The organism is Shinella sp. CPCC 101442, assembly GCF_024704725.1.
Lineage (GTDB): Bacteria > Pseudomonadota > Alphaproteobacteria > Rhizobiales > Rhizobiaceae > Shinella.
On sequence record NZ_JALIQS010000006.1, the window covers coordinates 1 to 227384 of the forward strand.

Genomic DNA, 227384 nt, shown 5'->3' on the forward strand with positions numbered 1-227384 from the left:
CTTCTGGGCGACGGCGGCCGCGTCGATGGCTTCCTTGGTTTCCGCAGCACCGAGCTTCGGCACGTATCCGACAAGCTCACCCGTCGCAGGGTTCTTCACCGCGATGCCGCTGCCGTCAGCTTCGATCCAGCGCGTGCCAACCAGTGCCGCCTGACGCAGCAGGCTCGGGTCTTTCAAGGTCATCGGAGTTCTCCCATTTCGCGATGTCGTCTCATGTGTCGGCAAGCGTTATATTGCCTCCGCCACCCCTTCGACAATGCAGCAGGCATGCGATTTTGACGCTTCGCGGCGCTCGCCGACGGGTCTAAGGTCGGCGGGCAGATTTTGATATGAGGCTTACAATGACCCATCCCACCGGCCGCGCCGCCGACCACGCCATCGCCCCCGTCTTCCTCGACCGCTGGTCGCCCCGCGCCTTCACCGGCGAGGCCATGCTGCAGGATACGCTGCTGTCGCTGTTCGAAGCCGCGCGCTGGGCGCCGTCGGCCGCGAACGGCCAGCCGTGGTATTTCGTCTACGGCCATCGCGGCACCGAAGCGTTCCAGACGATCTACGACACGCTCGACGAGGGCAACCGCCGCTGGGCGGACAAGGCTTCGGTGCTCATCGTCATCATTTCTCAGACCCACCGCAAGAATGCCGCGGGCGAGATGCGTCCGGCCTATACCCATGCCTTCGACACCGGCACGGCCTGGGGCTATCTCGCGCTGCAGGCGATCCATGCCGGCTATCATGCACACGGCATGGGCGGCATCGACAGGGAAAAGGCGCAAGAGGTTCTCGGCATTTCCGACGGTTTTCGGGTGGAAGCGGCCGTCGCCATCGGCAAGATCGCGCCCAAGGAAACCCTGCCGGAGGACCTCCTGAAGCGCGAGGTGCCAAGCGGTCGCAAGAAGGTCGCGGAGTTCGCCTCCGAAGGACGCTTCATCGCCCCCTGATCCGGCTATACCGGAGCGATAGGCATGCAAATGCCTGACGACGACCGCCTCTGAGAGGCGCTGACGGCGCGTGATGCATGCCAGAATGGGGTCTATGCCGTTTCGTCGAGCGGTATCTATTGCCGCTTCGGCTGGCCGTCCGGCGCCGCTCAGGAAAAATGTCCGCTTCTACGCAGCGCCGGCCAGGCATCGGAAGCCGGCTATCGGGCCTGCAAACGCTGCAAGCCGGACGCGCCCGCCGCATGACGGCGGGCGTCTCGATCGTCCGTTAAATATCGAGGTTTGCGACGCTCAGCGCGTTTTCCTGGATGAAGTCGCGGCGCGGCTCCACCTCGTCCCCCATCAGGCGGGCGAAAAGACCGTCGGCATCCGTTGCGTCGGGAACCTTGACCTGCAGGAGCGAGCGGACGTTGGGATCGAGCGTCGTTTCCCAGAGCTGCTCGGCGTTCATCTCGCCGAGGCCCTTGTAGCGCTGCATCGACAGGCCCTTTCGGCCGGCGGCAAAGACGGCGTCCAGCAGGGCGCGCGGACCGGTGATTTCCACCTGGCCATCCTTGCGGCGCAACACCGGCGGCACCGTGTAGGTGTCGAGGAAACGCACCGACAGCTGGTCGATGTGGCGGGCATCTGCCGAACCGATCAACGCCATATCGATATGAGCGAATTCCTTGACACCGCGCACCATGCGCTCGAAGCGCAGGCCGCCATCGGTCGTGACGGAACCCGTCCAGCCGCGTTCCGTCTCCTCGGCGATAAGATCGAGACGACGGGCGACCTCGTCCGCCTTGGCGGCATAGGCTTCGCGGTCATGGCTGAGTTCGAGGTTCAGTGCACCGGTAATCGCCGCCTGTTCGACGATCGAGCGGCTATAGCGCGAATGCAGGCCATCGATCAGCGTGCGCAGGCGCAGCGCGTCCTGGATCAGCTCGCGAATATCCTGGCCGGCGCGCACTTCGCCGGAGCCCAATTCCAGCACCGCATCGTCGAGACCGGAATTGATCAGGTATTCTTCCAGTGCCTTTTCATCCTTCAGGTACTGGCTCGATTTGCCGCGCGCCACCTTATAGAGCGGCGGCTGGGCGATGTAGAGGTGGCCGCGCTCGATCAGCTCCGGCATCTGCCGGAAGAAGAAGGTGAGCAGCAGGGTACGGATATGGGCGCCGTCGACGTCGGCGTCCGTCATGATGATGATCTTGTGGTAACGCAGCTTGTCGGCGTTGAATTCGTCCTTGCCGATCGACGTGCCGAGCGCGGTGATCAGCGTACCGATTTCCTGGCTGGACAACATCTTGTCGAAGCGCGCGCGCTCGACATTCAGGATTTTTCCACGCAACGGGAGAATGGCCTGGTTTTCGCGCGACCGGCCCTGCTTGGCCGAACCGCCGGCCGAATCGCCCTCGACGAGGAAGACTTCGGACTTGGCCGGATCGCGTTCGGAGCAGTCGGCGAGCTTGCCGGGCAGCGACGAGATGTCGAGCGCGCCCTTGCGCCGCGTCAGTTCGCGGGCCTTGCGCGCGGCTTCGCGGGCCGCAGCGGCTTCGACCACCTTGCCGACGAGAATCTTCGCATCCGACGGATGTTCTTCGAACCAGGTGGAAAGCGCCTCGTTGACGAGGTTTTCCACGACCGGGCGAACCTCTGAGGAGACCAGCTTGTCCTTGGTCTGCGAGGAGAATTTCGGGTCCGGAACCTTGACCGACAGCACGGCCGTCAGGCCCTCACGGCAATCCTCGCCCTGCAGCGTCACCTTTTCGCGCTTCATGATGCCGGACGTATCGGCATAGGAGACGACCTGGCGGGTCAGCGCGCCGCGGAAGCCCGCCATATGCGTGCCGCCGTCGCGCTGCGGGATGTTGTTGGTGAAGCAGAGCACGTTCTCGTGGTAGCTGTCGTTCCACCACATGGCCACTTCGACGGTGATGCCGTCCTTTTCGCCGCGGATGGCGATGGGCTTCGAGACCAGCGACTTCTTCGCGCGGTCGAGATAGTGCACGAAGGCTTCGAGGCCGCCCTCGTACATCAGTTCGTCCTGCTTGACATCCGAATGGCGGCGGTCGGTGAGCAGGATGCGCACGCCGGAATTCAGGAAGGCGAGTTCGCGAAGGCGATGTTCGAGCGTCGAATAGACGAATTCGATGTTGGTGAAGGTGTCGCTCGACGGCAGGAAGGTTACTTCCGTGCCGGTCTCGCCGCCGCAATCGCCGGTCACCGCCAGGGGCGCATCGGCCACGCCGTGCGTGAAACTCATCTCGTGGATCTTGCCGGCGCGGCGGATCTTCAGCTTCAGCTTGACCGACAGCGCGTTCACCACGGAAACGCCCACGCCGTGCAGGCCGCCCGAGACCTTGTAGGAATTCTGGTCGAACTTACCGCCGGCGTGGAGCTGGGTCATGATGACCTCGGCCGCCGAAACGCCCTCTTCCTTGTGGATATCCGTGGGAATGCCGCGACCGTTGTCGGTGACCGTTACGGAACCATCGGCATTCAGCGTGACCGTCACGATATCGGCATGGCCGGCCAGCGCCTCGTCGATCGCGTTGTCGACGACCTCGTAGACCATGTGATGCAGACCCGAACCGTCATCGGTATCGCCGATATACATGCCCGGGCGCTTGCGCACGGCATCGAGGCCCTTGAGGACCTTGATCGAATCTGCGCCATACTCGGCCGGGCCGCTGTCGGTCTCGGGTGCATCGGTCATTCAAACGTCTTTCCAGAAGTTTCGCTGAAGGCGGGAAGCGCGGCGAATCACCGCTTTCCAAGTCTTGGAATATAGGGATTGTGGCCCCAAGTTCCAAATCTGAGAGCCGTAAACACGGCAGAATTCAGGGGATCAAACCGGTTTTACCCGGGAATTGCACGCTTTTTCGAGAATACCGGCAAGACGGCGCACGGTCTCGGGCGGCAGGGTGGCGATTTCGGCCGAAAGGCGATTGGCAAAGGCCGTATATTCCGGCGGCAGGCCCGCCGTATCGACCACCACGCGCGGGTCGGAAATCTGCGCAATCCGGAAGAGCTCTTCCGCCTCGTCCCAGATGACGTTGAAATAGCCCGCGACGCGCTGGAGGAAATCGAAGCTCGGCATGCCACGCTTGCCATGCTCCAGCGCCGAAAGATAGGCGGGGCTGACGCCGAGCGCGGCCGCCATGTCCTTCTGCGAGACGCCCTTGCGGTCCCGAAGATGCCGCACGGCCTTGCCGAAGGGTGTCGTCATCGCCTCTCCCCCGGCAGGCGGGCGAGACGGACATAGAGCGCACCCTCGCCGCCATGGTTGCGCGCGGCGGGCTCGTAGGAGGAGATCAGCGGACGGAATTCCGGCAGGGAGAACCACAGCGGCACCGCCCGCTTCAAGGCGCCGTCGCTGCCGATCGAGGTGCCCTTGCCGGTGATGACGAGCACATGGCGCAGGCCCCGTCCATGCGCCTTGATGAGGAAGCCGAGCAGGAAGCCGTGTGCTTCGCTCTGGATCATGCCGTGCAGGTCGATGCGCGCCTCAAGCGCCAAATGGCCCTTGGCGATCTTGCGCTTGACCGGACGCTCCAGCGGATGGTGTTTCGTATCCTTGCCGCGGCCGATGGTGAGCGCAATGCCCTCGGCGGCCGGCTTTTCCGCCTTGCTCGTCTTCGGCTCCGGCGCTTTCTCCTCGGAAACCTTCTCGGCGAAGGCAGCCTCGAATTCCGTCAAAGCGTCAAGCTTGCCCGGCATGGCGCGCGTCGAGCGCGCCACCTTGCCCCAGAGGATGCGCTCCTCGCTGGAAAGCGTCTTATCCCTGGGCATGGAGGTAGCGCTCCGCTGCCGCCCTGGGGATGAGGAGGTGGAAGGTCGCGGCATTGCGCACATGGCCCGCCAGCGCGCCTGCGGCATCGCCCGACCCCGTAAAGATATCGCCGCGCGCCGGGCCGACGATGGCCGTGCCCGTATCGAGCGCCAGCATCAGCCGGCGGAACGGCTTGCCGCCGTCCATATGGGTGAGGCTGTCGCTCGAAATGAAGAAGGGCAGGCCGAAAGTGTGGATCATCCGGTCGACGGCCAGCGAGCGGCCGGCGATGAGCGGCACCTTGGCGGCGGCGATCGGCCCGAGGGCAGATCCGTCCACCGCCGCTTCCTTGAAAAAGATGAAGGAGCGGTTGTGCCAGAGGACTTCGTCCACCTGGTCCTCATGCCGCGCCAGCCAGTCGCGGATCGAGGCCATGGAAACGGTCGCGGCATCGATCTCGCCGCGATCGATCAGAAGCTTGCCGGTGGCCGAAAAGGGATGGCCGGTCTTTGCGGCGTAGGTCACGCGCTTCACCGATCCATCGGGATAGACCAGCCGCGCCGCGCCCTGCACATGGGCAAAGAAGACATCGACCTTCGAGCGGGCATAGGCGATTTCGAGGCCGCGGCCGGCGAGATAACCGCGTTCCACTTCACCGCGATCCGGATGCTCGACGATCTGGCCGTCCTTCCGAAGCCCGAAAGCGTAGCCATCGGGAAAGCCGTCGGGGCGATTGCCGTCGTCGATATCGACCAGGTCGTCGGGCCGGCGGTAGAAGGGATAACGGTAGTCTGCATCCGGCTCTGCCTTCACGGCCACTTCAGGCTCGTAGAAGGCGGTGACGAAGCCGGCGGAACCATCGGCCTTCTCGATCAGGAACGGCACGCACTGCGCCTCGAAGAAGGCGCGCACGGCAGCGGCGCCCTGCGGTTTTTCCGCCGCCGCCGCATCCAGCAAAGCCAAAAGCTCGCCGGCGGTGATGCCGAGCGAGCCTGTCTTGTAGGGCTTTACGTCGCGGATATGGTCGCGACAGCGGGCCAAACCCGCCATCAGCGGCGTCGGGTCGTCCTCGTCCCAGCCGGGAAGCGCCGAAAACCGGGCCGGAACCAGACGATAGTCCATGGGCTTGCCTCGCTCAGCCTTCCGATTCGGTGGCGATCAGCTTCCAGTTCGGATCTCTCGAACGGATATCGCGGGCGAATGTCCAGAGGTCGTTGACCTCGGCCACCGTTTCCGCATCGCCGTCGATCAGCGCGCCGGCCTTGTCATAGGTGGCAGAGATCAGCTGGCTGATGATGCGCACCGTCACATTGGCCTCGCTGTCCTTGACCTCGGCGCCGACAAGATCGGCCTTCTCGATGCCGACGAAGCTGGAGCGTACGACCTCGCCCTTGCTCTCGCGTTCGGAGATCGCCGCATCGAACCCTTCGTAGACTTCGCGCGACAGAAGGTTCTTCAGCGTCTTGCGGTCGCCATCGGCAAAGGCGACGACGATCATCTCGTAGGCCATGCGGGCGCCGTTGACGAATTCCTTCGGGTCGAAGGACGGGTCCGTCTTCACCAGCGCTCGCAGCTGTTCGTTGAGCGGCGTACCGGCAGGGGTGAACGAATCGATGGCGGCGTAGGGATTTTCGTCCTCGTCCGCGTCGCGCTTCGGCAGCGTCACCACCTTGCCGCGATCGGCCGAATCAGTTTCGGCGGCGCTCTCGCGCTTCGAATAGGGATCGAAGGGCGGGCGCTCGCTGCCGGTGCGGCGGCCAAGCACGCTGCGCAATTGCAGGAAGATGACCACCGCAGCCACGAGGAAGAAAATCGTTACAAAGTCGAATGAGCCCATTATCGATCCGCTGCGGTTTCTGTTTTTTGTTCCTTTTCCATATAGTCCGCAATGTCGGATCATTCAAATGGCGATGACGTGAATGTGGCGAAGACGCGCAGAAGACCGGTCGGCAGTATCGAATGACGCAAATCTGTGCGAGATTGGCAACGCATGTTGAGAATCCTTCTTCCCCTTTTCTTCCTTCTCCTGCCGCTGGCGGAGATTGCCTGCTTCATTCTCGTCGGGCGGCGCATCGGCCTCATGCCGACACTTTCGCTCGTCGTGCTCTCCGGTGTCGCCGGCATCGTGCTGATGCGCATCCAGGGTTTTGGCGTTCTGACGCGGCTGAAGCGATCCGGCCAGGACGGCGGCGCGCCCGGCAAAGAATTGCTCGATGCGGCGATGATCATGATTGCCGGTATCCTGCTTCTGATCCCCGGCTTTATCAGCGACGTCGTCGGCCTGGCCTTGTTCCTGCCGCCAGTGCGGACCCTTCTCTGGAATCGGCTGATGCGCAACATCGTCGTCGTCGATATCGGCGGCATGCGTCCCGGCCAGGGGCAGCCTCAGACAGGGCCCCAGCGCACCATCGATCTCGACGAAAACGACTACCGCCGCGACGACCGATCCTAGCCGTCCCGGAGGTCCCAGGGTTGTAAGGCTGGGGCCGAAATGCTAGATGGCCTGACTTTCCAACGTCCCACGCCAAAGTCCCCAAGGATACTTCCATGACCGACGCAGCAACCGACACCAACGCCGCGAGCCCCTCGCTCAACATCCTGGCGCAGTATGTGAAGGACTTCTCCTTCGAAAACCCGGGTGCTCCGCGGTCGCTGCAGGCCCGCGACAAGGCTCCGGCCATCAATATCAGCGTCAACGTCAACGCCAACCCGCTCTCCGAGACCGACTTCGACGTCATCCTCTCGCTCAATGCGGAAGCCAAGGACGGCGACAAGATGCTCTTCAACGCCGAACTCGCCTATGGCGGCGTCTTCCGCGTCACGGGCTTCCCGCAGGAGCACATGCTGCCGGTTCTCTTCATCGAGTGCCCGCGCCTGCTCTTCCCCTTCGCCCGCCAGATCATTTCCGACGCAACCCGCAACGGCGGCTTCCCGCCGCTGATGATCGACCCGATCGACTTTGCCCAGATGTTCTCCCAGCGTATGGCTGAAGAACAGATCAAGGCGAAGGTTCAGGCCAACTAAGCCGATTTACACGTCGTAAATGGAAACGGCCGGTCACCTGGTGACCGGCCGTTTTCCTTTCAGGACAGATGCTGAGCCGGATTCAGGCGTCGTATTTTCCCCAGATCGCCTTTGCACCCATGTTTTCCACGATGGCATCGTGCGCTGCACGTTCGGCATCGGTAAGCCGGGGCGCCAGCGGCCGCGGGCGGGCGCCGAGCGGCAGGATCACCTCATCCTCGGCATCGACGAATGTCCGGCGGCCATTTTCCGCAGAACCGAGACCGAGCGCCGCCTGCCGGCCGCCGATCATCTCGATATAGACTTCGGCGAGCAGTTCGGAGTCGAGCAATGCGCCGTGGCGCGTGCGGTGCGAATTGTCGATGCCATAGCGACGGCAGAGCGCATCGAGCGAGTTCGGCCCCATCGGATGCTTTCGGCGGGCGAGTGCCAGCGTGTCCGTCACCGTTTCCATCAGGATCGGCGGCCGGCCGAGACGGTCTAGCTCGGCATTGATGAAGCCCATGTCGAAATTGGCATTGTGCGCCACCCAGCGGGCGTCGCCAAAAAACTCGAGAATCTGGTCGACCACGGCGGCGAAGGGCGGCTTGTCCTTCAAGGATTCATCCGTGATGCCGTGCACGGCGAGCGCATCGGGATGGACTTTGCGGTCACCCGGATTGATGTAGAGGTGCAGGGTGCGGCCGGTCGGGAAATGGTTTTCCAGCTCCACGCCGCCAATTTCGATGACGCGGTCGAGCTTGTTGTCGAGGCCGGTGGTTTCCGTATCGAAGATGATCTCGCGCATCAGTCCCGCCCTTGCTTCAACGTTTCGATCACCTCTTCCACCTGTTTGCGCGCCGCTTCAAGTCCCTCGTCGGTATGGACGATGAAATCGGCACGCTTGCGCTTTTCCACATCGGGCATCTGGCGTGAGAGGATGAGCGCGAATTTTTCTTCCGTCATCCCGGGCCGGGCCAGCACGCGCCGGCGCTGCGTCTGGGCATCGCACGTGACGACCACGACTTTGTCGACGCGCTGTTCGCCACCGGTCTCGTAGAGAAGCGGAATATCGAGAACGACGAGGGCCGAGCCGTTTTTCCGTTCCGCTTCGAGGAACGCCATTTCCCGTGCGCGCACCAGCGGATGAATGACGGCTTCCAGTTCGCGAAACCGTTCCGGCGCCTGCGACAGGATCGCGGACAAGACCTTGCGATCGATAGTCCCATCCTTCAGCGACTCGGGAAAACGCTCCGCAACCGGCGTCACGGCCTCGCGACGGTAGAGATCATGGACCGTCGCGTCCGCATCGTGCACCGGCACACCGAGATCGTGGAACATGGTTGCGGTGGTCGATTTTCCCGTGCCGATCGATCCGGTGAGGCCGAGCACGATCATCAATGTTTCTCCATATCCGCAAGGATAAGCTGGCGCAGTGCGTCGTCCACGGCCGGGCGAACGCCGAACCATTTTTCAAAGCCGGGTGCTGCCTGATGCAACAACATGCCGAGACCATCAACCACGGCAAAACCCTGATCCACCGCCTGGCGCAGGATCGGCGTGATCAACGGTACATAGACGATATCGGTGACGACAGCGCCTTCGGCGAGCGGCGAGAAATCGAAATCGGGCGCTTCGTCACCGTCCATGCCGAGCGAAGTCGTGTTGACGAACAGGCCTGCGCCTTTCATCACCTCCGGCAGCGCAGCCATGGCATGGGCGTGCACCTTCTGACCAAACCGGTCAGCAAGCTCCTGCGCCCGTGCGAACGTGCGGTTCACGACGTGGATTTCACCGACGCCCCGATCGCGCACCGCCTGTAGGATCGCCCGGCTGGCGCCGCCCGCCCCGAGCACGACTGCGCGCTCCGTCCTGTCCCAATCGGAAGCCGCCGCATCGAGATTGGCGAGAAATCCATAGCCATCCGTGTTGGTGGCGTGAAGCACACCGCCTTCCAGCCAGAGCGTATTCGCCGCGCCGAGTTCCTCGCTCAGCGCATCCGGCTGGTCGGCGAGGCTGAAAGCCCTCTCCTTGTGCGGAAGGGTGACATTGCCGCCGACAAAGCCGGATTTCCCACTCTTCAACCGGGAAACGAAACCGGCGAAATCTTCCGGCGCAACTTCCTGCCGGGTATAGGATCCCTCGAGACCCAGCGTTTTCAGCCAATGACCATGGATCAGCGGCGAGCGCGAATGCTTGACCGGACAGCCCGTGACGAAGGCGTTGCGCAAAAATGTTTCACGTGAATCATGCATCGATTGCACCGAGATCGCGAAGCTTAGCCAGCAGCGGAAGAAGCGGCAGGCCGAGAATGGTGAAATAGTCGCCGTCGATGCGCTCGAAAAGCTGCACGCCCTCGCCTTCCAGCTGGTAGGCGCCGACGCTCGCCAGCACCTTGTCGCCGACACGTGAAAGATGGCGGTCAATGAAGCTTTCCGACAGTGGCCGCATCGTGAGATGCGCAACGGAGACGTCGCTCCACAGCGTCTCGCCGTCCCGAACCAGCGCGATGCCGCAATTCAGCGAATGGATGCGACCCGCCATGGACGTGAGGTGCGATTTCGCTTCGACCATGTCTGCGGGCTTGTGAAACACCCGGCCGTCCAGCGACAGCGTCTGGTCCGATCCTATGACAAGCGCACCCGGATGGCGCCCGGCAACCTCACGCGCCTTCTCGATGGCCAGCGTCTCGGCGACGTCCTGTGGCGATGGATTGCGCGCCGCAAGCGCGGTCTCCACCGCCCGCTCGTCGATCCGGGCCGCTTCCGTCGTAAAGCTCAGACCGGCATTTTCCATCAGCATGCGCCGGAAGGGGCTTTGCGAGGCAAGGATCAGCGTCATCGATTTCTCCCAATTCTCCTTCCGCGTTAGCGGAGCTTCGGGCGAAGAGCAACGATGGCGGCCGCCGTTTCCTCGATGGAACGGCGCGTGACGTCGATGATCGGCCAGTTGTTGCGCGCACAAAGCGCACGGGCATATTTCAATTCCTCGGAGATTTGCGCCCGGTCGACATAGTCGTCGCCGCGAAAATCCTGCGTCTGGCCGAGAATCCGGTTCTGCCGCACCTGGGCGATCCGGTCCGTCGTGGCGATGAGCCCTACGACCAGCGGCTTTTCCGTCGTCGACAGACGCTCGGGCAACGGCACGCCGAGAACGATCGGCACATTCGCCGTCTTGATGCCGCGGTTGGCGAGATAGATGCTGGTCGGTGTCTTGGAAGTCCGGCTGATCCCGATCAGGATGACATCCGCCTCCTCAAGATCGGCCGGCAATTGCCCGTCATCGTGATCCATCGTGAAATTGAGCGCATCGATGCGCGCGAAATATTCCGCATTCATCACATGCTGCGCGCCCACCCGCCGGCGCGATGGCGCACCGAGATAGGACTGGAAGAGATCGATGACCGGTTCGAGCACGGACACGCAGGGTACGCCCATGTCCCGGCAGCGCTGGTCGATGACGTCGGACAGTTCCCGATCGACGATCGTGTAGAGCACGATGCCCGGCGCACCGTCGATCGCATCGAGCACAGGCATCAGCTGTTTGCGGTTTCGGATCAGCGGATAGACATGCTCCAGCGCCTGCGAGGACTGGAACTGCGCGGCGGCGGCCCGGCCGGCGGCGATGAGAGTCTCGCCCGTCGAGTCCGATATCAGGTGCAGATGGAAGTAGTTTTTGGTGCTTTCCACAATATCCTCCGCGCCCTGTTGATGGACTGGGACAAGTGTGAGCTAAAAGCCGCCGCGGTCGGGACGCAAGAGGATAAGTGCCGATTTATCCACAATTGGCGGTTTGCGGGAGACGGATTCTCCCGGCATGTGGATAAGACTCATGACACGGCAAAGTGTCGCGCTTCTCCACAGACTATCCACAGACAGCAATTTTTCGAGGTAGTCAGATCGCCTTGATTCCATAGAGGGAATCCGGTTTCCCAAGATTCTCCGACAAAATCGGCGGATGCGGTCCGCTTTTTCCCCAGGCCGTGGAACAAAGCAGGATTCATGTGGAGAGGATTTAATCCTTGATAGTCACCGACTCTAAGAAATAGAAACCTTCTCTAAGAGATTATTTCATTATTGGGAGAACCCTGCGGTGTCCTCGAAAAACCGGAAGATCGTCGATGTCCTCAACGGGAAGACGGTCTCTCCTCCTCCCCTCTGGCTAATGCGCCAGGCAGGCCGCTACTTGCCGGAGTACAGGGCAACGCGTGCCGCTGCCGGGAGTTTCCTCGATCTCTGTTACTCGCCGGAGCTGGCGACGGAAGTGACGCTGCAGCCGATCCGCCGCTATGGCTTCGACGCGGCGATCCTGTTTTCCGACATCCTCGTCATCCCCGATGCGCTGAAGCGGAACGTCCGCTTCGAAGAGGGACACGGTCCACGTCTTGATCCGATCGACGCGGACGGGATCCTTGCTCTCGAGGGCAAAGGTGTCCTGGATCACCTCAAGCCCGTCCTGGAGACCGTCGAGCGCCTGCGGGGTACCCTTCCCGAGGAAACGGCGCTGCTCGGCTTCTGTGGCGCGCCCTGGACGGTTGCGACCTACATGATCGCCGGCCACGGCACGCCCGACCAGGCGCCGGCCCGGCTTTTCGCCTACAGGGAACCGAAAGCCTTTGCGCATCTCCTCGATACGCTCGCGGATCTTTCCGCCGATTATCTCGTCGCCCAGATTGATGCCGGCGCGGATGCCGTCCAGATTTTCGATTCCTGGGCGGGCGTTCTCGGCGAAAAGGAATTTTCGGAGTTAGCGATAAAGCCGGTCCGCAAGATCATCGATTCCGTCAAATCCCGCCGACCCCAGGCAAAGATCATCGCCTTTGCCAAAGGTGCCGGCCTGTTCTTGAAAACCTATCGGCAGGACACGCGCGCCGATGCGATCGGCCTCGACTGGTCGGTGCCGCTCGCTTTCGCCGCCGAGTTGCAGAAGGACGGTCCCATTCAGGGAAATCTCGATCCGATGCGCGTGGTTGCCGGAGGTGCAGCGCTCGACGAGGGCATCGACGCCATCCTGCAGGCGCTTGGAAACGGTCCGCTGATCTTCAATCTCGGCCACGGCATCACGCCACAGGCCGATCCTGAGAACGTCGCGCGCCTCGTTGCGCGGGTGCGGGGGCAAAACCGGTGAACGAGAAGCAGACGGCCGAGAGTGCCGGGCGTCGCGCACGACTGCGCGCCGCCGTTGCGCTTACCGTTTTCGCTGTTCTCGCGCTTCTGCTGATCCTTTATCCGCCCGACGATCTGTATCTCTGGATCAAGGCGTTGCACATCATCGCGGTGATGTCCTGGATGGCGGGCCTGCTCTATCTGCCACGCCTATTCGTCTACCATACGGATGCGCCGCGTGGCTCGGCCCAGTCGGAAACCTTCAAGGTGATGGAAGGGCGGCTCTACCGCACGATCATGCAACCGGCGATGGGTCTCGCCTGGCTGCTCGGCCTCTATCTCGCTTGGTCGATCTATGGATTTCAGGGCGGCTGGCTGCACGCCAAGCTCGCTTTTGTCGCGTTGCTGACGGGCGTTCATCACTATTTCGGCCGTGCCGTGAAGGCTTTTGCCGAAGACCGCAATGAAAAAACCGGACGACAGTGGCGCATCTGGAACGAGGCGCCGGCGCTGCTGATGGTCCTCATCGTCATCATGGCTGTCGTCAAACCCTTTTAGCCGTTGCGCGACAAAACGGACGAAATGCACGAGGCCCCTTGCGACGGCGCTCGGGAACCGCTATTTTCCGCCCATCTCATCTTTCATGGCATGTGTATTCGTTCAGTGAACTGCACCGAATCCCCCGCAGTTCGTCCTTGACCCGCACGCCTTTTCCCATCCCGAAGACCCGCAGCATGGACCATTCATGGCCGAAATGAAGCTACAAGACCTCAAGAACAAGACTCCGACCGACCTTCTGGCATTTGCCGAATCACTCGAGGTCGAAAACGCGAGCACGATGCGCAAGCAGGAGCTCATGTTTGCCATCCTGAAGATGCTGGCATCGCAGGATGTCGAGATCATTGGCGAGGGCGTCGTAGAAGTGCTGCAGGACGGTTTCGGCTTCCTGCGCTCGGCCAATGCGAACTATCTGCCGGGCCCGGATGATATCTACATCTCACCCTCGCAGATCCGCCGCTTTTCGCTGAAGACAGGCGATACCGTCGAAGGCCCGATCCGCGGACCCAAGGAAGGCGAGCGCTATTTCGCGCTCCTGAAGGTCAACACGATCAATTTCGACGACCCGGAAAAGATCCGCCATAAGGTCCATTTCGACAACCTGACGCCGCTCTATCCGAACGAGCGCTTCAAGATGGAGCTCGAGATCCCGACCTCGAAGGATCTGTCTCCGCGCGTCATCGATCTCGTGGCGCCGCTCGGCAAGGGCCAGCGCGGCCTCATCGTCGCTCCGCCACGCACGGGTAAGACCGTTCTCCTGCAGAACATCGCCCATTCGATCACGGCCAACCATCCGGAATGTTACCTGATCGTCCTCCTCATCGACGAGCGTCCCGAGGAAGTGACGGACATGCAGCGCTCGGTAAAGGGCGAGGTCGTTTCCTCGACCTTCGACGAACCGGCGACGCGCCACGTCCAGGTCGCTGAAATGGTCATTGAGAAGGCCAAGCGTCTCGTCGAGCACGGCCGTGACGTCGTCATCCTGCTCGATTCGATCACGCGCCTCGGCCGCGCCTACAACACCGTCGTGCCGTCTTCGGGCAAGGTTCTGACCGGTGGCGTGGATGCCAACGCGCTGCAGCGCCCGAAGCGCTTCTTCGGTGCCGCGCGCAATATCGAGGAAGGCGGCTCGCTGACGATCATCGCGACGGCGCTGATCGATACGGGCAGCCGCATGGACGAAGTCATCTTCGAAGAGTTCAAGGGCACCGGCAACTCGGAAATCGTGCTCGACCGCAAGGTCGCCGACAAGCGCATCTTCCCGGCCATGGATATCCTCAAGTCGGGTACGCGCAAGGAAGACCTTCTCGTGCCGCGCCAGGATCTCCAAAAGATCTTTGTCCTGCGCCGCATCCTCGCGCCCATGGGTACGACCGATGCGATCGAGTTCCTTATCGACAAGCTGAAGCAGACCAAGACCAACGGCGACTTCTTCGACTCGATGAACACCTGATCGACGGTGCAAGCACTGGAATTTCATGGTCCCGCCGAAAGGTGGGGCCATTTTCGTTTGAGGAGCGAGGATTGATTCCCTTCCGAAACGATCTGATCGATTCGCTATCGTAACTTTTGAAACGGATGATGTAGTGAGCCAGGACACGATTTTTGCTCTGTCGAGCGGGAGCCTGCCCTCCGGCGTCGCGATCATCAGGTTGAGCGGACCCCAAAGCCGGCAAACGCTGGAAACGGTCTGCGGACGCGTGCCCGTTTCGCGACGGGCGTCTCTCCTGCCGATTCGCGATCGAAACGGTCTTGTCCTGGATGAAGGACTTGTCCTGTTTTTCCCCGGGCCTTCTTCTTTCACGGGGGAAGACACGGCCGAACTTCAGATTCACGGCGGCCGAGCGACGGTCAAAGCCGTTCTATCCACGCTTGGCGCGCTGGAAGGCCTCCGCACCGCCGAGGCCGGTGAATTCTCTCGCCGCGCCTTCCAGAATGGCCGGATGGATCTCGTGGCAGTGGAAGGTCTTGCAGACCTGGTTGCGGCGGAGACGGAGATGCAACGGCGTCTCGCCGCCGAGCACGCTTCCGGCCACCTTTCGACCCTCTACGATTCGTGGGCGAAACGTTTGACGCATGCGCGCGCGATGATCGAGGCGGAACTCGATTTCGCGGATGAGGAGGATGTGCCCGGCTCCGTCGCATCGACGATCTGGCAGGACATGCGCCGGCTGGAACAGGAAATCGTTAACCATCTGTCCGGATTCCAGGCGGGTGAAATCGTGCGCGATGGTTTGAATGTCGTGATCGCAGGCCCGCCAAACGCCGGAAAATCCAGCCTTCTCAATTATTTGGCGCAAAGAGACATTGCCATCGTCACGAATATCCCCGGAACGACGCGCGACGTTCTGCATGTCGATCTCGACCTGTCGGGTTTCGCTGTTCGTCTCTATGACACCGCGGGCTTGCGCGATACCGATGACATGGTCGAGCAAGAGGGCATTCGGCGCGCGCAGCGGTCCATCGCCGAGGCCCATCTCGTTCTTCTTCTGTCGAGTGATCCCGATATTGAATGGACTGGCCTCACGGACGGTTATACCGGCCCGGTTCTCCGCGTCCTGACTAAAGCGGACGAACGAGACACCGCTTTGCCGACGGGGTCTGCGGATGTTATGATCTCCGTCAAATCCGGAGAGGGTATGACGAACCTGCTGGATGCGGTGCGTGCTTTCCTGCCGGATGTCGAGTCGGGACAGGCGCTCTCGCTTCCGACCCGCGAACGGCATTTTGCCAATCTGCAGGACGCACGTGGGCACATAGAGTCGGCTTTGGCTGCTGAGGCGGTTGGGTTGGATATCCAGGCTGAGCATCTTCGCCTGGCCGGCCATTCCTTGGGCAGGGTGACTGGCAGGGTCGATGTCGAGAATCTTCTCGACGTAATTTTCTCGGAATTTTGCATAGGCAAATGATTCACGTGAAACAGCACAACGTGCACGAGTCAAATCGAACGTTTCACGTGAAACAGGTAGGTGAAAAATGACGGATACAAAACACTACGATGTGGTTGTCGTCGGCGGCGGTCATGCCGGTACCGAAGCCGCCGCCGCCGCCGCACGTTTTGGCGCAAAAACGGCGCTCCTGACCCACAAGGCATCGACGATTGGCGTCATGTCCTGCAATCCGGCTATTGGCGGCCTTGGCAAAGGTCACCTCGTTCGCGAGGTCGATGCGCTGGATGGCCTCATGGGTCGCGTGGCGGATCGCGCGGGTATCCAGTTCCGTCTGCTCAATCGCCGCAAAGGCCCTGCTGTGCGCGGCCCCCGCACGCAGGCAGATCGCAAGCTCTATCGCGAGGCGATGCAGCAGGAGATTGCAGCGATTGCCAACCTCGACATTATTGAAGGCGATGCGTTCGATCTTGACATCGTTGACGGCAAAGTCACGGGCCTGCATACGAAGGATGGACGCCGGCTGTCATGTGCTGCCGTCGTTATCACCACGGGTACGTTTCTTCGTGGCCTTATTCATATCGGGAACGAAAAGATTCCAGCCGGGCGTGTTGGCGAACAGCCGTCTCTTGGCCTGTCCGTCACGTTCGAACGTTTGGGCCTAAAACTCGGTCGCCTCAAGACGGGTACGCCGGCCCGCCTCGACGGTCGCACGATCGACTGGGCGTCTGTCGGCCGCCAGGCGGCGGATGACGAACCTGTGCCCTTCTCGTTTATGACGGACCGCATCACGACGCCGCAGGTCGAATGCGGTGTGACGCGCACGACACCGGCGACACACCGGATCATTGAAGACAATATCGGCAAATCGGCGATGTATTCCGGCCAGATCGAAGGCGTCGGTCCCCGTTATTGCCCCTCGATCGAGGACAAGATCGTCAGGTTCGGTGAGCGGGATGGCCATCAGATTTTTCTGGAGCCGGAAGGCCTCGATGACGACACCGTCTATCCGAATGGTATCTCGACATCGCTGCCAGCGGACGTACAGCAGGCCTTCATCCGCACCATCCCCGGATTGGAGCAGGTAACGATCCTTCAGCCCGGATATGCTATCGAGTATGACCACGTCGATCCGCGTGAGCTGTTCGCCACGCTCGAAGTGAAACGCCAGCCGGGGCTGTTCCTTGCCGGCCAGATCAATGGGACGACGGGCTATGAGGAAGCCGCGGCGCAGGGTCTGGTTGCCGGCATGAATGCTGCCCGGTGTGCCGGCGGACGCGATGGCCATGTCTTCAGCCGAACGGACAGCTACATCGGCGTGATGCTGGATGACTTGACCTCCCGCGGCGTCACCGAACCATATCGCATGTTTACGTCGCGGGCGGAGTACCGGCTTTCCCTTCGCGCGGACAATGCGGATGTTCGCTTGACGCCGTTGGGTCAGTCGCTTGGTATCGTTGGCAAGGAACGGTGCGACCGGTTTGAGGTATGGTCCGACGAGATGGCTTCGGCGCGCGAAAGCCTGCGAAATCTCAGACTTTCTCCCAATGAGGCGACTACGCACGGTTTGAAGATCAATCAGGACGGCGTTCGTCGAAGTGGCTACGAGCTTCTGGCCTATCCTGACATCGACTACGGGCGCTTGGTGCCGATCTGGCCGGAGGTCTTGGGCGGCTTTACCAGGCGGGTTCGTGAGGCGATCGAGATCGAAGCAAGCTATGCGGTCTATATGAACCGTCAGCAAAATGACATTGTCGAGGCACGCCGCGAGGAAGACCGCAGGATACCGCCGGATTTCGATTTCGGTGTTCTTCCGGGTCTGTCGATAGAGTTGCGGCAGAAACTCTCCGCCGCACGCCCGGCCAATCTGGCGCAGGCCGCGCGCGTCGATGGCATGACGCCGGCTGCATTGACGTTGTTGCTGGTGCATATCAAGCGCTTGCCGGATGAAAACAGGGATCAGGTTGCTCACGCATGACGAGTCTGCCGCGCGAATTGAACGGTCTGAATGTTTCACGTGAAACTGTGGACCGGCTGAACACCTTTGTCGCTCTTTTCAAGAAATGGGCAAAAGCCATCAATCTGGTGGCGCCGTCGACGCTTGCCGAGGTCTGGAGCAGGCATATTGCCGACAGCGCCCAGATCTATGCGCTCAATCCCGGGCCTCGCATTTGGGCCGATCTGGGCAGCGGTGGTGGTTTTCCAGGCATCGTAACCGGTATCCTGCTCGCCGGAACAGGCGATGGATGGGTTCATCTTGTGGAGAGCAACAACAAGAAGGCTGCCTTTCTGCGAACGGCGATTCTTGAGACCGGTGCGCGGGCGACTGTGCATGCGATTCGTATCGAAGACGCTCCATTGGTCGTTGCGGAATGCGACGCGATCTCGGCGCGAGCCCTTGCCGACCTCGATCTCTTGATGGAATTCAGCCTTCCCTGGGCGGAGCGCAATCCAGATTTGCGCCTTTTTCTCCACAAAGGCCGGGATTACCAACGGGAGGTCGATAAAGCGCTTGGTCGCTGGAGATTCGATCTGGTAAAACATGCCAGTGTCGTCGAGCCGGATTCTGTCGTGCTCGAACTGGCCAGGCTTTCGCGAAAATCTTAGGGATTGGCGGCGTCCATGATAGGCGAAAAGAACCGGATCATTACCATTGCGAACCAGAAGGGCGGCGTCGGTAAGACGACGACGGCGATCAATCTCGCAACGGCCCTTGCAGCGATCGGCGAACGCGTGCTGATCGTCGATCTCGATCCGCAAGGCAATGCCAGCACGGGTCTCGGGATCGACCGCCGCAACCGCGAGCTTTCGTCCTATGACTTGATGGTCGGCAGTCACGGCGTGGCCGAGACGGCGATGCCGACTGCCGTGCCGAATCTCTCCATCGTCCCATCGACAATGGACTTGCTCGGCGTCGAGATGGAGATCTCCCAGCAGAACGACCGGGTCTTTCGCCTCAAGCGCGCCCTGGCCTCGACCGAGGCGTTGTCTTACTCTTACGTGCTGGTTGATTGCCCGCCGTCGTTCAATCTTTTGACGATGAATGCGTTGGCGGCCGCTCACTCCGTGCTGGTGCCGCTCCAATGCGAGTTTTTCGCGCTGGAGGGTTTGAGCCAGTTGCTGGAGACGGTCGATCAAGTCCGGCGTACCGTCAATCCACGGCTCGATATCCAGGGGATCGTGCTGACCATGTTCGACTCGCGCAACAATCTGGCGCAGCAGGTCGTCAATGATGTACGCACGCATCTCGGGGAAAAAGTGTATCACACACTTATTCCGCGCAATGTGCGTGTGTCCGAGGCACCGTCCTACGGTAAGCCGGCCATTCTCTACGATCTCAAATGCGCCGGAAGTCAGGCCTATCTTCAGCTCGCTTCCGAAGTGATCCAGCGTGAGAGGCAGCGGAAAGCTGCCTGATTTCCGTACCCGTGAGTAGAACCGATGAATGATGACAACTCAAAGCGGCGCCTGGGCCGCGGCCTTGCCGCTCTGATCGGTGAAATGGATCAATTGCCGGCTGCCGATATCGGTGCGCGCCCGGCGGTCAATCCGGATCGGCTCGTGCCCATCGAGTTTGTCGGCCGCAATCCACGCAATCCGCGTCGCTATTTCGATGAATCGGAACTGCAGGATCTTGCGTCTTCGATCCGCCAGCATGGTATTGTCCAGCCGGTGGTCGTGCGCACGACGGCGGATAACCGGTTTGAGATCATCGCCGGCGAACGGCGCTGGCGCGCCGCGCAGCTTTCCGGATTGATCGAGATTCCCGTTATCATCCGCGATGTAGACGACCGTACGGCGCTGGAAATCGCAATCGTCGAGAACGTCCAGCGTTCGGACCTCAATCCGCTGGAAGAGGCGATGGGCTATGAGCTGCTGATCGCCGATCACGGTTACACGCAGAACGATCTGGGTGAAATCATCGGCAAGAGCCGCAGCCATGTGGCCAACAGCCTTCGCCTGCTGAAACTGCCCGAGCCGGTGCGGGACATGCTGGCCTCCGGTACGCTTTCGGCGGGACATGCCCGGGCCCTCATTCCGACCTCCGATCCCATCGCGCTCGCAAAGGCGGTTGTCGCCAAGGGCATGTCGGTGCGCGATGCCGAGCGGCTGGCCCAGAACGACATCAAGGCCCAGAACGACCCGAATCACGGTCAGGCTGCTGCACCCAGGGACGCGAAGGACGCGGACACGCTGGCGCTTGAGCGGACATTGTCGGACGTGCTCGGACTGGATGTTACCGTGAACCACAAGGGCAATGGCGGCCAGCTCAGGATCGCCTATAAGACGCTGGAGCAGCTGGAAGAGATCTGCCGGCTCCTGGAGCGTCGCTAAGAAGCTTAGCCGGATTCAGCGGCGACCTGATTGAAGTACGGTCGCCAGCATCGTCTGCATGGCGATCGTGTCTTCCAGCACCGGTCGCTGTCGGCTTTGCAGGATGGCGGCCTGCAGGCGCTGGCTTTCCCGGCGGATGGCGGGGCCGGTCCAGGTTTTCAGAGCGTTTTCCACGATGGGTTTGCGGCGGAAATGCAGGTGGCGGCCCAAGGTTGCCATGACCTGGCCGGCGGGCGCGCGTTTTTCATCCATTTCGGCACGCATGATTTCCAGAAGCTGGAACTGCCGGAGGCAACCTTGCAGGACAAGGAAGACCGGTGTCTTGGATGAGACGATCTTTTGGATGGCGTGAAGAAAGCCATCCCGGTCTCCCTTGAGAATGGCGTCGATGGCATCGTCCGTGGAGATGGCGCTCGCGTCGCCGACGATGTCCTCGACATCCTGCTCTTCGACGCTCTCCTTGCCACGGCAATAGAGCGCGAGCTTGCGCACCTCGTTGCGGGAGGCGAGACGGTCGCCGCCAATCGTTTCCATCAGCCGCCCACGCGCCGCGGGGGAAATACGCAAGCCTTCGGCGGCCAGTTCCTGATCGATCAGCGCCTGGAGGGCGCGACCATCATCGGCATAGCAGGCAATGGCGGCGGCTTGCGATGCCGATTCTGCCACCTTGCGCAAGGCCGCGCCTTTCTTGAGGTCTCCGGCCTCGATAAGCAGGGTGCAATCGCCCGGCGGCATTGCGGCCAACATCTCGAGTGCGTCCGAAATGCCTTTTTCGCTGCCGGCATTGCGGATCCAGACCAGACGGTCGCCGCCGAACAGGCCGATGGCGTTCATCTCGTCCATCAGCTTGCCGGCGTGGCTGCCAATTTCCGAAGCATCGAGCTTTATGACGGAGAAGGCGTCGGCAAGATTGACGCCGCTTGCTGCGGCAAGAGCTGCAGCACGCTCGGAAACGAGCCCGCGGTCCGGCCCATAGATCAGGAAGAGCCGCACGGGCAGAGGCTTCCGCTTCAGGAAAGCATCAAACTCGTGCGACTTGACTTCGGTCATCGCCGTGCGAGCGCCGAAGCGACGTCCGCGCGGATAAGCTCTGCCAGTTCCCGCGCGGCGCGGTTCTCGGCATCCCGTACGGCGCGCAGCTTGGCGAATTCCTGGACCGGGAAATCGACAAGGGCGACGCTGGAGCGTTTGCCGGAAGTGACGGTTTCGCCGGTTTCGGTCTTCGTCAGGTTGTAGTCTGCCGAAACGACGATGCGGCCGGCGCGCGAAATATCATCCGTGACATCGATGAGCACGCCGATATTGCGGACGGAGACGTTGAGTTCCAGGTGGTAAATCGCGTTCTGCGCTTCGCCGGCGCCGCCAGCGAAGAGGAAGATCAGATCGTTGCGGACCTGCTGCTCCACCCGGTCATCGGCTTGCGAGATGGCGACGGCCGAGAGCTTCGTATCCGTACCGGCACCGGTCGAATAGAGCGGCCGAACCTGGCAGCTGGCCAGCGCGCCGACAAGGGCGATGCCGGCGACGAGTTTTGCGAGGCGCAAAAGACCGGTTCCGTCAGACAACAACATTCACGATCCTCTGCGGTACGACGATGATCTTCTTGGGATGCTGGCCGCCGAGCACAGCCTGTACGGCCTCGAGCGCGAGCACGGCGGCTTCGACCGCACTCTGGTCCGCATCGCGGGCGATTGTCAAATCCGCGCGCTTCTTGCCGTTGATCTGCACCGGCAGCGTGATCTCGTTTTCGGCAACCAGGCGGTCTTCATAGGCCGGCCAGGCGACGGAGGCAACGAGGCCTTCGCCGCCGATCTCGCGCCAGCATTCTTCCGAAAGGTGCGGGGTCATCGGCGCGACGATGCGGATCAGGATGCTGACGGCTTCGCGCAGCGCCGAGACCAGCTCGGGCGAGGCATTGCCGGCGGCGGCGGTCGTCAATGGCGCGCCAAGCGCGTTGACGAATTCGTAGATGCGCGCGACGGCCTTGTTGAAGGCGAGCTTGTCGTAGTCGGCCTGAACTGCCTTCAGCGTCTTGTGTGCGATCTGCGAGACGGCCAGGGCCTCGCCTTCCGCACCCGGACGGCTCTCGGCGCCCCTCAAGGCTACAGCGGCCTCGGAAACGAGGCGCCAGACACGTTGCACGAAGCGGTGTGCCCCTTCGACGCCGGCTTCCGACCAGATGACGTCACGGTCCGGCGGTGAGTCGGACAGGACGAAGAATCGCGCGGTATCGGCGCCGTAGGAGGCGATGATATCGTCGGGATCGACGACGTTCTTCTTCGACTTCGACATCTTCTCGATGGAGCCGATCGTGATTTCTTCGCCGGATTCGAGATGGACGGCCTTGCGCTTTCCATCAAGCTCCTCGATGCGGATTTCGACCGGAGTTACCCACTCGCGCTTCGCGCCCTCGCCATGGCTGTAGGTTTCGTGCACCACCATGCCCTGCGTGAAGAGGCCCTTGAACGGCTCCTTGATGTCGAGATGGCCGGCGACCTGCATGGCGCGAGTGAAGAAGCGCGAATAGAGCAGGTGAAGGATCGCGTGCTCGATGCCGCCGATATACTGGTCCACCGGTAGCCAGGCATTGGCGGCGGCCGGGTCCGTCGGGTTGTTTTCCCACGGCGCGGTGAAGCGGGCGAAATACCAGGACGAATCGACGAAGGTGTCCATCGTATCCGTCTCGCGACGGGCATCCTTGCCGCAATGCGGGCAGGCGACATGGCGCCAGGTGGCGTGCCGGTCGAGCGGGTTGCCCGGCTTGTCGAAGGTGACGTCGTCGGGAAGTTTTACCGGCAGATCCGCCTTTGGCACGGGAACGACGCCGCAGTCGTCGCAATGGATGACCGGGATCGGGCAACCCCAGTAGCGCTGGCGCGAAATGCCCCAGTCGCGCAGACGGAAGTTCACCTTGCGCTCGCCCACCGGCGCATTGCCGAGCGTGGCGGCGGTGAGACGCCTGGCGACCTCTTCGAAGGCCTCTTCGGTACCGAGGCTATCGAGGAAGCGCGAATTGATCATCACGCCATCGCCGACATAGGCTTCGTCGCCGATCGTGAAGGTGGCGGCGTCGCCGTCCTTCGGCATGACGACCGGAACGACCGCCAGGTCATATTTGCGGGCGAAGTCGAGGTCGCGCTGGTCGCCGGACGGGCAGCCGAAGATGGCGCCCGTACCGTAATCCATCAGCACGAAGTTCGCGATATAGACCGGCAGTTCCCAGCTGGGGTCGAAGGGATGGCGAACACGAATACCGGTGTCCATGCCCTTCTTTTCGGCGGTCTCCAGAGCGGCCAGCGACGTGCCGGCCCGGCGGCATTCTTCGCAGAAGGCCATGATCTCGGGGTTGGCGGCAGAAATTTCCTTAGCCAGCGGATGATCGGCGGAAATCGCCAGGAACGAGGCGCCGAACAGCGTGTCGGGACGCGTCGTGTAGACGGTCACGTCCTTTTCGCCGGTGCGGCCTGCACCTTCGGCGATCTCCCAGCGCACCAGCATGCCCTCGGAACGGCCGATCCAGTTCTTCTGCATGAGCCGGACCTTTTCCGGCCACTGGTCGAGCGTATCCAGCGAATCGAGCAGGTCCTGGCTGAAATCGGTGATGCGGAAGAACCACTGCGTCAGTTCGCGCTGTTCGACGAGCGCGCCCGAACGCCAGCCTCGGCCGTCGATGACCTGCTCGTTGGCGAGAACCGTATGATCGACCGGGTCCCAGTTCACCTTGGACTGCTTGCGGTAGACGAGGCCCTTTTCCAGGAAGTCGAGGAAGAGGTGTTGCTGTCGCTGATAATACTCGACGTCGCAGGTGGCGAATTCGCGCGACCAGTCGAGCGACAGGCCCATCGACTTCAACTGCTTGCGCATCGTCGCGATGTTTTCGTAGGTCCAGCCCTTCGGATGGACCTTGTTCTGCATGGCGGCGTTTTCGGCGGGCATGCCGAACGCGTCCCAGCCCATCGGGTGCAGAACGTTGTAGCCGCGTGCCCGCTTGTAGCGCGCGACCACATCGCCCATGGCGTAGTTGCGCACATGGCCCATATGGATGCGGCCCGAGGGATAGGGGAACATCTCTAGGACATAGTACTTTTCGCGCGGATCGTCGTTGTCGGTCAGGAAGACGTTTTCATCGTTCCATTTTGCCTGCCAGCGGGGCTCGGCATCGCGCGGATTGTAACGTTCGGTGGCCATGTCTTTGATGTTCCGGAAGTCTTTTGGGAGTCTTGGAGGGCGGTTCGCCCATGCGAATATGGTGGCGAGACCTTCATCATGAAACCGCCGAAGCGTCAAGTTTTCCGGCCCCGCGCGGGCCTGCCGCGCTTGGCAAGCGGCGCCGTTTTCGCTAGGTCCTGACTTCGATAGCGATGGAGAGTGACCGTGGAGCTTGAGGACCGTCTCGAAGAGGTGCAGGGCCGGATGAAGAAGGCGGCAGCCGAGGCTGGCCGCAAGCCGGACGAGGTCACACTTGTTGCCGTCTCCAAGACATTTGATGCGGATGCGATTCGCCCGGCGATCGCGGCCGGGCAGTGGGTCTTCGGCGAGAACCGCGTGCAGGAAGCGCAGGGCAAGTGGCCCGCGCTGCGCGCCGAAACCGATGGCATCGCGCTGCATCTGATCGGTCCGCTGCAATCCAACAAGACCCCCGAGGCTGTCGCGCTGTTCGATGTCATCGAGACGGTCGATCGCGAGAAGATCGCGCGCACGATTGCCGACGAGATGAAGCGGCAGGGCCGCAGCCTGCGGCTCTATGTCCAGGTCAATACGGGGCTCGAGCCGCAGAAGGCGGGCATCGCACCTGACGATACGGTCGCCTTCGTGACCTTCTGCCGCGAGGAACTCGGCCTTTCCATCGAAGGGCTGATGTGCATTCCGCCAGCCGATGAAAATCCCGGCCCGCATTTCGCGCTGCTTGGCAAGCTGGCCGAACGGTGCGGTCTGCAAAAACTCTCCATGGGCATGTCCGGCGATTACGATGTGGCCATCGGTTTTGGCGCGACGTCGGTGCGTGTCGGTTCGGCCATCTTCGGGACGCGCTGACACGACTTGACGAAGCGCAACGGACCGCCTCCTCGTGTGAGGCTTTGGTCTGGCTTTGCGGATCGCCTCCCCTCTCCTATTCTTCCCGTGGAGGAACCGGCCGCTCGGCGGCCGGGCATGGCGGGAGGAAGCGATGCAAAACACCTATGTCGAAATCTATCGCGCCTGGAAGGATGACCACGAGGGGCATTGGGCCGAGGCTGCGCGGGCGATCGACTGGTTTACCGAACCGACGCAGATCTTCGATCCTGCCCAGGGTGTCTATGGGCGCTGGTTTCCCGATGCGCGCGGCAACACCTGTTACAATTGCGTCGATCGCCACGTGGTGGCGGGGCGGGGTGATGTCGCGGCGCTGATCTACGATAGCCCCGTGACCGGCCGCAAAGCGCGCTACAGCTATGCGCAGCTGCTCGATCTGGTGAATGCCATGGCGGCGGTGCTGGCCGATCAGGGCGTGGAAAAGGGCGACCGGGTTATTCTCTACATGCCGATGATCCCCGAGGCGATCGTCGCCATGCTGGCCTGCGCGCGCATCGGGGCGATCCATTCCGTGGTCTTCGGCGGGTTTGCCGCAAGCGAACTCGCCGCGCGCATCGATGATTCGACCGCGAAGGTCGTCGTGACGGCGAGCTGCGGCATCGAGCCGAACCGTGTGGTCGCCTACAAGCCGCTGCTCGACGCGGCCATCGATCTTGCCCGCCACAAGCCGGCCCACTGCCTCGTGTTGCAGCGGCCGGAGCTTGCGGCGGAACTGAAGGCGGATCGCGATGTCGATCTCGGTCCGGCATTGGCCGCAGCACGCGGACGCACGGTCGAATGCGCTTCGCTTGCGGCGACCGATCCGCTCTACATTCTCTATACATCCGGTACGACCGGGCAGCCCAAGGGCGTCATCCGCGACAATGGCGGCCATATGGTCGCGCTCGCCTGGACCATGCGGGCGCTCTATGGCGTGAAACCCGGCGAGGTCTATTGGGCGGCATCCGATATCGGCTGGGTCGTCGGCCATTCCTACATCGTCTATGCGCCGCTGCTGAACGGCAGCACGACGGTGCTCTACGAGGGCAAGCCGATCGGCACGCCGGATGCCGGCGCCTTCTGGCGGGTGGTGCAGGAGTACGATGTTTCAGTGCTCTTCACCGCGCCCACCGCCTTCCGCGCCATTCGCAAGGAGGATCCGGAGGGTGATCTTGTCCGCCGCTCCGATATTTCCAGCCTTCGCGCGCTGTTCCTCGCCGGCGAGCGGGCCGATCCCGATACGATCCGCTGGGCCGAAGCGGTGCTCGGCGTTCCCGTCATCGATCACTGGTGGCAGACGGAAACGGGCTGGGCGATCGTCGGCAATCCGCTCGGTCTCGACGCGCTGCCCGTGAAACACGGTTCGCCCACCGTACCCATGCCGGGCTACGAGTTGCATGTGCTCGACGACGCCGGCCATGAAGTGTCCTCAGGCACGCTCGGCAATATCGCCATCAAGCTGCCCCTTCCCCCGGGTTGCCTGCCGACCTTCTGGAACGCCGATGAGCGGTTCCGCACGGCCTGTCTGTCGGAATTCCCTGGCTACTACAAGACGGCGGATGCCGGCTATATCGATGATGACGGTTATGTCTTCATCATGTCGCGCACCGACGACATCATCAATGTCGCCGGCCATCGGCTCTCGACGGGTGCGATGGAAGAGGTCTGCGCGAGCCATCCTGATGTCGCCGAATGCGCGGTCATCGGCGTTGCCGATGGCATTAAGGGTCAGGTACCGGCCGGTTTCCTCGTTCTCAAGGGCAATGTTTCACGTGAATCATCGCTGGTGGAGCAGGAAGTGGTGGGTCTTGTGCGCGAAAAAATCGGCCCGGTCGCCGCCTTCAAGATGGCGATCTGCGTCAAACGCCTGCCAAAAACCCGGTCGGGAAAAATCCTGCGCGGCACGATGCAGAAGATCGCCGACCGCGAGGACTGGAAGATGCCGGCGACGATCGACGATCCTGTCATCCTCGACGAAATCGTCGAGGTCTTGTCCACCCGCCGGATTTGCTAGGTTCGGAGTTTGGTAGGCAAAGAAAAACCCGGCCGCTCGAGACTGCCGGGTTTTGATATTCTGCGATGAAGAGACGCTTAGAAGCGGTCGTCTTCGTCCTCATCCGGTGTGGCCGACTTCAGCGACTTCAGCTTGGCGAAGACGGCGTCTGCGTCGATTTCCTTTTCCTCTTCACGGTCGCTGTAGGGCAGCTTTTCCGTTTCGTGGGCGGATTCGAGCGTGGCGCCGAGTTCGGCGGCGGTCGGCAGCGGCCGGCCCTTCGAGGCGCGTTCGACTTCCAGGTCGAGGTCGATCTGCGAGCACAGGCCGAGCGTCACCGGATCCATCGGGGTCAGGTTGGTCGAGTTCCAGTGGGTGCGTTCGCGGATCTGCTCGATCGTCGACTTGGTGGTGCCGACGAGACGCGAGATCTGCGCATCCTTGAGTTCCGGATGATTGCGCACGAGCCAGAGAATGGCGTTCGGGCGATCCTGGCGCTTGGAGACCGGCGTATAACGCGGGCCCTTGCGCTTGGATTCGGGAACGCGGACCTTCGGCTCGGAAAGCTTCAGCTTGTGGTTCGGGTTGCCTTCGGCGCGGGCGATTTCCTCGCGCGACAGCTGGCCGGTCGAGATCGGGTCGAGACCCTTGATGCCCTGGGCTGATTCGCCGTCGGCGATCGCCTTCACTTCAAGCGGATGCAATTTGCAGAATGTCGCGATCTGTTCGAACGACAGCGCCGTGTTGTCGACCAGCCAGACCGCTGTCGCCTTTGGCATGAGGAGCTGCTGAGCCATGCATATAGTCCTTCTGTCCGTCCGCGCCGGTGTCGCGGGTCGTCGGGTAGTTAACCACTATGTTCCGGGAATTGCGCCCTCTATACCCTCACTGTCGCAGAAATGCAATTCTTCAAGAGACAAATGACCTTTGTCTAATTGCCGTAATGCTTTGACCTGATATGAATGGCGCCGAGACGGCGGGACCGGAGGAGAATACGGTTTCCGCGCATGCGCAGTCATAGGGAGGAAGCCATGTCCGTAAAGACCTATCCGGTCCTGAAATCCGCAAAAAACCGTGCGCTTATCGACAACGACACCTATCAGAAATGGTATCGCGAGAGCATCGAGAACCCGGAGCGTTTCTGGGACAAACACGGCATGCGGATCGACTGGTTCAAGCCCTATACGAAGGTGAAGAACACTTCCTTCAACGGCAAGGTTCCGATCAAGTGGTTCGAGGACGGCATCACCAATGTCTCCTACAACTGTATCGACCGTCACCTGAAGGCGCATGGCGACGACGTCGCCATCATCTGGGAAGGCGACAACCCCTATATCGACAAGAAGATCACCTATAACGAGCTCCACGAACACGTCTGCCGCATGGCGAACGTGATGAAGAAGCACGGCGTGAAGAAGGGCGACCGCGTCACTATCTACATGCCGATGATCCCGGAAGCCGCCTATGCGATGCTCGCCTGCGCGCGCATCGGTGCCATCCACTCGGTGGTCTTCGGCGGTTTCTCGCCGGATGCGCTGGCCGGCCGCATCGTCGATTGCGAATCGACCTTCGTTGTCACCTGCGACGAGGGCGTGCGCGGCGGCAAGCCGATCCCGCTCAAGGAAAACACCGACACGGCGATCGACATTGCGGCGAAGAACCATGTCATCGTCAACAAGGTTCTGGTCGTGCGCCGCACGGGCGGCAAGACCGGCTGGGCGCCGGGCCGCGATCTCTGGTACCATAAGGAAGTCCTGTCCGTGCCGCGCGATTGTCCGCCGGCGAAGATGAAGGCGGAAGACCCGCTCTTCATCCTCTATACGTCCGGTTCCACCGGCAAGCCGAAGGGCGTGCTGCACACGACGGCGGGCTACCTCGTCTATGCCTCGATGACGCACAAATACGTCTTCGACTACCAGGACGGCGATATCTACTGGTGCACGGCAGACGTCGGCTGGGTCACCGGCCATTCCTACATCGTCTATGGCCCGCTGGCGAACCGCGCCACGACGCTGATGTTCGAGGGTGTGCCGAACTTCCCGGATGCCGGCCGCTTCTGGGAAGTGGTCGACAAGCACAAGGTCAACATCTTCTACACCGCGCCGACCGCGATCCGCGCGCTGATGGGTGCGGGCGACGACTTCGTGAAGCGTTCCGAGCGGTCGTCGCTGCGCCTGCTCGGTTCGGTCGGCGAGCCGATCAACCCGGAAGCCTGGGAATGGTATTACAACGTCGTCGGCGAAGGCCGTTCGCCGATCGTCGATACCTGGTGGCAGACGGAAACCGGCGGTATCCTGATCACCCCCCTGCCCGGCGCGACCGACCTCAAGCCGGGCTCGGCAACGCGGCCCTTCTTCGGCATCAAGCCCGAGCTTGTCGATAATGAGGGCAACGTGCTGGAAGGGGTCGCCGACGGCAATCTCTGCGTCACCGATAGCTGGCCGGGTCAGATGCGCACGGTTTATGGCGATCACAAGCGCTTCGTCGAAACCTACTTCTCCACCTACAAGGGCAAGTATTTCACCGGTGACGGCTGCCGGCGTGACGAGGACGGCTATTACTGGATCACTGGCCGCGTCGACGACGTGCTCAACATTTCCGGCCATCGCCTCGGCACGGCCGAAATCGAATCGGCGCTCGTCTCGCACCATCTCGTCTCGGAAGCCGCCGTCGTCGGCTATCCGCACAGCCTTAAGGGCCAGGGCATCTATTGCTATGTCTCGCTGATGGCCGGCGAGGAGGGCAACGACGCATTGCGCCAGGATCTCGTCAAGCACGTGCGCAAGGAAATCGGCCCGATCGCCACGCCGGACAAGATCCAGTTCGCACCCGGCCTGCCGAAGACCCGCTCGGGCAAGATCATGCGCCGCATCCTGCGCAAGATCGCCGAGGACGATTTCGGTGCGTTGGGCGATACCTCGACGCTTGCCGATCCCGCCGTCGTGGACGATCTGATCGCCAATCGCCAGAACAAGGCGGCTGGCTGAACGCATCGCGAAACAAAAGGAAATGGCGGCCAGTGGCCGCCATTTTCCGTTTCTGAGCCGGATTCCGCGCTTCAGAAATCGATCGCCCTGCCCTTGATCTCCCAATCGCCGAACCGCGCAGGGTCCTCGCCGCCGCGTCCACCAATCTCCGGGGCATGCGCGGCCGGTTCGGCCGCCTTGCGTCGTTCCTCCGCTTCCTGAAGGGCGCGCAGTGCCGCGGGTGGAAGTACTTTGCGGCCGTCCAAATGATTGTCGTTGTCGCTGTTCATGAAAATCGGCATCCTTGCGGGATATTGAAGAACTGCTGTTGGCTTACCATCATATAGAAGCGTGAAGACGTTGTGGAAAGCAGTGATTCACGTGAAACATGTCCTTGACAACGGGCATGGATAGTCAAGCGCGAGACCACACAGGAGCCGAAAACGCATGAACATCGTTCGCACAGCCATGCTTCTCGCCGTCATGACGGCGCTTTTCATGGGCGTGGGCCTGCTCATCGGCGGCAAGGGCGGCATGATGATCGCACTCGTCGTCGCGATCGCCATGAACCTCTTCTCCTACTGGAATTCCGACCGGATGGTGCTGTCCATGTACGGCGCCAAGGAGGTCGATGAACGTTCGGCGCCGGAATATTACGGCATCGTGCGCGACCTCGTGAAGCGCGCCGGCCTGCCCATGCCGCGCGTCTTCGTCATCAACAGCGATCAGCCGAATGCCTTCGCCACCGGCCGCAATCCGGAAAACTCCGCCGTGGCCGCCTCCACAGGCCTCCTCCAGGCTCTTTCCTATGAGGAAGTGGCGGGTGTGATGGCGCATGAGCTGGCGCACATCCAGAACCGCGACACGCTGACCATGACGCTGACGGCAACCCTTGCCGGTGCGATTTCGATGCTCGCCAACTTCGCCATGTTCTTCGGCGGCGGCAACAACCGCGAGAACAACAATCCGCTCGGCTTCATCGGTGTCATCGTCGCGATGATCGTCGCGCCCTTCGCCGCCATGCTGGTGCAGATGGCGATCAGCCGCACGCGCGAATATTCCGCCGACAAGCGCGGCGCGGAGATTTGTGGCAACCCGCTCTGGCTCGCCTCGGCGCTGAAGAAGATCGCCATTGCCGCCGGCCGTGTCCCCAACGATGCCGCCGAGCGCAATCCGGCAACGGCGCATATGTTCATCATCAACCCGCTGTCGGGCGAACGCATGGACAACCTGTTTTCGACGCATCCGAACACGGAAAACCGCATCGCGGCGCTCCAGGAAATGGCCCGTGGCATGCAGGCCCGCTCGACGGAACCGGTTCGGGCTGATACTCCGTCACGCAAATCGCGCTCTGTACCGACGACGGGCTGGGGACGCGGTGGTTCCGAACCGCCCAAAGGTCCCTGGTCTTGAACGACGATACGCGCAGAAACAAACCCCATCCGAAACGTCATGGCGGCTCCAGGCGGCCTGAGCCCGAGGTGACCGACGGCCAGTCGGAAAAGCCGGGTCTGCGCGCCCGTCAGGCGGCCGCAAAAATTCTCGCGGCCGTCGTCGATCGCAGGACGTCGCTCGATGGCATGCTGGATCTGGAAAACGGCAACCCCGCCTATCGCCAGCTGAACGATGCCGACCGTGCGCTGGTGCGCGCCATTCTCAATACGGCGCTGCGCCACCTCCCCCGTATCGAGGCCATTCTGGACACGCTTGTCGGCACGCCGCTGCCCGATGGTGCGCGTGCGCTGCACCACGTTCTGACCGTCGCCGCAGCACAGATCCTCTATCTCGACGTGCCGGACCATTCCGCTGTCGATCTCGCCGTCGAGCAGGCGCAGCTCGACCCGCGCAACCGCCGTTTCGCCAGCCTCACCAACGCGGTGCTGCGTCGCCTGTCACGCGAAAAGGCGTCGCATCTGATCGCGACCCGCGCGATTCCCGTCATTCCCGAGTGGTTTTATGACCGCCTCGTCGCCATCTATGGCCGCGAGCATGCGGGGCGTATTTCCGACATGATGCTTGAACCCGCAGCCATCGACCTCACTGTCAAATCCGATGCTGAGGGCTGGGCCGCGCGGCTCGGCGGCCTCGTGCTGCCGACGGGATCCGTGCGCCTTCCCGCCGGAGCCGGCGCCATTCCGGCGCTTGAAGGTTTTGAAGACGGTCAATGGTGGGTGCAGGATGCGGCAGCAAGCCTTCCGGCCCGGCTTTTCGGCGATCTCGCGGGCAAGCGCGTCGTCGATCTCTGCGCGGCACCCGGCGGCAAGACGGCGCAGCTCCTGCTCGCCGGTGCCGAGGTGACGGCGCTCGACCAGTCCGGCAACCGGCTGAAGCGGCTCATCGGCAATCTTGAGCGGCTTCGTCTTTCGGCGACGACGCAGGAAATCAACATGGCGGATTTCCGCTCCGATGATCTCTTCGATGCCGTGCTGCTCGACGCGCCCTGCTCCTCCACCGGCACGATCCGTAAACATCCGGACGTGCTGTGGACCAAGGGGCCCGAGGATATCGAAAAACTCGCGCGGCTGCAGGAGCGCCTGCTCCGCCATGCCCTGACGCTGGTCAAGCCCGGCGGCGACCTCGTTTTCTCCAATTGCTCGCTCGATCCCGACGAGGGCGAGAACATGGTCTCCCGCGTTCTCGCCGATAACGAGGATTGGCGAATCATCCCCACGGACGCCGCCGACTGGCCGGGCCTCGAGGGCGCGGTCTCACCGCGCGGCGAACTGCGCACGACGCCCGCCATGCTGCCGGTAACGGCGGATCATGCCGGCGGATTGGATGGATTTTACGCGGTTAGGCTGAGAAAAGCCGGTTGAGCGCAAAACCATCCCAAAATATTGCCGGGGTCATCAACAGTCCATCAGCAGACGATGAATTGACGACGCTCCTCTGCTCGGCCTACCTATAGGTCTGGAGGCATTCGTTAACCATGCAGCTTTCCGACAGACAGCGGCTATCCTATCTGTATATGCGTGAGGGCTGGCGGCGCTTCTCGCGAAGGCTTGCCTTGGGACGAATCAGTGCCATGCGCTTTTCCGGCGGCACGCCGGACCGTCTGATCGTCGCGCCGACGGACCTGCACCCCGCCGATTCCTTCGCCGGCGAAGAAATTACCGCGGGCCGCTTTCCGCTCGCCGGCCGCAGCCTTGATTGCGAGGGCGAATCGCCCTTCGCGCTGGAGCTGCCGTCTGAGGAGTTCGCCGTTCGCCTGCATTGCTTCGGCTGGCTGCGCCATATGCGGCTCGTCGATCCGGAACGGGCGGCGCAAACGACCCGCTTCATCGTCGATGACTGGCTGCAGAGCCATGGCCGCGTCATCGGTGGGCTGGCCTGGCGGCCGGACGTCACGGCGCAGCGCATCATCGCCTGGCTTTCCCATTCGCCCGTCGTGCTGAAGGATGCGGATTATCCCTTCTACCGCCGTTTCCTGAAGAGCCTTGCCTTCCAGGTGCGCTATCTGCGCCATGTCGCAGACACGACGCGCGACGGCGAGCCACGGTTGCGTGTGCGCATCGCGCTTGCCATGGCCTCCATCGCCATGCCGTCGTCGCCGTCCAAGATGCGCAAAGCCGCGCGCCATCTCGACGAGGAACTCGACCGGCAGATCCTGCCCGACGGCGGCCATTGCTCACGCAATCCGCGCGCGGCCCTCGATCTCCTTCTCGATCTGCTGCCGCTGCGCCAGACCTACGTCAATCTCGGCCACGACATGCCGGCGCAGCTCATTCCCTGCATCGACCGCATCTATCCGGCCCTGCGCTTCTTCCGCCATCAGGGCGGCGAACTCGCGCTCTTCAACGGTGCCACCTATACGCTGGCAAACGAGCTGATGTCGGCGCTGCGCTACGACGAGACGGGGGGCGCACCTTTCAAGGCGCTGCCCTCGCTCAATTATGACCGGGTGGCGGTGAAAGACACCGTCGTGCTGATGGATACGGGCGCGCCGAAATCCGTCGATCTCTCGTCGACGGCTGCGGCCGGCGCGCTCTCCGTCGAGATATCCTCCGGAAAGAACCGCTTCATCGTCAATTCCGGCCGGCCGCGTTTTGCCGGCGAAGGCATGCGGCAGATGTCGCGCATGACGGCGGCGCATTCGGTGGCGACGCTGAACGACACATCGTCCTCGCGCATCTCCGGCTCACGGTTCCTCGGGCCGATCATCATCGGTGGCGTCAGCAAGGTGAATGTCTCGCGCATCGAGCGCGATTCCGGGGCCGCTGGCGTGACTGCCAGCCATGACGGCTACCTCAAGCGGTTTGGCCTGCTCTATGAGCGCGATATCCTCGTTTCGGCGACGGGCGGCGAAATCCGAGGGCGTGAGCGCTTCTTCAAGCCGGCGACGCCCAATGCGGTCATCGAAAAGGGTACGGCGGTCGTGCGCTTCCATATCCATCCGACCATCCAGCTCTACCGTGCCTCGGCCAACGAGACGCGGCTGGTGGCGCCGGATGGCGAGGCCTGGTCGCTGACCTGCCTCGATGTGCCGGTCGAGGAGGAGGAGGACGTCTTCTTCGCCGACCCCTCCGGGGTACGCCCCTCCCGCCAGCTGACGCTGACCATGCCGCTTGCCGAGGTGCCCGAGGTTCAGTGGTCGCTGGCGCGGCAGCGCTAAGCGCTTGCGGCTGCGAATTCGGGACTTTCAAGGTTTTCTCCAGGCCATGCCTGTGATAACGGGGCGCATGACCATCCGCCCCCTGCTCAAGGGGGCCGTCAGAACGGAGCGCCCCATGGCCGTTGTTTCCAAGAAAATCCCCGCCCCCGATCGCGTTGCCGTCCGCACCGCGCTTCTTTCCGTGTCCGACAAGGCTGGCGTGGTCGAGCTTGCCCGGGCGCTTGCGGAAAAAGGCGTTCGCCTGCTGTCGACCGGCGGTACGCACAAGGCGCTCAGCGAGGCTGGCCTCGCGGTGACCGACGTTTCGGAGGTCACGGGCTTTCCGGAGATCATGGATGGCCGCGTGAAGACGCTGCATCCGTCCGTGCATGGCGGTCTGCTGGCGATCCGCGACGACGCCGAGCATGTCGAGGCGATGAAGGCCCATGGCATCGGTGCCATCGATCTGACCGTGATCAATCTCTATCCGTTCGAAGAGGTTCGCGCCAAGGGCGGCGACTATCCGACGACGGTCGAGAACATCGATATCGGCGGGCCGGCGATGATCCGGGCGTCCGCAAAGAACCACGCCTATGTGACCATCGTCACGGATCCCTCGGATTACCCTGTCCTGCTCGAGGAGCTTGCCGACGGTTCGACCTCTTACGCTTTCCGCCAGCGCCTCGCGGCAAAAGCCTATGCCCGCACGGCCGCCTATGATGCGGCAATCTCCAACTGGTTTGCCGAGGCGCTCGATATCGCCATGCCGCGCCACCGCGTGCTTGGCGGCGTCTTGAAGGAAGAGATGCGCTACGGCGAGAATCCGCACCAGAAGGCGGGCTTCTACGTCACCGGCGAGAACCGTCCCGGTGTCGCCACCGCGACCCTGCTGCAGGGCAAGCAGCTTTCCTACAACAATATCAACGACACCGACGCCGCCTTCGAGCTGGTCGCCGAGTTCCTGCCGGAAAACGGTCCGGCCTGCGCGATCATCAAACACGCCAATCCTTGCGGCGTCGCCACCGGCAAGACGCTGAAGGACGCTTACGCGCGTGCGCTTGCCTGCGACCCGGTCTCGGCTTTCGGCGGTATCATCGCGCTCAATTCGACGCTCGACGGCGAGACGGCGGAAGAGATCGTCAAGCTGTTCACCGAAGTCATCATCGCGCCCGATGCCGACGAGAAGGCCCGCGCCATCATCGCCGGCAAGCCGAACCTGCGCCTGCTGGTGACGGGCGCCCTGCCCGATCCGCGCGTACCCGGCCTTTCCGCCAAGACGGTCTCCGGTGGCCTGCTCGTGCAGAGCCGCGACAATGGCATGGTCGAGGATCTCGAACTCAAGGTCGTCACCAAGCGTGCACCGACGGCGCAGGAGCTTGTCGACATGAAGTTCGCCTTCAAGGTCGCCAAGCACGTCAAGTCGAATGCCGTGGTCTATGCCAAGGACGGCCAGACGGCGGGTATCGGCGCCGGCCAGATGAGCCGTGTGGATTCTGCCCGTATCGCCGGCCTGAAGGCCGAGGAAGCGGCCAAGGCCATGGGGCTAGCGGAGCCTCTGACGCGCGGTTCCGCCGTGGCGTCCGAAGCCTTCCTGCCCTTCGCTGACGGCCTGCTCTCGGCGATTGCCGCCGGCGCAACGGCCGTGATCCAGCCCGGCGGCTCGATGCGCGATGCTGAAGTCATTGCCGCGGCGGACGAAGCCGGCGTCGCCATGGTCTTCACCGGTATGCGCCACTTCCGCCATTGACCTTTAGCCGGAGTCGTTCCGGAAATGGAAACGCCCCGCTTGCGGGGCGTTTTACGTTTCAGGCTTCGATTTTGGCGGCTGGATAGGGTGTGCGCAGCAACAGCAGAAAGCCGACGACGAGGAAAGCGATGAGTGCCATCATGCCCGCCCGGGCGGAACCCGTTGCGGTGGTGATGAGCGCGACGGAGAGCGGGGCGAGGAAGGACGTGGCGCGGCCCGAGAGGGCATAGAGGCCGAAATAACGGCCAGCCTCGTCCGGATGGATGCTCTGGGCGAGATAGGAACGCGCCGAAGCCTGCACGGGGCCGAAAGCGACGCCGATCAGCAGGCCGTAGAGAATATAGGCCTTTTCCGCCGCCGTGCCGAACAGGCCGCCGGAATCCGTTGTCGGAAGGGGGATGAGGCCGAACAAAGTGAAGCCCGGTCCGGTGGAGACGATGCCAACCGTCGCGATGGTCAGGCAGACGAGGCTCATGATGACGACGGTTTTCGATCCCAGGCGCGTGTCGAGCCGGCTGGCATAGAGGCAGCCGCCGATGGCGACGACGTTGAGAATGATGCCGTAGATGCCGAGTTCGAAGGTCTGCCAGGCGAACATGCCGGCGGCGAAGGTGCCGCCGAGCGCCAGAAGGCCGTTGACGCCATCCTGGTAGATCATGCGGGCGACGAGAAATCGGAAGATGCCGGGCCTGTTCCTGAGGTCTTTCAGCGTCTCCGAGAGGTCGGCAAAGCCGGCGCGCACGGCGCTGGCGATGGGCAGGCCCTTGCTCTGGTCGGGCGTGAAGAAGAACATCGGCAGGATGAAGACGAAGTACCAGAGTGCAGAGATCGGCCCTGTGATGCGGGCGTCCTCGCCGGTATCGGCATCGAGCCCGAAGAGCGGGGTTATTCCGATGGCGGTCCTGCCGGTCTCGGGATTGGCGGCGAGCAGCGCGACGACGGCGATCAGCACGATCATGCCGCCGAGATAGCCGAGGCCCCAGGCGATGTTGGAGATGCGGCCGATATCTTCGGGGCGCACAAGCCGCGGCATCATGGAATCGTTGAAGACGATGGAGAATTCCGCTGCGACCGTGGCGAGCACGATCAGCGCCATGGCGAAAAGCAGGCTGCTGCCGGGTGCGGCGTACCAGAGCGCGGCAAGCGACACGATCTTGATGGCGGCAAAGACGGCGATCCAGGGTTTTCGCGCGCCCGAGGCGTCGGCAATCGAGCCCATGATGGGCGCGAGCAGAGCGATTGCGATGCCGGAGAGGGTGAGCGTATAGCTCCAGGCCGCCTGGCCGGCGGCGTGGTCCTGCGTGAGGCGCGAGACGAGATAGGGGCCGAAGATGAAGGTGGTGATGACCGTGAAGAACGGCTGGGCCGCCCAGTCGAACAGCATCCAGCCTGTTATGCCGAGACGGCTTGTCCGTGGCTCCCGGCTTTCCGTCACAACCGTCATCGCTCCTCCCCAATTCGGCGGGAGCGATGACCGCGCCCGTCCTCAAGCCGGCTAACGGGGTCCGTCAGCCGGCTTGAGGACTGTGTCATTTCGCTCTTTCCTGCGCAAGGTCGCTCAGGATGCCGGCGGCGACGGAAACCTTGGCGAGCGTCGCTTCGCCACCTTCCGTCAGGGCCGAGAGGTTTGCCGTCACGCGGGCGAGCCGTTCCCCCTCGCCTTGCTGCCAGGTGGCAAGCGGCGCCTTGTCGCCCTTGTGGCGCGTCAGCACCACGGTGGCGAGGTCGCGGCGGGCATTCGCGATGTCGGTGAGGCTGCGCTGGAGGGCGAGCGCCTCGTAGAGATCGCCGGTCGGGATGCGGCTTGCCGAGGACAGGAGCCGGCCGACGTTCAGCGTCGCGCTGATACCGGCGAAGGTCTGTGCCGTCTTGGCGAGCGAATCGCCCGTCGCGTTGGCGATCAGCATGACCTCGGGCACGAAGGTGAGCATGGAGAGCGTCGCGATTTCTTCCGCAAGCTCGGCCGGTACGCCTTCGTCCTCATAGGCATGCGCCTTGCGGCGGGCCTCGTCGCCGGCGGCGTCCGACACGAGCGTCGAAAGCTGCGGGCGAAGCTGCTTCAGGGCCTGCTTGAGCTTGTGCACCGCCTGGTCCAGCGGGCCGGAGACGGCGCCGGTGGTCAGAAGCAGGCTGGTGACGCTGGCATAGATGCGGCCGATCTCCTCATAGAGCTCGTTCTGCAGGGTGCCGGCGACCTGGTTGTCCAGCGCATCGACGCCAGCATAGAGCGCCGTCAAGCCGTAACCGTCGCGGGCGATCACCGCCGCCTTCACCGCATCGGCCGGGCCGAAGCCGGTGCCGTCGGTCAAACCGTTGATGAAGGCCGGGCCGCCGCGATTGATCACTTCGTTGGCGAGGATCGTCGCGATGATCTCGCGGCGCAGACGGTGCGTGCGGATATCGTCCGCATAGGCCTTCTGCATCTTCGCCGGGAAGTAGCCGGTCAGCGTCGGTTCGAAATAAGGCTCGTCCGGCAAGCTGGTATGGACAAGTTCGTCGAACAGCACCAGCTTGGCATAGGAGAGCAGCACGCCGATTTCCGGCCGCGTCAGCGGCTTGCCGGCCTGGTAGCGTTCGGCGAGCGTGCGGTCGTCGGGAAGGGTCTCGACCTTGCGGTTGAGCAGGCCCGCGGCCTCGAAGCGGTCCATCAGACGGGTCAGCGGTGCGCGGTTGGCCGTACCCTGCTTTTCGATGAGCGAGATCGCTAGCGATTGCAGGTAGTTGTTGCGCAGCACGAGATGGCCGACTTCGTCGGTCATCGAGGCGAGCAGCACGTTGCGCTTGGCGCGCGTCAGCCGCTCGTCGCGCATGGCCGAGGCGAGCGCGATCTTGATGTTGACCTCGACGTCCGACGAATTCACGCCGGCCGAGTTGTCGATGGCGTCCGAGTTGCTGCGGCCGCCCTTGAGACCGAAGGCGATGCGGCCACGCTGGGTGACGCCGAGGTTGGCGCCCTCGCCGATCACCTTGGCGCGCACGTCTTCGCCGACAATGCGGATCGGGTCGTTGGCGCGGTCGCCGACTTCCGCGTCCGTCTCGCTCTGGCCGCGGATATAGGTGCCGATGCCGCCGAACCACATCAGATCGACCGGCGCCTTCAGGATCGCCGTCATGATCTCGAACGGCGTCGCCTTGGCCTTGTCGATGCCGATGACCGCCATGGCTTCCGCCGTCAGCGTCACGGATTTTTCCGTGCGGGGGATGATCATCGCGCCCTTGGAGAGGACGGAACGGTCATAGTCCTGCCAGCTCGAGCGCGGCAGGTTGAACATGCGGCGGCGCTCGGCGAAGGACGTGTCGGTATCCGGATTCGGATCGATGAAGATATCGCGGTGGTCGAAGGCCGCCACAAGGCGGATCTTGCGCGACAGCAGCATGCCGTTGCCGAAGACGTCGCCCGACATGTCGCCGACGCCGGCGACGGTGAACGGGGTCTTCTGGATGTCGATGTTCATCTCGCGGAAGTGGCGCTTGACGGTTTCCCAGGCGCCGCGGGCGGTGATGCCCATCTTCTTGTGGTCGTAGCCGGCCGAGCCGCCCGAGGCGAAGGCGTCATCGAGCCAGAAGCCGGCTTCCTGCGCCAGGCCGTTGGCCGTGTCGGAGAAGGTCGCGGTGCCCTTGTCGGCGGCGACGACGAAATACGGGTCGTCACCGTCGATGCGCACCGTATCGGCCGGCGGCACGACGTCCTGGCCGACGATGTTGTCGGTGACAGACAGCAGCGTGCGGATATAGGTCTTGTAGGCCTCGGTGCCGGCCTTGAAGACGGCGTCGCGGCTGCCGCCGACGGGAAGCTGCTTGGGATAGAAGCCGCCCTTGGCGCCGACCGGCACGATGACCGAGTTCTTGACCTGCTGGGCCTTCACGAGGCCGAGCACTTCCGTGCGGTAGTCCTGCGCGCGGTCGGACCAGCGCAGGCCGCCACGGGCGACCTTGCCGAAGCGCAGGTGCACACCTTCGACTTCCGCGCCATAGACGAAGATCTCGCGGAACGGGCGTGGCTCCGGCAGGCCGTCGAGCGCCTTCGGATCGAGCTTGATCGCAAACGTCTTGCGCGGCTTGCCGTCGGCATCGTGCTGGAAGTAGTTGGTGCGCAGCGTCGCCTGGATGGCGTTGACGTAGCGGCGGAGAATCCGGTCCTCGTCGAGGCTCGGCACGTTCGCCAGGGCGTCTTCGATGGCGGTTGCCGCATCGCCTGACTTCTTCTCACGCTGACGGTCGCTGAGCTTCGGATCGAGGCGGGTCTCGAACAGGCGGAAGAGGTTGGCGGCAATCGCCGGATACTTGTTGAGCGTATCGGCGATATAGCCCTGCGAATAGGCGATGCCGGTCTGGCGCAGATAGCGCGAATAGGTGCGTAGCGCCATGATTTCGCGGGCCGACAGGCCGCCGGTGAGCACGAGACGGTTCAGCGCGTCGTCATCCACGTCACCATGCCAGGCCGCGAGGAAGGCTTCCTCCAGCATCGGGCTCAGCTTGGCAAGGTTGATTTCCAGGCCGTCGCGCTGCTTCAGCTCCATGTCATGCAGGATGACGCGGCGCTCATGTCCGTCGAAGGTCGCGAGCGTCAGGTCATGCGTCTGTTCGCTGATGACGTTGAAACCGAGATTTTCGAGCAGCGGTACGCGGCGCGACAGCGAGACGGGCTCGTCGGCGTGGAAGATTTTCAGCTCGACCGAGGCAAGGTCGGTGTTCCAGGCCTTGCGGTAGAACGAGATGCGGATCGGGTTCTGTGAGGTCGCCGTCGAAATGAGGGCGAGGTCGGCATTCGCTTCGGCCGGCGTGAAGTCTTCCTGGTAGCCAGGATCGGTGGCGAGACGCAGGCCGTCGGCGCTGGACAGCGCCTCGAAACGGTCGGTCCAGCGCGTCGCGATCTCGCGCACCGCCTGTTCCAGCTTGTTCTGCGCGATGCGCGGCGTCTTGCCGCCGGAACGACCGATGATGAAGTGCACGCGGGCAAGGCCACCCTCGGGGAAAGCCGGATAATAGGCCGAGACGCGGCCGTCATAAGCCGACTTCAGATAATTGCCGATCTTTTCGCGCACGTCGGAATCGTACTGCTCGCGCGGCACGTAGACGATGACGGAGACGAAGCGGTCGAAACGGTCGATGCGCGGCAGGACGCGGATGCGCGGCCGGTCGGAAAGCTCGTTGATCTGCTCACTGAAGGTTGCGAGAAGGCCTGGATCGATCTGGAAGAGATCGTCACGCGGGTAGGATTCGAGCGTGTTGATCAGCATCTTGCCGGAATGGCTCTTCGGGTCGTAGCCGAAGTGCTCGATGACCGCCTCGACCTTGGAACGCAGGAGCGGAATCTGGCCGGCGGCGTGCGTATAGGCCGTCGAGGTGAAGAGGCCGACGATGCGCAGCTCGCCCACCACCTTGCCCTTCTCGTCGAAGCGCTTCAGGCCGACATAGTCCATATAGGCGCGGCGGTGCACGACGGATTTGACATTCGCCTTGGTGACGATGAGGAAGTCGGGACCTTCGAGGAATTCCAGAATTTCAGGCGTCGTCGTGACGGCGTCCTTGCCCAACCGCAGCACGCGCACATCCGGGTCGGAGAGAATGCCGAGGCCTTCGTCGCCGCGTTCCACGGTCGCCTGCTCGCCCTTGCCGGAATAGGAATAGTCGCGCATGCCGAGGAAGGTGAAATTGTTGCCGCGCAGCCAGTCGAGGAAGGCGAGCGCTTCGCCCTTGCCGGGCTTGTCCTTGGCGTAGCGCTCCATGTCGGCAGTGGCGCCGTTGAGTTTTTCCAGCATGGACGGCCAGTCATCGACGGCCAGATGCACCTGGTCGAGCACGTGCATCACCCGGTCGGCCAGCGCTGCTGCCTCATTGGGTGCCAGCTCGGAAAGATGGATCTCGATATGGCTGACGCGCTGCGCCGGTTCGCTTTCCTCGTCCGGCGAGAAGAGTTTCGGCGCCTCGTCCTTGGAAACGACGAGGATCGGGTGGATTGCGAGGTGGACATCACGGTGCGTGCTCGTCACTTCGCCCATGACCGAATCGTAGAGGAACGGCTGGTTGCGGTCGGTGACGGAGAGAACGGAGACCGGCTGGCCCTGCGGCTTCACGTCCGGCAGGGTGGTGACGGTGACGCGGGGTGCGCTGCCGTCCCAGGCCTCGATTTCCGCCATGGCATGGGCGGCGGCGGCGGCGAGCATCGGGCCGGTATAGTGATCCAGATCGTCCTTGCTGGCACGCCCGAAAAGGATGTCGGGGTTGAGTGTTTTTGCGCCGAGAGCGGCGGCTGCGGCCTTTGCGGCCTCGATGTGTTTTTCTCGTTTCACGTTGGTCCGGGCACCCATGGAATTCTCCCTCGAATCCGATGGCCGGACGTTAGCAGAAGAAAAAATACGCGCGACGAAATTTGTGCATTTGCGAGAAAATTCAATCGATTTTGTCCGAGATAGGTCAGTTCTGCTGTCGCTTTATCGGAAAATCGCCGATTTTTCGTCGAAAAGCAGCCAAAAACCGGCGGAGAGCGTGCTGTGCTGTCCTGCAACAAAACGGCAGGAATGCCTCGGGCGTTGACAGTCCGGCGCCCCCTTGCCATCACTCAGGCACAACGAAGGAAGCCGGCTTATGAGCGGGAGCGACAAGGGCACCGTCATCGTCATTTCGAGCCACGTGGTGCGCGGCACGGTGGGCAACCGTGCGGCGGTCTTCGCGCTCGAAACGCTCGGCCATCCCGTCTGGGCTTTGCCGACCGTCATCCTGCCCTGGCATCCGGGCCATGGACGCGCCACGCGCGTCGCCATTTCCGAAGCCGATTTCGATGCAATCATTTCCGACCTGATCCGCGCGCCCTGGCGGGGCGAGGTGAAGGCGGTCCTGTCGGGCTATCTGGGCAGCGCGGCGCAGGCGCGTTCCGTCGCGCGGCTGGTCGAGAGCCTGCGGGCCGAAAATCCCGACCTTCTCTATATGTGCGACCCCGTCTGCGGTGACGAGCGCGGTCTCTATGTGCCGGAGGAGACGGCGGTCGCGATCCGCGACAGCCTGATCCCGCTCGCTTCGATCGCGACGCCGAACCGCTTCGAACTCGCCTGGCTTGCCGGCGCGCCGCTGGACAACAACAATGCGATCGTGGAAGCGGCCCTCTCGCTCGGCCCGTCGCGCATGCTCGTCACCTCCTCGCTGCCGCTGATGGCGGGCAGCACGGGCAATCTCTATCTCTCAGGGCGAAGCGCGCTGCTGGCCGAACATCGGCTCGTGGAAAGCCCGCCGAACGGTACCGGCGACCTGCTCGCGGCAATCTTCCTGTCCCGGCTGATGGAAAACCTGCCCGAGGAGCGGGCGTTGATGCTGGCGACGGCGAGCGTCTTCGAGATCGTGGCGCGCACTGCCAAGCGCGGCGCCGACGAGCTGACGCTGGAGCAGGACGCATCGAGCATTTCCACACCGATGGCCATGGTGCACATGCGTCGTCTCGTGCATCCGGCGCAAACACGCCGGTCCTGACTTGCGCCGATCCCGTCCGGATGGTTTATGCGGGAAACCGGATGGAGCCTCGTCCGGTGGATCGTATCACGGGGGTATTCCGACCTATGAACCGCTTTCCCGATCGTCTTCTGAATGGCTATCGCAATTTCATGTCCGGCCGCTATGCCGAGCAATCCGCCCGCTACCGGGCGCTGGCCGAAACCGGCCAGAAACCGAAAACCCTCGTCATTGCCTGTTGTGACTCCCGCGCCGCGCCGGAGACGATCTTCGACAGCGGTCCGGGTGAGCTTTTCGTCGTGCGCAATGTCGCCAACCTCGTGCCTCCCTATGAGCCGGATGGCCAGTTCCACGCCACCTCGGCCGCACTCGAATTCGCGGTCCAGTCGCTGAAGGTCACGGATATCCTGGTGATGGGTCATGGCCGCTGCGGCGGCATCTCCGCCGCCCTCGACCTGGACGCCGAGCCGCTGTCGCCGGGCGATTTCATCGGCAAGTGGATGGGCATGCTGAAGCCCGTCGCAGAGCAGATCCAGGGCGCGGAAATCCTCACGCAGGCCGAACGCCAACGCGCGCTGGAGCGGGTCTCGATCCGCAACTCCATCGCCAACCTGCGGACATTCCCCTGCGTGCGCATTCTCGAAGAGAAGGGCCGCATCCAGCTGCACGGCTCCTGGTTCGACATCTCGACCGGTGAACTGTGGATCATGGACGCGGCCACGGGCGACTTCACACGTCCGAGCGCATAGGCATTTCCAGCCCGATACGGATACAGAAAAGCCCGGCGTGGTTTCCCGCGCCGGGCTTTTTCGAACTTCGGGATGTCGTGCGATCAGTCGCCGTCGATTTCCGCGCCGATGATGGCGATCGCGCGCTGGTAGACGCTTGCCGCGTTCCAGCCCTGAAGGGCGCCGAAATTGCCCTGGCCCGGCTGGTAGCCGCCGCCAGCGCTCCAGCCGTGGCCGCGCAGGAAGTTGGCTGTGGAGGCGAGCGCGTCGGCCTTCGAGCCGACGAGGTCGATGCGGCCGTTGCCGTCGCCGTCGACGCCGTATTTCAGGACGTTGGCCGGCAGGAACTGCGTCTGGCCGATTTCGCCATGGGCCGCGCCACGGGCCGTCGTGCTCAGCGTGCCGTTCTGCACGAGCTGCAGGGCGGCGTAGAGCTGGTTGGTGAAGTAGTCCGAGCGACGGCAGTCATAGGCGAGCGTCGCAACGGCTGACAGCGTATGTTCCTTGCCGAGGAAGCCGCCGAAGCCGGTTTCCATGCCCCAGATGGCGAGCAGCGGGCCGGCCGGCACGCCGTAGCGGGCTTCGATACGCTCGAAGAGCGCGGCATTCTGCTTCTTCAGGCTCTTGCCGCGGTTGATGATGGCCTTGCCGCCGCGCTTCTGCATGAACTGGTCAAGCGAGAGCTTGAAGCTTTTCTGGCCGCGGTCGGCGCGGATCGTGGCTTTGGCATAGTTGACATTGGCGAAGGCCTTGTCGAGCGTCGAGCGGCTGATGCCGCGGCCGGCCGCCTCGTCCTTGAACGCCTCGGCCCAGGCCGAAAAACCGCTCGCATCGTTGCCGCACTTGGCGGCCTGTGCCGCTGCCGGTACCGCCGCCGTGGCGATCATTGCGGCCAGCACCTTGGCCACGCTCTTGATCATGCCCATGAAAAACCCCGTGATCTCGTGAATTCCGCTGCGGGAGCATGGCATGCCCCCTGTTCCTGTCATAGCACCTTGCCGTGAACTTCAGGCCGCGAGGCCTGGGTCAAAGCGAAGTCCCGATTGTTCTCAAACGGAACAACCGGGACTTTTATTTAAACTTGGTTAAAGGATCGTTGCCACATTTCACCGAAATGCGCGACCCCTCCCCAAAAATCAGGCGGCCTGCTTCTTCGCCTTGATCAGGCCGCGCGCGACGAGCAGCTCGGCGATCTGGATGGCGTTGAGGGCGGCACCCTTGCGCAGGTTGTCGGAGACGACCCAGAGGTTGAGACCGTTTTCGACCGTCGCGTCCTCGCGGATGCGTGAAATGTAGGTGGCGTCTTCACCGGCCGATTCATACGGCGTGATGTAGCCGCCGTCCTCGTGCTTGTCGATGACCTGGCAACCCGGCGCCTCGCGCAGGATCTCGCGGGCTTCGTCCGCCGTGATTTCGTTTTCGAACTCGATGTTCACAGATTCGGAATGGCCGATGAAGACCGGAACGCGCACGGCCGTGCAGGTTACCTTGATCTTCGGGTCGAGCATCTTCTTGGTTTCGGCGAGAACCTTCCACTCTTCCTTCGTGTAGCCGTCTTCCATGAAGCTATCGATATGCGGAATGACGTTGAAGGCGATGCGCTTGGTGAACTTCTTCGTTTCGACCGGGTCGGCCACGAAGACGGCACGGGTCTGCTGGAAGAGTTCGTCCATGCCTTCCTTGCCGGCACCGGAAACCGACTGATAGGTCGAGACGACGACGCGCTTGATCTTGGCGCGATCATGCAGCGGCTTCAGTGCGACGACCAGCTGGGCGGTCGAGCAATTCGGGTTGGCGATGATGTTCTTGCGGGTGAACAGGCTGATGGCGTCCGGGTTCACTTCCGGAACGATCAAGGGAACGTCGGCGTCGTAGCGCCAGGCGGACGAGTTGTCGATGACGACGCAGCCCTTGGCGCCGATCTTCGGCGACCACTTCTGCGAAACCGTGCCGCCGGCCGACATCAGGCAGATGTCGGTGTCCGAGAAGTCGTAGTTTTCGAGGTTCTGGACCTTCAGCGTCTTGTCGCCGAAGGACACTTCGGTGCCGAACGAGCGGCTGGAGGCCAGCGCCACGACTTCGTCGGCCGGGAAGCCCCGCTCGGAAAGGATGTTCAGCATCTCACGGCCGACATTGCCGGTCGCGCCGACGATTGCGATCTTGAAACCCATATTTATGCTCTCTTTCTCTGTCTCTCCGCGGGGTCAGGAGGGGAAACCCGCCGGCCTTGACGCGGGTTTCGGTCCCCGGCCATACCGGGGAGAGAGCGGTGGGCCAGAGACGTCAGACGGTTTTCGTCGTCGTTTTGGCCGTTGTTTTGGAAATCGATACGCAATAGCGAACCCGTCCGGCGTTGAAGGCCGGAGCGATCATGCTGGCGATGGTAAGACCAAAGCGGTTCATGTCGGTTCCCTTGCGTGCGTGCTGAATACGCTCATCTTGCGAAGAGTCAAGCCTTGCAGGATGAATGCGGCGTTTCAGTGAGACCAGCAGCCTGTAACTTAAGTCGTAGGCCGAAAGTCATAAGCCCAAAGCAGCGCTGATGTCACAATCCATTTTCTGCCATCCTTCCATCAGGCGCACCCCGTCCGGTGTTTTTAGGGAGAAACTCCGGACCCCATGGGCTGCCCCGACACGCCGTTTTTGTGGAGGACAAACAAATGGCAAATGTTTCGACGGCAGGCACCGCCAAGGCGGCGCCGATGACCGGCGAGCAGAAGAAGGTGATCTTCGCCTCTTCGCTCGGCACAGTTTTCGAATGGTATGATTTCTATCTTTACGGTTCGCTGGCGATCTATATCGGCGCCACCTTCTTCAGCCAGTATCCGGAAACGACGCGCAACATCTTTGCGCTGCTGGCCTTTGCTGCCGGCTTTCTCGTTCGTCCGTTCGGCGCGCTGGTGTTCGGCCGTCTCGGCGACCTTGTCGGCCGCAAATACACCTTCCTCGTCACCATCCTCATCATGGGCGTCTCGACCTTCGTCGTGGGTCTTCTGCCCGGTGCCGCCACCATCGGTATCGCCGCTCCGATCATCCTGATCCTGCTGCGCATGCTGCAGGGCCTGGCACTCGGTGGTGAATATGGTGGTGCTGCCACCTACGTGGCCGAGCACGCTCCGGAGGGCCGGCGCGGCTACTTCACCTCGTGGATCCAGACGACGGCGACGCTCGGCCTGTTCCTGTCGCTGGTGGTCATCCTCGCGGTACAGTTCATTGTCGGCAAGGAAGCCTTCGCCGAATGGGGCTGGCGCATTCCGTTCCTGCTGTCGGTCGTTCTCCTCGGCGTCTCCGTCTGGATCCGCCTGAAGATGAACGAATCGCCGGCCTTTGCGAAAATGAAGGAAGAGGGCAAGGGCTCCAAGGCACCGCTGACGGAAGCCTTCGGTCAGTGGCGCAACGCCAAGATCGCGCTGCTCGCGCTGTTCGGCGCCGTCGTCGGCCAGGCCGTCGTCTGGTATTCCGGCCAGTTCTACGCGCTGTTCTTCCTGACGGGCGTGCTGAAGGTCGATGGCCAGTCGGCGAACATCATGGTCGCCTGCTCGCTGCTGCTCGGCACCGGCTTCTTCGTCTTCTTCGGCTGGCTGTCCGACAAGATCGGCCGCAAGCCGATCATCATGGCCGGCCTGCTGCTTGCCATGCTGACCTATTTCCCGCTGTTCAAGGCGCTGACCTGGGCCGGCAACCCGGCGCTGGCACAGGCGCAGGCAACGGTTCGCGCAACGGTGACCGCCGCTCCCGATGACTGCAAGTTCCAGTTCAACCCGACGGGCACGGCGAAGTTCACCACCTCGTGCGATATCGCGACCTCGTTCCTGACCCGCAACTCGGTGCCCTATGACGTCGTCACCACGGCGGCTGCCGGCACGGCGGCGACGGTCAAGATCGGCGAACAGACGATCAACAGCTACGATGCGATCGCGGCCGGCGACCAGGCCAAGGCGCTTGACGGTGCCTTCCAGAAGCAGACCAACATCGCGCTTCACGATGCCGGCTACCCGCTGGTCCGTGGTGCGGCCAAGGTTCTGGACAGCAAGCTCGATGCTTTCGTCACAGCCAACCCCGAACTCGCGCTCGATGCGGCTGCCATCCGCGCCGGCGAAAAGACGACCATGCCGGCAGCCGACCTCGTCAAGGCGAAGCTGCTGACGGCCGAAGAAGCCAATGGCGTCACCGACATGACGGTCTACTCGATTGCCGGTGGCGGTGCCTTCACCATGGTCGCGGATCCCGCAAACGTGAACTGGGTCACGATCATTGCCGTCCTGACGGTCCTCGTGATCTACGTCACCATGGTCTACGGCCCGATCGCCGCCCTGCTGGTCGAACTCTTCCCGACCCGCATCCGCTACACCGGCATGTCGCTGCCCTACCATATCGGCAACGGCTGGTTCGGCGGTCTGCTGCCGGCAACGGCCTTCGCGATGAGCGCTGCCCAGGGCGATATCTACTTCGGCCTCTGGTATCCGATCATCTTCGCAGGCCTCACGCTGGTCATCGGTCTTCTCTTCCTGCCGGAAACGAAGGACCGCGATATCCACGCCATGGATTGATCTCCCCCTTCCGATGAGTTCATGGCAACCCGGCTCGTGGCAACACGGGCCGGGTTTTTGTTTCACGGATCTGGCAGAAGCGATTTGGGCAGCGGCCAGCCGCGTGGATCGAAGCGGAACAGCCATTCCTTGCGGGCGAAGAGGAAAGCGGTGGCGACGGCCGTCCAGAGGCCGAGCAGCAGACCTGCGGCGACATCGCTGGGGTAGTGCGCCCCGACGATGACACGCGAGACGCCGATCGTCAGGGCGCCGAGCAGGAAGAGCGGCCTGAGCTGCGGCGCCAGCATCGAGAAGGCGCCGAAGAAAGCGCCGACGGCCGCCGAATGGCCGGATGGAAAGCTGGAATAGAGGTCGTCATAGGCAAAGGGCGTCAGGCTGTAGGCGCCGTGTTCGGCAAAGAGTTCCGGCCGCGCCCGCCCCACGACCAGCTTGACGAGGTGGACAAGCGCACTCGTCGCGCCAATCGTCAGAAGGAAATAGAGCGGCAGCCGCCACGCGGTTCTCGTCCTGCCCGCCAGCGTCTCGTTCCTGCCGATCCGATGCGCGACATAGGCGAGCATGACGAGCACACCGGAGCCATAGATCATCCAGCTGAAGGTGCCGAAATCGGTGATGCGCTCGTTGAAGGCGACGACGGCGCCGGGAAGACCCTGTGCGCGCTGCGATATCGCCGGATCGAACGGGATGAGCCCCACGACGAGCACGACGGTGGCGGCGAAGATCCAGAGCGAGGAGGTCGCGAGCGATCGGTTCATGGCTTTCCCTTGCAGATGGCGTCGCTTCCATGTGTTGGCGCAAGGCGGCTTTTCAAGGGAAGCAAACGAAAAAGGCTCCCGGAGCGGGTGCGCCGGGAGCCTTTTCAGCATTGCGTCTCGGCTCAGGCCGAGAGCTTCTTGAACGCTGCGAGGATCGCGTCGCCCATTTCCGTCGTGCCGACCTGGCGGCTGCCTTCGGACATGATGTCGCCGGTGCGAACGCCGCTGTCGAGCACGTTGGCGATCGCCTTTTCCAGATTGTCGGCTTCCGCGACCATGTTGAACGAGTAGCGCAGGCACATGGCGAAGGAGGCGATCATGGCGATCGGGTTGGCAATGCCCTTGCCGGCAATGTCCGGTGCCGAGCCGTGCACGGGCTCGTAGAGCGCCTTGCGCTGGCCCTTGGCATCAGGCGCGCCGAGCGAGGCGGACGGCAGCATGCCGAGCGAGCCGGTCAGCATGGCGGCAACGTCGGAGAGCATGTCGCCGAACAGGTTGTCGGTGACGATGACGTCGAACTGTTTGGGCGCACGAACGAGCTGCATGCCGCCGGCGTCAGCCAGCATGTGCTCGAGCTGCACGTCGGAATAGGCGCGCTTGTGCGTTTCCGTCACGACCTGGTTCCACAGAACGCCGGACTTCATGACGTTGCGCTTTTCCATCGAGCATACGCGGTTGCCGCGCGTGCGGGCCAGTTCGAAGGCGACGCCGGCGATGCGCTCGATCTCGTAGGTGTCGTAGACCTGTGTGTCGATGCCGCGCTTCTGGCCGTTGCCGAGGTCGATGATCTCCTTCGGCTCGCCGAAATAGACGCCGCCGGTCAGTTCGCGCACGATGAGGATGTCGAGGCCCTCGACCAGCTCGGGCTTCAGCGAGGAGGCGTTGGCGAGTGCCGGGTAGCAGATCGCCGGGCGCAGGTTCGCAAACAGCTTCAGGTCCTTGCGCAGGCGCAGCAGGCCGGCTTCCGGGCGTACTTCATAGGGAACGGCATCCCATTTCGGGCCGCCGACGGCGCCGAACAGCACGGCATCCGCCGCAAGCGCCTTCTCCATGTCGCCTTCCGAGATCGCCGCGCCATGGGCGTCGTAGGCCGAGCCGCCGACGAGGCCTTCGTCGGTCGTGAAGCCGGCGCCGAGTTCGGCGTTCATATAGGCGATGATCTTGCGGACTTCCGCCATGGCTTCCGGGCCGATGCCGTCGCCGGGCAGGAGGAGGAGGTTACGCGCTGTCATGGGATTTTCCTTGATGTCACGGATTGGTCGCGCGCTTCTTAGCGCAACTTCCGTTCAAGGAAAATCGTCACAACGAAAGATTTTTGCGCGAAGGCCTTGGCCTTTCGGCTAGCTGCGGCGCAGCGCCGTGACTTCGATTTCGATCAGCATTTCCGGCCGGATGAGGTCGCAGACCACCATGGTGGCGGCAGGGCGGATCGTGCCGAAGGTTTCGCCGAGGATCGGGAAGACGCGGTCGGCGAAGGCGGCTTCGGTCACGTAATAGTGGCAGCGCACGACGTCCTCGAAGGAAAACCCGGCATCGGACAACACCTTGCCGATAGTGGCGAGGCAATTGCGCGTCTGGTCTTCGACGCCATCGGGCATGGTCATGCTGGCGTAGTCGTAGCCGGTCGTCCCGGAAACGAAGCACCAGTCGCCCTGAACGACGGCGCGCGAATAGCCCGCCGTCGCTTCAAAAGGAGAGCCGGACGAGATCAGCCGGCGCATGGTCTCAGGCCCAGGGGCGCGAGGAGGCGTTCTGCTTTTCGAAACTGTCGATGGCGGTCGCCTTCTCCAGCGTCAGGCCGATGTCGTCGAGGCCGTTCAGCAGGCAGTGGCGACGGAAGGCGTCGATATCGAAGGTGATGCGGCCGCCGTCGGGACCGGTGATTTCCTGGGTTTCCAGGTCGACGGTCAGGATGGCGTTCGAGCCGCGGCTGGCGTCGTCCATCAGCTTGTCGAGGTCGTCTTGGCTGACGACGATCGGCAGGATGCCGTTCTTGAAACAGTTGTTGTAGAAGATGTCGGCAAAGCTGGTAGAGATGACGCAGCGGATGCCGAAGTCGAGCAGGGCCCACGGGGCGTGTTCGCGCGACGAGCCGCAGCCGAAATTGTCGCCTGCGACCAGGATTGAGGCGTTCTGGTAGGCGGGCTTGTTCAGCACGAAATCTTCGTTGACGCTGCCGTCTTCATGAAAGCGTGCTTCGGCGAACAGACCCTTGCCGAGGCCGGTGCGCTTGATCGTCTTCAGGTAATCCTTCGGAATGATCATGTCCGTGTCGATATTGACGACGGGAAGCGGCGCGGCGACGCCGGTCAGCTTGACGAACTTGTCCATGCGGAAACCCTCGAAATGCGGTGGTGTGATTTTGCCAAGCGTTTAGATCAGTTTTCCCGCAATTTGAAGGGAAATCTTGATCAAGGGCCGCAAACGCAGCCGCCGGGCGCGAAAAAGCGGCGCCCGGATGTCCCTGACGGGATGAGACCCTGCTTAGAGGTCGATGATCGTGCCGCGACCGTCGTTCCAGATGCGCGGCTCGCGCTGGCCGGGGGCCGCGCGGGTGTTGCGGGCGCGCGCCGTGGCGCGGACCGGTGCCGGCTGGAGTTTGCCTGCGAGCATGGAACCGAGCATCAGCACGGCGGCAATGCCGGCGATGGCAAGGCCGATCGAAGCGGCGAACAGGACGGTTGCTCCTGCGACCAGCATGGCGAAGACGGTGAAGACGATAGAGCGGATGCGCTGCATTTTGATTTGCCCTTTCTGCAAAGAGCAATGTGGGGACGGATTTTGTCCATTGCAAGGCCGCTATCATTAGACTGAAGTGCTATGACGTGCTTTGCGCATCATGCACGACGCGCGGCACCGTTGTGCTTGCCGGCCGCGAAAAAGCGCGGCAAAAAGGACCAATGAACAGGACCCCGCACCACCATCCGCTTCACCTGCGCCGCTCGGTGCTGAGCGTCCCCGCCATCAATGCCAGGGCACTCGCCAGATCGGCGACGCTCGATTGCGACGCGATCATCTTCGACCTGGAGGATTCCGTCCTGCCGGAAAAGAAGGCGGAGGCGCGGGCGGCGCTGATCGACCATTTCAAGACACTCGACCGCACGTCCGGCCGCGAGTATGTCATCCGCATCAATGCGCTCGACGGTCCGGACGGCGTGCTCGATCTGGAAGCGGTGCTCGATTGCATGCCCGACGCCGTGCTGCTGCCGAAGGTTTCCGAGCCGCAGGACGTGCTGACCGTCGCCGACTGGTTCTCCGAGGCGGGCGCCGACGACGGACCGCGGCTCTGGGCGATGATCGAGACGGCGGCCGGCCTCCTCAACCTTGCCGCCATCGCCGAGACGGGCCGCACCCGTGGCGGCCGGCTCGATTGTTTCGTCGTCGGCCTCAACGACCTGCGCAAGGAAACCGGCATCGCCGATATTCCCGGCCGGCCTTTCCTGGTGCCGCTGCTGTTGCAGGTGGTCGTTGCGGCGCGCGCTTGCGGGCTGGATGTTATCGATGCCGTCTTCAACGATTTCTCGGATACGGGCGGTCTGGAAGCCGAATGCCGGCAAGGCCGGCAAATGGGTTTCGACGGCAAGATGCTGATCCATCCCACACAGATCGCCGCCGCCAACGAGGCCTATGGCATCCCGGAGGCCGAGGCGGCCGAAGCGCTCGCCATCATTGCCGCCTTTGCCGCACCCGACAATGCCGGCAAGGCGGTCGTTACCATTGCCGGCCGCATGGTCGAAAAGCTCCATGCCGACCAGGCCGGGCGTGTGCTCGCGAAGGTCGACCTGATCAATGAGAGAAAGAGAAACGCATGAAAGTCTATCGCCTCCTGACCGCCCCCGACGACGCCTCGTTCTGCCACAAGGTGACCCTGGCGCTGAACAAGGGCTGGGAGCTGCACGGCTCGCCGACCTACGCATACAATCCCGATGCCAAGGTCATGCAGTGCGGTCAGGCGGTCGTGAAGGATGTGCCGGGCAAGGAATACACGCCCGACATCAAGCTGTCCGAGCAATAACCGGTAGGCCGTTGGCGGCGGGTCAGCCCGCCGCGACTTCGGCGCTTGCCTCGATGCGCTCCATGTCGTCGTCCGACAGGCCGAAATGATGGCCGATCTCGTGGATGAGGACATGGGTGACGATATCGCCGAGCGTCTCCTCGTTCTCGGCCCAGTAGTCGAGGATCGGGCGGCGGTACAGGGTGATGCGGTTCGCCATTTCACCGGTCTCGACGGTGAAGCGCTCGCTGATGCCGCGGCCTTCGAACAGGCCCAGCAGATCGAACGGCGTTTCCAGCGCCATGTCCTCGAACACGTCGTCGCTCGGGAACTCGGCAATCTCGATAATGAGGTTGCCCGTCAACGCGCGGAATTCTTCCGGCAGGTGGCCATAGGACTCCAGTGCCAGCGATTCGAACGTGCTGATGGTCGGGGCATGGCGGTTTCGCCAATCCTCGGTCTGGTCAATGCGGGCCATGGGCTCTCCTTTGCCCGTCATATAGACGATTTCTGGGGTTTTTCGAGGGTCGAATTTGCAAAGCGCGCCGGGTGCTTCGGGAATGCCGGGAGGTGTACCTGCCGATTCGACGTCGGGGCTTTTCCCGTTAGGTAGCTGGATTCAGGAAGCGGATGGCCGAAACGGGCTTTTGCAACAATTCGTGATCGGTCGGTTTGACGCAGCTGCATGGCGGTTCGCGCGCTGTCACCAAACTGTAACCTGCTGAAAAGACGACGATTCCAATCAAGATTAGAATGACTCTAAATTATTGAGTCAGTAAGCCTGACCTGTTCATTCTTGACACCCAATGTCCTCTTTTGCTTAATGCCTGAAACTCAGTGCTTTGCGTATGACAGGCAAGACGAAATGCTCGTTTGCAGCTGCAATTTCATCACCGACAAGGACATTGTCGACGTGGTCAACAGCCTCCTCGATGAGGACTGTTGGCAGCTCATCGTGCCTGCAAAAGTCTACCACGCGATGCAGAAACGTGGCCGCTGCTGCGGCTGTTTCCCCAACGTCGTCGATATCATCATCCGCACAACCGAGCAGTACCACGCCCGTCGCGACTCGACGGGCGACGAGATTTTTGATTTCATGACCCGCCTCAAACAATTCCATGAAGAAAACAGGAGAGCGGATCTTGAAAGGCGACAAAAAAGTCATCGAGCAGCTTAATGAAGCGCTCTATCTCGAGCTGGGTGCTGTCAACCAGTACTGGCTCCACTACCGCCTTCTCGAGGACTGGGGTTACACGCTTCTCGCCAAGAAGGAGCGCGCCGAGTCCATTGAAGAGATGCAGCACGCCGACAAGCTCGTCGCCCGTATCATTTTCCTTGAAGGCCACCCGAACCTGCAGACCGTCGCACCGCTGCGCATCGGCCAGAACGTCAAGGAAGTTCTGGAAGCCGATCTCGCCGGCGAGTTCGACGCGCGCAAGGCCTACAAGAACTCGCGCGACATCTGTCACGCGGCCGGCGACTACGTCACCATGAAGCTCTTCGAAGAGCTGCTCATCGACGAAGAAGGCCATATCGACTTCCTCGAAACCCAGCTGGAGCTGCTCGGCAAGCTTGGCGAAGAGAAGTACGGCCAACTCAACGCCGCTCCGGCCAACGAAGCCGAATAAGGCGTCCGGCCCTCGCGGCCAGCGATCCCGATTGATGAAAACCCCGGCTTGTCCGGGGTTTTTTTGTTTTCGGCCCGACGCTTTTCAGCCTGTTCCCCTGGGAACAGGGGTGCTTCGCGCCGGCCCCGCGCACCCCCTTGTCAGTTCCCGGGGGAACAGGGGCGCGACTTTTTCTGCACAATATAGCCGGCAAGAACGCATGCAGTCCGCAGCGTTCGACTGAACAGACGATGCCGGTCCCGGCTCGAAAAGGATGCAGTTTCAGCCTGGGCGATACGGCCCGGCACGGACGCTCCCGGCGCGATGCAGCGCCTCACCCCGGACCCTTCATGCTTTGCGACGCGATTCCATTCGGACCGCGACGAGGGCCGGCGCGTGTCCAGAACGCAAGATCAGGAGGCCCGAATGGGTATGGTAATGGGTACGGATGGCGTCGACAACTTGCTCGGCAGCGATCTCGAAGACGATTTCATCATGGCGCTTGGCGGCGCCGACAAGATCAACGGTGGCATGGGCGTAGACCAGATCATGGGCGGTGCCGGCGACGATACCGCCAACGGTTCCTTCCAGGGCGACTTCCTGATGGGGGACGACGGCAACGATACGCTCTATGGCGATAGCGGCAACGATTTCATCACCGGCGGTGAGGGAGCCGACAAGTTCTTCGGTGGTTCGGGCCGCGACATGCTGACGGTCGGCAAGTTGCAGACGGCTTCGGGCGACGTCGTCAACGGCGGTTCGGGCACGGACCAGCTGATCGTCGACTATTCCGACCAGGCGGCCGGTCTCAACATCACCATCAAGGACTGGATATCGCCGCAGACGCTGACGGGCAATGTCAGCGTGGTTCAGGTCGAGAGCTACCAGATCACTGGCACGGACCTTGCCGACCGCATCACCGGCGGCAACTACACCGACATGCTGACGGGCGGTCGTGGCGACGACATCCTCTCCGGCGGTCGCGGCATGGACATGCTGAACGGCGACGAGGGCAAGGACACGCTACGTGGCGGCTACGGCATCGATATTATCGATGGCGGTGCCGATGACGACCTGATCTACGGTGACCAGGGTACCGATCTTCTCAGCGGTGGTACCGGCAACGATACGATCTATGGCGGTGCGGCCATGGATATGATCAATGGCGATGCCGGCAATGACAAACTCTACGGTGAAGCCGGCGACGACCTCATTGACGGCGGTGCGGGCAATGACGCGATCAATGGCGGGTCCGGGAATGACACGGTCACCTACCGGTACGGCGAGGGCAAGGACACGATCGCCGATTCAAGCGGCAGCGACCGTCTGGTGATCGAGGCTTTCACCGGCAATTTCACAGCCAAGGCGGCAACCGTGGTCAACACGATCGGCGGCGGCACGACGGTTTCCGGTTTCGAGCACTACACGATCAATGCGACCGGTACCGGCGCCAACACGATCACGACGCTTTCCGGTAACGACATCATCAACTCCGGCGCAGGCAATGACATCGTCAATGCCGGTGACGGCAGCAACCGTGTCGATGCCGGCCTCGGCAGGGACAAGGTCACGACCGGCACGGGTGCCGACTATGTGTTTCTCGGCGACGGCGGTGCCGATACGGCCGATGGCGGCAAGGGCCTCGATACGGTTTCCGTCGACCGCAAGACCGCGACGACGGCTCTCACCTTCGAGGCGACGGGTGCTTCCGCCAAGATCAGCGACGGCACGGCGCTGAGCAATTTCGAGACGATCGAGGTGTCCTTCGGCTCTGGCAGCGATGTCGTGAAATCGGTCGGTTCGGCCAGCAGCGTCCGTTTCTACGGCTTGGCTGGCAACGACACGCTGATCGGAACGGCTGGCGGCGACGTGCTCGACGGTGGCGCTGGCAATGACAAGCTCACCTCCGGTGCCGGCAACGATAGCCTGTACGATACCGGCGGGACCAACACGATCAATGCCGGTGACGGCAACGACGTGGTGCGCGTCGGCGATCTCGGCTCGTCGATCGGCCATAACACGGTCGATCTCGGCACGGGCAATGACAGCTTCTACCGCACGGCATCCACCGGCAAGCTCACGCTCAACGGCGGCACCGGCACGGACTTCGCCTCCATCGACTTCAGCAAGTATGCATCGGGCATTACCTTCAAGGTGGCCCCTAGTGTCGTCGTCGCGGGCACGCCGGTCACGGTAACCAGCATCGAGCGCGTCGCGCTCTATGGCGGCGCGGGCAACGACGTCTTCACCGGGGGCGCGCTGAGTGACGAGCTTCGTGGCGGTGCCGGCAACGACACATTGACCGGCGGTGCGGGCAGCGACGTCCTCGCGGGTGACGCCGGCAATGACACGCTGCGCGGCGGCGACGGCAACGATACGCTTTACGGGGACGGTCTCAACCGAACCGGCGGCAGGGACACGCTCTATGCCGACGCCGGCAACGACACCGTCTATGCCGGAATCGGCGATCTTGCGGATGGCGGCGCGGACACCGACGTTCTCGACCTCGACGTTGCGGAACAGACGAAGGACATCACCTTCACGTTCACGACCGGCAAGGTGACCGTCGATGCCACCACCAGCTTCAATGCCTTCGAGGCGCTCGTCTATGACGGCTCCAAGGGCAAGGACACGGTCACCGGCGGCAGCCTGCACGACAAGCTCTATGGCAATGCTGGCAACGACGTGCTGCATGGTGCCGGCGGCAACGACCGTCTCCATGACGGCGCGGGCAGCGACCAGCTGTTCGGGGATCTCGGCGACGACACGCTTATCCGTACCGAATTCACCGGCAAGGACATCTTCGACGGCGGAGCGGGCACGGATACGCTGATGTTCTACGATGGCCCGACTTCCGTCGTGCTCGATCTCGAAAGCCAGGCGAAAAACAAGGGCCTTGCTCTCGGTCTGACCGTCAAGGGTTTCGAGATCATCCACGGCAGCGATGCGGACGACGACATCAAGGGCGATGCGAGCAACAACACGTTCCACGGCGGCGATGCCGACGATGTGTTGCAGGGGCGCGGCGGCAATGACGTGCTCGTCGGCGGCGCGGGCGACGACTGGCTGACCGGTGGTTCCGGCAACGACCAGTTCGTCTTCGACAGCGCCGGCCGGGATGGCGAGGGTGACGTCATTACCGACTTCACTCGCGGTCAGGACAAGCTGATGATCGATCGCAGCGACTACGGCATCGCGTCCGGCGACGCGGCGGTAACGCTTATCGTCGGTGCCGATCCGGTGGCGACCTCGAGCAAGGGCACGTTCCTGTTCGAAAGCGACAATGGCCGCCTCTGGTTCGATTCGGACGGCAACGGTTCGGAAGCGGACCTCGAACTGGTCGCGACGCTGCAGGGCATCAAGACCCTGTCGACCAGCGATTTCGGTTTCCTCTGATCGCAGAAGACCGAAACCCCTCCCCGGTTCGCCGGGGAGGGGTTTTGCATTCACGGGGCGAGATGGGCGAAGGCCGCGACGACCTCTTCGTAGACCTTGCGCTTGAATGGCACGATGAGCTCGGGCAGTTCATGCATCGGCTTCCAGCCCCACTCGTCGAATTCCGGTTCGTGGCCGCCCGGCGGCGGGTTGATGGCGATTTCGTTTTCTGCGCCTTCGAAGCGGAAGGCATACCAGCGCTGGGTCTGGCCGCGGAATTTTCCCTTGAGGCCGATACCGATCAGGTGTTCCGGCAGGTCGTAATTGATCCAGCGCCCGGCATCGGCAAGAAGCGAAACGCTCTTCATGCCGGTTTCCTCGTAGAGCTCGCGATAGGCGGCTTCCAGCGGATCCTCGCCCTTGTCGATACCGCCCTGCGGCATCTGCCAGAGCTGCGGTGAGCCGTCATATTCGGAATTGCCGATGGCAATGCGCCGGCCGGCCCAGACCTTGTTGTCCGCATTCAGCACCATGATGCCGACGCAGGGGCGATAGGGCAGGTCCTCGGCCCTGATCCCCTTGTCCTTGTCCTTGCCCATCCGAATGTTCCTATTGTTTGGCGGGGATATCTGCGAGAGACGCGACGCCGACGATTTCGATGCCGCGGCTGCCCGCTTCCTCGCACCATTCACGGATAGCGTCCACACTTTCGTCGAAGGCCGAGGCGACGCCGATGGCGGTGCCGTTGCGCCGTGCGATGCGTTCCAGTTCGTCGAGTTTCTTCAGGACTGATTCGCGCGAAAGGTCCGAATCGAGCTGGAGATCGGCAAAGGCGTGCGGCGCCTCGACGGCGCCGGCAATGGTGCCGGACAGCGATTGCGCCGAGCTGCCATCATCCAGGAAGACCAGGCCGCGGCTTGCGACATCACGGATGACAGGCTCCAGCGCATCGGCATCCGAGAGGAAGCGCCCACCCATGAAATTCACGATGCCGGTATAGTTGGTGGTTTTCGCCATGGCGCGGTGCAGTTCGGCGAGGTTTTTCGCTTCGCCGAGATCGGTGCGCAGCGTGTGCGGGCCGGGGTCGTTTTCCGGATAGTCGAAGGGTTCGAACGGCACCTGCAACAGGATTTCGTGGCCGTCACGACGGGCTTCCTGCATCCAGCGGGAGAGGCTGTTGCCGCTTGCGGCAAAAGCCAGCGTGACTTCGCCCGGCAGTTGCTTGAGGGTGCGCTGTGTGCCGGTCTGGCTGAGCCCCAGGCCACCGACGACGATGGCGACGCGCGTGCCGCGCGCACCCGACCACGGCCGGGCATACTGGTCCATCGGCCGGGTGCCATCGAGGCCGATGATCGGGATCTTGCCGTCGGACGTGTCCTCCAGCAGGTCTTCGTTCGGGAAGGCGGCGGTGCGCGAATCCTGGCCGACGCGGTTCGCCTCGATGATCAGTGGCCCGTCGCCGCTACGCCCGCCCGGCTTGTAGGTGCGCACGACGTTGCCGTCGTCGGTCAATGTCTCCTCGACGCGTGCGCCGGAGAGGCCTGTCGTGCGCGGCACGCGTTCCTTGGCCACGGCGACCTTCTGGTCGGCCTTGACGTCGGTTTGGCTGTTGGTGGCGGTTTCTTCCGAAGGCACGGGCAGCGGCGTGGTGATGAGGCCGCTCGGCGCCATTGCCGTCCAGCCGGAAAAGCCGAAAAGACCGGCAATCGCTACAGCAAACACGACTGTGCCGGCGGAGAACCGCGATGGTCCCGCCGGTTGCGGCCTTGCCTTGCGGTCCTGGCCGAGCGGTGCGTGAATGTCTGTGCCCAAGGTCAGTCCGCGCTGGCCGGAAGCTGCATGAGGAAATCCAGGCCCGTGCAGTGACGGGCCCGGATGAGGCGGATCAGTTCTTCAGCTCTGCCTTTTCCGGATTGGCCGGGAAGGACTTGTCGGTCTTCTGGCCACGCAGCAGCTCCAGCGCATACTGGAGCTGGAGGTCGTCCTTGGCTTCCGGCGGCACGTAGGCGGCGGAACCGGAACCCTGGTCCGTCTCGCTCTGGCCCTGGATATGGCCGCGCAGGCTGGATTCGCCAGCGGTCTCGAGCTTGCCCTGCAACTCGGCCGGCAGCGGCTGCTCGACCGTGATGTCAGGCGTGATGCCCGTGCCCTGGATCGACTTGCCCGAGGGCGTGTAGTAGAGCGCGGTCGTCAGGCGCAGCGCGCCGGCATCGCCCATCGGGATGATGGTCTGGACCGAGCCCTTGCCGAAGGACCGCGTGCCGAGCACGGTGGCACGGCGCAGGTCCTGCAACGCGCCGGCGACGATTTCCGACGCCGACGCCGAACCGCCGTTGACCATGACGATGACGGGCTTGCCGTCGGTGATGTCGCCCGGGGTCGCGTTGAAGCGGCGGGTCTCGTCTTCGTTGCGGCCGCGGGTCGAAACGACCTCACCGCGCTCCAGGAAGGCATCGGAGACGTTGATCGCCTGGTCGAGCAGGCCGCCCGGATTGAGGCGGAGGTCGAGCACGTAGCCCTTCAGCTTGTCGGCCGGAACCTCTTCCTTGATCTTGTTGATCGCAGCTTCCAGGTCGTCATAGGTCTTCTCGGTGAAGGAGATGACGCGCAGGTAGCCGACGTCGCCCTCGACGCGGGACTTGACGGCCCGGACGGCAATGATGTCGCGCATGATCGTCAGCTCGATCGGCTTGTCGGCACCCTTGCGGATCAGCGTCAGCTTGATCGGCGTGTTGACCGCGCCGCGCATCTTCTCGACCGCTTCTTCAAGCTTGAGGCCACGCACATCGGCGCCGTCGATCTTCGAAATGAAGTCGCCGGCCAGAACGCCTGCGCGGGCGGCCGGCGTGTCGTCGATCGGCGTGATGACCTTGACGAGTTCATCTTCCATCGTGACTTCGATGCCGAGGCCGCCGAATTCGCCGCGCGTCTGCGTGCGCATGTCGTCGGCGTCCTTGGCATTCATGTAGGACGAATGCGGGTCGAGCGAGGTGAGCATGCCGTTGATGGCGTTCTCGATCAGCTGGTCTTCCTTCGGCGGCGTCACGTACTGCGCGCGCACACGCTCGAACACATCGCCGAAGATGGAAAGCTCGCGATAGGTCGACGAGCCGGCGGCTTCGGCGGGCAGCGTTGCCGTGTTGATGACGCTCATGGCCGTCGCACCCATGAGTGCACCGACGAGAACGAGTGAAGCCCTACGAATCATTGCGTGCCTTTCCAGAATATTTGGCGGACCACCACGGTTGGGAATCAACCGGTTTTCCGTTCTTTCGGAATTCAATGTAGAGTGTCGGCTTGTCTGTTTCCAGCGTCAAAGCGTTGACACTCGCGACCCTTTTTTCACCCATCACGGCGAGCGGTTCACCCGCCACGACGAACTGTCCTTCCCGCACGTTCACCTTGTCCATGCCCGAGAGCACCAGATGGTAGCCCTCGCCGGCATTCAGGATGATCATGCGGCCATAGCTGCGAAACGTTCCGGCAAAGACGATCCATCCGTCCGACGGCGCCGTGACGAGGGCGCCCGCATTGGTCGCCAGCGTCACGCCCTGCGATTCGTGGCCGGTGCCGTCCGCTTCGCCGAACCGGCGCAGCACGTCGCCCGCCGCGGGATAGTCGAGTTTTGCCTGCAATTCCTGAAATTCGTATGCCGGAGCAATGCGGTTTTTGTCGGGCACGCTGTCGCGGGCGAGAGCCCTCGCCTTCTCGCGTTCGGCGTCCGATTGGTTGCGCCGTTCTTCTTCCTGGGACTTGGCGAGCGCTGCGGCATCGCGTACCGAACCGATCTCGCGCTCGAGGCCACCGATGAGCCCTTCGAGACTGGTCGCGCGCGCCGCCAGTTCTTCGGCACGGCGGCGCTCGGCGGCGAGCGTACGATTGTTCGTCGTGGCAAGCGCCTCGTTCTGGGCAATCAGCAGTTCGGACCGCTTTTCCTCCTCGACGCGCAACTGCATGGCGTCGGTCAGTTCCGTGCGCTCGCGGTCGATGTCGCTCTTGATGTCCATCAGTGCGGAGAGGTCGTCGATGAGTTCGTTCGTCTCCTTGCGGATACCGGGCACGACGGCGCCAAGCAGGATGGCGCTGCGCACCGAAGAGAGTGCGTCATCCGGCGTCACCAGCAAAGCGGGCGGGGGATTGCGGCCCATGCGCTGGAGGGCGGCGAGCACTTCGGAAAGAAGGCCGCGGCGGTCGTGCAGCGAAGCGCGCACGCCCGCCTCGCGCTCGCGCATGCCTTCGAGCCGCTTTTCGCCGGCGAGGATCTTCTCTTCCATGTCCTTGCGCATCGCCGCGGATTTCAGGATTTCGTCGCGCAGGCTCTGGCGCGATTTTTCCAGCTTGGCGATTTCGGCTTCCAGCGCCTTCGTCTTCTCGTCGGAGACGGTGATCGACTGGGAAAGCGCTTCAAGCTCGCGGCGCGTGCTGTCGCGGCGCAGCGACAGGGCGGCGGCGGGATCGACCGCGGCCTTTGGCAGGGATCCGGTCTTTTCCAGCGTGACGTCGGCCTCGTTCGGCTCTGCGAAGATGGGGGCGGGCAACAGGACGAGCGAGAGCACAGCCGAAAGCACTGCCGGCCGCAGCAGGCGGCTGGCAGCTTTACCCGGACTGGCTGTGCCGGTTTTTCTCATCGTCTTCCAAAAATCCGTTTTCACCGCTCTATGCTGATTTGGCGTTTTCGCCAAGAAATCCCGCAGCCCGGAAATCACTTGGACAGAAGAGCGCCAAAAATACGGCCTCTGCCATCCTGAACTCTGGGGCTTGCGCCGCGATGACTTCAAGCAATTCCAGCAAAGGCGGGCAGCGGTTCTGCGTCCGGAATTGCGGAGAAAACATCAGCTTCTGTGATAGGGGTGGCCGGAAAGAATGGTGACGGCGCGATAAAGCTGTTCGGCAAGCAGGATACGCACGAGCTGGTGCGGCCAGGTCATCTTGCCCAGGCACAACATGGTGTCGGCGCGGTCGTAGAGGGAAGGGTCGAGCCCGTCGGCGCCGCCGATGGCGATCATCAGCTCGCGTTTTCCCGCGTCGCGAAAACCGCCGACAAGATTGGCAAAGCCGGGTGAATCGAGCGATTTGCCGCGCTCGTCGAGCAGGATCAGCACGGCGCCGTCGGGCAGCGCCTTTTCCAGCATCGCCGCTTCCTCGCGCTTGCGCGTCTCGGCGTTGCCGGCCCGGCTTTCGCCGACTTCGGTCATCTTGCCGAGTTCCAGGCCGATGGCGGGACCGGCCTTCGCGAAGCGGTCGATATAGCGGGCCGCAAGATCCTTCTCAGGGCCGGCCTTGAGCCGTCCAACTGCAAAAAGTCCAACCCGCATCGCCCGAAGCCCTGTCCGTTCGGGTGGCGCCTAAGCCTTGCGCCACCGGTTTCCTCGCCAGACAGGTGCCCGGCGTTTGCTCTTTTCTCTGCCGCAATTCCGGACGCAAAACCGCTTCGCACTTTTGCCGGAATTGCTAGTGAACCGTGCCGTCTTCCATTTCGGGAGCCGCCCACATCCGTTCGATGTTGTAGAACTCCCGGATCTCGGGCCGGAACACATGGACGATGATATCGCCCGTATCGATCAGCACCCAGTCGCCGGCTTCAAGGCCCTCGACACGGGCATTGCCCAGGCCTTCGTCCTTCAGGTCGGAAATGAGGTGATCGGCAATCGCCATGACGTGACGGTTCGAGCGTCCGGACACGACCACCATGTAGTCGCCCAGCGCCGATTTACCGGCAATGTCGATCGTGACGATATCTTCTGCCTTCGAGTCCTCGAGGCTTGTGAGGACCAGGTGAAGGGCACGGTCGGCGGCATCGTCGCTGCGGCCCGCGCTCCTGGAGAAAACGCCGATGACGTTTCCCTTTGCGTGCGCTGTTGTCAGGTTCGTTCCTTTCCGTAAAACAGGTCTGGCACGTCTCGTGCCGGTATATGTAGGCCCCGGCACATACTAAATGTAGGCACCAATGGTTACCACTTTCAAGACGTCACTTCTGAGGGATGGTTTTCTCTAGGTTTCGCCCTTGCGCAGCGCCGTGGAACTGAGTGGTGAACGCGGCCCGTGGATGAAGGTCCAGGCGGGTGCCCGTCGACCCGGCAGGCTCATCGCATCCTCCTCGTCGACACGGGCATAGTCGAAGGTCTTGGCCATGCGCGAGGAGAGGTAGGCGAGCGTCGAGCCCGGACGGTCGATGACGGCGATGGGGAAGGTGCCGGCGATCTTCTGCCAGTTCTGCCACTTGTGGAAGGTTTTGAGATTGTCGGCGCCCATGATCCAGACGAAGTTGACGCCGCGGTTCAGCGCCTGCACGCGCTCCAGCGTCTTGGCCGTATAGCTCTGGCCGAGCCGCTTCTCGAAGGCCGTCACCTTAACCCGGGGCCCAGGCGCGATCGCCTCGCTGAGGCGGATGCGTTCGGCGAGCGGGGCCAGTTCCTTGTGATCTTTCAGCGGGTTGCCCGGCGTCACCATCCACCAGAGTTGGTCGAGGCCGAGGCGGCGCAGCGCGGTTTCGGCGACCAGCGCATGGCCCTGGTGCGGTGGGTTGAAGGAGCCGCCGAACAGGCCGACCGCCATGCCTTTTTCGACATGCGGCATCTTCAGATAGCGTGTCTCGACCGCGTCCGCCGTCACTTCAGGGCCGCACCTGTCCGGTGCCGCGCACCCGGTATTTGAAGGAGGTAAGCTGTTCGACGCCGACGGGGCCGCGCGCATGCATCTTTCCGGTCGCGATGCCGATCTCGCCGCCCATGCCGAACTCGCCGCCATCGGCGAACTGGGTGGAGGCATTGTGCAAGAGGATCGCCGAATCGATTTCAGTGAAGAAGCGTTCGACGACTGCGGGGTCTTCGGCGATAACGGCTTCCGTATGGGCCGAGGACCAGCGGTTGATATGCTCGATGGCACCTGAGATGCCGTCGACCAGCGAGACGGAGATGATGGCGTCGAGATATTCCGTCGACCAGTCCGTTTCGCTCGCCGCGACGAGATTTTCAATGCGGCTGCGGATTTCGTCTGTCGCGCGCACTTCGCAGCCGGCGGCAAGCAGGCCTTCGACGAGCGGTGCCAGATGCGTATCGACAACCGCGCGGTCGACCAGCAGCGTTTCCGCAGCACCGCAGATGCCGGTGCGGCGCATCTTTGCGTTCACGACGATCTTCTTCGCCATCTCCAGATCGGCGGATTTGTCGACATAGATATGGCAGAGACCTTCGAGATGGGCGAAGACCGGCACGCGGGCCTCGCTCTGCACGCGGGCGACGAGGTTCTTGCCGCCGCGCGGTACGATGACGTCGATGGCGCCATTGAGGCCGGACAGCATGGCGCCGACGGCGGCGCGGTCCGTTACCGGCACGTATTGGATCGCGTGTTCCGGCAGGCCGGCGGCTTTGAGGCCGGTGGCAAGGCAGGAATGGATCGCCTGCGATGAATTCGCGCTGTCGGAACCGCCGCGCAGAATCACGGCGTTGCCGGCCTTGAGGCAGAGAGCACCCGCATCCGCCGTCACGTTCGGGCGGCTCTCGTAGATCACGCCGATGACGCCGAGCGGCGTGCGCACGCGCTCGATATGCAGGCCGTTCGGCCGGTCCCATTCGGCGATGATGTCGCCGACCGGGTCCTTCAGATCCGCGATATCGCGGATGGCGGTGGCGATGCCCTCTATGCGCTCCGGTGTCAGCGTCAGCCGGTCGATGAAGGAGGCGGCGACGCCGCTCTCCCGTGCATTGGCCAGATCGATGGCATTGGCGGCCAGGATGGTCTCGCGGTTTGCAAAAATCTCGGCCGCCATGGCTTCCAGCGCGCGGTTCTTCTGCCCGGGCGTGGCAATGGCCAACGGCCGGGCGGCGGCGCGGGCGTTGCGGCCGATCTCGGCCATCAGGGCATCGATTTCGGTCTTGACCTGGTCAAGCATGGCTCACGTCCTTTCCCGCCTCCGCGGCCGACGCGGCAAGGCCGGTCACCACGAGGTCGTCCCGGTGCACCATCGCGGCGCGGCCGGCATAACCGAGGACTTCTGCGATGTCGGCGGATTTCTTGCCGACGATCAGGCGCGCTTCGTCCGCGTCGTAGCCGGCAAGGCCGCGGGCGATCTCGCGCCCGTTGCTGCCATAGATCGAGACGGTATCACCGCGTGAAAAAGAGCCCCAGACACCGCGAACACCGGCGGGCAGCAGGCTTTTGCCGGCGCTCAGCGCCGTTTCCGCCCCGGCATCGATTTCCAGCCGGCCGGCCGGCTGCAGCTGCCCGGCAATCCAGGTCTTGCGCGCCGTGACGGGCGAACCCGAAGGGGCAAACCACGAGGAGCGTGCACCCTCTTCGATGGAACGCAGGGGATGGTCGACCTTGCCCGACGCGATGATCATGGCGCAGCCCGCCCCTGTGGCGATCTTGCCGGCATCGATCTTGGTGCGCATGCCGCCACGCGACAGTTCCGAAGCCGCACCGCCGGCCATCGCCTCGATCTCGGGCGTGATGGCGTCGATCGTTTCGAGGAAGCGTGCGTCGGGATCAAGATGCGGCGGGGCCGTATAGAGCCCGTCGATATCGGAAAGCAGCACGAGCAGATCCGCACCCGTCATCGTCGCGACACGGGCGGCCAGCCGATCATTGTCGCCATAGCGGATTTCCGTGGTGGCGACCGTGTCATTCTCGTTGATAATAGGCACGGAGCCGAGTTTCAGCAGCTGGTTGATCGTCGCACGCGCATTGAGATAGCGACGGCGCTCTTCCGTATCGCCGAGCGTCAGGAGAATCTGGCCGGCAACGATATCGTCCGCCGAGAGGCTCTCCGACCAGGCGCGCGCCAGCGCGATCTGGCCGACGGCCGCCGCCGCCTGGCTTTCCTCCAGCTTCAAGGCACCTGCCGGCACCTTCAGCACGGAGCGGCCGAGCGCGATGGCGCCCGAGGAGACGACAAGCACGTCCGTGCCGCCCGCCTTCAGCGCCGCGATGTCCCTGCACATCGCATCGAGCCAGGCCTTTTTCAGGCCGGTGGCGCGGTCGACGAGCAGGGCGGAGCCGATCTTGATCACAATCCGGCGGTATTTTCCGAGCGGTTTGCGGTTTTTCGTCATCTCAGTCGTCGGATCCGGCATTCTTGGCTTGAACGATGACGTCGCGCACGGCGCGAAGGGCGGCGACCATGCCGACATTGGCGACAGCGGAGAGCTGCAGCACCGGCTGCCCGCAGGCCTTTTGCAGCGCCTTGGTCTTCTTCTTCAGCTCGTCCTCGTCGAGAAGGTCGATCTGCGAGAGCGCAACGATCTCCGGCTTGTCGGTGATGCCGCCGCCATAGGCCTCCAGCTCGTGCTTCACCGTCTTGTAGGCCTTGCCGACATCCTCTTCCTGGGCGGAGACGAGATGCAGCAGAACACGTGTGCGTTCGACATGTCCAAGGAAGCGGTCGCCGAGCCCGACGCCGTCATGCGCGCCTTCGATAAGGCCCGGAATGTCGGCGAAGATGAACTCGGAGCCGTCGATGGTCGCGACGCCGAGGTTCGGATGCAGCGTCGTGAACGGATAGTTGGCGATCTTCGGCCGGGCGCGGGTGCAGGTCGCAAGGAAAGTCGACTTGCCGGCATTCGGCAGGCCGACGAGGCCGGCATCGGCGATCAGTTTCAGCCGCAGCCATATGGTCTTTTCATCACCCTCGAGGCCCGGATTGGCCCAGTTCGGCGCTTGGTTTGTCGCGGACTTGAAATGCGAATTGCCGAAGCCGCCATTGCCGCCGGCGGCCAGCTTGAAGCGCTGTCCCTCGGTCACCATGTCGATGATCAGCGTCTCGTTGTCTTCCTCGAAGATCTGCGTGCCGACGGGTACTTTCAGCGTCACGCTGGCGCCGTTTGCGCCCGTGCGGTTGCGCCCCATGCCGTGCGTACCGGTCGAGGCCTTGAAGTGCTGCTGGAAACGGAAATCGATCAGTGTGTTGAGGCCGTTGACGGCCTCCACCCACACGTCGCCGCCGCGTCCGCCGTCACCACCATCGGGTCCGCCGAATTCCACGAATTTTTCGCGGCGGAACGAGACAGCCCCTGCCCCGCCGTCACCGGACCGGATATAGACTTTTGCTTCGTCCAGGAACTTCATCGGCTCGCCGTTCGCTTTACTCTGATCAACATGGTCATTTTGCCGTCTTCGATATAGCCGCTTCCCGCAGAGGTCAAAGACTATCGTGAAATTCGTCAGCTATAACATCCAGTACGGCATCGGTCTCGACGATCGTCTCGACCTGCCGCGCATCGTTTCCAGCATCCACGGCGCCGATATCATCGCGCTCCAGGAGGTGACGCGCAATTTTCACCGCAACGGCGGCATCGACCTGGTCGCCGAACTGCAGACGCTGCTTGCCAACCACTATTCCGTCTTCTGGCCGGCCTGCGATCTCGATGCGGGCTCGGCCATCGAAAAGGGGCGCGTCGTCAACCGCCGCTTCCAGTTCGGCAACATGATTTTTTCCCGCTGGCCGATCCTCTCGACCCGCCTCATTTCGTTGCCGCGCACGCGCACCCTGGACACGCTGAACCTGCAGCGTGGTGCGACCGAGGCCGTCATCGCCACGCCCGGCGGGTCGATCCGCGTCTATTCGGTGCATCTCGATCACGTTCACCGCGACGAGCGCCTCGCACAGATCCGCACCCTGAAGGACCGTGCCCAACGCTACGGCCTGGAGGGCGGCGCGATCTCCGGCGCTCATGAATTCGGCCTTGCCGAACCGCCTGTGCCCGAGGATTACGTCCTGATGGGCGATTTCAACATGGTGCCGGAATCGCCGGAATATTGCGAGATGGTCGGCGATGTCGATGCGCTCTACGGCCGCCAGATCCGCGCCACCAACCCGGTCGATGCCTTGGCCGGCCTCGGCAAGCGCCATGCGGCGAGCTTCAGCTGGATCAACCCGAAGGACCATGCCGACCGCATGTTCCTCGATTATTGTTTCCTCAGTCATGGCCTCGTGGAGCGCCTGACGGATGCCTGGGTCGATGAAACCGCCTTCGGTTCCGACCACATGCCCGTCTGGTTCGAGCTGTCCTGAGAACGGGGCGGATTTTTCCGCCCCGTTCCTGTTTTACCGCCGCGGGGACGCCGGGCGAAAATCACCCGGCTCCAGCAGCGTTTCGATATGCGGCACCATCGCGCCGCGGGCGACGCTGAACACGTCGCTGCATCCCGTGATGCGGAAGCCCGCCTTTTCCTGCACCCTGAGGGAGGGAGCATTGTCGGCGAAGACGCCGGAGCGGATCGCCGTGCCCGGCATGCGCATCAGGAAACGGGCGGTTGCCGCATGCACCGCCTCGCTCATATAGCCGCGCCGCCAGTAGAAGCGGTTCAGCCAATAGCCGAGTTCCCATTCGCCGCCGCGCCGCTCGAAGGAAACGCAGCCTATATGCACGTCGTCGCCGGCGGTGATGGCGAAGGCCCAGCCCTCGTTGAGATCGGTGGTCATGAGCGAAAGCCATTCGGTCGCATCCTGCCGGTCATAGGGGGCGGGGACCCGCGCCAGCATGCGCGAGACCTGGAAGTCGGCAAGCGACTGGGCGATGGCATCCGCATCGGACATGCGGTGCGGGCGCAGCGTCAGGCGTGCCGTTGTGACGGTCGGGCAGGGGCCGGGACCGCTGACGCGCGGCCGTTCGACTGGGGTTTGCATGGCGTTCATCGCATGCCTCCCCAGCTTTTCAGCGAGACCCAGGTCTTGCGGTCGAGCCTGTACCATTCGACGGGCACCATGCCACCGACGGCAAGGCTCTGCACCATGCCGGTCGCCTGGAACTGGAAGCCGCACTTCTGGATGACCCGCCGCGACGGGATGTTCATGACCCGGCAGCGCGCATCGATCTGGTCGACGTCCCGCGTGCGGAAGACCATGTCGATCAGCGCATGCGCGGCTTCCGTGACATATCCCTGGTTCCAATAGGGCTCGCCCAGCCAATAGCCCAGCTCGACGGTGCGTCCGTCCTCATGCGGCTCTATCCCGCAGCAACCGAGGAAGGCGCCGTTGTCGGCTTTCGTAATGGCGTAGACGCACTTGCCAATCGCGCCGGCGCGTGTGCGTCGCACGAAATCGGCGGCATCCGCAACCGTGTAGGGATGCGGCATGCGGGCGACCATGTTGGCGATATTGGCGTTGTTGGCGAGATGGGCAAGGGCGTCGATGTCGTCTTCGTGCGGGGCTCTCATGACGAGCCGCGGCGACAATAAGATCGGGCAATCGGTCCTTGACCGGTCAGGCCTCAGCCTTTCCTTGGGAGACCGCGATTGGTCTCCCCTCAACAAATCGGTTTGCATGGTTCAGTCCTCCAGAACGAAAAAGGGAGATAAGGTCTTGCCTCATCTCCCTTTTTCTTCTTCAGGCCTGAAACCTGTAGCGCCAGCCGGGTCATGAGACACCGGCTGTTTTAGAGCGCTACCGGCTTATTCCGCTGCTTCCGCTTTCGGGGCTACAGACACGTAAATGCGACCGTTGGCCTTCGTACGGAAATTCACATTGCCAGCTGTAAGAGCGAAGATCGTGTGATCCTTGCCGAGGCCGACATTGGCACCGGGATGCCACTGCGTGCCGCGCTGACGGAGGATGATGTTGCCTGCGAGGACGGCTTCGCCGCCGAACTTCTTCACGCCGAGGCGCTTGGACTGGGAATCGCGACCGTTGCGCGAGGAGCCGCCAGCTTTTTTGTGTGCCATGGGAGTTCTCCTTTACCTGTCCGGATTATTCGGCCGCAGCTTCGGCGGCTTCAGACTTCTTGGAAGCCTTCTTAGCCTTGCCGGCGCCGGCGATGTCGATGATGCGGACGGTCGTGTTGTGCTGACGATGGCCGCGCGAGCGCTTCGAGTTCTGGCGACGACGCTTCTTGAAGGCGATGACCTTCTTGGCGCGGCCGTGCTCGACGACTTCTGCGGTGACGATTGCGCCTTCGACGAAGGGCGCACCGATCGTCGCATCGGCGCCGACGCCGACCATCAGCACTTCGGTGAATTCGATCTTCGCACCAGCGTCGCCCGACAGCTTTTCAATCGTCAGAACGTCGTTGGCGGCCACGCGGTACTGCTTACCGCCGGTCTTGATGACTGCGAACATTTTATATCCTTTCATGTTCGTGCCGGCTCTTTGTCCCAGAGGGCAAGGCCGTCTTTTTATCAGTCGCGGAAATGACGATGCATTGGCGCATCGCCGGCTCAAACGGTTCTTTGCAGGAGGCGGTGCTTGAAAAGACAAGATCCGCGCGACACAAAGAACCAGCGTTGCGGCACAAGTGAGACCTATGCCACTGCACCTTGCGCAATAGGTGAGGCGCTGGAAACTGTCAAGGAAATTCCCGTCACCGTGACAAATAGATGAATATTCTGCGGCTTGGCCCCCTTGCGCCCCCGCCCGACACCCGCTATGTACCGCCCCGCGTCGCAAGGCGCCGACCAGCGAAGCGGAGAGGTGGCTGAGTGGTCGAAAGCACCGCACTCGAAATGCGGCATACGGGCAACCGTATCGTGGGTTCGAATCCCACCCTCTCCGCCATTAACCCTTTTCAACTCGTTGATTTATTGATTAATTTCATCAAGCACCTACGGTGGGCCCCTACTCAGGCCCCAACGCGCTTGGTTACTGTCTAGATCGCCGCCATGGAAGTGGTCTGCATCCACCGTGCAAGCTTCTGAGCAAAACTGTTGCCGGTGCCAAAATTCGTAGCGAAACCCATTGAGCGGCGGTCCTCAATTAACAATATAGTGCGGACTGTAGCGACTCACTGTGGGTGGTGTGTTAATGGTATCGCCTGTATTTGAATTACATCCCTCCGCGCAAGCTTCTATAGAAGCGCTAGCAAATGATGCTTTTGACGCAGTGCGCGAATTAGACTTGGCAAAACCAAAGAATAGCACTGATGGCTGGTGGCAGCCGGACAATGCTATTACAGTTACCGATAGCGATATCATCGGTGATCCAATTATGTGGCTTCCGCAAGTTGGTGGAGAACTGGCTTTCGTGTTCTTGTGGGAAGGTAACCGAGCATTTGGCTTTACGCAGACGGATCACGACAAAGTAACGAAGTTGATCGATGCTGTTCTCAAGCAGAAATGGGCGAAGAAAGCGATTAGCTCGAAGTATGCAGAGCGGGTCTTTGTAAATTGGGCGCGGGACCGCTTTTTGGCTCGCTCTATGGTTGATTTTTCGAAGTTCTTTCTTCAAAAATGTGGTGAAGATGTAAGAAATCTAAGCGTGGATATACCTATCCAAAATCTAGCCGTTCAGGCTCCGTTTGATTTTGGTCCTACAAAAATTATGCCAATGGGCATTCCGTATTTCAATTCTATTCGGGAAAAACTCAAAGATATTAATCCTGAGAAAATTGACGCTGTTGATACGCTTATAAGCAAGATGCAGAAGGATATGGAGGACTGTTCATTAATTAGGCTCGCTGTATTCGCGGAGCCTAGTTACGCTCAAGACGCCGCGTTGCAGCAGGCTACCGATGCCGTAGGTTTGCTTCGGTTCTTCAGTGTCGCCACTGTAGCGTCTAATGTGATGTGCCCTGTTACGCCGTTAGGCGCACTTTCCGTTCCTAAAAGTCACGTTCTTGTCGAAAGCCCTGACGGCATAAGTTATTCATCTGGGGTCGCCGTCGAAGACGTCGACTATTGGCGTATAAGTAATACAGATGTTTCTGAAATGTCGCAGGAAGGTCTTGCTGCGGTGGGGGCGCTGTTGGATGCAGACAACCTAAATGACTTTAAACAATCTGTGCGCTCCAGTATTTTGGCTTTTTCGCGTGCTATTACTTTCGCTGAATTGTCCGATAGACTGGTTTTTGCATTCTCTGCGATAGAGAGCTTAATGCTAAAAAACTCCAGTGAGGCAATTCAGCAGAATGTTGCGGAGAGAGTAGCGTTTTTGATCGCCAACACACCAGCCGAGAGAAAGTCCATAGTTGATAACTTTAAGAAATCATACAATATGCGCTCACAATATATACATCACAGATTGGCAACAGTGGACGTTCGTGAATTGGACCAATCTTTTGAGAATATTCGGGCGTCTTTATCTGTTGCGGTGGAAAATATTGAGAAATTTAAGAGTAAGGATGAGTTTTTGGCGGCCATAGAACATAAAAAATTTGGCGGATGAATTAATGTTTACCTAAGGCGCCATATCCGATTTACTTTCAGACTGAACGATCTGTGTTAGCGGAACTTCAAGAGCCTGCGCTATCAGCCACAGCGTAGTCAGAGTGGGATTTCTTCGGCCATTTTCCAGCTGGCTGATGTACGCTTGATCCATACCGTGGTCGTGGGATCGCACTTCAAGTCGGGCGACCAAGTCCCACTGGGAAAGCCCAGCAGCTAAGCGCGCATTTCTTACATTTTTACCGACGCACCGTTGGATTTCCATCCAAAGATAGAACAGGTACTTGCCACTCGCCACATATGGATTAAAATCCATAATTTGTGATCGTCCAGAGGACAAATGATGAGCGGTATTGATCTCGACAGTCAAAAAATGGACGTCGCCGTTTCGACGGCCGAACCACCACTTCGTATTAAAGGGCTCCTGTTGGATGATGTGCTGACGTCGTTTCTTCAGCGGAACGTTGACTATTACGCCCCGGTATTTACGGACATGGAAAGGAATGGAATAAAATTTCACGCCAATTTGGCGGCACTCCTGCTGACGCCTTTTTGGCTGATGTATCGGCGCTTCTATGTGTCCCTCTTAGTCTTCTATTCCGCTCCGATCCTCGCAGTCCTGACTGGATCGCTGTTCACCCTAATAATTACGGCTCCTTGGCCTATTCCGCAGCTAATCCTTTTGGGTCCATTCTCTGCCAGCGTGCTGTTTTGCTCCTTTGGAAATTATTTCCTTTATCGGCGTTTTCGCCGCCTTATCTCTGATGTATCAATTCCCCCAGAAAAAATGTTGCAGATCATAAATAAGAAGGGTGGTGGGTCAAAAATTGTTCTTGCAGTTGCAATAGTAACATTCGGAATGCTATTTCTCGCATTACCTCTATTGATCATCATATCTGCGATATTGAACCCTCCCGGTTCGTTGAATTAAGCGAAGTCAGGTGAAGACGGGACAAGTCTGAATGAAAAAAGCTCGCATTCTATGCAGGCTGCTGGTGACACTCGGCGTTGTTAGCGCAGAGTGGAGTTCTGCAAGCGCAAATTCAGACCCGGTCCCTGCCGGTCCAACTGAAATTTCGGACGACGTTCTCTCTGAAATGGACCCCAGCAGTCGTCCCACATTCGACTGCAATACCGCCAAATGGCCCTCTAAGCTGATAATAGCGACTGTGTGCGGAAATGCAGAAGCGCGTGCTGCGGACTGGGAGCTTATCAGTGCGTACTGGCCCGTTTACGCGATGAAATCGGGGCCCACGCGTACCACTTTTCGCGACCAACATGTGGCTTGGATGAACCGGCTATCGGCCGTATGCGGTGAAAAGTCGGCTTCTCGCCCCGCTGCATGCATCGTCAAAAACTACAAAAGTAGGGCACGGCAATATCGAGAAGCCCTCAAAAACGATGCTTTGGAGGAAGCCTTATGGTCGCCGGGGACCCATGTCGCGGTTCAGCAGGCTTTAATCGATGACGGGTATTTGAAAGGCAGCGCGGATGGGGTTTTCGGTCTATCCACGCGAGCCGCGATAGCGGGTTATCAAGGGTCGCGAGGGGAAGAGCAATCCGGGTTTCTGACGGGGTCGCAGAAAGCGCGCCTCCTCCGAGAGGAGGTCATTGGCGCGGATAGCACTCAGGACGGCGAGCAAAAACCTACAATAGAACATGCAGTGACCAATGCTGCCGGAAATTCCAACGTTCTCGATAGTCATTCCCCCGTGTGCCCTGCTCTCTTGCAGGCTGGCCCCGCTAAGTCCGTGGCAGAATACGCGGACGCTTCAATCAATGAGCAGGGTAGAGAATTCAAAGACGAGTACGATCTGAATTCTACCTTTCAAGTAGCTGTGTCTCAGGCCACCAAGAACCTTAGAACGGGGCGATTGGCCGATGACGTGATGCTGCATAGTGAAATCGAAACCGGTATCGGTCGTCTGACGCCGGTCGAGCTTGCAGCCTGCCTCCCAAATTTCGCGAGAGCGCTTGCTGGCATTGAAGATCATCGGCAGCAGCAGGCTGAAGAACAGCGCAGGCTTGAGAACGAGAAAACGCAGAATGAGGCGGATGAGCAGCGGGCCGCGCAGCAGCCCGAAAACATCCTGAGTCGCACGTACCAGCATTACCGTATTGTCAAACGATGCTACGACTCTCGCGACGGTTATGCCGTCGTCTACATTTCAGACGCGGAAATGGAGCGAGCCCGCACGGCGGCGAAGCGTATTGAGCAGCTATTGCAGGCGAAAGACACGGCGATGGACCCCGAGAGAATTTGGACGGAGTCTGCGAAGCCGGGTGCCGTCGGAATGACAGAGCGAGAGCAAGCATACGTCGCTCTCATGGCATTGTCGGATGGGGAAGGTGCGCCTTGCAAGCACTCTCTGGCCCAGATTGATGGGATACTCGCCAAACTCGACCCCGCGTCGACAATACCAGAGAAGGATTTCTGATTCTGACCGCCGCCTTTCTAAACGCAGACCGCGTAGAAGCGGGATGAGCAGTCACGAAACTTGTATTGGATCGTCATCGTGTCATCCCGCCCTTCAGTGACTAGTTGTCCGCGCTGCCGCAGATACGACATTGCTCCAGCAAGCTCCTTTCCTGAAAGGCCCAAAGCTCTTTGCAACGTGCCGCGCATAACGAGTCTTGTTGCTCGAAACTCGTCGTCGGCATCTTCAGGGCCTGCCACTTCAGCACACAGCGCATCTGCGGTCGCGATAGCGCTTTTCACTAATTGAGGCGAGTATTCCAGCAGGCGACGGTGCGGATCAGATAGCCACGCTACGACCCGTTCGGCATTCTTTGCATTTCGCTTTGAGCGATCATTGGAATTCAACAGGGCGTCAGCCGCGCACCGGTTGATCGCGTCCCGCAAATGTTCTTTGGTCCACGGCAACAAGCCGATATCAATCGCGAGCGCACCAGCCGCATATGAAGTCGCGAAATGCGCCAAAACCCGCAACTCCGCATTCGTTAGATCGGCGCGGTCGAAAGTATTTAAAAAATCAGCGCTGTGTCCGGTCAAACGTCTTCTCGCTAGTGCGGGATTTTTCGTCAGCATCGTGATGAACGCTGGCATCACGACGCCGCTATGTCGGGCGGCGCCTTCCGTCAGCTGGTGAACGGCAGAGACAGCAAAGGCGGCCTCCCGTTCTGGCCTGATTGCCGGTGGCAGATAGTCAATGATCCCAAGGTTACGGACCAAATCACGGGCAACTGGAATATCGACAAAACGCACTGCCGCCCCGGTTCGCTGGGCCCGCTGATGCTGAGCCTCCGATGTCGAGAGTAATACCGTCCGCCACTCCCCCTTTTCTGCTCCCTCATACGCATTCCATGTTGTCGCTCGGACCCGCGGCTTTCCATTGCCGAGGGCATAGGCGACCGATTCGGTGATCTCTCGCGACGCCTCGCCACTGATGGACTCAAGGCTGTCAATTGTCAGCGGCAAGTCGCAGTATTGCCGGGCGAGGTCCTGAATACCGATTGCGGTCGCATTCCACGTTCCGGCAAATCCAGAAGCGGCTAGAGAAGCAGCGGCCCGCAAAACCGTTGACTTGCCTGTCGAAGACGTTCCCCACAGATTGAATCCAAAGCCTCCTGCGTCGACTCCGATCAGTTTTAATGTGGGAGCCGCAAGGGCTGCGGCGATGAAGAGCATGGCCCGCGATGAATAGGCGGCCGCGCGTCCCACAGACGATTTCCAACCGTCGAGTGTTCCTTTGACGGCCAAGATTCTGGAAATAGCGCCTTCAGTGTTGATGACCGCCCGGCCGGAGGGCAACTCCGAGTTACCATAGGCGAATATCGTGCTGCTGGGGTTCCAGCCGCCTGATGGGCGAATAATTGTCAGCGCTTTCCGACCCTTGGCCGACGACGAGTAGCGCATGACAAGATCGTCCAGTGCAATCGCATCCGCTCTCGTGAGCGCTGGGCCCGTGAAGCCGGCGTTTCTCAGGTGCCGCTGGAGAGCTTTGGTGTCGGCTAAGTCGCCGAGTTCGATGGCGATATTTCCGGCCGCACCGTTGGAAGTCGAAAAAAGCAATTCGATTTGCCTTGTTCCACATGGCTGCACGAACAGCCGGCCGAACGTCAGGTCTTTGAATGATGCTGTAGCTTTTTGCATCTGTCGCTTCCTCGTAATCGCACCGTGAACAGGTGGCTCAGTGTTCTCAGTGAAATTAGGAGGAGTCCTATATAGAATTCTTCTATTGCCAAAACTCAAGTTGTAAAGTGAATTCGAGAATGACTAATTTCATGTGGCTGAGAAATTCTCTTAACGGTGGGCCGAAGAGAAGGTAGGTCTTCATCGGAAATTCAAATAGAGTCTAAAGAAATTGGCCTCTAAATGGAGAAGTAGTGTCATGGTGGATATTTTCGAATTTTGAATTCAATTCAGATGATCATTTTCTAGATAAATTGATCGGGAATGGGGGTTATATACATGAAAGTGAATCGGTTTTTTTTGGTTTATAAGAAGTACATCGCTATCCAGCGTCGGACCCTTACGCCTTCCGTCGACAACTCGATTAAGGGCGGTGAGACCGCGCAAAATCTGGCTAACGATAAAATTGATGGTGGAAGGAGGCGGAGAAAAGCGGCTTCGGACAAGGTGACGGGCGCATCTTTGTCGAGCCAGCGCCCTGCGTCTCGTGATCGACCACAACCCGGCTCGATTGATGAAGCCTATATGAATTGGCTTTCAGATTTCAAAGCGAGCGGCTCCACGCTCTACTTTTTGACGTTCGTGTTCAACCAGTTGCCCGGCCGCCACCATGCTCGATTAGAGCATATGCGCAAACGGTTGGATGATTATTATTCCATGGTCGTGAGACATGTTGTGCATCGTGCGAAACAAACCGACCGCATGCCGATATTGCTGGCGGTTCCCGAAACGCGATGGAAAGCAGCGGTCAAAAGCTGCAACGTCGCTGACACGCGCCCCAATGACGGATGGCATTACCATGCGATCCTCATTCTTCACCCGTTGAGCCGCTCGAAGGTTTTCCCGTTTCACCGGTATTCCGCCAGTCATAGAGACGAATTCGTTAGGGGCGGGTTGAGAAATGTCCACGTGGTGCCGATGGATGAGCGCTGGGACCGCGTATGGAACTACATGATGAAATCATATGCGGGCAATCCAGATGCGCACGATGGTGTACTGCTCTATCCGAAGTCGGAGAGTGAACGCGAAAGCGGGGGCGGTCGCCGTTTTGCCGGAAACGACGACGACCTTTTCCCTTGCTTCAACCGGCATTAGCTAGCTTTGTGCGCCGCGCAGCCGGTGCTGGTAGCTGGGGAACTTCCAGCGTAATAGGTCTGCCGTTTGCCCTCCGCGATCTTAGGTGTGCGTAGAGCCATATTTCGAAGTCGCCGACGCGGCTCTGGTGGAGCGGTCCCGGCGAGTTGCAGTGTCCTATTTTCTTTCGCCCGCCCATGGACACCGTCACGATGAGGCTGAAGTGAAAGCCCGGATACGGAAGAGGCGTTTTGTCTGTCGGGCTTGGCGCGTAGTATCTCCGTTCGTGGACTTCTGCTGGTTTGGTGTCGATGAACGGATGGCTATGTACGTCCGCTATGACCTGCCACCCCGTGTTCGCCGCCGCTGCAAGGTCGTCGATCAGCAGCGGCGACAGTTCTGATTGGGCTACCCAATCGTCACTCCGCAACGCGGTGACCGGGACCGCGCGCTCAACCGAGTAAATGACCTGCGCTTCATTCTCGGTTGTGGTGCCTAAAAGGCATCCCGCGAATTCAAGCCCTGTGTCAGAGAACACAAGGCACCCCGGAAGCGGGCCGGTGCGAAGTGAGCGGTTTTGCCGCTCATTCTGCCACTCACTCAGGATTTTGAAGCTGTCATCATTGAATTCTGGCGCGATCATCGCAGACTCAGTGGCCGCGACGATGAGGTCAAAAAATGCACTGGGCGACACGCGCACGAGCACTGGCCGTCGATCCTTTGTCGAAGGTTTCATGGGTGATCCTAATTTTTGAGAGGAAGTTGTGAAGCTTCACGCCTTATTGGACCGCGTTCGGAGCGGACAGGAAGCTTATCGCCGCCACATGGGCAGTTACTCGTGGACTACGGCAACGTCAGGCGGTCAGGAAACCAGTTTTCGAAACGGAAGGGACTGTCCGCTGGGTCACGAAGCGTAGCCGGCAATTCGACGTCGAGGTTTTCGATTTTGAACGTTTTCGAATAGGCCGAAATCCATAGGTCGAATTGGCCAACGCGAAAATGGACGACGTTTGATGGCCGCATGCACTGGCGTGGCAACTGCTCGCCGGCCTCGGCAACGGCGACAATCAATCCTACGCTGTTGCCAATAAAGAACGGGCCTCCCAGAAGGTCGCTCTGGCTCGGCTTGTATAGTGCCATTTCCTCAATGTCATCCAACGGCGTTCCGAGCAGCGGATGACTATGGAAGCCGCCCAGCAGCCTCCAAGGTGCGTTTAAAGCCCACGCCCAATCGGCCATCAGTTCAGCCGAAAGGCCGCTGTGGCCGACCGACGTATCCGTGCGCTGCGATGTCACCGAAAACATGCGTTCGATTGAGAGGCGAACTTGGTCCCGGCGCTTGGTGCTTCTGCCGAACAGGAGCCCGGCTGTTTCTAATCCTGTCTCGGAAAAGATTAACGAGGGGGGCAGGGGACTGTCGCGTACCCGCTTTCTACGCCGTGACTTGTCCCAAGCGGTGAGCCTGTTCAAGCTATCCTTCAATAGGGTCGGGGGAACGGCGGCGGATTCAATGGTTGCGAGAACCATGTCGATTAATGCTGTATGCCGAAGGCGCACGGACGCGCGCCGCCGACCGAGGGTTGGTGCGATCATAGGTTTTCCAGTATTGTGATTGGTGAAGAGTGCTCGTGAGACGGGTCGTCTATAACCTTAACCATATGATATATTTGATGAAATGTCAAATATATCATAGCTCAGTTAACCGGAGGGTCCGCAGACAGCGAAGTTGTGGAATTGCGATTCCTTAGCCCAGCTTCACTCGTCGAAGAATCTTATGAATTCCCGGTGCGGTCAGGTGAAAGCCTTGTTCAGCTGAATATTTTGCTAGTTCTTCATAAGTCGACTTCTGAAACCGCAATCGCTGAAGGTGCTCAATATGGTTCTGTTCGGCCTCATCTGCTGTCAGCGAGCCATCGGGTAACTTGGTCCAGCCGAAAATCACGTTACCGCCTCGGTAGCGGCTGGATTCGGCCTCGCGCTTTTTCACCGCGCGGTTTCTAAGGGTAGCGGGATAGGTCGAACTGGCCGACACCGCCAATAGGGCCGTCAGCAACGTATTGTAATTCTCTATGTTTCGCCTCCCATCTTCTATATCGCATGCGCGGATGTGACATCCGATCAGCCTCGCTAGTAAGAGTGTACGGTGTGCGTCCTCCGGTGTACCAAAAAGATGACCGAATGAGGCAGCGACAACCATACCGCCATTTCCCGCATGCTCGATCAGCGTTTTGGACACTGTCCGTTTGTCAAACGCAGTCGTTGCCTCAAAGTGAGGCTCGATAACGAACTCCGATATTCGAATTCCCATTGAGTCTGACCATGTTTGCAGTGATGCGCGCTGGATAGCCAAATCGCTGGAGTTCCGGCCTGGTCGCAAATTCGTGCTGCGCAAGTACCCAAAAATTAAACGCATATCCTGTGTCTCTCGACTGGCCATGAATCGGCTTTCAGTCGCCTCGTTATAAACGTGCGATCCTCAATTCTCTCTAAAAATACGAATGGAAGTTAAATTCTAACTGTCTAAAATCATTATTGAAAATGAACTCGTGAAAACGACATTTATCATATAAACGTGCATACAGCGCGCGAAGCTAGGGATTTCAGCAACTTGTGAAGTCCGAGGTTACCAACCGACCTTGGAGACTGGCATGTCTGCCGAACATGATTCACCAATAGTAGCCACACCCGATCACTACCCCGAGAACTCGATCAGGGCTCAAGCGTATTCCGTGAAAACCGCTTGCCAGCGATTGGGCGGAATTAGCCGATCAACGCTATATCGCAAGATTGAATGCGGTGAGCTTGCAGCGAAAAAGCTTGGTGGGCGCACCGTTATAATGGCAGCAGAAGTAGATAGATATTTAGCTTTGCTACCCGCCCTTGGTGCGCCCCGGGCCAAATTGTAGGAATTGGGTTGTTAAGCGAAATCAGACGGCGATGCCGGCTTGGCGGCATCGCTTCCTGCGCCGTTACAATGATCGGCCCAATCATTCATCAATTTACGGCGTTTGTCGAAAAAGTCAGTGCGTCGATATGCAGCCTTTGTCTTGTCGTTCAGCACATGAGCCAGCGCGGCTTCCGCAACGTCAGAGTCTACGACCGTAGACTCTGCTACCCAATCGCGGAATGTGCTCCTGAAACCATGGACCGTGCAATCTACATTCATGCGACGAAGAAGCATGAGCATCGCATTATTCGACAATTCCTTTGTCTTCGGCGTGCCCCTTGTGATTCGAGTGCTGCGGTGAAAGTTTTCTTGGCCGGGAAAGACAAACTCGCTTATCTTAACGTCTTGCAGTTGAGTAATAATTGCTTTGGCTCGATTAGATAGAGGGACGCGATGGGCCTTTCCGGCTTTCATTCTCTCAGCTGGGACAGTCCATAGGTTGTTCTCTAGATCGAATTCGCTCCATTTAGCGCCTCTGGATTCGCCTGTCCTTGCGGCCGTCAGAATTGTGAACTCCAAGCAGAGGGCGCTAATTGATCCGTTATCACGAAGCCTGCCTATGAAATTCGGCATCTGGTTAAATGCAAGAGCTTTGTGATGTCCTCGACTCAGCTGCCCCCGTGCTGGAAGAAGGAGGTCCAGATGACCTTTCCAGCGCGCCGGGTTTTCTCCGATACGCAGATTTTTAACGCGCGCGGAGTCCAAAACTCGTTCGATGCGTCCACGCAGCCGTTGGGCCGTTTCGGGGGTTTTTTCCCAAATCGGGGCCAAGACTCCTAAAACATCTTGGGTCGATATCGTATCAATAGGTAATTCAGAAAGAGAGGATGCGTGGGTAGTCAGCGTCGTCTCCCATTGCTTCCGGTGCTTCGAGTTTCGAAAACTTCCGCCGATGCTCTTCAGAAGTTCAGCAACTTGATTGCCGAATGTTGGCGCGCTTTTGGTCTCCGGCGCGCGTTCAAGCGGGTCGCGACCTTCTTTGAGGACATGGCGTGCCTTTGCGGCCGCTTCGCGAGCGTCCTTGAGTGTCACGGATACCGGAGTACCCAATCCCTTTTCCCGCAGTTTGCCTGTCCGTTTGTCGCGAAAAAGAAACACCCATCGGCGGCGTAGTCCGTCTGCGGAAATCGAGAGGTAAAGACCGTCCCCATCAGCATGGCGGCCGGGTTTCGTTAGCGTCTGCACTTGGCGAGCAGAAAGTCGATTGACTGCGCGTACCATTTCACTCCTCCGAGGGTCCCAACACCGGCCCCAACAATATCGATGAGATTACATGGGGCAGCAAGTTACAACATGAGACATTTTATGGTGTAAGCTGCTGTATTTACGAGGAGAAATGTATCACGGTGGCGTCTTATAAGAAAGCGGTTAGGCGGACACCCTCTCCGCCATCGGATCACGCCGCTATTTTTTCGGTTTTGTTGAGCTTCCACGCTCTTGAAGACCGTGTGGTCTTGATTTCATCTTCCAATAGATACCTGTATCGCATCTGTTTCCTTGTTCGTCGCAGCGCTCCGTTGCAAGAAACGAGCTGGCTGCGTCGCCGAAGGTCAGGGGAAGGAAATACGGTGTCTTGTTCTTGATGATATCCGGCCATTTCTGCGGCTCCAATCCTTCGGATTCCTTGGGCGACATCAAGACCATGTAGATTTCGGGCGGCTGATAGGCGGCATGGTGTGGGATTGTTCTGGAGATACTTGCCCAATCCTGCAGGCGCTCGCATTTGCGGGTCAGCTGTGAATTTCCCCAGCTCGTGACACCCTTGGCTTCCACCAGAATGAGCGTGCGTTCGAAGCCGATGATCAGGTCGAAATCTTCCTGTGTTCCCCGAATCAGACGCCGAGGCGGCTTCTCCGCGTTGTCTGTGTTTTCATAGTTCAGGAAGCGATCTGGAGGTTGAGGGCCGAAGCGGTCGAGAACGAGAGCGGAAAACAACCAATCGATGTGATAGTCCATGGCCCACCAGGCTGAGGCGGGCACGACGGATACGCCGATTTCCTTTGCCAGGCCTTTCCTGAAACGCTCTGCGAGCGGCAAATCGCCGTTTGTCTCGACAAGTGCATTTTGCAGTAACCAATAGCGCTCCTTGCGGTTCAATTGCTTCAGGCGCTCGACCAGTGTTGGCCCTTCGCTTTTCAGTTCACTGTCTGAGAGATGCATGCTGCCCCAACTTTCAAAATCGCCGTATGCAAGTATAGATTGTTTATGTTCATCGTAAAGCATGGGTTGCGTGTGAAGCAGACAATAGCGACCTTGTCCTCACGTCTCGGAGCTTCCCCGATGGACTCGCAGCCTCCCGCCATGGCATAGGGCGCGGGACACGACGAGGCCCGTTTTCATGATCCGCATCGAGAATATCAGCAAGTCCAACAGCCACCGCATTCTCTTCATCGAGGCCGCCGCCGCGCTGAACCGGGGGGAGAAGATCGGGCTTGTGGGGCCGAACGGGGCCGGCAAGACGACCTTGTTCCGGATGATCACCGGACAGGAGGCGCCGGACGAGGGGCAGGTCTCGGTCGAGAAGAATGTCTCGATCGGCTACTTCAGCCAGGATGTCGGCGAGATGGCGGGGCGCAGCGCCGTCACCGAGGTGATGGACGGAGTGGGGCCGGTGAGCACGGTTGCCGCCGAACTGCGCGAACTCGAGGCGGCGATGGTCGATCCCGACCGGCTTGACGAGATGGACGCGATCATCGAGCGTTATGGCGAGGTGCAGGCGCGTTACGAGGAGCTCGACGGGTACGGGCTGGAGAGCCGGGCGCGCGAAGTGCTGGCCGGTCTGAGCTTCAGCGAGGAAATGATGGACGGCGACGTCGGCAAATTGTCCGGCGGCTGGAAGATGCGCGTGGCGCTGGCCCGCATCCTTCTGATGCGGCCCGACGTCATGCTGCTCGACGAGCCGAGCAACCATCTCGACCTCGAAAGCCTGATCTGGCTCGAGCAGTTCCTGAAGGGCTATGACGGCGCGTTGCTGATGACGTCGCATGACCGCGAGTTCATGAACCGTATCGTGACGAAGATCATCGAGATCGATGCCGGTTCACTCACCACCTTTTCGGGAGACTACGGTTTCTACGAGCAGCAGCGGGCGCAGAACGAAAAGCAGCAGCAGGCGCAGTTCGAGCGCCAGCAGGCGATGCTCGCCAAGGAGATCAAGTTCATCGAGCGCTTCAAGGCGCGCGCCTCCCATGCCGCGCAAGTGCAGAGCCGCGTGAAGAAGCTCGACAAGATCGAGCGCGTCGAGCCGCCACGCCGGCGCCAGACGGTCATGTTCGAGTTCCAGCCGGCGCCCCGTTCGGGCGAAGACGTCGTCAATCTCAGGAATGTCGACAAGGCCTATGGCAGCCGGTCGATCTATAGCGATTTCAGCTTCCTCATCCGCCGCCGGGAGCGCTGGTGCGTGATGGGCATCAATGGCGCCGGCAAGTCGACACTTCTGAAGCTTGTGGCGGGCGCGGCAAATCCGGACCAAGGCAGCGTGACGATTGGGGCGAGCGTCAAGGTCGGGTATTTTGCACAGCATGCGATGGATCTTCTGGACGGCGACCTGACGGTGTTCGAATGGCTGGAGACGGAGTTTCCGCGCGCCGGGCAGGGGCCGTTGCGTACGCTTGCCGGCTGCTTCGGCTTTTCCGGCGATGATGTCGAAAAGAAGTGCCGCGTGCTCTCGGGCGGGGAGAAGGCGCGCCTGGTCATGGCGGCGATGCTGTTCGATCCGCCGAATTTCCTCATCCTCGACGAACCGACGAACCATCTCGACCTCGATACCAAGGAGATGCTGATCAAGGCGCTCTCCGACTATGAGGGCACGATGCTCTTCGTTTCGCACGACCGGCACTTCCTGGGTGCCCTGTCGAACCGGGTGCTGGAGCTCAACGGCGACGATGTGCATCAGTATCCCGGCGGCTATACCGAATATGTCGCCCAATCGGGCCACGAGGCGCCGGGCCTCCCCGTCTGAGGCTGCTGTAACCTGGAGGTTCCGTGCGTCAGAACAGACGGGACCGGAGGGATGCATGGACCGAAAGAAGCCGCTTTATCGCAGCGTCAACACGCGGACGCACGGCGTGCGCCATGGTGGGGGCGAGGACTATCGCGACTCGCGGCGGCGCGAGGGCCGCGTGCAGGCGGGCGCCATGGGCGGCAGGCAGCGGCATGGACTCGATTACACGCCGCTCTTCAAGTTTCTGCTGTCGCGCGTCGGCGACAATTGGGATGCCGTACATGCCGAGGCGGTGGTGCGGCTCGACAGGGCCGAGCCGATCTTCTGGATGGTCGCGCGCTCGCCGGCGGAGCGAAAACCCTTCGTGCGGATGGGGGAGAGCGCCTATTACAGCGGCCTCTTCGTCGATGACGACAATCGGCTGCAGCGCGTCGATCCCGATCTCGGCGTCGAGCAGATGGAGCCGGGCTGTGCCTGCTGCACGCACACCTTCAACGGCGTGCCCTTCACGCGAAAATACCGGCCGTCATCCGACTAGAGCATTTTCAGCCGAAGCGAGTTCGCTTCGGCGTCGGATAATGCGGTAAAAACAAAACACGAGAGCATTTCCGGTGAACCAGAGTTTACCGGAAATGCTCTCGGCTTCAGCCGCTCCGGCCAAGATATTGCTCGTCCGTCACCTTTTCGAGCCACGTCACGGGAGAGCCGTTTTCCGATTCGGCGATGGCGATATGGGTCATGGCGGTCTTGTCGGTGGCGCCGTGCCAGTGTTTTTCCCCGGGCGGGAACCAGACGACGTCGCCCGGGCGGATGTCTTCGATCGGCCCGCCCTCGCGCTGCGCCCAGCCGAGGCCCGATGTGACGATGATGGTCTGGCCGAGCGGATGGGTATGCCAGGCGGTGCGCGCACCCGGCTCGAAGGTGACGATCGCGCCGCCGGCGCGGCCGGGTGTCTCGGCTTTGAACGGTGCGTCGAGCCGGACGGTGCCGGTGAAATAGTCGGCCGGGCCGGAGGTCGAGGGATTGGTGCCGTTGCGCTTGATATCCATGGATGTCTCCCGATTCGTGTCGGCGATCCTATACCGGCAGCGCTTTGTGATCACTTGCCAATGGGGCTGCTGGAGGATTACTGGCGAAGCGGCCGCAGACGCTCTATGACGGCGCGACAGGTTTTGAGGCGGAAGCGGATGGGCGGAAGACGGATCGGGATCGTTGGCGGCGGGCCGGCCGGGCTGATGGCGGCAGAGGTTCTGTCGGCGCACGGCCATGCCGTGACCGTGCTGGAGGCGATGCCGACCATCGGCCGAAAATTCCTGCTTGCCGGCAAGTCGGGCCTCAACATCACCCATGCCGAGCCATTTTCGCGCTTCGTTACCCGCTTCGGTGCGGCGAACGGGCGGCTGCGTGCGGCGCTGGATGCCTTCACGCCCGATGATCTCAAGGCCTGGGCGGAGGCTCTCGGCACGGAAACCTTCGTCGGCACGTCCGGCCGCGTCTTTCCCAAGGTCATGAAGGCGTCGCCGCTGCTGCGCGCCTGGCGCGCGCGGTTGGAAAAGCAGAATGTCGATATCCGCGTGCGGCATCGCTGGACGGGCTTTGCCGAAGGCGGACTGCGGGTCGAGACGCCGGATGGCGAGGCGGTGATGGCTTTCGACGCCGTGCTGCTGGCGCTCGGTGGGGCAAGCTGGCCGCGGCTCGGGTCGGATGCGGCCTGGGTGAGTGCGTTGGTGGAGAAAGGTGTCGGGATCGCGCCGTTCCGCCCGGCCAATTGCGGCTTCGACGTCGAATGGTCGACCGGCTTCGTCGAAAAATTTGCGGGCGCGCCGGTGAAGGGCGTCACGGCGCAGTCAGCGGCCGGCACGATATCAGGCGAGTTCGTTGTTTCGAAAACCGGCATCGAGGGCAGCCTGGTCTATGCCCATGCGGCGGCGTTGCGCGATGATCTGGAACAGAAGGGGGCTGCGACGCTCCTCCTGGATCTCGCACCCGGGCGCAGCGCCGAACGGCTGGCGACGGATTTTGCCCGACAGGGCGGCAAGGCGAGCTTTTCCACTCGGTTGCGCAAGGGGACGGGGCTCGACGGCGTCAAGGCGGCTCTGCTGCGCGAGTGCATGGCCGATGTTTCCGGTTTGGCGCCGCAGGCGCTGGCGGCCGCGGTGAAGGCCTTGCCGGTTCGCCTCCTGCGCCCGCGGCCGATTGCCGAGGCGATCTCGTCGGCCGGAGGGGTTCGCTTCGCCGCGATCGGCGAGGATTATGGGCTGACCGCGCTGCCGGGCGTCTTTGCCGCTGGCGAGATGCTCGACTGGGAGGCCCCGACGGGCGGCTATCTGCTGACGGCCTGCCTTGCGACCGGCCGCGCGGCTGCGGATGGCATCGATCGCTGGCTGTCCAAAAGAGCCTGAGCCTTTTTCAGGCCCGCCTCGACTGAAGCGGCGCATGGCTGAGACGGCGGGCGGCGTCCTTCAGGCAGTCGAGATAGCGGTCGCGGTTGGCAAGCCCATCGTCACGCGGGGCGACAAGGCAGAGCGTTGCGGCGGCATGGCCCGCATCGCCCATGACAGGCACGGCGAAGCAGTGCGTAAAGCTGTCGACGATGCTGTTGAAGGTGAAGTGACCGTCCCGTTCGGTATCCCGCACTTCGGTGAGGAACGCAGCCGGATCCAGCCATTCGCCGCTCGGCAACTGAAAATCCTGTTGCGGAATGAAGGCGAGGATTTCCTCGTTGGTCATATGCGCGACGAGCAGGCGGCCGGACGCCGTCCACGGGATCGGCACCGACTGGCCGATATCCGTCGAGATGCGGAAGGGGCGGGCGCCCTCGCGCATGCGCACGACCGTGTATTTGTTGCCGTCGAGCATGCAGAACTGTGCGGTTTCGCGCGTTTCGTCGGCCAGCCGTTCCAGTGCTGCCTCGCATTCGCGGGTGAAATCGAAATGGTTCTCATAGGCCGCGCCGAGAAAGTAGAGCTTGCGTCCGAGATAGACGCGGCCCTCGCCGCCGGTGAATTCCAGGATGCCGTTGCGCAAAAGAAGGTTCACCAGTTCGTAGACCGATGAGCGCGGCGCGCCGATCTGGGCTGCGATCTCGTTCGGCTTCAGCGCCTGGCGCTTCTGGCGCAGGAAGTCGAGGATCTCGAAGGCGCGATCCAGCCCGCGTGCGCGCTTTCCCGCCGCTTCGTCCAGACCTGCATCCATCGTCGTTCCTTCCTGCCTTCGTTGCGTCAAGCTTCTCACGCCGGGCACGCCCGCTGTCAATGTGGCCGGTCTCAACCGCCAACGAAATTTCAGCACCCCTCTTGCGGGGCGGAAAATTCCGCATAAGATTGCGGCGTCCGGTATTTAGATCATGTGTACATTATATTGGACGAAAACGGATGGCAAGCCCGTACCTGCTGCCGCACACAAAAGGGGATCGACAATGAAGACTTTTGAAAACAACCCGTCCGCCTCGCTGCGCAGCCGCCTCCTCGCGGGCGCCGCCGTCGCTGCAACCCTGCTCGTCTTTTCCGCCGGCACGGCGTCCGCCGCGGCCAATTGCATCAAGGGCGACCGCAAGGCGCCCTACACGGTCGGCTGGGCGAACATCTACTCGGTGCCGACCTGGATGAAGCAGACGGAAGGCACGATTGCCGCCGAAGTCGAGGAGCTGAAGAAAGCCGGCCTCGTGAAGGACCTGATGATCACGGACGCGCAGGGCAATGCCCAGACGCAGATCCAGCACATCCAGTCGATGATCGACGCCAATGTCGACGCCATCGTCGTCATCGCCGGCTCGTCCAACGCGCTCGATCGCGTGATTTCCGATGCCTGCGACAAGGGCATCGCCGTCGTGAACTTCGACAGCCTCGTCAACACCGACAAGGTGACGGCGAAGATCAACACCGATTCCGCCGAATGGGGCGCAGGCGCTGCCAAGTGGCTTTCCGACCAGCTCGGCGGCAAGGGCAAGATCATCGTCATGAACGGCCCGGCCGGCATTTCCGTCAGCGACGACCGCCGCAAGGGCGCACAGCCGGTGCTCGACGCCAATCCGGGTCTCGAAATCATCACGGAGACCAACACCGAATACAACGCTGCCCCCGCGCAGGAGGCGATGACCAGCCTGCTCTTCGCCAATCCGGAAATCGACGGCGTGCTGTCGCTCGGTGGCGCGATTTCGGCCGGCTCCGTCATGGCCTTCGACCGCCAGGGCCGCGAGCAGGTGCCGGTGACGGGTGAAAACGCCCGCCAGTTCCTGGAGCTGTGGAAGGAAAAGGGCCTGAAGGGCTGGGCCACCATGCAGCCGAACTGGCTCGGCGCGCTCTCGGTCTATACGGCCGTGCAGGCGCTGGAAGGCAAGGATGTTCCCGCCTTCATCAAGGTGCCGCTGCCCGTCATCGACGACAGCACGATCGACAGCTACCTTGCGCGTGCGGAAAACTTCCCGGCCGATGGCTACATCTACTCGGATTACGACAAGGCGCTTTTCGACAAGCTGCTTGCCCAGTAATCCGCATGAAGGATGCCGTCATGACGGACCAAAAACCCCTGCTGGAAGCCCGGCAGGTGTTCAAGGGATTTTTCGGCAATCCCGTTCTGAAGGGCGTCGATATCGCCCTTCACCCGGGCAGGGTGCATGCCCTGCTCGGGGAGAACGGTGCGGGAAAATCCACGCTGATCAACCTTCTCTCCGGCGCGCTTCAGCCGGATAGCGGCACGATTGCCGTCGATGGCCGGCCGGTCGGGCGTTTCAGCCCGGCCGCCGCCCGCGCGGCAGGCATCGCCGTGGTGCAGCAGGAGCTCAGCCTTACCGCGGATCTGTCGATCGCCGAAAATATCGGCCTCGGTGCTTTCCCGCGTCGCTTCGGTCTCATCGATTATGCCGAACTGCATCGCGGCGTGCGAGACGTCTGCGGCATGGTCGGCCTCACCGAGCCGCTCGACATGCCCGTGGCGGATCTGGCCCTCGGGCGCCGCCAGATGGTGGAGATCGCCAAGGCGCTCTACCGCAAGCCGCGCGTGCTCATCCTCGACGAGCCGACCTCATCGCTTTCGGCGCATGAGGCCGGCATTCTCGCCGATGTCATCGAGACGCTGCGCGATCGCGGCACCGCACTCCTCTACATTTCGCATCGTCTCAACGAGGTGCAGGCGCTCTGCTCGCATGTCACCGTTCTCAAGGACGGCGGTGTGACGGCGGACCAGTCGCTGTCGGGCATCGATGGCGAGGGGCTGGTGCGTCTGATGGTCGGCCGCGAGACGGGCGATCTCTTTCCGCCGCGTGCTACCGCAAATCCCGGTGCATTGCGCATCGGCGCCGAAGGTTTTTCCGCCGGTCTCGTGCGTGACATCGCTTTCCGTGGCCATGCCGGCGAGATCGTCGGCATCGGTGGCCTGGTGGGACAGGGACAGGAAGACCTGCTGCTCGGCCTCTACGGCGCCATTCCCGCCAAGGCCGCGAAGGCCGAAGTCTCCGGCAGGCCGGGCCTGCCTGCCGATGTCGGCGCGGCGAATGCCGCCGGTCTCGTCTATGTGCCGGCCGACCGCAAGCATGAGGGGCTGGTCCTTCCCCATTCCATCGCATCAAACCTCATTCTGCCCTCGCTCGGCCGCCTTGCCCGCAACGGTTTTCGCGATCGTACGGCCGAGGGAGGGCTGATCGCGGATCTGGCCCGCCGTCTCACCATCAAGGGCGATGTCGCAAGACCAGTCCAGGCGCTTTCGGGCGGCAACCAGCAGAAGGTAGCGCTGGCGAAATGGCTGCCGCTCGACCCCTCGGTGCTGCTGCTCAACGACCCCACGCGTGGCGTCGACATCGAGACCAAGCGTGAAATCTACCTGATGCTGCGCGGCTTTGCCGCCGAAGGCCGTCTCGTCATCATCGCCAGCTCCGATACGCCGGAGCTCGTGCATCTTTGCGACCGCGTCGTGGTGCTGCGCGAGGGCGCGGTCGCCGCCGAGCTTTCCGGTGAAGCGATCAGCGAAGAGGCCATCGTCGGCGCGGCCATGGGCGTCGACAGAAAGGGAGCGGCCGCATGAGTTCCGTTTCGTCGCCAACCTGGCTCTACGGTGCCATCCAGCGCCGCCGCAACCGTGGCCTCGGCGGTCTCTATCTCGTCGTCGCCGCCTTCCTCGTTCTCTATGTCGTGCTCTTTCCGGGCATTCTCTCGGTCGGCGGCTTTTCCAAGTTCACGCAGAACTGGTTCCCGCTCGCCCTCGTGACCATGGCGCAGGCCTTGCTGATGCTGAATGGCGGTATCACGCTGGCCATCGGCCCGCTCGTCAGCCTCGGTGCCGTCATCGCGGCGACGACGATGGAAAGCGTGTTCGGTGTGCCCGGTGGCATCGTCGCCGTCGCCTTCACCGGTCTTGCCATCGGCGCGGTCATCGGGGCGATCGTCGCGCATCTGCGGCTTCCGGCCATCATCGTCACGCTTGCTGGTTCCTTCATCATCACGGGCGTCGCGCTCATCCTGTTGCCACGTCCCGGCGGTTTCATTCCCGACTGGCTGTCGAACACGCTTGCCGGCCACACGCCCGTCGCCTTCCTGCTGCTCGTCGTCGTGCTGCTTTTGTGGAAGGCATTCCTGGCGACGCCGCTTGGGCTCGGCATCTATGCGGCGGGCGACAATCCCGTCGGCGCCTTCCGCTCGGGCGTGCGGGTCGAGCGGGCAAAGATCGCCGCTTTCGCGCTCTCCGGCCTGCTTACGGCGCTGGCCGGCCTCTTCGTCGCGGCACAGACGGGGTCTGGCGATCCCGTCATCGGCGCGCCCTTCACGCTGAATTCCATCGCCGCGGCGGTGCTTGGCGGCGTCGGCTTCCTCGGCGGCAAGGGCACGATGCGCGGAGCGATCTGCGGCAGCCTTCTCCTTTCGGTCATGATCAACGTGATGTTCTTCCTCGGTTTTCCGCCGGTCGCGCAATATCTGGCGCAAGGCCTGATCATCGTCGGCGCCGTCGCGGTGCCGGAGCTTCTGAAGTCGTGGAGGGCTAGACGATGAATGCCGTGAAAACCATCTTCCGCAATCCGCCACTGCTGACCTTCGTGCTGGTGGCGCTCGTCTGGCTGGTCGCCAGCCTCACGCTGCGCGGTTTTGGCGCCTACGGGCACCTGCGTTACCTGCTGGAGCTCGCCGCCGTCATCGGCATCGCCGCCGCCGGCCAGACTCTCGTCATCCTGATGGGCGGTATCGATCTCTCGGTTGGCGCGGTCATAACCGTCACGGCGATCCTCCTGCCGCTGATCTCGCCGGCCTGGGATCCGACTGGCCTCGTCGGCATCGCGTCGGCACTTGCGATCGCAACCGGTATCGGTTTCCTCAACGGCGCGGGGGCGGCCTATCTCCGTGTCCCGCCGATCATCATGACGCTGGCCATGGCGACATTCCTCCAGGGCCTGCTCGTCATCGTCGCCGGCGGCAGCGCCGTCACCGTCAGCAACCCGGCGGTCATTCTGCTCGGTCAGTCCCGGCCGCTCGGCATTCCCTCCGGCGTCCTGCTCTGGCTCGCCGTTTCGGCCGTCGTGCTCGTTCTCATCCACCGCATGCCGATCGGCGCGCGTTTTCTCGCCATCGGCGCCAATCCACTCGCCGCCCGCCTTTCCGGTGTCAGCCTCCCGCGCAACACGCTGATCCTTTATGCGCTCTCGGGCTTCTTCGCGGGACTTGCCGGCATTCTGGTTCTGGGCATGAACCGGCAGGGCTATGTCGGCATCGGCGATCCCTACCTGCTGACGTCGATTGCCGCCGTCGTGCTCGGCGGTACGTCCATCCTCGGCGGACGCGGCACCTATGCCGGCACCATTCCGGGCGCCATCCTGCTCGTCACGACGACGGCGCTGATCACCGTCGTCAATGCCTCGCCCGGCTGGCGCTCCATCATGTTCGGAACGCTGATCCTCGCGCTCCTCCTCATTTCCGGCCGAGAGGCGCGGCGATGACGGGGCGCTACAGCGGAGCGGTCATCGATCCGCACCACCATCTCTGGGACCTCTCGCTCGGCCGGCACCCCTGGCTGGAAAAGGCGCGGGCGACCGGTGGCGAGATGGTCTATGGCAGCCTCGCGCCGATCCTGCGGGATTATGGCGTGGAAGACTATCGCAGGGATGTCGCGAACCAGAACATCGTCGCCACCGTGCATGTCGAAGCCGGCTGGTCGGACGCCCATCCGCTGGAGGAAAGCCGTTGGCTTGAAGGCCTCGACCGCAGCACCGGCATAGCAAGGCGCTATGTCGCGCGTGTCCCGCTCGACAGTCCGGATGCCGCGCGCCGGCTTGAGGCGGAGGCGGCGAACCCCAATGTCGTCGGTATCCGCGATATCGTCAGCTGGCATCCGGATCCGTCGAAAAGCTTTGCGCCGCGTGCTCATCGCATGGCCGATCCGGACTGGCGCGCGGGTTTTGCCGAGCTTTCCCGTCACGGGCTCGTCTTCGACCTCATGCTCTATCCCCCGCAGATGGGCGAGGCGCTGGACCTCGTGCGCGCCTTTCCCGAAACGCTCTTCGTGCTCAATCACGGCGGCAGCCCCGCCGACCGCAGCGAAACCGGCATGGCGCTCTGGCGTAGCGGCCTTCGCGTACTGGGTCGCGAGCCGAATGTGCGGCTGAAAATCTCCGACCTCGTCGCCTATGACAATGACTGGACGCCGGAAAGCCTGGCGCCTGTCATCGAGCATTGTCTCGATTGTTTCGGCCCTTCGCGCGCGATGTTCGCCAGCGATTTCCCCGTTGCCGGCCTGCATGCCTCGTTCGACGAAATCTACGACGTCTTCCGCGGGCTGGCGGCCGTTCTTTCGCTCGACGAACAGCAAGCGCTGTTCTTCACGACCGCCAATGAAACCTACCGTCTCGAACTGGCCGAGCCAGTCCCGGCCAAGGGGGAAATGCATGTCTGACCTTCATGCCGCCGATATCCTGATCGACGACCGCATCCGTGGCTTTCCGCCCGGCCGTGCGGCGCTGCCGCTCGAGGCGATCGGCGGGCAGGGCTGGAAGCCCTTTGATGGAAAAATGGCGCTGCCGCTGATTTCGCTCGACCAGGCGGCTTTTGCCGGCAATGTCGAGGCGATGATGGCCTATGTGAAGAGCCATGGCATCGAAATCGCTCCTCATGCCAAGACACCCATGTCGGCTGCGCTGTCCGGTGCGCTGCTGGCCGCCGGTGCCTGGGGCACGACGGTCGCCGATATCCGTCAGGCCGCCGTGCTGTTGAAAGCCGGCCAACGCCGGTTGATCCTCGCCAACGAGATCGGTGGCCCCGCCGCTGCCCGCCGGCTGGCGGCCCTGCTGTCCGGCTATGGGGACGCGGAGATGCATATCTTCGTCGACTCCGTTCCTCTCGCGGAAGCCCTGCGCGATGCCTGGCAGTCCCGCAGGGACCTGCCGTCGCTGGGGCTGATGGTGGAACTCGGTGCCGGACGCGCCGGTGCGCGCAACGTCGAGGATGCTGAGAAGATTCTCGACGTCATCCTCGCCTCGGAAACATCCACCTTCAAGCTCACCGGCATCGCCGCCTATGAAGGCGCGGCCGCGACGGCAAATGCGGCGGAAACACTTGCCCGGATCGACGGGTTGATGGGCCTGACGGCGGCGTTCCTGCCGCATGTCCGCGCCCGGATCGGCAACGCGCGGCCGCTCCTCGTGACGGCCGGCGGCTCGGTCTTCTTCGACCGTGTGGTTGCCGGCCTCTCCGCCGCCATCGACGCCGATCCCGATTGCCGGCTCGTCCTGCGCAGCGGGGCGATCTTCTTCCACGATCACGGTGTTTACGAACGCGGCCTTGCCGGTCTCGATGCGCGCGACGGTTTTCGTATCGGCCGGGATGTTCGGTCCGCGTCGCGAGATTTCACGCCGGCGCTCCGGGTCTGGGCGGAAGTCCTTTCGCTGCCGGAGCCGGGTCTCGCCATCTGCGGCATGGGAATGCGCGACGTCGCGATCGACCAGGACCTGCCGCGCCCGCTGGCGCTCTATCGGGACGGTGCGCCGCTTGGCGATTTCAGGGCCGCGTCCGTGCTGCGTCTCAACGACCAGCATGCCTTCATGGCAATTCCTGCCGGTGCCGGTGTGGCTGTCGGCGATGTCGTCGAATTCGGCATCTCGCATCCCTGCACCTGCCTCGACCGGCACGCCATCCTCTACGGCCTTCGTCCCGACCACACGGTCACGACGGCCTATCTCACCAGCTTCGGCTGATTTATCCTCCCAAGGCAAGAAAAGGAAAACACTCCATGATCCAGCGTTACCAGAAGGGTTCGCGCATGAGCCAGGCCGTCAGCTACGGCGGGCTCGTCTACATCGCCGGCCAGGTCGCGGAAGACCGCAAGGCCGGCATCGAAGGTCAGACGGGCGACGTGCTGGGCAAGATCGACGCCCTCCTGAAGGAAGCCGGCACGGATCGCTCGAAGCTGCTCGCCGTCAACGTTTTCCTGCCTGCCATCGTCGATTTCGACGCGATGAACGGTGTCTACGATGCCTGGATCGATCCGGTAAACCCGCCGGCCCGCGCCTGCGTCGAGGCCCGCCTTGCCGATCCGGACCTGCGCGTCGAGATGACCGCCGTCGCGGCACTTTAAGGAGCGGCCATGCACAGCGGCGTCGTCAATCCGATCGATTTCGAAAGCGAGGGCCGGCAGGCCGGGCACCTTGCCATTCCCTATTCGATCGATCGATCGCCCTACTACCAGATCCGCATCCCGATCCTGCGCCTGAAAAACGGCGCGGGGCCGAGCCTGCTTCTGATGGCGGGCAACCATGGCGACGAATATGAGGGCGAGCTTCAGCTCGGCCGGCTGATGCGCCGGCTCGAGGTCGAAAACATCAGCGGCGCCGTCACCATTCTGCCGATGGCCAACCTGCCGGCGGTGATGGCGGCAAAACGCTGCTCGCCCTTCGACGGCGGCAATCTCAACCGGGCTTTTCCGGGCGATCCCGCGGGCACGCCGACGGCGCGCATGGCGCATTTCCTCGAACATACGCTCTTCCCGCGGCATGATGCGGTGCTCGACCTTCATTCCGGCGGCACGTCCATGGCGCATCTTGCCTGCACGCTTATCGAGCGGCAGGCGGATGCTGCGCGGTTCGAGCGCTCCGTGGCGCTGATGCGGGCGATGGGCGCCGCCCATGCCTTCATCGCCGACAACGGGCCTGCGGCGCCGACCTCCATGGGAGCGGCAGGCCGGGCCGGCACGATCGGTCTTTCCGGCGAATTCGGCGGCGGCGGTACGGTGACGCCGGACAGCATGGCCTTCACGGCTGCGGCGATCGACCGGTTGTTGATGGCGCTCGGCATCGTGGAAACGCCGCAGCTCTCGCGCGAGCCGCTCCCCGAGCCGCCCGCCTTGCAGCTTCTGTCGCTTTCGCGGCACAGCCAGGGCATCTATGCCGAGAGGCGCGGCTGGTTCGAGCCGGCGGTGCCGCTCGGCGCACGGGTCGAGGCAGGCAACCTCGCCGGCTGGTATCACGATCTCGAACGGCTGGAATTACCGGAGGAGGAACTGTGTTTTGCCGAGGCGGGCATCGTCATTTCCCACCGCCTGCACACGGACAGCCAGGCCGGCGACTGCCTGATCCAGGTCGCCGAGCCGATCGACGGCTGAACCTTCGCGCGATCAGGTGATCGCGCGAACGGCTTCACGCACCCAGTCGAGGCGTTTCGCCGGAATGAGCCCATAATTGTAGAAATTGACGCCGTCGGCGCCCGCGTCGACGGCGGCTTTGGCGCGCGCGGCGAGGATCGCGGGACCGTCGACCTCGGGATAGAAGACACGAAGCCCGAGCCCCAGGAACTTGTCCTTGCCAAGCATGGCCCGGCCGGCGCGGATGGCGTCGCCGACGGCCTCGGGTGTCATGTCGTAGCAGCAGAGGATTGCGCCGTCGCAGAGCTTCCCGACCTCCACGAGATCGACGCCGCCAAGCCAGCCGTCCTTGAGGTCGATCAGCACGATGCGGGTCGCAGGATCGGCGGCTGCCGTGATCTCGCCGATCAGGCTCGTCACCGGCTCGAAGCGCCAGGCCAGAAAAGCGTGCAGCTCCGGATAGGCGCGGAAGGCGTCGATGCCGGCATCCGGAAAGCCCGGGAACTGCTTTTCCGGCACGGCCCGCTCGCAAAGCTCGGCGATAAAGCGCGAAACGATTTTCTGCGCGCCCTCGATCGGTACGCCTGCGCTTTTGGCGCGGGCGGCGCAATGGTCGCAGAAGCAGAGGGACAGCAGAAAATCGTCCTCGGCATTGAGGCCGACACCGTCTTTTTCGTGATGGTGTTCGTGTGCGAAGCCCATGAAGTTCGGGCTTTCCAACTCCAGCATGTCAGGTTTGTAGTTCGTGGTGATGTCGCGCACGAGCGTGACGACATAATCGCGCGCGGCAGGGCTCGACGGGCACAGATTGTAAGTGTTGGCGTTGCCGAAGGCGTTTCGGGTGACGTGATCGGGATGCAATTCACCAAGCCGGCTGTTGTGAAGGCACACCGTCCAGCTGGAAACCTTGAGGCCGGTCGCCGCGCGTGCGCGCGTCAGCGCGTCCAGCATGTCGCCGCGCTCGGCGACGTTTTGCGCCATCAGCGGGCGGATCGCCTTGTCCCGCCAAAGGTTTTCGTCCGGGCGGAAATAGACCGTGCCATCCTCGGGGAAATAGGCCTTCTGACCGGGACTGCGCGGCTGGAGGAAGCGGCCGGCATGGTAGGAGGTGGCAAGGCTCACCGTGTTGAGGCCGGCGCGGCCGGCAAGGTCGGCGGCGACCGCCTCAAGTCCCTGGTCCTGAACGTCCCAGGGGTAGGTCCACATGGAAAGATGCATGGTCGGCTCCCGTCGAATCTGTCCAGTGTATAGAACATGTGTCCATAATAGTGTCCAGCCAGATTTTCAGCCGGATGGGCGGCCGCTTGCATTCCTGAGAGAAACTGAAGGCACTGCCCATCACATGGGATCATGTCGCATTCCGTTTCGCCGCCGCCAGCGGGCTTCGAAGCGCATCGGCGGCATTTTCGATGCATTGGATGTCGCGAACCGGAGGGATTCCTTGCAAGAGGCGGCGTAGCTTCGCGTCATTCCAGGGGCTTGCGCTGGCGCAGGCGGCCTGAAATATGCGCCGAGCCGTAAATTCGGCGGCAGACAAGGGGATCGCCGGTGCTTGCCCCCGCATCGGCCGAACGCGAGAACGAACCGATGAAAAGCCACGTCCTGACCGTATCCTGCCAATCGACCCGCGGCATCGTCGCCGCGATCACCGGCTACCTCGCCGAGAAGGGGTGTTACATCTCGGATTCGTCGCAGTTCGACGACCTAGAAACCGGCCTGTTCTTCATGCGCCTCACCTTCCTGTCTCAGGAAGGTGTGTCGGAGGAGGACATCAAGGCCGGCTTCGCGCCGGTCGGCAAGAAGTTCGCGATGACCTACCGCTTCAACGACAGCGACGAGCGCATGAAGGTGCTGCTGATGGTGTCGCGCTTCGGCCATTGCCTGAATGACCTGCTCTACCGCTGGAAGATCGGCGCGCTGCCGATCGACATCGTCGGCGTCGTGTCGAACCACTTCGACTACCAGAAGGTCATCGTCAACCACGACATCCCCTTCCACCACATCAAGGTGACGAAGGAGAACAAGCCGCAGGCCGAAGCGCGCCTGATGGAGGTGGTGGAACAGTCCGGCGCCGAACTGATCGTGCTCGCCCGCTACATGCAGGTTCTGTCGGATGCGGTGTGCAAGAAGATGTCGGGGCGGATCATCAACATTCACCACTCGTTCCTGCCGTCGTTCAAGGGCGCCAACCCGTACAAGCAGGCGTTCGAGCGTGGCGTGAAGCTGATCGGGGCGACGGCGCACTATGTCACCGAAGACCTCGACGAGGGTCCGATCATCGAGCAGGACGTTGCGCGCATCACGCATGCGCAGTCGGCGGAGGACTATGTCTCGATCGGCCGGGACGTGGAGAGCCAGGTTCTGGCGCGCGCCGTGCATGCCCACATCCACCACCGCACCTTCATGAACGGCAACAAGACCATCGTCTTCCCGCCGAGCCCGGGCTCGTATGCTTCGGAGCGCATGGGATAAAACAAAAAGGCCGGCGAAAACGCCGGCCTTTTCCTTTCAGGAAGCAACTGCCGTCAGAGGCCGAAGGCGTCCTTGAACTGGTACCACCAGGATCCGATGGTGGAATACTGGGCGCGGAACATGCGTCCGCCGGGGAAGGGGATCCAGGGCAGTTTCTCGAACTGGCTGAAGCGGGAGAGATCGCCATGGATCGCTTCGCTGAGGATGCGACCGAAGAGATGCGAGCCGGTGACGCCGTGGCCGCTGTAGCCATGGGCGAAATAGGTGTTCTTGCCGATCTTGCCCATCTGCGGCACGCGGGAGAAGGACAGCGCGAAATTGCCGCTCCAGGCATAGTCGATCTTCACGCCCTTCAGCGAGGGGAAGACCTTTTCGAGGTTCGGGCGGATTTTTGCGCGCACGTCGGCCGGGTCGGTGCCGCCATAGACGGTGCCGCCGCCGAAGATCATGCGCTTGTCCGCCGACAGGCGGAAATAATCGAGGATGTAGCGCACGTCCTCCACGCACATGTCGGAGGGGATCAGCGCGTCGGCGCGGTCGCCGAGCGGCTCGGTAGCGACCATCTGGGTCGAGACCGGCATGACGCGCGAGACGAGCTTCGGTACGACATGGCCGAGATAGGCGTTGCCGCAGATGACGGCGGTATTGGCGGTCACGCGGCCTTTGGCCGTATGGATGACGGGCTTCTCGGCTTCATGCTCGACGCGGATGACGGGCGACTGTTCGTAGATGACGCCGCCGAGCGATTCCAGCGCCTTCGCCTCGCCAAGCGTGAGGTTGAGCGGATGCATATGGCCGCCGGTCGTGTCCAGCATGCCGCCGATATAGGCGTCGGTGTCGACCAGTTTGCGGATGGCGGCCTTGTCCAGCATCTGGTGGTCGTCCATGCCGTAGCTTTTCCAGAGCGCCTTCTTGTGCTCGAGGTCCTTCATGTGGGCGGGCGTGTAGGCGGCGTAGATGTTGCCCTGCTTCATGTCGCAATCGATATCGTATTGCGAGACGATGCGGCGGATGATCTTGCCGCCCTCCTGCACGAGGCCGCCGACGAAGGCGCCGGCCTGATCGCCGTAACGGCGTTTGATCGTGTCGAGGCTGGCATTGAGACCGTTGACGATCTGGCCGCCGTTGCGGCCGGACGCGCCCCAGCCGATGCCGGCGCCCTCGACCATCACCACCTTGTAGCCCTTTTCGGCAAGATGGATGGCGGTGGACAGGCCGGAATAGCCGGCGCCGAGCACGGCGACGTCGGCGGTGACGGCGCCTTCGAGCACTTTGGGTGTGCGGACGATGTTGCGCGAGGCGGCGTAGTAGCTGTCGGGATAGGCGCCGTTGCCGGCATAGGACTGGGTGTTGGCCATCAGACGATTTCCAGATAGGCGCTGAATTCGAAGTCGGTCACCTGTTCGGCGAAGCCGGCGATTTCCTGCCGCTTGCAGGCGATCAGCATGGAGCGGAGATCCGCGTCAAAAATTTCCGAGACGATCGAGCCGTTCTCGAAGGCGGTGACGGCCGAGCCCCATTCCGAGGGGATGCGCGGCAGCTGCGAGAGATAGGCGCGGCCCGAGACGGGCGCCGGCGGTTCCCACTTGTTGCGGATGCCGACGAGGGCGGCACCCAGAATGGCGGCCATGACGAGGTACGGATTGGCATCCGCCCCGGCGACGCGGTGCTCGATGCGCCGCGCCTTGTTGCTGCCGCCGGGAATGCGGATGGCGGCCGTGCGGTTCTCGTAACCCCAGGAGACGGAGGTCGGCGCGTGCGTATCGGGGCGCAGGCGGCGGTAGGAGTTGAAGTGCGGTGCAAAGAGCAGCGTCGATTCCGCCATGCCGCGCGTAAGCCCCGCGACGGCATGTTTCATGATGTCGGATCCCTCGGGCGTGCCGTCGTCGAAGACGTTGTTGCCGTCCGCGTCGATCAGGCTGAAATGCATGTGCATGCCACTGCCCGAGCGCATGCCGTAGGGTTTTGCCATGAAGGTGGCGGCAAAACCGTGTTTGCGCGCGATCCCCTTGACGATGCGCTTGAAGAACAGCGCGTCGTCGGCGGCCTTCAACGGATCGTCGGAATGCATGAGGTTGATTTCGAACTGGCCGATGCCGTTTTCGGCGACGGCCGAATCCGCCGGTACGTTCTGCCGCTCGCATTCCGCATAGACGTCGGAGAAGAACTGGCCGAAATCGTCCAGCTCGTCGATGGAGAGGATGGCATCGGAATCGAGCCGCTTGCCGGTATAGGGCGAAATCGGCGGCTGGGCATGGTCGGGCTCGGCGTCGATCAGGTAGAATTCCATCTCGGAGGCGACGACGGGGCGAAGGCCGAGCTCGTGATACTGCCGCACGATGTTGGCGAGCGCCTGGCGGGGATCGGCGAGGAAGGGTTCGCCGCTCTCCTTGAACAGCCACAGCGGCACGACGGCCGACGGCTTCAGCGTCCAGCTGACGGGAAGCGCGCCGCGGCCGGTGGCCGCGCAGATGCCGTCCATGTCGCCTGACGCGAAGACGTGGCTGGAACCGACGATGTCCTCACCCCAGACGTCGACGCCGACGATGGAGAGCGGCATGCGGATGCCGCCCTTCAGGACCTTTTCCGCCTGCCCCACGGGCACGCGCTTGCCGCGCAGAATGCCGTTCAGGTCGCAGACGACGGCCTGAATGCTCTCTACGCCGTCGGCGGTGATCAGCCATTCGGAATCTTCGTTCAGAGCCATGGTTCCCTTCCATATCACATAATTATTTTTGTGATCACATTTTCAAAATATGCACACTTTCTTGTCGTGGGTCAAGCTGCTAGAACCTGTCACGAAGGATAGGGTAGCACCTTGCAGCCTTTCACAGGAGGGATGGATTGGGCAATTTGGCGCTGGAACCGATGGACCGGCCGGAAGGCATGACGACGCATGAATATGCGCATCGGCGGCTGCGCCAGGCGATCATGGTCGGCTCCATCAGGCCGGGCGAATCGCTGACCATCCGCGGTATTGCCGAAGCGATGGAATCGAGCCCCACACCGGTGCGCGAGGCGCTGCGCCGTCTGTCGTCCGAGGGCGCGCTGCGCGTGCTCGACAACCGCCGCATCATGGTGCCGCGCATGACGGCGGACCGCTTCAGCGAACTGGTTTCGCTGCGCTCCGTCCTGGAGCAGCATGCTGCCCGCCGCGCCGTGCCGCATATCACCGAACGCTGTATCGACCGGCTGGAAGAAGTCGACAGGGCGCAGGACGAGGCGATTTCCCGCAAGGACAATGCGACCGCGCTGCTCCTGAACCAGGAGTTCCATCGCACGCTCTATTCCGCCAATCCCGAGCAGGCGATTATTCCGATGGTGGAGAGCATCTGGCTCCAGCTCGGCCCCTTCCTCGGCATTGCCATGGAACATGTCGCGCAGCTCTATTTCGTCGATCGCCACCAGGAGGCGATCGCCGCACTTCGCAAGCGCGACGAGGATGCCGTGGCCGCGGCGATCAAGGCCGATATTTCCGAAGGGATCGGCGGCTTCGAACGCGCCGCCATCGAGAACCTGCTGCGGCTGGCCGGTCAGTAGGTCTCCTCGACGGCGACGGTGTCGCCGAGCGCGATCCGGCCTGTCGCAACGACCTTGGCGAGCACCCCGAATCCCCCGTCGCCGTGCCTGGCGATGGCGTGAAGCACATCCTTGTCGAAAGGCAGTCCGGGTTGCCCGAGCGCCGTGAAGGCGCAGCGTGTGCAAGGCTCCGTGATCTCGACGACGGCGGCGCCGATCAGAAGCCGTTTGCCGATGAACCGCTGCTCCACGAAATCGACCTCGCCGTCGCCGGTCTCGACGAGAATGTTGGGCCGGAAGCGCCTCGTGTCGACGATCGCCGCCGGCAACAATGCCTGCAGACGGGCGAGTGAGGCGGTGGTCAGGATATGCAGGGGGTCGCGTTCGTAGCGCGGTATCGCGTGGATTTCACCGAAGTGCTGGAACCGGACGGGAAAGGCCAGATGGTTCGATGCGGCCGCGTCGGCGGCGGGCGAGGGCACCCTATGCCAGGCGCTGCCGTCGGTGCTGATTTCAGGCCCGTCCGCGCCCATGCGGGCCTGAAGGCCTGGCGCGGGTCGCCATCGCCGTTCGCTCTCGGGGGCGGCAACCGCCATGCTGCCCGCATCGAAAAGGCCCCATTGCCGGTCGCCGGCAACGCCGGTGGCGTCGAGATCGATCAGGTCGAGCCGTTCGCCGGTCAGCGAACTGACGGGATAGCGCCAGAGCTCGCGTATGGTGCCATGCTGCATGCCGCTATCTTCCTCGTTCATTCGCCGCGAAGCTAGCGTTGCGTCCGCGGGCTGTCGAGCGGCCTGATGGCGCTTTGACGCAAGCAAGCGGCTTGCATCCCCCGTTCGGCCCATGCAATGGATCAGCGCATGTGAATGTGGAGTATGGGGCAGCACATGAAGACGGATGTCATTGTTCTCGGCGCGGGCGTGATCGGCATTTCGACCGCGATCCATCTGGCGCGGCGCGGCAAATCGGTGGTGCTGGTCGATCGTCGTGGCGCTGCCGAAGAGACGTCCTACGGCAATGCCGGTCTCATCCAGCGCGAGGGCGTCTTCCCCTACGGTTTCCCGCACGATTTCGGCGCGCTGTTCCGCTACGCGCTGAACAACACGATCGACGCGCATTATCACCCCTCGGCGATCCCGGGCATCATTCCCTTCCTTGCCCGCTACTGGTGGCATTCCGGCTTCCGCCAGCACCAGAGCATCGCGCATCTCTATGCGCCCCTCATCGAGAACTCGATTTCCGAACATGCCGACCTCATCGCCGCCTCCGGCGCCGAGGACCTCATCCGCAAGGATGGCTGGATGAAGGTTTTTCGCACGGAGAAGGCGCGCGATGCCGCCTATGCGGAGGCTGAAAAGCTCTCGGCCAATTTCGGCGTCAACCACCAGAAGCTGACGACGGCCGAGGTCACACAGGTGGAGCCCTCCATCCGTGCCGAGCTGACCGGCGGTTTGCGCTGGACCGACCCGTGGTCGATCCTCGATCCGCAGAGCCTGATGAAGCGCTATCTCGCCTATTTCCAGTCGCTCGGTGGCCAGCTGAAGTCGGGTGACGCCGCGACCATCGAACATGTGCTGGAAGGCGAGGGCTGGCGTATCGCAACGCCGGAGGGTCCGTTGGAAGGCAAGGAAGTCGTGGTCGCGCTCGGCCCCTGGGCCGACACGGTGACGCGCAAGCTCGGCTACCGTTTCCCGCTTGCCGTCAAGCGTGGCTACCACATGCACTACGGCGCGGAAGAGGGCGCGACGCTCAACAACTGGGTGCTCGATGCCGAGCGCGGCTATTTCCTGGCCCCCATGCAGCGCGGCATTCGCCTCACCACCGGCGCCGAATTCGCCAGGCGCGATACGCGCAAGACGCCGGTGCAGCTGCGCCGCGCGGAAAAGGTCGCCCGCGAATTCTTCCCGCTCGCGGAGCGCCGCGACGAGGAGCCGTGGATGGGGTGCCGTCCCTGCACGCCGGATATGATGCCCGTCATCGGCAAGGCCCCGCGCCATTCCGGCCTCTGGTTCGCTTTCGGCCATGCCCATCACGGCATGACGCTGGGCCCGATCACCGGCCGCGTGCTGGCGGAAAAGATGCTGGGCGAGCGCACCGTGATCAATATCGGGCCCTATCGGCCGGAGCGCTTCATCGCCTGATAAGCGCAGGCCTGTCGCCAAACTCTTTCCCTTTCCGGGGAACATGCGCTAAGGGCATCAGCCATGACCATACCGGCCCTGGCAGATCAGACCTTCGTCGTCCTTCTCGGCGGCGCGCTTGCGGTGACGCCGCGCGTGCGGGCCGATATTTTTGGCGCGCGCTTCGTGGCCGCCGATGGAGGAATGCGGCATGCGGCGGCGCTGCGCGTCACGCCGGAAATCTGGGTCGGGGATTTCGATTCTACGTCGCAGGAGCTTATCGCCGCCTGGCCGGGCGTTGAGCGCCAGCCCTATCCCGTCGCCAAGAACGAGACCGATGGGGCAATCGCCGTGTCGGTCGCCGTCGAACGCGGTGCGCGCGAGATCGTGCTGGCGGGCGCGCTGGGGGGCGAGCGCAGCGACCATGCGCTGATGCACCTTCTCCATGCGGTGTCGCTGGCGCAGGAAGGCCTGGCGGTAAAGCTCACCTCGGGCGAGGAGGAGGCCTGGCCAGTGCTGCCGGGCAGCCAGGAGGTCGACCTGCCGAAGGGCAGCCTGTTTTCCATCCTCGGCCTCTCGCCGCTTGAGGGCCTGTTCATCGGCAACGTGCGCTATCCGCTCAACGATTTTTCGTTGCCCTTCGGCGCATCGCGTACCATCTCCAATGTCGCGGAAGGCCCGATCCGTCTTTCGCTTGCCTCCGGCCGCGCGATCCTGATTGCCCGGCCCTATGACCTTTCAGGAGCCTGACCCTTGGCACCGCCCATTCTCAAACTCGACGACATCTTCCTGAGCTTCGGCGGCACGCCGCTGCTTGCCGGTGCGAGCCTCCAGGTGGAGCCCGGCGACCGCATCTGCCTTGTCGGCCGCAACGGCTCGGGCAAGTCGACGCTGATGAAGATCGCCGCCGGCCTCGCCGAAGCACAGTCGGGCGAAGTCTTCCGCCACCCCTCGGCCACCATCCGCTACCTGAACCAGGCGCCGGATTTCGACGGTTACGACACGGTCGCGGCCTACGCGGAAGCCGGCCTCGGTCCCAGCGACGACCCGTATCGCGTCACCTACCTGCTCGAACATCTCGGCCTCGACGGCACGGAAGACCCCAAGTCGCTTTCGGGTGGTGAAGCCCGCCGCGCGGCCCTTGCCCGCGTCATGGCGCCGGAGCCGGACATTCTTCTGCTCGACGAGCCGACCAACCATCTCGACCTGCCGACCATCGAATGGCTGGAAGGCGAGTTGCAATCGACCCGTTCGGCGCTTGTCGTCATCTCGCACGACCGTCGTTTCCTCGAAAAGGTTTCGAACGCCACCGTCTGGCTCGACCGCGGCCAGTCGCGCCGGCTCAACCGGGGTTTTGGCCATTTCGAAGCGTGGCGGGACGAGGTGCTGGAGGCCGAAGAGCTGGAACAGCACAAGCTCGGCAAGTCGATCGAGCGCGAGGAGCACTGGCTGCGCTACGGCGTGACGGCGCGGCGCAAGCGCAACATGCGCCGCCTCGGCGCGCTGCATGACCTGCGCTCGCGCTATCGCGGCCACAAGGGTCCGCAGGGCAGCGTGCAGGCCAGCGCCTCCGACGCCCAGGAATCCGGCAAGCTGGTGATCGAAGCCGAAAAGATCACCAAGAACTACGGCGAACGCGTCATCGTCGCGCCCTTCTCGATCCGCGTGCACCGCGGCGACTGCATCGGTCTCGTCGGCCCGAACGGTGCGGGCAAGACGACCCTGCTCAAGATGCTAACCGGCCAGCTCGCACCCGACAGCGGCACGGTAAAACTCGGCACCAATCTCGAGATCGCCACGCTCGATCAGCGCCGCGAGGACCTGAACCTCGACGACACACTCGCCCACTACCTCACCGACGGGCGCGGCGAGAACCTCCTCGTCAATGGCGAGCAGCGTCACGTCACCGGCTACATGAAGGAATTCCTTTTTCAGCCGGAACAGTCCCGCACGCCGATCCGCAACCTTTCGGGCGGCGAGCGCGCCCGGCTGATGCTGGCGCGCATCCTGTCGCGTCCGACCAACCTGCTCATCCTCGACGAACCGACCAACGATCTCGATATCGAGACGCTGGATCTCTTGCAGGAAATCGTGGCCGGTTTTGCCGGCACGGTGCTGCTCGTCAGCCACGACCGCGACTTCCTCGACCGTACCGTCACGTCCACCATCGCGCCCGCCGATCCGGAAAACCCGGACGGACGCTGGATCGAATATGCCGGCGGCTACACGGATATGATGGCGCAGCGCCGCGGCGCCATCGAAGAAAAGCGCAGGGCCGAAAAGGCCGAGAAGGCACGGGTAGCCGAGGCATCGCCCGCCGCAGCGCCGACGGACGGCAAGGCCAAGGGCAAGCTTTCCTACAAGCAGAAATTCGCCCTCGAAAACCTTCCGAAGGAGATGGAGAAGGCGGAAAAGGAGATCGCGGCCCGCGAGGCCAGGATGGCCGATCCGAACCTCTTCACCAAGGAGCCCGCCACCTTCAACAAACTCGCCGCGGAGATGGAAAAGCTGCGCGCCTCGCTGACGAAAATGGAAGAGGAATGGCTGGAACTGGAGATGCTGCGGGAGGAACTCGAGGGCTGACGCCGAGCCTTTCGAGGCTTGTTCCATCCGAAACAGCGCGGTCGGCAATGGCATGGGATAGTCGGGTCATTGGATGAGAGGAGCTCATCCTGCAACCCGAAAGAGATCAGGAGCCTCCCATGCGCAAGTTCATCATTTCCGCCGTCGTCGCCGTCGTCGCCGCCGTTTCCTTCGCCGCTCCGTCGGAGGCCGGCTATTACGGCTACAAGAGCTACGGCCATGGCCACAAGCACCATGGCTACAAGAAGCACTACAGCTACAAGAAGCACTATGGCGGCCATTACGGCTACAAGAAGCATCACGGCGGCCACTATGGCTACAAGAGCTACGGCTACGGTCACAACAACTATGGCTACAGCAGCTATTACGGATCTTACTGAGCCATAGCCTCCGATGAAAACCAGGACCCGGATGCCCACCGCATCCGGGTCTTGCCGCATAAGGCGCATGGATTGATTCGTCGGCGGAGTGGCGCTATTTAAGGCACTCGTGGTGATTTGGCCGGCCGGCTTGCAGCCACGTTAAACAAGTCGCTAAAGGGCCGCGCGAGGAAGACCCTTACGTGGACCGGTTGCGACATCGTTGCGGCCGGTTTTGTTTTGGATCGAGTTGAGACATGCCCATCAAGATTCCCGATACGCTCCCCGCCTTCGAAACCCTCGTTCACGAGGGTGTCCGGGTGATGACCGAAACGATGGCGATCCGGCAGGATATCCGCCCGTTGCAGATCGGGCTTCTCAACCTCATGCCGAACAAGATCAAGACGGAGGTGCAGATGGCGCGCCTCGTCGGCGCGTCGCCTTTGCAGGTGGAGCTGTCGCTGGTGCGCGTCGGCGGTCACCGTGCGAAAAACACCTCGGAAGATCACCTGCTTGCCTTCTACGATACGTGGGAGGAGGTGAAGCACCGCAAGTTCGACGGCTTCATCATCACGGGCGCCCCGGTGGAGACGCTCGACTATGAGGACGTCACCTACTGGAACGAGATGAAGCGGATCCTCGACTGGACCGAGACCAACGTGCATTCCACGCTGAATGTCTGCTGGGGCGCGATGGCGGCGATCTACCATTTCCATGGCGTGCCGAAGCGCACGCTCGACGAAAAGGCTTTCGGGGTTTACCGGCACCATAACCGCAAGCCTTCGTCCGTCTATCTCAATGGTTTTTCCGACGATTTCGAAGTGCCCGTGTCGCGCTGGACCGAAATCCGCCCGGAGGATATCCGTGCCGTGCAGGACCTCAACATCCTACTGGATTCCGACGAGACGGGCGTCTGCCTCGTGCAGGAAAAGGCCGGCAACCGGCTCTACATCTTCAACCATGTCGAATATGATTCGACCTCGCTCGCCGACGAATATTTCCGGGACGTCTCGGCCGGCGTGCCGATCAAGCTGCCGAAGAACTATTTCCCGCACAACGACCCGGCGCTGCCGCCGCAGAACCGCTGGCGCGGCCATGCCCACCTGCTCTTCGGCAACTGGATCAACGAAATCTACCAGACCACACCATACGACCTCGACAAGATCGGAACGGGAGCCTGAACATGAACCGCGTCGTCATTCGCCCGCTGCACAAGGATGATGAAGGCGAATGGCGCCGCCTGTGGACCGCCTATCTCGCCTTCTACGAGACGGTGCTGCCGGAAGAGATTTTCGCCAGCACCTTCGCCCGCCTGACCGGCGCGGTGGCCGAGGGCGAGTATCGCGGCCTCCTCGCCACGCTCGACGGCAAGCCCGTCGGCCTGGCGCATTATCTCTTCCACCGCTCCTGCTGGACGACAGGCAATGTCTGTTACCTGCAGGATCTCTTTGCCGATCCCGATGTCCGCGGCAGCGGCATCGGCCGCGCGCTGATCGAGGGTGTCTATGCCAAGGCGAAAGAGGCGGGTTCGCCCGAGGTCTACTGGATGACGCAGGAGTTCAACGCCACCGCGCGCACGCTCTATGACCGCATCGCCGACAAGACGCCCTTCATCGTCTATCAGAAGAACTTCTGATGGATTTTTAAAAAGTATGACTTTTCTGTTGCGACCGGCAGGAAATTGAAGCAGGTTGCCGCGCTGTGAAAAGGCCGGCGGAGGAGACGCAAGCGTGGGTCAGGAACAGGATATCTTCGGTCGGCTGGTTTCAGGTGAAGCGGTGGAGCGCATCACGCTATCAGGCGGCGGGCTGACAGCCCATGTCCTGACCTGGGGCGCCGTCATCCAGGACCTTCGGCTCGAGGGCCACGATGCGCCGCTCGTGCTCGGCTTCGAAGACCTGCCGTCCTATCTCGATCATTCCCCGTTCTTCGGCGCGACGCCCGGCCGCTGCGCCAACCGCATCGGCGGCGGCCGTTTTGCGATCGATGGCACAGAATACCAGCTGGAATGCAACGAGCGCGGCATCACGCATCTGCATGGCGGCAGCGACGGCACCGGCCGGCAGAACTGGCGGATCACGGCACGGGGCGCTGATTTCGTCACCCTCACGCTCACCGATCCCGACGGCCGCGCCGGCTATCCCGGCAATTGCGCGATCGCCTGCACCTACCGGCTGCCGGGCGACGGCACCCTCTCCGTCAGCTATGAGGCGGCCACGGACGCGCCGACGCCGGTCAATCTTTGCCAGCACAGCTATTTCATCCTCGATGGCGGTGCGGACGCGCTCGGCCACCAGGCTCGCCTTGCTGCCGAGCATTACCTGCCCGTCGACGAGAACCTTATCCCGACCGGCGAGGTTCGCCCCGTCACCGGCACGCCGTTCGATCTGAGGGCGTGGACCCCTCTCGCCCGCCAGACGGAAAAGGGCGGCGTCGCTTTCGACCACAATTTCTGCCTGTCGCCGGAGCGGGTGGCGAAGCGCCATGTCGCGGAAGTCCGCAGCCCCCTCTCGGGTGTCTCGCTTGACGTGCTGACCACCGAGCCGGGTGTGCAGTTCTATACCGGCTCGAAGGTGGGTCCTGCCGTTCCGGGTCTTGAAGGCCGGCGCTACGGTGCTTTTGCCGGCTTCTGCCTGGAAACGCAGATCTGGCCGGATGCCGTCAACCACGCCGGGTTCCCCAAGGCGGTCCTGCGTCCCGGTGAAACGTTGCGGCAGGAGACGGACTACGTCTTCCGCAAGGCCTGACGGGCGGTTTCGCATCCCCCAAAGGCAGTTGACGAAACGCAAGAGAATCGAAACTTTTGTGCCGCACAACGCCCCCATGGACCCGGAATGATGCCGGGTTGTGCGGGATGAACGCGCCAGGACAGCGCCGTCGCCCCAGGGGACTTCTGTCCATGAAAATCTCGGATCTTTCCATTTCCCGCAAGGTCGGCCTGCTCGTGCTGCTGATGGGCATTGCCGCCGGCACCATCGCCACCGTCGGCAGCCGTGGCCTTACCTCGCTCGGCGGCGCACTGCAGGACACCGGCGCGCGCGAAGAGGTGGCCCGTGAAGCCATGGATCTGCGTATCGACGTCATCGCCATCAGCCGCATGACCTATCAGCTGGCGCTGGCGCCGGAAAAGGCCGCCGATTTTGCCGCCGAGACGGACAAGCGCTCGGGGGAAATGCTCGACCGTCTGCCAAGGATCGCCTCGACGGCCGATGCCAACGAGCAGAAGCTGCTCGACGGCGTGCGCGCCGCCTTGACACCCTATTTCGACGACATCCGCGCGATGGTCGCCGTCGCCGCGCAGAAGGGCGACGATCGCGCCGCCATTCTGGCCGCGCTCGACAAGGCGCTGGAGGGCCAGAAGGCCGTCACCGCCGCTCTCAAGGGATACACGACCTATTCGGCCGAAACGCTCTCGCAATCGCGCGCTACCGCGATCTCCCGCTCGACGACGACGCAGGTCCTGCTGCTTGCCACCGCGTTCGTCTGCATCGTCGCCGGCATGCTGTTCAGCATGCTGTTGGCCCGCAAGGGCATCGTGCGCCCGATCCAGCTTCTGACCGGCGTGATGTCGAACCTTGCCGGCGGCAAGCTCGACGACACGATCCCCTGCACCGAGCGCAAGGACGAGATCGGCGCCATGGCCCGCACGCTCGACGTCTTCCGCGCCAATGAGATGCAGATGCGCGAGATGGAGGCGCAGGAAGCGGTCCTGCAGGCGCAGAGCAAGGATCTTCAGTCGAACATCAGCGCGATCGTCGCGGCCGCCGCGGCCGGCGACTTTTCGCGCCGTATCACCAAGGCCTATGAGGACGAGGATCTGCGCCGCTTCGCCACGGGCGTCAACGAACTGGTGCAGAATGTCGACCGCGGTGTCAGCGAAGTGCGCCGCGTCATCGCCTCGCTTTCCCATGCGGACCTGACGCAGGAAATGACCGGCCATTTCCAGGGCGATTTCGCAGAGCTGCAAGCCAACGTCAACGGCGCCATGCAGACGCTGCGCAGCACGATGGGCGGCATCCTCGCCACCGCCGGCACGATCACAGGCAATTCCCGCGAACTCTCGACCGCCGCCGACCAGCTCGCTCACCGCACGGAGCAGCAGGCCGCCTCGCTCGAGGAAACGGCCGCCGCGCTCGAGGAAATCACCACCACGGTCAAGACCTCCACCACGCGCGCTATCGAAGCCTCTGAAATCGTGCGCGAGACCAAGGAAAGCGCGGAAAGATCCGGCGACATCGTCAACAGCGCCATCGAGGCCATGGGCCGCATCGAGCAGTCTTCGCAGAAGATCGGCCAGATCATCTCCGTCATCGACGAAATCGCCTTCCAGACGAACCTTCTGGCGCTCAATGCCGGTGTGGAAGCGGCCCGCGCCGGCGAAGCCGGCCGCGGCTTTGCCGTTGTCGCCCAGGAAGTGCGCGAGCTCGCCCAGCGCTCGGCCAATGCTGCCAAGGAGATCAAGACACTGATCAATGCCTCGGCCGGCGAAGTGAAGGGCGGCGTCTCGCTGGTTCTCTCGACCGGCGATGTGCTCTCGGACATCAAGGATCTCGTCAACCGCGTCAACGACCACGTCGTCGCGATCACCCGTGCGGCCCAGGAACAGTCGGCGGCGCTTGGTGAAATCAACACGGCGGTCAACCAGATGGACCAGATGACCCAGCAGAACGCCGCGATGGTGGAGGAAACCACCGCCGCCAGCCAGGTTCTCGCCAGCGAAGCGGCCCAGCTTCAGGTCGCACTCTCGCAGTTCCACATCGCCGAGGGACGCGGGCAGTTTGTGCCGCAGCGCCGGGCTGCCTGAGGCTCCTGCAGGACATGTTGAAGGGCCGGCGGCCGGAACCGGTCGCCGGCCCTTCTTCCCTTTGGATCAGAACGATGCCTTGAGACTGCGCTGGAGCGCGTCGACGATCAGCCGCTTCAGCTCGGCGTGGATGTCGCCGCGAGTGCGGCTGCCCGGGTCGTCGCAGATCGGATCGACTTCGCCCACCGATTTCAGCAACGCGGCGCTGCCCTCCTTACACTCCGGCAGGAAGCTGAAATGCACGGCGTCCGCCACCGTCGCATAACGCGCCTGGGGGATGTGTGCGGCAAGCGTGTCCGAAATCACTGCCTCGGGGATCGTATCCGGATTGCCGAGATTGATGAGGCTGATCGGGATGTCGATCGCCTTCAGGCTTTCCGCGACATAGGCCTGGGCCAGCCCGGGATCCACCGCGACCACCGAGCGCACCCGCGGATCGCGGTTCGACTGTTCGAAGCGGGCCTTGTCGAGTTTGCGCAGGTCGACCTTTTCCACCGCGACCGGCATATCGTCGACATAACCCCGACGGCCGGCAAACCAGGCGCAGTCCCACTTGCCATAGTCATCGCAGTAGCGGGCATAGGTTTCGAGATCGGCCCGCGCGCCGCCGATTTCCATCGCCGCAGCCCCGCCGAGGGAAAAGCCGACGACGCCGATGCGCGTCGTGTCGATCGCGGAACTCCAGCCGGCATCCGTCGAAAACCGGTCGATCAGGGCGGAGAGATCGGCGGTCCGCTCCCAGATCTTCGGCGTTGCCGCCGGTGTCGAATCGCCGCTCGTCGTGCCGGGATGGTTTGGCCCGGCAACGACGAAACCGGCTTCGGCCAGCGCTGTCGCCAACCAGCTCATGCCCTCGATGCGTCCGCCCGAACCATGCGAGAAGAGCACCAGCGGAAAATCTCCTTCGGCGATGGGCGCATCCCTGAGCGCCGGCGCGCCCTCGAACAGCCTGTTGTCGCCGACAAGGCCCGGCGTGCCGCCGCCCGTCGCCGGATACCAGACGGTGACCGCGATATCGTGCCCGCGCTCCGGCGCGAAAACAGCGATCGTGCGAACGCCGACCTCGGTGGCATGGGCCGATGGGATGGCTGCGCTGGCAAGGAGAAGGGCGGAAAAAAGAGGAAGGATGGGCATGGAGACCTCGTTTGCTTGTCTTTGGCGGGGAAACCCTCGCCGCAACGGCCTCCCGTCGCGTCCTGGATCGTGTTTGAGGTCGCCCTCGATCGCGATCCGGATCATGATGTCCCCAACATCAATCGTTCCGTGCCTGCCGTGCTCTTCATTCCCTTACCCTTCGTCATCGCCCTGTTCCTCCTTCCGCGCTTCGTCGCGCTGCTGCGCCAGCAGGAGGGCGGCAACCGGCCGTTTCTCGCCCTGATCGGGCTCTGCATCGCGCAGTCGCTCGCCGCCGGCCTGCGCTGGGGATATGACGTGGAGGCCATGAGGTTCGTCCTGCCCGTGCTGGCCGGCGGTCTGCCGCCGCTGGTTCTGGCGAGTTTTCAAAGCCTTATTCATCGCGATCGGGCCCAAGTTCCCGGGCTGAACGCCACGCCGCCGCTGGTCATTCTGGCCCTGGTGTTGCTGGCACCCGGGTTGATCGACGGTGCGCTCGTCGTCATCTTCGTCGGCTATGCCATGATCCTGTTGAGGCTCGCTTATGCCGGTCCCGACGGGCTGGACGAGGCACGGCTCGATGGCGCCGCCGGGGCACACAAGGCCCTCCTGATCGCCGCGGGCGCGCTTTGCGTTTCGGCGTCGTTCGACATCGTCGTGCTTCTGGCGTTCGAGTGGAGCCAGGGCAAGAACGTGCCGATGATCGTCAGCAACGCCAACCTGCTCGGTATTCTCCTCGTCGGCCTCACCGCGACGGTCGCAGCGCGCGCCCGCGTACCGTCGTTGCCCTCGGAGGAAACGGAAGAGGACTTCGCGACGGCCGAGCGGGATCGTGACGTGCTGGCGCGCATCGATCGGCTGCTTGCGGATCAGAAGCTGTTTCGCGACGACACGCTGACGCTCGGGCGTCTCGCCCGGCGAGCAGGCGTGCCGGCGCGGCAGATTTCCGGCGCGATCAATCGCCTCGCCGGCAAGAACGTCTCGCAATACATCAATGATTTTCGCATCACGGAGGCCTGCCGGCTGCTGCGCGAGACCGACATGCCCGTGACGTCGGCCATGCTCGAATCAGGTTTTCAGACCAAATCGAACTTCAACCGCGAATTCCGCCGCGTCACCGCCCAAAGCCCGGCGACCTGGCGCGCGGAAAACCGATCGCCACCGAGGGAGTAATCGCCGATACAAAGGCCAAAACGCACAAAAGCCCCGGTGAACCAAGGCTTTGAAACTTTTGAGAGAATGGAGCGGGTGAGGCGATTCGAACGCCCGACCCCAACCTTGGCAAGGTTGTGCTCTACCCCTGAGCTACACCCGCTCATTTCGACGGCCTGGGGTAGATCGCTTGGCCGAAGGTCGCTGCGTTGCGGCGACGGGCGGTATATGGCCCAAGGCCTTTTAAAAGGCAACAGGGAAATGCCGGATTTTGGAGAAAAAATTGCGAAGGCTTTCAAAGGGCCGGATTTTCAGGCGGTTGCGCTCGGGGCATCGAAGCCCTATCAGCGGGCAGGAGCAAATCACGCCGGGAATGATCACATGAGCGATACGCAGCCGAAGACCGACAAGGACCTTTTCCAGTTTCTCGACGGGCTCGGCATCGTCCATGCGACCAAGGAGCATGCGCCGGTCTTCACGGTCGCCGAATCGGTAGCGTTGCGCGACGAGATTCCCGGCGGCCATACGAAGAACTTGTTCGTGAAGGACAAGAAGGACAATTATTTCCTGATGACCGTCGAGGAGCACGCGACCGTCGACCTGAAGACGATCCATACCGTCATCGGTGCTGCAAGCCGCGTGTCCTTCGGCAAGCCGGAGAAGCTGATGGAATATCTCGGCGTCATTCCCGGTGCCGTCACGGCTTTCGGGGTCCTCAACGATGCCGAAGGCAAGGTGAAGATGATCGTCGATGCCGACCTGATGGTCTTCGATACGATCAACTGCCATCCGTTGCGCAACGACGCGACGACCTCGATCGGCTCGAAGGACCTCCTGCGCTTCATCGAGGCGACGGGACATGAACCGCTTGTCTTGAAAGTTACGGCCTGACATACGATTTTCAGCGCAGACACGTGATTTGGGCGCCCGGCGCCACAGGAGAGACCATGAGTGCAGGCGAAAACCCCTATGCATCGTCCTATGGCGGGCAGATGAACGTTTCGGCGAGCTATGGCGGCGCGGCACCGGCGGATGAGCTGATCAAGGACACGTCGACGGCGAACTTTACCCGCGACGTGCTGGAGGCTTCGCGCCAGCAGCCCGTTCTCGTCGACTTCTGGGCGCCCTGGTGCGGCCCCTGCAAGCAGCTCCAGCCGATCATCGAGAAGGTCGTGCGCGAGGGTGCCGGCCGCGTAAAGCTCGTCAAGCTCAATATCGACGACCACCCGTCCATTCCCGGCCAGCTCGGCATCCAGTCTATTCCCGCCGTGATCGCCTTCGTCGGCGGCCGGCCGGTCGATGGCTTCATGGGCGCGGTGCCGGAAAGCCAGATCCGGGAGTTCATCGACAAGATCGCCGGCCCGGCGGGCGCCGACGAGAAGGCCGAGATCGAAGCGCTGCTCACGGAAGCGAAAACCCTGTTCGACGCGGGCGACATCGACGGTGCGGCCAATCTCTACGGCGCGCTGCTGCAGGCCGATCCCGAAAACGCGTCGGCGCTTGCGGGTATTGCCGAATGCATGATCGCCGTCGGTCAGCCGGAAAATGCCCGCCAGGCGCTGACGGGCCTGCCGGAAGAGGTCGCTGCCGACCCCGCTATTGCCGCCGTCCTCAAAAAACTCGACCAGATCGAGGAGGCGCGCAAGCTCGGCGACCCCGCGGCGCTCGAACAGGCCCTGGCGCTCAACCCGGACGACCACGCGGCGCGGCTCAATCTTGCGAAAATCCGCAATGTCGAGGGCGATCGGCAGGCGGCGGCCGAGCATCTGCTCTTCATCATGAAGCGTGACCGCACCTTCGACGATGACGGTGCGCGCCGTGAATTGCTGCAGTTCTTCGACGTCTGGGGACCGAAGGACCCGGCGACGATTTCTGCCCGTCGCAGGTTGTCGTCGATCCTGTTTTCCTGAGGTTTTTTGCCCGCGGGTGCGACGGCATCCCTTGAGAAACGGCGCGCCTACACCACATTCGCAAAAGGCGCGTCGGCAAGGGGCCGGGACGGGGCATCCAGACGCAGCACCGCGCCGCGGAATGGGAAGGCAATGCCATGCATGTGGGAAATGCGCGCTATCTGAAGCCGACGGACCTGCCGGAGACCATCCCCGTCTTTCCGCTGACGGGTGCGCTTCTCCTGCCCGGCGGTCAGCTGCCGCTCAATATCTTCGAGCCGCGCTATCTTTCCATGTTCGACGATGCGCTCGCCTCGCATCGGCTGATCGGCATGGTGCAGCCGGTTTTCGGCGAGCACCGCGCAGACGAGATCGGCCACGACAGCGCGGCCCTGTGCAAGGTCGGCTGCATCGGCCGTATAACCTCGTTTGCGGAGACCGGTGACGGGCGTTATGTCGTTTCGCTCACCGGTGTGTGCCGCTATCGCCTTCTGGAGGAAGCCTCCAGCGCGAAATCCTACCGCAGCTTCCGCATCGCCCCCTTCATCGGCGACCTGACGGTGCAGGACGACGAGACGAGTGTCGATCGGGATGCGCTGCTCGCCGCCTTCAAGGCCTATCTCGACGCCAACAAGCTGGAGGCGGACTGGGAGAGCGTGGAGCGCGCCAGCAACACGACGCTGGTCAATTCGATGGCGATGATGTCGCCCTACGGCCCAGCGGAAAAGCAGGCGCTTTTGGAAGCGCCCGACCTGAAGACGCGTGCCGAAACGCTGATCGCCATTACCGAGATCGTGCTTGCCCGTGCCTATGGCGACGTCGATACGCGGCTGCAGTAGGAGAAGCCGATGGACGAAAGCACCAGCCGGGTCGCCCCGAAACTGCTCGAACTGCTCGTCTGTCCGCTAACCAAGGGCCGGCTGACCTATGACGCCAAGGCCGGCGAGCTGATTTCCGAAAAGGCCAGGCTTGCCTATCCGATCCGCGACGGCATTCCGATCATGCTGATCTCGGAAGCACGCGAGATCAAGGACTAGATCCGCTGCCCCACCAGCATGCGCGGGTGCCCGCCGCCGGTGGTGCCTTCGGCCTGCCGGATGAAGAAGGATTTGAGGCCCGGCAGGCGATCGACGACGCCGAGGCCGATATCGCGCAAGACGCGGATCGGCGTTACGTCGTTGGAGAACAGGCGGTTCAGCACATCCGTCGTGATGCCCATGCGCACCGTGTCGAAGCGGCGCCAGCTCTCGTAGCGCTCCAGGACCGAGACGGCGCCGATATCGAGGCCGAGGCGGTCGGCCTCGACGATGGTTTCGGCAAGGGCCGCCACATCCTTGAAGCCGAGATTGAGGCCCTGGCCGGAAATCGGGTGGATGCCGTGCGCCGCGTCTCCCGCAAGCGCAAAGCGGGGAGCGATGAAGGCGCGGGCAAGCGTCAGGCCGAGCGGGAAGGCGCGGCGACCGCCGATGGCCTTCAGTGCGCCCAGCTTGTGGCCGAAGCGGCGCTCCAGTTCCTCCTCGAAGACGAGGTCGTCGCTCTCGACGAGGCGGCGGGCGTCCTCCGTGCGCTCGGTCCAGACGAGCGACGAGCGGTTTCCGGTCAGCGGCAGCGTGGCGAAGGGGCCGGCGGGCAGGAAGTGTTCTTCGGCCGTGCCGTCATGCGGGCGCTCGTGCTCGACGGTCGTGACGATGCCGGACTGGCCGTAGTCGAAGCGCACGGTCTTGATGCCGGCCATGTCGCGCAGTTTCGAGCGTACGCCGTCGCAGGCGACGAGCAGGCGGGTTTGGCGCACGGAACCATCGGAAAGGGTCACCGTGGTCGCGTGCTGGCCGGTCGCAAAACCGTCGGCGGAGGTGGACCAGTGAATAGGAATGCCGAGCAGTTCGGCCTGACGGAGCAGGCTGCCGGTCATGGCGCGGTTGGGCACCATATGGGCGAAGGGTTGGCCGTCGTCGCCGGAACCGGCGCCTTCAAAGGTCAGGAAGACGGGGCGAACGGGATCGGCAGTGCGCGAATCGGTGATGACCATGCGGCGGATCGGCTCGGCCTCGGCGGCGATCTCGTTCCACACGCCGAGCACGTCGAGCAGGTTGCGGGCAGCCGCGACGATCGCCGAAGCGCGCTCGTCCTTCTGCCAGGCGTGGCCGGGCGCGCCATCGACGACCTCGACGGCCAGGTGCGGTGCGGCCTTCTTGACGGCGACAGCCAGCGACAAGCCGACATAACCGCCGCCGGCGACGAGAACATCGAGCATGGGGGCGTCAGGCTTGGTCGCGTCTGTCATGGTCTATTCCTCGCCGCTTGAGGTCTTCTTTCCCCCTATATAGAGGAGGAGAGACTGCTTTCCTACCTCGGGCCTAGTTTCGGAGCCACGTCCAAATGTCGCGCCATCACCCCAAGAACCCCGCCATGGACCTTCTTCTCGAAACGCTCGATCTCGAGCGGCTGGAGGCGCGTCTCTTCCGCGGCCAGAGCCCGCAGGTCGGCTGGCAGCGGGTGTTCGGCGGGCAGGTGATCGGTCAGGCGCTGGTTGCGGCAACGCGAACGGTGGAGCAAGAGAACCGCTTCGCGCACTCCCTGCACGCCTATTTCGTGCGGCCCGGCGATCCTTCGGTGCCGATCATCTATGACGTGGAAAACATCCGTGACGGCGGGTCCTTCGCCACGCGACGCGTCACCGCCATCCAGCATGGCAAGCCGATCTATTTCATGACCGCCTCCTTTCAGGACGACGAGGACGGTCTGGAGCACCAGGCGCCGATGCCCGATGTGCCGGCGCCGGAAAAGCTGCTTGGCGAGGCGGATCTCAAGGAGCAATTCCTGACGCAGGCGCCGTCGCACATCCGCGCCTATTGGGAGCGCCCCCGGCCGATCGAGCTGCGCCCGGTCTCGCTGACCCATTATTTCTCGGCGGAGAAGCTGGAGCCGAGCCAGGATATCTGGGTGCGCACGACAGGGCCGGTGCCGGCCGAGCGCCATCTGCAAGCCGCCGTGCTCGCCTATCTCTCCGACATGACGCTGCTCGATACCTCGCTCTTCGCACATGGTACCTCGGTGCTCGATCGCTCGTTGCAGGTCGCGAGCCTCGACCACGCCATGTGGTTCCACCGCCCGCCCGTTCTCGATGACTGGCTGCTCTACAGCCAGGACAGCCCCTCGGCGTTTGGCGGCCGCGGCATGACGCGTGGCGCAATTTTCAGCCGTTCCGGTACCCTCCTTGCCTCGGTCGCCCAGGAAGGGTTGATTCGGAAAAAGGCAACTGACTAAACTTTAATCATAATACTATTATCGCCTATTTTTTGATCTTCTGGAGTGGTGATTTTTTGCACCGCACCATCAATGTCATTTTTATCGATTTAAATTCAGCGTCTTAGTCAAGGCGTTCGAATCTGGCACGCCCCTTGAATGTGTAGGTCTCAGTCGTTGCATCTGCAAACGGCGAGGAGAGATGGCCCCGGCTGGGGACAAGCACGAAGGATGGGAATCCAGATGAAAATCGTAATGGCCATTATCAAGCCGTTCAAACTCGATGAGGTGCGCGAAGCCCTCACTGCCGTTGGCATCCAGGGCCTGACCGTGACCGAAGTGAAGGGTTACGGCCGCCAGAAGGGCCACACGGAAATCTACCGCGGCACGGAATATGCCGTCAGCTTCCTGCCCAAACTGAAGATCGAGATCGCCGTGCCGGGCGACGTCGTCGACAAGGCCGTCGAAGCGATCGCGGGTGCGGCCAAGACGGGCCAGATCGGTGACGGCAAGATCTTCGTCTACGCCATCGACCACGCCATGCGCATCCGCACCGGCGAAACCGATTCCGAAGCGCTCTAAGCAAACGGCCTTTCAGGGAGCCTATTCAAGATGTCGTCATTCAACCTTTTTCATACCCTTTCCCGCGTGGCTGCCGCCACGACGGCCGTGTTTGCCCCCGTGGTCGCCTTCGCACAGGAAGCAGCACCCGCGGCCACCGAAGTTGCCGCCGCAGCGCCGGTTCCGGACAAGGCGGACACCGCTTTCATGTACCTCGCCACGATCCTCGTCCTGTTCATGCTCGTTCCGGGACTGGGCCTGTTCTACGGTGGCCTGGTGCGCGCCAAGAACATGCTCTCGGTCCTGATGCAGTGCACGGTCATCGGTGCCGTCATGATGATCGTCTGGGTCGTCTATGGTTATTCCTTCGCCTTCGGCGGTTCGACGAACCCCTATTTCGGCGGCTTCGCCAAGCTTTTCCTGTCCGGCGTGACGCTTGACAGCACGTCCGCCACGTTCAGCGATGGCGTCGTGATCTACGAATATGCCTTCATCGCCTTCCAGATGACCTTCGCGGCCATCACGCCGGCCCTGATCATCGGCGCCTTTGCCGAGCGCATCAAGTTCTCGGCAGCCGTGCTCTTCACGGTGCTCTGGGCGACGTTCGTGTATTTCCCGATCGCGCACATGGTCTGGGACGCCAACGGCCTGATCTTCACCATGGGCGCGCTCGACTTTGCCGGCGGCACCGTCGTGCACATCAATGCCGGTGTTGCGGGTCTCATCGGCGCGATCATGGTCGGCAAGCGGACCGGCTTCGGCAAGGACATGATGGCGCCCCACTCCATGACGCTGACCCTCGTCGGTGCCGCCATGCTGTGGTTCGGCTGGTTCGGCTTCAACGCCGGCTCCAACCTGGAGGCCTCGGGCGGTGCGGTCCTCGCGACCATCAACACCTTCCTCGCCACGGCCGGCGCGATCGTCGCCTGGTCGCTCGTTGAAACCTTCACCCGCGGCAAGGCCTCCATGCTCGGCGCTGCCTCGGGCATGATCGCCGGCCTCGTCGCCGTCACTCCGGCTGCCGGCTCCGTCGGTCCGATGGGCGCCATCGTTCTCGGCCTCATCGCTTCGCCGGTCTGCTACTTCTTCGTCTCGACGGTGAAGAACAAGTTCGGCTACGACGACACCGCCGACGTCTTCGGCGTCCACGGTATCGGCGGCATCATCGGCGCTGTCGGAACCGGCATCCTGACGGCTCCGTCGCTCGGTGGCACCGGTGCGGCCGACTTCTCGATCGCATCGCAGACCACCACCCAGATCATCGCCGTCGCCATCACGATCGTATGGTGCGCCGTGGTCTCGGCGATCCTCTACAAGGTCGTCGACATGATCGTCGGTCTGCGTGTGTCCGTCGAAGCGGAACGCGAAGGTCTCGACCTGTCGTCGCACGGCGAAGCGGCCTATCATTCGTAAAAGGACCGCGGCGGCTTTCGGGCCGCCGCCACGAGCCCGTCGCGGCCATGGGAAAACCATGCCGCCTTTGGCCCGGACTTCGGTCCGGGCCTTTTTCGTTTACGTGCAAGAAACCATGACCGGGGACGGCATGGTTAATGTGCCATTAAGGCTTCCTTCGTAGGGTTTGCAGTCAGGCACATCCGCGAATCGCGCGGAGACCGTGCGTATTTCCATTGCGTGGGCACAGGCTGTAACCATGAGCAGAAGCATTTCGGCAGGGCTGGACAACCGTCACGACCGTTTCGTTCTGTCGGCATTCGTCTGGCGACAGGCGCAGATCCTCTTCGGGCTCTGCATCTTCCTCAGCCTCGCCCTTGCGATTGCGGCGCTCTCCACCTGGAACGTCTCGGATCCCAGCCTGTCCTATGCCTCGAGCGGCACGCCTGCGAACCTGCTCGGCTATCCCGGCGCCGTCTTCGCCGACATCTTCATGCAGTTTTTCGGCCTTGCCAGCGTGATTGCGCTTCTGCCCGTCGTCGCCTGGGCGATCGGGCTGATCAGCGGCCGGCATTTCAACCGCATTCCGCAGCGCGCCGCCGCCTGGCTCGGCGGTGCTGTCCTGGCTTCGGCCGCGCTCGCCTGCGTGCCCGGCCCGGTCACCTGGCCGCTGCCAACAGGGCTTGGCGGCGTCTTCGGCGACATGATCCTGCGGTTTCCGGCGCTCTTCACCGGTGCCTATCCGACGGGCACGCTGGCCAGCATCCTCGGCGGTATCATCGCCATTCCCGCCGCCTGGCTGATGGTCTTCAGCGCCGGCCTGATCGGCACGGTGACGATCGAGGACGAGGAGAACTTCGCTCCCGTCCCGGTCCAGAGCCGCGCCCGCACGGTTGCCGAGGAAGAAGACGACGAAGAGCGCGAGGGACCGCTGACGGTGCTTGCCGGCGCCATGACGCATGCCTGGTATACCGGCCAGGCGCGGATGCGCCGCCTTTTTGGCCTCTCGAACCGGCGCCGGAAGGCGCGGGGTATCGAGCAGCCCTATGATTTCAACGAGGACGAGTTCGGCACGCTGAACGAGCCGGTGCGCGCCCGTGCCGCCACGCGCTCGAGCGAACGTGTCGAGCCGTCCATGGATGGCCGGCGCGCGGTAACCGCCCCGTCGATCAGCCCCGGGGATGACGACGACCTGCCCTTCGAGATGGACGAACGCCTCGCACATCCGAGCGGCATCCTGCCGGACGAGGATTCCGACGATATCGCCGCCGACTGGGCGCCGCGTCGTGCGCCGACCCGCCAGCCGGCTCCGGCCGCCAGCGCCCGCGTCGTGCCCGCCGCCTCCCGGCCGAAACCCGGCCAGCGCAGCGAGCGTGAAGCCCAGACGTCCTTCGTCGGCCCCGACGGCTTCCAGCTGCCGCCGATCCATCTTCTCACCGAGCCGCGAGGCCAGGTGCGCGACACCACGCTTTCGGCCGACGCGCTTGAACAGAATGCCCGCATGCTGGAAGGCGTGCTGGAGGATTTCGGTGTCAAGGGCGAGATCATCCATGTTCGCCCCGGCCCGGTCGTGACGCTCTATGAACTGGAGCCGGCGCCCGGCATCAAGTCGTCGCGCGTCATCGGCCTTGCCGACGATATCGCCCGTTCGATGAGCGCGATCGCCGCGCGCGTCGCCGTGGTGCCCGGCCGCAATGCCATCGGCATCGAACTGCCGAACCAGAGCCGCGAGACAGTCTATCTGCGCGAGCTCATCGCATCCCGTGATTTCGAAACCTCCAAGGCCCGCCTCGCCATGGCGCTCGGCAAGACGATCGGCGGCGAACCGGTCATCTCCGACATCGCCAAGATGCCGCATCTGCTTGTTGCCGGCACCACCGGCTCAGGCAAGTCGGTCGCCATCAACACGATGATCCTCTCGCTGCTCTACCGCCTGAAGCCGGAACAGTGCCGCCTGATCATGATCGATCCGAAAATGCTGGAACTGTCTGTCTATGACGGCATCCCGCATCTGCTTTCCCCCGTCGTCACCGATCCGAAGAAGGCCGTCGTCGCCTTGAAGTGGACGGTGCGCGAGATGGAGGAGCGCTACAAGAAGATGTCGAAGATCGGCGTGCGCAACATCGACGGCTTCAACAGCCGCGTCGAGCAGGCGCTCGCCAAGGGCGAGACGATGACCCGAACCGTCCAGACCGGCTTCGACCGCCAGACCGGCGAAGCGATGTACGAGACGGAAGAGTTCGATCTCCAGCCGATCCCCTACATCGTCGTCATCATCGACGAGATGGCCGACCTGATGATGGTCGCCGGCAAGGATATCGAAGGGGCCGTGCAACGCCTCGCCCAGATGGCGCGTGCCGCCGGCATCCACGTCATCATGGCGACGCAGCGCCCCTCGGTCGATGTCATCACCGGTACGATCAAGGCGAACTTCCCCACCCGCATCTCCTTCCAGGTGACGTCGAAGATCGACAGCCGCACGATCCTTGGCGAACAGGGCGCCGAACAGCTGCTCGGCATGGGCGACATGCTCTACATGGCTGGCGGCGGGCGTATCCAGCGCGTGCACGGGCCGTTCGTATCGGACGGCGAGGTCGAGGCGGTCGTCGCGCATCTGAAGGCGCAGGGCGCGCCGCAATATCTCGACGCCATCACCGAGGACGACGACGAGGATGGCGAGGGCGGCGGCGGTGGTCCGGCCGGAACCGCCAATCTCGATGATTCCGACGATCCCTACGACCAGGCGGTCGCCGTGGTGCTGCGCGATGGCAAGGCCTCCACGTCCTATATCCAGCGCCGCCTCGGCATCGGCTACAACCGCGCCGCCTCGCTGATCGAGCGCATGGAGAAGGAGGGTCTGATCGGCCCTGCCAATCACGCCGGAAAGCGCGAAATCCTCGTGCCGACGGAAGACGAAATTTCGGGACGATGACCGGGAACGGAGTGCCTTCTGCGACGTTTCGACCGGCAAGTCTCGCGTCAGGGCTGAATGCCATTATGGCGCCGCGTTTGGCCCGCATGAAAAACGCATGAAGGAGACCAAGATGACCCGATCCGAAAAAGCCGGAACGCTGACGCGCCGCGGCTTCACCGGCCTCATGGCCCTGACATTTGCTGCCGGCCTTTCGCTGCTGTCGCCCGTCGAGGCCTCGGCCCAGGCAAGTGCTGCCGCCCAGAAGATCGCCGATCATTTCGCCTCGGTGAAGACCATGGCCGGCGAATTCGTGCAGTTCGGCCCGCGCGGCGAGCAGACCGGCGGCAAGTTCTTCATCGATCGCCCCGGCAAGATCCGTTTCAACTACGAAGACCCCTCGCCGATGCGCGTGATCGCCGACGGCCGCTCCGTCGTCATCGGCAACCGCAAGCTCAAGACCTGGGATCTCTATCCGCTCTCCAAGACACCGCTGAACCTGCTGCTCAGCGAGAAGATCGACCTGTCGGCCAAGATGGTGCGCAGCGTCAAGGAAGAGGCCGATCTGACGACGATCGTGCTCGGCGACCGCAACATGTTCGGCGATTCGACCATCACCATGATGTTCGACCCGAAAACCTACGACCTGCGCCAGTGGACGATCACCGACGCCCAGGGCAAGGACACGTCCGTGATGATCTTCAACGTGAAGACCGGCATCCCGCTCGACGCCAAGGTTTTTACGATACCCTATGACGAAGTCCGCCAGCGCGGCGCCAAGTAATAGGCGTTTCCGTTTCGGCACGCATGCGCTAAGACGCCTTGAAACCGGCCCGCTCGACGGGCCGGATGTTTTTGAGGCGGGGCTGGCATGGCACTTTCGATCGCGACCTGGAACATCAATTCCGTGCGGCTGCGCATGCCGCTCGTCGAGCATTTCCTGAAGACCTTTTCGCCCGACATCCTGTGCCTGCAGGAAACCAAGTGCCCGAACGACCAGTTCCCTTCCAAGCCCTTGAAGGCGCTCGGCTACGAGCACATCGTCATCCATGGCCAGAAAGGCTATCACGGCGTCGCCACCATCTCCCGCCTGCCGTTGACCGAGATCGTCGAGCGGCGGGATTATTGCGGCGTCGGCGATGCGCGCCACGTTTCGGTGCTCCTCCATCACCGCGGCAAGTCGATCCGCGTGCACAATTTCTATGTGCCGGCCGGCGGCGACGAGCCGGATCGCATGATCAATGCGAAATTCGGCCACAAGCTCGATTTCATCGAGGAGATGAAGCTGTTGCACGCCGAGGCAGAGGCCGGGATTTCCTCCATCCTCGTCGGCGACCTCAACATCGCCCCGCTGGAGCATGACGTCTGGTCGCACAAGCAGCTGCTGAAGATCGTCAGTCACACGCCGATCGAGACCGAAGGCCTGACCGAGGTCATGACCAGGGGCGCCTGGGTTGACCTGATGCGCCGCAAGGTGCCGGCCGAGGAAAAGCTCTATACGTGGTGGAGCTACCGCTCGGCCGACTGGCAGGCCGCCAACAAGGGCCGCCGCCTAGACCATATCTGGTCCTCGGCCGACCTCGACCCGCATCTCACGAACATTTCCGTCATCCGCGAAGCGCGCGGCTGGGAGCGGCCGTCGGACCACGTGCCGGTTATTGCCGAGTTCGATTTTTAACAGCAATTCCAGCAAAAGCGTGCAGCGGTTTTACGTCTGGAATTTCGGAATAGAATTCAGGCGAAGCGGCGGGCGAGGCCGCGCATCTGCGTGATCATGGCCGTGAGGTTTTCGCGGATGCGGGCATCCACGAGCACGGCGACGTCCGGGTACTCTTCCAGCATGCGCCGGAAGAGCGGGCGGTTGATGCGGATGACCTCGCTGTCTTCCCGTGCCACGGCGGTATATTTGCGCTCGACGGCCGAGATCATCGCAAGCTCCGAAAGCAGCGTGCCGTAGTCCGCCACACCCTCCTCCCGTGTTGCGCCATCGCGCAGCGTCGAGGTGAGCTGGAACGAACCCTGGGCGACGACGAAGCCGCAATCGGCGGACGTGCCCTCGCGAAACAGCGTCTGCCCTTCCACCAGCCGCCGCCGTTCCGCGCCAAAAGCCATCAGCCGCAGCTTGTCGTCGGCGAGGCCCGCGAAGAGCGGCACGCGGGAAAGAAGGGCGATGTCGTCGCTGAGAGCCACGGCGGGTTCTCCCTGAAAGGCAATTCCAGAAAAGCCTGTGACGGCTCTCCGTTCGGAATTGCGTGAAACTCTATGGAACGATCTTGTATCCGCCGTTCTCTGTCACGAGAATCTCGGCATTGGAAGGGTCGCGTTCGATCTTCTGGCGCAGGCGATAGACATGGGTTTCCAGCGTGTGGGTCGTCACACCGGAATTGTAGCCCCAGACTTCCTCCAGCAGCACGTCGCGCGTCACGACCTTCTGGTCGGCGCGATAGAGATAGCGAATGATCGCCGCTTCCTTTTCCGTGAGGCGGATCTTCTGGCCGTTTTCAAGGGTCAGCAGTTTCTGGCCAGGCTTGAACGTATAGGGGCCGACGGTGAAGGTGGCGTCCTCGCTGCTCTCGTGCTGGCGCAGCTGCGCGCGGATACGGGCAAGCAGCACGGCGAAGCGGAAGGGCTTCGTCACGTAGTCGTTGGCGCCGGCTTCCAGGCCGAGAATCGTGTCCGAATCGGTGTCATGCCCGGTCAGCATGATGATCGGTGCCTTGAAGCCGCCCTTGCGCAGCAGTTTCACCGCCTCGCGCCCGTCCATGTCCGGCAGGCCGACATCCATGATCAGAAGGTCGATCTGGTTGGCGCGCGCCGCCTGGATGCCCTTGCCGGCGGTCGTTTCCTCGAGCGTGGTGAATTCCTCGTAGAGCGAAAGCTGCTCGACGAGCGTCTCGCGAAGGTCGTTGTCGTCATCGACAAGAAGGATCGTGCGGGATGTCATGCTTTACCTCTCGGCATTTCCCAGGAAAGTAAGGGAGTTAGGGCCAAAATTCAAATAGAAGGGTTGGCCGGCTGACCTCTTTGTGGCTTAGCCAGTCGAATTGACGCGTGGCGCGAATATGGCAGGGACGGATGAGCCGGATCACATCTCCTAAACAATGCGTGAACACCATCCTCGTGCGCCCGGCGCCGGGGCGGAAAACCCGCGCCATCGTGCAGGTCGGGCCTTTGCGTATCCCCGCCGCCATCGGCCGAACGGGGCGCACGAGCAACAAGCGCGAGGGCGATGGCGCGACGCCGATCGCCGCCATGAAAATCCTCTCGGGTTTTCTGCGCGGCGACAGGCTTTCCCAGCCGAGGACCGCACTGCCGCTCCAGCGCACCCGTCCGGCAATGCTGTGGTGCGACGCTTCCGGCCATCCAAGCTACAACCGCCTCGTCCGCGCCCCCTTCAAGCCGAGCCACGAGGAGATGCAGCGCAAGGATGAACTCTATGACATCTGCCTTGTGCTCGACTGGAACGTGAGCGCGCGCCGCCGCAATGCCGGCTCGGCCATCTTCTTCCACCTCATCCGTCCCGGCTACGAGCCGACGGCGGGCTGTGTCGCCGTCTCCCGGCAGGACATGCTGCGCATCCTGCCGCATCTGCGTCGCGGTACGGTCGTGCGCGTCCTCTAAGCTTTTCTCTCGCTGCGCCGCTGAAATGGCGCGCGCGTGGACCTATATGCAGCCTCGCCTTCCAAAAACCCGCCCGGGTTCATCCCTTTTCATGGAGACATTCTCATGAGCGATCAGCCGACAATTCTCTTTCACGACGGCAACAGCATTCCGCAGGTCGGCCTCGGCGTCTGGCAGACCCCCAACGACACGGCCGTAACGGCCGTCAAGGCGGCCCTTGGCGCCGGCTACCGCCATATCGATACCGCTGCGATCTACGAGAATGAAGAGGGTGTCGGCGAGGGTATTCACACTTCCGGCGTTGCCCGTTCAGAGATCTTCCTGACGACGAAGCTGTGGAATTCAGAGCAAGGCTACGACACGACGCTGAAGGCCTTCGATGCCAGCCTCAAGCGCCTCGGTACCGACTATGTCGACCTCTATCTTATCCATTGGCCGGCGCCGAACCGCGATCAGTATGTCGAGACCTGGAAGGCCTTCATCCAACTGCAGAAGGAAGGCCGCGCCCGCTCCATCGGCGTGTCAAACTTCTATCCCGAGCACCTGCAGCGGCTGATCGACGAAACCGGCATCACGCCTGTGATCAACCAGATCGAACTGCATCCGGATTTTCCGCAGACGGAAGCCCGTGCCTATCACGACAAGCACCGCATCGTCACCCAGTCGTGGAGCCCGCTCGGTCAGGGCACGCTGCTTGAAAACCCCATCGTCGCCAGGGTTGCCGCCAAGCATGGCCGCACGCCCGCGCAGGTCATCACCCGCTGGCACATCGACAACGGTCTCGTCGTGATCCCGAAGTCGGTAACGCCGTCGCGTATCGCGGAGAATTTCCAGGTCTTCGATTTCAAGCTCGACGCCGAGGACATGGCGACCTTCGCCACTCTTGAAAAGGACGGCAAGCGCATCGGTCCCGATCCGAAGACGGCGACGTTCTGATCCGGCGGAGGAGGGGCCTTAAAAAGCCCCTCAGTCGTCCTCGCCGTGGCCGACGATCATCATGGCTTCGAAGGCCATGCGTTCGACCTTGCGCATGCGCTCGGATTCCGACTTCAGCTGGCCGCAGGCAGCCAGGATGTCGCGGCCGCGCGGGGTGCGGATCGGCGAGGCATAGCCGGCCTGGTTGATGAAATCGGCGAAACGCTCGATCTGCTCCCAGTCGGAACACTGGTAGTTCGTGCCCGGCCAGGGGTTGAACGGGATGAGGTTGATCTTGGCCGGAATGCCCTTCAGCAGCTGGGTGAGCAGCTTGGCATCCTCCAGACTATCGTTGACGTCCTTCAGCATCACATATTCGAAGGTGATGCGGCGCGCATTCGACAGGCTCGGATAGGCCCGGCAGGCTTCGAGCAGTTCCTTCAGCGGATACTTCTTGTTGATCGGCACCAGCATGTCGCGCAGCTCGTCGCGCACGGCATGCAGCGAGATCGCCAGCATCACGCCGATCTCCGACCCCGTGCGATAGATTTCCGGCACGATACCCGAGGTGGACAACGTCACGCGGCGCTTGGAAAGCGACAGGCCGTCGCCGTCTGTGGCGATCAGCAGCGCCGTTTTCACGCTCTCGAAATTGTAGAGCGGCTCGCCCATGCCCATCATGACGATGTTGGAGACCTTGCGGCCTTCGGCGGGCGCAATCATGCCCGCCGGGGTGTCGCGGTCCGGGAAATCGCCGAGCCGGTCGCGGGCAAGCAGCAGCTGCGAGAGGATTTCCTCCGCCGTCAGGTTGCGCACCAGCTTCTGGGTGCCGGTATGACAGAAGGAGCAGGTCAGCGTGCAACCGACCTGGCTGGAAATGCACAGCGTGCCGCGACCTTCTTCCGGGATATAGACGGTCTCGATCTCGACCGGACGGCCGGCGCCGCGCGCGGGAAAGCGCAGGAGCCACTTGCGCGTGCCGTCATTGGAAATCTGCTCGTCGACGATCTCCGGGCGGGCGATGGTGAAATGCTTCTTCAGCATCTCGCGCATGTCCTTGGAGACATTCGTCATGTCGTCGAAATCGGAGACGCCGCGCACATAGAGCCAGTGCCAGAGCTGGCTGACGCGCATCTTCACCTGACGCTCCGCCACACCCTTTTCGACCAGCGCGCGGCCCATGTCCTCGCGCGAAAGGCCAATCAGGGTCGGCTTTTCCGCCGCCGGAACGGTGCGGACGGCAGGTGCCTTGGCCGGGTCGGCCGTGTTGAGAAAATCCATGCTTGCCATCGGGTCATTCCTCAAGAACAGCCGGCGTCGGCGCAGGCTTTTGCGCCACAGCGGTCCATGCTCGACTGAAGTTCGTTGCGGGCCAGGAAACGCCGACAATGCGGCTTACGGCCCAGTTGCCGGCCCTTTAGCATCATTCCCGCCGAAAGTCACCTGCCTCACGCAGACCTCGCGAAGACACGTTCTGAGCCAGCGATGCGCCGGATCGGCATCCATGCGCGGATGCCAGAGCATCGATATGGTGAACTCCGGCAGATCAAACGGCAGGGAAAACCGCGTCACCCCATCGTGAAGCGACATCGTCGACCGGTCCGAGACCTGTGCGATCAGGTCCGAATTCCGCGCGAGTGCCACGGCCTCGGTAAAACTCGGCACCGTCACGACGATGTTGCGCGTCAGTCCTCTCTGCGCCAATGCCTCGTCGATCGGGCCGCGTTCACGCCTGCCGCGCGAGACGAGGATGTGATCCCCCTCCGCGTAGCGCTCCGGTGTCACCGGCTCGGTCAGGAGCGGATGCCCGGTGCGAACGATACCGACGAAACGATCGCGAAAGAGCGCCTGTGCTCGCACTTCCGGTCCCGTCGTATCGCCGATCACGCCGGTTTCCAGGTCCACGACCCCGTCGCGCAGCGGCGTGCTCTCCTTGTCGGGCTTCGGCACGAAGCGCAGTTTCACCCCCGGCGCCTCAAGCGCCACGCGGGCCAGCAACGCCGGACCGAACGTATCGACGAAACCTTCCCGGTTGCGTAGGGTGAAGGTCCGCACGAGGCTCTTGAGGTCGAGGAGAGCGGCCGGCCGCAGCAAAGCCTCCGCTTCCCGCACGATCCTCCCGACATCCAGCCGAAGCTCCATGGCGCGCGGTGTCGGCACCAGTCCGCGGCCTGCCCGCACGAGCAGCGGGTCGCCGGTCGCCTCGCGCAGACGCGCGAGGGCTCGGCTCATCGCCGACGGGCTGAGCCGCAGTCGCCGCGCCGCACGCGCGACGCTGCCTTCTGCCAGAAGCACATCGAGCGTGACGAGAAGATTGAGGTCTGGTCCGGACATGACGCGATCCTAACACGTCGTCTGGGAAACGGCATGGCGTCAAACGCACGAATATAGTGCAAACGATACGTATTCCGCCATGTCATGCGGCGGCCTATCTGCTCTGGAGAGATTTCAAAAGGAGCAGAGCCATGGAGAATGCAGAGGCAATAACAGCGGCACGACACAGGGCCGGAGCGCTTGCGGGCCTCTCGCTCGCGATCCTGCTGTCTTCGCTCGGGACCAGCATCGCCAATGTCGCCCTGCCGACGCTGGCGACCACTTTTGCCGCACCCTTTCCGCACGTTCAGTGGGTCGTGCTCGCCTACTTGCTCGCCAGCACCGTGCTGATCGCCAGCATCGGACGTCTTGGCGACATTTTTGGCCGGCGCCGGCTGCTGCTGGCGGGTCTTGCGGTGTATTCCGCCGCCTCGCTTCTCGCGGGCCTGTCCGCGTCGCTGCCGCTCCTCATTGCCATCAGGGCTATCCAGGGGGCGGGGGCTGCGGCGATGATGGCACTCGCCATGGCCTTCGTCAGCGAAACCGTGCCGAAGGAGCGGATCGGCAGCACCATGGGCCTGCTCGGCACCATGTCGGCCGTCGGAACCGCACTCGGCCCCTCGCTCGGCGGCCTGCTCATTTCGGGCTTCGGCTGGCGGTCGATCTTCCTCGTCGCCGTGCCTTTCGGCCTCGTCGCCTTCGCTCTCGTGCATCATTTCCTGCCAGCCGACCGCAAGATCGCCACAGCCGGCCGTTTCGATCTCGCCGGTGCCGGACTGTTGTCGGCAACGCTTGCGGCCTATGCACTGGCCATGACGGCGGGTGAAGGACGGCTCGGGCCGCTGAATGCAGCGCTCGTCGCCACCACCGCCGTCGGTGCCGTGCTCTTCGTCCTCAGGCAAAGGAAAGCCGCCTTTCCGCTGATCCGGCCGGCCGCCTTCCGCCGCCGCGGCTTTCCCGCGAGCCTTGCGGCCAACATCCTCGTCGCGACCGTCATCATGGTGACGCTGGTCGTTGGCCCCTTCTACCTATCGCGAACGCTCGGCCTCGGCCCCGCCCAGGTCGGCCTCGTTCTGGCGATCGGCCCGGCGGTGTCCGTGCTGACCGGCGTGCTTGCCGGGCGCCTTGTCGATCGTTTCAGTGCACCCCCCATGGTCGCCGCCGGACTTGTCGCGATGGCGGCCGGCACTGCCGGCCTGCCTTTGCTCTCCGCCCTGTTCGGTCTTCCCGGCTACATCGTTGCGATCGTCGTGCTGACGCCCGGCTACCAGCTGTTCCAGGCCGCCAACAATGCGGCCGTCATGACCGGCATTGCGGCGGATGAACGCGGCGTCACGTCGGGCTTGCTCAATCTGTCGCGCAATCTCGGCCTCATTACGGGCGCTTCGCTGATGGGCACGATCTTCACCCTCGCTGCCGGCACGAAGGATCTCGCCGGTGCGGACCCCGCCGCCGTCGCCACCGGCATGCAGGTGACATTCGCCGTGGCAGCGGGCCTGATCCTCGCGGCGCTGGTTCTTTCCGTCCCCGCTTCACGGCGTGCCCGTGCTTGAACGGCGCAACGAAAAAGGCCGGGAGGAGCTCCCGGCCTTTTTGCTACGACGGCGACGAAGCCGTGATCAGTTCCATTCGCGGATATCGACGAAGTGGCCGGCGATGGCGGCGGCCGCTGCCATGGCGGGCGACACGAGATGCGTGCGGCCCTTGAAGCCCTGGCGGCCCTCGAAATTGCGGTTCGAGGTGGAGGCGCAGCGCTCGCCCGGTTTCAGGCGGTCGTCGTTCATGGCAAGGCACATGGAGCAGCCCGGCTCACGCCAGTCGAAGCCGGCTTCCTTGAAGATCTTGTCGAGACCTTCTCGCTCCGCCTGCTCCTTTACCAGGCCGGAGCCCGGAACGATCATGGCGCTGACGGTCGAGGCGACCTGCTTGCCTTCGACGACGGCGGCAACGGCCCTGAGGTCCTCGATGCGGCCGTTGGTGCACGAGCCGATGAAGACGCGGTCGATGGCGATGTCGGTGATCTTGGTGTCCGGCTTCAGGCCCATATAGTCGAGCGCGCGCCACTTGGAGGTGCGCTTCGTTTCATCCTCGATCTCGTCGGGATTCGGCACGACGCCTTCGATGGAGACGACGTCTTCCGGCGACGAGCCCCAGGAAACGATCGGCGGCAGGTTGGCGGCATCGAGCACGACCACGCGGTCGAAATGCGCGCCTTCTTCCGTGTAGAGCGTCTTCCAGTAGTCGATCGCCATGTCGAGCGCCTGGCCCTTCGGCGCGCGCGGCTTGCCCTTGATATATTCGAAGGTCTTTTCATCGGGGGCGATGAGGCCGGCGCGCGCGCCGCCTTCGATCGTCATGTTGCAGATCGTCATGCGGCCTTCCATCGACAGCGCGCGGATCGCTTCGCCGGCGAATTCGATGACGTGGCCGGTGCCGCCGGCGGTGCCGATCTCGCCGATGATGGCGAGGATGATGTCCTTGGCGGTAACGCCCGGCGGCAGTTGGCCGTCGACGCGCACCAGCATGTTCTTGGCCTTCTTCTGGATCAGCGTCTGGGTGGCCAGAACGTGTTCCACCTCGGACGTGCCGATGCCGTGGGCGAGCGCGCCGAAAGCGCCGTGCGTCGAGGTGTGACTGTCACCGCAGACAATGGTCATGCCCGGCAAGGTAAAACCCTGCTCCGGCCCGACGATGTGCACGATGCCCTGGCGCACGTCCTTTTCCGAGTAATATTCGACGCCGAATTCCGCGGCATTGGTGGCGAGCGCCTCGACCTGGATGCGGCTCTCCTCGTTCTTGATGCCCTCATGGCGATCCGGCGAGGTGGGAACGTTGTGATCGACGACGGCGAGCGTCTTTTCCGGCGCGCGGACCTTGCGGCCGGCCATGCGCAGGCCTTCGAAGGCCTGTGGCGACGTCACTTCGTGAACGAGGTGACGGTCGATGTAGAGAAGACAGGTGCCGTCTTCCTGGCGGGAGACGATGTGGTCGTCGAAGATCTTGTCATAGAGGGTACGGGGTGCGCTCATGGCTTTTCATCCGTCTGGCATGTTTGGGATAGTGGAAATCGACAGCGCGAGGCTGCAGGACCGTAAACGATCAGGATAGGCGGCCGGTGAGCGTCCCGAAGACGCGCGCAAAGAAGCGTGCCGGCAGGCGTTTGTGATCCTGCAGCACGACGACGTGCGTTTCCGTGCATCCGAACTTGGATTCCATACGCTCGCATATAACGATTTTTCGAGGCTTCGGCAAGTTGGTGCCGCGTCCCTGTCATGTCCGCTTCTTCCGAAAATTTCCGGCGCGCCTCCTTGCCGGGATCGCGAATTTTTGACACTCGATAGACGTATCCGGCGGGAAGCCGGCTTTAGGGGACAGATATGAAGACGATTACCTGGCGCGACCGCCTGCGCTACCAGTTCGACAAGAGCATGGCGGCGGGGCCGATCGCCCTTATCGGCTGGCTTACCGTGATCTCGCTGGTGGTCATCATCCTCGCCGGCCTGTTCCTGGCATTGACCGGTATCGCTCCGGAGGGCGGCTCGCCCGTCTCCTTCATCGAGGGCTCCTGGGAATCGCTGATGCGCACCATGGATGCGGGCACCATGGGCGGCGACGCCGGCTGGAGTTTCCGCGGCGTCTCGCTCGTGGTCACCGTCGCCGGCATCTTCGTCTTCTCCGCCCTGATCGGCGTTCTCTCCTCCGGCCTGGACGAGAAGCTGGACGAGCTGCGCAAGGGACGCTCGCATGTGCTGGAAAAGGACCACACGATCATCTTCAACTGGTCGCCCTCGATTTTCGACGTGATCTCCGAACTCGTCATCGCCAATGAGAGCCGGCGCAATCCGCGCATCGTCATCATGGCGCACAAGGACAAGGTGGAGATGGAGGACGAGATCGCCGACAAGATCGCAGACCTGCGCAACACGCGGATCATCTGCCGCAGCGGCGACCCGACCGACCTCTACGACGTCAACATCGTCAACCCGCAGGCCTCGCGCTCGATCATCGTGCTGTCGCCTGAAAGCGACTATGCCGATTCCCAGGTCATCAAGACCGTGCTTGCCCTCGTCAACGATCCGGGCCGGCGCGCGGCGCCCTACCGGATCGCCGCGGAAATCCGCGATGCCGGGAATGCCGAGGTCGCCCGCATCGTCGGCGGTTCCGAGCTCCAGCTGGTGCTGGCCGATGAGCTGATCTCGCGCATCGTCGTCAGTTCCAGCCGGCAGGCCGGCCTTTCGGCGGTCTATACGGAACTGCTCGATTTCGACGGTTCGGAAATCTACGCGCTCGAGCAGCCCGCACTTGTCGGAAAGTCCTTCGGCCATGCCGTGATGGCCTATGACACCTCGACGCTGATCGGTCTGTGCGACGTTGACGGCGCCGTGCATCTCAACCCGCCGAACAACCGGGTCATCGTGGCCGGTGAACGGGCGATCCTGATTGCCGAGGACGATGCGGCGATCAAGCAGCGCACCGGCGAGTTCGACGTCGACCGCGAGATCGTGCGCCCGCCCGTGCAGCACACGGAGGGGCCGGAACGCACCCTGCTGCTCGGCTGGAACCGCCGCGGGCCGATCATCGCGCAGGAACTGTCGCGTTATGTGGCGCCGGGCTCGGAGCTTCTGATCGCGGCCAACAGGCCGGATCTGGCGACCGAGGTTGCCGGGCTTTCCTATCTCAGGGAGAACCTCTCCGTCAGCTCCGCCGTCATCGATACGACGAACCGCGCGGCCCTCGACGCACTCGACGTGCCGTCCTACGACCATGTGCTGGTGCTTGGCTACAGCGACGACCTGGCGCCCCAGCCGGCCGATACCACGACGCTGGTGACGCTGCTGCAACTGCGCAAGATCGCGGAGGCGGCCAACCAGCATATCGGCATCGTCAGCGAGATGATCGACGTGCGCAACCGCAACCTGGCCGCCGTCACCCGCGCCGACGATTTCGTCGTCAGCAACAAGCTGGTGAGCCTGATGCTGGCGCAGGCCTCGGAAAACGAGCTGATGGCGCAGATCTTCGACGAACTGCTCGACGAGGACGGTTCGGAAATCTACATGCGCCCGGTCACCGACTACATCGCCATCGACCGCCCCGTGAACTTCTACACCGTCACGCTCGCCGCTCTCATCCGCGGCGAAGTGGCGCTCGGCTACAGTCGCGCCGTCACGGCCGGGCACGATCCGCGCAACATGGGCGGGGTCGTGGTCAATCCCGCAAAATCGGAGAAGCTGTCGTTCGACCCGTCGGATCGGCTGATCATCCTCGCACGCCAGTAACGCCTAGCTCGTTCGGCGCAGGCGTCTTTCAAGGCCGCGCAGCGCCAGCGACAGGCCGATGGTGAGGATGAGATAGACATAGGCGACGATGGAATAGGTCTCGAAGAACCGGAAGGAGCCGGACGCGTAGACCTTGCCCATCTGCGTGATGTCGGCAACGCCGAGCACGGAGACGAGGGAACTATCCTTCACCATCGCCACGAAGTCGTTGCCGAGTGGCGGCAGGATGACGCGCACGGCCTGCGGAAAGACGACGAGCCGGAAGCGCTGGAAGCGTGACAGCCCCAGCGCCTTCGCCGCCTCCACCTGTCCCTTGTCGACAGACTGGATTCCCGCGCGAAAAACCTCGGCGATGAAGGCGGAATAGCCGATCATCAGCGCGATGATCGCCCGCCACATCAAGGAGAGGTCGCGCACCAGCATCGGTTCGGCATAGCCCAGGGAAACGAGCGGGCTGATCACGAAATTGATGGCCGCCACCAGTGCCGGCGCGCCGACGAAGGCGATGTAGAACAGAAGCACCAGGACCGGCACGCCACGGATGACCTCCGTGTAGAACCGTGCGATCTGGCGCAGCGCCTTGCTTTCGGAAAGCGCCATCAATGCCACGCCGAGGCCAAGCATGGTGGCGAGCAGGAAGGCGACGAGGGTCACGAAAATCGTGACCCAAAGCCCCTTCAGCACGACGCTGAACACCTGGGCATAGAGATCATTGGCGACGATGACGCCAGCGAGCGCCACCGCGATTACGGAAAGCGCGACCAGCCACCAGGGATAGTCGCCCTTGCCGGTATCAGAGGAAGCGGGAGCCATGGCTGCCGGCTACTGACCCATCTTGTAGTCGAGGAACCACTTCTTGTTCAGCCCGTCGAGCGTGCCGTCGGCCTTGAGCGAGGCGATCGCCGCGTTGACCGGCGCGACGAGATCGGACCCCTTCGGGAAGATGAAACCGAAATCTTCCGTGCCGAGCGGCTCGCCGACGACCTTCAGCTTGCCGCCGGACGCATCGACATAGCCTTTCGCAGCGACGCTGTCGGTGAGCACGAGATCGACGTCGCCGGCCTGCAGCGCCTGCACCGTGGCACCAAACGTCTCGAAGAGTTTGATGCGCGGATTTTGTTCGTTTCCGTCGAGGATTTCATAGACGGCGGTGTAAAAGGGCGAGGTGCCCGGCTGGGCGGCGATCAGGCCGTCCTTGAGGGCGCCGAACGACTTGGCATCCGTGAAGCGGCTTTCATCGGCACGCACCAGCATGAACTGCTGCGAGCGCATATAGGGATCGGAGAAGTCGACCTTCTCCTTGCGGTCGTCCTTGATGGTGATGCCGGTCATGCCGATATTGTACTGGTTGTCGGAAACAGCCTGGATCATCGCATCCCAGGACGTGTTCTGGTACTCGACCTTGACGTTCAGCCGCTTGGCGATCTCGTTCATCGCGTCATATTCCCAGCCGATCTGGTTGCCGGTCTTGGGATCGACGAACTGCAGCGGCGGATAGGCGTTTTCCGTGACGACGACGACGGTCTTGCCGCCGAGATCGGGCAGATCCGAAGCCATGGTTACGGCGGGCATGAGGGCAGCGGCGACGAGGCCTGCAAGGACGGTGCGGCGGGAAAACATCAAAATATGCTCCTGATTGTGGCGGCGAAACACTGTCATAGGTTCAGGCGGCGAAGCAAGCATGGCGCTTGCGCTTTTCCGCAAAACAAAAAGCCGCCGGCCAAGGCCGACGGCTTCGATATCGTTGAATGCGGCTGCCGGATTATTCGGCGGCGGCTTCAGCAGCCTTTGCGGCTTCGGCAGCGGCTGCCTTTTCGGCGGCTTCAGCTGCGGCCTTTTCAGCGGCGAGCGCCTGTGCGGCTGCGACCTTCTCGGCCTCCAGACGGGCCTTTTCCTCGGCGACGGCGGCGCGCTCGGCGTCGTTCAGCTTGCGGGCGCGCGTGCCGGTGTTCTCGATGATACGAGCCGACTTGCCGCGACGATCGCGCAGGTAGTAGAGCTTGGCGCGGCGGACCTTACCGCGGCGGACGATTTCGACGCCTTCGACGAGCGGCGAGTAAACCGGGAATACGCGCTCGACGCCTTCGCCGTAGGAGATCTTGCGAACGGTGAAGCTTTCGTTGATGCCGCCGCCCGAACGGGCGATGCAGACGCCTTCATAGGCCTGGACGCGGGTACGCGTGCCTTCCGTGACGCGCACATTGACGCGGACGGTGTCGCCCGGGGAAAATTCCGGGAGGGTGCGCTTGGCTTCGATCTTCGCGGCCTGTTCGGCTTCGAGCTGCTGGATGATGTTCATCGGTTCAAACCTTCGGTTTTTCTGAAACAGCCAGAGCGCTCGACGGTCCCTTTGAGGTCGTGCCTCGTGAAGGTAGTCCGTTACCGGACGGAGCGGATTCGCCATTCTTTGATTGCAGGTCGGCGGGACCGGGGCCAATTTGCTGGTCCCAATTCCCAAATCCGTGCGGGCCAATACACCAGACAGAGCCGTTTGTCATCCCCGAGCGCAAAAGAATCCATGCGGGATTGGCGGTTTTTCCGGCCTTGCCGCCCCGATGACCCCACGATATCACGCTTTGCGGGAGGAAGCAGCGGCGATGGCCGCTGCCTGTGAGGAATGCCATGACCATTGCCGATGCCATACTGCTGTTCGCCGCGGGTTATCTCTCCGGCGTGGTCAATGCCATTGCCGGCGGCGGCACGTTTCTTACCTTCGGCGCGATGACGCTGACCGGCCTGCCGCCGATCGTCGCCAATGCCACGTCGTCCATCACCCAGTTTCCCGGCTACGTTACCTCCTCGCTCGCCTATGCCAGGGAGATCAGGGCGGACTGGAAGGAAGCCGCCGCTCTCGGCGTGCTGTCGCTCGTCGGCGGCCTGGGTGGCGCGTTGCTGCTGCTGTCGCTCGACAACCCGTCCTTCCGGGCGCTCGTGCCGTGGCTGCTGCTCGCCGCAACCGTCATCTTCGCGGCCGGCCCCTATCTCAAGCCGAAGACGCTGCACGCCGAAACACCGGTCTCGCCGCTCGGCCTTGCCGGCCAGTTCGTCACCTCGATCTATGGCGGCTTCTTCGGTGCGGGCATGGGCATCATGATGCTCGCCGTGCTCGGCCTCACCAAGGGCGGCGATTATCACCGGCTCAATGCGCTGAAGAATTTCCTGGCCGTCGTCATCGCGGGCGTCGCCATCGTCGTCTTTGCCAGCGGCAAGGTGGTTGGCTGGCCGCAGGCCGCCGTCATGGTGCCGGCGGGCGCACTGGGCGGCTGGTCGGGCGTCTGGGCGGCGCGGCGCGTGCCGCAGCCGGTCATCCGCGGCCTCGTGGTCGCGGTCGGCGTCGCGCTGACGGTCTATTACTTCGTGACGGGCTGAGGATTGGTTCGTGCCATTCCGGGCGCTAAACCGCTTCGCGCTTTCGCTGGAATTGCTACAGAAGGTCCGGCCGACGCTCGCGCGTCAGTTTTTCGGCCTCCTCGCGGCGCCACCGGTCGATAGCCGCGTGATTGCCTGACGTCAGCACGCCGGGAATCTCCCGGCCTTCCCAGACCTGCGGGCGTGTATAGTGCGGGTGCTCCAGCAGCCCGCCCTCAAAGCTCTCATGTTCGCCCGAAAGCGCATTGCCCATGACGCCGGGCAGGATGCGCACGACGGCATCGAGCAGGATCATCGCCGCCGGCTCGCCGCCCGAGAGTATGTAGTCGCCAATCGAAACCTCTTCGAGCTGCCGTCCGTCGATGACGCGCTGGTCGACGCCCTCGAAGCGGCCGCAAACCACGATGACGCCGTCGCCCGCCGCAAGCGCACGCACGCGGCTCTGTGTCAGCGGTTTTCCGCGCGGGCTCATCAGCAGGCGCGGACGGCTGTCGCTCTCGGATGCGTGGTCGATGGCCCTTGCCAGCACATCCGGCTTCAGCACCATGCCGGCCCCGCCGCCGGCCGGCGTATCGTCGACGGTGCGGTGGCGGTCTGTCGTGAAATCGCGGATCTGCACGCAGTCGAGTGCCCAGTCCCCGCGCGACAGAGCCTTGCCGGACAAGGACTGACCGAGCAGGCCGGGAAACATCTCCGGGTAGAGGGTGAGGATGGTGGCGCGGAAAGCCACGTTATTCGCCGTCGTCTTCCGGCGGGCGACGCCGGCGGCTGCCTGGACCCTGCTGCTCTTCTTCCTCGAGGCCCGCAGCGATCGCATCGATCACCAGGCGTCCGCCCTCGACATCGATTTCCAGCACGGCGGCTTCGGAGAAGGGAATGAGCACCGGCCGCTTGCCGGGGCCTTTCAGCTCCAGCAGGTCGCCGGCGCCGAAATCGAAGATGCCTGTCACCGTGCCATGGCTGCGGCCCTGCGTATCGACCGCTTCCAGACCTTCGAGATCGGCATAGAAGAACTCGTCCTCGTCCAGTTCGTCGTCCGGCAGATTGTCGCGTTCGATATAGAGGTCGGTGCCGTTCAGTGCCTCGGCGGCGTCGCGGTCGTTGACGCCACGGAAACGCACGACGACGACGTTCTTCGCCTCACGCACTTCCAGCACTTCGAAAGACCGGCCGTCGTCGGTGTGCAGATGACCGTAATCGCCGATCGCCGTCGGATCGATGGTGAACGATTTCACACGGACTTCGCCGCGCAGGCCCTGGGCCGCGCCGACGGTGCCCATGAGGACGGGGTTTTCCAGTTTCGCCATGGTTCTGTTCCGAGCGTTCGTGTGAAGCCTCATACGACGTTCGCGTCGAGGCTCCTAGAGCAATTCCAGCAAAAGTGCGTGCGCGGATATGTGCAGACGCAAATGAAAACGGGCGGCATGAACCATGCCGCCCGTTCCCGAAATGGTTATGCGGGCGGATTATTCGCCGGCAGCAGCAGCAGCGGCGTCTTCTTCCTTCTGCTTCTTCTCGGCAGCGCGCTCGAGCGCCTTCTTGCCGGGCTTTGCCTTTTCCGGGTTGCTGCGGGCTTCGCGCTTCACGACGCCTGCTTCATCGAGGAAGCGGGCAACGCGGTCGGTCGGCTGGGCGCCCTTGGAGAGCCATTCCTTGATGCGGTCGGCGTCGATCTGGATGCGGGTGGCGTCTTCCTTGCCGAGCATCGGGTTCCACGAACCGACCTTCTCCAGGAAGCGGCCATCGCGCGGCGAACGGGCGTCGGCAACGACGATCTGGTAGTAAGGACGCTTCTTGGAGCCACCGCGGGCGAGACGAATTTTCAGTGCCATGTCATTTCTCCTTGGATGTAGGTGACCGCTTGTTTCAAGCGGTATTCTGGTTTGCGCCGCTGTGTTCAGCGGCAATGGCTTCGTGGTGCCGGATCACCTCGTGGATGATGAAGTTCAAAAACTTCTCCGCGAAATCCGGATCCAGATTGGCATCCTTCGCCAGGCGGCGAAGGCGCTCGATCTGGTATTCCTCGCGCGCCGGGTCGGCCGGCGGCAGTTCATGCGTCGCCTTCAGAACGCCCACCGCCTGGGTGCAGCGGAAACGCTCGGCGAGCATATGCACAAGGGCAGCGTCGATATTGTCGATCGACTGCCGGTATTCCCCCAATTGCTGCTTGACCGTCGGATCGATCGTCATGCCTCAATTCCTCACTTCTTCTTCGGCAGGCCGGGAAGGCCCGGCAGGCCACCAAGACCCGGAAGACGGCCGCCGCCGAGACCGGGAAGACCACCGCCGCCCAGGCCCGGCATGCTGCCCGGCTTGATGCCGGCGGCTTCCGCCTGCTTGGCGAGCGCTTCGAGCTGCTTCGGATCCATCTTCGACAGATCGGGCATGCCGCCCATGCCGCCGCCAAGGCCCATCTTGCCGGCAAGGCCGCCCATCATCTGCTTCATCATGCCGCCGCCCTTCTTGCCGCCCATCATCTTCATCATGTCCGCCATCTGGCGATGCATTTTCAGAAGCTTGTTGATGTCGGCCGCATCGGTGCCGGAGCCGGCGGCGATGCGCTTCTTGCGGGAATGCTTGAGCATGTCCGGGTTGGCGCGCTCGGCCTTGGTCATCGAATTGATGATGGCGATCTGGCGGCCGAAAAGCTTGTCGTCGAGACCGGCGGCGGACATCTTGTCCTTCATGCCGGCCATGCCGGGCATCATTCCCATGATGCCGCCCATGCCGCCCATCTTCTGCATCTGGCCAAGCTGGTCGGCGAGGTCGTTCAAATCGAACTTGCCCTTGGCCATCTTGGCGGCCATGGCGGCCGCCTTCTCGGCGTCGATATTCTCCGCTGCCTTCTCGACGAGCGAAACGATGTCACCCATGCCGAGGATGCGGTCTGCGACGCGGCGGGGATGGAACTCTTCGAGTTCGCCCATCTTTTCGCCGACGCCGATCAGCTTGATCGGTTTGCCGGTGACGGCGCGCATCGAAAGGGCGGCACCGCCGCGGCCATCGCCGTCCATACGGGTCAGGACGAGGCCGGTAATGCCGACGCGCTCGTCGAAATTGCGGGCGAGGTTGACGGCGTCCTGACCGGTCAGCGCATCGGCGACGAGCAGGATTTCATGCGGATTGGACTTCCGCTTGATCTCCGCCATCTCGATCATCAGCGGCTCGTCGATATGGGTGCGGCCGGCGGTGTCGAGGATGACGACGTCATGGCCGCCGAGTTTTGCGGCCTGCACCGCGCGCGAGGCGATATCGGTCGGCGACTGGCCGGCGATAACAGGCAGCGTATCGATGCCCGCCTGGACGCCCAACTGGCGCAACTGCTCCTGCGCGGCTGGACGGCGCGTGTCGAGCGAGGCCATCAGGACCTTCTTCTTGTCGCGCGTCTTCAGCCGGTTGGCGATCTTGCCCGAGGTGGTGGTCTTGCCCGAGCCCTGCAGACCGACCATCATGATGACGACGGGGGCGGCGGCATTGAGATCGATCGACACGCCCTCCGAGCCGAGCATTGAGACCAGCTCGTCATGCACGAGCTTGACGACCATCTGGCCGGGCTTGATCGACTTCAGGATTTCCGCACCGACGGCCTTTTCGCGCACCGCATCGGTGAAGGAGCGCACCACTTCCAGCGCCACGTCCGCTTCGAGCAGCGCACGGCGGACCTCGCGCAGCGCCGCCGAGACATCGGCCTCGGAAAGCGCGCCACGGCCCGTCAATCCATTCAGAATGGAGCCAAGGCGGTCCTGGAGTGTTTCAAACATCACGTCATCCTTCTTGTTTCCGCACGGAACGGAAACGTCGGTGCCATCCGTGACAAAAACAAGACGCAAAGCCAAAAAGCACCCGAGGGCGCATCGCGCTGTCGGGTGTTGACCTCCGGGATCTGTTTATACCGCAATGGGTCCCGGTCGGTGGCTTCAAGTCGTCTCACTTGTCGCAGATGCGCGGCTTAAACAGCAAAGAGGCTGGAAAGTCAAGGATCAGCCGGCAGGCGAGGCGTCGGTCACATTTCCGCGAGGCCCGCGCGGCACATTGCGACGGCCCCTGGCAGGACTTATGTATTGTCAATGAACCGTCGCAAGTTCCTGAAATGGTCGAGCCTTGGTGCCCTGGCAACGCTTGCCGGCGGAGCTTTCGCCGGCCGCAGCATGGCCGCCAACCGCTATTATGACGGCCCGGTCAGCGATCATTTCGACGGCACCTATTTCTTCAATCCCGATGGGGAAGAGCCGAACAGCTTCTTCGAGCTGATGCGATGGAAACTGGGTGGCGGTCAGGCGGCCTGGCCGCTCGACTGGCCAAGTCCGTTTCCCTTCGCCGTGCCGGAGCCGCGGGTCGATGGCGAGCGCCTCGTCGTCACCATGGCAGGGCATGCCGCGCTGCTGATCCAGACGGCCGGCCTCAACATCCTGACCGACCCGGTGTGGAGCGACCGTGCGAGCCCGATCGGCTTTGCCGGCCCGAAGCGCGTCAATCCGCCCGGCATAAAGCTTGCCGACCTGCCGAAGATCGACCTCGTGCTCGTCACGCACAACCACTACGACCATCTCGACCTTGCCACGCTGAAGGCGCTGGCCGAGCGGGACGATTGCCGCATCGTCACACCGCTTGGCAATGACAGGATCATCGGACCGGTTGTCGGCGAAGGGCGCGTGACGACCATGGACTGGGGCGGCAACATTCCGGTCGCCGACGGCGTAACCCTCCATTGCGAACCCTGCCACCACTGGTCGGCCCGCGGGCTCGGCGATCGCCGCATGGCCCTGTGGGCGGCCTTCCTCATCCAAACGCCCGGCGGCAAGATCTACCATATCGGCGATACCGGCTTTCACCAGGGCATCAACTACCGGGCGATCCGCGAGAAACACGGCGCGATCCGCCTCGCCAACCTGCCCTTCGGCGCCTATGAGCCGCGCTGGTTCATGCGCCCGCAGCACCAGAACCCGGACGAGGCGGTGCAGGGCATGGTGGCGAGCGGTGCGGCCTATGTCGCCGGCCATCACTGGGGTACGTTTCGGCTGACAAACGAGGGCGTCGACGAGCCGCTCGCCGCGCTGGAAACCGCCCTCGACGCGGCCGGCGTTGCCCGGGCACGTTTTCGCGCCTTGAGGCCCGGCGAAGTCTTCGAGGTCCCTGCCGCCACGGCCTGATGCAAGGCACTGGAAATCCGCGGGCTTTTCCGCCATATACGCCCCCAACAGGGCCTTTTGGCCCGATCGGGCAGACGTGATGACAAAGACGGTCGACTTCGCGAAGATGAACGGGCTGGGAAACAACATCCTGGTCGTGGACATGCGTGGCCGCAAGGATGTCGTGACGCCGGCCGCGGCTATCGCGCTCGCTGCCGATCCCGCCACCCGCTTCGACCAGATCATGGCCGTCCACGACCCCAGGATCGACGGCACCGATGCCTGGATCGACATCCTCAATTGCGATGGCACGAAGGCGCAGGCCTGCGGCAACGGCACGCGCTGCGTCGTGCAGGCGCTCGCCGCCGAGACCGGCCGCAAGGTCTTCACCTTCCAGACCGTCGCCGGCATCCTCAATGCCGTCGAGCACGAGGACGGCACGATTTCGGTCGACATGGGCAAGCCGGTCTTCGAATGGAGCCGCATTCCGCTGGCGGAAGAATTCTACGACACCAGCCGCATCGAATTGCAGATCGGGCCGATCGACGATCCGATCCTGCATTCGCCCGCCGCCATGTCGATGGGCAATCCGCACGCCGTTTTCTGGGTCGATCGCGATCCGATGACGTTCGACCTCGACCGTTTCGGCCCGCTGCTCGAAAACCACCCGATGTTCCCGGAAAAGGCCAACATCACGCTGGCGCAGGTCACGTCGCCGACGTCCATGACGACGCGCACCTGGGAGCGCGGCGCCGGCCTGACGCTCGCCTGCGGTTCCGCCGCCTGCGCTTCGGGCGTCAGTGGCGCACGCACCGGCCGCACCGGCCGCAAGGTCACGATCACCGTTGCCAGCAGCCCGAACCGTGGCACGCTGCAGATCGAGTGGCGCGACGACGACCACGTCATCATGACCGGCCCGGCCGAATGGGAATGGTCGGGCACGCTGGACCCCGCGACCGGCGCCTTCCGCCGGGACGATGCCGAGGCGGCCGCCCTTTGAGCGGCGTCGAGGTCATAACCTTCGGCTGTCGGCTCAACACCTACGAATCGGAAGTGATGCGCGCGGAGGCCGAGAAGGCGGGGCTTAACAATGCCGTGCTGGTGAACACCTGCGCCGTGACGAGCGAGGCCGTGCGCCAGGCCCGACAGGCGATCCGCCGCGCCCGCCGCAACAATCCCCATGCCCGCATCATCGTCACCGGCTGCGCCGCGCAGACGGAAAAGCACACTTTTGCGGAGATGCCGGAAGTCGACGCCGTGCTCGGCAACGAGGAGAAGCTGAAGGGCGCCTCCTACCGGGCGCTTCCGGATTTCGGCGTGTCGGCGGAAGAGAAGCTGCGCGTCAACGACATCATGAGCGTGCGGGAAACCGCGCCGCAGATGGTAAAACTGATCGATGGCCATGTGCGCGCCTTCGTGCAGGTGCAGAACGGCTGCGACCATCGCTGCACCTTCTGCATCATCCCCTACGGCCGCGGCAATTCCCGCTCCGTGCCGATGGGTGCCGTCGTCGACCAGGCACGCAGGCTCGTCGAGAGCGGCTATTCGGAGATCGTGCTGACCGGCGTCGATGCCACCAGCTACGGCGCCGACCTGCCCGGAAAACCCAGCCTCGGCCAACTCGCCAAGGCGCTTTTGAAGCAGGTGCCGGAAATCCAGCGTCTGCGCCTCTCCTCGATCGACAGCATCGAGGCGGATGATCACCTCTGGGACCTGATCGCAGACGAACCGCGCTTCATGCCGCACCTGCATCTCTCGCTCCAGCATGGCGACGACATGATCCTGAAGCGCATGAAGCGGCGCCATTCCAGCGCCGACGCCGTCGCCTTCTGCGAGCGGGTCAAAACCTTGCGTCCGGATGCGAGTTTCGGCGCAGACATGATCGCCGGCTTCCCGACGGAAACGGAAGAGATGTTTTCCAATGCCGGGCGGCATGCCGAAGACTGCGGCATCGCCCATCTGCACGTCTTTCCCTACAGTCCGCGCGCCGGCACGCCGGCCGCGCGCATGCCGCAGCTCGACCGCGCTGTCGTCAAGGAACGCGCCGGCCGGTTGCGCGAGACTGGAAAACGGCTGCATGAGGCCCATCTCGAGCAGATGGTCGGCACCGTGCAAAAAATCCTCGTCGAGAACAACGGCCTCGCCCATACGGAAAACTTCACGCTCGTCGATGTCGCGGGCCTCAAACCTCGCGACCTTGTGCCGGTGACGATCACCGGCCACAATGGCAGACACCTGACGATGCAGCCGGCGAATGCTCCCGGCACTGCCCCCCTTCGCAACTAGCGGACACTTTTATGGCCCTCGGCTTCATCAAGAAAATTTTCACATTCGGAAAAGACACCGCCCCTGCGCCCAAGCCGGAGGCGGAAGCCCCCGTCGTTGCGCCCGAGGTGATCGAACCAGCGCCGGAGCAGGCAGCCAGGCGCGAGGAAATCGCCGTCATCGATGCTGTCGAGGAGCGTGACGCGCTGCTTGACGAGGCGGAAGCCGCCAATCCCGAGGCCACCCATCATGTGCCGGAGGAAGCGGAGCCCGATATCTATCCGCTGCCGCATGCCCCGGATCTACCGGTTGCCGAGGATCCGGTCGCGCCGGCTGAGGTGGAAACTGCCGCCGGACCGGAGAGTGACGACGTCGCCTCCGAGGAAGACGTTATTGAAGCGCCTGTAGAAGAAGAGCCGGCGGCTCCGGTAGAGGCCATCGTTGAAGATGCGCCGGCCCCGCCAGTGGAAGAGATCGCCGAACCGGAACCGGAAATCGTCCCGATAGAGGAAGCGCCGCCTGCGGAAGTCGAAGATCCCGTTCTCGAAGAGGCAATCCGCACCGAGCCGAAAATTCTGCCGAAGGGCTTTGCCACAGCCGAACGCTCGGCCGTCGTGGAGACGCTGGTGGTGCAGCCCAAGCGCACCTGGTTCCAGCGCCTGCGCGACGGGCTTTCGCGCACCTCCTCGCAGCTCACCGGCCAGATCACCAGCCTGTTCACCAAGCGCAAGCTCGACGACGCGACGCTGCAGGACCTCGAAGACCTGCTGATCCAGGCCGATCTCGGCGTGGAAACGGCGCTGCGCATCACCGACACGCTGGCCTCCGAACGCTACGGCAAGGACGTGACGGGCGGCGACGTCTCGCGCATCATGGCAAGCGAAATCACCAAGGTGCTGTCGCCGGTCGCCAAGCCGCTGGAGCTCGACCTTAACCACAAGCCGCATGTCATCCTCGTCGTCGGCGTCAACGGCACCGGCAAGACGACGACGATCGGCAAGCTCGCCGCCAAGCTCTCGGGCGCCGGCCTGAAGGTCATGCTGGCAGCAGGCGACACGTTCCGCGCCGCCGCCATCGAGCAGCTAAAAATCTGGGCGGAGCGCACCGGCTCCGACATCGTCTCGTCCAAGCTCGGCGCCGATGCGGCGGGCCTCGCCTACGAGGCCTACGAACAGGCCAAGCTGAAGAAGAGCGACGTGCTGATCGTCGACACGGCCGGCCGCCTGCAGAACAAGACGGAGCTGATGGCGGAGCTGGAAAAGATCGTGCGCGTGCTCGGCAAGCTCGATCCGGACGCACCGCACACGGTTCTCCAGACGCTTGATGCCACGACCGGTCAGAATGCGATGAACCAGGTCGAGATTTTCCGCAATGTCGCGGGCGTCACGGGCCTGATCATGACAAAATTGGACGGTACGGCCCGCGGCGGCATCCTTGTGGCGATTGCCGCCAAACACAAGCTGCCGGTCTATTTCATCGGTGTCGGAGAGGGGGTCGACGATCTCGAACCCTTCGAGGCCAAGGATTTCGCGGAAGCGATCGCAGGAGTTGGAGAATGAGCAAGGTTACGCTGGAAACCCCGGCCAAGACGGAGGAGAAGGTCAGCCCCCTCCTCAAGATGGTGCTGGAGCTCGGCCCCCTCGTCGTGTTCTTCTTCGCCAATTCGCGCGGCGAATGGCTGGCGGCGCAGTTTCCGGTGCTTGCCGAAATGGGCGGGCCGATCTTCATCGCCACCGGCCTCTTCATGGCGGCCACCGCGCTCGCACTGATCGTCTCGTGGATCCTGACCCGCACGCTGCCGATGATGCCGCTGATCTCAGGCATCGTCGTCCTGGTCTTCGGCGCGCTGACGCTGTGGCTGCAGAACGACACCTTCATCAAGATGAAGCCGACCATCGTCAACACGCTGTTCGGCACCATCCTGCTCGGCGGCCTTCTGTTCGGCAAATCCCTGCTCGGTTACGTCTTCCACGCCGCCTTCAAGCTGACCGACGAAGGCTGGCGCAAGCTGACGCTGCGCTGGGGCCTGTTCTTCCTCGTGCTTGCCGTGATGAACGAAGTCGTCTGGCGGTCGTTCTCGACCGACTTCTGGGTGGCGTTCAAGGTCTGGGGCACGATGCCCATCACCATCCTCTTCACGCTCTCCCAGATGCCGCTGATCATGCGCCACTCGATCGAGCAGCCCGAAGAGGGCAAGGCGCCCTGACATTTCCGGACAAACAAAAACCCCGCCGTTTCCGGCGGGGTTTTTTCGATCAGCCTTCCGGCCTTGCAGACGTTAGTTGCGGTTGCCCATGAAACGCAGCAGGAACAGGAAGAGGTTGATGAAGTCGAGGTAGAGCGTCAGCGCACCCATGATGGCCTTGCGGCCGGCCACGGCGCTGTCATCGGCTTCGAAATACATTTCCTTGATCTTCTGCGTATCCCAGGCGGTCAGGCCGGCGAAAACCAGCACGCCGATCGCGGAGATCGCGAAATCGAGCGCCGAGGATTGCAGGAACAGGTTGACGAGCGACGCGATGATCAGGCCGAACAGGCCCATCACCAGGAACGAACCCATCGCGGACAGGTCCCGCTTCGTCGTGTATCCGAACAGCGACAGGGCGCCGAAGGCGGCGGCCGAGACGAAGAAGGTCTGCGCGATGCTGGCGCCCGTGTAGATCAGGAAGATCGAGGACAGCGACAGGCCCATCAGGCCGGCATAGACCCAGAAGGTCGCCTGCGCGGTGCCGACACTCATCGTGTGGATGCGGAAGCTCAGGAAGAAGACCAGCGCGAGCGGCGCGAGCATGACGACCCACTTCAGCGGGCTGACATAGATCGCCTGGCCGAATGCGGTCAGCTGGCCGTCAGCGAAGGCCGCCTGCGCGGCGAAATAGGCCACGAGGCCGGTGATCACGAGACCGAAGGCCATCAGGTTGTAGACCCGGAGCATATAGGTACGCAGGCCCTCGTCGATGACGGCACCGGTCTGCGCGCCGGCATTGGCCGTGCGGGTCTGGTAGTTGCGGAGATCAGACATGTTGTCCTCTTGGTTCAAGCCCCATGGAATATACGGTGTCGAGGCCCCGTTTGTTCGCTCCGGTTCGCGGAGCATCCTGCGGGGTCCAGGCAACCGCTGCGGGACTCCAGCTTGCCTGACGTAAATATGAGCATGAATTGCGTTGCGCACAAGGCCCGCGACCCTGGCGGGAGCCGCGGGCTTGCCGAATTCAGGGCAATTCAAGCAAAAGTGCGTTACGGGCTTGCGTCCGCTATTGCGTGAAACCTAGAGCTCGCGCAGGACCGGTGCTGCTTTCTGTCCCAGAATGCGCCATGTGCCGGCAAGGCCGATACCGACGGTCATGACGAGCGCCGTCACGACGGTGACGACGGCGACATCGGGCAGGAAGCTCGACGGTAGCGTCATGATGCGGCTCACCACGAACCAGGCGGCCACACCGCCGGCAAGCAGTGCGAAGATCGCGGTCGCGAGGCCGAGCATGAGATACTCGTAGCTGAAGGCCCGGATCAGCGTCGCACGCGTCGCGCCCAGGGTTTTCAGCACCACGGCATCGTGCACGCGCGCCCGGTTGCCGGCCGCAAGCGCTCCGGCCAGCACCAGGACGGAGGCGATGAGCGCCACCGCCGCCGCCGCGCGGATCGCGGTCGCCAGCTGTCCGACGAGTTCGTTGACCACGTCGAGCGCATCCTTGACGCGAACGGTGGTGATCGTCGGGAAGGCGTTGGTGACGGCCTTCAATGTCGCGGCCTCCTGCGCGGCACTTGCCTTGGGGTCGATCATCGTCGCCAGCCAGGCATGGGGCGCGCCCGCAAAGGTGTTCGGCGAGAAGACCATGACGAAGTTGATCGACAGCGATTCCCATTCGACGGTACGGAAGTTGGCGATGCGCGCGGTGATGTTGCGGCCGAGCACGTTGACCGTCACGGTATCGCCGATCTTGAGGCCGAGTTCCTTGCCCTCTTCGGCGGCAAACGAGACGAGCGGCTCGCCGGAATAATCCTCCGGCCACCATTCGCCCTCGGCGAGCGTCGAGTTCTCCGGCGCGCGCTTGGCATAGGTGATGCCGCGGTCGCCGCGCAGCACCCATTGTCCGCCCGGGGGCACCTTGACCTTGGCGACGTCGACGCCGTTCAGCTCCATGACGCGGCCGCGCAGCATCGGTACTTCGATGATCTTGCCGTCGGGCATGTTCGCCTTCAGCACGTCGCGGAACCCGTCCAGTTCGCTGCCCTGGATGTCGATGAAGAAGAAGTTGGGCGCGCGCTCCGGCAGGTTGCCGGTGAGTTCGCGGCGCAGGTTCCCGTCGATCAGCGTCAGCGTGACCAGCAATGCCAGGCCGAGGCCGAGCGACAGTACGACGGAGGCGGTCAGCGCGCCCGGCCGGTGGATATTGCCGATGGCGAGCCTGAGCGCCGGCGAGTTGACGCGCGGGCTGCGTCTGGCGAGCGCCGTGATCAGCATGGCGACGACGCGCAGCACGATGAAGGCGAAGGCTATGGCGCCGAGGAAGATCGACGCGATGTAGCGGTCATAGGCCGTGAAGATCGCAAGGCCGGCGAGCGCGGCAAGGAAGACGGCCGCGCCCAGAAGATAGGGCCAGCTCGGCAGGCGGCCTTTCTGGAAACCCTGTTCGCGGAAGAGTGCCGTTGCCGGCACCTCGCGGGCGTGGCCGAGCGGCAGGATGGCGAAGGCAAGCGCCGTCAGCAGGCCGAAGACGGCGGCGAGCAGCAGTGCCGAGGGGTAGAGTGCCGTTTCCGCCGGCACCGGCAGCACGCCATCGAGGAAACGCATCGCCACCATGGGCATCAGCGCCCCGGCGACGAGGCCGATCACGATGCCAACGGCGGCAATCAGCGAAATCTGGATGAGATAGATCAGCGCCACGAGCGAGGCGGGTGCGCCGAGGCACTTGAAGGTCGCGATGACGGAGCGTTTCGAATCGAGATAGGCCCGCACGGCATTCGCAACGCCGACACCGCCGACGATCAACGCCGTCAGGCCGACGAGCGTCAGGAACTGCGAGAAGCGGGTGATGTTGGCCGTCAGCGACGGAGCGGCGCTGTTGGAGGTGCGGATCGCCCAACCGGCCTTGGGAAAGGCCTTGTTGGCGTCCGCCCGAACCTTGGCGAGCGACACATCGCGATCGGCGAGGCGAACGCGGTAGGCGTTTTCGACAAGGCTGCCGGTCTGCACGAGGCCGCTCGCCGTGAGCGCTTCCTCCGAGACCATGAGGCGTGGCGCAAAGCCGAACCCTTCCGAGACGGCGTCCGGTTCGCGCGTGAGCGTCGCCGTCACCTTCAGCTTCGCGGTGCCGAGCAGCACCTCGTCGCCGACGGCGATGCCGAGCCGGTCGAGCAGCAGGGGAGCGACGACCGCGCCATAGGCCTCACCCTGCCTGGCGAAGAGATCGGCGGCCGGTCGCTGCGGCTCCGTCTCCAGCGTGCCGTAAAGCGGATAAGCGCCATCGACACCCTTGGCCTCGACCAGCGTCTGGTCGGATCCGTCTGGCAGGCGCGCCATGGAGCGCAGGCCCGAGGACAGCGAGACGTCGCCAAGCGACTGGAAGTGTTTCAGCTCGTCGGGTGTCGCGAAACGGTTGTTGAACTCGAAGCGCACATCTGCGGCCAGCAGCGACTGGCCCTGCGAGGCGATCGCCTGCGTGATGGCGCTCGATACCGAATTGACGCCGGCGATCGCCGCCGTGCCGAGCGCGATACAGGCGAGGAAAATGTAAAAACCTTTCAGCCCGCCGCGCATTTCGCGCAGCGCCAGGCGGAAGGCCAGCGGAAACTGCCGGAGGATCGTGCCGATCCTCATGCCGGCACCGCCTGGACAGCGGCCCGCACGGGGGTTGCGCCCGAAACGATTTCGCCGGAGCGCATGGCGATCTGCCGGCCGCAGCGGGCGGCAAGCGACGGATCATGCGTCACCAGCAGCAGCGTCGTGCCACGCTCGGCCTGCTTGGAAAACAGGAGGTCGGCGATCTGCCGTCCGGTCTCGGTATCGAGATTGCCGGTCGGCTCGTCCGCGATCAGCAGTTTCGGCGATGGCGCGAGCGCCCGGGCGATGGCGACGCGCTGTTGCTCGCCGCCCGAAAGCTGGCCCGGATAGTGCGACAGCCGTTCGCCGAGGCCGACGGCCGTCAGTTCGCGCCGCGCGATCTCGAAGGCATCGCGAATGTTGGCAAGCTCCAGCGGCACCGCGACGTTTTCCAGTGCGGTCATGTTGGGAATGAGGTGGAAGGACTGGAAGACGATGCCGATATTGCGGCCGCGAAAGTCCGCCACCTGGTCCTCGGTCATGCGGTGCAGGCCCGCACCGTCGATATGGATTTCGCCGCCGTCCAGCCGCTCGAGGCCGGCCAGCACCATCAGGAGCGTCGACTTGCCGGACCCCGAGGGCCCGACGATGCCGACCGATTCGCCCGCATCGATCGACAGGTCGATCCCCTTCAGCACATGCACGGAGGCGGCGGCCTGTCCGAGGGTGAGATCGGCTTTTTTCAGATCGATGATGGTTTTGGCCAAGGAATTCTGCCCTATATGTCTTGGAAGTACTGGAATGTCAGCAATCTAGGGATAGCTCCATGTCGTTTAAAGCGGCGCTCGGATTTTTCACATCACTCGCGATCACAGCTTTGTTATCCGCGGGCATCGCGCGTGCGGAGCCGGTCAAGCTCGTCGGCTTCGGCGACAGCCTGATGGCCGGCTACCAGCTGCCCGCCTCGGACGCCTTTCCGGTGAAGCTGGAAGCGGCGCTCAAGGCCAGGGGCCACGACGTGGAGATCGCCAATGCCGGGGTCTCCGGCGATACGAGTTCGGGCGGCCTTGCCCGGCTCGACTGGTCCATCCCGGACGGCACGAAAGGCGTGATCCTCGAACTCGGCGCCAATGATGCGCTGCGCGGCATTGCGCCGGAGGAGACGGAAAAGAACCTCGACGCCATGCTCACCCGCCTTGGGGAGCGTGGCATTTCCGTGCTGCTTGCCGGCATGCTCGCTCCGCCCAATATGGGGGCGGACTATGAGAAGCGCTTCAACGGCATCTACCGGCGCCTTGCCGAAAAGCACGGCGTTGCGCTCTATCCGTTCTTTCTCGACGGCGTGACGACCAAGCCCGAGCTGCAGCTCGACGACGGCATGCATCCCAATCCGGCGGGCGTCGACGTGATGGTCGAGATGATCCTGCCCACGGCGGAGAGTTTTTTCAAATCCATCGCGGCTGGGGAGTAGTTTTCGCGGGTGCGAAATAAGGGTTGCGAAAAAATGCATCGCGTGATTCGCTGACAATACTTTCCAGTAGGGAGAAGTCGCTATGCCGAGACTTTTCGTTGCCCTCGAAGTGCCGCGCAACGCGGCCATGAGCCTCTCCCTGTTGAGAGGCGGTCTTCCCGGAGCCCGCTGGATCGATGTCGAGAATTTTCACATCACACTCCGCTTCATCGGCGATATCGATGGCCGCACCGCCGACGAGGTGGTCGACAGGCTCGACCGCATCGAGCGCCCCGAATTTCAGCTCGCGCTTTCGGGCATGGGCTCCTTCGGCTCGAAGAAACCCCATTCCATTTTCGCCGGGGTGACGCAGGCGCCGGAAATGCATGCCCTGCAGGCGGAAGTCGAGCGCATCTGCCAACGCCTCGGCCTGCCCGCCGACCCGCGCAAGTTCACGCCGCATGTCACGCTGGCCCGCCTGCGCAACGTGCGCCCCGAGGACGTCGCTCACTATCTTTCGGGCCGCGGAAATTTCCACACCGCTCCCTTCACCGTGAACCGGTTCGTGCTGATGTCCTCGAAGGAATCCGTCGGCGGCGGGCCGTACCTGACGGAAGAGGTGTTTCCGCTGTCGGAGACGGGCAGCAGCTGGGAGGGGGCGGATCTGCACGACCATCCGGTTTGATCACCGGGCCTTCGCAAACAGGCCCTTGTGATCGTCCGGAACGAAAGGCCGATTTCCTCAACTTGTAAGTGCTGCGTTAAAGCGAACGATACCCGATCCGTGTAGAACAGCGCCCATGGCCTATCCATGGGAGACGTGTCTGTGAGACTCAGCCGCTTTGGTCAGCTGTTTTTTGACGCAACGGGCAGCATTCCGCGAAAAACCTGGTGGCTTGGTGTCGGGTGCATCATTTTTGTCTTGCTGCTGCTGTCGATCGTACCGGCGGTCGTCGCCTTCAAAACCTTGTCGGATCCTGACGGCGGGAAGATGGTGGCCTTTCATCGCTTCTACGGCTGGTGGACATTGCTGTCCTTCCTTCTCGTCGCCTATCCGCTCTACGCCATTTCCATCAAGCGCCGCCGCGACCGCGGCAACAGTGGATGGGACGTGAAACTCTGCCTTTTGCTTAATCTCCTGCTGCTCCTTGGCCAGGCTGGGGGGAAGCAATGGGTGATGAACTATGGTGGTGTCGGTTTTTCGATGCGGGAGGCTCCCGGCATCCCCGGCCTGATCCTTCCATTGCCCGACCCGGTCTTTCTCTATTTCAGCCATGTTGTCAGCGTGGTCACGCTGGCGATGGTCGTCCCCCTTGGCCTGCTCAAGGGCTCCGGCATCCTCTCCGGCAGACCGGCCGAATCGTTTCCGCGGCCTCGGGCCGTTGTCAGCAGGCGGACGTCGCGGACCGGGTATTATGGGCTGGCTGCCCTCTCTCTGGTCGCCGTCGCCGTGGTAGCCGGCGTTCTCTCGCTGCGGGCGGAAGCGAACGATATCGCGATCGGCGAACCGCTTCCCGGCCACATCGCGGCTGTCATGTCGACGCAGATGTCCGGCCGGAAAAGCGATCTCGGGACTTTGACGGTGCTTCCGACTGCGACCATCCGAAACCGGCGTGGCCAGCATTGCCGCTCGTTTTCCCTCAGCGGCGCGGCGACAACGCTCGGTGTAGCCTGCAAGCGAAACGGCAAATGGATCGCGACCTTTGCGGTAAGCGCCCAATCGAAAAGGGAAATGGAAGAAAGCCAGGCGGCCCATCTCAAGGCCATTGGAGCGAGCATTCCCTTCTCGGAAGAGGGGGAGCGTCTGGTGTTCCGGCTCTAGCGCTTACTCTTTGATGCGATTCAGCATTTTGTGGTGGCGAGGCGAATTTCATCAATCCCTTGTGGCGAACAAACCCTGAATCCGCGGGAGTCAGCGATTCGTCGCCGTTTCGTTCACAAACTGTTCCATGAGCCGGCAAACGATCCTGAAAATGGTCGGATTTCGCCGTGCCCCTTGCCATCGGCCGCCCCGATGGGCATCTGTGAGCCGAAGTAGAAACAGCCGGGGCGTGACTTGTCGCAAGCACCCATGATCTTGAGCGGCCGCGGGGTCACCGCGGTGCTCGGCCCGACCAATACGGGCAAGACCCACTACGCAATCGAGCGCATGGTGGCACATGAGACGGGCGTTATCGGCCTGCCTCTGCGCCTTCTTGCGCGCGAGGTCTACACGCGTGTCGTGGAGAAGGTCGGGCAGCACAATGTGGCGCTCGTCACCGGCGAAGAGAAGATCACGCCGCATATGGCGCGGTTTTCGGTCTGCACGGTGGAGGCCATGCCGCGCGAGACGCGCGCCTCCTTTGTGGCCATCGACGAGGTGCAGCTTGCCGGCGATCTGGAGCGCGGCCATATCTTCACGGACCGGGTGCTGCATCTGAGGGGGCGCGACGAGACGTTGCTGCTCGGTGCCGCCACCATGAAGCCTATCCTCGAGCAGATGCTGCCGGGCATCCACGTCATCGAGCGCCCGCGTCTCTCCCAGCTCTTCTATGCCGGCTCGAAAAAAATCACCCGCCTGCCGCAGCGCACGGCCATCGTCGCGTTTTCCGCCGACGAGGTCTATGCGATCGCCGAACTGATCCGCCGCCAGCGCGGCGGCGCGGCGGTGGTGCTCGGCGCGCTCAGCCCGCGCACCCGCAACGCGCAGGTCGCGCTCTACCAGGAGGGCGACGTCGAGTATCTCGTCGCAACCGATGCGATCGGCATGGGCCTCAATCTCGACGTCGACCACGTCGCCTTCGCGCAGGACCGAAAATTCGACGGCTACCAGTTCCGCAATCTGAACCCCGCCGAACTCGCGCAGATCGCCGGCCGCGCCGGCCGGCATCTGCGCGACGGCACCTTCGGCATCACGAGCCGCGTCGATCCCTTCGACGACGAACTGGTCAAGCGCATCGAGACGCACCAGTTCGATCCGGTCAAAGTGCTGCAATGGCGCACGACGCGCTTCGACTATTCGTCGCTCGTGACGCTCCGCAAATCGCTCGACGCCGCACCGCCGATCGCCGGTCTGACGCGGGCGCTGCCGGCCGTCGACCAGCAGGCGCTCGAACATCTCTCGCGCTATCCTGATGTCCGCGACCTCGCGACGACGCCGGAACGCGTGCAGAAACTGTGGGAGGCCTGCGCGCTTCCCGATTACCGCCGCATCACCCCCGCCCAGCACGCCGACCTGATTTCGACGCTCTATGCGGACCTCGTAAAGCGCGGTACGGTTAACGAAGATTTCATGGCGGATCAGGTCCGACGGGCTGATAGAACCGACGGTGAAATCGACACGCTTTCGGCGCGAATCGCGCAGATAAGGACGTGGACCTATGTGTCGAATCGGCCCGGATGGCTTGCCGATCCGACACACTGGCAGGAAAAGACGCGGGAAATCGAAGACCGATTGTCCGATGCGCTACATGAACGGTTGACGAAACGCTTTGTTGATCGCAGGACATCTGTGCTCATGAAGCGCCTGAGAGAGAATGCGATGTTGGAAGCTGAAATCAGTGTGAATGGCGATGTCTTCGTAGAGGGACATCATGTCGGGCAGTTGGCCGGTTTCCGGTTCACGCTCGTCTCCGGAACGGAAGGCCCCGATGCGAAGGCCGTGCAGGCTGCCGCGCAGAAGGCGCTTGCGCTGGAGTTCGAGGCCCGTGCTGCGCGCCTGCATGCGGCCGGCAATGCCGACCTCGCGCTCGGCTCCGACGGCACCGTGCGCTGGCTCGGCGATCCCGTCGCGCGTCTTGCACCCTCCGACCATATCATGCGTCCGCGCGTCATCCTGCTCTCCGACGAGCAGTTGACCGGCAACGCGCGTGACCACGTCGCCGCCCGCATCGAACGCTTCGTGAACCATCATATCGCGACCGTGCTGAAGCCGCTCGACGATCTCTCCCGCGCGGAAGATCTGCAGGGCCTTGCCAAGGGTCTTGCCTTCCAGCTCGTCGAAAGCCTCGGCGTGTTGTTCCGCCGCGATGTCGCCGACGACGTGAAGACGCTCGACCAGGACGCCCGCGCGTCCATGCGCAAGCACGGCATCCGCTTCGGCGCCTACCATATTTTCATGCCGGCGCTGCTGAAGCCGGCGCCCGCCGAACTCATCACCCTGCTGTGGGCGCTGAAGAACGACGGCCTCGACAAGCCGGGTTACGGCGACCTCATTCCGGTGCTGGCTGCCGGCCGTACCTCTGTCGTCACCGATCCGACCTATGAGCGCGCCTTCTACAAGCTCGCCGGCTTCCGCTTCCTCGGCAAGCGCGCCGTGCGCATCGATATCCTCGAACGCCTCGCGGACCTTATCCGCCCGCTGTTGCAGTGGAAGCCGGGCACGACGCGTCCGGATGGCGCCTATGACGGCCGCCGCTTCATGGCGACGACGGCCATGCTGTCCATTCTCGGTGCCACGCCCGACGACATGGAAGAGATCCTCAAGGGTCTCGGCTATCGCGCCGACAGCGTGAAGCCGGAAGAAGCTGCCGCCTTCCTTTCAGCGCAGGCTCCTGCTGCTGCTGCCGCCACCGAAACCCCGGCGGATGCAGCAACGGAAACCTCCGACGAGCACGACGCAGACGCGTCCGACGAAAGCGAAACGCCGGTCGCGCCGACCGAAGCGCCGGTTGCCGAGACCGTGGAGGCTCCGGCAACGGCCGAAGCCGCTCCCGTCGAAGGCGAAGCTGTCGAAGCCAAGCCCGTCCTGCTCTGGCGTCCGGGCTCGCGCCACGACAACCAGCGCCAGGGCGGTCATCGCCAGGGTGGCGAGCGCCACCAGGGTGATCGCAATGGCGACCGTCAGGACCGGGGCGAACGCCGCGGCGGCGACCGCAATCGCGGCCAGCAGGCTGGTGAACGCGGGGCCGGTGAACGGGGTGAACGCCGTGATGGCGGCCGTGGTGGTCGTCCGGATCAGGGCAAGGGTGGCCGCGACGGAAAGCCGCAGGGCGGCAACCGTCCGGACCGGGGCGAGCGCAACGAGCGTTCGGGCAAGCCGCAGCAGGCGAAATTCGAGGCCCGGCCGCCCCGTAAGGAAAAGCCGATCGATCCGGATTCACCCTTCGCAAAGCTTGCGGCGCTCAAGGAGCAGCTGAAGAAGTAAGGCATGGCGCGACACGAAGAACAGCCCGCAGCGCGACAGCGCATCGACAAGTGGCTGTTCTTCGCGCGCCTGCGCAAATCCCGTTCGCTTGCGGCAAAAGCGGTCGAAACGGGTGATGTCGGCATCAATGGCGTCAAGATCCGCCAGCCCTCGCATATGGTGCGGCCAGGCGATGTGATCGTACTTTCGCTCGACCGTAACGACATGGTGGTGAAGGTGCTGCATCCGGGCGAGCGCCGTGGGCCCTATGAGGAAGCTCGCCTGCTTTACCAAGACATGACGCCCCCTCCGCCGCCGCCCGAAGAGCGCAATCTTTTTGCGCAGGCGACGCGCGAGCGCGGTTCGGGACGCCCGACGAAGCGCGAGCGCCGCGAGACCGACCGGCTGCATGGCGGGCCGGGCGACGAGGATTAGAATTCTATACCTCGGAAGGGCCTGCGGGCGCATGTATTGCGCTTGCAAAGCGCCGGCAAAGCCTTTACCTCCACCACCGGACAGCCTTGCGCGGGTAGGGCTTTTCGCCCCGGCCAACCGTCCAGGTGACAGTGAGCCACCGCCCGCTTCGTGACGTTTCTGGAGTTCATCATGACGTATGTCGTGACCGACAACTGCATCCGCTGCAAGTATATGGACTGCGTGGAAGTGTGCCCCGTCGACTGTTTTTACGAGGGTGAGAACTTTCTCGTCATCCATCCCGACGAATGCATCGACTGCGGCGTCTGCGAACCGGAATGTCCCGCCGAGGCGATCAAGCCGGATACCGAGCCGGGCCTCGACAAGTGGCTGAAGGTCAACGCGGACTTCGCCTCTATCTGGCCCAATATCACGGTCAAGCGGGATGCGATGCCCGAGGCCAAGGAAATGGACGGCGTGGAAGGCAAATACGAACAGTTCTTCTCGCCGAACCCCGGCCAGGGCGACTGAGCTCCGCCACCGGCGGCAAGCGATCTGGGGAAAAAAGCCTGTCCACGCCAAAAGGCGATGGGACAGGCTTGATGACCCATGCGAAGCAAATTATTGATTTCGGCACTTTTTTGTGGTAGGGTCTGAATACTGATCCACATCGCGGCATTTCGCATGCCCGAGCACCACCACGAAAGCAATCGATCCCTCAACGTCGCTCACCTCCCATAGGCAACCTCGGTTGCTCACATGTGATCGCGTCGCTAGGGACCTTTTTGCGTCGGCGGACGGACCAGAGTGGTGACACCGCAATGGTGCCCCCGTCTTTCCCGGGTCCTCGGACCCACCCGGCCACGGCCGGGAGCGTAACAGGGAGTATTTGAACAGAATGACGACCCAGCAGAAGAAATCTTCCACGCGCCACGGCTTCAAAACCGGTGAATCGATCGTCTATCCCGCTCACGGCGTCGGTCAGATCGTCGCCATCGACGAGCAGGAAGTCGCCGGCATGAAGCTTGAGCTTTTTGTCATCGATTTCGAAAAGGACAAGATGCGTCTCAAGGTGCCGGTTGCCAAGGCCGTTTCCATCGGCATGCGCAAACTGTCGGAGACTGATTTCGTCGAGCGCGCGCTGAAGGTTGTCCAGGGCAAGGCCCGCGTGAAGCGCACCATGTGGTCGCGCCGCGCGCAGGAATACGATGCCAAGATCAATTCCGGCGACCTGATCTCGATCGCCGAAGTGGTCCGCGACCTCTATCGCGCCGAGAACCAGCCGGAACAGTCCTATTCCGAGCGCCAGCTTTACGAAGCCGCCCTTGACCGCATGGCCCGCGAAATCGCCGCCGTGAACAAGATGTCGGAAACCGAAGCGGTTCGCCTCGTCGAAACGAACCTCGCCAAGGGTCCGAAGCGCGGCAAGGCCATCGAAGAAGACGATAGCCAGGACGAAGCGGCCTGATTTAGGGCGCAGTTCAAACTTTTAAAGCCCGGCTGGCGACAGCCGGGTTTTTTATTGGAACTTTTTTGCTTCGCGATCGTTACGGCGGTGAGGATGACTGTTTGAGGAGTGGGCCGGCTGGGTGGCATCGCCACTATATTTTCCCGAAAGCGACTTTCGGGCGATCGGCCGGTCATTCTGAAACGTTACCTCTCAAGGGCGACGGGGTTGGCCATGCGCCTCCCTGAGCCGGTTCGGCTTACGTGGAGAGAAACCGCCATGGCTACGACGACCGCAGACCGCCGCATGATCAAGATCGCCATGTCCGCCCCCTATCTCGAACGGGATGAGGAACAGGCGCTGGCGCAGGCCTGGAGAGACAATAAGGATCAGGAAGCCCGCAATCGCATCGCCATGGCCCATATGCGTCTGGTCGTCTCGATGGCAGGCAAATTCCGCACCTTCGGCCTTCCGCTCGGCGACCTCGTGCAGGAAGGCTATATCGGCCTCCTGGAAGCCGCCGCCCGTTTCGAGCCGGAGCGGCAGGTGCGTTTCTCGACCTATGCCAGCTGGTGGATCCGGGCCTCGATCCAGGATTACGTGCTGCGCAACTGGTCCATCGTCCGCGGCGGCACCAGCTCGGCCCAGAAGGCGCTCTTCTTCAACCTCCGGCGCCTGCGCGCCCGCCTTGCCCGAGGGGACAGCTACCTGACCAGCGAGGCGATGCACCAGGAGATCGCGGCGGCGATCGGCGTCAGCACCGCCGACGTCCGCACCATGGATGCCCGTCTCTCTTCCTCGGACGTCTCCCTCCAGGCCCCGATCTCGGCCGGCGAAGGGGAAGGCACGAGCCGCATGGAGTTTCTGACCAGCGACGCTCCGCTTCCCGACGAACAGGCTGCCGACAGCATCGATGGCGAACGCCGCCATCACTGGCTGCATGCGGCCCTCGGTCAGCTCAACGAGCGCGAAATGAAGATCATTCGCGCGCGCCGGCTTGCCGAAAATGGCGCGACGCTGGAGGAGCTCGGGACGGTGCTGGGCATCTCGAAAGAGCGGGTACGCCAGATCGAGAATCGGGCGCTGGAAAAGCTCAAGGCCGTGCTGGTCAGCAAGACGACGGATTTTGCCTACGCCTGAAGCGGGACGCCGGCATCATGGGAATTGATCCTCGGGCAAGCCCGGGGATCCGTCGAAACAGCGCTTCCCCTCAAAGGGGCGCCAGCTTCACTCACTGATAATCTTGAACTTTTCGCCGGGCCGCACGGTGCTCGTTGCCGTCATCGCATTGATGAGGCGGAAGAGGTCCAGCTTGCGGTCGGTGCCCATCATGCGGCCGGCAAGCGAGGCGACCGTATCGCCGGCGCGCGCGGTCACGACGCGCACGCGCAGCGGCTTCAGCGAGGCGACTTCGGCCGGCGTCAGCTTGCGGAACGAGTTCTTGAGGATCGTCGCGGTCGGTTCCAGCGCCTTCGAGCCGGCCGGCACGGCCGTCAGGAAACGATAGATCTGCTTGTCGATGCGCACGACCGTGACGTCGAACTCCCAGCGGTCGGCCGCGGCTCTCGCGGTCGCGGCCTCGAGGCCGTTCAGCGAGATGGGGCGGATCGTCTCCGGTTTCAGGCCCGTTACCCAGCCGCTCGAGATATAGTTGACCAGATCCTGCCCACGGCTGTCGGCAACGCCGTCGAAACGGATGGCGACATCGCCCGGACCCGTTGCCAGCACCGCATCGGCCTTGTTGTCGATCTGGAAGCCGGGCGGCACGTCGAAGCGGATGCCCAGCTTGCCGTGCATGAAGGTCTGGCCGCGCACATAGCCTTCTTCCGGCGCATCGCCGTAGAGCAGGCCGTCGATGCCGGCGAGATAATAGTCGCGGCCGCGGTCGCCGATCGTGCCCTCAGCCCCGAAGGCGCGGGCGTGCAGGCGTGCCAGCTCCACGCGCTGCGGCGCGTTGGGATGGCTCGAAAGGAAGTCGAGGCTCTGGTCGTTGTCGGGATCGACGGCCGTGAAGCGGGCATAGGCCGCCATCGAATCGAGGAACCGTGCGGCGGCATAGGGGTCGTAGCCGGCTTCGCCCAGCATGCGCACACCGATCACGTCGGCCTGGAGTTCCTGGTTGCGCGAGAAGGCGGCCAGCCGCAGCTTTCCGCGCGCCAGCGCCTGCTTGCCGGCGATGTTGCTGGAGAGCACTTCCGCCACCACGCGGCTCGCGATGACCTCGGCCTCTTCCTTCTTCTGCCTTTCGATGCCGTGATTGGCCGTCACATGCGCCATTTCGTGCGACAGCACGGCGGCGACTTCCGAGGCGTCGTTGGCAAGCGCCAGCAGGCCGCGCGTCACGTAGAGATAACCGCCCGGCAGCGCGAAGGCGTTGATGGCCGGCGAGTTCAGGATGGTGATGCGGTAGGACTGGTTCGGGTTTTCCGAGACGAGCGTCAGCGCGCCGGTGATGCGCGCGACAAGCTTCTCCGTCTTGGCATCCTTGTACTCGCCGCCATAACTCGCAACGATGCGGGGATGCTCGCGCGCACCCATCTGGGCGCGCGGATCGTTTTTCTGCACCTCGTCGACGATCTGCGGATTGGAAGAGGGCGAGATCGTCGGCTCATAGGTCTGCTCGATGATCGACTGGCAGCCGGCCAGCAGCGTGCCGGCCAGCATCAGCGCCGCGATGGGTCTCAAAACCCCGCGCCCGGATACCATTGCAGCTTCCTGCGTTGCCTTCGCCATATCTCTTGCCCACGCCCCTTGATGGGTTCACGCCTGTTATGCAGCCCTAAGGTGCAGCGCAGGTGCAAAAATTCGCGTCCTCATAGGGATGAGATAGACGCACCACAGCCGGCCGGCAACTCCCTGTCCGACAAACGGTTCCCTTGTGGCTCCGGTGACACAGGTGGGCGTCCAAATTGTGGCGCGTCAAACGCTCAAAACGCAACTCTTCCGGCTAAAGGGCGGAATGGCCGAGGAATTTTGCAATCGTCGACGGCTCGCGGCGGGAGAGGAAATCGCGCGCCGGCTCGTCCAGCAGGATCACACCGGCCTCCAGGAAGATCACGCTGTCGGCAAGCCGGCGGATATCGTCGGGCTGATGCGTGATGAAGAGCATCGTACTTTTCGTCTCGGCGCGAAGTTCTGAAAGCAGGCGCGCCATATCCGCCCGCATGGCGGGATCGAGGGCGGCGAAGGGTTCGTCGAGCAGAAGGATCGGCCGGCGGCGGACCAGCGCGCGGGCGAGCGCCACGCGTTGCCGCTCGCCGCCGGAGAGCGAACCGGGCAGGCGTCGCTCATAACCGCCGAGGCCGACCCGGGAGAGGGCTGCAAACACGCTCTGGCGCGCGGCCGTGTCAAGCTTCAGCCCCGGATGGATGCCGAGTGCCACATTGTCGGCGATGGTAAGATGGGCAAAGAGGTTGTTGTCCTGGAAGATGATCGAGACCGGGCGCTCCGCCGGATCGCGCCCTGCCATGTCTTCGCCGATCAGCGCCACGCTTCCGGAGGCCGGCTTCTGGAACCCGGCGATGACGTTGAACAGCGTCGATTTGCCCGCGCCTGACGGACCGGCGACGGCGACAGCCGAACCCGTGGGAATGGTGCAGTCGAAGGCAAGCCGCTTCTCCTCGAAGCGCACGGTGACGTCTTTCAGGCGAATGGCGGCGTCATTCATCGGGGCCGGACCTTTCGGTTGGGCGCTCGGTCGCCGTGGAGGGCAATGTGAGCAGGAGACATATCACACCGAGGATCAGCGCGATGCCGGCGGCATCCGCGGTACGGTAGCTTGCCATGCGGGAGAAGAGCAGCCAGGGCAGCGTGGCAAAGCCTTCCGCGCCGAAGATCGCAACGGCGCTGAGATCGCCGAGCGACAGCGCCATGGCGAAGGCGAAGGCGGTCAGGAAGGGTTTTTTCAGCGCCGGCCAATCGACCCATCGCAGACGATGCATACCGGTGACGCCGAGGCTGAGCGCTAGGCGTGCCGTGCGCGAAAGGTGGGTGCTGTAGGCCGGCTCCAGCACGCGCACGACGAAGGGCAGCGCCATCAGCGCATTGATGATGGTGATGATGGCCGGTGCAAAACGCCCGGTCTCGCCGAAGGTGCGCAGCATCAGGAACCAGCCGGTCGCCACCACGACAGGCGGTACCAGCAGGATCAGCGATCCCGTCGCGGGCAGGGCGCGCGCCATCAGCCGCGTGGCCATCCCGGCATCACCGGCTTTAGCCAATCGCGGCACCAGCACGATCGGCAGCGCGATGGCGACGCTGAGGCAGGCAGAGGCAAAGGAGATGGCAAGGCTGGTCATCAGCGCCCGATGGAGCAGCGGATCGAGCGCAAGCCGTCCGAAGTCGGCGGCAAGGCCGGAGGTGAGCGTGGCGGCGAGGGGGGCTGCGATATAGAGCGTAAAGACGGAAAGGATAAGGCCATCGGACAGGCGGCGACCCCGGCCATCGAAGCGACGGATGTCGCGGCCTGCCGTCATGCCCTCTTCGGGCGGGCGGCCGAAGAGCGAGAGCAGCCAGATCAGCACGGCGGTCACGGCGATCTGCAGGCCGGAAAGCAGGACGGCGCGTTCGGGATCGAAATCGAAACGCAGGGCCTGGTAGATCGCGACCTCGATGGTGGTTGCCGCAGGTCCGCCGCCGAGCGTCAGCACGACGGTGAAACTCGCCGCGCAGAGCATGAAGACGAGGCCTGCGATGCCAGGCAGGACGCGCCGGATGACCGGCCATTCGATGAGCCGGAAGGTGGCGCCGCTGCCCATGCCGAGATTGGCCGAGGTCAGCCAGTATTCGGGCGGGATGCGGTCGAGTGCTGCCAGCAGGAAACGCGCGGCGAGCGGCAGGTTGAAGAAGACATGGGCGATCAGGATGCCGGCAAGGCCGTAGACGCTGACCGGGCTTTCCAGCCCGCCGAGCCGCAGGAGATCGTTGACGAGGCCCTGCCGTCCCCAGATCTCGATAATGCCGAGCGCGGCCACCAGCGCAGGCAGGCCGAGCGGCACGACGGAGAGCCTGAGGATCCAGACACGGCCGGGAAAGGTCCGTTGACGGGCGAGTGCCCGGGCGACGGGAATGGCGAGCATGATCGACAGAAGCGTCGAGAGCGTCGCCTGCATCAGCGTGAACTGTGCAACCCGCCATGTATAGGCGTCGAAGAGCGGCGCACCGCTGCCGCCCGCATGAGCGAGCAGCACCGCCGTCGCAGCCCCTGCGAAGACGAGCACGAAGCCGAGGGCAAGGCCCCCGGCAACACGCAGCATCCGTCGCTCGGTGCGGGCGAACATGGTTTCAGGCGTTCCTTACTTGGTGCTCATTACGGCGAGCCACTCGTCGATCCAGGCCTTGCGGTTCGCCGCGACCTCGTCCGACGGCATCAGGAAGGTCTTTTCCGGCTTCACCAGCGCGTCGAAGGCGGCCGGCAGCGGGTCCTTCGTCTTGGCGGCCGGCATCATCCAGTTGGTTTCCGGGATGATCGACTGGAAATCCGGGCTCGTCATAAAGATGAGGAACTGGCGGGCGAGATCCTTGTCGTGGGAGGTGCGCGTCAGGCCCGCGACCTCGATCTGTACGTAATGCCCCTCGGAGAAGGCGGCCGCCTTGTAGCGCTCGGACTTTTCCGCAATCACGTGATAGGCCGGCGAGGTCGTGTAGGAGAGCACCATCGGGGCCTCGCCCTTGGTGAAGAGACCATAGGCCTCCGACCAGCCGGGCGTGACGGTCAGGACGCGGTCCTTCAGCTTGCCCCAGGCCTCATCCGCCTTGTCGCCGTAGACGGACTTCACCCAAAGCAGCAGGCCAAGGCCCGGTGTCGAGGTGCGCGGATCCTCGATGACGATCTTTTGCGACGGATCGCCCTCGACCAGCGCCTTCAGGCTCGTCGGCGGGGTCTTCACCGTCTCGGTATCGTAGACGACGGCGAAATGGCCGTAGTCATAGGGCAGGAACGTGTCGTCGGAAAAATCGCCCGGCACCGTCAGTCCCTCGGGCGAAAGGCCGTGCGCTTCGAAAAGCCCGGTCGCCTTCGCCTCGGTGATGAGGTTGGTGTCGAGGCCGAGCACCACGTCGGCCTTGGTGCCTTCGCCTTCGAGCTTCAGACGCGTCAGAAGCTCCACGCCATCGGCCACGCCCACCCATTCGACCTTGCAGCCGCAGGTCTTTTCGAAGGCTTCCTTGACCTTCGGGCCTGGCCCCCATTCGGAAACGAAACTCTCATAGGTGTAGACGGTCAGGGTCTTTTCCTGCGCAAAGGCGGGAAAGGCGAGGGAAATGGCAAGCGCCGTGATGGGAATGAGAAATGCCTTGCGCATCTGCGCCTCCTTGTTTCGTCAAAAACGGGAATAGGGCGCTGGATGTGCCGTCTAATCCCTCCGCCGGTACAAACCGGATCAGGTTCTTCGGGTTGGCGATGAAGCCTCTCAGCCCGCAAACCTGCAGGCACCCCGTTAGAGCGGGAAAAGGCATAATCCCGGAACCGTTGTGGCGCAAGGGGTGGGGATGTGCGGCGTTGGCCCTGTTCCGTCAGGAACAGCGGTCCAGGTGGGAATATGAGACCTTCAGATCACCGGATGAGAGAGGCTCATCCTTAACCGATCAGGAGAGACCCATGCGCAAGATCATCGTTTCCGCCGCCGTTGCTCTCGTCGCCGCCGTCTCCTTCGCCGCCCCCTCGCAGGCCGGCTACTACAGCTATGACTACCAGCCCTATTGCTTCATCAAGAAGATCAAGTCCTACGACTACTACGGCAATGTGATCATCAAGCGCATCAAGGTCTGCCGCTAAGCGACCCTGTCACTGGCCTCCCCGAAGACCCGGATGTTCCCCTGCATCCGGGTCTTTCGCTTTATCGAACCGGCCTACCGCCGGATTCGCGTCGACAGAATGATGGAGGACAAAGTGCGTTCCACGCCGTCGATCGCGCCGATCCTGTCGATCAGGTGGTCGAGTTCGGCGATCGATGCCGCCTCGACGATTGCGATCAGGTCGAAACTGCCGCTCACCGAATGCAGCGTGCGCACGGCGGAGATGGCGTGCAGCTCCGTCGTGATGCGCGCCAGCGTTTTTGGCGCGATGGTGATCAGGACATGGGCCTTCACCATGCCGCTTTCATAGGCGTCGGACAGTTTGACGCCGTAGCCGGCGATCACCCCGTCGCGCTCCAGCCTGTCGATCTTGGCCTGCACGGTGGTGCGGGAGAGCCCCAGTTTGCGGGCGATGGTCGCGGTCTGTTCGCGGGCGTTTTCGCTGAGGATGGCGAGAAGTTCGCGGTCCTTGGCGCCTAGCGTCGAAATGCTCATTATTGCCGTCATTCTGCCGATATCGATAATTGATTATGTCATATATGGCGCTTTAAATCGACAGTCATCCCTCTCAAAATAAGCGCATCAATTCATGCCGGAGGGAAATCACATGAAAGACATCGTCGTCATCGGCGCAGGCAAGATCGGCTCGACCATCGCCCGCATGCTGGCTCACAGCGGGGATTACCGCGTCACCGTCGCGGACCGTTCGGACGAGCAGCTCGCCGCTGTCGAACGCCACGATGCCGTTTCGACCGTCGTCGTCGACATCGCCGACGCTGTCGCCATGAAGGCCCTGCTGACCGGCAAGTTCGCCGTTCTTTCGGCGGCTCCCTACCACCTGACGGTCGCGATTGCCGAAGCCGCAGCGGCTGCCGGCGTGCACTATCTCGACCTTACGGAAGACGTCGAATCCACCCGCCACGTCAAGCGCATCGCAGAAACCGCCAAGACGGCCTTCATTCCGCAGTGCGGCCTGGCACCGGGCTTCATCTCGATCGTCGCCAATGACCTCGCCAGCCGCTTCGATTCGCTCGAAAGCGTGCGCATGCGCGTCGGCGCCCTGCCGCAGTACCCCTCCAATGCTCTGAACTACAACCTCACCTGGAGCACGGACGGCGTCATCAACGAATATATCGAGCCCTGCGAAGCGATCGTCGAAAGCGCGCTGATCGAGGTTCCGGCGCTGGAAGAGCGCGAAGAGTTTTCGCTCGACGGCGTCACCTACGAAGCCTTCAACACGTCGGGCGGCCTCGGCACGCTCTGCGAATCGCTGAAGGGCAAGGTCCGCACGCTAAACTACAAGACGATCCGCTATCCCGGCCACGCCGCCATCATGAAGGCGCTGCTCAACGATCTCGGCCTGCGTCACCGCCGCGAAGTCCTCAAGGACATCTTCGAGAACGCCCTGCCGACCACCACGCAGGACGTCGTCATCATCTTCGTGACCGTTTCCGGTCGCAAGGGCGGCCGCCTGATCCAGGAAACCTACGCCAACAAAGTCTACAGCGCACCGGTCGCCGGCGCCCTGCATTCCGCCATCCAGATCACGACCGCTGGTTCGATCTGCGCCGTGCTCGACATGCTGGCTGATGGGACGCTGCGCGCCGAAGGTTTTGTTCGCCAGGAAGAAATCGCCCTCGAGGCCTTCCTCGCCAACCGTTTTGGCCATTACTACGCCCAGGATCAGCACGGCGCCCGCGCCGCCTGATCCTTTCAAAGACCTTCGACGCCCCGGCCGAAAAGACCGGGGCGTTTTCGCATCTGTGGCCCAAGGCTGCGGGGAAGCAGAGAACGCCAAAAGGCGCGGACACATAAAAATGGGGCCTCTTTCGAGGCCCCTTTTCTTTTGTCGATTGTCTGGTGCGGCTCAGGAAAGCCGCGCGACTGCATCCGTGATGCGCTTCAGCGCTTCCGTCAATTCCGCTTCCGACGTGGCGTAGGAGATGCGGAAAAACGGCGAGAGGCCGAAGGCGGAGCCGGGCACGACGGCGACATGGGCGTCTTCGAGGAGGTAATCCGTGAAGTCGCTGTCGGCTTCGATGCGCTTGCCCTTGGGCGTCACCTTGCCGATCACGCCGGCGCAGCCGGAGAAGGTGTAGAAGGCGCCTTCCGGGGTGCGGCAGGCGAGGCCGGGAATGGCGTTCAGCGCCGACACGACGAGGTCGCGGCGGTGCTTGAAGCTCGCCTGGCGGTCCTTCAGGAAGTTCTGAGGACCATTCAGCGCCTCGACCGAAGCAGCCTGGCTGACGGAGGAGGGGCAGGAGGTCGCCTGGCTCTGGATCACCGCCATGGCCTTGATCAACGCCTTCGGGCCGCCGGCATAGCCGATGCGCCAGCCGGTCATCGCATAGGCCTTGGAGACGCCGTTGATCGTCAGCGTGCGGCTCTTCAGGCGCGGCTCGATGGCCACGGGGGTGACGAACTTGAAACCGTCATAGACGATGTGCTCGTACATATCGTCGACCATCAGCCAGACATGTGGGTGCTTCAGCAGCACGTCGAGCAGCGGGCGGTAGTCGGCCTCGCTATAGGCCGCACCCGAGGGGTTCGACGGCGAATTGAACAACACCCAGCGCGTCTTCGGCGTGATCGCCTTTTCCAGCTGCTCGGCCTTCAGGCGGAAGCCGGCTTCCGCATCGCAGGGGATCAGCACCGGCACGCCGCCGCAGATTTCCACGATGTCGGAATAGGAGGTCCAGTAGGGCGTCGGGATGATCACCTCGTCGCCAGGATTGACCGTAGCCATGAAGGCGTTGAACAGGATCTGCTTGGCGCCCGTCGCAACGGTGACTTCGTCGAGTGCATAGTCGACGTTGTTTTCGCGGCGGAATTTTTCCGAAATCGCCTTCTTCAGGTCCGGCGTGCCGTCGAGCGCGGTGTATTTGGTGTCGCCGCGGTCGATGGCGGCCTTGGCGGCGGCCTTGACGTTGTCGGGCGTGTCGAAATCGGGCTCGCCGGCGCCGAGGATGATGACCGGCAGGCCGTCCTTCTTCATGGCAGCGGCGCGGGCGCCGATCTGCAGGATTTTTGAAACGCCGATGGCGGCGATGCGCGAGGCGGGCGTAAAGCCCGCCTCCTCAACCTTGGTCTGATTGTTCATGGCGGTTTACTCGATATCGCCCTTATTCGATGTCAAACGAGACGCCCTGGGCGAGCGGCAGGGCCTTCGAGTAGTTCACCGTGTTGGTGGCGCGGCGCATATAGGCCTTCCAGGCGTCGGAGCCGGATTCGCGACCGCCGCCGGTTTCCTTCTCGCCGCCGAATGCGCCGCCGATTTCCGCACCTGAGGTGCCGATGTTGACATTGGCGATGCCGCAATCCGAGCCGTCGACCGAGAGGAAACGCTCGGCTTCCTGGACGTTCAGCGTGAAGATCGACGAGGAGAGGCCGGCCGAGACGGCGTTGTGGTCGTCCAGCACGGCGTCGAAGTCGGAATACTTCATGACGTAGAGGATCGGCGCGAAGGTTTCTTCGAGAACCGGGCCGGCCTGCTTCGGCATTTCGACGATGGCCGGCTTCACATAGTAGGCCGTGTCCTTGCCGGCATCGGCAACGCGATCACCGCCGGTGACGGAGCCACCTTCGGCCTTTGCCGCTTCCAGCGCCTTCTGCATGCCGTCAAAGGCCTGCTTGTCGACGAGCGGGCCGACGAGAGCCGAGGTTTCCAGCGGGTTGCCGACGGAAACGCTGGTATAGGCCTTCTTCAGGCGCGGTACGAGCTGGTCGTAGACGCTGTCATGCACGAAGAGGCGGCGCAGCGTCGTGCAGCGCTGGCCGGCAGTGCCCATGGCGCCGAAGGCGATGGCGCGCAGCGCCATGTCGAGATCGGCGGACGGGCAGACGATACCGGCATTGTTGCCGCCGAGCTCGAGGATCGAGCGGGCGAAACGCTTGGCGAGACGCGGGCCGACTTCCTTGCCCATGCGGGTGGAGCCGGTGGCCGAGACGAGTGCGACCTTCGGGTGGTCGACAAGGACTTCGCCGATGGCGCGGTCGCCGATGAGGACCTGGGAGAGGTTTGCCGGGGCTTCGCCGAAGCGGGCAAGCGCTCGCTCGAAGATCGCCTGCGATGCAAGCGCGGTGAGGGGGGTCTTCTCAGACGGCTTCCAGACGGTGGAATTGCCGGCAACGAGGGCGAGTGCCGTGTTCCACGACCAGACGGCGACCGGGAAGTTGAAGGCCGAGATGATGCCGACGACGCCGAGCGGGTGCCAGGTTTCCATCATGCGGTGGCCGGGGCGCTCGGTGGCGATCGTCAGGCCGTAGAGCTGGCGGGAGAGGCCGACTGCGAAATCGCAGATGTCGATCATTTCCTGCACTTCGCCGAGGCCTTCCGACGTGATCTTGCCGGCTTCGATGGAAACGAGGCGGCCGAGATCGGCCTTGGCGGCGCGCAGTTCTTCGCCGAGCAGGCGCACGAGCTCGCCGCGCTTGGGAGCGGGAACGAGGCGCCATTCCTTGAAGGCTTCATGGGCGGCTTCGATGGCCTTGGCGGCATCGGCCGCGGAAATGGACTTCAGCTTGGCGATTTCCTCGCCGCTGACCGGGCTGTAGGAGGCCATGTCGCCACCCTGCCAGGCGGCGCGCGGCACGCCGAGCTTGTCGAGAAGGGCGGCAGTTTCCTGTTTCACGTCGACTTTCGTCATGGGTATTCTCCCTGATGTCTTGTTAAAAGGTCATGGCGCCGAGCGAACCCGGCGAGGTGATGGTTTTCAGCCCGGCCGCAAGCCGGCGGATCTCTTCGGGCGTATATTTGTCGTAGAAGGCCTGGTTCTTGCGGCCGATGGCGTGTTCCGCACTGAAGCTGCCGTCGAACTGTTCGACCGCCACCGTGAAGACCCAGTCGCGCAGGTCCATTTCGAAATCCGGGTCGGCAAGGCGCGGATCGTCCTTGGCGACGACGAGATTGAAGTGCACGCCGCCATCGCCGATATGGCCGAAATCGCAGATCGTCACGTCTTCGAAGTGATCGGGCATTTCCGCCTTCATATGGGCAAGGAAAGGCATGATGTCACCCCGGCGGAAGGACAGATCGAAGGCGATCAATCGCCCGCTATGTTTCACGCCTTCGGACAAGGCATGACGCAGCGCCCAGATCTCATGCGGCGGGCCGACGAAAGCGTCGGCGAGCGGCGCGTCCTCGCGCTCCCAGATGGCGGCCAGCACCTCTTCCAGCACCGCATCGAGCGGCTGTTCGCCCTCGCGCGGCGGGCTGGAGCGGGAGATTTCCGCGAGGATCACGAATTCCGGCACGATGCCGCCCTGGAAGGGGTTCCTGAGCGAGGGCACGTGGTCGAGTGCTGCACGCACCGCATTGCCGGACATGCCCTCGAAGGCCGAGAGGTAGCTGCCCAGCGCATCTTCCATGGCGACGAGCAGGGCGGAAACCTGTTCGTCCGAAGACGGAACGAGGAGCGCTGTCGCGGACTGTTTTGGCGCGGGTTCGAGGTTGAGCACGCATTCGGTGACGATGCCGAACGCGCCGGACGTACCAATGAAGAGCTGTTTCCAGTCCACGCCGGTGTTGTTCTTGCGCAGATCCGAGGACAGGTCGAGCACCGTGCCGGCCTCGTCGGCGAGCACGACGGTGAGGCCCAACGTGTTGCGGCGCACGTCGCCGTAGCGCAGGAAGCGCGAGCCGCCGGTGTTCGTGGCGATCATGCCGCCGAGGCGCGGATCGGCGCCGAGGTCGATGGGGAAGAACAGGCCGCTCTCCTCCAGCTTGCCGTTGAGATCGGAGAGGCGAACCCCAGCACCTGCCTTGATGGTGCGGTTGACGCGGTCGAGCTCAAAGGGGGCCGTGAGGCGATCGAGGCTCAAAATGCCCTGGTGGCCACTGCCGTCGGGTGTCGAGCCGGAGACGAGGCCAGTATTGCCGGACTGCGGGACGAGGGCGATGCCGTTCGTGACGCAGTAGGAGACGACGGCGGAGGTCTCGGCCGTCGTTGCAGGACGCGCGACGAAGGCGGCGCGGCCCTTGTCGTAGCGCGCGCCGGTTTCGTAGGCAGCCATGTCCGAGGCCTCGGTGAGAAGACCCTTCTCGCCGAGCAGGCTTTTCAGCGTTTCGATATGGCTTGCCTCGATCATTCTCTCGTCCGTCACTCCGCAGCGGCCGCCATGTTGACGATGCCGAGGCACATTTCAAGCGATCCACGCTGGATGCCGGCATAGTGGGCGAATTCGTCCAGGACCGTTGCGCCGAGATCGCGCTCGAACATCACCTGGTTCGGGCTCGCGACAAAATCCTGCGCCGCGTCGTCGCCGAGGTTCGACTGGAAGATGCCCGCGGCGCTGACCGGGAGAAAGTCTTCGTAGACGATCGGGTCGAACTGGATGAGTCCGGCTTCGATGGCGGTTTCGAGATCGGCCCGGCGACCGGAGACGGATTGGCCCTTTTCCGTCAGGGAATAGCGGAAATAGCCAAGACCCGCCTTGCGGATGCCGTCCCAGGTGTCCGGGAAGGCCTTGAAGACGTCGGCAAGGGCGGCTTCGTATTCGCTCGCATTGGAGCCGTCGGCGGCCGGGCGCACGCGGGCGCGGGTGTCGTTGAGCAGCGTGTCGTACAGCGCGCGGCCCTTTGGCGTCAGGGCGACGCCGCGCTGCTCGATCTCGCCGAAGCGGGCGGTGTGCGATCCCTTCTGCCAGCTGCCATCCTCGCCGATGAAGGAGACGGCCTCTTCCAGCGCCTTGAACGAGGTCTGGCGCAGCAGGATCGGGCAGTTGCGGGTCGGCGGGCCTTCGACGATGGCCTTGGGCGCGATGCCCTCCTGCGGCATGCGGGCCTGCACCTTGTCGATGTCAAGCGTGCGCGGCGTCAGGTGGTTGATGTGCGGGCCCTTGAAGGAGACGACGTCGGCGATCAGGCGATGCGCATCGTGCAGGCGCTTGTACATGTCGGTGCTGACGATGGCGCGGTCGTGCCAGCGGAAGGTTTCGAGCACTTCGGTGACGAAACGGGCGGCGTCGGTACCATCGAGGCCACCGTCGCGTTCGGCCTTTTCGACCAGTCTGACCGCTTCGTCGGTGAATATCCTGCGGGCTGCCAGAACGTCGGCGGCCTCTTTACGCAGGGTTTCATCCGCAATCAGGTCGAGACGCAGCAGCGAGGTGAAGACGCGGAACGGGTTGCGGCTGAGGCTTTCGGCGCCGACCGGGCGAAAGGCGGTGGAATGAACCGGGACGCCGGCCGTGGAAAGGTCGTAGTAGCCGACGGGAAGCATGCCCATGACGGCGAAGACGCGGCGCATCAGGGACAGCTCTTCCGGCGTGCCGAGGCGGATGGCGCCGTGACGCTCTTCGGAGATGCGGTCGAGCGAATCGGTGGCTTCGAGGCGGGCCTTGAGGTGCTGGTCGGCGGCGAGCGTCTCGTCGTTGACCTTGGCCACCAGCGACATCAGCGTGCCATAGGCCGGCACTTCGTCGCGATACATGGCGGACATCGCAGCGGAGAAGTCGGAGCGGATCTTGTCCGCAGAAACATACGAATTTGCTTTCATGGGAAGCGGTCTCATCTTACAAGGGTGGGAAGGCCCTGATCATTCTCAAAACGGATCATACGGGATCGTTTCCTTGAGCGATTGCGACCGTTCTGACTATGTTGATGCGAGGAAAGAATGAAGCTCAGTCGAAGGCTGATCCCGGACGTCACCACGCTGCAGGCGTTCGAATGCGCTGCCCGCCATGGCAGTTTCACGCAGGCGGCGCACGAGCTGAACCTCACCCAGAGTGCCGTCAGCCGTCAGATCAAGGACCTCGAGGAACAGCTCGGCGTGCTGCTGTTCGAGCGCGTGCGCCAGCGGGTCGTGCTGTCGGATGACGGGCGGCGTTTCCTGCCGGAAGTGCGCAAGCTGCTGCACCAGACGGAAGAGACCATGCTGCGCGCCATGGCGTCGGCGTCGTCCGAACACAGTCTTAGCATCGCGACGCTGCCGACCTTCGGCAGCCGCTGGCTGACACCGCGCATTCCGGCATTTCTCAGCGAGCATCCGGGCACGATCGTCAACATCGCCTCGCGTTCGAAACCGTTCGATTTCGACGAAGAGAATTTCGACCTTGCCATCCATTACGGTCAGCCGGTCTGGGCGCGCGCCGCCTGCTCCTATCTGTGCAGCGAGGTCATCCTGCCGGCGGCAAGCCCGGAACTTCTGAAGACCTGGAATTTTTCCGATCCTAAGGATCTGGAGACGGCACCGCTTCTCCATCTCGCGACGCGCCCGAAGCTCTGGGCGCAATGGTTCGAGCTGAACGGTGGTTCTGCCGATACCGCCTATCGCGGCCATCGCTTCGACCAGTTCGCCATGGTCATCGAATCGGCGGTCGCCGGTCTCGGCGTCGCGCTTCTGCCGCATTACCTGATCGAGCAGGAACTGGCGAGCGGCCGGCTGGCCGTCGTCTTCGATCGGCCGATGGAGACGGAAAACAGCTATTATCTCGTTGTGCCCGAGGGAAAGCTGGAAAATCCGCTGAGCCAGGCGTTTCGTGCCTGGATCGTCAACCAGGTTCCCGACCGGCGTTAATGCGCCTGTCATGCGGACGGGGCATGACCCCGTTCTGATTTTTTGCTTTAGTCACGGTGCCGCATCGTCGATTGTGCGGAGATAGATTCTCCTCCTTCCGAAAAGCAGACCACCATGCTCAACGACCCGCGCTCCCATGGCCTTTGGGAGATGACCGCACCGCCCGCCCCCGAAACGGTCGCCTTTTCCGGCAAGGCGGATGCGGATGTCGTCATCGTCGGTGGTGGCTATACCGGGTTCTCGACAGCACTCCATCTTGCCGAGCGCGGCACGCGGGTCATCCTGCTGGAGGGTGCCGAAATCGGTTACGGCGGCTCGGGCCGCAATGTCGGCCTCGTCAATGCCGGCATGTGGGTGATGCCGGACGAGCTGCCGGGCGTGCTTGGCGATCTCTATGGCAGCCGGTTGCTCGAATTGCTCGGCAATGCGCCGCGCCTGGTGTTCGATCTCGTCGAAAAACACAAGATCGATTGCGAGATCAACCCGGCCGGCACGCTGCACTGTGCCGTTGGTCAATCGGGCCTCGATGAATTGAAGCAACGCGCGGAGCAATGGTCGCGCCGCGGTGCGCCGGTGCGCCTGCTGGATGCCGCGGAGACGGCGGTGAAAGTCGGGACCGATGCCTATGCTGGCGCGCTGCTCGACATGCGCGCTGGCACGATCCAGCCGCTTGCCTATGCGCGCGGCCTGTCCCGCGCGGCCATTGCCGCGGGCGCGCAGGTCTTTACGGGAAGCCCGGTGACGGGTGCGGAGCGGACCGGCAAACGCTGGACGGTCAACACCCCGCGCGGTTCGGTGACGGCGGATTGGGTCGTCGTCGCGACCAATGCCTATACGGTGGCTCCCTGGAACGAGGTGCGCGCCGAGCTTCTCCATCTGCCCTATTTCAATTTCGCCACGGTGCCGCTCTCGGCGGAGATGCAGGCGAAGATCCTGCCGGAGAAGCAGGGCGCGTGGGACACGAAGGAGGTGCTCTCCTCCTTCCGCTTCGACAAGCGCGGCCGGTTGGTGTTTGGCAGCGTCGGGGCATTGCGCGGGATGGGGACCGGCATCCACAAATCCTGGGCGCGGCGGGCGCTGAAAAAACTGTTTCCGGAGATCGGTGACGTCGCGTTCGAAGCGGAATGGTATGGCAAGATCGGCATGACTGCCGACAACCTGCCGCGCTTTCATCGGTTGGCCGAAAACGTCATCGGCTTTTCCGGCTACAACGGCCGCGGCATCGCGCCGGGTACGGTGTTTGGTCGCACGCTGGCGCAGCTTGTTTCCGGCGAGATCGCCGAGATGGACCTGCCGCTGCCGGTCAGCGATCCCGAGGCCCAGTCCTTCCGTTCGCTGCGGGAGGGTTACTACGAACTCGGCGCCCAGGTCGCCCATTTTGCGGGCGCGCGCATCTAAGGACCTTCAGCAAAACGCCCGGTCGAAGCCGGGCGTTTCTTTTCGGGTCTCAGTGCTTGCCGGGCAGGCGCGGCAGGAAGATCGTGAGGATGCCGAGCAGCGGCATGTACGAGCAGGCCTGGAAGACGAACTCGATGCCTCGGCTATCGGCGACGCCGCCGAGCAGGGCGGCACCCAGACCGCCCGCGCCAAAGGCGAAGCCGAAGAAGATGCCGGCGATCATGCCGACGCGGCCCGGTATCAGCTCCTGCGCGAAGACCACGATGGCCGAGAAGGCCGACGAGAAGATCAGGCCGATCAGCACTGTCAGGGCGCCCGTCCAGAACAGGTTGGCGTAGGGCAGCATCAGCGCGAAGGGAATGACGCCGAGGATCGAGAACCAGATCACGAAGCGCGTGCCGAAGCGGTCGCCGATCGGGCCGCCCATGAAGACACCGACGGCAGAGGCGCCGAGAAACAGGAACAGCATGAGCTGCGCCTGCTGGATGTCGAGGCCGAAGCGACCCATCGTATAGAAGGTGAAGTAGCTCGAAATGCTGGCGAGATAGGCGTTCTTCGTCGTGGTCAGCAGAACGAGTACGGCGAGCGCCCAGGCGACACGCCCGCGCGGCAGCGGCAGTTCACGGCTGACGGCGGGGCGGCCGGCGGACGAGCGGCGCTCGCCGGCATACCAGTTGCCGACCCAGGTCAGGATGACCATGCCGAGAAGCGCGATCGCCGAGAACCAGGCGACGCTCGTCTGGCCGAAGGGCAGCACGATGAAGGCGGCGAGCAGCGGGCCGATGGCCGTGCCGGCATTGCCGCCGACCTGGAACATCGACTGTGCGAGGCCGTGGCGGCCGCCGGAGGCGAGACGGGCGACGCGCGAGGATTCCGGGTGGAAGATTGCCGAGCCGAGGCCGATCAGGCAGGCGCCGAAGACCAGCATCGGGAAGGAGTGCGCGTAGGCCAGCAGGATCAGCCCGACAAAGGTGCTGCCCATGCCGACCGGCAGCGAGAAGGGCATCGGCCAGCGGTCCGTCACGATGCCGACGGCAGGCTGCAGCAGCGAGGCCGTGACCTGGAAGGCCATGGTGAGCAGGCCGATCTGCACGAAGTCGAGCGCGTAGTTTTCCTTCAGCAGCGGATAGAGCGACGTCAGCAGCGATTGCATGATGTCGTTCAGCATATGGCAGGCGCTGACGGCGACGATGATGGAATAGGTGGCGGTGGCAGCGCTGCGGGGCGCTGCGGGAACGACAGTCGACATGGGTAGCCTCGAATGATCCGCCCGGTTTGGCGTCTTTGTCGTTCCCATACTAGGATTGCCTGCGGCCTGCTTTTGTGCTGAGGTCCATTTCTTACGCGAGTGGGCCAAAGATGGAAAAATTGACAGCAGCGCGCCTCAAGGCGCTCGATGACGATCACATTCGCAATCTTTCGCGCATGGAACAGTCGAACGAGGACGTTCTGGTCCACAGTTCGGATATCCCGAGCGGCTACACCGTGCCGCCGCACCGTCATCGCCGTACGCAATTCCTCTGCGTTTTCGCCGGCGTCGTGTTGGTCGCGACGAACCGGGGGCGCTGGATGATCCCGCCCGGTCATGCGTTGCTCATCCCGCGCGGTCTCGAACATTCCGTCGAGATGGCAAGCGATGTCAGCATGCGCTCGGTCTATATCTATTCGCCCGAGGGCCGCGCGGCATCGCAGGAGCCGGCGGTGCTCGAGGTGACGGATCTTGCGCGCCAGCTGATCGCGGAGGCTTTGAAGAAGAGTGAGGATCGTGGACGGGCGGCGCTGGTCATGGCGCTGTTGCTCGACGAGATCGGGCGTTTGCAGGAGCGTCGTCTCGGCCTGCCTTTTCCGGCCAGCGGACGGCTTGCCGGCCTCTGCCGTGATTTCGTCGAGACGCCGTCGCCGGCAGCGAAGATCGACGACTGGGCACGGCATCTCAACATGAGCCGGCGCACCTTCACGCGGTTCTTCCGCGAGGAGACGGGCGTCAGCTTCGTCACCTGGCGCCAGCAGGCCTGTCTTTTCGCCTGCCTGCCGCGGCTTGCTTCCGGCGAACCGGTGACGCGCGTGGCGCTCGATGCCGGCTATGAGAGCGTGCCGGCCTTCACAACGATGTTCAAGCGCATGCTCGGCACCTCGCCCCGCGCCTATCTGACCAGCCGCAAGGCCGCGTAAGCGTCTCAAACAGACCGGCAAAGGACGCGATCCGGGGGCTGTTTTCCTGTCGCATTTGGGATTAGGAAGAGATGCGGGACCCACATCGGGCCGCAAACCGGGAGCGCGAGCCGCACGGGAGACGGGTTTGAGAAAGATACTGGTCATCGGGATCGGCGCGGGCAATCCCGAGCACATGACCGTTCAGGCGATCAATGCGCTGAACCGGGCGGATGTGCTGCTGATCCCCACCAAGGGCGCTGAAAAAGCCTTTCTCGCCGATGCGCGTCGCGACATCTGCGATCGCTTCCTCACCAATGCCGCCTGCCGCATCCTCGACTATGCCGTGCCGGTGCGCCGCGCCGATGGTTCCTACGAGGACGGCGTCAACGATTGGCACCATGCCATCGCCGCCATCTACGAGCGCACGCTGCTGAACGAGATTTCCGGCGACCAGACGCTGGGCCTGCTCGTGTGGGGCGATCCGATGCTCTATGACAGCACGCTGCGCATCGTCGAACATGTGCGTGCCACGGGCCGGGTCGCTTTCGAGATGGAGGTCATTCCCGGCATCACCAGCGTGCAGGCGCTTTGCGCGGGCCACGGCATCGCGCTCAACCGCATCGGGCTTCCCGTCGAGATCACCACCGGCCGGCGTCTGTCCGAGGGATGGCCGGAGGGTGTGCGGGATGCGCTCGTCATGCTCGATGGTGTGCAGGCGTTTCGCACGGTCGACGATCCCGAGGCGGAAATCTGGTGGGGCGCCTATCTCGGCACGCCGCATGAAATCCTGCTGTCGGGCCGGCTGACGGAAATGGCCGGGACCATCACCGAAACCCGTCGCAAGGCGCGCGAGGAACACGGCTGGATCATGGACACCTATCTGATCCGCCGCCCCGCCGTGGAAACAGGGGAGGATGCGGCATGACGAGGCTCGCCTGCGATCTCACCACCCTTCGTCGCGGCGCCTGCCCATCGATCGCCGCTCCGATGCAGACCGGTGACGGTCTGCTCGTGCGCCTGCGCCCGGTGGCGGCCGCGCTCGCCGCTAAGGATCTCCTCGCATTGGCCGACCTTGCCCGCGAGAACGGCAACGGCCTTGTCGAAATCACCGCTCGCGGCAATATCCAGTTGCGCGGCCTGACGGCCACCTCGGTACCGCATCTGGCCGAGGGTCTTGCCGCCGCCGGCATCGTGCCGCAAACAGGTGTCGCCATCGAAACCCCGCCGCTTTCCGGCATCGATCCGTCCGAGATTGTCGATGCGACGCCGGTTGCCGCCGCACTGCGCCAGGCCATTGCGGGTGCCGCGCTCATCCTCGCGCCCAAGCTCGCCATCGTCGTGGATGGCGGTGGCGTGCTGTCGCTTGCCGATATGATCGCCGATGTCAGGCTCGATGCCGTCGCGACGAACGACGGCGTTTTTTGGCGTCTGTCGCTTGGCGGTGATCGTCGGACGGCGCGCGCCATAGCGCTGCTCTGCCCTCAAACGGTGGTCGCCGGTGCCATGACGATCATGGCGGCGCTGGCTACTGCCGGCCCGGCGGCACGCGGTCGCGATCTCGATGCCGCCGCACTGGCGGCAGGCTTCGATACCAAGCCGGGAATGCCGGTCTTCCTCGTGCCGTCTCATCCGGTCGGTGTGCACCGTATTGGCGATCATCTCCTGCTCGGCGTCGCTCCGGCCTATGGGCAGGTGCATGCCGATCGCCTTGCCGCGCTGGTTCGAGGTCTTTCGGCCTGTGGCGTCGCTGAGTTTCGGCTCGCGCCGCACCGTACGCTGCTGGTGCGCGGCCTTTCTGAAAACACGCTTGCAGCCGCACAAGACATTGCAGAACGTGAAGGCTTCTGGTGCACGGACAACGCGCCGGGCCGTTCCATCTCGATCTGCGCCGGGGCCGCCGGCTGTGCGTCAGCGGGTTTCGACACGCACGCCGCTGCCGACGCAATGGTAGCGCATGCCGCCGAACTGCTTGACGGCTCCGTCGACGTGCATATTTCCGGCTGCCCGAAGGGCTGCGCTCATCCGGCGCGTGCGGCCGTCACGCTCTGCGGCACGGCAGCCGGCATTGGCCTTGTTCTGGATGGCAGGGCGGGCGACGCACCGCTTGCAACCATTCCCGCCACCGAGCTTGCGCCGGCAATCCAGCGTCTCGGTACTCTTTTGCGCACGCGTCGTGCAGGTGACGAAAAGGCGAAAAACCTGATCGACCGCACGGCACCTGCCACCTTCATTTCCGCATATCAAGGCCAACAATGACCGATTACGACTACATCAAGGATGGGACGGCCATCTATGAAAAATCCTTCGCGATCATTCGCGCCGAAGCCGATCTTTCGCGCTTCTCCGAAGGCGAAGCCGATGTCGCGGTGCGCATGATCCATGCCGCTGGCCTCGTCGAGGCTGCGCCGCATTTCGTCTTCTCGCCGGATTTTGTTTCCTCCGCCCGCGGCGCGCTGCAGGCCGGTGCACCGATCTTCTGCGATGCCGAAATGGTCGCCCGCGGCGTTACCGCCGCGCGCCTGCCGGCCGACAACGCGGTGATTTGCACGTTGCGCGATCCGCGCACGCCCGACATTGCCAGGGAGATCGACAACACGCGTTCGGCCGCTGCCATCCGTCTCTGGCTGGAGCGCATGGCGGGTTCTGTCGTCGCCATCGGCAATGCGCCGACCGCGCTCTTCTACCTGCTCGAACTGCTGCGTGACGGCGCGCCGAAGCCGGCTGCGATCCTCGGCATGCCGGTCGGCTTCGTCGGGGCGGCGGAATCCAAGGAGGCGCTGGCGGAAAATTCCTATGGCGTGCCCTTCGCCATCGTGCGTGGCCGCCTCGGCGGCAGCGCCATGACGGCCGCCGCGCTCAATTCGCTCGCACGGCCGGGAGTATGACGATGACGACGGGACGACTCTATGGCGTGGGCACCGGACCGGGTGATCCGGAGCTTCTGACCTTGAAGGCGGTACGGGCGATCGGCGAGGCCGACGTGCTCGCCTATTTCGCCAAGGCCGGCCGCTCGGGCAATGGCCGCGCCATCGTCGACGGTCTGTTGAAGCCCGACATGACGGAGTTGCCGCTCTACTATCCCGTGACGACGGAGATCGACAAGGATCACGACGACTACAAGAGCCAGATCACGGCATTCTACGATGCCTCCGCCGCGGCCGTCGCCGAGCATCTTGCCGCCGGCCGCACGGTTGCGATCCTGTCGGAGGGCGACCCGATGTTCTACGGCTCCTACATGCATCTGCATGTGCGGCTCGCCGATCGTTTTCCCACCGAAGTCATTCCCGGCATTACCGCCATGTCCGGCTGCTGGTCGCTTTCGGGCCTGCCCATCGTGCAGGGCGATGATGTGCTCTCGGTCCTGCCGGGCACGATGCGCGAGGAGGAACTGTCGCGCCGGCTCGGGGATACCGAGGCCGCCGTCATCATGAAGGTCGGCCGCAACTTGCCGAAGATCCGGCGTGCGCTCTCCATGGCCGGCCGCCTCGGCGAGGCCGTCTATGTCGAACGCGGTACAACGGCGGCAAGCAAGTCCATGCGCCTCTCGGAAAAGCTCGACGACACCGCGCCCTACTTCTCGCTCGTGCTCGTGCCGGGCTGGAGCGAACGCGCATGACGGGCAAACTCTTCGTCATCGGCACCGGTCCCGGCAATCCGGATCAGCTGACGCCGGAAGCGCTGCGGGCCGTCGAGGCGTCGACCGAATTCTTCGGTTATTTCCCCTATATCGACCGGCTGAATCTCAGGCCCGACCAGATCAAGGTCGCCTCCGACAACCGCGAGGAGCTGAACCGCGCACAGGCCGCGCTGATGCGGGCCGCCGGAGGCGTCGATGTCTGCGTCGTCTCGGGTGGCGATCCCGGCGTCTTCGCCATGGCGGCTGCGGTCTGCGAGGCAATCGATGCCGGGCCGGAGGAGTGGAAATCCGTCGATCTCACCGTAGTGCCGGGCGTGACCGCCATGTTGGCCGTCGCCGCACGCATCGGTGCGCCGCTCGGCCACGATTTCTGCGCCATCTCGCTCTCCGATAACCTGAAGCCCTGGGACATCATCGAGAAGCGGCTGCGTATGGTGTCCGAGGCGGGCCTGGTGATCGCGCTCTACAATCCGATCAGCAAGGCGCGGCCCTGGCAGCTTGGCCGGGCCTTCGAAATCCTGCGCGAAACCCTGCCGGCCACGACCCCGGTCATCTTCGGCCGCGCCGCCGGCCGGCCGGACGAGCGCATGCTGGTCATGCCGCTCGGCGAGGCGGAAGCGGAGCGCGCCGACATGGCGACCTGCGTCGTCATCGGCTCGCCGGAAACCCGCGTCATTGCCCGGCCCGGCCTGCCGGAGCTGGTCTATACGCCGCGTTTCCTGAAGGACGCCAGCAAATGATCGGCGTGCCGCACCGCATCCTCGACCGTCTCGGCCCGGTGCTCATCGGCGACTGCCGGGCGCTCGACGAGAATGACGGGAAGGCCGAGTGCGCGTGCGGCGATGATTTTTCCGTAGGTCGCGTCTCCGCCGGAATTCTTGCTGACGATCACGTCGATCTTTCTCGTCCGCAGAAGCGCGACCTCTTCCTCCACCGCGAAAGGTCCCCGCGCGAGCAGGTATTCGACATCGGGCGCCTCGAGCGGCGGATCGACCGGATCGACGCTGCGCACGAGATAGTGGTGCTGCGGGGCGGCGTCGAAGGTTTTCGCCTCCTGCCGGCCGATGGCGAGGAAGACGCGACGCGGCATCCCACCCAGCGCCGCCACCGCCGCCGTGACCGAGGTGACATGCGTCCAGCGGTCGCCGGAAACCGCCTCCCAGCCAAGCCGCTCCAGCCGCAGCAGCGGAACGCCGGCCGCCGCCGCTGCCGTGCGGGCATTGGCGGAAATCTGCTTGGCGAAGGGATGGGTCGCGTCGATGAGAAGATCGATCGCATGCGTTGCAAGATAGGCTTCAAGGCCCTCCGCGCCGCCAAAACCGCCGGTGCGCACCGGCACGGGTTGCTGCGCGGGATCGAGCGTGCGGCCGGCGAGCGACAACGTGACGGCAAGATCAGGCCTTTCGCCGAGACGGCCCGCCAGGTCGCGTGCCTCCGTGGTGCCGCCCAATATGAGGATGCGTCGCTTGTCCACGCCTGATCGATCCCTTGTGCCTGCCGCCCCGTGGCTTTCCATCGTCGGGATCGGCGAGGACGGTCTAGCCGGTCTCGGCGAAGAGGCCAAGGCCGCGATAAGCCGCGCGGACATCGTCTTCGGCGGCGCGCGGCACCTGGAGCTTGCGGATACGGCCATTCGCGGCGAGCGCTGCGGCTGGCTCAGCCCGTTCGAGCGCTCCGTGGAGGCGGTTCTGGCCGTACGCGGACGACCGGCCGTCGTGCTCGCCTCGGGCGATCCCTTTTTCTACGGCGTCGGCGTGACGCTCTCGCGCCGCATCCCGCGTGCGGAAATGCGGGTCTTCCCCGCGCCCTCTGCCTTCAGCCTCGCGGCATCCCGCATGGGCTGGGCGTTGCAGGATGCCGTTTGCCTGTCGCTGCACGGTCGACCTATCGACCTGATCCGCCCGCATCTGCATCCGGGCAGTCGCATCCTCGCACTGACGTCCGACAGTGACGGTCCTGCTGCGCTCGCCGCCCTGCTCGCTGAAAGCGGTTTTGGAAGATCGACGCTGACGGTTCTCGAAGCGCTCGGTGGAGCACGCGAACGCACAAGCAGCCAGCAGGCGAAAACCTTCGCGCTGGCGGATGCCGACATGCTGAATGTCTGCGCGGTAGAGGTTTCGGCCGACGAGACGGCGCGTATTCTCGCCTATACGCCGGGTCTCGACGACGCGCTTTTCGAGCATGACGGCCAGATCACCAAGCGCGAGGTGCGCGCGCTGAGCCTCTCGGCGCTGGCGCCGAAGCGGGGTGAACTGCTGTGGGATGTCGGGGGCGGTTCCGGCTCCATCGGCATCGAATGGATGCTTGCCGATCCCTCGCTCAGGGCGATCGCCATCGAGGGCCATAGCGACCGCGCCGCGCGCATCCGGCGCAATGCGCAGAATTTCGGCGTGCCGGGCCTTGTCGTCGTGGAAGGCACCGCGCCCGCGGCGCTGGAAGGGCTCGCTGCGCCCGATGCCATCTTCATCGGCGGCGGCGGCAGCGAGGCGGGCGTGATGGCGGCGGCGCTGGCCGGGCTGAAGCCCGGCGGCCGGCTCGTCGCCAATGCGGTGACGACGGAAATGGAGGCGGTGCTGCTTTCCCGCCATGCCCGGCTGGGCGGGTCGCTCATTCGCATCGATATCGCCCGCGCGTCGCCTGTCGGACAGATGACGGGCTGGAGGCCGGCCATGCCGGTCACGCAATGGAGCTGGGTGAAGCCGGCCAAACAGTTTGAGGATCAGCAATGACCGTTCACTTCATCGGCGCCGGCCCGGGTGCCGCCGACCTTATCACCGTGCGTGGCCGCGACCTCATCGGTAAATGCCCGGTCTGCCTCTATGCCGGCTCGATCGTCTCACCGGAGCTTCTGCAATATTGCCCGCCCGGTGCGCGCATCGTGGACACCGCGCCGATGTCGCTCGACGAGATCGAGGCGGAATATATCAGGGCCGATGCGGCGGGCGAGGACGTGGCGCGGCTGCATTCGGGCGACCTTTCGGTGTGGAGCGCCGTTGCCGAGCAAATCCGGCGGCTCGCGAAAAACGGCATCGGCTATACGATGACGCCGGGCGTGCCCTCCTTTGCGGCCGCCGCCGCAGCGCTTGGCCGCGAACTCACCATTCCCGCCGTGGCGCAGAGCCTCGTGCTCACCCGCGTTTCCGGCCGCGCCTCGCCGATGCCGAACCGGGAGACGTTGCAGGGATTTGGCGCGACGGGCGCGACGCTCGCCATCCACCTCGCCATTCATGCGCTCGACCAGGTGGTGACGGAACTGACGCCGCTCTATGGCGCCGATTGCCCGGTGGCGATCGTCGTCAAGGCCTCCTGGCCGGATGAGCGCGTCGTGCGCGGCACGCTTTCCGACATCACGGCGCAGGTGGCGCAGGAGCCAATCGAGCGCACCGCGCTGATCTTCGTCGGCCATTCGCTGGCGGCGGAGGATTTTCGCGAAAGCTCGCTCTACGATCCCGCCTATCAGCGTCGTTTTCGCGGCCGCGACGGGTTCTAGCGCATTTCCGGGCGCAAAACCGCGTCGCACTTTTGCTGGAAGCGCTTTAGGCAAGAAGCGCCTCGAAGGCGAGCGCGGCCTTGGAGCGGTAGCGCTCCTTGTGCCGCAGCAGGCGAAAGGCCCGTTCCGGCAGGTCGAAGCCGACGGGTGACAATCGCCCGGCCGCGATGTCGTCCGCAACGACGGCAAACGAGACCGCCGTCAGCGCATTGCCGGTGAGCACCGCGCTGCGCACGGCCTCGTTGGAGGGGAGCGACAGCATCACGTCAAGCGCATCCTCCTTCACGCCATGCGCCGCAAGTGTCGCGGTAAGGGCGCTGCGCGTGCCGGAGCCCGGCTCACGCAACACCCAGCGGGCCGATGCCAGCGTTTTGGCATCCGCCGGCTGGCCGGCGAGCGGATGGCCGGGCGGCGCCACGATCATCACCCGGTCGCGGGCGACGATGCGCTCGGCCAGGGCGGGGTGGTCCACGGCGCCTTCGACAAAGCCCAGTTCCGCCTGCCCGTCCAGCACGGCCTCCGCGACATGTTCGGTGTTGCTGGCCTCGAGCCTGACATCGATGGCCGGATAGGCTGCCTTGAAGCGCATCAGCCGTGGCGGCAGCCAGGAACCCGCGACCGTCTGGCTTGCCGCGAGCGTCAGCGTGCCGCGCTTCAGGCCGCCGATTTCGGTGAGGAAGAGGTCGGCGCTCGCCGCCCGTGCGAGCGTCGCCTTCGCCTCGGGCAGAAAGGCCTCACCCGTTTGCGTCAGCTCGATGCGCCGGCCCGTACGGTGAAACAGCGCGATACCGTAGCGCTCCTCCAGCACGCGGATTGCCGAGCTGACGGCCGATGGTGTGAGGTTCAGTGCCTCGGCCGCCTGGGTCAGGTGCTCACGCTCCGCCACGGCGATGAAAATGCGGAGCTGTTCGAGCGTCATCATCTGTTCGATCCAATCGAATGAAATGTGCGATATTTACCGATGGATCGAATGAATTTTCAAGCGCACGTTTGGCGCATGGAAAATTCAGCCAATAATCGCAAGAATCTTGGAATTCGATCCCTCCTTCCCGGTGTCATTCTCTCGGCGCTGGTCTCCGGCGTCGCCCTTGTCGTCGAGCGGCTGGAACTGCGGCTGACGGGCGGTGCCTGGATCGAGGCGCTGGTGTTGGCGATCCTCGTCGGCGCTCTCTGCCGGCTGCTGTTGCGCCGGCCGGAAGTTTTCGATCCGGGTATCGCCTTTTCGGCAAAGTATTTTCTGGAGATTGCCATCGTGCTGCTTGGCGCGGGTGTAAGTGCGACGGCGGTCGCGGAAATGGGCTTTCCGCTCATCGGGGCCATTGCGATCGTGGTCGGCGTCGCCCTCCTCGCAAGCTATGCGATCGGTCGTGGGCTGGGGCTTTCCCGCTCCGTTGCGCTGCTTGTCGCCTGCGGCAACTCGATCTGCGGCAATTCCGCGATCGCCGCGACGGCGCCCGTCATCCGGGCGGATGCGGAGGATGTCGCCTCTTCCATCGCCTTTACCGCGGTTCTGGGCATGCTGACCGTGCTCGCCCTGCCGGTGCTGGTGCCGTTGCTCGGGCTTTCGGCGACGGGCTATGGCGTGATGGCGGGCATGACGGTCTATGCGGTGCCGCAGGTGCTGGCCGCCACCGCGCCGGTCTCGGCGCTCAGCATCCAGATCGGCACCTTCGTCAAGCTGGTGCGGGTGCTGATGCTCGGTCCGGTCATCTTCCTGCTGTCGCTCGCCTCCGGCACCGCGCGCGGAGAACGTCCGGCGATCCACCGGCTGGTGCCGTGGTTCATCCTCGGTTTCCTCGCGCTGCTTTTTGCCCGCAGCGTCGGCCTTGTCGATGCCGCGCTCGCGGGCCGGATGAGTGACGTCGCGACGGCCTTGACGATCCTTTCCATGGCAGCCCTCGGGCTCGGCATCGATCTTCGCCGGGTGATGCGCGCCGGCCCGCGCGTGACGGTTGCGGTGGTGCTGTCGCTCGGTGTCCTCATGGCCGCGAGCTACGTCATGGTGCTGCTTCTCGACCTTGCGACGGCCTGAGAAGCCTCAGGCCGCGTTTTCCCGCACGGTCGAGGGCACGTAGTTGAGCACCGGCCCGAGCCAGCGCTCGACCTCGGAAACCGTCATGCCCTTGCGGCGGGCATAGTCCTCCACCTGGTCACGCTCCACCTTGGCGACGCCGAAATAGTAGCTTTCGGGCGAGGCGATGTAGAGGCCGGAGACGGAGGAGCCGGGCCACATGGCAAAACTCTCCGTCAGCGTCACGCCGATCTCTCTTTCCGCATCGAGCAGGCGGAAGAGGGCGGTCTTTTCCGTGTGGTCGGGCTGGGCGGGGTAGCCCGGCGCCGGGCGGATGCCGGCATAGGGCTCGCCGATGAGATCGGTCGGGGCAAAGGTCTCGTCGGCTGCATAGCCCCAGAGCTCCTTGCGCACGACTTCGTGCATGCGCTCGGCGAAGGCCTCGGCGAAGCGGTCGGCCAGCGCCTTGACGAGGATCGAGTTGTAATCGTCGTTCGCCCGCTCGAAGCGTTCGGCGATGGCGATCTCGCCGATGCCCGCCGTCACGACAAAGCCGCCGAGATAGTCCTGCTTGCCGCTGTCTACCGGAGCGACGAAGTCGGACAGGGCGACGTTCGGCCGGCCGTCGCGCTTGGAAAGCTGCTGGCGCAGTGTGAAGAAGGTCGCAAGGTCCTTGTCGCGTGCCTCGTCGGTGAAGAGGCGGATATCGTCTCCGACGGTGCCGGCCGGCCAGAAGCCGACGACGGCCTTCGGGGTGAACCATTTTTCCGCGATGATTTTTTCCAGCATCGCCTGTGCGTCCGCAAAGAGCTGGCGGGCGGCCGGGCCCTGCTTCTCGTCATCGAGGATTTTCGGATAGACGCCCTTCAGTTCCCAGGTCTGGAAGAACGGCGTCCAGTCGATATAGCGGGCGAGGTCGGCGAGATCCCAGTCCTGCCAGACGCGGGTGCCGAGGAAGGACGGCACCTTCGGCCGATAGGCGGACCAGTCGGCCTTGAAGGCGTTGTCACGGGCCTTGGCGAGCGGCAGGCGCTGTTTTTCCGCTTCGCTGCGCGCATGGGCATCGGCCACCTTGCGGTATTCCGCCTGCAGCGTCTCGACGTAACCGGGCTTCATTTCGGCCGACAGCAGGCTGCCGACGACGCCGACGGCGCGACTGGCATCGGTGACATAAACGGTCTGGCCGCGATCGTAGCGCGGGTGGATTTTCACCGCCGTATGAACCCGGCTCGTCGTTGCTCCACCGATGAGGAGGGGGATGTCGAAGCCCTCGCGCTCCATTTCCGAGGCGACATGCACCATCTCGTCGAGCGAGGGGGTGATGAGGCCGGACAGGCCGATGATATCGACCTTCTCGACCTTGGCCGTCTCGAGGATCTTCGTCGCCGGCACCATGACACCGAGGTCGATGATCTCGTAATTGTTGCAGGCGAGCACGACGCCGACGATGTTCTTGCCGATATCGTGCACGTCGCCCTTGACGGTGGCCATCAGGATTTTCCCCGCGCTCTGGCGTTCGCCGGTGCCGCCATTGGCAAGCTTTTCGGCCTCCATGTAGGGCAAGAGCACGGCGACGGCCTGCTTCATGACACGAGCGGATTTGACGACCTGGGGCAGGAACATCTTTCCGGCGCCAAAAAGGTCGCCGACGACGTTCATGCCGGCCATCAGGGGGCCTTCGATGACATGCAGCGGACGTTGGGCGTTCTGCCGCGCCGCCTCCGTGTCTTCTTCAACGAATTCGGTGATGCCGTTGACGAGGGCGTGTTCGAGGCGTTTTTCCACCGTCCAGTCGCGCCAGGCAAGATCGCGTTCCCGGGCCTCCTTGCCGGCCGCGCCCTTGAAGCGTTCGGCGATATCGAGCAGGCGTTCGGTCGCCGTGCCGCCGGCCTTGGGGACGCGGTTCAAAACCACATCCTCGCAGGCCTCGCGCAGGTCGGCCTCGATCGTATCGTAGACGACAAGCTGGCCGGCGTTGACGATGCCCATGTCCATGCCAGCCTGGATGGCGTGGTAGAGGAAGACGGCGTGCATCGCCTCGCGCACGGGCTCGTTGCCGCGGAAGGAGAAGGAGAGATTCGAGACGCCGCCTGAAATATGGGCATGCGGCAGCGTAGCGGTGATTTCTGCGGTCGCCTCGATGAAATCGACGCCGTAGTTGTCGTGCTCCTCGATGCCTGTGGCGACGGCGAAGATATTGGGGTCGAAGACGATGTCTTCCGGTGCGAGGCCGGCAATTTCGGTGAGGATTTTATAGGCGCGCGTGCAGATTTCCACCTTGCGCGCCTTCGTGTCCGCCTGTCCTTTTTCGTCGAAAGCCATGACGACGACCGCGGCGCCATAGGCCTTCACGAGTTTGGCGTGGTGCAGGAAGGCTTCCTCGCCTTCCTTCAGCGAGATCGAATTGACGAGCGGCTTGCCCTGCACGCATTTCAGGCCGGCCTCGATGACTTCCCATTTCGAGCTGTCGATCATCACGGGGACGCGGGCGATGTCGGGTTCGGCGGCGATGAGGTTCAGATATTCCACCATCGCCCTGGCGGAATCGATGAGACCCTCGTCCATGTTGATATCGATGATCTGCGCGCCGTTCGCCACCTGGTCGCGCGCGACGTCGAGCGCGGCCGCGTAGTCACCCGCCGTGATCAGCTTGCGGAATTTGGCCGAGCCCGTGACGTTGGTGCGCTCGCCGACATTCACGAAAGGAATGGCGTCGGTCAGCGTGAAAGGCTCGAGGCCGGAAAGACGCATATGGCGCGGGATGGCCGGAATGGCGCGGGGTCGGTGACGCGAAGCGGCCTCGGCAATCGCGCGAATGTGGTCCGGGGTCGAGCCGCAGCAGCCGCCGACGATGTTGACCAGCCCGTCGCGCATGAACCCTTCGATCTGGGCGGCCATCTCGTCCGGCGTCTCGTCATACTGGCCAAACGCATTGGGCAGGCCGGCATTGGGGTAGGCGCAGACGAAGGTTTCGGCGATGCCGGAGATTTCGGCGAGATGGGCGCGCATCGCATTTGCGCCAAGGGCGCAGTTGAGGCCGATGGAGAACGGGTCCGCGTGGCGCACGGAGTTCCAGAACGCCTCGGGCGTCTGGCCCGACAGGGTGCGGCCGGAGAGATCGGTGATGGTGCCCGAGATCATGACGGGCAGGTCGATGCCCTTTTCCTCGAACACTTCCCGCGTCGCGAAGATCGCGGCCTTGGCATTCAGCGTGTCGAAGATGGTTTCGATGAGGATGATGTCGGCGCCGCCGTCGATGAGGCCGCGCACCTGATCGGCATAGGCGATGCGCAGGTCGTCGAAGGAGACGGCGCGGTAACCGGGATTGTTGACGTCGGGCGAAATGGAGGCGGTTCGGTTCGTCGGCCCGAGCGCGCCGGCAACGAAGCGGCGACGGCCGTCCTTTTCCTGCGCGCGCAGGCAGGCGCGGCGGGCAAGGCGCGCGCCGTCGCGGTTCAGTTCATAGACCATGTCTTCCATGCCGTAATCGGCCTGGGCGATGGTGGTGGAGGAGAAGGTGTTGGTTTCGAGGATGTCGGCGCCCGCCAGCGCATAGCGGTAGTGGATGTCCTCGATCGCGCCCGGCTGGGTCAGCGTCAGGAGGTCGTTGTTGCCCTGCTGGTGGCAGGCGCAGTCGCCGAAGCGGTCGCCACGGAAATCGTCCTCGACCAGTTTCAGCGTCTGGATTTCCGTACCCATCGCTCCGTCGAGCACCAGAATGCGCTCGCGCGCAGCGCTCTCAAGCGCCGAGCGAATCTCGGCGCCATTCCGTTTCGGCTGTTCAGGGCCGAACAGGGTGTCCAGGTGGGATGCGGCCATGGGAAAACCCTCCGATGCAGGCGATACTGCATCGGAGTTCACATAAAGATATCTTTATGTCAATATACCTTTATGCGCTTGACCCTAGTGTTTAGGTCCGTCCGCGCCCGCGAGGGAGGCAAACAGCGTCCTGAGGCGGAGGATATCGGGATCGGCGCTTTGGCAGCGGGCGAGATTTTCCACCTCCTTCAGCGCCTCGACCGCAAGGTCGGCGCCGCGCGGCTGCCAGAGCAGCCAGGAGATGAAGACGGATTCCGGCTTGCCGGTGCCGGATGGCTTGATGTCGGTGAATTGAAACATTTCTTCCCCAATCGAAAATTGGGGGATGACCGGACGCACGCTCATGGAGGCTCGCCCGAGGGCGACAACAAGCGCACCCTTGGGACACCCCGCCCATGGACGTTACTGACGTGTCGGGGCAGGTCTCCTGGCTTGCGGGTCATTGCCTTTGTCTCGCCTTCCCGGTGGTTCACACCAGTGGCATGGATCGACATCGGCTCGCCGTTCACAGTTGCGGGGGCAGCGCCGGTCTTGATGCTCTCTCAAGCATCGCACCGGCTTCCCTCTTAGCCTCCGAGCCGCAAACGACTCGGAAGACCCTGACGGCCGGAGACTGGCTTGGCGGGGAGGGCAAGTCAATGGTGCGGGGTGATGATGCACAGGCCCGGAACTTTTTTCCACCCAGTGCATTTGGCCTTCCGCCTGTCTCCTGCCCCTCGCCCGTCTCGCTGGCGAGGGCGTGATTCACCAAAACCGCAGATGAGGACCTATGCCGAGCCATCCCGACACGCTCAGATGTTGCAAGTCTCTGTCCTTACGGCTAAAAAATGCCGTTTTCATGCACCACGCGGCCAGGATGCCAAACAGCGTGTCGCCTGAGCCATGTTCCATCCATTCGCGCCTCGAAGGTGCCGTATGGTGTCATGGCTGATCGCGGCACAGAGACGAAACCTGCCCGCAAAAAACCTTCCGGCGCAAAGGCCGCTGTCGGATGGTTCAACATGGCCGGATCCAGATTAAGAAATATGTCCCTTAACAATACGCCGCCCGCCTCCCGCGACGCAGACGCCAAGCAGATCGATTATAACGATTCGATCCGCGCCAACTATCTGACGCTGGAGGAGCTGGCCGATTGCGGCGAGGCTCTGGCGCGCGACAAGACCGCGCCGCTGCCGGGCTACCGGCCCTTCGAATTCCGTCCGCGCCACAAGGAAAACGAGAAGGAAATTTTCCGCGTCTACCAGACGACGGCCAAGGACGTTGAATCCGGGGCACAGATCACGCCCGCCGCCGAATGGCTGCTCGACAATTATTACGTCATCGAAGAGGCCATCCAGGAGGTCCGCCGCGACTTCCCGCGTCGTTTCTACCGCCAGCTCCCGACCATCGAGATCGACGGGCAGCAGGTGCCGCGCACGCTGGTGCTCGCCTGGCTCTACGTTGCCCACACCCAGAGCAATATCGCGCATGATAGCCTGACCGCCTTCGTGCAGGGCTTCCAGAAGATCGATGCGTTGAAGATCGGCGAACTCTGGGCGCTGCCTTCGTTCATTCGCTTCGTGCTACTCGAAAACCTTCGCCGCATTTCCAGCCGCGTCGAGCGCTCCCGCAAGATGCGCTTCAAGGCCAACGATGTCGCCGACGAACTGGTTCGCCTCAACGATCCCGAGAAGAGCATCCAGTATCTGCGCTCGATCGAGAATTTCGTCGAGGACAACACGTTCGTCACGCAGCTGCTTTACCGGCTGCGGGATGGCCTGCAGGCCTCCGGTGCGGTGATCCAGTGGCTGGAACGCAAGATCGAGAGCCGCGGCAGCGATCTCGAAGAGCTGATCGTCTCGGAAAACAACCGCCTGTCTTCCGGCAATGCGACGATGAGCTCGCTCATCAAGAGCCTGCGCACCGTCGACGACACGGAATGGCCCGTCTGGTTCGAGAGCGTCAGCCGCCTCGACGAGGCGCTGCGCCAGGGCTCGGACTATTCCGATCTCGATTTCGGCTCGCGCAACAAGTACCGCAACACGATCGAGCGCTTCGCCCGCCGTTCCGGCAAGACGGAACTCGAAGTCACCGAGATCGCGCTCGCCATGACGGCCGAGGATGCGGCCGCCCATGTCGAAGATCTCGACTACGAGGCCAATGTCGCCGCCTTTCTCGTCGGCAAGAAGCGCAAGCAGCTCGAAAAGCGCATCGGCTACCGCCCGTCCATCGTCCAGCGCATCGTGCGCTTCGGTCGCAAGCTCGACTGGTTCGCCATTGCCGGGCCGATTATCCTCCTGACGCTGCTCGCGATGATCGCGGTCTTCTACTTCCTCGATCAGCTCGACATCCCGAACGGCGCCTGGCTGATCATGCTGGTGCTCTTCGCGCTGCCGGCCTCCGAGGGGGCGTCGGGCCTGTTCAACACGCTTGTCACCTTCTTCGTCACGCCCTCGCGCCTCGTCGGCTACGAGTTCAAGGACGGCATTCCCGACGATGCGCGCACGCTCGTCGTCGTGCCCTGTCTCATTTCCAAGCGCGACCATGTCGACGAACTCGTGCGCAATCTCGAAGTGCACTATCTCGCCAATCCGCGCGGCGAGATTTACTTCTCGCTGGTCAGCGACTGGACGGACGCCCAGGTCGAGGAAACGCCCGCCGACCTCGAAGTGCTGGAATATGCCAAGCGGGAGATCGCAGCCCTCTCGGCGCGCTATTCCTATGACGGCCGCACGCGCTTCTACCTCTTGCACCGCCGCCGGCTCTACAATCCCTCCGAGGGTGCCTGGATGGGCTGGGAGCGCAAGCGCGGCAAGCTGCACGAGCTGAACCTGCTCCTGCGCGGCGACGGTGACACGACCTTCCTGCCGGGCGCCAACATGGTGCCGCCGGATGTGAAATACGTCATGACGCTCGATTCCGACACGCGCCTGATGCGCGATGCCGTGACGAAGCTCGTCGGCAAGCTGCACCACCCGATCAACCGCCCGGTCATCGACGCGGAAAAGGGTAAAGTCACCGCCGGCTACAGCATTCTCCAGCCGCGCGTTACGCCGTCGCTCACGACCGGCAAGGAAGCCTCGACCTTCCAGCGCATCTTCTCCGCCGACCGCGGCGTCGACCCCTACGTCTTCACCGTCTCCGACGTCTATCAGGACTTTGCCGGCGAAGGCACCTTCACCGGCAAGGGTCTCTATCACGTCGATGCCTTCGAGGCCGCCGTGAAAGGCCGCATCGGCGAAAACGCCGTGCTCAGCCACGATCTGCTCGAAGGCTCGCTCGCGCATTGCGCGCTCGTCACCGACGTCGAGCTCATCGAGGACTTCCCGACCCGCTACGGTGTGGAAACCTCGCGCCAGCATCGCTGGGCGCGCGGCGACTGGCAGTTGCTGCCCTACATCTTCAATCCGGCAAGCGGCATTTCCATGCTCGGCCGCTGGAAGATGTACGACAACCTGCGCCGCAGCCTCATCCCGATCGCCTGGCTCGTCGCCTCCGTCATGGGCTGGTATTACATGGAGCCCCGCCAGGCGCTGATCTGGCAGCTCGTGCTGATCTTCCTGCTCTTCGTCGCCCCCACGCTGTCGCTCATTTCCGGCATCATGCCGCGCCGCGGCGATATCGTCGCGCGCGCCCACGTGCATCGGGTCTTTTCCGATATCCGTGCTTCCAATGCGCAGGTCGCGCTGCGCATCGCCTTCATCGCCCATTCGGCGGGACTGATGGCCGATGCCATCGTGCGCTCGCTCTACCGTACCTTCGTCAGCCGCAAGTTGATGCTGGAATGGCGCACGGCCGCACAGGCCGACAGTGCCTCGCGCGGCGGCATTCTCGATCATTACAAGTCGATGTGGCAGGCACCGGCGCTGGCCGCCGTTTCCGTGGCGCTCGCCATGATCTCGGATACGGGCCTGCCTTTCATCGGTGTGCCCTTCGCGCTCGTCTGGGCGCTCTCGCCGGCGATCGCCTGGTATGTCAGCCAGACGGCGGAGACCGAAGACCAGCTCGCCGTTTCCGACTATGTGGCGACGGAACTGCGCAAATATGCCCGTCGCACCTGGCGCTATTTCGAGGATTTCGTGACCGCCGAGCAGCACTACCTGCCGCCGGACAATTTCCAGGAAACGCCGCAGCCGGTGCTGGCCGAACGCACCTCGCCGACCAATATCGGCGTCTACCTGCTGTCCGCCATCTCGGCGCGCGATTTCGGCTGGATCAGCTTCGAGGAGACGGTCCGTCGCCTCGAGCAGACCATCGCCACCATCGACGGCATGCCGAAATATCGCGGCCATCTCTACAACTGGTATCGCACCAACACGCTGGAAACGCTCGGCCCCCGCTACGTCTCGGCGGTCGACAGCGGCAACCTCGCCGGCCACCTCATCGCCGTCTCCTCCATGTGCCGCGAATGGGCGGAAGCGCCCTCGGCGCACCTTCAGGGAAGTTTGGACGGTATCGGCGACGTCGCCTCGATCCTGTCGGAAACCTTGAAGAAGCTGCCGGATGACCGCAAGACCGTGCGTCCGTTGCGCCGTCTCATCGAGGAGCGCATCGTGGGCTTCCACAATGCGCTCGCCGCCGTCAAACGCGAGCACGAATTCGCCTCGATCCGCGTCATCAACCTCTCGGTGCTGGCGCGCGACGTCAACAAGCTGATCGTCAATCTCGACCACGAAATCAAGTCGGCTGACAGCGGCGAACTGGCCAAATGGGCGGGCGCGCTGGTCGCCACCTGCGAGGCGCATATCGCCGACAGCGTCTTCGACCTCGGCTCGATCGAGGGCCTGCGCGACCGGCTCATCGTTCTGCGCGACCGTGCTCGCGACATCGCCTTCTCGATGGATTTCGGCTTCCTGTTCCGCCCGGAGCGGCGCCTGCTCTCCATCGGTTATCGCGTCGAGACCAACGAACTCGACGAGGCCTGCTACGACCTTCTGGCCTCGGAAGCCCGCCTCACCAGCCTCTTCGCCATCGCCAAGGGCGACCTTCCGACCGAGCACTGGTACAAGCTCGGCCGCCCGGTCGTGCCGGTCGGCTCGCGCGGGGCCCTGGTCTCCTGGTCCGGCTCGATGTTCGAATATCTGATGCCGCCGCTCGTCATGCAGGAGCGTCAGGGCGGTATCCTCAACCAGACCAACAATCTGGTCGTGAAGGAACAGATGAACCACGGCCGCCGTCTCGGCACGCCCTGGGGCATTTCGGAAGCGGCCTTCAATGCCCGCGACCACGAACTGACCTACCAGTACACGAATTTCGGTGTGCCGACGCTCGGCCTCAAGCGCGGTCTCGGCCAGAATGCCGTCATCGCGCCCTATGCCTCGCTGCTCGCCGCGCAATACGCACCGAAGGAGGCGCTTGAGAATCTCGAGCGCCTGCGCAAGCTCGGCGCGCTCGGCGTCTATGGTTTCCACGATGCCGTCGATTTCACGCCGACGCGCGTGCCCGAAGGCAAGACCTGCGCGGTGGTGCGCAACTACATGGCCCACCATCACGGCATGTCGATCGCCGCGGTTGCCAACGTGGTCTTCAATGGTGCGCTGCGCGAACGCTTCCATGCCGATCCGGTCATCGAGGCCGCCGAACTTCTCCTGCAGGAAAAGGCGCCGCGCGACATTCCGGTTATCAACGCCAAGCGCGAGCCGGAAACCGTCGGCAGCACGCAGGCCGACCTGCTGCGCCCGGAAATCCGCATCATCGAAAACCCCTTCGCCAAGGAGCGGGAAACCGTTTTCCTGTCGAACGGACACTATTCGGTGATGCTGACGGCGAACGGTTCGGGTTACTCGCGCTGGAACAACCAGTCCGTCACGCGCTGGAAGCCCGATCCGACGGAAGACCGCTGGGGTTCCTTCCTCTTCCTGCGCGACACCGTTTCCGGTGAATGGTGGTCCGCCACCGCGGAGCCGAAGCGCATCGAAGGCGAGAAGACGAAGACGCAGTTCGGCGACGACAAAGCGGAATTCGTCAAGACGATCGGTTCGCTGACCAGTGAGGTCGAGGTCATCGTCGCCACCGAGCACGATGCCGAGGGCCGTCGCCTGACGCTTCTCAACACCGGCACGGAAGACCGCTTCATCGAAGTGACCTCCTATCTGGAGCCCGTCATTTCAACGGACGACGCCGACAGCGCCCATCCGCTGTTTTCCAAGATGTTCATCCGCACGGAGATCGGCAAGCGCGGCGACGTTATCCGGGCGGAGCGCAACAAGCGCAATCCGAACGAGCCGGACATGACGATCGCCCATCTGATCGTCGACAATGCCGGCCCGTCGCGCCGCACCGAGATCGAGACCGACCGCCGCCGCTTCATCGGTCGAGGCCGCACGCTCGCCACCGCTGCGGCTTTCGATCCGGGTGCGCAGCTTTCGGGCACGGACGGCTTCACGCTCGATCCGGTTCTGGCGCTGCGCCGCGTGGTGCGCGTGCCCGCCGGCAAGAAGGTCAAGGTCATCTTCTGGACCATTGCGGCCCCGAGCCGCACCGAGGTGGATTCCGCGATCGATCGCTACCGCCACCCGGAAAGCTTCAACCAGGAAATGATCCATGCCTGGACGCGCTCGCAGGTGCATATGCGCCATGTCGGCGTCACCTCGCAGGAGGCGGCGAGCTTCCAGATGCTCGGTCGCTATCTCATCTATCCCGACATGCATCTGCGCGCCGACGCCGGCACCATCCAGACGGGGCTGACCGCCCAGTCGGCGCTGTGGCCACTGGCGATCTCCGGCGACTTCCCGATCTTCGTTTTGCGCATCAACGACGAGATCGATCTCGATGTTGCCCGCGGGGCGTTGCGTGCGCAGGAATATCTGCGCCATCGCGGCGTGACCGCCGATCTGGTCATCCTAAACGAACGCGCCTCTTCCTATGCGCAAGACATGCAGCACACACTGGACCAGTTGTGCGAAAACCTGCGCCTGCGCGGCCAGTCCGACGGCATGCGCCAGCATGTCTTCGCGGTGCGTCGCGACCTGATGGAAGTCTCCACCTGGCAGGCGCTGCTGGCGACCGCCCGCGCCGTCTTCCATGCGCGCAACGGCACGCTCTCCGACCAGATCGCAAGAACGGTTTCGCTCTTCTCCTCGCCGCGCGGCGAGGAGGAGACGAAGACGGAAGCAACGGTGGCCCCTTCGAAGTTGCCAGCGCCCGTTGCCGTCGAGCCGGTCAAGATCGACGGCGAAGGCCTTACCTTCTGGAACGGCTTCGGCGGTTTCAATGCCGACCGTCGCGAATATGCCGTGCGTCTGCGCGGCGGCGCGGCAACGCCGCAGCCGTGGATCAACGTCATCGCCAACAAGGACTTCGGTTTCCACGTCTCCGCGGAGGGTGCGGGCTTCACCTGGAGCCGCAATTCACGCGACTTCCAGTTGACGCCCTGGACGAACGACCCGGTCGTCAACCGCCCCGGCGAGGCCTTCTATGTGCGCGATCGCGACCGGGGCACGGTCATGTCGCCGTTTGCGGCACTGTCGCAGCGCCCGTCGGTGAAGTTCGAGACCTGGCATGGCCTCGGCTACACGGCCTTCCGCAGCTGGGAGGACGGCATCGAGCTCGATCTCGTGCAGACCGTCGATCCGCAGGACCCGGTCAAATATTCGCGCCTCGTGGTGAAGAATACCGGCGAAACGGATCGCAGCCTCTCCGTCTACGGCTATGTCGAATGGGTGCTTGGCAACAATCCCGCCAAGACCGCTCCGTTCATCTTGACGAGCCATGACGAGGAGAGCGGTGCGCTCCTTGCAGCCAATCCCTACAGCTTCGATTTCTCGGGGCGGACCAGTTTCTTTGCCGTCGATGCGCCGCTTGCCGGTTTCACGGCAAGGCGCCGGGACTTTATCGGCAAGGGCGGCGATATCGCGTCTCCTTCGGCCATTGTTGCCGGTCAGCCGCTTTCCGGCGCGACCGACGGCATGGGCGATCCCTGCGCCGCGCTGAATGTCGACATCACGCTGAAGCCGGGTGAAAAGCGCGAGCTGCTTTTCGTGCTTGGCGACACGGCCGATGCGGAAAGCGCCAGGGCGCTGGCCGAAAAGAGCCGCAAGGTCGATTTCGATGCCGTCATGACGGCGGTGCGCGCCTTCTGGGAAGACTTTACCGGCACCTTGCAGATCAAGACGCCGGACGCAGCACTCGACCGCATGGTCAACGACTGGCTGCCCTATCAGGCGCTCGGTTGCCGCATCATGGCGCGCTCGGCCTTCTACCAGGCAAGCGGCGCCTATGGTTTCCGTGACCAGCTGCAGGATACGCTGGCCTTCGTGCTGCACAGGCCGGAGCTTGCCCGCAAGCAGATCCTCAACGCCGCCTCGCGCCAGTTTGTCGAGGGTGACGTGCAGCATTGGTGGTTGCCGGACAGCGGTGCCGGCGTGCGTACGATGATCTCCGACGACGTGGTGTGGCTTGCCCATGCGGTGGAATACTACTGCCGTGCCTCGGGCGACCGTGCCGTGCTCGACGAGACGCTTGCCTTCATCGAGGGCCAGCCGCTCGCCGAGGGGCAGCACGATTCCTTCTACAAGCCGGGCCGCTCTTCCGAGGCGGTATCGCTCTACGAGCATTGCATCCGTGCGCTCGATCTCGCGATCCAGCGCACCGGCGAGAACGGCCTTCCGCTCATCCTCGGCGGCGACTGGAACGACGGTATGAACCGGGTCGGCGAAGCCGGCCGCGGAACCAGCGTCTGGCTCGGCTGGTTCCTTGCCGGCACGTTGCGCGGCTTCATCGCCATTGCGCGCGAACGTGGCGATCATGGCCGGGCGGATGCGTGGGAAGGCCATCTCGGCCGTCTCAAGCAGGCGCTGGAAACGGCGGGCTGGGACGGTGGTTACTACCGTCGCGGCTACTTTGACGACGGCACGCCCCTCGGCTCGTCGGCAAGTGCCGAATGCCGGATCGATTCCATCGCCCAGAGCTGGAGCGTGCTCTCCGGAGAGGGCGATGCCGAACGGTCGCGCCTGGCGATGGATGCCGTCATGGAAAATCTCGTCGACCGGGAAAACGGCATCATCCGCCTGTTCACCCCGCCGCTGGTCGAGACCCCGCAGGATCCCGGGTACATCAAGGCCTATCCGCCGGGCGTTCGCGAAAACGGCGGACAATATACCCATGCCGCGACCTGGGTCGTGCTGGCGCTGGCTCGCCAGGGCCGGGCGGACGACGCGTTCGCCTGCTTCGATATCCTCAACCCGGTCAAGCATTCGCTCGATCCGCAAGCGGCCGAACGTTATCGCGTCGAGCCCTATGTGGTGGCCGCTGACGTCTATGGCGAAGGCGAGCGCACAGGGCGGGGCGGCTGGAGCTGGTATACCGGCTCGGCGGGCCTGCTCTACCGCGCGGCGGTCGAGGGCATTCTCGGCATCCGCAAGGAAGGCGATCGCCTCTTCGTCAATCCGGTCCTGCCCACGGCGTGGAACGGTTATGGCGCGACGCTCAACCTCGATGGCAAGAAGGTCACGATCCGCGTCGATCGCGATGACGATGGTGGATGGCAGGCAAGTGTGAACGGCACTGTCATCAAATCTTCAAACGAGGGTTATTTGCTCTGATCCACAGATGTGGATCAGACTGACATGACAGACAAAGCTGGACTGACGGGCGCCGTGCCGCGGCAACGCGACACGCGCCTTGATGTCTTCAGGGCCATCGCCCTCCTGACGATTTTCGTCAATCACGTTCCGGGCCAGTATCTGGAACACCTGACGCACAAGAATTTCGGCTTTTCCGATTCGGCTGAAGCCTTCGTTCTGATTTCGGGCATGTCGGTGGGCCTCGCCTATGGATCGCGCTTCGCCGTCGGCGAGCGGCTGGCGGTGACGCTGCGCATCCTGCGCCGGGCGCTGACGCTCTATATCGCCCATATCATGACGAGCATTCTGACCTTCGCGATTTTCGCGGGCGGTGCCTTGTGGTTCGAACGCCCCGACCTGATCTCGGAGATCAACCTGCGCGCCGTCGTCGACCGCACGGAGCAGGGTGTCGTCAGCATGGTGCTGCTCGGCCATCAGTTCGGCTACAACAACATCCTGTCGATGTATGCCGTGTTGTTCCTGATGCTGCCGGGCTTCCTCTGGCTCTACCGGCAGAGCGCGCTGCTGTTGCTCGCCGTCTCCGGCACGCTCTGGCTTTGCGCCGGCATCTGGCAGATCGCGCCGTCGAATTTTCTCGATGACGGCAAGTGGTTCCTCAATCCCTTGTCCTGGCAGTTCCTCTTCGTCATCGGCTTCGTCGGCGTGCTCAAGGCGAAGCGAACGGGTATTCCCCGCAACATCGGGCTGACGGTGCTTTCCGCAGCCTATCTTTTCGTCGCGATGCTCTGGGTCGTGTTTTCCTGGTGGAACATCGACTTCTCCTACGGTCTGCCGGCCGTGTTGACCGGTTTCGACAAGACGTTCCTCTCGGCCACCCGCCTGCTGCATGTGCTTGCCGGCGCCTATCTGGTGGCGACGATCCCGGTTCTGTCGAACTGGGCGGCGCTGCCGCTCTCCCATCCGCTGGTGGCCGTCGGCCGGCATTCGCTCGCCGTCTTCATCTTCGGCACGATCCTCGCCATGGTCGGGCAGGTGATGATGTTCGTCACGGGCAAGAACCCCCTCATCGGCACGCTCTATGCCCTTGCTGGCATCGTGCTGCATGTCGTCTATGCGCGGTATCTCGACTGGCAGGCCGCCGTTATCGGCAGCACGAATGCAAAACGGCAGGGCGTGCGAGGCCCTGCCGGTTAAAAGGGGCGCGAAGCCCGAAGCACTGCCTGGGATCAGGCTGCGGTGTGGCTCTTGCGCACGTCGTCGTCCGTCAGGATGCCGCTGGCGCGCAGCAGGGCGGCGAAACGGCCGTTGCTCTGGCTGAGATCGTTGAACGTGCCCATTTCGGCAACCTGGCCGTGATCCATGAAAACCACCAGATCGGCTTCACGGACCGTCGAGAGGCGGTGCGCGATGATGAAGGTCGTGCGGTTGCGGCGCAGCTGGTCGATCGCCGCCTTGACCCGCGCTTCCGTCTCCACGTCGAGCGCGCTGGTCGCCTCGTCGAGAACCAGGATCGGCGCGTTCTTCAGGATGGCGCGGGCAATCGCGATGCGCTGGCGCTCGCCGCCCGAAAGGCGGTTGCCGCGCTCGCCGACATGCGTGTCGTAGCCGCTCTGGCGCGACGCGATGAAGTCGTTCGCCGCTGCGGCTTCCGCGGCCACCATGACCTCGTCTTCCGTGGCGCCCTCGCGACCAAGACGGATGTTGTCCGAGATCGAGCGGTTGAGCAAGCCGGCATCCTGGAAGACCGTGGCAATCGAATGGCGCAACGACTTGCGCGTCACCTTGGATATATCGACGCCGTCGATGAGGATCTGGCCCGATTGCGGCTCGTAGACGCGCTGCAGCAGGTTGACGAGCGTCGTCTTGCCGGCACCCGTCGGGCCGACGATGGCGACCGTCTGGCCGGCTTCCGCCGTGAACGAGACGTCGCGCACGCCCTGGGTGGCATTGGCGAAGTCGAAGCTGATATTGCGGAATTCGACCCGGCCCTTGACGTCGCCGAGATCGCCGGCGCCCGCAGGCTCCTCGCGCTCCTTGACGGCGTCTTCCAGCGTGAAGAAGTCCTCGAGCTTCGAGCGGGCTTCGAAGATCTGCGTCACGAAGGCCTTCATCTGGTCGAGACGGCCGATGAGCAGGCCGGCAAAGCCGATGAAGGCGATGACGTCACCCACCTTGATTTCACCGCGCTGCACCAGAACCGTGCCGATGACGAGGATGGTCATCATGGAAATGGTCGAGGCGATGCGGTTGAGCGCGCTGGCGAGCGCCCACCAGTCGAGCACCGGATACTGGGCATTGATCAGCCGCTCGGCAAAACGCTTCAGTTCGCGCGTCTCCGCCTCGATGCGGTTGTAGCTGTGTACGACCGAAACGTTGCTGATGGAGTCGGACACATGCGAGAAGACGGTGTGGTAGTGGTTCTCGACAGAGGCCTGGCCCTCACGGGTGCGGTTCATCACCACCTTGCCGATCAGCACATAGAGCGCGCCGAGCACGACCAGCACCATCGAAAGACGATAATCCATCACGAAAGCGGTGGGCACGAGCAGCACGAGCGCCACGGCGGTCGCAAGGTGCGTGCGCATGAATTCGAGCCAGAGGCCGAACAGCGTCTCGCAGGCGCGCAGCAACGTGTGCAGGGCATTCGAGGTGCCGCGCTGGCTATGCCAGGCGAGCGGCATGGAAATGATACGGCCGAAGGCTTCCGTCAGCAGGCTGGCGCGGCGGCCATGGGCCAGCCGGTCGGCCTCGCGGGCGACGAGCACGAAGGCGATGGTGTTGAACAGGCCGAAGCCCGCCCACATCAGCAACAGTGGCGTGACGTTCCCCTGGGAAGAGATGGCATCGATGATGCGACCGAACAGGATCGGTTCGGCAATGGCGATCACGGCGAGCACGACGTTGGCGGAGACAACCGAACCAACACGGAGCTTGTAGACGCTCAGATAGCTGAGCGCCCTTGCATAGACCTGAAACAAAGACACGAATGCGGCCTTTCCGGGCAAAACCTGTTGTGCAGTGCGATATTCGCACCTCTCAATCCCTTGGCTTCAGGCATTAAGCAGCGCAAGGGGCGAAAGTTCTTCGCGGCGGAGCAAATTTCATGACGCAATTGAAATCTTGCGTGATGTCAGTGTTTTGCGCGCCACGACGTCCTTATCCGATTGATTTTCATCATTCGATCCTGCCAAGTGTAGGCGGGGCAACATGAATGGGACATGACTGGCCGGAATACGGTCGGTTATTTCTTCGAATTTGAATTGGGGCGCTTCGAGCGCGGGGCATATGAAGATCAACTTGCTGGTGCAGTTCCTTGCACTGATCGACGAGTTGCGGGGCCGTGAGGAGACGACGGCCGAATTCGAGCGTCTGCTGACACTTTGCGGCTTCGACTATTATTGGCTGACCCTGGCACCGAAGCCGGTGGAGAGCTTGTCCGGTCTGATGCTCGCCGGGCGCTGGCCGCGAGGATGGCCGGAAACCTATCTTCAGAAGCGCTACATGCAGGTCGATCCGACGGTGCGGTATCTCGGTCATGCGCAGACGGGTTTCCGCTGGCGCGACACGTTGAGCGCCTTCCGCGCGAGCCCGCATCGCAAGCGCATGGAGCGCATGATGGTGGATGCGCGGCAGAACGGGCTGGAGGATGGCTACCTTTTCCCCGTCCACGGGCGGCGCGGCCTTGTCGGCAGCCTCAGCCTGGGCGGCAAGCCCGTCGAACTCGAAGGTGTCGAGATCGGCCTTCTCGACAGCATCGCCCGGCGGCTTTACTGGAAGCTCGTCCATATCGAGAATCCGGATATGGCGGCGCGTCTGACGGCCGTCGTGGATGTCGAGCTGACGCGGCGTGAAATGGAAGCGCTGAGCCTGCTTGCCGAAGGCATGACCTCGCCGGATATCGGCCGTGTCCTCGGCATTTCCAGCCATACGGTCGATTGGTACATGAACGGCATCCAGGAAAAGCTCGACGCCCGCAATCGCCATCACGCTGTTGCGATCGCTTTCCGTCTGGGCCTTGTGTCGTAAGCGCACGTTTTCGCGCGCGTGCATCAACTGCTTGTTTTGAAACAACCTATGGCGGAAAATTACCCTCTGGCGCGACCGGGATTGTTTCCTGCGGCGCAAATCTTTTGTTCCGTGACGACTACAAAATTGCACTTTGGAAATTAGCCGCTAATAATTCTCTTCGCGGGTGCAGCATTTCCCGTTTTCGAGTCCCCACCCAAGTCAATGAGGAGTTCGACTTGCCCATATCCAAGATCCTTGTCGCCAACCGTTCAGAAATCGCCATCCGCGTGTTCCGCGCGGCCAATGAACTGGGCTTGAAAACGGTCGCGATATGGGCGGAAGAGGACAAACTGGCGCTGCACCGCTTCAAGGCCGACGAGAGCTACCAGATCGGCCGCGGCCCGCATCTGGCCCGCGATCTCGGCCCCATCGAAAGCTACCTGGCGATCGAGGAAGTGATCCGTGTCGCCAGGCTTTCGGGCGCCGACGCGATCCATCCCGGCTACGGCCTGCTCTCGGAAAGCCCGGAATTCGTCGATGCCTGTGACGCCGCCGGCATCACCTTCATCGGCCCGCGTCCGGCCACCATGCGCCAGCTCGGCAACAAGGTCGCCGCGCGCAACCTCGCCATGTCCGTCGGCGTACCGGTCGTGCCGGCCACCGATCCGCTGCCGGACGACGAGGCTGAAATCCATCGCCTCGCCGCCGAGATCGGCTATCCCGTCATGCTCAAGGCCTCCTGGGGCGGTGGCGGGCGCGGCATGCGCGCGATCCGCGATGCGAAGGATCTGATCCGCGAGGTGACGGAAGCCAAGCGCGAGGCGAAGGCCGCCTTCGGCAAGGACGAGGTCTATCTCGAAAAGCTCGTCGAGCGTGCCCGCCACGTCGAAAGCCAGATTCTCGGCGATACCCACGGCAATGTCGTGCATCTCTTCGAGCGCGACTGCTCCATCCAGCGCCGCAACCAGAAGGTCGTCGAGCGCGCGCCCGCCCCCTATCTTTCCGAGGCGCAGCGCCAGGAACTGGCGAACTATTCGCTGAAGATCGGCCAGGCGACGAACTATATCGGCGCCGGCACGGTCGAGTACCTGATGGATGTCGAGAGCGGCAAGTTCTACTTCATCGAAGTCAATCCGCGCATCCAGGTTGAACACACCGTCACGGAAGTCGTGACGGGTATCGATATCGTCAAGGCGCAGATCCACATCCTCGACGGTGAAGCGATCGGCACCCCGGAATCGGGCGTTCCCGCGCAGGAAAACATCCGTCTCAACGGCCATGCGCTGCAGTGCCGCATCACCACGGAAGACCCCGAACAGAACTTCATCCCGGACTACGGCCGCATCACCGGCTACCGCTCGGCGGCCGGCTTCGGCATCCGTCTCGACGGTGGCACGGCCTATACCGGCGCCTACATCACCCGCTACTACGACCCTCTGCTCGTCAAGGTCACGGCATCGGGCAGCACGGCGGCAGAGGCCATTACCCGTATGGACCGCGCGCTGCGCGAGTTCCGTATCCGTGGCGTTGCGACCAACCTCACCTTCCTCGAGGCGATCATCGGCCACGAGGCCTTCCGCAACAACACCTACACGACCCGCTTCATCGATACGACGCCGGAGCTCTTCCAGCAGGTGAAGCGCCAGGACCGCGCGACGAAGCTGCTCACCTATATCGCCGACGTCACCGTCAACGGCCATCCGGAAGCCAAGGGCCGGCCGAAGCCGCCGTCCGACGTCGCCAAGCCCGTCGTACCCTATATCAACGGGGATATTCCCGACGGCACCAAGCAGAAGCTCGACGAACTCGGACCGAAGAAGTTCGCCGAATGGCTGCGCGCGCAAAACCAGGTACTGCTGACCGATACGACGATGCGCGATGCGCATCAGTCGCTGCTGGCGACCCGCATGCGCACGCATGACATCGCCCGCGTCGCCGGCACCTATGCCCGGGCGCTTCCGCAGCTCTTCTCGCTGGAGTGCTGGGGCGGTGCGACCTTCGACGTCTCCATGCGCTTCCTGACGGAAGATCCGTGGGAGCGTCTGGCCCGCATCCGCGAGGATGCGCCGAACCTGCTGCTGCAGATGCTGCTGCGCGGCGCCAACGGCGTCGGCTACAAGAACTATCCCGACAATGTCGTGAAGTATTTCGTGCGCCAGGCCGCCAAGGGTGGCATCGACGTCTTCCGCGTGTTCGACTGCCTCAACTGGGTCGACAACATGCGCGTCTCGATGGACGCCATCGCCGAAGAGAACCGCATCTGCGAGGCGACGATCTGCTATACCGGCGATCTCCTGAATGCCGCCCGCCCGAAATACGACCTGAAGTATTATACCAATCTTGCCGGCGAGCTGGAAAAGGCCGGCGCGCACATGATCGCGCTGAAGGACATGGCGGGTCTCCTGAAGCCCGCCGCTGCCCGTGTGCTGTTCAAGGCGTTGCGCGAGGCGACCGACCTGCCGATCCATTTCCACACCCATGACACGTCGGGCATTGCGGCGGCGACCGTGCTTGCCGCGGTGGATGCCGGCGTCGATGTCGTGGATGCCGCGATGGATGCGCTGTCGGGCAACACGTCCCAGCCCTGCCTCGGCTCGATCGTCGAGGCGCTGAAGGGGTCCGAGCGTGATCCGGGCCTCGATCCGGAATGGATTCGCCGCATCTCCTTCTACTGGGAGGCCGTGCGCTTCCAGTATGCCGCCTTCGAAAGCGACCTCAAGGGGCCGGCCTCCGAGGTCTATCTGCATGAAATGCCGGGCGGCCAGTTCACCAACCTCAAGGAGCAGGCCCGTTCGCTCGGTCTAGAGACCAAGTGGCACCGCGTCGCCCAGGCCTATGCCGACGCCAACCAGATGTTCGGCGATATCGTCAAGGTGACGCCCTCCTCCAAGGTGGTCGGCGACATGGCGCTGATGATGGTCAGCCAGGACCTCACCGTCGCCGATGTCGAGAACCCGGCCAGGGACATCGCCTTCCCCGATTCGGTCGTGTCGATGCTCAAGGGCGATCTCGGCCAGCCCCCGGGCGGCTGGCCTGCCGCCCTTCAGAAGAAGGTGCTGAAGGGCGAGGAACCCTATACCGCCGTGCCGGGTTCGCTGCTGCCGCCTGCCGATCTCGCTGCCGAGCGCAAGGCGATCGAGGACAAGCTGGAGCGTCCGCTCGACGACTTCGAGTTCGCCTCGTATCTGATGTATCCGAAGGTTTTCACCGACTACGCGCTGGCCGTCGATACCTACGGTCCCGTCAGCGTCCTGCCGACACTGGCCTATTTCTACGGGCTTGCGCCGGGTGAGGAGCTTCAGCCGGAGCTGGAGAAGGGCGTCTCGCTCGTCATCCTGCACCAGGCGATCAGCGAGCCGGATACGCAGGGCATGGTCAAGGTGTTCTTCGAGCTGAACGGCCAGCCGCGCCTCATCAAGGTGCCGGATCGCAACCGTGCCGCAACGTCTGCCGTGCGCCGCAAGGCCGAAAGCAGCAATGCTGCCCATCTCGGCGCCCCGATGCCGGGCGTCATCTCGACGGTCTCGATCTCCGCCGGCCAGCCGGTCAAGGCCGGCGACGTGCTGCTGTCCATCGAGGCGATGAAGATGGAAACGGCGCTGCACGCCGAAAGGGACGGCATGATCTCGGAAGTGCTGGTGCGCGCCGGCGACCAGATCGACGCCAAGGACCTCTTGATCGTCTACGGCGCCTGACCGGCGCAAGGACGTGAAGGCCTGATTGATAGGGATGGGGATTAACCCCATCCCTTTTTTTATCTTGCTTTCCGGCAATTGCGGACGCACAACGCGACGAAATTGTTCAACAAACCATGGCTTCCATGAGCTTCGTCATCCGCACTGCCGCGCTCGGCGACATCGCCGCCTTCACTGAAATCTATCGCGAATCCGTGCTGAACGGGGTGGCGAGCTACGAGATCGACCCGCCCTCGCTCGACGCGATGGAGGCGCGCTTCACCGCGATCACCGGCAAGGGCTATCCCTATATCGTCGCGGTCGAACAGACCGGGCTGATCCTCGGCTATGCCTATGCTTCGGCGTTTCGCACGCGGCCGGCCTATCGCTGGCTCGTCGAGGATTCGGTCTATCTGGCGCCCGAAGCGCGCGGCAAGGGCGTCGGCAAGGCGCTGCTCGCCGAACTGATCCGCCGCGCCACCGATCTCGGTTTTCGCCAGATGGTGGCCGTCATCGGCGGCGCCCATCCCGCATCGATCGCCGTGCACAGTGCTGCCGGCTTCGAGCATTCCGGCCGCATGACGGCGACGGGCTTCAAGCACGGGCGCTGGCTGGATACGGTCTTCATGCAGCGCGCATTGGGAGAGGGCGCGGAAAATGAGCCTTCGGCGACGGACTATCCGGGCACGATGGCCTGATCACGTCTCGATGAGGCGCAAGACCTTGTCGAACAGCTTTAGCACCTGCTTCAGCTCGTGGCCGCGCTTCAGGATCGTGCCGTGCTGGTTGATGACGCTGTAGGCACCCTGCTTGGCGGCGAGCTTCGGGTCCTTCTCGATGCGGTAAAGCGGCATTTCGCCGGAGCGCTTGAAGACGGAAAAGACCGCTTTGTCGCGCATATGGTCGATGGCGTAGTCGCGCCATTCGCCTTCGCCGACCATGCGGCCATAGACCCACAGGATCGCATCGAGCTCGCGTCGATGGAACGTGACGGGCAGCGGATCCTTGCTGCTCTTGTATTCCCTGAGGTCGACCACGACATCGGACGCCTGCAAATCCGGCTGATCAGTCATCGAATCTCCGCACTCTACCTGTGACGGCACGGTGACAGTGTGCCTGACCGGAGATGAAATGCAAGGCGCGTGGCCAAGTCTGCGGCCCGGACTTGCGTTTTCGCAAAAATCCGTCCTGCCGCATTTCAGACAAACAGACGCCCAAATTTAAAGAGAGAGTTCGCCCGTCGCAGCCTGTCCCGGCCATCCGCTTCACGCGGAAGCCTGGCCGGTCCGGCCAGCGTCTGTCGAAGTTGCCCTGTATTCCGTTGTCGGCAGCTTCGTCCCGGTCCGGTCCGTCTCCTTCGAACCCTCAAGCCCCAGCCCCTCGAAGAAGCCGGACCGGACCTCCCCCGCGGGGGAGGTTATCGGGTCGCTTTGTCCCCGGTCAGCACCATTGCGCCGAGAATGTCGCCGGGCGTATCGGCCGTCTTCATGCGTTGCAGCAGGATGGCGCAGCCGCCGGATTTCTTTTTCTTCTTCAGCATGTCGGCGGGAAGTACGAGGTTGGTTTCCTTGCCTTCCCACATGCCGATCGTTTCCATGTCGGTGACGGCGTGCCAGTAGTTGACCGTCTTGCCGACGTTCTCGCCCTTGTCGATGTTGATCGTGCGCTCGCGCTCGAAATAGGCGATGACGATATTGGCCTTGCCCTCGCCGGGGCCGACGCGGATGCGCAGTTCATCGTTCTTCACCTCGACATCGACCGGCACCGTCAGCCCCTTGCCTTCGTCGGGCATGGCGCCGATGCGCGCGCGGATGCCGCTGATGTCGGCGCCGTTGATGTGCTCGCGGCCGTTCAGCACGGCCTGTGGGGTGTAGACGCCGTTGCGGCCGAACATGCGGGCATAGGCATATTGCCGGTCGGTATTGTCCTTGGAGGCGAGCGTGTCAGCCCAGCCGAGATAGTTCCAGTAGTCGACGTGATAGGAGAGGGCCACGACTTCACCCTCGCGGGCGAGCGTTTCCAGCGCCTTGTCGGCTGGTGGGCAGGAGGAGCAGCCCTGGCTGGTGAAAAGCTCGACGACGCCCTTGGGCTTGATGGCTTCCTCAGCGGAGGCGGTGCTGGCCCCGAGCATCAGCAGGATCGCCAGACATTCCGGTATGTACGGTCTCGGCATGATCATTTCCAATGAAGCGCCGGCAAAGGCCGACCTTTTGAAGCCGTCATACGCGCTTGGCCCTTCAACAGGAAGTCACGATGGAGTGAGATTTTTACCTCCCAAAACGAAAAATGCCGGGGTTTGAGGCCCCGGCATTTCTTGTTTCACGCTGAAACCGATCAGGCGGCGAGGTCGCGCAGAACGGTCTGCAGGATGCCGCCATTGTTCATGTAGGTGACTTCGTCGAGCGTATCGATGCGGCAAAGCAGCGGAACCTCCTTCACCGTGCCGTCGGCATAGGTGATCTTGGCGATCTTCTTCTCGCGCGGCTTGATGTCGCCTTCCAGGCCCTCGATCGTGACGACTTCGTCGCCCTTGAGGTCGAGCGACGCCCAGGTCGTGCCTTCCTCGAAGACGAAGGGCACGATGCCCATGCCGACGAGGTTGGAGCGGTGGATACGCTCGAAGGACTGTGCCACCACGGCCTTGACGCCGAGCAGGTTGGTGCCCTTGGCCGCCCAGTCGCGCGACGAACCGTTGCCGTATTCGACGCCGGCGAAGATGACGAGCGGAACGCCCTCGGCCTTGTACTTCATGGCCGCGTCGTAAATCGACATCTCTTCCTTCGTCGGATAGTGGATCGTGTAGCCACCTTCCTTGCCGTTCGGGCCGAGCATGTGGTTGCGGATGCGGATGTTGGCAAAGGTGCCGCGCATCATCACTTCATGGTTGCCGCGGCGCGTGCCGTACTGGTTGAAGTCGGCAACGGCAACGCCGTTGTCCGTCAGGTAGGCACCGGCCGGAGACGCAGCCTTGATCGAACCGGCCGGCGAAATGTGGTCGGTGGTGATCTTGTCGCCGAACAGGCCGAGGACGCGGGCACCCTCGATGTTCTTGAGGCCCGAGCCGGTCTTGCCCATGCCGACGAAGTAGGGCGGGTTCTGCACATAGGTCGAGTGGTCGTCCCAGGCATAGGTCTGGCCGGCGGGTACCTGCACGGCCTGCCAGTTCTCGTCGCCCTTGAACACGTCGGCATATTTCGCGGCGTAGAGCGCGCGGGTGACGTATTTCAGGATGAACTCCTGGATTTCCTGCGAGGTCGGCCAGATGTCCTTGAGGTAGACCGGGTTGCCGTCCTTGTCTTCGCCGAGCGGCTCCGTCGTCAGGTCCTTCTGGACCGAACCGGCGAGTGCGTAGGCGACGACGAGCGGCGGCGAGGCGAGGTAATTCGCCTGCACATCCGGCGAGATGCGGCCTTCGAAGTTGCGGTTGCCGGAGAGAACGCCGGCGGCAATCAGGCCCTTGTCGTTGATCGTCTTGGAGATCGGCGCCGGCAGCGGGCCGGAATTGCCGATGCACGTCGTGCAGCCGAAGCCGACGAGGTTGAAGCCGAGCTTGTCGAGGTCGGCCTGCAGGCCGGACTTGGCAAGGTATTCGCCGACGACCTGCGACCCCGGTGCCAGCGACGTCTTGACCCACGGCTTCGTCTTCAGGCCCTTGGCGACCGCGTTGCGGGCGAGGAGGCCTGCGGCGATGAGAACCGACGGGTTGGACGTGTTGGTGCACGACGTGATGGCGGCAATGGCGACGTCGCCGTGGCCGAGATCATAGTCGGTGCCTTCGACCGGGTAGCGGTTGGAAAGCTGGCCCGGCTTCTTGTAGTCGGTGTCCATCGAACCGGCGAAGCCCGACGCGATGTTTTCGAGCGGGATGCGGCCTTCCGGACGCTTCGGGCCGGCCATGGCGGGCACGACGGCGCCGAGGTCGAGTTCGAGCGTGTCGGTGAAGACGAGGTCAGACCCGTCATTGTCACGCCACATGCCCTGCGCCTTCGAATAGGCTTCGACCAGCGCGATGCGCTGCTCTTCGCGGCCGGACATGGTGAGGTAGTTGACGGTTTCGCCGTCGACCGGGAAGAAGCCGCAGGTCGCGCCATATTCCGGGCCCATATTGCCGATCGTCGCGCGGTCGGCGAGCGTCATGTTGTCGAGGCCGGGGCCGAAGAATTCGACGAACTTGGAGACCACGCCCTTCTTGCGCAGCATCTGCACGACCATCAGCACGAGGTCGGTCGCAGTGACGCCTTCCTTGAGCTTGCCGGTCAGCTTGAAGCCGATGACCTCGGGCAGCAGCATGGAGACCGGCTGGCCGAGCATGGCGGCTTCGGCTTCGATGCCGCCCACGCCCCAGCCGAGAACGCCGAGGCCGTTGATCATGGTCGTGTGGCTGTCGGTGCCGACGCAGGTATCCGGGTAGGCGATGATCTCGCCGTCTTCTTCCTTGGTCCAGACCGTCTGGCCCAGATATTCCAGATTGACCTGATGACAGATGCCGGTGCCCGGGGGAACGACGCGGAAGTTCTTGAACGCCTGCTGGCCCCACTTGAGGAAGCGGTAGCGCTCGCCGTTGCGCTGGTATTCCAGCTCGACGTTGCGGGCAAAGGCGGTCGGCGTGCCGAATTCGTCGACGATGACGGAGTGGTCGATGACGAGGTCGACGGGAACGAGCGGGTTGATCTTTTCCGGATCACCACCGAGCGACACCATCGCGTCGCGCATGGCCGCAAGGTCAACGACGGCCGGAACGCCGGTGAAGTCCTGCATCAGCACGCGCGCCGGGCGATAGGCGATCTCGTTTTCGACGGTGCCCTTGTTCGTCAGCCAGTCGACGACGGAGAGGATCTGCTCCTTGGTGACCGAACGACCGTCCTCGAAGCGCAGCAGGTTCTCCAGAAGCACCTTCATCGAATAGGGGAGCTTCGAGACGCCGGCCAGCCCGTTCGCCTCAGCCTTGGGAAGGCTGTAATACACATAGTCGGTGCCGTTGACCGTAAGGGTCGAACGACAATTGAAACTGTCTAGGGATTTGGACACTTGATACCCCGTCTCGTCTGGCGCCAGAAAGCTGACGTACGAACGCCCTTGCGCTGTTCAAGCGCGTTATGGGATGCGGGTGCGGTCATTTCCGCTGTCCGTACGCGGAATTCATTCCGGTTCGGCGCTTGGATGAAATTCACGCCGACCGCTGGCGTGTTGCGGGGGTTATAGATAATTTCTAAGAAACGTTCCAGAGCGCCAAAGGGCAAATCGGGACAATTTTTTTGCGTTGCGACCAAGGTCGTAAAGGGAAAGTGAACAGTCATGCGGCTCGTCGCCGAAGGGTTGAGCGCCAGGCGCGGCGAAGACCTGATTTTCCAAGACATTTCCTTTGAAATCGCGGCCGGCGAGGCGCTCGTCGTCAAGGGGCCGAACGGTTCCGGCAAGTCGACGCTGCTGCGCGTTCTGGCGGGCCTTCTGCCGGCGGAGGCAGGCACGGCGAAACTCCTTGCTGCAGCGCAACCGGTGGAGCGCCTGAGTGAGGCCGCGCACTATCTAGGCCACCGCAACGCGATGAAGCGCGAACTGACCGTCGAGGAGAATCTCGCCTTCTGGAAAGCTTTTTTGGGTGATTTCGCAAACGGCGCCGCGGTCTCCGTCGACGAAGCGGCCGAATCGGTCGGCCTCGGCAGCATCGCGCATCTTCCCTTCGGCTATCTCTCCGCCGGTCAGCAGCGCCGCATGGCCATGGCAAAGCTGCTCGTCGCCTGGCGTCCCGTCTGGATCCTCGACGAGCCGACGGCGGCGCTCGATGTGGACGCCGAAAAGATGTTCACCGGTCTCGTCACCACTCACCTTGCCCGTGGCGGCATCGCGATTGCCGCAACGCATCAGCCGCTCGGGCTGGAGGGGGTGAAGGAACTCAGGATGGAGGGGTTTGTCTACGCCCATCCGGAGGCCTGGGCATGATCGCGCTCCTCTTGCGCGATCTCAAGCTCTCCGTCCGCTCCGGCGGCGGTGCGCTGATCGGCGTGCTTTTCTTCATGACGGTCGTCGCCGTCATTCCCTTCGGTGTCGGGCCGGACCTCAACCTTCTCTCGCGAATCGGCCCCGCCATCCTCTGGATCGGCGCTCTGCTCGCCTCGCTGCTCGGCCTCGACCGGCTGTTCCAGGCCGAGCGCGAGGATGGCTCGCTCGACCTGCTCCTCATGCAGGAAACGCCGCTGGTCCTGACGGTCTTCGTCAAATGCGTCGCGCACTGGATAGCGACCGGCCTGCCGCTCGTCATCGCCTCGCCGCTGCTCGGCCTGTTCATGAACATGGACGAGGTGGCGATCGGCGCGACGACGCTGACGCTCCTGGCCGGCACGCCCGCCATCACTTTCATCGGGGCTGCCGGCGCCGGCATTGCCGTGGCGCTGCCGCGCGGCGGGCTGCTCGTCTCCATCCTCGTGCTGCCGCTCGCCATTCCCGTGCTGATCTTCGGCGTCAGCGCGGTCTATGCGGCGATCCAGGAACCGGCTCCCTTCCTGCCGCCGTTCCTCATTCTCGTGGCGCTCAACCTGTTCTTTGCCGTCATCGGTCCCGTCGCGGCGGCCGCGGCGCTTCGTCTTTCGAGCGACTGACGGGAATGTGATTGCGGCAGATCAATTGAAGCCGAGGGGCTTCCGCGTTAAAGAACCATCATGAGCGAACCGAGCCTTGCCATCCGCAAATTCAGCGACCTCGCCAACCCGACGCGGTTTTTGGCGCTGGTTTCGACCGTCTGGCCCTGGCTTGCCGGACTGACGCTCTGTCTGTTCGCGATCGGGCTCTACCTTTCCTTCACGGGGCTGGGGGACTACCAGCAGGGCGAGACGGTGCGCATCATGTATGTGCATGTGCCGGCCGCCTGGCTTTCCATGATGTGCTACACGGTGATGGCGCTTTCGGCGCTCGGCACCCTGGTCTGGCGTCATCCGCTCGCCGATGTCTCGGCCAAGGCCGCCGCCCCCATCGGCGCCTGCTTCACACTCGTCGCCCTCATCACCGGCTCGCTCTGGGGCAAGCCCATGTGGGGCACGTGGTGGGTCTGGGATGCGCGGCTCACCTCGGTCTTCGTGCTCTTCCTGATGTATCTCGGCCTGATCGCGCTCAACCGCGCCATGGACGACCCGACGCGCGCCGCCAAGGTGAGTGCCGTCCTCATCCTCGTCGGTTTCGTCAACATCCCTATCATCAAGTTTTCCGTGGAGTGGTGGAACACGCTGCACCAGCCGGCGAGCGTCATCCGCATGGATGGCCCGACGATCGATCCCGCGTTTTTGTGGCCGCTGCTGGTGATGGCGATCGCCTTCACCATGCTGTTCTTCACGCTGCACATCCTCGCCATGCGCAATGAAATCCTGCGTCGCCGCATCGCCGTGCTGCGCCGCCATGCCGCCCGCTCGGCCGGAGATGCCGCATGAGCCACGCCTTCTACGTCACGGCATCCTATGTCGCTGCCTTTGCCGTCACCTTTGGTCTCGTGCTCTGGGTCTGGCTCGATCACCGTGGCCGTCACCGTGAGCTGCAGCGCCTGGAAGCGGCCGGCATCCGCCGCCGCTCGGCCCGATCAGAGGATGCCCGATGAGCGAGACGGAAAACCATGCCGAACGGGGCGGCACGCGTATGCGTCTCATCCTCGCCGCGCTGCCGCTTGCGATTTTCCTCGGCCTGGCGCTGATCTTCTGGACGCAGCTCAATTCCGGCCGCAACATCTCGGAAATCCCCTCCGCGCTGATCGGCACCAAGGCGCCCTTCCGCAATCTCGATCCGCTCGTTGGCGCTACGAAGGACGGCTTGCCGGTGCCGGCGCTGACAACGGAAACCGGCAAGGGCAAGGTGACCCTCGTCAATTTCTGGGCCTCCTGGTGCGTGCCCTGCCGGCAGGAACACCCCGTCATCCTTGAACTCTCCAAGGATCCGCGTCTCACCGTCGTCGGCGTCAACTACAAGGACGGCAGCGAAAACGCGCTGCGCTTCCTCGGCGAACTGGGCAATCCCTTCTCCGCCATCGGCCTCGATCCCGTCGGCAAGATGGCCATCGACTGGGGCGTCTACGGCATTCCGGAAAGCTATCTCGTCGGCCCTGACGGTACGATCCTCTACAAGCGGGTCGGGCCGTTCGACGAAAAGAGCCTCAAGGATGGCCTCTATCCGGCGATCGAAAAGGCGCTGGGCAAACCGGCCGGCTGATTTCCCCCCATTCTCATTCCCGTGTCCGCGAATCAGACGTGATGCACGAACGTCCTCGGGCGTTCGTGTCCGTCTGCAATCAAATGTGACGATCCTCGTTTGTTGACGTTTATGCCTGATTGTGCGTATTTATGCATAGTAACGCATGATTTGGTGACGACGATGTCCATGCAGGACCTTCTTCTCGGGGAGCGACAGGCGCTCATTCGCACGCGGCTCGACCTGTCGGGACGGGTGATTGCGGCGGAACTGGCGCAGGAACTCGGCGTGTCGGAAGACACGATCCGGCGGGATCTGCGCGAAATGGCGTCCGCCGGCTTGTGCCGCCGGGTCTATGGCGGGGCTTTGCGCATTTCCCAGTCGCAGGTCTCGATGACCGAGCGCATCGCGATCGGCGGCGAGCGCAAGGCCGCGCTGGCGCAAGCCGCAGCAGAACTCATTCCGGCCGGCTGCAACGTCTTCCTCGATGCCGGCAGCACCAATCTGGCGCTTGCCCGCGTGCTGCCCATTGGCGGCGACCTCACGGTGGTGACCAATGCCCCCGCCATCGCGGCGGCGGTGCTGGAGCGCGATATCAGGACAATCCAGCTCGGCGGCATGATCGATCCGGGTGTCGGCGGGGCCGTCGGCGCAAAGGCATTGCGCGATGCGGAGGCCTTTCGCCCCGATATCCTGGTGCTCGGCGTCTGCGGCATCGATGCGCAAGCGGGTGTCACCGCCTATTCGTTCGAGGATGCCGAGTTCAAGCGATCCCTTGTCTCGCGCAGCAAGTCCGTGCTCATCGCCGTCACCAACGACAAGCTTTCGAGCGCCGCGCCCTATTCGGTCGTGCCGCTGTCGCGCGTTACGCGCGCCGTGCTGGAGGCCGATGCGGACGACGCGGAAGCGGCGGCCCTCGAGCGCGCCGGCATCGAAATCATCCGGGCCAGTTAGGCCGCAGATCTCCCAAGCAATGGACCTCCCATGACACCGTCCGAAAACGCCGTCTCCGGCAAATCCTTCGCAAGAACCTACTTCCCCTCGACGCGGCTTGCCGTCTCCGGCCTCTTCCTGCTCAATGGCACCTTCGCCGGTGCCTGGGCGACGAAGATCCCGGAATTCGCCACGCGCCTCGGCCTTTCCGAATCGGGCCTTGGCCTGATGATCATGTTCTTCGGGGTCGGCTCGCTCGTGCTGATGCCGATTGCCGGCATCCTGATCGCCCATTTCGGCACGACGCGCACGGTCAAGGGGGCGACGCTCCTCTTCCTGACGACCATGCTGCTGCTTTCGATTGCACCGAACATCGCCGTCGGTGCCGTCGCCATCTTCTTCTTCGGCGGGCTGATGGGGGGGATGGATGTCGCGATGAACGGCAACGCCGTGGAGGTGGAGAAGTCGATGCGGCGCGCCATCATGTCGTCCTGCCACGCTTTCTGGAGCCTCGGCGCCTTCATCGGCGCGGCGACGGGCGGTTTCCTCATCGAGACGCTCGGCGTCATGGGGCATGCGGGCCTGCTTACCGCCGTGGGCGCGGTCGCGCTTCTCGTCATCTGGCCCTTCGTGCTGCACGATGCGCCGCATCCGAGCGAAGAGCGCCAGAAGGTGCGCCTGCCGATGACATTGCTGCCCTGGCTGATCGGCATCATGGCGCTGTTCTCGATGGTGCCGGAAGGCGCGATCCTCGACTGGGGTGCGCTTTACATGCGCGACGAACTCGGCGCGTCGCTGGCGCTCTCCGGCTTCGCCTTCGGTGCCTTCTCGCTGACCATGGCCGTCATGCGCTTTGCCGGCGACCATGTGCGCGACCGGTTCGGCGCGGTGAAGACGCTGCGCTTCTGCACGGTCACGGCGATGGTCGGCATGGTCATCGCCGGCCAGGCGCCCAACGCCTATGTGGCGATGATCGGCTTTGCGCTGTGCGGTGTCGGCATTTCCAACATGGTGCCGATCGCCTTCTCCGCCGCCGGCAATCTGCCGGGCTTCGCGCAGGGCGTGGCGCTGTCGGTCGCGACCGTCATGGGCTATTCCGGTTCGCTCTTCGCCCCCTCGGTCATCGGTTTCATCGCCGAGCATACCGGCTTTGCCATCATCTTCACGCTCCTGCCGGTGCTTTTCATCGTGGTGCTCCTGCTGTCGCGCCATGCGGTGCATGCGGACGTGCGCGAACACCACTGAGAGAGCGGCGCGCGGCGATCAAATCGTCGCGCGTGCCCGCCCTTGCGGTTGACAAGCCCCGTTTCCTGATCCACCTGAGGGCAAAGGCCGCGTCCCAGGCTGGCGGTGGCCGCGTTTCGAGCAAGAGGCTCCAAAATGTCCTTTTCCTTCGATTTTGAACCGAAGCCGCGACGCTCGTCCGTCGGTGTCGATGTCGGTGGCGTGCTTGTCGGTGGCGGCGCGCCTGTCGTCGTCCAGTCGATGACCAATACGGATACGGCCGATATCGACGGCACCGTGGCGCAGGTGGCGGCCCTCCATCGCGCCGGTTCCGAGATCGTGCGCATCACGGTGGACCGCGACGAGAGTGCCGCGGCGGTGCCGAAGATCCGCGAACGCCTGGAGAGGCTCGGCCTCGACGTGCCGCTCGTCGGGGACTTCCACTATATCGGCCACAAGCTGCTTGCCGAGCATCCGGCCTGCGCCGAGGCGCTGGCGAAATACCGCATCAATCCCGGCAATGTCGGTTTCAAGGACAAGAAGGACAAGCAGTTCTCGGCGATCGTCGAGACGGCGATCCGCTATGACAAGCCCGTGCGCATCGGTGTCAACTGGGGCTCGCTCGACCAGGAACTGCTGACGCGGCTGATGGACGACAACCAGGCCAAGGGTTTTCCGCTGACCGCCCAGCAGGTGATGCGCGAAGCGATCTGCCAATCGGCGCTGATGTCTGCGGAACTCGCCGAAGAGATCGGCCTGCCGCGCAGCCGCATCATCCTTTCGGCAAAGGTGTCCAATGTGCAGGACCTCATTGCCGTCTATGCGATGCTGTCGACGCGCTCCGATCATGCGCTGCATCTCGGCCTCACGGAAGCCGGCATGGGCACCAAGGGTATCGTCGCCTCCTCGGCCTCGCTCGGCATCCTCCTGCAGCAGGGCATCGGCGATACGATCCGCATTTCGCTGACGCCGGAGCCCGGCGGTGACCGTACCCGCGAGGTGCAGGTGGCGCAGGAACTGCTGCAGGTCATGGGCTTTCGCCAGTTCATTCCCATTGTCGCCGCCTGTCCGGGCTGCGGCCGCACGACCTCGACGGTCTTCCAGGAACTCGCGCAAAAAATCCAGGACGATATCAGAAAGAACATGCCGGTCTGGCGCGAAAAATATCCCGGCGTCGAGGCCCTCAAGGTCGCCGTCATGGGTTGCATCGTCAACGGGCCGGGCGAGAGCAAACACGCCGATATCGGCATCTCGCTGCCGGGCACCGGCGAACTGCCGATCGCGCCCGTCTATGTCGATGGCAAGAAGGCGATGACGCTGCGCGGCACCGACATTGCCGGCGAATTCGAGACGCTGGTCAACGACTATATCGAGAAACGCTACGGCCAGGGGCAGGCTGCCGCCGAGTGATCAGAGTCGTGTCGTCAGCAGCTTGAAGCCGGCAAAGGCGAAGAAGGCGGCCATGACGCCCTCGATGGCACGGCGCGACTTGAGATAGGCGCGGTGCACCGGGCCGAGCGAAAAGACCAGCGCGAAGCCGAGGAAGACGCAGACGCCGATCACCATGCAGCCGGCGATGAAGGTTGCCATGACCCCGCCCGGCGCGCCCGGCGGCATGCCGAGCGATGTCAGCATGATCCAGTTGAAGATCGCCTTGGGATTGGTGATGTGAATGCCAAGGCCCTTCAGATATTGCCGGCGTGGCGAGAGAGCCGGAAGGGCGGCCATCTGCGCGCGATAGGTCTCCTCGCTCTTGCGCGCGGCGCGATACGCGTTCCAGGCCAGCCACAGCAGGTAGCAGCCGCCGACGATCTTCAAGACGACGATCGCTTCGCCATAGGTGCGGATAAGGGCGGAAAGGCCGGACGCGGTGAGGATCGCCCAGATATAGGAGCCCGTCAGCACGCCCGACGCGAGCGCCAGGCCGGCGCGCCTTCCCTGGCTGATCGAGGTTGCGATGATGGCGATGATCGCCGGGCCCGGTGAGGCCGTGGCGATGAAATAGGCCGTCCAGGCGACGGCGAGCTGGGGCAGGTAGGGCGTGAGATCGGTCATGGTTCACCGCTTGATGTCGGTGAACGATAATCCATCCCCTTTTTCTCTCCTATACGGAGAATTGCACCACATGTCCCCCTCATCCGGCCCGGAAAAGCCGGATGAGAAGGCTAGCGTCCAACCGCCTCAGACGATCTCTTCGATTGCCGAAATCAGCCGGTCACATTCCTCTTGCGTACCGATGGTGATGCGCAAAAAGTCCGAGATACGGGGTTTGGCGAAGTGGCGCACCAGCACGGCGCGCTCGCGCAGGCCCTTGGCGAGCGCCTCGCCGCTGTGGGCCGCATGGCGGGCGAAAACGAAGTTCGCCTGCGAGGGCAGCACCTCGAAGCCGCGCTGGCGCAGCGCCCCGGTGACGCGTTCGCGCGTCTCGATGACCTTGTTCCGCGTCTCGTCGAACCATTCCCGGTCGTCCACGGCGGCGGCGGCACCGGCCTGCGCGACGCGGTCGAGCGGGTAGGAGTTGAAGCTGTCCTTGACGCGCTCCAGCGCATCGATCAGCGGGCGCTGGCCGATGGCGTAGCCGACGCGCAGGCCGGCAAGCGAGCGCGACTTGGACAGCGTGTGCACGACGAGCAGGTTGTCGTATTTCTTCGTCAGCGGAATCGCGCTCTCGCCGCCGAAATCGATATAGGCCTCATCGACGACGACAGGCTGGTCCGGATGCTCGGCGACCAGCTTCTCGATGGCCGCAAGCGGCAGGCCGATGCCGGTCGGCGCGTTCGGGTTCGGGATGATGATGGCGCCGCAGGGGCGTTCATAGTCGCCGAGATCGATGGTGAAATCATCCGTCAGCGGGATTTCTTCCGACTCGATGCCGAAGAGGCGGCAATAGGTCGGATAGAAGCTGTAGGTGATGTCGGGATAGACCAGCGGCTTGTCGTGTTTGAGAAGAGCGACGAAGGCGTGCGCCAGAACCTCGTCCGACCCGTTGCCGACGAAGACTTCGTCCGCACCGACATCGTAGAAGCGGGCGATCGACTGGCGTAGCGCCAGTGCCGACGGGTCCGGATAGAGCTTCAGACTGTCGGCCACGGCGGCCTGCATGGCGGCGATGGCCCTGGGTGACGGGCCGTAGGGGTTCTCGTTGGTGTTGAGCTTGGTGAGGTTTTGAATGCGCGGCTGTTCGCCTGCGACATAGGGCTTGAGCGTGGCGACGATCGGCGACCAGAATTTGCTCATGACGTCAGTTCCTGCGATTGGCGATGAAATGGGCGGCTTCAACAAGGATGCCGGCCCGATGGCTGAACGGCGCAAGATGCGCCTCAGCCTCCGTCACAAGCGCCTGAAGGCGATCTTCAGCCCAGGCCTGGCCGCGACGCGAAACGAGCGTCGCCTTGCCGCGCTCGGCATCCTTGCCCGTTGCCTTGCCCATTGCTGCCGCATCGGCGGTGAGGTCCAGCAGATCGTCGGCGATCTGGAAGGCGAGGCCGACGGTTTCGCCGTAACCACGAAGGGCTGCGCGCTCGCGATCCGAAGCGCCGGCGATGATCGCACCAGCCTCGCAGGCAAAACGCAGGAGCGCGCCGGTCTTCATCGCCTGAAGGGTGACGATGCCGTTTTCGTCCGGCGCCACCTTCTCTGCAGCAAGGTCGAGGGCCTGGCCGCCGGCCATGCCGCCGAGGCCGCCGGCACGGGCGAGCGCCAGCACCAGCGCCGTCTTCGTGGCGTCCGGAAGACGTGTTTCGGGCGCGGCGACGATGTCGAAGGCAAAGGTCAGCAGGCTGTCGCCGGCAAGGATGGCGGCAGCCTCGTCGAAGGCGATGTGCACGGTCGGCTGGCCGCGGCGCAGGTCGTCGTCGTCCATGGCCGGCAGGTCGTCATGTACGAGCGAGTAGCAGTGGACGCATTCGAGGGCCGCGCCGATGCGCAGCGCCGTCTCGCGCTCGACCTCGGCGAAGAGGGCGGCGGCTTCGATGACGAGAAAGGGACGCAAGCGCTTGCCGCCGTTCAGCACGCCATGGCGCATGGCGGCCAGCAGGCGCTCGGGGCGGGCGATTTCGTCCGGTTGCGTGTCGGCAGACAAGAGCGCCGCCAGCAGTGTTTCGACCGCTTCGGCATTGCTCTTCAGGCGAGACTGGAATTCCTGGTGACGTTCGCTCATGGCCGCTCTTTGGCATGGGTGCCCGGTCGAGGCAACGGGAATGCCGGGATGGCGGCAAAGAATCGCGGCGGAGTGCTGGTTTTTGGCACGCCGTGACGGTATGAAAGCGCAACGACGCAAGGATGGGCGCCGGCATTTGGACATCGTACCGGAAACACGGGCAGAAACGATCAATTCGGAGACAGACGCCGGTGGCAAGGATGGCTGGATGACCCGCCTTCGCCGGAACTGGCGACGGATCGTTCTTGCCGTTCTGGCCTTCGTCGCGCTGCCCTATGTGCTGATCCTGCTCTATGCGATCGATTTCATCCGTCCTGTTTCGACCCTCATGCTGCGCGATCTCGTGCTGCTGCGCGGCTATGACCGGCAGTGGGTGGAATTCGAGGATATCTCGCCCATGCTGGTGCAGTCGGTGATGATGTCCGAGGACGGGCAGTATTGCCGCCATGCCGGCGTCGACTGGGGGCAGATGCGCGCCGTCGTCAACGAGGCGCTGGCGGGCGAGCAGACACGCGGTGCGAGCACCATCCCCATGCAGACGGCAAAGAACCTCTTCCTCTGGAA

The 227384-nt window shown here is 63.2% G+C and carries 202 protein-coding genes, 2 tRNA genes, 1 pseudogene and 3 riboswitches (1 of these 208 running past the window's edge); of the genes and pseudogenes, 112 read left to right on the forward strand and 93 right to left on the reverse strand.

What is annotated here, in order from left to right:
* Positions 1-183: pseudogene (locus MUO32_RS20755) on the reverse strand (succinate-semialdehyde dehydrogenase (NADP(+))); the annotation flags it as partial.
* A gap of 158 nt (positions 184-341) precedes the next feature.
* On the opposite strand from MUO32_RS20755, the gene MUO32_RS20760 reads away from it, so the two are divergent.
* Positions 342-938 carry a nitroreductase family protein gene (locus tag MUO32_RS20760; RefSeq protein ID WP_257950300.1) on the forward strand — a complete coding sequence of 199 codons (597 nt, stop codon included), beginning with the start codon at positions 342-344 and terminating at the stop codon, positions 936-938.
* Between the two features lie 60 nt (positions 939-998).
* Positions 999-1184 carry an Ada metal-binding domain-containing protein gene (locus MUO32_RS29410; protein WP_374708705.1) on the forward strand — a complete coding sequence of 62 codons (186 nt, stop codon included), beginning with the start codon at positions 999-1001 and terminating at the stop codon, positions 1182-1184.
* 22 nt (positions 1185-1206) lie between these two features.
* On the opposite strand, the gene gyrB is transcribed toward MUO32_RS29410, so the two are convergent.
* The 5 genes from gyrB to MUO32_RS20785 all read right to left on the reverse strand — a co-directional run bounded on the left by gyrB (position 1207) and on the right by MUO32_RS20785 (position 6532).
* Positions 1207-3639 (reverse strand): DNA topoisomerase (ATP-hydrolyzing) subunit B, encoded by a 2433-nt coding sequence (gyrB, locus tag MUO32_RS20765; protein ID WP_257950301.1) that lies wholly within the window; start codon positions 3637-3639, stop codon positions 1207-1209.
* Between the two features lie 132 nt (positions 3640-3771).
* On the reverse strand, positions 3772-4152 hold the full coding sequence (locus tag MUO32_RS20770) for a helix-turn-helix domain-containing protein (RefSeq protein WP_257950302.1): 381 nt from the start codon (positions 4150-4152) through the stop codon (positions 3772-3774).
* Positions 4149-4715 (reverse strand): Smr/MutS family protein, encoded by a 567-nt coding sequence (locus MUO32_RS20775; protein ID WP_257950303.1) that lies wholly within the window; start codon positions 4713-4715, stop codon positions 4149-4151. Before MUO32_RS20775 ends, MUO32_RS20770 begins: the two co-directional genes overlap by 4 nt.
* Positions 4702-5817 (reverse strand): murein transglycosylase A, encoded by a 1116-nt coding sequence (locus MUO32_RS20780; RefSeq protein ID WP_257950304.1) that lies wholly within the window; start codon positions 5815-5817, stop codon positions 4702-4704. The genes MUO32_RS20775 and MUO32_RS20780 overlap by 14 nt, the downstream gene beginning before the upstream one ends.
* Positions 5818-5830: 13 nt before the next feature.
* Positions 5831-6532: a Tim44/TimA family putative adaptor protein gene (locus MUO32_RS20785; protein ID WP_257950305.1), complete on the reverse strand. Its 702-nt coding sequence runs from the start codon at positions 6530-6532 to the stop codon at positions 5831-5833.
* Between the two features lie 153 nt (positions 6533-6685).
* On the opposite strand from MUO32_RS20785, the gene MUO32_RS20790 reads away from it, so the two are divergent.
* The gene (locus MUO32_RS20790) at positions 6686-7147 is read left to right on the forward strand and encodes an FxsA family protein (protein WP_257950306.1); all 462 of its coding nucleotides are present in this window, start codon (positions 6686-6688) and stop codon (positions 7145-7147) included.
* A 95-nt stretch (positions 7148-7242) separates the two neighbouring features.
* Entirely contained in the window at positions 7243-7719 is a 477-nt protein-coding gene (secB, locus tag MUO32_RS20795) for a protein-export chaperone SecB (protein WP_257950307.1), read from the forward strand.
* An 82-nt stretch (positions 7720-7801) separates the two neighbouring features.
* On the opposite strand, the gene dnaQ is transcribed toward secB, so the two are convergent.
* From dnaQ to MUO32_RS20820, 5 genes are read right to left on the reverse strand one after another with little or no spacing between them, the layout of a single operon-like run.
* Positions 7802-8506 (reverse strand): DNA polymerase III subunit epsilon, encoded by a 705-nt coding sequence (gene dnaQ / locus MUO32_RS20800; RefSeq protein WP_257950308.1) that lies wholly within the window; start codon positions 8504-8506, stop codon positions 7802-7804.
* On the reverse strand, positions 8506-9096 hold the full coding sequence (gene coaE, locus MUO32_RS20805) for a dephospho-CoA kinase (RefSeq protein ID WP_257950309.1): 591 nt from the start codon (positions 9094-9096) through the stop codon (positions 8506-8508). The genes dnaQ and coaE overlap by 1 nt, the downstream gene beginning before the upstream one ends.
* Positions 9096-9953 carry a shikimate dehydrogenase gene (locus tag MUO32_RS20810; protein ID WP_257950310.1) on the reverse strand — a complete coding sequence of 286 codons (858 nt, stop codon included), beginning with the start codon at positions 9951-9953 and terminating at the stop codon, positions 9096-9098. The genes coaE and MUO32_RS20810 overlap by 1 nt, the downstream gene beginning before the upstream one ends.
* A complete protein-coding gene (locus MUO32_RS20815; protein ID WP_257950311.1) occupies positions 9946-10539 on the reverse strand; it encodes a Maf-like protein in 594 nt (197 codons plus the stop codon). The genes MUO32_RS20810 and MUO32_RS20815 overlap by 8 nt, the downstream gene beginning before the upstream one ends.
* Before the next feature lie 26 nt (positions 10540-10565).
* Positions 10566-11387 carry a pyruvate, water dikinase regulatory protein gene (locus tag MUO32_RS20820; RefSeq protein WP_257950312.1) on the reverse strand — a complete coding sequence of 274 codons (822 nt, stop codon included), beginning with the start codon at positions 11385-11387 and terminating at the stop codon, positions 10566-10568.
* A 403-nt stretch (positions 11388-11790) separates the two neighbouring features.
* On the opposite strand from MUO32_RS20820, the gene hemE reads away from it, so the two are divergent.
* The 8 genes from hemE to MUO32_RS20860 all read left to right on the forward strand — a co-directional run bounded on the left by hemE (position 11791) and on the right by MUO32_RS20860 (position 20584).
* Positions 11791-12825: a uroporphyrinogen decarboxylase gene (gene hemE, locus MUO32_RS20825; protein WP_257950313.1), complete on the forward strand. Its 1035-nt coding sequence runs from the start codon at positions 11791-11793 to the stop codon at positions 12823-12825.
* Positions 12822-13361: a protoporphyrinogen oxidase HemJ gene (hemJ, locus tag MUO32_RS20830; protein WP_257950314.1), complete on the forward strand. Its 540-nt coding sequence runs from the start codon at positions 12822-12824 to the stop codon at positions 13359-13361. The genes hemE and hemJ overlap by 4 nt, the downstream gene beginning before the upstream one ends.
* A 187-nt stretch (positions 13362-13548) precedes the next feature.
* Complete coding sequence (gene rho / locus MUO32_RS20835) at positions 13549-14814, forward strand: transcription termination factor Rho (protein ID WP_117371985.1); 1266 nt, start codon at positions 13549-13551, stop codon at positions 14812-14814.
* A 133-nt stretch (positions 14815-14947) separates the two neighbouring features.
* The gene (gene mnmE, locus MUO32_RS20840) at positions 14948-16270 is read left to right on the forward strand and encodes a tRNA uridine-5-carboxymethylaminomethyl(34) synthesis GTPase MnmE (RefSeq protein ID WP_257950315.1); all 1323 of its coding nucleotides are present in this window, start codon (positions 14948-14950) and stop codon (positions 16268-16270) included.
* A 67-nt stretch (positions 16271-16337) separates the two neighbouring features.
* Positions 16338-18227: a tRNA uridine-5-carboxymethylaminomethyl(34) synthesis enzyme MnmG gene (mnmG, locus tag MUO32_RS20845; RefSeq protein ID WP_257950316.1), complete on the forward strand. Its 1890-nt coding sequence runs from the start codon at positions 16338-16340 to the stop codon at positions 18225-18227.
* The gene (locus tag MUO32_RS20850; protein WP_257950317.1) at positions 18224-18856 is read left to right on the forward strand and encodes a 16S rRNA (guanine(527)-N(7))-methyltransferase RsmG; all 633 of its coding nucleotides are present in this window, start codon (positions 18224-18226) and stop codon (positions 18854-18856) included. Before mnmG ends, MUO32_RS20850 begins: the two co-directional genes overlap by 4 nt.
* 15 nt (positions 18857-18871) lie before the next feature.
* Positions 18872-19666 (forward strand): ParA family protein, encoded by a 795-nt coding sequence (locus MUO32_RS20855; RefSeq protein ID WP_257950579.1) that lies wholly within the window; start codon positions 18872-18874, stop codon positions 19664-19666.
* Positions 19667-19690: 24 nt separating this feature from the next.
* On the forward strand, positions 19691-20584 hold the full coding sequence (locus tag MUO32_RS20860; protein WP_257950318.1) for a ParB/RepB/Spo0J family partition protein: 894 nt from the start codon (positions 19691-19693) through the stop codon (positions 20582-20584).
* Positions 20585-20599: 15 nt separating this feature from the next.
* Here MUO32_RS20860 and holA read toward each other — a convergent pair whose 3' ends face one another.
* From holA to leuS, 3 genes are read right to left on the reverse strand one after another with little or no spacing between them, the layout of a single operon-like run.
* Positions 20600-21634, reverse strand: a complete 1035-nt coding sequence (gene holA, locus MUO32_RS20865) for a DNA polymerase III subunit delta (protein ID WP_257950319.1) — start codon at positions 21632-21634, stop codon at positions 20600-20602.
* Positions 21631-22155: an LPS assembly lipoprotein LptE gene (gene lptE, locus MUO32_RS20870; RefSeq protein WP_257950320.1), complete on the reverse strand. Its 525-nt coding sequence runs from the start codon at positions 22153-22155 to the stop codon at positions 21631-21633. The genes holA and lptE overlap by 4 nt, the downstream gene beginning before the upstream one ends.
* On the reverse strand, positions 22142-24772 hold the full coding sequence (gene leuS, locus MUO32_RS20875) for a leucine--tRNA ligase (RefSeq protein WP_257950321.1): 2631 nt from the start codon (positions 24770-24772) through the stop codon (positions 22142-22144). The genes lptE and leuS overlap by 14 nt, the downstream gene beginning before the upstream one ends.
* A 186-nt stretch (positions 24773-24958) precedes the next feature.
* Between leuS and MUO32_RS20880 the strand changes: the two genes are divergently transcribed.
* Both MUO32_RS20880 and MUO32_RS20885 read left to right on the forward strand, forming a co-directional pair.
* On the forward strand, positions 24959-25618 hold the full coding sequence (locus MUO32_RS20880; protein ID WP_257950322.1) for a YggS family pyridoxal phosphate-dependent enzyme: 660 nt from the start codon (positions 24959-24961) through the stop codon (positions 25616-25618).
* Between the two features lie 133 nt (positions 25619-25751).
* Positions 25752-27650: a propionyl-CoA synthetase gene (locus tag MUO32_RS20885; RefSeq protein WP_257950323.1), complete on the forward strand. Its 1899-nt coding sequence runs from the start codon at positions 25752-25754 to the stop codon at positions 27648-27650.
* 77 nt (positions 27651-27727) lie between these two features.
* Here the strand turns inward: MUO32_RS20885 and MUO32_RS20890 are convergent, their stop codons facing one another.
* The gene (locus MUO32_RS20890; RefSeq protein WP_257950324.1) at positions 27728-28426 is read right to left on the reverse strand and encodes a DUF1013 domain-containing protein; all 699 of its coding nucleotides are present in this window, start codon (positions 28424-28426) and stop codon (positions 27728-27730) included.
* 234 nt (positions 28427-28660) lie between these two features.
* Between MUO32_RS20890 and acs the strand changes: the two genes are divergently transcribed.
* A complete protein-coding gene (gene acs, locus MUO32_RS20895) occupies positions 28661-30616 on the forward strand; it encodes an acetate--CoA ligase (protein WP_257950325.1) in 1956 nt (651 codons plus the stop codon).
* Positions 30617-30687: 71 nt separating this feature from the next.
* Here the strand turns inward: acs and MUO32_RS20900 are convergent, their stop codons facing one another.
* Positions 30688-30885, reverse strand: a complete 198-nt coding sequence (locus MUO32_RS20900) for a DUF1674 domain-containing protein (RefSeq protein WP_257950326.1) — start codon at positions 30883-30885, stop codon at positions 30688-30690.
* A 157-nt stretch (positions 30886-31042) separates the two neighbouring features.
* Here MUO32_RS20900 and htpX point away from each other — a divergent pair, with 157 nt between their 5' ends.
* The 4 genes from htpX (at position 31043) to purH (ending at position 36933) form a co-directional block, all read left to right on the forward strand.
* Positions 31043-32008: a zinc metalloprotease HtpX gene (gene htpX, locus MUO32_RS20905; protein WP_257950327.1), complete on the forward strand. Its 966-nt coding sequence runs from the start codon at positions 31043-31045 to the stop codon at positions 32006-32008.
* Positions 32009-32076: 68 nt separating this feature from the next.
* Positions 32077-33411, forward strand: coding sequence for an RsmB/NOP family class I SAM-dependent RNA methyltransferase (locus tag MUO32_RS20910; RefSeq protein ID WP_257950328.1), 1335 nt, complete (start codon positions 32077-32079; stop codon positions 33409-33411).
* Positions 33412-33524: 113 nt separating this feature from the next.
* Complete coding sequence (locus tag MUO32_RS20915) at positions 33525-35207, forward strand: heparinase II/III family protein (RefSeq protein ID WP_257950329.1); 1683 nt, start codon at positions 33525-33527, stop codon at positions 35205-35207.
* Between the two features lie 115 nt (positions 35208-35322).
* Entirely contained in the window at positions 35323-36933 is a 1611-nt protein-coding gene (gene purH, locus MUO32_RS20920; protein ID WP_257950330.1) for a bifunctional phosphoribosylaminoimidazolecarboxamide formyltransferase/IMP cyclohydrolase, read from the forward strand.
* Positions 36934-36991: 58 nt separating this feature from the next.
* Here purH and MUO32_RS20925 read toward each other — a convergent pair whose 3' ends face one another.
* Both MUO32_RS20925 and MUO32_RS20930 read right to left on the reverse strand, forming a co-directional pair.
* Positions 36992-38377, reverse strand: a complete 1386-nt coding sequence (locus MUO32_RS20925; RefSeq protein WP_257950331.1) for an MFS transporter — start codon at positions 38375-38377, stop codon at positions 36992-36994.
* An 85-nt stretch (positions 38378-38462) separates the two neighbouring features.
* Positions 38463-43244, reverse strand: coding sequence for an NAD-glutamate dehydrogenase (locus MUO32_RS20930; protein WP_257950332.1), 4782 nt, complete (start codon positions 43242-43244; stop codon positions 38463-38465).
* On the opposite strand from MUO32_RS20930, the gene MUO32_RS20935 reads away from it, so the two are divergent.
* From MUO32_RS20935 to MUO32_RS20945, 3 genes are all read left to right on the forward strand, one after another.
* Positions 43243-43470, forward strand: a complete 228-nt coding sequence (locus tag MUO32_RS20935; protein ID WP_257950333.1) for a hypothetical protein — start codon at positions 43243-43245, stop codon at positions 43468-43470. The genes MUO32_RS20930 and MUO32_RS20935 overlap by 2 nt on opposite strands.
* A gap of 51 nt (positions 43471-43521) precedes the next feature.
* Positions 43522-44397, forward strand: coding sequence for a pyridoxal kinase PdxY (gene pdxY / locus MUO32_RS20940; RefSeq protein ID WP_257950334.1), 876 nt, complete (start codon positions 43522-43524; stop codon positions 44395-44397).
* A gap of 86 nt (positions 44398-44483) precedes the next feature.
* Entirely contained in the window at positions 44484-45125 is a 642-nt protein-coding gene (locus tag MUO32_RS20945) for a carbonic anhydrase (protein WP_257950335.1), read from the forward strand.
* An 83-nt stretch (positions 45126-45208) separates the two neighbouring features.
* Here the strand turns inward: MUO32_RS20945 and MUO32_RS20950 are convergent, their stop codons facing one another.
* Positions 45209-46030: a lytic transglycosylase domain-containing protein gene (locus MUO32_RS20950; protein ID WP_257950336.1), complete on the reverse strand. Its 822-nt coding sequence runs from the start codon at positions 46028-46030 to the stop codon at positions 45209-45211.
* A 210-nt stretch (positions 46031-46240) separates the two neighbouring features.
* Positions 46241-47275, reverse strand: coding sequence for an aspartate-semialdehyde dehydrogenase (locus MUO32_RS20955; RefSeq protein ID WP_257950337.1), 1035 nt, complete (start codon positions 47273-47275; stop codon positions 46241-46243).
* Between the two features lie 489 nt (positions 47276-47764).
* Here MUO32_RS20955 and MUO32_RS20960 point away from each other — a divergent pair, with 489 nt between their 5' ends.
* On the forward strand, positions 47765-49654 hold the full coding sequence (locus MUO32_RS20960) for an MFS transporter (RefSeq protein WP_257950338.1): 1890 nt from the start codon (positions 47765-47767) through the stop codon (positions 49652-49654).
* 62 nt (positions 49655-49716) lie between these two features.
* Here MUO32_RS20960 and MUO32_RS20965 read toward each other — a convergent pair whose 3' ends face one another.
* The 5 genes from MUO32_RS20965 to MUO32_RS20985 form a co-directional block, all read right to left on the reverse strand.
* Positions 49717-50409, reverse strand: a complete 693-nt coding sequence (locus MUO32_RS20965) for a phosphatase PAP2 family protein (protein WP_257950339.1) — start codon at positions 50407-50409, stop codon at positions 49717-49719.
* A 122-nt stretch (positions 50410-50531) separates the two neighbouring features.
* Positions 50532-51641, reverse strand: a complete 1110-nt coding sequence (leuB, locus tag MUO32_RS20970) for a 3-isopropylmalate dehydrogenase (RefSeq protein WP_257950340.1) — start codon at positions 51639-51641, stop codon at positions 50532-50534.
* A gap of 108 nt (positions 51642-51749) precedes the next feature.
* Entirely contained in the window at positions 51750-52130 is a 381-nt protein-coding gene (locus MUO32_RS20975; protein WP_257950341.1) for a RidA family protein, read from the reverse strand.
* Positions 52131-52134: 4 nt separating this feature from the next.
* Complete coding sequence (leuD, locus tag MUO32_RS20980; RefSeq protein ID WP_257950342.1) at positions 52135-52740, reverse strand: 3-isopropylmalate dehydratase small subunit; 606 nt, start codon at positions 52738-52740, stop codon at positions 52135-52137.
* Positions 52741-52893: 153 nt separating this feature from the next.
* Complete coding sequence (locus MUO32_RS20985) at positions 52894-53148, reverse strand: hypothetical protein (RefSeq protein ID WP_257950343.1); 255 nt, start codon at positions 53146-53148, stop codon at positions 52894-52896.
* A gap of 161 nt (positions 53149-53309) precedes the next feature.
* Here MUO32_RS20985 and MUO32_RS20990 point away from each other — a divergent pair, with 161 nt between their 5' ends.
* Both MUO32_RS20990 and MUO32_RS20995 read left to right on the forward strand, forming a co-directional pair.
* On the forward strand, positions 53310-54221 hold the full coding sequence (locus tag MUO32_RS20990; RefSeq protein WP_257950344.1) for a CoA ester lyase: 912 nt from the start codon (positions 53310-53312) through the stop codon (positions 54219-54221).
* Positions 54218-54424: a DUF1737 domain-containing protein gene (locus MUO32_RS20995; protein WP_257950345.1), complete on the forward strand. Its 207-nt coding sequence runs from the start codon at positions 54218-54220 to the stop codon at positions 54422-54424. Before MUO32_RS20990 ends, MUO32_RS20995 begins: the two co-directional genes overlap by 4 nt.
* 22 nt (positions 54425-54446) lie before the next feature.
* Here the strand turns inward: MUO32_RS20995 and MUO32_RS21000 are convergent, their stop codons facing one another.
* Positions 54447-54881 (reverse strand): metallopeptidase family protein, encoded by a 435-nt coding sequence (locus tag MUO32_RS21000; RefSeq protein ID WP_244763386.1) that lies wholly within the window; start codon positions 54879-54881, stop codon positions 54447-54449.
* A gap of 387 nt (positions 54882-55268) precedes the next feature.
* On the opposite strand from MUO32_RS21000, the gene MUO32_RS21005 reads away from it, so the two are divergent.
* From MUO32_RS21005 to MUO32_RS21015, 3 genes are all read left to right on the forward strand, one after another.
* Entirely contained in the window at positions 55269-55580 is a 312-nt protein-coding gene (locus MUO32_RS21005; RefSeq protein WP_374708700.1) for a (2Fe-2S)-binding protein, read from the forward strand.
* Positions 55546-56031 carry a bacterioferritin gene (gene bfr, locus MUO32_RS21010; protein ID WP_257950346.1) on the forward strand — a complete coding sequence of 162 codons (486 nt, stop codon included), beginning with the start codon at positions 55546-55548 and terminating at the stop codon, positions 56029-56031. Before MUO32_RS21005 ends, bfr begins: the two co-directional genes overlap by 35 nt.
* 405 nt (positions 56032-56436) lie before the next feature.
* Positions 56437-59406 carry a calcium-binding protein gene (locus MUO32_RS21015; protein WP_257950347.1) on the forward strand — a complete coding sequence of 990 codons (2970 nt, stop codon included), beginning with the start codon at positions 56437-56439 and terminating at the stop codon, positions 59404-59406.
* Between the two features lie 50 nt (positions 59407-59456).
* Here MUO32_RS21015 and MUO32_RS21020 read toward each other — a convergent pair whose 3' ends face one another.
* The 10 genes from MUO32_RS21020 to obgE form a co-directional block, all read right to left on the reverse strand.
* Entirely contained in the window at positions 59457-59984 is a 528-nt protein-coding gene (locus tag MUO32_RS21020; protein ID WP_257950348.1) for an RNA pyrophosphohydrolase, read from the reverse strand.
* A gap of 10 nt (positions 59985-59994) precedes the next feature.
* Positions 59995-61197, reverse strand: a complete 1203-nt coding sequence (locus MUO32_RS21025) for a divergent polysaccharide deacetylase family protein (protein ID WP_257950349.1) — start codon at positions 61195-61197, stop codon at positions 59995-59997.
* A 73-nt stretch (positions 61198-61270) separates the two neighbouring features.
* Positions 61271-62593: a S41 family peptidase gene (locus tag MUO32_RS21030; protein ID WP_257950350.1), complete on the reverse strand. Its 1323-nt coding sequence runs from the start codon at positions 62591-62593 to the stop codon at positions 61271-61273.
* Positions 62583-64013 carry a murein hydrolase activator EnvC gene (locus MUO32_RS21035; RefSeq protein WP_257950351.1) on the reverse strand — a complete coding sequence of 477 codons (1431 nt, stop codon included), beginning with the start codon at positions 64011-64013 and terminating at the stop codon, positions 62583-62585. The genes MUO32_RS21030 and MUO32_RS21035 overlap by 11 nt, the downstream gene beginning before the upstream one ends.
* A gap of 204 nt (positions 64014-64217) precedes the next feature.
* Entirely contained in the window at positions 64218-64700 is a 483-nt protein-coding gene (gene rlmH, locus MUO32_RS21040; RefSeq protein WP_257950352.1) for a 23S rRNA (pseudouridine(1915)-N(3))-methyltransferase RlmH, read from the reverse strand.
* A 136-nt stretch (positions 64701-64836) separates the two neighbouring features.
* On the reverse strand, positions 64837-65313 hold the full coding sequence (rsfS, locus tag MUO32_RS21045) for a ribosome silencing factor (RefSeq protein ID WP_257950353.1): 477 nt from the start codon (positions 65311-65313) through the stop codon (positions 64837-64839).
* A 63-nt stretch (positions 65314-65376) separates the two neighbouring features.
* Positions 65377-65961 (reverse strand): nicotinate-nucleotide adenylyltransferase, encoded by a 585-nt coding sequence (locus MUO32_RS21050; RefSeq protein WP_257950581.1) that lies wholly within the window; start codon positions 65959-65961, stop codon positions 65377-65379.
* Positions 65962-65998: 37 nt separating this feature from the next.
* Positions 65999-67276, reverse strand: coding sequence for a glutamate-5-semialdehyde dehydrogenase (locus MUO32_RS21055; RefSeq protein WP_257950354.1), 1278 nt, complete (start codon positions 67274-67276; stop codon positions 65999-66001).
* A complete protein-coding gene (gene proB, locus MUO32_RS21060; RefSeq protein ID WP_257950355.1) occupies positions 67269-68438 on the reverse strand; it encodes a glutamate 5-kinase in 1170 nt (389 codons plus the stop codon). The genes MUO32_RS21055 and proB overlap by 8 nt, the downstream gene beginning before the upstream one ends.
* 1 nt (position 68439) lies before the next feature.
* Complete coding sequence (obgE, locus tag MUO32_RS21065; protein ID WP_257950356.1) at positions 68440-69450, reverse strand: GTPase ObgE; 1011 nt, start codon at positions 69448-69450, stop codon at positions 68440-68442.
* A gap of 85 nt (positions 69451-69535) precedes the next feature.
* Between obgE and MUO32_RS21070 the strand changes: the two genes are divergently transcribed.
* The gene (locus MUO32_RS21070; RefSeq protein WP_257950357.1) at positions 69536-70396 is read left to right on the forward strand and encodes an endonuclease/exonuclease/phosphatase family protein; all 861 of its coding nucleotides are present in this window, start codon (positions 69536-69538) and stop codon (positions 70394-70396) included.
* A gap of 33 nt (positions 70397-70429) precedes the next feature.
* Here MUO32_RS21070 and MUO32_RS21075 read toward each other — a convergent pair whose 3' ends face one another.
* The 4 genes from MUO32_RS21075 to rplU all read right to left on the reverse strand — a co-directional run bounded on the left by MUO32_RS21075 (position 70430) and on the right by rplU (position 72439).
* On the reverse strand, positions 70430-71020 hold the full coding sequence (locus MUO32_RS21075) for a GNAT family N-acetyltransferase (RefSeq protein WP_257950358.1): 591 nt from the start codon (positions 71018-71020) through the stop codon (positions 70430-70432).
* Entirely contained in the window at positions 71017-71649 is a 633-nt protein-coding gene (locus MUO32_RS21080) for a GNAT family N-acetyltransferase (protein ID WP_257950359.1), read from the reverse strand. The genes MUO32_RS21075 and MUO32_RS21080 overlap by 4 nt, the downstream gene beginning before the upstream one ends.
* Positions 71650-71775: 126 nt before the next feature.
* Positions 71776-72045 (reverse strand): 50S ribosomal protein L27, encoded by a 270-nt coding sequence (gene rpmA, locus MUO32_RS21085; RefSeq protein ID WP_257950360.1) that lies wholly within the window; start codon positions 72043-72045, stop codon positions 71776-71778.
* Between the two features lie 25 nt (positions 72046-72070).
* Positions 72071-72439, reverse strand: a complete 369-nt coding sequence (gene rplU / locus MUO32_RS21090; RefSeq protein ID WP_257950361.1) for a 50S ribosomal protein L21 — start codon at positions 72437-72439, stop codon at positions 72071-72073.
* A 345-nt stretch (positions 72440-72784) separates the two neighbouring features.
* Here rplU and MUO32_RS21095 point away from each other — a divergent pair.
* A tRNA-Ser gene (locus MUO32_RS21095) sits at positions 72785-72874 on the forward strand.
* Between the two features lie 246 nt (positions 72875-73120).
* Positions 73121-74479, forward strand: a complete 1359-nt coding sequence (locus MUO32_RS21100) for a HEPN domain-containing protein (protein WP_257950362.1) — start codon at positions 73121-73123, stop codon at positions 74477-74479.
* A gap of 12 nt (positions 74480-74491) precedes the next feature.
* On the opposite strand, the gene MUO32_RS21105 is transcribed toward MUO32_RS21100, so the two are convergent.
* Complete coding sequence (locus tag MUO32_RS21105; RefSeq protein ID WP_308311321.1) at positions 74492-74794, reverse strand: helix-turn-helix transcriptional regulator; 303 nt, start codon at positions 74792-74794, stop codon at positions 74492-74494.
* 27 nt (positions 74795-74821) lie between these two features.
* Between MUO32_RS21105 and MUO32_RS21110 the strand changes: the two genes are divergently transcribed.
* Together MUO32_RS21110 and MUO32_RS21115 are read left to right on the forward strand one after the other, a co-directional pair.
* Entirely contained in the window at positions 74822-75409 is a 588-nt protein-coding gene (locus MUO32_RS21110; protein WP_257950363.1) for a DUF2628 domain-containing protein, read from the forward strand.
* 31 nt (positions 75410-75440) lie between these two features.
* The gene (locus MUO32_RS21115; RefSeq protein ID WP_257950364.1) at positions 75441-76916 is read left to right on the forward strand and encodes a peptidoglycan-binding domain-containing protein; all 1476 of its coding nucleotides are present in this window, start codon (positions 75441-75443) and stop codon (positions 76914-76916) included.
* Positions 76917-76933: 17 nt separating this feature from the next.
* Here MUO32_RS21115 and MUO32_RS21120 read toward each other — a convergent pair whose 3' ends face one another.
* Entirely contained in the window at positions 76934-78592 is a 1659-nt protein-coding gene (locus tag MUO32_RS21120; protein WP_257950365.1) for a DUF927 domain-containing protein, read from the reverse strand.
* 318 nt (positions 78593-78910) lie between these two features.
* Between MUO32_RS21120 and MUO32_RS21125 the strand changes: the two genes are divergently transcribed.
* Positions 78911-79726 (forward strand): hypothetical protein, encoded by an 816-nt coding sequence (locus MUO32_RS21125; RefSeq protein ID WP_257950366.1) that lies wholly within the window; start codon positions 78911-78913, stop codon positions 79724-79726.
* On the opposite strand, the gene MUO32_RS21130 is transcribed toward MUO32_RS21125, so the two are convergent.
* The 3 genes from MUO32_RS21130 to MUO32_RS21140 form a co-directional block, all read right to left on the reverse strand.
* Positions 79713-80441 (reverse strand): hypothetical protein, encoded by a 729-nt coding sequence (locus MUO32_RS21130; protein WP_257950367.1) that lies wholly within the window; start codon positions 80439-80441, stop codon positions 79713-79715. The two genes, MUO32_RS21125 and MUO32_RS21130, sit on opposite strands and share 14 nt — an antisense overlap.
* 107 nt (positions 80442-80548) lie before the next feature.
* A complete protein-coding gene (locus MUO32_RS21135; RefSeq protein WP_257950368.1) occupies positions 80549-81298 on the reverse strand; it encodes a hypothetical protein in 750 nt (249 codons plus the stop codon).
* Positions 81299-81449: 151 nt separating this feature from the next.
* The gene (locus MUO32_RS21140; RefSeq protein WP_308311322.1) at positions 81450-82142 is read right to left on the reverse strand and encodes a recombinase family protein; all 693 of its coding nucleotides are present in this window, start codon (positions 82140-82142) and stop codon (positions 81450-81452) included.
* Positions 82143-82353: 211 nt separating this feature from the next.
* Here MUO32_RS21140 and MUO32_RS21145 point away from each other — a divergent pair, with 211 nt between their 5' ends.
* Complete coding sequence (locus tag MUO32_RS21145) at positions 82354-82611, forward strand: AlpA family transcriptional regulator (RefSeq protein WP_257950369.1); 258 nt, start codon at positions 82354-82356, stop codon at positions 82609-82611.
* A gap of 11 nt (positions 82612-82622) precedes the next feature.
* Here the strand turns inward: MUO32_RS21145 and MUO32_RS21150 are convergent, their stop codons facing one another.
* Complete coding sequence (locus tag MUO32_RS21150; protein WP_257950370.1) at positions 82623-83873, reverse strand: site-specific integrase; 1251 nt, start codon at positions 83871-83873, stop codon at positions 82623-82625.
* Between the two features lie 183 nt (positions 83874-84056).
* Positions 84057-84875, reverse strand: a complete 819-nt coding sequence (locus MUO32_RS21155) for a hypothetical protein (RefSeq protein ID WP_257950371.1) — start codon at positions 84873-84875, stop codon at positions 84057-84059.
* Between the two features lie 115 nt (positions 84876-84990).
* Here MUO32_RS21155 and MUO32_RS21160 point away from each other — a divergent pair, with 115 nt between their 5' ends.
* Together MUO32_RS21160 and MUO32_RS21165 are read left to right on the forward strand one after the other, a co-directional pair.
* Positions 84991-86613: an ABC-F family ATP-binding cassette domain-containing protein gene (locus MUO32_RS21160; protein ID WP_257950372.1), complete on the forward strand. Its 1623-nt coding sequence runs from the start codon at positions 84991-84993 to the stop codon at positions 86611-86613.
* Positions 86614-86668: 55 nt separating this feature from the next.
* On the forward strand, positions 86669-87133 hold the full coding sequence (locus MUO32_RS21165) for a hypothetical protein (protein WP_257950373.1): 465 nt from the start codon (positions 86669-86671) through the stop codon (positions 87131-87133).
* Between the two features lie 106 nt (positions 87134-87239).
* On the opposite strand, the gene MUO32_RS21170 is transcribed toward MUO32_RS21165, so the two are convergent.
* Positions 87240-87644 (reverse strand): cupin domain-containing protein, encoded by a 405-nt coding sequence (locus MUO32_RS21170; RefSeq protein ID WP_257950374.1) that lies wholly within the window; start codon positions 87642-87644, stop codon positions 87240-87242.
* A 138-nt stretch (positions 87645-87782) separates the two neighbouring features.
* On the opposite strand from MUO32_RS21170, the gene MUO32_RS21175 reads away from it, so the two are divergent.
* Positions 87783-88997: a TIGR03862 family flavoprotein gene (locus tag MUO32_RS21175; protein ID WP_257950375.1), complete on the forward strand. Its 1215-nt coding sequence runs from the start codon at positions 87783-87785 to the stop codon at positions 88995-88997.
* A 7-nt stretch (positions 88998-89004) separates the two neighbouring features.
* Here the strand turns inward: MUO32_RS21175 and MUO32_RS21180 are convergent, their stop codons facing one another.
* Positions 89005-89790: an IclR family transcriptional regulator gene (locus MUO32_RS21180; protein ID WP_257950376.1), complete on the reverse strand. Its 786-nt coding sequence runs from the start codon at positions 89788-89790 to the stop codon at positions 89005-89007.
* A 223-nt stretch (positions 89791-90013) separates the two neighbouring features.
* Between MUO32_RS21180 and MUO32_RS21185 the strand changes: the two genes are divergently transcribed.
* The 8 genes from MUO32_RS21185 to MUO32_RS21220 are packed head-to-tail and all read left to right on the forward strand — an operon-like array spanning position 90014 to position 98166.
* Positions 90014-91084 carry an ABC transporter substrate-binding protein gene (locus MUO32_RS21185; protein ID WP_257950377.1) on the forward strand — a complete coding sequence of 357 codons (1071 nt, stop codon included), beginning with the start codon at positions 90014-90016 and terminating at the stop codon, positions 91082-91084.
* Positions 91085-91104: 20 nt separating this feature from the next.
* Positions 91105-92613, forward strand: coding sequence for a sugar ABC transporter ATP-binding protein (locus MUO32_RS21190; RefSeq protein ID WP_257950378.1), 1509 nt, complete (start codon positions 91105-91107; stop codon positions 92611-92613).
* Positions 92610-93575, forward strand: coding sequence for an ABC transporter permease (locus MUO32_RS21195; protein WP_257950379.1), 966 nt, complete (start codon positions 92610-92612; stop codon positions 93573-93575). The genes MUO32_RS21190 and MUO32_RS21195 overlap by 4 nt, the downstream gene beginning before the upstream one ends.
* Positions 93572-94513, forward strand: a complete 942-nt coding sequence (locus MUO32_RS21200) for an ABC transporter permease (RefSeq protein WP_257950380.1) — start codon at positions 93572-93574, stop codon at positions 94511-94513. Before MUO32_RS21195 ends, MUO32_RS21200 begins: the two co-directional genes overlap by 4 nt.
* The gene (locus tag MUO32_RS21205; RefSeq protein ID WP_257950381.1) at positions 94510-95466 is read left to right on the forward strand and encodes an amidohydrolase; all 957 of its coding nucleotides are present in this window, start codon (positions 94510-94512) and stop codon (positions 95464-95466) included. The genes MUO32_RS21200 and MUO32_RS21205 overlap by 4 nt, the downstream gene beginning before the upstream one ends.
* Positions 95459-96763 (forward strand): alanine racemase, encoded by a 1305-nt coding sequence (locus tag MUO32_RS21210; RefSeq protein WP_257950382.1) that lies wholly within the window; start codon positions 95459-95461, stop codon positions 96761-96763. The genes MUO32_RS21205 and MUO32_RS21210 overlap by 8 nt, the downstream gene beginning before the upstream one ends.
* A 35-nt stretch (positions 96764-96798) precedes the next feature.
* Entirely contained in the window at positions 96799-97143 is a 345-nt protein-coding gene (locus MUO32_RS21215; RefSeq protein ID WP_257950383.1) for a RidA family protein, read from the forward strand.
* Positions 97144-97152: 9 nt separating this feature from the next.
* Complete coding sequence (locus MUO32_RS21220) at positions 97153-98166, forward strand: succinylglutamate desuccinylase/aspartoacylase family protein (RefSeq protein WP_257950384.1); 1014 nt, start codon at positions 97153-97155, stop codon at positions 98164-98166.
* A 12-nt stretch (positions 98167-98178) separates the two neighbouring features.
* On the opposite strand, the gene MUO32_RS21225 is transcribed toward MUO32_RS21220, so the two are convergent.
* Positions 98179-99363, reverse strand: a complete 1185-nt coding sequence (locus tag MUO32_RS21225) for a hypothetical protein (protein WP_257950385.1) — start codon at positions 99361-99363, stop codon at positions 98179-98181.
* A gap of 369 nt (positions 99364-99732) precedes the next feature.
* Here MUO32_RS21225 and purU point away from each other — a divergent pair, with 369 nt between their 5' ends.
* The gene (gene purU / locus MUO32_RS21230; RefSeq protein ID WP_257950386.1) at positions 99733-100617 is read left to right on the forward strand and encodes a formyltetrahydrofolate deformylase; all 885 of its coding nucleotides are present in this window, start codon (positions 99733-99735) and stop codon (positions 100615-100617) included.
* Positions 100618-100670: 53 nt separating this feature from the next.
* Here purU and MUO32_RS21235 read toward each other — a convergent pair whose 3' ends face one another.
* On the reverse strand, positions 100671-101975 hold the full coding sequence (locus tag MUO32_RS21235) for an FAD-binding oxidoreductase (protein WP_257950387.1): 1305 nt from the start codon (positions 101973-101975) through the stop codon (positions 100671-100673).
* Positions 101975-103324, reverse strand: coding sequence for a glutamine synthetase family protein (locus MUO32_RS21240; protein WP_257950388.1), 1350 nt, complete (start codon positions 103322-103324; stop codon positions 101975-101977). Before MUO32_RS21240 ends, MUO32_RS21235 begins: the two co-directional genes overlap by 1 nt.
* 161 nt (positions 103325-103485) lie before the next feature.
* On the opposite strand from MUO32_RS21240, the gene MUO32_RS21245 reads away from it, so the two are divergent.
* Positions 103486-104157 carry a GntR family transcriptional regulator gene (locus MUO32_RS21245; protein ID WP_257950584.1) on the forward strand — a complete coding sequence of 224 codons (672 nt, stop codon included), beginning with the start codon at positions 103486-103488 and terminating at the stop codon, positions 104155-104157.
* On the opposite strand, the gene MUO32_RS21250 is transcribed toward MUO32_RS21245, so the two are convergent.
* Complete coding sequence (locus MUO32_RS21250; protein WP_257950389.1) at positions 104151-104867, reverse strand: MOSC domain-containing protein; 717 nt, start codon at positions 104865-104867, stop codon at positions 104151-104153. The two genes, MUO32_RS21245 and MUO32_RS21250, sit on opposite strands and share 7 nt — an antisense overlap.
* A 156-nt stretch (positions 104868-105023) precedes the next feature.
* Between MUO32_RS21250 and MUO32_RS21255 the strand changes: the two genes are divergently transcribed.
* The 8 genes from MUO32_RS21255 to MUO32_RS21290 all read left to right on the forward strand — a co-directional run bounded on the left by MUO32_RS21255 (position 105024) and on the right by MUO32_RS21290 (position 114002).
* Positions 105024-106277, forward strand: coding sequence for an FAD-binding oxidoreductase (locus tag MUO32_RS21255; protein ID WP_257950390.1), 1254 nt, complete (start codon positions 105024-105026; stop codon positions 106275-106277).
* Positions 106278-106340: 63 nt separating this feature from the next.
* A complete protein-coding gene (locus MUO32_RS21260) occupies positions 106341-107006 on the forward strand; it encodes a thiamine diphosphokinase (protein WP_257950391.1) in 666 nt (221 codons plus the stop codon).
* Positions 107007-107009: 3 nt separating this feature from the next.
* Entirely contained in the window at positions 107010-108839 is a 1830-nt protein-coding gene (locus tag MUO32_RS21265) for an ABC-F family ATP-binding cassette domain-containing protein (protein ID WP_257950392.1), read from the forward strand.
* Between the two features lie 119 nt (positions 108840-108958).
* Complete coding sequence (locus MUO32_RS21270; RefSeq protein WP_257950393.1) at positions 108959-109219, forward strand: hypothetical protein; 261 nt, start codon at positions 108959-108961, stop codon at positions 109217-109219.
* Positions 109220-109318: 99 nt separating this feature from the next.
* Positions 109319-109396: riboswitch (SAM riboswitch) on the forward strand.
* Positions 109397-109455: 59 nt separating this feature from the next.
* The gene (metA, locus tag MUO32_RS21275) at positions 109456-110379 is read left to right on the forward strand and encodes a homoserine O-succinyltransferase (RefSeq protein ID WP_257950394.1); all 924 of its coding nucleotides are present in this window, start codon (positions 109456-109458) and stop codon (positions 110377-110379) included.
* A gap of 2 nt (positions 110380-110381) precedes the next feature.
* Positions 110382-110834: a GNAT family N-acetyltransferase gene (locus MUO32_RS21280; protein WP_257950395.1), complete on the forward strand. Its 453-nt coding sequence runs from the start codon at positions 110382-110384 to the stop codon at positions 110832-110834.
* Positions 110835-110928: 94 nt separating this feature from the next.
* The gene (locus MUO32_RS21285; RefSeq protein ID WP_257950396.1) at positions 110929-111945 is read left to right on the forward strand and encodes an aldose epimerase family protein; all 1017 of its coding nucleotides are present in this window, start codon (positions 110929-110931) and stop codon (positions 111943-111945) included.
* A gap of 152 nt (positions 111946-112097) precedes the next feature.
* Positions 112098-114002: a methyl-accepting chemotaxis protein gene (locus tag MUO32_RS21290; RefSeq protein WP_257950397.1), complete on the forward strand. Its 1905-nt coding sequence runs from the start codon at positions 112098-112100 to the stop codon at positions 114000-114002.
* A gap of 66 nt (positions 114003-114068) precedes the next feature.
* Here MUO32_RS21290 and MUO32_RS21295 read toward each other — a convergent pair whose 3' ends face one another.
* Positions 114069-115136 carry an alpha/beta fold hydrolase gene (locus MUO32_RS21295; protein WP_257950398.1) on the reverse strand — a complete coding sequence of 356 codons (1068 nt, stop codon included), beginning with the start codon at positions 115134-115136 and terminating at the stop codon, positions 114069-114071.
* A 69-nt stretch (positions 115137-115205) separates the two neighbouring features.
* Here MUO32_RS21295 and MUO32_RS21300 point away from each other — a divergent pair, with 69 nt between their 5' ends.
* Positions 115206-116288: an AraC family transcriptional regulator gene (locus MUO32_RS21300; protein WP_308311323.1), complete on the forward strand. Its 1083-nt coding sequence runs from the start codon at positions 115206-115208 to the stop codon at positions 116286-116288.
* A gap of 67 nt (positions 116289-116355) precedes the next feature.
* On the opposite strand, the gene MUO32_RS21305 is transcribed toward MUO32_RS21300, so the two are convergent.
* Positions 116356-116430: transfer RNA gene (locus tag MUO32_RS21305), tRNA-Gly, on the reverse strand.
* Positions 116431-116648: 218 nt separating this feature from the next.
* Between MUO32_RS21305 and MUO32_RS21310 the strand changes: the two genes are divergently transcribed.
* The 4 genes from MUO32_RS21310 (at position 116649) to MUO32_RS21325 (ending at position 119193) form a co-directional block, all read left to right on the forward strand.
* Positions 116649-117158, forward strand: coding sequence for a prolyl-tRNA synthetase associated domain-containing protein (locus MUO32_RS21310; protein ID WP_257950399.1), 510 nt, complete (start codon positions 116649-116651; stop codon positions 117156-117158).
* Positions 117159-117214: 56 nt separating this feature from the next.
* Complete coding sequence (trxA, locus tag MUO32_RS21315) at positions 117215-118177, forward strand: thioredoxin (RefSeq protein WP_257950400.1); 963 nt, start codon at positions 117215-117217, stop codon at positions 118175-118177.
* 137 nt (positions 118178-118314) lie between these two features.
* Positions 118315-118995 carry an LON peptidase substrate-binding domain-containing protein gene (locus MUO32_RS21320; protein WP_257950401.1) on the forward strand — a complete coding sequence of 227 codons (681 nt, stop codon included), beginning with the start codon at positions 118315-118317 and terminating at the stop codon, positions 118993-118995.
* A gap of 9 nt (positions 118996-119004) precedes the next feature.
* On the forward strand, positions 119005-119193 hold the full coding sequence (locus MUO32_RS21325) for a Trm112 family protein (RefSeq protein WP_257950402.1): 189 nt from the start codon (positions 119005-119007) through the stop codon (positions 119191-119193).
* On the opposite strand, the gene MUO32_RS21330 is transcribed toward MUO32_RS21325, so the two are convergent.
* The gene (locus tag MUO32_RS21330) at positions 119190-120410 is read right to left on the reverse strand and encodes a ubiquinone biosynthesis hydroxylase (protein WP_257950586.1); all 1221 of its coding nucleotides are present in this window, start codon (positions 120408-120410) and stop codon (positions 119190-119192) included. The two genes, MUO32_RS21325 and MUO32_RS21330, sit on opposite strands and share 4 nt — an antisense overlap.
* Before the next feature lie 125 nt (positions 120411-120535).
* Here MUO32_RS21330 and tesB point away from each other — a divergent pair, with 125 nt between their 5' ends.
* The 6 genes from tesB (at position 120536) to MUO32_RS21360 (ending at position 127944) form a co-directional block, all read left to right on the forward strand.
* Positions 120536-121423: an acyl-CoA thioesterase II gene (gene tesB / locus MUO32_RS21335; RefSeq protein ID WP_257950403.1), complete on the forward strand. Its 888-nt coding sequence runs from the start codon at positions 120536-120538 to the stop codon at positions 121421-121423.
* 210 nt (positions 121424-121633) lie between these two features.
* Entirely contained in the window at positions 121634-121984 is a 351-nt protein-coding gene (locus tag MUO32_RS21340) for a P-II family nitrogen regulator (RefSeq protein ID WP_280519100.1), read from the forward strand.
* 30 nt (positions 121985-122014) lie between these two features.
* A complete protein-coding gene (locus MUO32_RS21345) occupies positions 122015-123376 on the forward strand; it encodes an ammonium transporter (RefSeq protein WP_257950404.1) in 1362 nt (453 codons plus the stop codon).
* Between the two features lie 238 nt (positions 123377-123614).
* Complete coding sequence (locus MUO32_RS21350) at positions 123615-126287, forward strand: DNA translocase FtsK (protein WP_257950405.1); 2673 nt, start codon at positions 123615-123617, stop codon at positions 126285-126287.
* Positions 126288-126384: 97 nt separating this feature from the next.
* Positions 126385-127050: an outer membrane lipoprotein carrier protein LolA gene (locus MUO32_RS21355; RefSeq protein WP_257950406.1), complete on the forward strand. Its 666-nt coding sequence runs from the start codon at positions 126385-126387 to the stop codon at positions 127048-127050.
* Between the two features lie 87 nt (positions 127051-127137).
* On the forward strand, positions 127138-127944 hold the full coding sequence (locus MUO32_RS21360; protein ID WP_257950407.1) for an exodeoxyribonuclease III: 807 nt from the start codon (positions 127138-127140) through the stop codon (positions 127942-127944).
* A 56-nt stretch (positions 127945-128000) separates the two neighbouring features.
* Here the strand turns inward: MUO32_RS21360 and MUO32_RS21365 are convergent, their stop codons facing one another.
* Both MUO32_RS21365 and MUO32_RS21370 read right to left on the reverse strand, forming a co-directional pair.
* Positions 128001-128456 (reverse strand): cyclic nucleotide-binding domain-containing protein, encoded by a 456-nt coding sequence (locus tag MUO32_RS21365; protein WP_257950408.1) that lies wholly within the window; start codon positions 128454-128456, stop codon positions 128001-128003.
* A gap of 70 nt (positions 128457-128526) precedes the next feature.
* The gene (locus MUO32_RS21370) at positions 128527-129210 is read right to left on the reverse strand and encodes a response regulator transcription factor (protein WP_257950409.1); all 684 of its coding nucleotides are present in this window, start codon (positions 129208-129210) and stop codon (positions 128527-128529) included.
* 131 nt (positions 129211-129341) lie between these two features.
* Here MUO32_RS21370 and MUO32_RS21375 point away from each other — a divergent pair, with 131 nt between their 5' ends.
* Positions 129342-129887, forward strand: coding sequence for a L,D-transpeptidase (locus MUO32_RS21375; protein WP_257950410.1), 546 nt, complete (start codon positions 129342-129344; stop codon positions 129885-129887).
* A 105-nt stretch (positions 129888-129992) separates the two neighbouring features.
* On the forward strand, positions 129993-130823 hold the full coding sequence (locus MUO32_RS21380; protein ID WP_257950411.1) for an aldo/keto reductase: 831 nt from the start codon (positions 129993-129995) through the stop codon (positions 130821-130823).
* A gap of 30 nt (positions 130824-130853) precedes the next feature.
* Here MUO32_RS21380 and rlmN read toward each other — a convergent pair whose 3' ends face one another.
* Both rlmN and MUO32_RS21390 read right to left on the reverse strand, forming a co-directional pair.
* Positions 130854-132083 carry a 23S rRNA (adenine(2503)-C(2))-methyltransferase RlmN gene (gene rlmN, locus MUO32_RS21385; protein ID WP_374708706.1) on the reverse strand — a complete coding sequence of 410 codons (1230 nt, stop codon included), beginning with the start codon at positions 132081-132083 and terminating at the stop codon, positions 130854-130856.
* Between the two features lie 114 nt (positions 132084-132197).
* On the reverse strand, positions 132198-133136 hold the full coding sequence (locus tag MUO32_RS21390; RefSeq protein ID WP_257950413.1) for a LysR family transcriptional regulator: 939 nt from the start codon (positions 133134-133136) through the stop codon (positions 132198-132200).
* A 131-nt stretch (positions 133137-133267) separates the two neighbouring features.
* Between MUO32_RS21390 and MUO32_RS21395 the strand changes: the two genes are divergently transcribed.
* A complete protein-coding gene (locus MUO32_RS21395; protein WP_257950414.1) occupies positions 133268-134668 on the forward strand; it encodes an MFS transporter in 1401 nt (466 codons plus the stop codon).
* A gap of 66 nt (positions 134669-134734) precedes the next feature.
* Here MUO32_RS21395 and leuC read toward each other — a convergent pair whose 3' ends face one another.
* Positions 134735-136144 (reverse strand): 3-isopropylmalate dehydratase large subunit, encoded by a 1410-nt coding sequence (gene leuC, locus MUO32_RS21400; protein ID WP_257950415.1) that lies wholly within the window; start codon positions 136142-136144, stop codon positions 134735-134737.
* 348 nt (positions 136145-136492) lie between these two features.
* Between leuC and MUO32_RS21405 the strand changes: the two genes are divergently transcribed.
* Positions 136493-138391 carry a hypothetical protein gene (locus tag MUO32_RS21405; protein ID WP_257950416.1) on the forward strand — a complete coding sequence of 633 codons (1899 nt, stop codon included), beginning with the start codon at positions 136493-136495 and terminating at the stop codon, positions 138389-138391.
* Between the two features lie 3 nt (positions 138392-138394).
* On the opposite strand, the gene MUO32_RS21410 is transcribed toward MUO32_RS21405, so the two are convergent.
* The 3 genes from MUO32_RS21410 to rplS form a co-directional block, all read right to left on the reverse strand.
* Positions 138395-139204 (reverse strand): amino acid ABC transporter permease, encoded by an 810-nt coding sequence (locus tag MUO32_RS21410; protein ID WP_257950417.1) that lies wholly within the window; start codon positions 139202-139204, stop codon positions 138395-138397.
* Positions 139205-139213: 9 nt separating this feature from the next.
* Positions 139214-140011, reverse strand: coding sequence for a basic amino acid ABC transporter substrate-binding protein (locus MUO32_RS21415; RefSeq protein WP_257950587.1), 798 nt, complete (start codon positions 140009-140011; stop codon positions 139214-139216).
* A gap of 142 nt (positions 140012-140153) precedes the next feature.
* Positions 140154-140690 carry a 50S ribosomal protein L19 gene (gene rplS / locus MUO32_RS21420; RefSeq protein WP_257950418.1) on the reverse strand — a complete coding sequence of 179 codons (537 nt, stop codon included), beginning with the start codon at positions 140688-140690 and terminating at the stop codon, positions 140154-140156.
* Between the two features lie 323 nt (positions 140691-141013).
* Between rplS and MUO32_RS21425 the strand changes: the two genes are divergently transcribed.
* Positions 141014-141760 (forward strand): sulfite exporter TauE/SafE family protein, encoded by a 747-nt coding sequence (locus MUO32_RS21425; RefSeq protein ID WP_257950419.1) that lies wholly within the window; start codon positions 141014-141016, stop codon positions 141758-141760.
* A gap of 55 nt (positions 141761-141815) precedes the next feature.
* On the opposite strand, the gene trmD is transcribed toward MUO32_RS21425, so the two are convergent.
* The 5 genes from trmD to ffh form a co-directional block, all read right to left on the reverse strand.
* Positions 141816-142490 carry a tRNA (guanosine(37)-N1)-methyltransferase TrmD gene (trmD, locus tag MUO32_RS21430; RefSeq protein WP_257950420.1) on the reverse strand — a complete coding sequence of 225 codons (675 nt, stop codon included), beginning with the start codon at positions 142488-142490 and terminating at the stop codon, positions 141816-141818.
* Position 142491: 1 nt separating this feature from the next.
* Positions 142492-143067 carry a ribosome maturation factor RimM gene (gene rimM, locus MUO32_RS21435; RefSeq protein ID WP_257950421.1) on the reverse strand — a complete coding sequence of 192 codons (576 nt, stop codon included), beginning with the start codon at positions 143065-143067 and terminating at the stop codon, positions 142492-142494.
* A 159-nt stretch (positions 143068-143226) separates the two neighbouring features.
* Positions 143227-143592 (reverse strand): 30S ribosomal protein S16, encoded by a 366-nt coding sequence (gene rpsP / locus MUO32_RS21440; protein ID WP_257950422.1) that lies wholly within the window; start codon positions 143590-143592, stop codon positions 143227-143229.
* Between the two features lie 34 nt (positions 143593-143626).
* The gene (locus tag MUO32_RS21445; protein ID WP_069060657.1) at positions 143627-143950 is read right to left on the reverse strand and encodes a chorismate mutase; all 324 of its coding nucleotides are present in this window, start codon (positions 143948-143950) and stop codon (positions 143627-143629) included.
* An 11-nt stretch (positions 143951-143961) separates the two neighbouring features.
* Positions 143962-145521: a signal recognition particle protein gene (gene ffh / locus MUO32_RS21450; RefSeq protein WP_257950423.1), complete on the reverse strand. Its 1560-nt coding sequence runs from the start codon at positions 145519-145521 to the stop codon at positions 143962-143964.
* 306 nt (positions 145522-145827) lie between these two features.
* Here ffh and MUO32_RS21455 point away from each other — a divergent pair, with 306 nt between their 5' ends.
* From MUO32_RS21455 to MUO32_RS21475, 5 genes are all read left to right on the forward strand, one after another.
* The gene (locus tag MUO32_RS21455; RefSeq protein WP_257950424.1) at positions 145828-146910 is read left to right on the forward strand and encodes an MBL fold metallo-hydrolase; all 1083 of its coding nucleotides are present in this window, start codon (positions 145828-145830) and stop codon (positions 146908-146910) included.
* 79 nt (positions 146911-146989) lie between these two features.
* On the forward strand, positions 146990-147889 hold the full coding sequence (dapF, locus tag MUO32_RS21460; RefSeq protein ID WP_069060653.1) for a diaminopimelate epimerase: 900 nt from the start codon (positions 146990-146992) through the stop codon (positions 147887-147889).
* On the forward strand, positions 147886-149175 hold the full coding sequence (gene mtaB, locus MUO32_RS21465) for a tRNA (N(6)-L-threonylcarbamoyladenosine(37)-C(2))-methylthiotransferase MtaB (protein ID WP_257950425.1): 1290 nt from the start codon (positions 147886-147888) through the stop codon (positions 149173-149175). The genes dapF and mtaB overlap by 4 nt, the downstream gene beginning before the upstream one ends.
* An 11-nt stretch (positions 149176-149186) precedes the next feature.
* Positions 149187-150713, forward strand: a complete 1527-nt coding sequence (ftsY, locus tag MUO32_RS21470) for a signal recognition particle-docking protein FtsY (protein WP_257950426.1) — start codon at positions 149187-149189, stop codon at positions 150711-150713.
* Positions 150710-151360 carry a septation protein A gene (locus MUO32_RS21475; RefSeq protein WP_257950427.1) on the forward strand — a complete coding sequence of 217 codons (651 nt, stop codon included), beginning with the start codon at positions 150710-150712 and terminating at the stop codon, positions 151358-151360. The genes ftsY and MUO32_RS21475 overlap by 4 nt, the downstream gene beginning before the upstream one ends.
* A gap of 72 nt (positions 151361-151432) precedes the next feature.
* Here the strand turns inward: MUO32_RS21475 and MUO32_RS21480 are convergent, their stop codons facing one another.
* From MUO32_RS21480 to MUO32_RS21490, 3 genes are all read right to left on the reverse strand, one after another.
* Entirely contained in the window at positions 151433-152176 is a 744-nt protein-coding gene (locus MUO32_RS21480) for a Bax inhibitor-1/YccA family protein (protein WP_257950428.1), read from the reverse strand.
* Between the two features lie 246 nt (positions 152177-152422).
* Complete coding sequence (locus MUO32_RS21485) at positions 152423-154975, reverse strand: ABC transporter permease (protein ID WP_257950429.1); 2553 nt, start codon at positions 154973-154975, stop codon at positions 152423-152425.
* Complete coding sequence (locus MUO32_RS21490) at positions 154972-155685, reverse strand: ABC transporter ATP-binding protein (protein ID WP_257950430.1); 714 nt, start codon at positions 155683-155685, stop codon at positions 154972-154974. Before MUO32_RS21490 ends, MUO32_RS21485 begins: the two co-directional genes overlap by 4 nt.
* Positions 155686-155744: 59 nt before the next feature.
* Here MUO32_RS21490 and MUO32_RS21495 point away from each other — a divergent pair, with 59 nt between their 5' ends.
* The 8 genes from MUO32_RS21495 (at position 155745) to MUO32_RS21530 (ending at position 164473) form a co-directional block, all read left to right on the forward strand.
* Positions 155745-156389 carry an arylesterase gene (locus MUO32_RS21495; protein ID WP_257950431.1) on the forward strand — a complete coding sequence of 215 codons (645 nt, stop codon included), beginning with the start codon at positions 155745-155747 and terminating at the stop codon, positions 156387-156389.
* 82 nt (positions 156390-156471) lie between these two features.
* Complete coding sequence (gene thpR, locus MUO32_RS21500) at positions 156472-157053, forward strand: RNA 2',3'-cyclic phosphodiesterase (protein ID WP_257950432.1); 582 nt, start codon at positions 156472-156474, stop codon at positions 157051-157053.
* A 141-nt stretch (positions 157054-157194) separates the two neighbouring features.
* Entirely contained in the window at positions 157195-158190 is a 996-nt protein-coding gene (locus tag MUO32_RS21505) for a DUF805 domain-containing protein (RefSeq protein ID WP_257950433.1), read from the forward strand.
* Positions 158191-158439: 249 nt separating this feature from the next.
* Positions 158440-161493 (forward strand): helicase-related protein, encoded by a 3054-nt coding sequence (locus MUO32_RS21510; protein WP_257950434.1) that lies wholly within the window; start codon positions 158440-158442, stop codon positions 161491-161493.
* 3 nt (positions 161494-161496) lie between these two features.
* Positions 161497-161907: an RNA-binding S4 domain-containing protein gene (locus tag MUO32_RS21515; RefSeq protein WP_257950435.1), complete on the forward strand. Its 411-nt coding sequence runs from the start codon at positions 161497-161499 to the stop codon at positions 161905-161907.
* Positions 161908-162078: 171 nt separating this feature from the next.
* Positions 162079-162417 (forward strand): ferredoxin FdxA, encoded by a 339-nt coding sequence (fdxA, locus tag MUO32_RS21520; protein WP_257950436.1) that lies wholly within the window; start codon positions 162079-162081, stop codon positions 162415-162417.
* A 367-nt stretch (positions 162418-162784) separates the two neighbouring features.
* The gene (locus tag MUO32_RS21525) at positions 162785-163354 is read left to right on the forward strand and encodes a CarD family transcriptional regulator (protein WP_257950437.1); all 570 of its coding nucleotides are present in this window, start codon (positions 162785-162787) and stop codon (positions 163352-163354) included.
* 258 nt (positions 163355-163612) lie between these two features.
* Entirely contained in the window at positions 163613-164473 is an 861-nt protein-coding gene (locus MUO32_RS21530; RefSeq protein ID WP_257950438.1) for an RNA polymerase factor sigma-32, read from the forward strand.
* An 87-nt stretch (positions 164474-164560) separates the two neighbouring features.
* On the opposite strand, the gene MUO32_RS21535 is transcribed toward MUO32_RS21530, so the two are convergent.
* The 4 genes from MUO32_RS21535 to thiB form a co-directional block, all read right to left on the reverse strand.
* A complete protein-coding gene (locus MUO32_RS21535) occupies positions 164561-166039 on the reverse strand; it encodes a M48 family metalloprotease (protein ID WP_374708701.1) in 1479 nt (492 codons plus the stop codon).
* 241 nt (positions 166040-166280) lie between these two features.
* Positions 166281-167000, reverse strand: a complete 720-nt coding sequence (gene thiQ / locus MUO32_RS21540) for a thiamine ABC transporter ATP-binding protein (RefSeq protein WP_257950439.1) — start codon at positions 166998-167000, stop codon at positions 166281-166283.
* The gene (thiP, locus tag MUO32_RS21545) at positions 166993-168588 is read right to left on the reverse strand and encodes a thiamine/thiamine pyrophosphate ABC transporter permease (RefSeq protein WP_257950589.1); all 1596 of its coding nucleotides are present in this window, start codon (positions 168586-168588) and stop codon (positions 166993-166995) included. Before thiP ends, thiQ begins: the two co-directional genes overlap by 8 nt.
* A 39-nt stretch (positions 168589-168627) precedes the next feature.
* The gene (thiB, locus tag MUO32_RS21550; protein ID WP_257950440.1) at positions 168628-169635 is read right to left on the reverse strand and encodes a thiamine ABC transporter substrate binding subunit; all 1008 of its coding nucleotides are present in this window, start codon (positions 169633-169635) and stop codon (positions 168628-168630) included.
* Positions 169636-169673: 38 nt separating this feature from the next.
* Positions 169674-169780, reverse strand: a riboswitch (TPP riboswitch).
* Between the two features lie 151 nt (positions 169781-169931).
* Between thiB and MUO32_RS21555 the strand changes: the two genes are divergently transcribed.
* Positions 169932-170108 (forward strand): hypothetical protein, encoded by a 177-nt coding sequence (locus MUO32_RS21555; protein ID WP_257950441.1) that lies wholly within the window; start codon positions 169932-169934, stop codon positions 170106-170108.
* Positions 170109-170182: 74 nt separating this feature from the next.
* Here the strand turns inward: MUO32_RS21555 and MUO32_RS21560 are convergent, their stop codons facing one another.
* Positions 170183-170623: an Lrp/AsnC family transcriptional regulator gene (locus MUO32_RS21560; RefSeq protein WP_257950442.1), complete on the reverse strand. Its 441-nt coding sequence runs from the start codon at positions 170621-170623 to the stop codon at positions 170183-170185.
* A 112-nt stretch (positions 170624-170735) separates the two neighbouring features.
* On the opposite strand from MUO32_RS21560, the gene MUO32_RS21565 reads away from it, so the two are divergent.
* Positions 170736-171836 (forward strand): saccharopine dehydrogenase family protein, encoded by a 1101-nt coding sequence (locus MUO32_RS21565; protein ID WP_257950443.1) that lies wholly within the window; start codon positions 170736-170738, stop codon positions 171834-171836.
* Between the two features lie 159 nt (positions 171837-171995).
* On the opposite strand, the gene MUO32_RS21570 is transcribed toward MUO32_RS21565, so the two are convergent.
* The 4 genes from MUO32_RS21570 to MUO32_RS21585 are packed head-to-tail and all read right to left on the reverse strand — an operon-like array spanning position 171996 to position 177624.
* Positions 171996-173228, reverse strand: coding sequence for a pyridoxal phosphate-dependent aminotransferase (locus MUO32_RS21570; protein ID WP_257950444.1), 1233 nt, complete (start codon positions 173226-173228; stop codon positions 171996-171998).
* 22 nt (positions 173229-173250) lie between these two features.
* The gene (locus MUO32_RS21575) at positions 173251-174774 is read right to left on the reverse strand and encodes an aldehyde dehydrogenase family protein (RefSeq protein WP_257950445.1); all 1524 of its coding nucleotides are present in this window, start codon (positions 174772-174774) and stop codon (positions 173251-173253) included.
* 22 nt (positions 174775-174796) lie between these two features.
* Positions 174797-176215, reverse strand: a complete 1419-nt coding sequence (locus tag MUO32_RS21580; RefSeq protein ID WP_257950446.1) for an FAD-binding oxidoreductase — start codon at positions 176213-176215, stop codon at positions 174797-174799.
* A gap of 11 nt (positions 176216-176226) precedes the next feature.
* Positions 176227-177624 (reverse strand): VOC family protein, encoded by a 1398-nt coding sequence (locus MUO32_RS21585; RefSeq protein ID WP_257950447.1) that lies wholly within the window; start codon positions 177622-177624, stop codon positions 176227-176229.
* 117 nt (positions 177625-177741) lie between these two features.
* On the opposite strand from MUO32_RS21585, the gene MUO32_RS21590 reads away from it, so the two are divergent.
* Both MUO32_RS21590 and MUO32_RS21595 read left to right on the forward strand, forming a co-directional pair.
* Entirely contained in the window at positions 177742-178644 is a 903-nt protein-coding gene (locus tag MUO32_RS21590; protein ID WP_257950448.1) for a LysR family transcriptional regulator, read from the forward strand.
* 114 nt (positions 178645-178758) lie between these two features.
* The gene (locus tag MUO32_RS21595; RefSeq protein ID WP_257950449.1) at positions 178759-180042 is read left to right on the forward strand and encodes an FAD-binding oxidoreductase; all 1284 of its coding nucleotides are present in this window, start codon (positions 178759-178761) and stop codon (positions 180040-180042) included.
* A gap of 49 nt (positions 180043-180091) precedes the next feature.
* Here MUO32_RS21595 and MUO32_RS21600 read toward each other — a convergent pair whose 3' ends face one another.
* Entirely contained in the window at positions 180092-181291 is a 1200-nt protein-coding gene (locus MUO32_RS21600) for an MFS transporter (protein ID WP_257950450.1), read from the reverse strand.
* A gap of 110 nt (positions 181292-181401) precedes the next feature.
* Between MUO32_RS21600 and MUO32_RS21605 the strand changes: the two genes are divergently transcribed.
* From MUO32_RS21605 to MUO32_RS21630, 6 genes are all read left to right on the forward strand, one after another.
* On the forward strand, positions 181402-182214 hold the full coding sequence (locus MUO32_RS21605) for a helix-turn-helix domain-containing protein (protein ID WP_257950451.1): 813 nt from the start codon (positions 181402-181404) through the stop codon (positions 182212-182214).
* 127 nt (positions 182215-182341) lie between these two features.
* Positions 182342-183121, forward strand: a complete 780-nt coding sequence (gene cobF, locus MUO32_RS21610; protein WP_257950452.1) for a precorrin-6A synthase (deacetylating) — start codon at positions 182342-182344, stop codon at positions 183119-183121.
* Positions 183118-184452: a precorrin-3B synthase gene (gene cobG, locus MUO32_RS21615; protein WP_257950453.1), complete on the forward strand. Its 1335-nt coding sequence runs from the start codon at positions 183118-183120 to the stop codon at positions 184450-184452. Before cobF ends, cobG begins: the two co-directional genes overlap by 4 nt.
* Positions 184449-185081: a precorrin-8X methylmutase gene (locus MUO32_RS21620; protein ID WP_257950454.1), complete on the forward strand. Its 633-nt coding sequence runs from the start codon at positions 184449-184451 to the stop codon at positions 185079-185081. Before cobG ends, MUO32_RS21620 begins: the two co-directional genes overlap by 4 nt.
* 2 nt (positions 185082-185083) lie before the next feature.
* Positions 185084-185812, forward strand: coding sequence for a precorrin-2 C(20)-methyltransferase (locus MUO32_RS21625; protein WP_374708702.1), 729 nt, complete (start codon positions 185084-185086; stop codon positions 185810-185812).
* Positions 185809-186573: a precorrin-3B C(17)-methyltransferase gene (locus tag MUO32_RS21630; RefSeq protein WP_257950456.1), complete on the forward strand. Its 765-nt coding sequence runs from the start codon at positions 185809-185811 to the stop codon at positions 186571-186573. The genes MUO32_RS21625 and MUO32_RS21630 overlap by 4 nt, the downstream gene beginning before the upstream one ends.
* On the opposite strand, the gene MUO32_RS21635 is transcribed toward MUO32_RS21630, so the two are convergent.
* Positions 186537-187307 (reverse strand): cobalt-precorrin-6A reductase, encoded by a 771-nt coding sequence (locus tag MUO32_RS21635; protein WP_257950457.1) that lies wholly within the window; start codon positions 187305-187307, stop codon positions 186537-186539. The genes MUO32_RS21630 and MUO32_RS21635 overlap by 37 nt on opposite strands.
* Here MUO32_RS21635 and cbiE point away from each other — a divergent pair.
* Both cbiE and cobM read left to right on the forward strand, forming a co-directional pair.
* On the forward strand, positions 187300-188562 hold the full coding sequence (gene cbiE / locus MUO32_RS21640) for a precorrin-6y C5,15-methyltransferase (decarboxylating) subunit CbiE (RefSeq protein ID WP_257950458.1): 1263 nt from the start codon (positions 187300-187302) through the stop codon (positions 188560-188562). The two genes, MUO32_RS21635 and cbiE, sit on opposite strands and share 8 nt — an antisense overlap.
* Positions 188559-189323: a precorrin-4 C(11)-methyltransferase gene (gene cobM, locus MUO32_RS21645; protein WP_257950459.1), complete on the forward strand. Its 765-nt coding sequence runs from the start codon at positions 188559-188561 to the stop codon at positions 189321-189323. The genes cbiE and cobM overlap by 4 nt, the downstream gene beginning before the upstream one ends.
* Positions 189324-189369: 46 nt before the next feature.
* Here cobM and MUO32_RS21650 read toward each other — a convergent pair whose 3' ends face one another.
* A complete protein-coding gene (locus MUO32_RS21650; protein ID WP_257950590.1) occupies positions 189370-190242 on the reverse strand; it encodes a LysR substrate-binding domain-containing protein in 873 nt (290 codons plus the stop codon).
* Positions 190243-190320: 78 nt separating this feature from the next.
* Between MUO32_RS21650 and MUO32_RS21655 the strand changes: the two genes are divergently transcribed.
* The gene (locus tag MUO32_RS21655; RefSeq protein ID WP_257950460.1) at positions 190321-191355 is read left to right on the forward strand and encodes a YeiH family protein; all 1035 of its coding nucleotides are present in this window, start codon (positions 190321-190323) and stop codon (positions 191353-191355) included.
* Between the two features lie 6 nt (positions 191356-191361).
* On the opposite strand, the gene metH is transcribed toward MUO32_RS21655, so the two are convergent.
* Positions 191362-195153, reverse strand: coding sequence for a methionine synthase (gene metH / locus MUO32_RS21660; protein ID WP_257950461.1), 3792 nt, complete (start codon positions 195151-195153; stop codon positions 191362-191364).
* An 84-nt stretch (positions 195154-195237) separates the two neighbouring features.
* The gene (locus tag MUO32_RS21665) at positions 195238-195453 is read right to left on the reverse strand and encodes a hypothetical protein (RefSeq protein WP_257950462.1); all 216 of its coding nucleotides are present in this window, start codon (positions 195451-195453) and stop codon (positions 195238-195240) included.
* A gap of 99 nt (positions 195454-195552) precedes the next feature.
* Positions 195553-195770: riboswitch (cobalamin riboswitch) on the reverse strand.
* A gap of 408 nt (positions 195771-196178) precedes the next feature.
* Between MUO32_RS21665 and MUO32_RS21670 the strand changes: the two genes are divergently transcribed.
* Both MUO32_RS21670 and MUO32_RS21675 read left to right on the forward strand, forming a co-directional pair.
* Complete coding sequence (locus tag MUO32_RS21670) at positions 196179-204674, forward strand: GH36-type glycosyl hydrolase domain-containing protein (RefSeq protein WP_257950463.1); 8496 nt, start codon at positions 196179-196181, stop codon at positions 204672-204674.
* A 24-nt stretch (positions 204675-204698) separates the two neighbouring features.
* Positions 204699-205850: an OpgC family protein gene (locus MUO32_RS21675; RefSeq protein ID WP_257950464.1), complete on the forward strand. Its 1152-nt coding sequence runs from the start codon at positions 204699-204701 to the stop codon at positions 205848-205850.
* Between the two features lie 32 nt (positions 205851-205882).
* Here the strand turns inward: MUO32_RS21675 and MUO32_RS21680 are convergent, their stop codons facing one another.
* Entirely contained in the window at positions 205883-207640 is a 1758-nt protein-coding gene (locus MUO32_RS21680) for a glucan ABC transporter ATP-binding protein/ permease (RefSeq protein ID WP_257950465.1), read from the reverse strand.
* Positions 207641-207941: 301 nt separating this feature from the next.
* On the opposite strand from MUO32_RS21680, the gene MUO32_RS21685 reads away from it, so the two are divergent.
* The 3 genes from MUO32_RS21685 to MUO32_RS21695 all read left to right on the forward strand — a co-directional run bounded on the left by MUO32_RS21685 (position 207942) and on the right by MUO32_RS21695 (position 213036).
* Complete coding sequence (locus MUO32_RS21685) at positions 207942-208682, forward strand: LuxR family transcriptional regulator (RefSeq protein WP_257950466.1); 741 nt, start codon at positions 207942-207944, stop codon at positions 208680-208682.
* A 218-nt stretch (positions 208683-208900) separates the two neighbouring features.
* Positions 208901-212359, forward strand: coding sequence for a pyruvate carboxylase (pyc, locus tag MUO32_RS21690; protein WP_257950467.1), 3459 nt, complete (start codon positions 208901-208903; stop codon positions 212357-212359).
* 125 nt (positions 212360-212484) lie between these two features.
* A complete protein-coding gene (locus tag MUO32_RS21695) occupies positions 212485-213036 on the forward strand; it encodes a GNAT family N-acetyltransferase (protein WP_257950591.1) in 552 nt (183 codons plus the stop codon).
* On the opposite strand, the gene MUO32_RS21700 is transcribed toward MUO32_RS21695, so the two are convergent.
* The 3 genes from MUO32_RS21700 to acnA all read right to left on the reverse strand — a co-directional run bounded on the left by MUO32_RS21700 (position 213037) and on the right by acnA (position 217366).
* Positions 213037-213411, reverse strand: a complete 375-nt coding sequence (locus MUO32_RS21700) for a DUF2794 domain-containing protein (RefSeq protein WP_257950468.1) — start codon at positions 213409-213411, stop codon at positions 213037-213039.
* Between the two features lie 344 nt (positions 213412-213755).
* A complete protein-coding gene (locus tag MUO32_RS21705) occupies positions 213756-214514 on the reverse strand; it encodes a DUF1223 domain-containing protein (RefSeq protein WP_374708707.1) in 759 nt (252 codons plus the stop codon).
* 158 nt (positions 214515-214672) lie between these two features.
* Positions 214673-217366 carry an aconitate hydratase AcnA gene (gene acnA, locus MUO32_RS21710; protein ID WP_069060644.1) on the reverse strand — a complete coding sequence of 898 codons (2694 nt, stop codon included), beginning with the start codon at positions 217364-217366 and terminating at the stop codon, positions 214673-214675.
* Between the two features lie 267 nt (positions 217367-217633).
* Between acnA and ccmA the strand changes: the two genes are divergently transcribed.
* From ccmA to ispG, 8 genes are all read left to right on the forward strand, one after another.
* Positions 217634-218278, forward strand: a complete 645-nt coding sequence (gene ccmA / locus MUO32_RS21715) for a heme ABC exporter ATP-binding protein CcmA (protein ID WP_257950469.1) — start codon at positions 217634-217636, stop codon at positions 218276-218278.
* Positions 218275-218934 carry a heme exporter protein CcmB gene (gene ccmB, locus MUO32_RS21720; protein ID WP_257950470.1) on the forward strand — a complete coding sequence of 220 codons (660 nt, stop codon included), beginning with the start codon at positions 218275-218277 and terminating at the stop codon, positions 218932-218934. The genes ccmA and ccmB overlap by 4 nt, the downstream gene beginning before the upstream one ends.
* A gap of 60 nt (positions 218935-218994) precedes the next feature.
* Positions 218995-219756 carry a heme ABC transporter permease gene (locus MUO32_RS21725; protein WP_257950471.1) on the forward strand — a complete coding sequence of 254 codons (762 nt, stop codon included), beginning with the start codon at positions 218995-218997 and terminating at the stop codon, positions 219754-219756.
* Positions 219753-219920 (forward strand): heme exporter protein CcmD, encoded by a 168-nt coding sequence (gene ccmD / locus MUO32_RS21730; RefSeq protein WP_257950472.1) that lies wholly within the window; start codon positions 219753-219755, stop codon positions 219918-219920. Before MUO32_RS21725 ends, ccmD begins: the two co-directional genes overlap by 4 nt.
* Positions 219917-220525 carry a DsbE family thiol:disulfide interchange protein gene (locus MUO32_RS21735; protein WP_257950473.1) on the forward strand — a complete coding sequence of 203 codons (609 nt, stop codon included), beginning with the start codon at positions 219917-219919 and terminating at the stop codon, positions 220523-220525. The genes ccmD and MUO32_RS21735 overlap by 4 nt, the downstream gene beginning before the upstream one ends.
* Before the next feature lie 168 nt (positions 220526-220693).
* Positions 220694-221458, forward strand: coding sequence for a DeoR/GlpR family DNA-binding transcription regulator (locus tag MUO32_RS21740; RefSeq protein WP_257950474.1), 765 nt, complete (start codon positions 220694-220696; stop codon positions 221456-221458).
* A 30-nt stretch (positions 221459-221488) separates the two neighbouring features.
* Positions 221489-222682 (forward strand): MFS transporter, encoded by a 1194-nt coding sequence (locus MUO32_RS21745; protein ID WP_257950475.1) that lies wholly within the window; start codon positions 221489-221491, stop codon positions 222680-222682.
* A gap of 135 nt (positions 222683-222817) precedes the next feature.
* Complete coding sequence (gene ispG, locus MUO32_RS21750; protein WP_257950476.1) at positions 222818-224071, forward strand: flavodoxin-dependent (E)-4-hydroxy-3-methylbut-2-enyl-diphosphate synthase; 1254 nt, start codon at positions 222818-222820, stop codon at positions 224069-224071.
* On the opposite strand, the gene MUO32_RS21755 is transcribed toward ispG, so the two are convergent.
* The 3 genes from MUO32_RS21755 to MUO32_RS21765 form a co-directional block, all read right to left on the reverse strand.
* On the reverse strand, positions 224072-224716 hold the full coding sequence (locus tag MUO32_RS21755) for a LysE family translocator (protein WP_257950477.1): 645 nt from the start codon (positions 224714-224716) through the stop codon (positions 224072-224074).
* 126 nt (positions 224717-224842) lie between these two features.
* Positions 224843-225898 (reverse strand): histidinol-phosphate transaminase, encoded by a 1056-nt coding sequence (hisC, locus tag MUO32_RS21760; RefSeq protein ID WP_257950478.1) that lies wholly within the window; start codon positions 225896-225898, stop codon positions 224843-224845.
* A 4-nt stretch (positions 225899-225902) separates the two neighbouring features.
* The gene (locus MUO32_RS21765) at positions 225903-226820 is read right to left on the reverse strand and encodes a polyprenyl synthetase family protein (RefSeq protein ID WP_257950479.1); all 918 of its coding nucleotides are present in this window, start codon (positions 226818-226820) and stop codon (positions 225903-225905) included.
* A 136-nt stretch (positions 226821-226956) separates the two neighbouring features.
* Between MUO32_RS21765 and mtgA the strand changes: the two genes are divergently transcribed.
* Positions 226957-227384, forward strand: the 5' portion of a protein-coding gene (mtgA, locus tag MUO32_RS21770; RefSeq protein ID WP_374708703.1) for a monofunctional biosynthetic peptidoglycan transglycosylase. The gene runs 328 nt beyond the window's last position; only the first 428 of its 756 coding nucleotides appear in the window; the start codon lies at positions 226957-226959; the stop codon falls past the right edge of the window.

What these genes read in the sequence shown, in the direction of transcription:
- MUO32_RS21725 (WP_257950471.1), top strand. Translation starts at nt 218,995, where the DNA reads ATGAGCGAACCGAGCCTTGCCATCCGCAAATTCAGCGACCTCGCCAAC.
- rplS (WP_257950418.1), bottom strand. Translation starts at nt 140,690, where the DNA reads ATGAACATCATCCAGCAGCTCGAAGCCGAACAGGCCGCGAAGATCGAA.
- MUO32_RS20985 (WP_257950343.1), bottom strand. Translation starts at nt 53,148, where the DNA reads ATGCAGCGCATCCGCTCTATCGTCTTCACCGTCTTCGCCATGCTGGTC.
- MUO32_RS21700 (WP_257950468.1), bottom strand. Translation starts at nt 213,411, where the DNA reads ATGACTGATCAGCCGGATTTGCAGGCGTCCGATGTCGTGGTCGACCTC.
- MUO32_RS20770 (WP_257950302.1), bottom strand. Translation starts at nt 4,152, where the DNA reads ATGACGACACCCTTCGGCAAGGCCGTGCGGCATCTTCGGGACCGCAAG.
- tesB (WP_257950403.1), top strand. Translation starts at nt 120,536, where the DNA reads ATGTCGCGCCATCACCCCAAGAACCCCGCCATGGACCTTCTTCTCGAA.
- MUO32_RS20990 (WP_257950344.1), top strand. Translation starts at nt 53,310, where the DNA reads ATGAACAGGACCCCGCACCACCATCCGCTTCACCTGCGCCGCTCGGTG.
- MUO32_RS21665 (WP_257950462.1), bottom strand. Translation starts at nt 195,453, where the DNA reads ATGTTTCAATTCACCGACATCAAGCCATCCGGCACCGGCAAGCCGGAA.
- MUO32_RS20965 (WP_257950339.1), bottom strand. Translation starts at nt 50,409, where the DNA reads ATGAACCGATCGCTCGCGACCTCCTCGCTCTGGATCTTCGCCGCCACC.
- hisC (WP_257950478.1), bottom strand. Translation starts at nt 225,898, where the DNA reads ATGAGCAAATTCTGGTCGCCGATCGTCGCCACGCTCAAGCCCTATGTC.
- MUO32_RS20900 (WP_257950326.1), bottom strand. Translation starts at nt 30,885, where the DNA reads ATGAACAGCGACAACGACAATCATTTGGACGGCCGCAAAGTACTTCCA.
- ffh (WP_257950423.1), bottom strand. Translation starts at nt 145,521, where the DNA reads ATGTTTGAAACACTCCAGGACCGCCTTGGCTCCATTCTGAATGGATTG.
- htpX (WP_257950327.1), top strand. Translation starts at nt 31,043, where the DNA reads ATGAACATCGTTCGCACAGCCATGCTTCTCGCCGTCATGACGGCGCTT.
- lptE (WP_257950320.1), bottom strand. Translation starts at nt 22,155, where the DNA reads ATGTTGTTGTCTGACGGAACCGGTCTTTTGCGCCTCGCAAAACTCGTC.
- leuD (WP_257950342.1), bottom strand. Translation starts at nt 52,740, where the DNA reads ATGGACAAGTTCGTCAAGCTGACCGGCGTCGCCGCGCCGCTTCCCGTC.
- purH (WP_257950330.1), top strand. Translation starts at nt 35,323, where the DNA reads ATGGCCGTTGTTTCCAAGAAAATCCCCGCCCCCGATCGCGTTGCCGTC.
- metA (WP_257950394.1), top strand. Translation starts at nt 109,456, where the DNA reads ATGCCCATCAAGATTCCCGATACGCTCCCCGCCTTCGAAACCCTCGTT.
- thiP (WP_257950589.1), bottom strand. Translation starts at nt 168,588, where the DNA reads ATGCTGCGTGTTGCCGGGGGCCTTGCCCTCGGCTTCGTGCTCGTCTTC.
- MUO32_RS21390 (WP_257950413.1), bottom strand. Translation starts at nt 133,136, where the DNA reads ATGTCCGGACCAGACCTCAATCTTCTCGTCACGCTCGATGTGCTTCTG.
- MUO32_RS21625 (WP_374708702.1), top strand. Translation starts at nt 185,084, where the DNA reads ATGACGACGGGACGACTCTATGGCGTGGGCACCGGACCGGGTGATCCG.
- MUO32_RS21515 (WP_257950435.1), top strand. Translation starts at nt 161,497, where the DNA reads ATGGCGCGACACGAAGAACAGCCCGCAGCGCGACAGCGCATCGACAAG.
- MUO32_RS21455 (WP_257950424.1), top strand. Translation starts at nt 145,828, where the DNA reads ATGAACCGTCGCAAGTTCCTGAAATGGTCGAGCCTTGGTGCCCTGGCA.
- MUO32_RS21675 (WP_257950464.1), top strand. Translation starts at nt 204,699, where the DNA reads ATGACAGACAAAGCTGGACTGACGGGCGCCGTGCCGCGGCAACGCGAC.
- dnaQ (WP_257950308.1), bottom strand. Translation starts at nt 8,506, where the DNA reads ATGCGCGAGATCATCTTCGATACGGAAACCACCGGCCTCGACAACAAG.
- MUO32_RS20790 (WP_257950306.1), top strand. Translation starts at nt 6,686, where the DNA reads ATGTTGAGAATCCTTCTTCCCCTTTTCTTCCTTCTCCTGCCGCTGGCG.
- MUO32_RS21310 (WP_257950399.1), top strand. Translation starts at nt 116,649, where the DNA reads ATGAGCGATACGCAGCCGAAGACCGACAAGGACCTTTTCCAGTTTCTC.
- MUO32_RS21355 (WP_257950406.1), top strand. Translation starts at nt 126,385, where the DNA reads ATGAAGGAGACCAAGATGACCCGATCCGAAAAAGCCGGAACGCTGACG.
- MUO32_RS21330 (WP_257950586.1), bottom strand. Translation starts at nt 120,410, where the DNA reads ATGCTCGATGTTCTCGTCGCCGGCGGCGGTTATGTCGGCTTGTCGCTG.
- MUO32_RS21325 (WP_257950402.1), top strand. Translation starts at nt 119,005, where the DNA reads ATGGACGAAAGCACCAGCCGGGTCGCCCCGAAACTGCTCGAACTGCTC.
- MUO32_RS21595 (WP_257950449.1), top strand. Translation starts at nt 178,759, where the DNA reads ATGCTCAACGACCCGCGCTCCCATGGCCTTTGGGAGATGACCGCACCG.
- purU (WP_257950386.1), top strand. Translation starts at nt 99,733, where the DNA reads ATGAAAAGCCACGTCCTGACCGTATCCTGCCAATCGACCCGCGGCATC.
- MUO32_RS21250 (WP_257950389.1), bottom strand. Translation starts at nt 104,867, where the DNA reads ATGCAGCATGGCACCATACGCGAGCTCTGGCGCTATCCCGTCAGTTCG.
- MUO32_RS20780 (WP_257950304.1), bottom strand. Translation starts at nt 5,817, where the DNA reads ATGGACTATCGTCTGGTTCCGGCCCGGTTTTCGGCGCTTCCCGGCTGG.
- MUO32_RS20925 (WP_257950331.1), bottom strand. Translation starts at nt 38,377, where the DNA reads ATGACGGTTGTGACGGAAAGCCGGGAGCCACGGACAAGCCGTCTCGGC.
- MUO32_RS21655 (WP_257950460.1), top strand. Translation starts at nt 190,321, where the DNA reads ATGGAAAATTCAGCCAATAATCGCAAGAATCTTGGAATTCGATCCCTC.
- MUO32_RS21475 (WP_257950427.1), top strand. Translation starts at nt 150,710, where the DNA reads ATGAGCAAGGTTACGCTGGAAACCCCGGCCAAGACGGAGGAGAAGGTC.
- acs (WP_257950325.1), top strand. Translation starts at nt 28,661, where the DNA reads ATGTCCGTAAAGACCTATCCGGTCCTGAAATCCGCAAAAAACCGTGCG.
- MUO32_RS21270 (WP_257950393.1), top strand. Translation starts at nt 108,959, where the DNA reads ATGCGCAAGTTCATCATTTCCGCCGTCGTCGCCGTCGTCGCCGCCGTT.
- MUO32_RS21015 (WP_257950347.1), top strand. Translation starts at nt 56,437, where the DNA reads ATGGGTATGGTAATGGGTACGGATGGCGTCGACAACTTGCTCGGCAGC.
- MUO32_RS21020 (WP_257950348.1), bottom strand. Translation starts at nt 59,984, where the DNA reads ATGGGCAAGGACAAGGACAAGGGGATCAGGGCCGAGGACCTGCCCTAT.
- MUO32_RS21495 (WP_257950431.1), top strand. Translation starts at nt 155,745, where the DNA reads ATGTCGTTTAAAGCGGCGCTCGGATTTTTCACATCACTCGCGATCACA.
- MUO32_RS21555 (WP_257950441.1), top strand. Translation starts at nt 169,932, where the DNA reads ATGCGCAAGATCATCGTTTCCGCCGCCGTTGCTCTCGTCGCCGCCGTC.
- MUO32_RS21590 (WP_257950448.1), top strand. Translation starts at nt 177,742, where the DNA reads ATGAAGCTCAGTCGAAGGCTGATCCCGGACGTCACCACGCTGCAGGCG.
- MUO32_RS21530 (WP_257950438.1), top strand. Translation starts at nt 163,613, where the DNA reads ATGGCTACGACGACCGCAGACCGCCGCATGATCAAGATCGCCATGTCC.
- MUO32_RS20885 (WP_257950323.1), top strand. Translation starts at nt 25,752, where the DNA reads ATGCAAAACACCTATGTCGAAATCTATCGCGCCTGGAAGGATGACCAC.
- MUO32_RS21030 (WP_257950350.1), bottom strand. Translation starts at nt 62,593, where the DNA reads ATGATTCGTAGGGCTTCACTCGTTCTCGTCGGTGCACTCATGGGTGCG.
- cobG (WP_257950453.1), top strand. Translation starts at nt 183,118, where the DNA reads ATGACGAGGCTCGCCTGCGATCTCACCACCCTTCGTCGCGGCGCCTGC.
- MUO32_RS21745 (WP_257950475.1), top strand. Translation starts at nt 221,489, where the DNA reads ATGACACCGTCCGAAAACGCCGTCTCCGGCAAATCCTTCGCAAGAACC.
- coaE (WP_257950309.1), bottom strand. Translation starts at nt 9,096, where the DNA reads ATGATCGTGCTCGGCCTCACCGGATCGATCGGCACGGGAAAATCGACC.
- MUO32_RS20975 (WP_257950341.1), bottom strand. Translation starts at nt 52,130, where the DNA reads ATGCGCCGGCTGATCTCGTCCGGCTCTCCTTTTGAAGCGACGGCGGGC.
- MUO32_RS21035 (WP_257950351.1), bottom strand. Translation starts at nt 64,013, where the DNA reads ATGAGAAAAACCGGCACAGCCAGTCCGGGTAAAGCTGCCAGCCGCCTG.
- MUO32_RS21075 (WP_257950358.1), bottom strand. Translation starts at nt 71,020, where the DNA reads ATGAACGCCATGCAAACCCCAGTCGAACGGCCGCGCGTCAGCGGTCCC.
- MUO32_RS21100 (WP_257950362.1), top strand. Translation starts at nt 73,121, where the DNA reads ATGGTATCGCCTGTATTTGAATTACATCCCTCCGCGCAAGCTTCTATA.
- ispG (WP_257950476.1), top strand. Translation starts at nt 222,818, where the DNA reads ATGTCCTTTTCCTTCGATTTTGAACCGAAGCCGCGACGCTCGTCCGTC.
- MUO32_RS21135 (WP_257950368.1), bottom strand. Translation starts at nt 81,298, where the DNA reads ATGATCGCACCAACCCTCGGTCGGCGGCGCGCGTCCGTGCGCCTTCGG.
- MUO32_RS21160 (WP_257950372.1), top strand. Translation starts at nt 84,991, where the DNA reads ATGATCCGCATCGAGAATATCAGCAAGTCCAACAGCCACCGCATTCTC.
- MUO32_RS21605 (WP_257950451.1), top strand. Translation starts at nt 181,402, where the DNA reads ATGGAAAAATTGACAGCAGCGCGCCTCAAGGCGCTCGATGACGATCAC.
- cobM (WP_257950459.1), top strand. Translation starts at nt 188,559, where the DNA reads ATGACCGTTCACTTCATCGGCGCCGGCCCGGGTGCCGCCGACCTTATC.
- MUO32_RS21175 (WP_257950375.1), top strand. Translation starts at nt 87,783, where the DNA reads ATGGGCGGAAGACGGATCGGGATCGTTGGCGGCGGGCCGGCCGGGCTG.
- MUO32_RS21360 (WP_257950407.1), top strand. Translation starts at nt 127,138, where the DNA reads ATGGCACTTTCGATCGCGACCTGGAACATCAATTCCGTGCGGCTGCGC.
- secB (WP_257950307.1), top strand. Translation starts at nt 7,243, where the DNA reads ATGACCGACGCAGCAACCGACACCAACGCCGCGAGCCCCTCGCTCAAC.
- MUO32_RS21755 (WP_257950477.1), bottom strand. Translation starts at nt 224,716, where the DNA reads ATGACCGATCTCACGCCCTACCTGCCCCAGCTCGCCGTCGCCTGGACG.
- MUO32_RS21350 (WP_257950405.1), top strand. Translation starts at nt 123,615, where the DNA reads ATGAGCAGAAGCATTTCGGCAGGGCTGGACAACCGTCACGACCGTTTC.
- MUO32_RS20855 (WP_257950579.1), top strand. Translation starts at nt 18,872, where the DNA reads ATGATAGGCGAAAAGAACCGGATCATTACCATTGCGAACCAGAAGGGC.
- MUO32_RS21280 (WP_257950395.1), top strand. Translation starts at nt 110,382, where the DNA reads ATGAACCGCGTCGTCATTCGCCCGCTGCACAAGGATGATGAAGGCGAA.
- MUO32_RS21370 (WP_257950409.1), bottom strand. Translation starts at nt 129,210, where the DNA reads ATGACATCCCGCACGATCCTTCTTGTCGATGACGACAACGACCTTCGC.
- MUO32_RS21620 (WP_257950454.1), top strand. Translation starts at nt 184,449, where the DNA reads ATGACCGATTACGACTACATCAAGGATGGGACGGCCATCTATGAAAAA.
- MUO32_RS21190 (WP_257950378.1), top strand. Translation starts at nt 91,105, where the DNA reads ATGACGGACCAAAAACCCCTGCTGGAAGCCCGGCAGGTGTTCAAGGGA.
- MUO32_RS20945 (WP_257950335.1), top strand. Translation starts at nt 44,484, where the DNA reads ATGAACCGCTTTCCCGATCGTCTTCTGAATGGCTATCGCAATTTCATG.
- MUO32_RS20955 (WP_257950337.1), bottom strand. Translation starts at nt 47,275, where the DNA reads ATGGGTTTCAAGATCGCAATCGTCGGCGCGACCGGCAATGTCGGCCGT.
- MUO32_RS21225 (WP_257950385.1), bottom strand. Translation starts at nt 99,363, where the DNA reads ATGCATCTTTCCATGTGGACCTACCCCTGGGACGTTCAGGACCAGGGA.
- holA (WP_257950319.1), bottom strand. Translation starts at nt 21,634, where the DNA reads ATGACCGAAGTCAAGTCGCACGAGTTTGATGCTTTCCTGAAGCGGAAG.
- MUO32_RS21205 (WP_257950381.1), top strand. Translation starts at nt 94,510, where the DNA reads ATGACGGGGCGCTACAGCGGAGCGGTCATCGATCCGCACCACCATCTC.
- gyrB (WP_257950301.1), bottom strand. Translation starts at nt 3,639, where the DNA reads ATGACCGATGCACCCGAGACCGACAGCGGCCCGGCCGAGTATGGCGCA.
- dapF (WP_069060653.1), top strand. Translation starts at nt 146,990, where the DNA reads ATGACAAAGACGGTCGACTTCGCGAAGATGAACGGGCTGGGAAACAAC.
- obgE (WP_257950356.1), bottom strand. Translation starts at nt 69,450, where the DNA reads ATGAAGTTCCTGGACGAAGCAAAAGTCTATATCCGGTCCGGTGACGGC.
- ccmA (WP_257950469.1), top strand. Translation starts at nt 217,634, where the DNA reads ATGCGGCTCGTCGCCGAAGGGTTGAGCGCCAGGCGCGGCGAAGACCTG.
- MUO32_RS21180 (WP_257950376.1), bottom strand. Translation starts at nt 89,790, where the DNA reads ATGGATGCAGGTCTGGACGAAGCGGCGGGAAAGCGCGCACGCGGGCTG.
- leuC (WP_257950415.1), bottom strand. Translation starts at nt 136,144, where the DNA reads ATGAGCGCACCCCGTACCCTCTATGACAAGATCTTCGACGACCACATC.
- MUO32_RS21165 (WP_257950373.1), top strand. Translation starts at nt 86,669, where the DNA reads ATGGACCGAAAGAAGCCGCTTTATCGCAGCGTCAACACGCGGACGCAC.
- MUO32_RS21255 (WP_257950390.1), top strand. Translation starts at nt 105,024, where the DNA reads ATGAAGACGGATGTCATTGTTCTCGGCGCGGGCGTGATCGGCATTTCG.
- rho (WP_117371985.1), top strand. Translation starts at nt 13,549, where the DNA reads ATGGCCGAAATGAAGCTACAAGACCTCAAGAACAAGACTCCGACCGAC.
- thpR (WP_257950432.1), top strand. Translation starts at nt 156,472, where the DNA reads ATGCCGAGACTTTTCGTTGCCCTCGAAGTGCCGCGCAACGCGGCCATG.
- MUO32_RS21575 (WP_257950445.1), bottom strand. Translation starts at nt 174,774, where the DNA reads ATGACGAAAGTCGACGTGAAACAGGAAACTGCCGCCCTTCTCGACAAG.
- rplU (WP_257950361.1), bottom strand. Translation starts at nt 72,439, where the DNA reads ATGTTCGCAGTCATCAAGACCGGCGGTAAGCAGTACCGCGTGGCCGCC.
- MUO32_RS21005 (WP_374708700.1), top strand. Translation starts at nt 55,269, where the DNA reads ATGCTCGTTTGCAGCTGCAATTTCATCACCGACAAGGACATTGTCGAC.
- mnmG (WP_257950316.1), top strand. Translation starts at nt 16,338, where the DNA reads ATGACGGATACAAAACACTACGATGTGGTTGTCGTCGGCGGCGGTCAT.
- MUO32_RS20930 (WP_257950332.1), bottom strand. Translation starts at nt 43,244, where the DNA reads ATGGGTGCCCGGACCAACGTGAAACGAGAAAAACACATCGAGGCCGCA.
- MUO32_RS21215 (WP_257950383.1), top strand. Translation starts at nt 96,799, where the DNA reads ATGATCCAGCGTTACCAGAAGGGTTCGCGCATGAGCCAGGCCGTCAGC.
- MUO32_RS21580 (WP_257950446.1), bottom strand. Translation starts at nt 176,215, where the DNA reads ATGATCGAGGCAAGCCATATCGAAACGCTGAAAAGCCTGCTCGGCGAG.
- MUO32_RS21695 (WP_257950591.1), top strand. Translation starts at nt 212,485, where the DNA reads ATGAGCTTCGTCATCCGCACTGCCGCGCTCGGCGACATCGCCGCCTTC.
- MUO32_RS21685 (WP_257950466.1), top strand. Translation starts at nt 207,942, where the DNA reads ATGAAGATCAACTTGCTGGTGCAGTTCCTTGCACTGATCGACGAGTTG.
- MUO32_RS21740 (WP_257950474.1), top strand. Translation starts at nt 220,694, where the DNA reads ATGCAGGACCTTCTTCTCGGGGAGCGACAGGCGCTCATTCGCACGCGG.
- thiB (WP_257950440.1), bottom strand. Translation starts at nt 169,635, where the DNA reads ATGCGCAAGGCATTTCTCATTCCCATCACGGCGCTTGCCATTTCCCTC.
- MUO32_RS21150 (WP_257950370.1), bottom strand. Translation starts at nt 83,873, where the DNA reads ATGGTACGCGCAGTCAATCGACTTTCTGCTCGCCAAGTGCAGACGCTA.
- MUO32_RS21120 (WP_257950365.1), bottom strand. Translation starts at nt 78,592, where the DNA reads ATGCAAAAAGCTACAGCATCATTCAAAGACCTGACGTTCGGCCGGCTG.
- MUO32_RS21170 (WP_257950374.1), bottom strand. Translation starts at nt 87,644, where the DNA reads ATGGATATCAAGCGCAACGGCACCAATCCCTCGACCTCCGGCCCGGCC.
- MUO32_RS20960 (WP_257950338.1), top strand. Translation starts at nt 47,765, where the DNA reads ATGGCAAATGTTTCGACGGCAGGCACCGCCAAGGCGGCGCCGATGACC.
- MUO32_RS21670 (WP_257950463.1), top strand. Translation starts at nt 196,179, where the DNA reads ATGTCCCTTAACAATACGCCGCCCGCCTCCCGCGACGCAGACGCCAAG.
- ccmB (WP_257950470.1), top strand. Translation starts at nt 218,275, where the DNA reads ATGATCGCGCTCCTCTTGCGCGATCTCAAGCTCTCCGTCCGCTCCGGC.
- leuS (WP_257950321.1), bottom strand. Translation starts at nt 24,772, where the DNA reads ATGGCCACCGAACGTTACAATCCGCGCGATGCCGAGCCCCGCTGGCAG.
- MUO32_RS21425 (WP_257950419.1), top strand. Translation starts at nt 141,014, where the DNA reads ATGACCATTGCCGATGCCATACTGCTGTTCGCCGCGGGTTATCTCTCC.
- MUO32_RS21535 (WP_374708701.1), bottom strand. Translation starts at nt 166,039, where the DNA reads ATGGTATCCGGGCGCGGGGTTTTGAGACCCATCGCGGCGCTGATGCTG.
- rlmN (WP_374708706.1), bottom strand. Translation starts at nt 132,083, where the DNA reads ATGGATTTTCTCAACACGGCCGACCCGGCCAAGGCACCTGCCGTCCGC.
- MUO32_RS20760 (WP_257950300.1), top strand. Translation starts at nt 342, where the DNA reads ATGACCCATCCCACCGGCCGCGCCGCCGACCACGCCATCGCCCCCGTC.
- MUO32_RS21140 (WP_308311322.1), bottom strand. Translation starts at nt 82,142, where the DNA reads ATGGCCAGTCGAGAGACACAGGATATGCGTTTAATTTTTGGGTACTTG.
- MUO32_RS21080 (WP_257950359.1), bottom strand. Translation starts at nt 71,649, where the DNA reads ATGCAAACCGATTTGTTGAGGGGAGACCAATCGCGGTCTCCCAAGGAA.
- MUO32_RS20815 (WP_257950311.1), bottom strand. Translation starts at nt 10,539, where the DNA reads ATGACGCTGATCCTTGCCTCGCAAAGCCCCTTCCGGCGCATGCTGATG.
- MUO32_RS21600 (WP_257950450.1), bottom strand. Translation starts at nt 181,291, where the DNA reads ATGTCGACTGTCGTTCCCGCAGCGCCCCGCAGCGCTGCCACCGCCACC.
- rpmA (WP_257950360.1), bottom strand. Translation starts at nt 72,045, where the DNA reads ATGGCACACAAAAAAGCTGGCGGCTCCTCGCGCAACGGTCGCGATTCC.
- MUO32_RS21765 (WP_257950479.1), bottom strand. Translation starts at nt 226,820, where the DNA reads ATGAGCGAACGTCACCAGGAATTCCAGTCTCGCCTGAAGAGCAATGCC.
- MUO32_RS21110 (WP_257950363.1), top strand. Translation starts at nt 74,822, where the DNA reads ATGAGCGGTATTGATCTCGACAGTCAAAAAATGGACGTCGCCGTTTCG.
- pdxY (WP_257950334.1), top strand. Translation starts at nt 43,522, where the DNA reads ATGAGCGGGAGCGACAAGGGCACCGTCATCGTCATTTCGAGCCACGTG.
- MUO32_RS20785 (WP_257950305.1), bottom strand. Translation starts at nt 6,532, where the DNA reads ATGGGCTCATTCGACTTTGTAACGATTTTCTTCCTCGTGGCTGCGGTG.
- MUO32_RS21055 (WP_257950354.1), bottom strand. Translation starts at nt 67,276, where the DNA reads ATGCTTGACCAGGTCAAGACCGAAATCGATGCCCTGATGGCCGAGATC.
- rlmH (WP_257950352.1), bottom strand. Translation starts at nt 64,700, where the DNA reads ATGCGGGTTGGACTTTTTGCAGTTGGACGGCTCAAGGCCGGCCCTGAG.
- MUO32_RS21565 (WP_257950443.1), top strand. Translation starts at nt 170,736, where the DNA reads ATGAAAGACATCGTCGTCATCGGCGCAGGCAAGATCGGCTCGACCATC.
- MUO32_RS21235 (WP_257950387.1), bottom strand. Translation starts at nt 101,975, where the DNA reads ATGGCCAACACCCAGTCCTATGCCGGCAACGGCGCCTATCCCGACAGC.
- MUO32_RS21480 (WP_257950428.1), bottom strand. Translation starts at nt 152,176, where the DNA reads ATGTCTGATCTCCGCAACTACCAGACCCGCACGGCCAATGCCGGCGCG.
- MUO32_RS21735 (WP_257950473.1), top strand. Translation starts at nt 219,917, where the DNA reads ATGAGCGAGACGGAAAACCATGCCGAACGGGGCGGCACGCGTATGCGT.
- MUO32_RS21560 (WP_257950442.1), bottom strand. Translation starts at nt 170,623, where the DNA reads ATGAGCATTTCGACGCTAGGCGCCAAGGACCGCGAACTTCTCGCCATC.
- MUO32_RS20890 (WP_257950324.1), bottom strand. Translation starts at nt 28,426, where the DNA reads ATGGCTCAGCAGCTCCTCATGCCAAAGGCGACAGCGGTCTGGCTGGTC.
- fdxA (WP_257950436.1), top strand. Translation starts at nt 162,079, where the DNA reads ATGACGTATGTCGTGACCGACAACTGCATCCGCTGCAAGTATATGGAC.
- MUO32_RS21240 (WP_257950388.1), bottom strand. Translation starts at nt 103,324, where the DNA reads ATGGCTCTGAACGAAGATTCCGAATGGCTGATCACCGCCGACGGCGTA.
- MUO32_RS21340 (WP_280519100.1), top strand. Translation starts at nt 121,634, where the DNA reads ATGGGAATCCAGATGAAAATCGTAATGGCCATTATCAAGCCGTTCAAA.
- MUO32_RS21220 (WP_257950384.1), top strand. Translation starts at nt 97,153, where the DNA reads ATGCACAGCGGCGTCGTCAATCCGATCGATTTCGAAAGCGAGGGCCGG.
- MUO32_RS21000 (WP_244763386.1), bottom strand. Translation starts at nt 54,881, where the DNA reads ATGGCCCGCATTGACCAGACCGAGGATTGGCGAAACCGCCATGCCCCG.
- MUO32_RS20810 (WP_257950310.1), bottom strand. Translation starts at nt 9,953, where the DNA reads ATGCATGATTCACGTGAAACATTTTTGCGCAACGCCTTCGTCACGGGC.
- MUO32_RS20915 (WP_257950329.1), top strand. Translation starts at nt 33,525, where the DNA reads ATGCAGCTTTCCGACAGACAGCGGCTATCCTATCTGTATATGCGTGAG.
- MUO32_RS21525 (WP_257950437.1), top strand. Translation starts at nt 162,785, where the DNA reads ATGACGACCCAGCAGAAGAAATCTTCCACGCGCCACGGCTTCAAAACC.
- MUO32_RS20850 (WP_257950317.1), top strand. Translation starts at nt 18,224, where the DNA reads ATGACGAGTCTGCCGCGCGAATTGAACGGTCTGAATGTTTCACGTGAA.
- MUO32_RS21155 (WP_257950371.1), bottom strand. Translation starts at nt 84,875, where the DNA reads ATGCTTTACGATGAACATAAACAATCTATACTTGCATACGGCGATTTT.
- MUO32_RS21485 (WP_257950429.1), bottom strand. Translation starts at nt 154,975, where the DNA reads ATGAGGATCGGCACGATCCTCCGGCAGTTTCCGCTGGCCTTCCGCCTG.
- MUO32_RS21410 (WP_257950417.1), bottom strand. Translation starts at nt 139,204, where the DNA reads ATGGCTCCCGCTTCCTCTGATACCGGCAAGGGCGACTATCCCTGGTGG.
- MUO32_RS20995 (WP_257950345.1), top strand. Translation starts at nt 54,218, where the DNA reads ATGAAAGTCTATCGCCTCCTGACCGCCCCCGACGACGCCTCGTTCTGC.
- MUO32_RS21050 (WP_257950581.1), bottom strand. Translation starts at nt 65,961, where the DNA reads ATGCCGCATGTCGAAAAAGGCATGGCGGTCGGCCTGTTCGGCGGCTCC.
- MUO32_RS20935 (WP_257950333.1), top strand. Translation starts at nt 43,243, where the DNA reads ATGGAATTCTCCCTCGAATCCGATGGCCGGACGTTAGCAGAAGAAAAA.
- MUO32_RS21290 (WP_257950397.1), top strand. Translation starts at nt 112,098, where the DNA reads ATGAAAATCTCGGATCTTTCCATTTCCCGCAAGGTCGGCCTGCTCGTG.
- MUO32_RS21115 (WP_257950364.1), top strand. Translation starts at nt 75,441, where the DNA reads ATGAAAAAAGCTCGCATTCTATGCAGGCTGCTGGTGACACTCGGCGTT.
- proB (WP_257950355.1), bottom strand. Translation starts at nt 68,438, where the DNA reads ATGACGAAAAACCGCAAACCGCTCGGAAAATACCGCCGGATTGTGATC.
- MUO32_RS21210 (WP_257950382.1), top strand. Translation starts at nt 95,459, where the DNA reads ATGTCTGACCTTCATGCCGCCGATATCCTGATCGACGACCGCATCCGT.
- MUO32_RS20775 (WP_257950303.1), bottom strand. Translation starts at nt 4,715, where the DNA reads ATGCCCAGGGATAAGACGCTTTCCAGCGAGGAGCGCATCCTCTGGGGC.
- MUO32_RS21200 (WP_257950380.1), top strand. Translation starts at nt 93,572, where the DNA reads ATGAATGCCGTGAAAACCATCTTCCGCAATCCGCCACTGCTGACCTTC.
- MUO32_RS21130 (WP_257950367.1), bottom strand. Translation starts at nt 80,441, where the DNA reads ATGAAACCTTCGACAAAGGATCGACGGCCAGTGCTCGTGCGCGTGTCG.
- ccmD (WP_257950472.1), top strand. Translation starts at nt 219,753, where the DNA reads ATGAGCCACGCCTTCTACGTCACGGCATCCTATGTCGCTGCCTTTGCC.
- MUO32_RS21415 (WP_257950587.1), bottom strand. Translation starts at nt 140,011, where the DNA reads ATGTTTTCCCGCCGCACCGTCCTTGCAGGCCTCGTCGCCGCTGCCCTC.
- MUO32_RS21630 (WP_257950456.1), top strand. Translation starts at nt 185,809, where the DNA reads ATGACGGGCAAACTCTTCGTCATCGGCACCGGTCCCGGCAATCCGGAT.
- MUO32_RS21105 (WP_308311321.1), bottom strand. Translation starts at nt 74,794, where the DNA reads ATGGATTTTAATCCATATGTGGCGAGTGGCAAGTACCTGTTCTATCTT.
- MUO32_RS21260 (WP_257950391.1), top strand. Translation starts at nt 106,341, where the DNA reads ATGACCATACCGGCCCTGGCAGATCAGACCTTCGTCGTCCTTCTCGGC.
- MUO32_RS21345 (WP_257950404.1), top strand. Translation starts at nt 122,015, where the DNA reads ATGTCGTCATTCAACCTTTTTCATACCCTTTCCCGCGTGGCTGCCGCC.
- MUO32_RS21320 (WP_257950401.1), top strand. Translation starts at nt 118,315, where the DNA reads ATGCATGTGGGAAATGCGCGCTATCTGAAGCCGACGGACCTGCCGGAG.
- rpsP (WP_257950422.1), bottom strand. Translation starts at nt 143,592, where the DNA reads ATGGCACTGAAAATTCGTCTCGCCCGCGGTGGCTCCAAGAAGCGTCCT.
- MUO32_RS21375 (WP_257950410.1), top strand. Translation starts at nt 129,342, where the DNA reads ATGAGCCGGATCACATCTCCTAAACAATGCGTGAACACCATCCTCGTG.
- metH (WP_257950461.1), bottom strand. Translation starts at nt 195,153, where the DNA reads ATGGCCGCATCCCACCTGGACACCCTGTTCGGCCCTGAACAGCCGAAA.
- MUO32_RS21585 (WP_257950447.1), bottom strand. Translation starts at nt 177,624, where the DNA reads ATGAAAGCAAATTCGTATGTTTCTGCGGACAAGATCCGCTCCGACTTC.
- MUO32_RS21395 (WP_257950414.1), top strand. Translation starts at nt 133,268, where the DNA reads ATGGAGAATGCAGAGGCAATAACAGCGGCACGACACAGGGCCGGAGCG.
- MUO32_RS20860 (WP_257950318.1), top strand. Translation starts at nt 19,691, where the DNA reads ATGAATGATGACAACTCAAAGCGGCGCCTGGGCCGCGGCCTTGCCGCT.
- ftsY (WP_257950426.1), top strand. Translation starts at nt 149,187, where the DNA reads ATGGCCCTCGGCTTCATCAAGAAAATTTTCACATTCGGAAAAGACACC.
- rimM (WP_257950421.1), bottom strand. Translation starts at nt 143,067, where the DNA reads ATGGCGAAACTGGAAAACCCCGTCCTCATGGGCACCGTCGGCGCGGCC.
- MUO32_RS21195 (WP_257950379.1), top strand. Translation starts at nt 92,610, where the DNA reads ATGAGTTCCGTTTCGTCGCCAACCTGGCTCTACGGTGCCATCCAGCGC.
- MUO32_RS21405 (WP_257950416.1), top strand. Translation starts at nt 136,493, where the DNA reads ATGAAGACGATTACCTGGCGCGACCGCCTGCGCTACCAGTTCGACAAG.
- trxA (WP_257950400.1), top strand. Translation starts at nt 117,215, where the DNA reads ATGAGTGCAGGCGAAAACCCCTATGCATCGTCCTATGGCGGGCAGATG.
- MUO32_RS21145 (WP_257950369.1), top strand. Translation starts at nt 82,354, where the DNA reads ATGTCTGCCGAACATGATTCACCAATAGTAGCCACACCCGATCACTAC.
- MUO32_RS21185 (WP_257950377.1), top strand. Translation starts at nt 90,014, where the DNA reads ATGAAGACTTTTGAAAACAACCCGTCCGCCTCGCTGCGCAGCCGCCTC.
- MUO32_RS21125 (WP_257950366.1), top strand. Translation starts at nt 78,911, where the DNA reads ATGAAAGTGAATCGGTTTTTTTTGGTTTATAAGAAGTACATCGCTATC.
- MUO32_RS21510 (WP_257950434.1), top strand. Translation starts at nt 158,440, where the DNA reads ATGATCTTGAGCGGCCGCGGGGTCACCGCGGTGCTCGGCCCGACCAAT.
- MUO32_RS21295 (WP_257950398.1), bottom strand. Translation starts at nt 115,136, where the DNA reads ATGCCCATCCTTCCTCTTTTTTCCGCCCTTCTCCTTGCCAGCGCAGCC.
- MUO32_RS21380 (WP_257950411.1), top strand. Translation starts at nt 129,993, where the DNA reads ATGAGCGATCAGCCGACAATTCTCTTTCACGACGGCAACAGCATTCCG.
- MUO32_RS21445 (WP_069060657.1), bottom strand. Translation starts at nt 143,950, where the DNA reads ATGACGATCGATCCGACGGTCAAGCAGCAATTGGGGGAATACCGGCAG.
- MUO32_RS20950 (WP_257950336.1), bottom strand. Translation starts at nt 46,030, where the DNA reads ATGGGCATGATCAAGAGCGTGGCCAAGGTGCTGGCCGCAATGATCGCC.
- MUO32_RS21245 (WP_257950584.1), top strand. Translation starts at nt 103,486, where the DNA reads ATGGACCGGCCGGAAGGCATGACGACGCATGAATATGCGCATCGGCGG.
- leuB (WP_257950340.1), bottom strand. Translation starts at nt 51,641, where the DNA reads ATGACAGCGCGTAACCTCCTCCTCCTGCCCGGCGACGGCATCGGCCCG.
- thiQ (WP_257950439.1), bottom strand. Translation starts at nt 167,000, where the DNA reads ATGAATGACGCCGCCATTCGCCTGAAAGACGTCACCGTGCGCTTCGAG.
- MUO32_RS21650 (WP_257950590.1), bottom strand. Translation starts at nt 190,242, where the DNA reads ATGACGCTCGAACAGCTCCGCATTTTCATCGCCGTGGCGGAGCGTGAG.
- MUO32_RS21570 (WP_257950444.1), bottom strand. Translation starts at nt 173,228, where the DNA reads ATGAACAATCAGACCAAGGTTGAGGAGGCGGGCTTTACGCCCGCCTCG.